This window comes from Devosia ureilytica (assembly GCF_024273195.1).
Lineage (GTDB): Bacteria > Pseudomonadota > Alphaproteobacteria > Rhizobiales > Devosiaceae > Devosia > Devosia ureilytica.
In genome coordinates, this window is sequence record NZ_JAMZCU010000004.1 from 171864 (window position 1) to 394340 (window position 222477).

At 62.5% G+C, this 222477-nt stretch carries 211 protein-coding genes (1 of these 211 cut by a window edge); 108 read left to right on the plus strand and 103 right to left on the minus strand.

Going from position 1 to position 222477, the window contains the following annotated elements:
- Positions 1-24 carry the 5' end (the start) of a hypothetical protein gene (locus NIM87_RS12235; protein ID WP_254674971.1) on the minus strand. 159 nt of this gene lie to the left of the window's left edge, so the window shows 24 of its 183 coding nt (coding positions 1-24); it begins with the start codon at positions 22-24; the stop codon falls past the left edge of the window.
- 165 nt (positions 25-189) lie between these two features.
- Here NIM87_RS12235 and NIM87_RS12240 point away from each other — a divergent pair, with 165 nt between their 5' ends.
- The gene (locus NIM87_RS12240) at positions 190-1347 is read left to right on the plus strand and encodes a DUF2336 domain-containing protein (protein WP_254674972.1); all 1158 of its coding nucleotides are present in this window, start codon (positions 190-192) and stop codon (positions 1345-1347) included.
- Positions 1348-1398: 51 nt separating this feature from the next.
- Here NIM87_RS12240 and NIM87_RS12245 read toward each other — a convergent pair whose 3' ends face one another.
- The 3 genes from NIM87_RS12245 to NIM87_RS12255 are packed head-to-tail and all read right to left on the minus strand — an operon-like array spanning position 1399 to position 4713.
- Complete coding sequence (locus tag NIM87_RS12245) at positions 1399-1746, minus strand: DUF1491 family protein (RefSeq protein WP_254674973.1); 348 nt, start codon at positions 1744-1746, stop codon at positions 1399-1401.
- Between the two features lies 1 nt (position 1747).
- Entirely contained in the window at positions 1748-2905 is a 1158-nt protein-coding gene (locus NIM87_RS12250) for a peptidoglycan-binding domain-containing protein (protein WP_254674974.1), read from the minus strand.
- Positions 2902-4713 (minus strand): PAS domain-containing sensor histidine kinase, encoded by a 1812-nt coding sequence (locus NIM87_RS12255; RefSeq protein WP_254674975.1) that lies wholly within the window; start codon positions 4711-4713, stop codon positions 2902-2904. Before NIM87_RS12255 ends, NIM87_RS12250 begins: the two co-directional genes overlap by 4 nt.
- A gap of 339 nt (positions 4714-5052) precedes the next feature.
- Here NIM87_RS12255 and NIM87_RS12260 point away from each other — a divergent pair, with 339 nt between their 5' ends.
- Positions 5053-5352: a hypothetical protein gene (locus NIM87_RS12260; protein WP_254674976.1), complete on the plus strand. Its 300-nt coding sequence runs from the start codon at positions 5053-5055 to the stop codon at positions 5350-5352.
- 245 nt (positions 5353-5597) lie between these two features.
- Positions 5598-6026, plus strand: coding sequence for a SufE family protein (locus tag NIM87_RS12265; RefSeq protein WP_254674977.1), 429 nt, complete (start codon positions 5598-5600; stop codon positions 6024-6026).
- Between the two features lie 97 nt (positions 6027-6123).
- On the opposite strand, the gene NIM87_RS12270 is transcribed toward NIM87_RS12265, so the two are convergent.
- The 10 genes from NIM87_RS12270 to NIM87_RS12315 form a co-directional block, all read right to left on the minus strand.
- Positions 6124-6603: a DUF6456 domain-containing protein gene (locus NIM87_RS12270; RefSeq protein ID WP_254674978.1), complete on the minus strand. Its 480-nt coding sequence runs from the start codon at positions 6601-6603 to the stop codon at positions 6124-6126.
- A complete protein-coding gene (locus tag NIM87_RS12275; RefSeq protein WP_254674979.1) occupies positions 6600-6956 on the minus strand; it encodes a helix-turn-helix domain-containing protein in 357 nt (118 codons plus the stop codon). Before NIM87_RS12275 ends, NIM87_RS12270 begins: the two co-directional genes overlap by 4 nt.
- A gap of 164 nt (positions 6957-7120) precedes the next feature.
- On the minus strand, positions 7121-7543 hold the full coding sequence (locus tag NIM87_RS12280) for a Ros/MucR family transcriptional regulator (RefSeq protein WP_254674980.1): 423 nt from the start codon (positions 7541-7543) through the stop codon (positions 7121-7123).
- A 124-nt stretch (positions 7544-7667) separates the two neighbouring features.
- Complete coding sequence (mnhG, locus tag NIM87_RS12285; RefSeq protein ID WP_254674981.1) at positions 7668-8021, minus strand: monovalent cation/H(+) antiporter subunit G; 354 nt, start codon at positions 8019-8021, stop codon at positions 7668-7670.
- Positions 8021-8329: a cation:proton antiporter gene (locus NIM87_RS12290; RefSeq protein ID WP_254674982.1), complete on the minus strand. Its 309-nt coding sequence runs from the start codon at positions 8327-8329 to the stop codon at positions 8021-8023. The genes mnhG and NIM87_RS12290 overlap by 1 nt, the downstream gene beginning before the upstream one ends.
- Positions 8326-8805 (minus strand): Na+/H+ antiporter subunit E, encoded by a 480-nt coding sequence (locus tag NIM87_RS12295; protein ID WP_254674983.1) that lies wholly within the window; start codon positions 8803-8805, stop codon positions 8326-8328. The genes NIM87_RS12290 and NIM87_RS12295 overlap by 4 nt, the downstream gene beginning before the upstream one ends.
- A complete protein-coding gene (locus NIM87_RS12300; protein WP_254674984.1) occupies positions 8802-10409 on the minus strand; it encodes a proton-conducting transporter transmembrane domain-containing protein in 1608 nt (535 codons plus the stop codon). Before NIM87_RS12300 ends, NIM87_RS12295 begins: the two co-directional genes overlap by 4 nt.
- 4 nt (positions 10410-10413) lie before the next feature.
- The gene (locus NIM87_RS12305; protein WP_254674985.1) at positions 10414-10791 is read right to left on the minus strand and encodes a Na+/H+ antiporter subunit C; all 378 of its coding nucleotides are present in this window, start codon (positions 10789-10791) and stop codon (positions 10414-10416) included.
- On the minus strand, positions 10792-11217 hold the full coding sequence (locus NIM87_RS12310; RefSeq protein ID WP_254674986.1) for a Na(+)/H(+) antiporter subunit B: 426 nt from the start codon (positions 11215-11217) through the stop codon (positions 10792-10794).
- A complete protein-coding gene (locus NIM87_RS12315; protein ID WP_254674987.1) occupies positions 11214-13634 on the minus strand; it encodes a putative monovalent cation/H+ antiporter subunit A in 2421 nt (806 codons plus the stop codon). Before NIM87_RS12315 ends, NIM87_RS12310 begins: the two co-directional genes overlap by 4 nt.
- Positions 13635-13849: 215 nt before the next feature.
- Here NIM87_RS12315 and NIM87_RS12320 point away from each other — a divergent pair, with 215 nt between their 5' ends.
- Together NIM87_RS12320 and NIM87_RS12325 are read left to right on the plus strand one after the other, a co-directional pair.
- Positions 13850-15931 (plus strand): S9 family peptidase, encoded by a 2082-nt coding sequence (locus NIM87_RS12320; protein WP_254674988.1) that lies wholly within the window; start codon positions 13850-13852, stop codon positions 15929-15931.
- A gap of 100 nt (positions 15932-16031) precedes the next feature.
- The gene (locus NIM87_RS12325) at positions 16032-16640 is read left to right on the plus strand and encodes a superoxide dismutase (RefSeq protein ID WP_254674989.1); all 609 of its coding nucleotides are present in this window, start codon (positions 16032-16034) and stop codon (positions 16638-16640) included.
- 50 nt (positions 16641-16690) lie between these two features.
- On the opposite strand, the gene NIM87_RS12330 is transcribed toward NIM87_RS12325, so the two are convergent.
- Positions 16691-17092, minus strand: a complete 402-nt coding sequence (locus NIM87_RS12330) for a YbaN family protein (RefSeq protein WP_408640069.1) — start codon at positions 17090-17092, stop codon at positions 16691-16693.
- A gap of 172 nt (positions 17093-17264) precedes the next feature.
- Between NIM87_RS12330 and NIM87_RS12335 the strand changes: the two genes are divergently transcribed.
- Entirely contained in the window at positions 17265-17816 is a 552-nt protein-coding gene (locus tag NIM87_RS12335) for a response regulator (RefSeq protein WP_254674991.1), read from the plus strand.
- A 3-nt stretch (positions 17817-17819) separates the two neighbouring features.
- Here the strand turns inward: NIM87_RS12335 and NIM87_RS12340 are convergent, their stop codons facing one another.
- Both NIM87_RS12340 and NIM87_RS12345 read right to left on the minus strand, forming a co-directional pair.
- Positions 17820-18371 carry an LOG family protein gene (locus NIM87_RS12340; RefSeq protein ID WP_254674992.1) on the minus strand — a complete coding sequence of 184 codons (552 nt, stop codon included), beginning with the start codon at positions 18369-18371 and terminating at the stop codon, positions 17820-17822.
- A 1-nt stretch (position 18372) separates the two neighbouring features.
- Positions 18373-19881, minus strand: coding sequence for a helicase HerA-like domain-containing protein (locus NIM87_RS12345; protein WP_254674993.1), 1509 nt, complete (start codon positions 19879-19881; stop codon positions 18373-18375).
- A gap of 244 nt (positions 19882-20125) precedes the next feature.
- On the opposite strand from NIM87_RS12345, the gene NIM87_RS12350 reads away from it, so the two are divergent.
- Positions 20126-20533, plus strand: coding sequence for an MbcA/ParS/Xre antitoxin family protein (locus tag NIM87_RS12350; protein ID WP_254674994.1), 408 nt, complete (start codon positions 20126-20128; stop codon positions 20531-20533).
- Positions 20533-21225, plus strand: coding sequence for an RES family NAD+ phosphorylase (locus tag NIM87_RS12355; protein WP_254674995.1), 693 nt, complete (start codon positions 20533-20535; stop codon positions 21223-21225). Before NIM87_RS12350 ends, NIM87_RS12355 begins: the two co-directional genes overlap by 1 nt.
- Here the strand turns inward: NIM87_RS12355 and NIM87_RS12360 are convergent.
- Positions 21222-22223, minus strand: a complete 1002-nt coding sequence (locus NIM87_RS12360; RefSeq protein ID WP_254674996.1) for an asparaginase — start codon at positions 22221-22223, stop codon at positions 21222-21224. The genes NIM87_RS12355 and NIM87_RS12360 overlap by 4 nt on opposite strands.
- Before the next feature lie 108 nt (positions 22224-22331).
- Positions 22332-22670, minus strand: coding sequence for an SH3 domain-containing protein (locus NIM87_RS12365; protein ID WP_254674997.1), 339 nt, complete (start codon positions 22668-22670; stop codon positions 22332-22334).
- Between the two features lie 440 nt (positions 22671-23110).
- Between NIM87_RS12365 and NIM87_RS12370 the strand changes: the two genes are divergently transcribed.
- From NIM87_RS12370 to cysG, 13 genes are all read left to right on the plus strand, one after another.
- Positions 23111-23971, plus strand: a complete 861-nt coding sequence (locus tag NIM87_RS12370) for an NAD-dependent epimerase/dehydratase family protein (RefSeq protein WP_254674998.1) — start codon at positions 23111-23113, stop codon at positions 23969-23971.
- 104 nt (positions 23972-24075) lie between these two features.
- A complete protein-coding gene (locus NIM87_RS12375; RefSeq protein ID WP_254674999.1) occupies positions 24076-24666 on the plus strand; it encodes an ANTAR domain-containing response regulator in 591 nt (196 codons plus the stop codon).
- Between the two features lie 9 nt (positions 24667-24675).
- Positions 24676-25887, plus strand: coding sequence for a CmpA/NrtA family ABC transporter substrate-binding protein (locus NIM87_RS12380; protein WP_254675000.1), 1212 nt, complete (start codon positions 24676-24678; stop codon positions 25885-25887).
- A 384-nt stretch (positions 25888-26271) separates the two neighbouring features.
- Positions 26272-27636: a CmpA/NrtA family ABC transporter substrate-binding protein gene (locus NIM87_RS12385; protein WP_254675174.1), complete on the plus strand. Its 1365-nt coding sequence runs from the start codon at positions 26272-26274 to the stop codon at positions 27634-27636.
- A 55-nt stretch (positions 27637-27691) separates the two neighbouring features.
- Entirely contained in the window at positions 27692-28765 is a 1074-nt protein-coding gene (locus tag NIM87_RS12390; protein WP_254675001.1) for an ABC transporter permease, read from the plus strand.
- 9 nt (positions 28766-28774) lie between these two features.
- Entirely contained in the window at positions 28775-30520 is a 1746-nt protein-coding gene (locus tag NIM87_RS12395) for an ABC transporter ATP-binding protein (RefSeq protein ID WP_254675002.1), read from the plus strand.
- 310 nt (positions 30521-30830) lie between these two features.
- Complete coding sequence (gene nirB / locus NIM87_RS12400; RefSeq protein WP_254675003.1) at positions 30831-33275, plus strand: nitrite reductase large subunit NirB; 2445 nt, start codon at positions 30831-30833, stop codon at positions 33273-33275.
- A 43-nt stretch (positions 33276-33318) separates the two neighbouring features.
- Positions 33319-33654: a nitrite reductase small subunit NirD gene (nirD, locus tag NIM87_RS12405; protein WP_254675004.1), complete on the plus strand. Its 336-nt coding sequence runs from the start codon at positions 33319-33321 to the stop codon at positions 33652-33654.
- Positions 33655-33694: 40 nt separating this feature from the next.
- Positions 33695-34546: a formate/nitrite transporter family protein gene (locus tag NIM87_RS12410; protein ID WP_254675005.1), complete on the plus strand. Its 852-nt coding sequence runs from the start codon at positions 33695-33697 to the stop codon at positions 34544-34546.
- Between the two features lie 69 nt (positions 34547-34615).
- Positions 34616-35056, plus strand: a complete 441-nt coding sequence (cynS, locus tag NIM87_RS12415) for a cyanase (protein WP_456298720.1) — start codon at positions 34616-34618, stop codon at positions 35054-35056.
- Positions 35057-35105: 49 nt separating this feature from the next.
- Positions 35106-36824 carry a bifunctional protein-serine/threonine kinase/phosphatase gene (locus tag NIM87_RS12420; protein ID WP_254675007.1) on the plus strand — a complete coding sequence of 573 codons (1719 nt, stop codon included), beginning with the start codon at positions 35106-35108 and terminating at the stop codon, positions 36822-36824.
- A gap of 192 nt (positions 36825-37016) precedes the next feature.
- Positions 37017-39650: a nitrate reductase gene (locus tag NIM87_RS12425; protein ID WP_254675008.1), complete on the plus strand. Its 2634-nt coding sequence runs from the start codon at positions 37017-37019 to the stop codon at positions 39648-39650.
- A complete protein-coding gene (gene cysG / locus NIM87_RS12430; RefSeq protein ID WP_254675009.1) occupies positions 39622-41187 on the plus strand; it encodes a siroheme synthase CysG in 1566 nt (521 codons plus the stop codon). Before NIM87_RS12425 ends, cysG begins: the two co-directional genes overlap by 29 nt.
- Positions 41188-41354: 167 nt before the next feature.
- Here cysG and rhaM read toward each other — a convergent pair whose 3' ends face one another.
- The 6 genes from rhaM to NIM87_RS12460 all read right to left on the minus strand — a co-directional run bounded on the left by rhaM (position 41355) and on the right by NIM87_RS12460 (position 47186).
- The gene (gene rhaM / locus NIM87_RS12435; RefSeq protein ID WP_254675010.1) at positions 41355-41687 is read right to left on the minus strand and encodes an L-rhamnose mutarotase; all 333 of its coding nucleotides are present in this window, start codon (positions 41685-41687) and stop codon (positions 41355-41357) included.
- The gene (locus NIM87_RS12440; RefSeq protein WP_254675011.1) at positions 41684-42685 is read right to left on the minus strand and encodes an ABC transporter permease; all 1002 of its coding nucleotides are present in this window, start codon (positions 42683-42685) and stop codon (positions 41684-41686) included. The genes rhaM and NIM87_RS12440 overlap by 4 nt, the downstream gene beginning before the upstream one ends.
- Positions 42682-43662 carry an ABC transporter permease gene (locus tag NIM87_RS12445; protein ID WP_254675012.1) on the minus strand — a complete coding sequence of 327 codons (981 nt, stop codon included), beginning with the start codon at positions 43660-43662 and terminating at the stop codon, positions 42682-42684. Before NIM87_RS12445 ends, NIM87_RS12440 begins: the two co-directional genes overlap by 4 nt.
- Positions 43659-45164: a sugar ABC transporter ATP-binding protein gene (locus NIM87_RS12450; protein ID WP_254675013.1), complete on the minus strand. Its 1506-nt coding sequence runs from the start codon at positions 45162-45164 to the stop codon at positions 43659-43661. Before NIM87_RS12450 ends, NIM87_RS12445 begins: the two co-directional genes overlap by 4 nt.
- Before the next feature lie 183 nt (positions 45165-45347).
- Entirely contained in the window at positions 45348-46334 is a 987-nt protein-coding gene (gene rhaS, locus NIM87_RS12455; protein ID WP_254675014.1) for a rhamnose ABC transporter substrate-binding protein, read from the minus strand.
- A 51-nt stretch (positions 46335-46385) separates the two neighbouring features.
- A complete protein-coding gene (locus tag NIM87_RS12460; protein WP_254675015.1) occupies positions 46386-47186 on the minus strand; it encodes a DeoR/GlpR family DNA-binding transcription regulator in 801 nt (266 codons plus the stop codon).
- 183 nt (positions 47187-47369) lie between these two features.
- On the opposite strand from NIM87_RS12460, the gene NIM87_RS12465 reads away from it, so the two are divergent.
- A complete protein-coding gene (locus tag NIM87_RS12465; RefSeq protein WP_254675016.1) occupies positions 47370-49466 on the plus strand; it encodes a bifunctional rhamnulose-1-phosphate aldolase/short-chain dehydrogenase in 2097 nt (698 codons plus the stop codon).
- A gap of 163 nt (positions 49467-49629) precedes the next feature.
- Positions 49630-50919, plus strand: a complete 1290-nt coding sequence (rhaI, locus tag NIM87_RS12470; RefSeq protein ID WP_254675017.1) for an L-rhamnose catabolism isomerase — start codon at positions 49630-49632, stop codon at positions 50917-50919.
- Between the two features lie 118 nt (positions 50920-51037).
- Here the strand turns inward: rhaI and NIM87_RS12475 are convergent, their stop codons facing one another.
- Both NIM87_RS12475 and NIM87_RS12480 read right to left on the minus strand, forming a co-directional pair.
- On the minus strand, positions 51038-51499 hold the full coding sequence (locus NIM87_RS12475) for a DUF5680 domain-containing protein (RefSeq protein ID WP_254675018.1): 462 nt from the start codon (positions 51497-51499) through the stop codon (positions 51038-51040).
- A 53-nt stretch (positions 51500-51552) separates the two neighbouring features.
- Positions 51553-52449, minus strand: a complete 897-nt coding sequence (locus NIM87_RS12480) for a LysR substrate-binding domain-containing protein (protein WP_254675019.1) — start codon at positions 52447-52449, stop codon at positions 51553-51555.
- Positions 52450-52571: 122 nt separating this feature from the next.
- Between NIM87_RS12480 and NIM87_RS12485 the strand changes: the two genes are divergently transcribed.
- Positions 52572-52781: a hypothetical protein gene (locus NIM87_RS12485; RefSeq protein WP_254675020.1), complete on the plus strand. Its 210-nt coding sequence runs from the start codon at positions 52572-52574 to the stop codon at positions 52779-52781.
- Between the two features lie 37 nt (positions 52782-52818).
- Positions 52819-53292: a Cys-tRNA(Pro) deacylase gene (gene ybaK / locus NIM87_RS12490; protein WP_254675021.1), complete on the plus strand. Its 474-nt coding sequence runs from the start codon at positions 52819-52821 to the stop codon at positions 53290-53292.
- Between the two features lie 262 nt (positions 53293-53554).
- Here the strand turns inward: ybaK and NIM87_RS12495 are convergent, their stop codons facing one another.
- The 4 genes from NIM87_RS12495 to NIM87_RS12510 all read right to left on the minus strand — a co-directional run bounded on the left by NIM87_RS12495 (position 53555) and on the right by NIM87_RS12510 (position 56839).
- Positions 53555-53701, minus strand: coding sequence for a DUF1127 domain-containing protein (locus tag NIM87_RS12495; RefSeq protein ID WP_254675022.1), 147 nt, complete (start codon positions 53699-53701; stop codon positions 53555-53557).
- A 262-nt stretch (positions 53702-53963) separates the two neighbouring features.
- Positions 53964-54095 carry a cytochrome bd-I oxidase subunit CydX gene (gene cydX, locus NIM87_RS12500; protein ID WP_254675023.1) on the minus strand — a complete coding sequence of 44 codons (132 nt, stop codon included), beginning with the start codon at positions 54093-54095 and terminating at the stop codon, positions 53964-53966.
- A 9-nt stretch (positions 54096-54104) separates the two neighbouring features.
- Positions 54105-55250, minus strand: coding sequence for a cytochrome d ubiquinol oxidase subunit II (gene cydB, locus NIM87_RS12505; protein ID WP_254675024.1), 1146 nt, complete (start codon positions 55248-55250; stop codon positions 54105-54107).
- Positions 55247-56839 carry a cytochrome ubiquinol oxidase subunit I gene (locus NIM87_RS12510; protein WP_254675175.1) on the minus strand — a complete coding sequence of 531 codons (1593 nt, stop codon included), beginning with the start codon at positions 56837-56839 and terminating at the stop codon, positions 55247-55249. Before NIM87_RS12510 ends, cydB begins: the two co-directional genes overlap by 4 nt.
- A 172-nt stretch (positions 56840-57011) precedes the next feature.
- Here NIM87_RS12510 and cydD point away from each other — a divergent pair, with 172 nt between their 5' ends.
- A complete protein-coding gene (gene cydD / locus NIM87_RS12515) occupies positions 57012-58736 on the plus strand; it encodes a thiol reductant ABC exporter subunit CydD (protein WP_254675025.1) in 1725 nt (574 codons plus the stop codon).
- Complete coding sequence (gene cydC / locus NIM87_RS12520) at positions 58733-60385, plus strand: thiol reductant ABC exporter subunit CydC (protein WP_254675026.1); 1653 nt, start codon at positions 58733-58735, stop codon at positions 60383-60385. Before cydD ends, cydC begins: the two co-directional genes overlap by 4 nt.
- A 142-nt stretch (positions 60386-60527) precedes the next feature.
- Here cydC and NIM87_RS12525 read toward each other — a convergent pair whose 3' ends face one another.
- Positions 60528-61250: a Crp/Fnr family transcriptional regulator gene (locus NIM87_RS12525; RefSeq protein WP_254675027.1), complete on the minus strand. Its 723-nt coding sequence runs from the start codon at positions 61248-61250 to the stop codon at positions 60528-60530.
- A 155-nt stretch (positions 61251-61405) separates the two neighbouring features.
- Here NIM87_RS12525 and NIM87_RS12530 point away from each other — a divergent pair, with 155 nt between their 5' ends.
- The 3 genes from NIM87_RS12530 to NIM87_RS12540 are packed head-to-tail and all read left to right on the plus strand — an operon-like array spanning position 61406 to position 64274.
- Entirely contained in the window at positions 61406-63667 is a 2262-nt protein-coding gene (locus tag NIM87_RS12530) for a heavy metal translocating P-type ATPase (protein ID WP_254675028.1), read from the plus strand.
- Positions 63664-64071, plus strand: a complete 408-nt coding sequence (gene cueR / locus NIM87_RS12535; protein ID WP_254675029.1) for a Cu(I)-responsive transcriptional regulator — start codon at positions 63664-63666, stop codon at positions 64069-64071. Before NIM87_RS12530 ends, cueR begins: the two co-directional genes overlap by 4 nt.
- Before the next feature lie 2 nt (positions 64072-64073).
- A complete protein-coding gene (locus NIM87_RS12540; protein ID WP_254675030.1) occupies positions 64074-64274 on the plus strand; it encodes a heavy-metal-associated domain-containing protein in 201 nt (66 codons plus the stop codon).
- A 699-nt stretch (positions 64275-64973) separates the two neighbouring features.
- Here NIM87_RS12540 and NIM87_RS12545 read toward each other — a convergent pair.
- From NIM87_RS12545 to NIM87_RS12555, 3 genes are read right to left on the minus strand one after another with little or no spacing between them, the layout of a single operon-like run.
- Complete coding sequence (locus NIM87_RS12545; protein ID WP_254675031.1) at positions 64974-65924, minus strand: substrate-binding domain-containing protein; 951 nt, start codon at positions 65922-65924, stop codon at positions 64974-64976.
- Between the two features lie 52 nt (positions 65925-65976).
- Positions 65977-66981: an ABC transporter permease gene (locus NIM87_RS12550; protein WP_254675032.1), complete on the minus strand. Its 1005-nt coding sequence runs from the start codon at positions 66979-66981 to the stop codon at positions 65977-65979.
- The gene (locus tag NIM87_RS12555) at positions 66962-68503 is read right to left on the minus strand and encodes a sugar ABC transporter ATP-binding protein (RefSeq protein ID WP_254675033.1); all 1542 of its coding nucleotides are present in this window, start codon (positions 68501-68503) and stop codon (positions 66962-66964) included. The genes NIM87_RS12550 and NIM87_RS12555 overlap by 20 nt, the downstream gene beginning before the upstream one ends.
- Positions 68504-68709: 206 nt before the next feature.
- Between NIM87_RS12555 and NIM87_RS12560 the strand changes: the two genes are divergently transcribed.
- Positions 68710-69735 carry a LacI family DNA-binding transcriptional regulator gene (locus tag NIM87_RS12560; protein WP_332017519.1) on the plus strand — a complete coding sequence of 342 codons (1026 nt, stop codon included), beginning with the start codon at positions 68710-68712 and terminating at the stop codon, positions 69733-69735.
- Here NIM87_RS12560 and copM read toward each other — a convergent pair.
- From copM to NIM87_RS12585, 5 genes are all read right to left on the minus strand, one after another.
- Complete coding sequence (copM, locus tag NIM87_RS12565) at positions 69729-70082, minus strand: CopM family metallochaperone (RefSeq protein ID WP_254675034.1); 354 nt, start codon at positions 70080-70082, stop codon at positions 69729-69731. The two genes, NIM87_RS12560 and copM, sit on opposite strands and share 7 nt — an antisense overlap.
- A gap of 96 nt (positions 70083-70178) precedes the next feature.
- Entirely contained in the window at positions 70179-71843 is a 1665-nt protein-coding gene (locus tag NIM87_RS12570) for an ABC transporter ATP-binding protein (RefSeq protein ID WP_254675035.1), read from the minus strand.
- A 10-nt stretch (positions 71844-71853) separates the two neighbouring features.
- The gene (locus tag NIM87_RS12575) at positions 71854-73041 is read right to left on the minus strand and encodes an ABC transporter permease (RefSeq protein ID WP_254675036.1); all 1188 of its coding nucleotides are present in this window, start codon (positions 73039-73041) and stop codon (positions 71854-71856) included.
- Positions 73038-74048, minus strand: coding sequence for an ABC transporter permease (locus NIM87_RS12580; protein ID WP_254675037.1), 1011 nt, complete (start codon positions 74046-74048; stop codon positions 73038-73040). The genes NIM87_RS12575 and NIM87_RS12580 overlap by 4 nt, the downstream gene beginning before the upstream one ends.
- 193 nt (positions 74049-74241) lie before the next feature.
- Entirely contained in the window at positions 74242-76266 is a 2025-nt protein-coding gene (locus NIM87_RS12585; RefSeq protein WP_254675177.1) for an ABC transporter substrate-binding protein, read from the minus strand.
- Between the two features lie 357 nt (positions 76267-76623).
- On the opposite strand from NIM87_RS12585, the gene NIM87_RS12590 reads away from it, so the two are divergent.
- Positions 76624-77403, plus strand: coding sequence for a helix-turn-helix domain-containing protein (locus tag NIM87_RS12590; RefSeq protein WP_254675038.1), 780 nt, complete (start codon positions 76624-76626; stop codon positions 77401-77403).
- Between the two features lie 8 nt (positions 77404-77411).
- On the opposite strand, the gene NIM87_RS12595 is transcribed toward NIM87_RS12590, so the two are convergent.
- From NIM87_RS12595 to melA, 4 genes are all read right to left on the minus strand, one after another.
- Positions 77412-78953 (minus strand): tryptophan halogenase family protein, encoded by a 1542-nt coding sequence (locus NIM87_RS12595; protein ID WP_254675039.1) that lies wholly within the window; start codon positions 78951-78953, stop codon positions 77412-77414.
- Between the two features lie 110 nt (positions 78954-79063).
- Positions 79064-79357 (minus strand): HigA family addiction module antitoxin, encoded by a 294-nt coding sequence (locus NIM87_RS12600; RefSeq protein WP_254675040.1) that lies wholly within the window; start codon positions 79355-79357, stop codon positions 79064-79066.
- Positions 79358-79365: 8 nt separating this feature from the next.
- Positions 79366-79647, minus strand: a complete 282-nt coding sequence (locus tag NIM87_RS12605; protein ID WP_254675041.1) for a type II toxin-antitoxin system RelE/ParE family toxin — start codon at positions 79645-79647, stop codon at positions 79366-79368.
- A gap of 124 nt (positions 79648-79771) precedes the next feature.
- Entirely contained in the window at positions 79772-81226 is a 1455-nt protein-coding gene (melA, locus tag NIM87_RS12610) for an alpha-glucosidase/alpha-galactosidase (protein ID WP_254675042.1), read from the minus strand.
- A 176-nt stretch (positions 81227-81402) separates the two neighbouring features.
- Between melA and NIM87_RS12615 the strand changes: the two genes are divergently transcribed.
- A complete protein-coding gene (locus NIM87_RS12615; RefSeq protein ID WP_254675043.1) occupies positions 81403-82191 on the plus strand; it encodes an AraC family transcriptional regulator in 789 nt (262 codons plus the stop codon).
- Here NIM87_RS12615 and NIM87_RS12620 read toward each other — a convergent pair whose 3' ends face one another.
- From NIM87_RS12620 to NIM87_RS12640, 5 genes are all read right to left on the minus strand, one after another.
- On the minus strand, positions 82192-82695 hold the full coding sequence (locus NIM87_RS12620; RefSeq protein WP_254675044.1) for an SRPBCC domain-containing protein: 504 nt from the start codon (positions 82693-82695) through the stop codon (positions 82192-82194). It lies immediately after the preceding gene.
- Between the two features lie 12 nt (positions 82696-82707).
- Positions 82708-83049, minus strand: coding sequence for an ArsR/SmtB family transcription factor (locus tag NIM87_RS12625; RefSeq protein ID WP_254675045.1), 342 nt, complete (start codon positions 83047-83049; stop codon positions 82708-82710).
- Between the two features lie 125 nt (positions 83050-83174).
- Entirely contained in the window at positions 83175-84275 is a 1101-nt protein-coding gene (locus NIM87_RS12630) for a M24 family metallopeptidase (RefSeq protein WP_254675046.1), read from the minus strand.
- A 108-nt stretch (positions 84276-84383) separates the two neighbouring features.
- On the minus strand, positions 84384-85970 hold the full coding sequence (locus tag NIM87_RS12635; RefSeq protein ID WP_254675047.1) for an ABC transporter substrate-binding protein: 1587 nt from the start codon (positions 85968-85970) through the stop codon (positions 84384-84386).
- Positions 85967-86623 carry a helix-turn-helix domain-containing protein gene (locus NIM87_RS12640; RefSeq protein ID WP_254675178.1) on the minus strand — a complete coding sequence of 219 codons (657 nt, stop codon included), beginning with the start codon at positions 86621-86623 and terminating at the stop codon, positions 85967-85969. Before NIM87_RS12640 ends, NIM87_RS12635 begins: the two co-directional genes overlap by 4 nt.
- Positions 86624-86837: 214 nt before the next feature.
- Here NIM87_RS12640 and NIM87_RS12645 point away from each other — a divergent pair, with 214 nt between their 5' ends.
- The 5 genes from NIM87_RS12645 (at position 86838) to NIM87_RS12665 (ending at position 91151) form a co-directional block, all read left to right on the plus strand.
- On the plus strand, positions 86838-87842 hold the full coding sequence (locus tag NIM87_RS12645) for an ABC transporter permease (RefSeq protein ID WP_254675179.1): 1005 nt from the start codon (positions 86838-86840) through the stop codon (positions 87840-87842).
- Between the two features lie 175 nt (positions 87843-88017).
- The gene (locus tag NIM87_RS12650) at positions 88018-88920 is read left to right on the plus strand and encodes an ABC transporter permease (RefSeq protein WP_254675048.1); all 903 of its coding nucleotides are present in this window, start codon (positions 88018-88020) and stop codon (positions 88918-88920) included.
- A 124-nt stretch (positions 88921-89044) separates the two neighbouring features.
- Entirely contained in the window at positions 89045-89881 is an 837-nt protein-coding gene (locus NIM87_RS12655) for an ABC transporter ATP-binding protein (RefSeq protein WP_254675049.1), read from the plus strand.
- Positions 89878-90612 carry an ABC transporter ATP-binding protein gene (locus NIM87_RS12660; protein WP_254675050.1) on the plus strand — a complete coding sequence of 245 codons (735 nt, stop codon included), beginning with the start codon at positions 89878-89880 and terminating at the stop codon, positions 90610-90612. The genes NIM87_RS12655 and NIM87_RS12660 overlap by 4 nt, the downstream gene beginning before the upstream one ends.
- 47 nt (positions 90613-90659) lie before the next feature.
- Positions 90660-91151, plus strand: a complete 492-nt coding sequence (locus tag NIM87_RS12665) for a GAF domain-containing protein (RefSeq protein WP_254675051.1) — start codon at positions 90660-90662, stop codon at positions 91149-91151.
- 72 nt (positions 91152-91223) lie between these two features.
- Here the strand turns inward: NIM87_RS12665 and putA are convergent, their stop codons facing one another.
- Positions 91224-94601, minus strand: coding sequence for a bifunctional proline dehydrogenase/L-glutamate gamma-semialdehyde dehydrogenase PutA (gene putA, locus NIM87_RS12670; protein ID WP_254675052.1), 3378 nt, complete (start codon positions 94599-94601; stop codon positions 91224-91226).
- A 116-nt stretch (positions 94602-94717) separates the two neighbouring features.
- Here putA and NIM87_RS12675 point away from each other — a divergent pair, with 116 nt between their 5' ends.
- The 9 genes from NIM87_RS12675 (at position 94718) to NIM87_RS12715 (ending at position 102084) form a co-directional block, all read left to right on the plus strand.
- Positions 94718-95185 carry an Lrp/AsnC family transcriptional regulator gene (locus tag NIM87_RS12675; RefSeq protein ID WP_254675053.1) on the plus strand — a complete coding sequence of 156 codons (468 nt, stop codon included), beginning with the start codon at positions 94718-94720 and terminating at the stop codon, positions 95183-95185.
- A gap of 63 nt (positions 95186-95248) precedes the next feature.
- Complete coding sequence (cobF, locus tag NIM87_RS12680; protein ID WP_254675054.1) at positions 95249-95977, plus strand: precorrin-6A synthase (deacetylating); 729 nt, start codon at positions 95249-95251, stop codon at positions 95975-95977.
- Between the two features lie 39 nt (positions 95978-96016).
- Entirely contained in the window at positions 96017-97228 is a 1212-nt protein-coding gene (gene cobG, locus NIM87_RS12685; RefSeq protein ID WP_269468039.1) for a precorrin-3B synthase, read from the plus strand.
- The gene (locus NIM87_RS12690) at positions 97225-97857 is read left to right on the plus strand and encodes a precorrin-8X methylmutase (RefSeq protein WP_254675056.1); all 633 of its coding nucleotides are present in this window, start codon (positions 97225-97227) and stop codon (positions 97855-97857) included. The genes cobG and NIM87_RS12690 overlap by 4 nt, the downstream gene beginning before the upstream one ends.
- Entirely contained in the window at positions 97854-98579 is a 726-nt protein-coding gene (locus NIM87_RS12695) for a precorrin-2 C(20)-methyltransferase (RefSeq protein ID WP_254675057.1), read from the plus strand. Before NIM87_RS12690 ends, NIM87_RS12695 begins: the two co-directional genes overlap by 4 nt.
- Complete coding sequence (locus NIM87_RS12700) at positions 98576-99328, plus strand: precorrin-3B C(17)-methyltransferase (RefSeq protein ID WP_254675058.1); 753 nt, start codon at positions 98576-98578, stop codon at positions 99326-99328. Before NIM87_RS12695 ends, NIM87_RS12700 begins: the two co-directional genes overlap by 4 nt.
- Positions 99328-100539 carry a precorrin-6y C5,15-methyltransferase (decarboxylating) subunit CbiE gene (gene cbiE / locus NIM87_RS12705; protein WP_254675059.1) on the plus strand — a complete coding sequence of 404 codons (1212 nt, stop codon included), beginning with the start codon at positions 99328-99330 and terminating at the stop codon, positions 100537-100539. The genes NIM87_RS12700 and cbiE overlap by 1 nt, the downstream gene beginning before the upstream one ends.
- Entirely contained in the window at positions 100536-101297 is a 762-nt protein-coding gene (gene cobM, locus NIM87_RS12710; protein ID WP_254675060.1) for a precorrin-4 C(11)-methyltransferase, read from the plus strand. The genes cbiE and cobM overlap by 4 nt, the downstream gene beginning before the upstream one ends.
- 10 nt (positions 101298-101307) lie before the next feature.
- Positions 101308-102084, plus strand: a complete 777-nt coding sequence (locus tag NIM87_RS12715; RefSeq protein WP_254675061.1) for an SDR family NAD(P)-dependent oxidoreductase — start codon at positions 101308-101310, stop codon at positions 102082-102084.
- A gap of 9 nt (positions 102085-102093) precedes the next feature.
- Here NIM87_RS12715 and NIM87_RS12720 read toward each other — a convergent pair whose 3' ends face one another.
- The 8 genes from NIM87_RS12720 to NIM87_RS12755 form a co-directional block, all read right to left on the minus strand.
- Complete coding sequence (locus tag NIM87_RS12720) at positions 102094-102909, minus strand: inositol monophosphatase family protein (protein ID WP_254675062.1); 816 nt, start codon at positions 102907-102909, stop codon at positions 102094-102096.
- Positions 102906-103742 carry a glycerophosphodiester phosphodiesterase gene (locus NIM87_RS12725; RefSeq protein ID WP_254675063.1) on the minus strand — a complete coding sequence of 279 codons (837 nt, stop codon included), beginning with the start codon at positions 103740-103742 and terminating at the stop codon, positions 102906-102908. The genes NIM87_RS12720 and NIM87_RS12725 overlap by 4 nt, the downstream gene beginning before the upstream one ends.
- 1 nt (position 103743) lies before the next feature.
- Positions 103744-104778 carry an ABC transporter ATP-binding protein gene (locus tag NIM87_RS12730; protein WP_254675064.1) on the minus strand — a complete coding sequence of 345 codons (1035 nt, stop codon included), beginning with the start codon at positions 104776-104778 and terminating at the stop codon, positions 103744-103746.
- A 9-nt stretch (positions 104779-104787) separates the two neighbouring features.
- Entirely contained in the window at positions 104788-105603 is an 816-nt protein-coding gene (locus NIM87_RS12735; protein WP_254675180.1) for an ABC transporter permease, read from the minus strand.
- Between the two features lie 37 nt (positions 105604-105640).
- Complete coding sequence (locus NIM87_RS12740; protein ID WP_408640070.1) at positions 105641-106525, minus strand: ABC transporter permease; 885 nt, start codon at positions 106523-106525, stop codon at positions 105641-105643.
- Complete coding sequence (locus tag NIM87_RS12745; RefSeq protein WP_254675065.1) at positions 106522-107673, minus strand: extracellular solute-binding protein; 1152 nt, start codon at positions 107671-107673, stop codon at positions 106522-106524. The genes NIM87_RS12740 and NIM87_RS12745 overlap by 4 nt, the downstream gene beginning before the upstream one ends.
- A gap of 489 nt (positions 107674-108162) precedes the next feature.
- Positions 108163-109176, minus strand: a complete 1014-nt coding sequence (locus NIM87_RS12750) for a LacI family DNA-binding transcriptional regulator (RefSeq protein ID WP_254675066.1) — start codon at positions 109174-109176, stop codon at positions 108163-108165.
- Positions 109177-109309: 133 nt separating this feature from the next.
- Entirely contained in the window at positions 109310-109798 is a 489-nt protein-coding gene (locus tag NIM87_RS12755; RefSeq protein ID WP_269468040.1) for an Lrp/AsnC family transcriptional regulator, read from the minus strand.
- Positions 109799-109900: 102 nt separating this feature from the next.
- Here NIM87_RS12755 and NIM87_RS12760 point away from each other — a divergent pair, with 102 nt between their 5' ends.
- The 7 genes from NIM87_RS12760 to NIM87_RS12790 all read left to right on the plus strand — a co-directional run bounded on the left by NIM87_RS12760 (position 109901) and on the right by NIM87_RS12790 (position 119793).
- Positions 109901-112270, plus strand: coding sequence for a transketolase-like TK C-terminal-containing protein (locus NIM87_RS12760; RefSeq protein WP_254675068.1), 2370 nt, complete (start codon positions 109901-109903; stop codon positions 112268-112270).
- A 272-nt stretch (positions 112271-112542) separates the two neighbouring features.
- Entirely contained in the window at positions 112543-114144 is a 1602-nt protein-coding gene (locus tag NIM87_RS12765; RefSeq protein WP_254675069.1) for a peptide ABC transporter substrate-binding protein, read from the plus strand.
- Between the two features lie 68 nt (positions 114145-114212).
- The gene (locus NIM87_RS12770; RefSeq protein ID WP_254675070.1) at positions 114213-115967 is read left to right on the plus strand and encodes an ABC transporter ATP-binding protein; all 1755 of its coding nucleotides are present in this window, start codon (positions 114213-114215) and stop codon (positions 115965-115967) included.
- Positions 115968-115980: 13 nt separating this feature from the next.
- On the plus strand, positions 115981-116910 hold the full coding sequence (locus NIM87_RS12775) for an ABC transporter permease (RefSeq protein WP_254675071.1): 930 nt from the start codon (positions 115981-115983) through the stop codon (positions 116908-116910).
- Positions 116907-117800 carry an ABC transporter permease gene (locus NIM87_RS12780; RefSeq protein WP_254675072.1) on the plus strand — a complete coding sequence of 298 codons (894 nt, stop codon included), beginning with the start codon at positions 116907-116909 and terminating at the stop codon, positions 117798-117800. Before NIM87_RS12775 ends, NIM87_RS12780 begins: the two co-directional genes overlap by 4 nt.
- A gap of 2 nt (positions 117801-117802) precedes the next feature.
- Positions 117803-119002: an aminotransferase class V-fold PLP-dependent enzyme gene (locus NIM87_RS12785; protein WP_254675073.1), complete on the plus strand. Its 1200-nt coding sequence runs from the start codon at positions 117803-117805 to the stop codon at positions 119000-119002.
- Positions 119003-119064: 62 nt separating this feature from the next.
- Entirely contained in the window at positions 119065-119793 is a 729-nt protein-coding gene (locus NIM87_RS12790) for a FadR/GntR family transcriptional regulator (protein WP_254675074.1), read from the plus strand.
- Positions 119794-119817: 24 nt separating this feature from the next.
- Here NIM87_RS12790 and NIM87_RS12795 read toward each other — a convergent pair whose 3' ends face one another.
- Together NIM87_RS12795 and NIM87_RS12800 are read right to left on the minus strand one after the other, a co-directional pair.
- A complete protein-coding gene (locus NIM87_RS12795) occupies positions 119818-120627 on the minus strand; it encodes a creatininase family protein (RefSeq protein WP_254675075.1) in 810 nt (269 codons plus the stop codon).
- A gap of 13 nt (positions 120628-120640) precedes the next feature.
- The gene (locus NIM87_RS12800; protein WP_254675076.1) at positions 120641-121030 is read right to left on the minus strand and encodes a RidA family protein; all 390 of its coding nucleotides are present in this window, start codon (positions 121028-121030) and stop codon (positions 120641-120643) included.
- A gap of 209 nt (positions 121031-121239) precedes the next feature.
- Between NIM87_RS12800 and NIM87_RS12805 the strand changes: the two genes are divergently transcribed.
- The 6 genes from NIM87_RS12805 to NIM87_RS12830 all read left to right on the plus strand — a co-directional run bounded on the left by NIM87_RS12805 (position 121240) and on the right by NIM87_RS12830 (position 127298).
- Positions 121240-122241 (plus strand): ABC transporter substrate-binding protein, encoded by a 1002-nt coding sequence (locus NIM87_RS12805; protein ID WP_254675077.1) that lies wholly within the window; start codon positions 121240-121242, stop codon positions 122239-122241.
- A gap of 128 nt (positions 122242-122369) precedes the next feature.
- Entirely contained in the window at positions 122370-123134 is a 765-nt protein-coding gene (locus NIM87_RS12810; protein ID WP_254675182.1) for an ABC transporter ATP-binding protein, read from the plus strand.
- Entirely contained in the window at positions 123131-123997 is an 867-nt protein-coding gene (locus NIM87_RS12815; RefSeq protein ID WP_254675078.1) for an ABC transporter permease, read from the plus strand. Before NIM87_RS12810 ends, NIM87_RS12815 begins: the two co-directional genes overlap by 4 nt.
- Positions 123998-125311, plus strand: coding sequence for a cytosine deaminase (locus NIM87_RS12820; protein WP_254675079.1), 1314 nt, complete (start codon positions 123998-124000; stop codon positions 125309-125311).
- The gene (locus tag NIM87_RS12825) at positions 125305-126711 is read left to right on the plus strand and encodes an FAD-binding oxidoreductase (RefSeq protein WP_408640074.1); all 1407 of its coding nucleotides are present in this window, start codon (positions 125305-125307) and stop codon (positions 126709-126711) included. Before NIM87_RS12820 ends, NIM87_RS12825 begins: the two co-directional genes overlap by 7 nt.
- Positions 126711-127298, plus strand: coding sequence for an NAD(P)H-dependent oxidoreductase (locus NIM87_RS12830; RefSeq protein WP_254675081.1), 588 nt, complete (start codon positions 126711-126713; stop codon positions 127296-127298). The genes NIM87_RS12825 and NIM87_RS12830 overlap by 1 nt, the downstream gene beginning before the upstream one ends.
- Positions 127299-127328: 30 nt before the next feature.
- Here the strand turns inward: NIM87_RS12830 and NIM87_RS12835 are convergent, their stop codons facing one another.
- Together NIM87_RS12835 and NIM87_RS12840 are read right to left on the minus strand one after the other, a co-directional pair.
- A complete protein-coding gene (locus tag NIM87_RS12835) occupies positions 127329-127841 on the minus strand; it encodes a hypothetical protein (protein ID WP_254675082.1) in 513 nt (170 codons plus the stop codon).
- 9 nt (positions 127842-127850) lie between these two features.
- Positions 127851-130133 carry an LPS-assembly protein LptD gene (locus tag NIM87_RS12840; RefSeq protein WP_254675083.1) on the minus strand — a complete coding sequence of 761 codons (2283 nt, stop codon included), beginning with the start codon at positions 130131-130133 and terminating at the stop codon, positions 127851-127853.
- A 509-nt stretch (positions 130134-130642) separates the two neighbouring features.
- Here NIM87_RS12840 and NIM87_RS12845 point away from each other — a divergent pair.
- From NIM87_RS12845 to NIM87_RS12860, 4 genes are all read left to right on the plus strand, one after another.
- A complete protein-coding gene (locus NIM87_RS12845; protein ID WP_254675084.1) occupies positions 130643-131368 on the plus strand; it encodes a hypothetical protein in 726 nt (241 codons plus the stop codon).
- A 109-nt stretch (positions 131369-131477) separates the two neighbouring features.
- Positions 131478-132737, plus strand: coding sequence for a polysaccharide biosynthesis/export family protein (locus NIM87_RS12850; RefSeq protein WP_254675085.1), 1260 nt, complete (start codon positions 131478-131480; stop codon positions 132735-132737).
- Positions 132738-132745: 8 nt separating this feature from the next.
- On the plus strand, positions 132746-133525 hold the full coding sequence (gene exoK, locus NIM87_RS12855) for an endo-1,3-1,4-beta-glycanase ExoK (protein WP_254675086.1): 780 nt from the start codon (positions 132746-132748) through the stop codon (positions 133523-133525).
- Positions 133522-134415 carry a polysaccharide pyruvyl transferase family protein gene (locus NIM87_RS12860; RefSeq protein WP_254675087.1) on the plus strand — a complete coding sequence of 298 codons (894 nt, stop codon included), beginning with the start codon at positions 133522-133524 and terminating at the stop codon, positions 134413-134415. Before exoK ends, NIM87_RS12860 begins: the two co-directional genes overlap by 4 nt.
- On the opposite strand, the gene NIM87_RS12865 is transcribed toward NIM87_RS12860, so the two are convergent.
- From NIM87_RS12865 to NIM87_RS12895, 7 genes are all read right to left on the minus strand, one after another.
- Positions 134412-135887, minus strand: coding sequence for a lipopolysaccharide biosynthesis protein (locus NIM87_RS12865; protein WP_254675088.1), 1476 nt, complete (start codon positions 135885-135887; stop codon positions 134412-134414). The two genes, NIM87_RS12860 and NIM87_RS12865, sit on opposite strands and share 4 nt — an antisense overlap.
- Positions 135884-136888 carry a glycosyltransferase gene (locus NIM87_RS12870; RefSeq protein WP_254675089.1) on the minus strand — a complete coding sequence of 335 codons (1005 nt, stop codon included), beginning with the start codon at positions 136886-136888 and terminating at the stop codon, positions 135884-135886. Before NIM87_RS12870 ends, NIM87_RS12865 begins: the two co-directional genes overlap by 4 nt.
- Positions 136839-138128, minus strand: a complete 1290-nt coding sequence (locus NIM87_RS12875) for an O-antigen ligase family protein (RefSeq protein WP_254675090.1) — start codon at positions 138126-138128, stop codon at positions 136839-136841. Before NIM87_RS12875 ends, NIM87_RS12870 begins: the two co-directional genes overlap by 50 nt.
- Positions 138125-139327 carry a glycosyltransferase family 2 protein gene (locus NIM87_RS12880; protein ID WP_254675091.1) on the minus strand — a complete coding sequence of 401 codons (1203 nt, stop codon included), beginning with the start codon at positions 139325-139327 and terminating at the stop codon, positions 138125-138127. Before NIM87_RS12880 ends, NIM87_RS12875 begins: the two co-directional genes overlap by 4 nt.
- Positions 139328-139356: 29 nt before the next feature.
- Positions 139357-139731, minus strand: a complete 375-nt coding sequence (locus NIM87_RS12885) for a hypothetical protein (RefSeq protein ID WP_254675092.1) — start codon at positions 139729-139731, stop codon at positions 139357-139359.
- 11 nt (positions 139732-139742) lie between these two features.
- A complete protein-coding gene (locus tag NIM87_RS12890; protein ID WP_254675093.1) occupies positions 139743-140414 on the minus strand; it encodes a sugar transferase in 672 nt (223 codons plus the stop codon).
- 423 nt (positions 140415-140837) lie between these two features.
- Positions 140838-141020 (minus strand): hypothetical protein, encoded by a 183-nt coding sequence (locus NIM87_RS12895; protein ID WP_254675094.1) that lies wholly within the window; start codon positions 141018-141020, stop codon positions 140838-140840.
- Between the two features lie 439 nt (positions 141021-141459).
- On the opposite strand from NIM87_RS12895, the gene galU reads away from it, so the two are divergent.
- On the plus strand, positions 141460-142371 hold the full coding sequence (gene galU / locus NIM87_RS12900; protein ID WP_254675095.1) for a UTP--glucose-1-phosphate uridylyltransferase GalU: 912 nt from the start codon (positions 141460-141462) through the stop codon (positions 142369-142371).
- A gap of 146 nt (positions 142372-142517) precedes the next feature.
- Here the strand turns inward: galU and NIM87_RS12905 are convergent, their stop codons facing one another.
- The 12 genes from NIM87_RS12905 to NIM87_RS12960 all read right to left on the minus strand — a co-directional run bounded on the left by NIM87_RS12905 (position 142518) and on the right by NIM87_RS12960 (position 157501).
- Complete coding sequence (locus tag NIM87_RS12905) at positions 142518-144758, minus strand: Wzz/FepE/Etk N-terminal domain-containing protein (RefSeq protein ID WP_254675096.1); 2241 nt, start codon at positions 144756-144758, stop codon at positions 142518-142520.
- A 35-nt stretch (positions 144759-144793) separates the two neighbouring features.
- Positions 144794-145684, minus strand: coding sequence for a glycosyltransferase family 2 protein (locus tag NIM87_RS12910; protein ID WP_254675097.1), 891 nt, complete (start codon positions 145682-145684; stop codon positions 144794-144796).
- A 3-nt stretch (positions 145685-145687) separates the two neighbouring features.
- Positions 145688-146686 carry a glycosyltransferase family 2 protein gene (locus NIM87_RS12915; RefSeq protein WP_254675098.1) on the minus strand — a complete coding sequence of 333 codons (999 nt, stop codon included), beginning with the start codon at positions 146684-146686 and terminating at the stop codon, positions 145688-145690.
- Positions 146683-147840: a glycosyl transferase family 1 gene (locus NIM87_RS12920; protein WP_254675099.1), complete on the minus strand. Its 1158-nt coding sequence runs from the start codon at positions 147838-147840 to the stop codon at positions 146683-146685. The genes NIM87_RS12915 and NIM87_RS12920 overlap by 4 nt, the downstream gene beginning before the upstream one ends.
- A 246-nt stretch (positions 147841-148086) precedes the next feature.
- Positions 148087-149097, minus strand: coding sequence for an ABC transporter ATP-binding protein (locus NIM87_RS12925; protein ID WP_254675100.1), 1011 nt, complete (start codon positions 149095-149097; stop codon positions 148087-148089).
- On the minus strand, positions 149079-150050 hold the full coding sequence (locus tag NIM87_RS12930) for an ABC transporter ATP-binding protein (RefSeq protein WP_254675101.1): 972 nt from the start codon (positions 150048-150050) through the stop codon (positions 149079-149081). The genes NIM87_RS12925 and NIM87_RS12930 overlap by 19 nt, the downstream gene beginning before the upstream one ends.
- The gene (locus NIM87_RS12935) at positions 150040-151077 is read right to left on the minus strand and encodes an ABC transporter permease (protein ID WP_269468042.1); all 1038 of its coding nucleotides are present in this window, start codon (positions 151075-151077) and stop codon (positions 150040-150042) included. The genes NIM87_RS12930 and NIM87_RS12935 overlap by 11 nt, the downstream gene beginning before the upstream one ends.
- Before the next feature lie 3 nt (positions 151078-151080).
- Positions 151081-152055 carry an ABC transporter permease gene (locus NIM87_RS12940; RefSeq protein WP_254675102.1) on the minus strand — a complete coding sequence of 325 codons (975 nt, stop codon included), beginning with the start codon at positions 152053-152055 and terminating at the stop codon, positions 151081-151083.
- A gap of 71 nt (positions 152056-152126) precedes the next feature.
- Positions 152127-153809 carry an ABC transporter substrate-binding protein gene (locus NIM87_RS12945; protein ID WP_254675103.1) on the minus strand — a complete coding sequence of 561 codons (1683 nt, stop codon included), beginning with the start codon at positions 153807-153809 and terminating at the stop codon, positions 152127-152129.
- A gap of 129 nt (positions 153810-153938) precedes the next feature.
- Positions 153939-154961, minus strand: coding sequence for a LacI family DNA-binding transcriptional regulator (locus tag NIM87_RS12950; protein ID WP_254675104.1), 1023 nt, complete (start codon positions 154959-154961; stop codon positions 153939-153941).
- Between the two features lie 140 nt (positions 154962-155101).
- Complete coding sequence (locus NIM87_RS12955; RefSeq protein ID WP_254675105.1) at positions 155102-155668, minus strand: GGDEF domain-containing protein; 567 nt, start codon at positions 155666-155668, stop codon at positions 155102-155104.
- Positions 155669-155839: 171 nt separating this feature from the next.
- Positions 155840-157501 carry a Na/Pi cotransporter family protein gene (locus tag NIM87_RS12960; RefSeq protein WP_254675106.1) on the minus strand — a complete coding sequence of 554 codons (1662 nt, stop codon included), beginning with the start codon at positions 157499-157501 and terminating at the stop codon, positions 155840-155842.
- A 272-nt stretch (positions 157502-157773) separates the two neighbouring features.
- On the opposite strand from NIM87_RS12960, the gene ugpB reads away from it, so the two are divergent.
- The 7 genes from ugpB (at position 157774) to NIM87_RS12995 (ending at position 164370) form a co-directional block, all read left to right on the plus strand.
- Entirely contained in the window at positions 157774-159099 is a 1326-nt protein-coding gene (gene ugpB / locus NIM87_RS12965; protein ID WP_254675107.1) for a sn-glycerol-3-phosphate ABC transporter substrate-binding protein UgpB, read from the plus strand.
- 103 nt (positions 159100-159202) lie between these two features.
- Positions 159203-160087: a sn-glycerol-3-phosphate ABC transporter permease UgpA gene (gene ugpA / locus NIM87_RS12970; RefSeq protein WP_254675108.1), complete on the plus strand. Its 885-nt coding sequence runs from the start codon at positions 159203-159205 to the stop codon at positions 160085-160087.
- A gap of 12 nt (positions 160088-160099) precedes the next feature.
- A complete protein-coding gene (ugpE, locus tag NIM87_RS12975; RefSeq protein ID WP_254675109.1) occupies positions 160100-160948 on the plus strand; it encodes a sn-glycerol-3-phosphate ABC transporter permease UgpE in 849 nt (282 codons plus the stop codon).
- A gap of 3 nt (positions 160949-160951) precedes the next feature.
- The gene (locus NIM87_RS12980; RefSeq protein WP_254675110.1) at positions 160952-162010 is read left to right on the plus strand and encodes a sn-glycerol-3-phosphate import ATP-binding protein UgpC; all 1059 of its coding nucleotides are present in this window, start codon (positions 160952-160954) and stop codon (positions 162008-162010) included.
- 44 nt (positions 162011-162054) lie between these two features.
- A complete protein-coding gene (locus NIM87_RS12985) occupies positions 162055-162801 on the plus strand; it encodes a glycerophosphoryl diester phosphodiesterase (RefSeq protein ID WP_254675111.1) in 747 nt (248 codons plus the stop codon).
- Between the two features lie 10 nt (positions 162802-162811).
- Positions 162812-163597: a DeoR/GlpR family DNA-binding transcription regulator gene (locus NIM87_RS12990; protein ID WP_254675112.1), complete on the plus strand. Its 786-nt coding sequence runs from the start codon at positions 162812-162814 to the stop codon at positions 163595-163597.
- On the plus strand, positions 163594-164370 hold the full coding sequence (locus tag NIM87_RS12995; RefSeq protein WP_254675113.1) for an HAD family hydrolase: 777 nt from the start codon (positions 163594-163596) through the stop codon (positions 164368-164370). Before NIM87_RS12990 ends, NIM87_RS12995 begins: the two co-directional genes overlap by 4 nt.
- 30 nt (positions 164371-164400) lie before the next feature.
- On the opposite strand, the gene NIM87_RS13000 is transcribed toward NIM87_RS12995, so the two are convergent.
- The 6 genes from NIM87_RS13000 to NIM87_RS13025 all read right to left on the minus strand — a co-directional run bounded on the left by NIM87_RS13000 (position 164401) and on the right by NIM87_RS13025 (position 170151).
- The gene (locus tag NIM87_RS13000) at positions 164401-165240 is read right to left on the minus strand and encodes an alpha/beta fold hydrolase (RefSeq protein ID WP_254675114.1); all 840 of its coding nucleotides are present in this window, start codon (positions 165238-165240) and stop codon (positions 164401-164403) included.
- Positions 165237-166364 carry a branched-chain amino acid ABC transporter permease gene (locus NIM87_RS13005; RefSeq protein WP_254675115.1) on the minus strand — a complete coding sequence of 376 codons (1128 nt, stop codon included), beginning with the start codon at positions 166362-166364 and terminating at the stop codon, positions 165237-165239. Before NIM87_RS13005 ends, NIM87_RS13000 begins: the two co-directional genes overlap by 4 nt.
- A 7-nt stretch (positions 166365-166371) precedes the next feature.
- Positions 166372-167391 (minus strand): branched-chain amino acid ABC transporter permease, encoded by a 1020-nt coding sequence (locus tag NIM87_RS13010; RefSeq protein WP_254675116.1) that lies wholly within the window; start codon positions 167389-167391, stop codon positions 166372-166374.
- Between the two features lie 7 nt (positions 167392-167398).
- The gene (locus NIM87_RS13015; RefSeq protein WP_254675117.1) at positions 167399-168115 is read right to left on the minus strand and encodes an ABC transporter ATP-binding protein; all 717 of its coding nucleotides are present in this window, start codon (positions 168113-168115) and stop codon (positions 167399-167401) included.
- Entirely contained in the window at positions 168115-168885 is a 771-nt protein-coding gene (locus tag NIM87_RS13020; protein ID WP_254675118.1) for an ABC transporter ATP-binding protein, read from the minus strand. The genes NIM87_RS13015 and NIM87_RS13020 overlap by 1 nt, the downstream gene beginning before the upstream one ends.
- A 75-nt stretch (positions 168886-168960) precedes the next feature.
- On the minus strand, positions 168961-170151 hold the full coding sequence (locus tag NIM87_RS13025) for a substrate-binding domain-containing protein (RefSeq protein WP_254675119.1): 1191 nt from the start codon (positions 170149-170151) through the stop codon (positions 168961-168963).
- A 216-nt stretch (positions 170152-170367) separates the two neighbouring features.
- On the opposite strand from NIM87_RS13025, the gene NIM87_RS13030 reads away from it, so the two are divergent.
- From NIM87_RS13030 to NIM87_RS13065, 8 genes are all read left to right on the plus strand, one after another.
- Positions 170368-170925: a PAS and helix-turn-helix domain-containing protein gene (locus NIM87_RS13030; RefSeq protein WP_254675120.1), complete on the plus strand. Its 558-nt coding sequence runs from the start codon at positions 170368-170370 to the stop codon at positions 170923-170925.
- Positions 170926-170950: 25 nt separating this feature from the next.
- Positions 170951-172360 carry a sigma-54 interaction domain-containing protein gene (locus tag NIM87_RS13035; protein ID WP_254675121.1) on the plus strand — a complete coding sequence of 470 codons (1410 nt, stop codon included), beginning with the start codon at positions 170951-170953 and terminating at the stop codon, positions 172358-172360.
- A gap of 889 nt (positions 172361-173249) precedes the next feature.
- A complete protein-coding gene (locus tag NIM87_RS13040) occupies positions 173250-174035 on the plus strand; it encodes a 3-hydroxybutyrate dehydrogenase (protein WP_254675122.1) in 786 nt (261 codons plus the stop codon).
- Positions 174032-174790, plus strand: a complete 759-nt coding sequence (locus NIM87_RS13045; RefSeq protein ID WP_254675123.1) for an ABC transporter ATP-binding protein — start codon at positions 174032-174034, stop codon at positions 174788-174790. The genes NIM87_RS13040 and NIM87_RS13045 overlap by 4 nt, the downstream gene beginning before the upstream one ends.
- The gene (locus tag NIM87_RS13050; protein WP_254675124.1) at positions 174783-175511 is read left to right on the plus strand and encodes an ABC transporter ATP-binding protein; all 729 of its coding nucleotides are present in this window, start codon (positions 174783-174785) and stop codon (positions 175509-175511) included. Before NIM87_RS13045 ends, NIM87_RS13050 begins: the two co-directional genes overlap by 8 nt.
- A 41-nt stretch (positions 175512-175552) precedes the next feature.
- A complete protein-coding gene (locus NIM87_RS13055) occupies positions 175553-176749 on the plus strand; it encodes an ABC transporter substrate-binding protein (protein ID WP_254675125.1) in 1197 nt (398 codons plus the stop codon).
- A gap of 75 nt (positions 176750-176824) precedes the next feature.
- On the plus strand, positions 176825-177712 hold the full coding sequence (locus tag NIM87_RS13060; protein WP_254675126.1) for a branched-chain amino acid ABC transporter permease: 888 nt from the start codon (positions 176825-176827) through the stop codon (positions 177710-177712).
- Position 177713: 1 nt separating this feature from the next.
- Positions 177714-178694 (plus strand): branched-chain amino acid ABC transporter permease, encoded by a 981-nt coding sequence (locus NIM87_RS13065; RefSeq protein WP_408640071.1) that lies wholly within the window; start codon positions 177714-177716, stop codon positions 178692-178694.
- A 76-nt stretch (positions 178695-178770) separates the two neighbouring features.
- On the opposite strand, the gene NIM87_RS13070 is transcribed toward NIM87_RS13065, so the two are convergent.
- From NIM87_RS13070 to araD, 3 genes are read right to left on the minus strand one after another with little or no spacing between them, the layout of a single operon-like run.
- The gene (locus tag NIM87_RS13070; RefSeq protein WP_254675127.1) at positions 178771-179481 is read right to left on the minus strand and encodes a ribonuclease activity regulator RraA; all 711 of its coding nucleotides are present in this window, start codon (positions 179479-179481) and stop codon (positions 178771-178773) included.
- Positions 179482-179492: 11 nt separating this feature from the next.
- Positions 179493-180392 carry a dihydrodipicolinate synthase family protein gene (locus NIM87_RS13075; protein ID WP_254675128.1) on the minus strand — a complete coding sequence of 300 codons (900 nt, stop codon included), beginning with the start codon at positions 180390-180392 and terminating at the stop codon, positions 179493-179495.
- Positions 180393-180406: 14 nt separating this feature from the next.
- On the minus strand, positions 180407-182149 hold the full coding sequence (araD, locus tag NIM87_RS13080) for an L-arabinonate dehydratase (RefSeq protein ID WP_254675129.1): 1743 nt from the start codon (positions 182147-182149) through the stop codon (positions 180407-180409).
- Between the two features lie 222 nt (positions 182150-182371).
- Between araD and NIM87_RS13085 the strand changes: the two genes are divergently transcribed.
- The 4 genes from NIM87_RS13085 (at position 182372) to NIM87_RS13100 (ending at position 186498) form a co-directional block, all read left to right on the plus strand.
- On the plus strand, positions 182372-183415 hold the full coding sequence (locus NIM87_RS13085) for a type 2 periplasmic-binding domain-containing protein (protein WP_254675130.1): 1044 nt from the start codon (positions 182372-182374) through the stop codon (positions 183413-183415).
- A gap of 73 nt (positions 183416-183488) precedes the next feature.
- Positions 183489-183908 (plus strand): tripartite tricarboxylate transporter TctB family protein, encoded by a 420-nt coding sequence (locus tag NIM87_RS13090; RefSeq protein ID WP_254675131.1) that lies wholly within the window; start codon positions 183489-183491, stop codon positions 183906-183908.
- A 17-nt stretch (positions 183909-183925) separates the two neighbouring features.
- Complete coding sequence (locus NIM87_RS13095) at positions 183926-185428, plus strand: tripartite tricarboxylate transporter permease (protein WP_254675132.1); 1503 nt, start codon at positions 183926-183928, stop codon at positions 185426-185428.
- 38 nt (positions 185429-185466) lie between these two features.
- Positions 185467-186498 carry a LacI family DNA-binding transcriptional regulator gene (locus NIM87_RS13100; RefSeq protein ID WP_254675133.1) on the plus strand — a complete coding sequence of 344 codons (1032 nt, stop codon included), beginning with the start codon at positions 185467-185469 and terminating at the stop codon, positions 186496-186498.
- A gap of 15 nt (positions 186499-186513) precedes the next feature.
- On the opposite strand, the gene ligD is transcribed toward NIM87_RS13100, so the two are convergent.
- Together ligD and ku are read right to left on the minus strand one after the other, a co-directional pair.
- Positions 186514-189063: a DNA ligase D gene (ligD, locus tag NIM87_RS13105; protein WP_408640075.1), complete on the minus strand. Its 2550-nt coding sequence runs from the start codon at positions 189061-189063 to the stop codon at positions 186514-186516.
- Between the two features lie 5 nt (positions 189064-189068).
- The gene (gene ku, locus NIM87_RS13110; protein ID WP_254675135.1) at positions 189069-189932 is read right to left on the minus strand and encodes a non-homologous end joining protein Ku; all 864 of its coding nucleotides are present in this window, start codon (positions 189930-189932) and stop codon (positions 189069-189071) included.
- 131 nt (positions 189933-190063) lie between these two features.
- Between ku and NIM87_RS13115 the strand changes: the two genes are divergently transcribed.
- The 4 genes from NIM87_RS13115 to NIM87_RS13130 all read left to right on the plus strand — a co-directional run bounded on the left by NIM87_RS13115 (position 190064) and on the right by NIM87_RS13130 (position 195035).
- Positions 190064-191104, plus strand: coding sequence for a DNA topoisomerase IB (locus NIM87_RS13115; protein ID WP_254675136.1), 1041 nt, complete (start codon positions 190064-190066; stop codon positions 191102-191104).
- An 80-nt stretch (positions 191105-191184) separates the two neighbouring features.
- Positions 191185-193752, plus strand: coding sequence for a membrane-bound PQQ-dependent dehydrogenase, glucose/quinate/shikimate family (locus NIM87_RS13120; protein WP_254675137.1), 2568 nt, complete (start codon positions 191185-191187; stop codon positions 193750-193752).
- A 33-nt stretch (positions 193753-193785) separates the two neighbouring features.
- Positions 193786-194538 carry a cytochrome c oxidase assembly protein gene (locus tag NIM87_RS13125; protein WP_254675138.1) on the plus strand — a complete coding sequence of 251 codons (753 nt, stop codon included), beginning with the start codon at positions 193786-193788 and terminating at the stop codon, positions 194536-194538.
- The gene (locus tag NIM87_RS13130) at positions 194535-195035 is read left to right on the plus strand and encodes a CopD family protein (protein WP_254675139.1); all 501 of its coding nucleotides are present in this window, start codon (positions 194535-194537) and stop codon (positions 195033-195035) included. Before NIM87_RS13125 ends, NIM87_RS13130 begins: the two co-directional genes overlap by 4 nt.
- Here the strand turns inward: NIM87_RS13130 and NIM87_RS13135 are convergent.
- Entirely contained in the window at positions 195016-195573 is a 558-nt protein-coding gene (locus NIM87_RS13135) for a DUF2231 domain-containing protein (RefSeq protein WP_254675140.1), read from the minus strand. The two genes, NIM87_RS13130 and NIM87_RS13135, sit on opposite strands and share 20 nt — an antisense overlap.
- A gap of 3 nt (positions 195574-195576) precedes the next feature.
- Between NIM87_RS13135 and coxB the strand changes: the two genes are divergently transcribed.
- From coxB to hemN, 4 genes are all read left to right on the plus strand, one after another.
- The gene (coxB, locus tag NIM87_RS13140; RefSeq protein WP_254675141.1) at positions 195577-196251 is read left to right on the plus strand and encodes a cytochrome c oxidase subunit II; all 675 of its coding nucleotides are present in this window, start codon (positions 195577-195579) and stop codon (positions 196249-196251) included.
- The gene (gene ctaD / locus NIM87_RS13145; RefSeq protein WP_254675142.1) at positions 196248-198749 is read left to right on the plus strand and encodes a cytochrome c oxidase subunit I; all 2502 of its coding nucleotides are present in this window, start codon (positions 196248-196250) and stop codon (positions 198747-198749) included. Before coxB ends, ctaD begins: the two co-directional genes overlap by 4 nt.
- Entirely contained in the window at positions 198746-199054 is a 309-nt protein-coding gene (locus tag NIM87_RS13150) for a hypothetical protein (RefSeq protein WP_254675143.1), read from the plus strand. The genes ctaD and NIM87_RS13150 overlap by 4 nt, the downstream gene beginning before the upstream one ends.
- A gap of 130 nt (positions 199055-199184) precedes the next feature.
- A complete protein-coding gene (gene hemN, locus NIM87_RS13155) occupies positions 199185-200540 on the plus strand; it encodes an oxygen-independent coproporphyrinogen III oxidase (RefSeq protein WP_254675144.1) in 1356 nt (451 codons plus the stop codon).
- A gap of 21 nt (positions 200541-200561) precedes the next feature.
- Here the strand turns inward: hemN and NIM87_RS13160 are convergent, their stop codons facing one another.
- Both NIM87_RS13160 and NIM87_RS13165 read right to left on the minus strand, forming a co-directional pair.
- The gene (locus NIM87_RS13160) at positions 200562-200798 is read right to left on the minus strand and encodes a hypothetical protein (protein WP_254675145.1); all 237 of its coding nucleotides are present in this window, start codon (positions 200796-200798) and stop codon (positions 200562-200564) included.
- 6 nt (positions 200799-200804) lie between these two features.
- Positions 200805-201473 (minus strand): helix-turn-helix domain-containing protein, encoded by a 669-nt coding sequence (locus NIM87_RS13165; RefSeq protein ID WP_254675146.1) that lies wholly within the window; start codon positions 201471-201473, stop codon positions 200805-200807.
- Between the two features lie 106 nt (positions 201474-201579).
- Here NIM87_RS13165 and NIM87_RS13170 point away from each other — a divergent pair, with 106 nt between their 5' ends.
- Positions 201580-202293 (plus strand): response regulator, encoded by a 714-nt coding sequence (locus NIM87_RS13170; RefSeq protein ID WP_254675147.1) that lies wholly within the window; start codon positions 201580-201582, stop codon positions 202291-202293.
- Between the two features lie 66 nt (positions 202294-202359).
- Here NIM87_RS13170 and NIM87_RS13175 read toward each other — a convergent pair whose 3' ends face one another.
- Positions 202360-203928: a PAS domain S-box protein gene (locus NIM87_RS13175; protein ID WP_254675148.1), complete on the minus strand. Its 1569-nt coding sequence runs from the start codon at positions 203926-203928 to the stop codon at positions 202360-202362.
- Positions 203929-204036: 108 nt separating this feature from the next.
- Positions 204037-204480, minus strand: coding sequence for a pseudoazurin (locus NIM87_RS13180; protein WP_254675149.1), 444 nt, complete (start codon positions 204478-204480; stop codon positions 204037-204039).
- A 214-nt stretch (positions 204481-204694) separates the two neighbouring features.
- Between NIM87_RS13180 and nirK the strand changes: the two genes are divergently transcribed.
- The 4 genes from nirK to NIM87_RS13200 all read left to right on the plus strand — a co-directional run bounded on the left by nirK (position 204695) and on the right by NIM87_RS13200 (position 208912).
- Positions 204695-205822, plus strand: coding sequence for a copper-containing nitrite reductase (gene nirK, locus NIM87_RS13185; RefSeq protein ID WP_254675150.1), 1128 nt, complete (start codon positions 204695-204697; stop codon positions 205820-205822).
- 89 nt (positions 205823-205911) lie between these two features.
- Positions 205912-206811, plus strand: coding sequence for an SUMF1/EgtB/PvdO family nonheme iron enzyme (locus NIM87_RS13190; protein WP_254675151.1), 900 nt, complete (start codon positions 205912-205914; stop codon positions 206809-206811).
- A 160-nt stretch (positions 206812-206971) separates the two neighbouring features.
- Complete coding sequence (locus NIM87_RS13195; RefSeq protein WP_254675185.1) at positions 206972-207631, plus strand: Crp/Fnr family transcriptional regulator; 660 nt, start codon at positions 206972-206974, stop codon at positions 207629-207631.
- Between the two features lie 69 nt (positions 207632-207700).
- Positions 207701-208912 carry an NnrS family protein gene (locus tag NIM87_RS13200; protein ID WP_254675152.1) on the plus strand — a complete coding sequence of 404 codons (1212 nt, stop codon included), beginning with the start codon at positions 207701-207703 and terminating at the stop codon, positions 208910-208912.
- A 4-nt stretch (positions 208913-208916) separates the two neighbouring features.
- On the opposite strand, the gene NIM87_RS13205 is transcribed toward NIM87_RS13200, so the two are convergent.
- From NIM87_RS13205 to NIM87_RS13220, 4 genes are read right to left on the minus strand one after another with little or no spacing between them, the layout of a single operon-like run.
- Positions 208917-209228: a metal-sulfur cluster assembly factor gene (locus NIM87_RS13205; RefSeq protein WP_408640072.1), complete on the minus strand. Its 312-nt coding sequence runs from the start codon at positions 209226-209228 to the stop codon at positions 208917-208919.
- The gene (locus NIM87_RS13210) at positions 209225-209734 is read right to left on the minus strand and encodes a DUF2249 domain-containing protein (RefSeq protein WP_254675153.1); all 510 of its coding nucleotides are present in this window, start codon (positions 209732-209734) and stop codon (positions 209225-209227) included. The genes NIM87_RS13205 and NIM87_RS13210 overlap by 4 nt, the downstream gene beginning before the upstream one ends.
- On the minus strand, positions 209731-211083 hold the full coding sequence (locus NIM87_RS13215; RefSeq protein WP_254675154.1) for a hypothetical protein: 1353 nt from the start codon (positions 211081-211083) through the stop codon (positions 209731-209733). The genes NIM87_RS13210 and NIM87_RS13215 overlap by 4 nt, the downstream gene beginning before the upstream one ends.
- 51 nt (positions 211084-211134) lie before the next feature.
- The gene (locus NIM87_RS13220; protein WP_254675155.1) at positions 211135-211386 is read right to left on the minus strand and encodes a DUF2249 domain-containing protein; all 252 of its coding nucleotides are present in this window, start codon (positions 211384-211386) and stop codon (positions 211135-211137) included.
- Between the two features lie 242 nt (positions 211387-211628).
- Between NIM87_RS13220 and ccoN the strand changes: the two genes are divergently transcribed.
- The 10 genes from ccoN to NIM87_RS13270 all read left to right on the plus strand — a co-directional run bounded on the left by ccoN (position 211629) and on the right by NIM87_RS13270 (position 219646).
- A complete protein-coding gene (ccoN, locus tag NIM87_RS13225; RefSeq protein ID WP_254675156.1) occupies positions 211629-213272 on the plus strand; it encodes a cytochrome-c oxidase, cbb3-type subunit I in 1644 nt (547 codons plus the stop codon).
- Between the two features lie 5 nt (positions 213273-213277).
- Positions 213278-214009: a cytochrome-c oxidase, cbb3-type subunit II gene (ccoO, locus tag NIM87_RS13230; protein ID WP_254675157.1), complete on the plus strand. Its 732-nt coding sequence runs from the start codon at positions 213278-213280 to the stop codon at positions 214007-214009.
- Positions 214006-214182, plus strand: coding sequence for a cbb3-type cytochrome oxidase subunit 3 (locus tag NIM87_RS13235; RefSeq protein WP_332017520.1), 177 nt, complete (start codon positions 214006-214008; stop codon positions 214180-214182). Before ccoO ends, NIM87_RS13235 begins: the two co-directional genes overlap by 4 nt.
- Positions 214173-215045 (plus strand): cytochrome-c oxidase, cbb3-type subunit III, encoded by an 873-nt coding sequence (gene ccoP, locus NIM87_RS13240; protein WP_254675158.1) that lies wholly within the window; start codon positions 214173-214175, stop codon positions 215043-215045. Before NIM87_RS13235 ends, ccoP begins: the two co-directional genes overlap by 10 nt.
- Positions 215042-215242 (plus strand): hypothetical protein, encoded by a 201-nt coding sequence (locus tag NIM87_RS13245; protein ID WP_254675159.1) that lies wholly within the window; start codon positions 215042-215044, stop codon positions 215240-215242. Before ccoP ends, NIM87_RS13245 begins: the two co-directional genes overlap by 4 nt.
- 18 nt (positions 215243-215260) lie before the next feature.
- Positions 215261-216055, plus strand: a complete 795-nt coding sequence (locus tag NIM87_RS13250; protein ID WP_254675160.1) for a DUF2189 domain-containing protein — start codon at positions 215261-215263, stop codon at positions 216053-216055.
- Positions 216056-216142: 87 nt separating this feature from the next.
- Positions 216143-218299, plus strand: a complete 2157-nt coding sequence (locus NIM87_RS13255; RefSeq protein WP_254675161.1) for a heavy metal translocating P-type ATPase — start codon at positions 216143-216145, stop codon at positions 218297-218299.
- The gene (gene ccoS / locus NIM87_RS13260) at positions 218296-218460 is read left to right on the plus strand and encodes a cbb3-type cytochrome oxidase assembly protein CcoS (protein ID WP_254675162.1); all 165 of its coding nucleotides are present in this window, start codon (positions 218296-218298) and stop codon (positions 218458-218460) included. Before NIM87_RS13255 ends, ccoS begins: the two co-directional genes overlap by 4 nt.
- Before the next feature lie 62 nt (positions 218461-218522).
- The gene (locus tag NIM87_RS13265) at positions 218523-218963 is read left to right on the plus strand and encodes a hemerythrin domain-containing protein (RefSeq protein ID WP_254675188.1); all 441 of its coding nucleotides are present in this window, start codon (positions 218523-218525) and stop codon (positions 218961-218963) included.
- A complete protein-coding gene (locus NIM87_RS13270; protein ID WP_254675163.1) occupies positions 218960-219646 on the plus strand; it encodes an NnrU family protein in 687 nt (228 codons plus the stop codon). The genes NIM87_RS13265 and NIM87_RS13270 overlap by 4 nt, the downstream gene beginning before the upstream one ends.
- A 46-nt stretch (positions 219647-219692) precedes the next feature.
- On the opposite strand, the gene NIM87_RS13275 is transcribed toward NIM87_RS13270, so the two are convergent.
- Both NIM87_RS13275 and NIM87_RS13280 read right to left on the minus strand, forming a co-directional pair.
- Entirely contained in the window at positions 219693-220289 is a 597-nt protein-coding gene (locus tag NIM87_RS13275; protein ID WP_254675164.1) for a UbiX family flavin prenyltransferase, read from the minus strand.
- Positions 220290-220294: 5 nt separating this feature from the next.
- On the minus strand, positions 220295-221806 hold the full coding sequence (locus NIM87_RS13280; protein ID WP_254675165.1) for a UbiD family decarboxylase: 1512 nt from the start codon (positions 221804-221806) through the stop codon (positions 220295-220297).
- 109 nt (positions 221807-221915) lie between these two features.
- Here NIM87_RS13280 and ubiT point away from each other — a divergent pair, with 109 nt between their 5' ends.
- Positions 221916-222410: a ubiquinone anaerobic biosynthesis accessory factor UbiT gene (gene ubiT, locus NIM87_RS13285; RefSeq protein WP_254675166.1), complete on the plus strand. Its 495-nt coding sequence runs from the start codon at positions 221916-221918 to the stop codon at positions 222408-222410.
- The last annotated feature ends 67 nt before the right edge of the window (positions 222411-222477 follow it).

A 222477-nucleotide genomic window follows, 5' to 3' on the forward strand; every position in this document is an offset into this window, starting at 1 on the left:
CTTTCCCAAGCCGACCTCCTGCATGTGCCGCTCCCCCGTCCCTAGTGGGGGCTGCGAGTTCAGTGAATCATAGTCCGGCGCGACGCCCCTCGCGCTGAACCCCATTAAGAGATCGTCAAGGTTAACAGTCTGCTAACGAATTGACGGCAAGAGTTGGTCTCGCATCAAATTCGATGCCAGAACGAGTCGATGGTTCCGCCGGAAATGCTTGGATTTCAGCCCTACGAGACCTTTCAGCTATTGATCGAGACGGGTGGCGTTGACCGCACCAACACCCTGCTCATCGCGGCCTGTGATGCCTATACGCGTCGCGGCAAGCCGACGGTTCCCGAAATGGAACAATTCGAAGTGCTGGCAGCGCGCCTGTTTCCGACGGCTGGCCCCCAGGCCCGCGCCAAGGGCGCTGCCATTCTGGGACGTGCCGAACTGCTTTCGCCGGCGCTGGAGCGGCTGGTGGTCGACAATATCGGCGAAGATCTCATCCCCTTCCTCGAAGGGGCAGCCGAACTTTCCGACCAGACCATGCTCGATATTATCGCGCGTTACGATGTCCCGGCCTGCGCCACCCTGGCGCTACGCGGCGACCTCTCCAATGTTGTACTGGCCAAGCTGTTCCAGATGAATTCGCGCAAGGTCTATCGCGCCCTGGCCGCCAACGGTCAGATCACGCCGCGCGGCGCTTATCTCAGCGCCCTCGCCCGCTCCGCCCAGATGGATCACCTTGTCGCTGAGGCCCTGGGGCGCCGTGATGATTTCGACGCGGCCCTTCTCGCGCCAGCCTTTTTCGATCTGTCCGACGCTCATCGCGTCAAGGTCATCCAGGCATTTGCCAACCGCACGACGCCGCCAGCCCCGATCTCCCGGACCATTGAGCAGCTTTCCGTGGCCAGTGGCGAATTGACCAAGGCGCTGATGAAACTGTTTTCAGAAAACCGTCGCCCCGAGGTGACGCGTCTGCTGGCCCAGATCACCGGTCTTGACGAAGTGCGGTGTGGGCAGATTGCCCATGACGTGACTGGCGCCGCCCTTTTTGTCATCCTGCGGGCCTTTGGCGCCACCGCCTATGACGGCCTGAAAGTGCTTATTCACGCCACCAGCCACGACAGCGAGCGATCGCGAGCACTGGCCGACTTTGCCACTCTTTTCGGCGCCGTCTCGTCCGAGTCTATGGCGTATCTGATGAGTGCCTGGCGTGGGGAGGTGAATCTGCTTGAACTCTCCAAGCCGCAGCACCAGCCCTTTACCCAGACCAGCAAGCGTACCGCTGCCATGAGCCCGGCACACAATCCTGTTGTCGAACAGGCCATCGAGGCCCTCGCCAAGATCGGCGTGCGCCGCGCCAGCTGACGGCCGCTTCACCGAAACAAGAAGCCCCTGGACCAGGTTCGGGGGCTTTTCTTATGGCTTGGGCTCGCGCACGAGATCGATATCCAGATCGTCGCTGCGCTGATCGATACTGAGGACCCACAGGTCCGGGTCGAAATCGATCTCCCGCTCGATGCGCTCACGGACCTTGCCTGGTTCGACCCGTTGGAAGCGGCGCTGGAACACTGGCCCTGCTTCATCTCCGCGGCTGATGGTGGGCGCGGGCGTGTAGAGCGAACGCGTGCCATCCAGATGATCGACTTCGATGAACACCTGGCCCGCTATCGGATCACCACGCCTGGCCACCACGCACATATTGCCCATATCGTTGTGGCGCCGCACGAAGGCCATGCACCACAGATCGCTACGCAGGCTGGCCACGTCAGATCGTCGCGCCGGCCTTGACCAGCAGTTCCACCAGATCGGGCTGAACCTGACCGGTCATCTTGTAGCGGTGAAAGTTCTCAAACTCGCGGATCGCCCTTGAGGTTTCGGCGCCGGGGCGACCGTCGATGGGTCCACGGAAAAACCCGAGGCTGGCAAGGCCGCTCTGGATTTGAGTGACCAGGGCCGCGTCAGTTGCAGGCGGCACGGCGGCCGTATTCACGCCGACAGCGCTGGCCACCTGAACCGCCTGCGGCTGGGCAACCGGCTGAACCTGCGCAGGCATGGGCTGGGTTTGCGTCTGCGCCGATAGGCTTGGCAACGTGGCGCGCGGGACCGGCGGCGCACTCGTGGACGGCGCCGAACCCCGCGAGCCATCAACAGCGGCGATGATGGAATCAATTGTTTCGGCGGCCGACTGGGCAACGTCGTCAAACACCTGCTCGGCCGGCGACAGCGCCGGTAGTCGCGCTACCAGCTGATCCTGATGCACGGCTGGAGCAGGTGCCGGGGTCACAACTGCAACCGGCTGCGGCTGCGCAACGGGAGCGGGCGCGACCGCCTGAGGTTGCGGGGCAATTGGCGTCGTTGTCCGCCCAGCTGCGTCCGAGCCGAGGATGGCCTCGACAACCGCCGCATCGTTGGCGCCCGTCGGCGTCATGCCGTTCCGCAGCTCAAAGGCGCGGATCGCCTCGGCCGTCTTGGGGCCGTAGTAGCCATCGACCTTGCCGGAAAACAGCTGCAGCTCAAAAAGCTTCTTCTGCACGGCAAACATTTCGGCATTGCCGACCGGGGCAGTGGGAATCACCGGCGCGGGCGCGGCAGAGACGCTGCCAGTGGTCTCTGTGCTTGCCGGGATAGCGGGCAATGTCTCAACCGCGCTGGTCCGTTCAGTCGGGCGTTCGACAACCGGCGTCGGCAAGGGCGCCACGACATCCCGCGATGGGGCAAAAAACGGCGAGGGATGCTCGGTCGTCTGGAAAAACAGTGCATTGCTGCCGGCGAGCGCCGTCATGGTGACCATGGCCAGAAGGCCGGTTGATGCCAATGGCGCGCGCATGTAGCGCGAAAAAGACCACATCCCCGCTCGGCCAAGTGTGCTGAGCAGGGCGCTGCCTGCCATAAGCGGCAGCTGGGTGAAGGTCGAAGCCGTCATTGCGCTTTTCTTTTTTCGTTTGGCCATGAAATGGGGGCGGCAGCCGCGGGTTCGGAAAAGAGAGGAAGAATGTCTGCAGTTTCACCCGGTTTGGTTGCCGGACCGTTTATAGGAAGCAAAACAGTGATGGTTGTGCCCGCACCAATCTCAGACATGGCGCGCAAGGTACCACCATGCAACTCCACCAGCCCCTTGACGATGGAGAGCCCGAGGCCGGTGCCCTCATATTTGCGCGCCAATCCGTCCTGCACCTGAAAGAAGGGCTCGCCGATTCGCGCCATTGCCGCCGGCGCCATGCCGATGCCGCGGTCGCGCACCGAGAAGCTGATCGACTGCCCCTGCCGCTTAACAGCCGCCGTCACAAGGCCTCCCTCATGGCTGAACTTGATCGCATTGGAGAGCAGGTTGATCATGATCTGCCGGCAAACGCGCTCATCCGCCGTCATCGTGGGCAGATTTGCCTCGATTTCCGAAACCAGCTGTACCTTCTGTTCGTGGGCGAGTTGATCGACCATCGCAATGCAGGCAGGGACAATTTCGGTCGGGTCCATGTGCTCGGCCTGAATCTCGAACTTGCCGGCCTCAATGCGCGACATGTCGAGCAACATGCCCACCACTTCGAGCAGGTGTTTGCCGCTCTGCTGAATGAGACCGGCATATTCCTTGTGCGTGGGCGACAGCTCACCGCCAATCCCGCTGGACATCATTTCGGAAAAGCCGACCACGGCGTTCAGCGGGGTCCGCAGTTCGTGACCGATAGTGGCCAGGAACCGGGACTTTGCCTGCGACGCATCCTCGGCCACCCGGCGTGCTTCAGCCATGGCGGTTTCAGCGTCCTTGCGTGCCGAGATATCGCGGATCAGTGTAATGACTTCATTACGCGTGCTGCGGGCGCCATCTTCGATGATGGGGGAAAGCTGCATTTCTGCCCAGACAAAGCACGGCACATTGCTGCGCGCACGCGGATCATCCTGACGCAGGCGCACTTCGATGGTCCGACTGCGGCCATCTTCGGCGGCATCGGCAAAGGCTGTCAGAAATGATGGACGATCCATCACATGCAGTCGGTCACTCAGCTTGTCGCCGACGATCTGATACCGCGGGCACCCGAACAGGAATTCTGAAGAGCGCGACGCCAGAAGGATCGACCCATCGGGCGAGAAGCGTAGCACGGCGTCCTGCACATGCTCGATCAGGTGTCGATAGGCGCTGATCTGCGCCTTGTCATGCACTTCATAGGCAGCGTTGATGCGGTGGGCGCTTTGGGCAACCACAGCAAAGGCAATGGCGAAACCGCCAGCCGCGCATGAAAGCAGGAAAGCATCCGCCACGGGAGCCGAAGGCAGCCCCAGCAGGGACGCAACGACGCCCAGAACCGCCACGGGCGCCAGGGCCAGCCAGCTCATCCGGCGCAGCATCGTGCGGGCGACGAGAGCAGCCAGCACAGGCCCCATGACGGCCATGGCGAGCCCGGCATCACCCAGGCGGGGGTCGGCCAGCGTCAGAACCATGCCAGTCGCCATCAGCGTTGCCACCTGGGTGGCCGCAGAAGATTCAACCTGGCCGCGCTGATGCATAGTGAGGCTCACCAGCCCGCCGGCCAGCACCATCGTCGCCAGCAGGAAGGGGAGAGAAACACCCAATACGAGCGCGTAGATGGCCGGGGGCATCAGCATAAGCGCTGCGACGACAAGGATATAAGCGTTGTGGGCAATGGACTTGCGCCGCAGCATTTCAGGCCGGTTGCCCAACCCCGTCGAAGCGGGATCGCTCTGCTTGTCGGCTCCCAGTATATTGAAGCTACGCATCCACAAAAAACTCACTCACCGACGCCTGTATTTTCCGACCACCGAGGTCTGGACTGCAGCTCTTTGATGAACCGCGCTGCCCGAATGAGTTCGGGTCTTTCATGCTGGAGCGTCGTCCAGCAACCGCTAAGACGAGCTTAAATGCGGCCGTCCCGGCGACCGTTTGGCGGGCTTTGGGGGCGGTTTTGGCAGTTAGCGTAAACAAGGGGTTGCGGGCGCGCCGCGCACTGATCGCATTTGTCTCAAATTTTATCGACTTGTCCCAGCGGCGCTTAATTCGCGCCCTTTAAGGTGAAGACATCGGACGGGAAATGGTCCCGCCGCGATGGACCTTGAACAATGTTTCTGCTGCGCTCTGCATTTTGGCTCACCCTCGCCTTCCTGGTCATCCGACCCGGGATGGACGTGGATGTGGGCGAAACCGCTGCCAGCCTCTCGCGAGAGGCAATGGCGCGCGGCAGCCAGTTCGTTGCCGCGCAGATCCAGTCCATCGAGTGTAGCGAGATTCAGTGTCTGGGCGGCAAGGTGCTTGTCACCGCTGCCCTTCAATCCACCCCACACGTCGGCGTCCCCAAGCTTGCTGAGCCAGCGCAACTTCTGGTTCCTCTCCCCAGGCCTCGACCGGACCACGCGGGATAGGGCATCGCGCGGAAACCGCGGCAGCGATGCAACAAGAAATTCGGGGCGACATATCTAACGACGATGCCGCTCCAGTGGTGACCGGCGCCACCGACAAAACTCCAGGGGTCGTGTCACTTCCCCAAGCGACGCTACTCCATAGGCCCCTGGCCCCTGCCGCAGATACGTTGCCCCGTGTCTGCGGCTTTTCTTTTTACACCAGCTCGGCTCTGGCAAAGACCAGCACCATCCCCTAGATAGGGCGCATGACCCATCCTCAGCCCTTTCAGGACATCGCGGAAAACCTCTCCTATCTTGATGATTGGGAGGACCGGTATCGCTATCTCATCGAGCTGGGCCAGGCCTTGCCAAAGCTTCACGAGGCGGAACGCAATGCCGCCAACAAGGTCAATGGCTGCATGTCGCAAGTGTGGCTGGTTGCCGAGCCACATTCGGTCGATGGCGCGCCGGGGCTGCGCTATCGCGGGGAAAGCGACGCGATGATCGTTCAGGGTCTGGTTGCCGTACTGCTGGCACTCTATTCGGATCGGACGGCCGGCGAGATCGCCCAGACCGACGCCATCGCCATATTCGATGAACTGGGCCTTCGCGAACATCTGACCACGCAGCGCTCCAATGGATTGGTAGCCATGGTCAATCGCATCCGCAATGAAGCAAAGGCAGCCCTCGGCTAGGGCTTCAGAATCACGTCCAAACCAATGGCAAATCTCGTTTCGGTATTGCCTCTCTCTTCTTCATGACGAGCGCGGACATCGTAGATGCCGCCATGTCCTAGAACATCGGCAATCGTTCCGGCAACCAGCTACGCGACGCTGCCCCGCCCTGCCCGACGGCCAGTTCCCCCAGCCCCATCTGGCTGGCGACCTGATCCAACCCGATCCGCAGCACCAGCTTGGCGCTACGCCGTGGCCAGCATCTTTCGACCTCGATGACCTGCAGGCCCTTGTCAAATAGGCAGACATCGCTCAGCACGCCCCAGCAATCGGGCGACATCGCCTTGGCAACGGCCGACAGCTTCTTGCGCGCGTCCACGGAGGTGTCGGAAAGATCGCCCTGAGCGCCGCCCCTACTCCGTCCGATCCGCGCCGGATCGTAGCTCATCGTTACACGCTGACGCAGATGCGCCCGCTCGAACAGGCGCGTCACTCGCGACGCGGCCTCCAGGTGGTGTGGCGCCAAAAACGCCTCTGAAGGATTGCCGCCAGCCAGCCGGGCAATCGCATCGGGCACCAAAGCTGCCTCTCCGCTCACTGTAAGGCCTCGTTCTGAAGTTCCAGTTCCAGATCCGTGACGGCGGCGTCAAAGGCCGGGTCATCGCGCAGATCCTCAATCAGCGCGCAGGCATAGGAGACTGTTGTCCTATCTCTTCCAAAGGCATGACCAATGGCGGTCAGGCTTTCTCCGAGGATTACATGGGCCAAATACATCGCCAGTTGCCGCGCCCGCGCAACATTCACCCGGCACCGGGAAGCACTGAGAATCATTGGCGCAGGAATGTTTTTGTGCCGTGAAATCAGACGTACCACCTGATCCGTCGGGCCCGTGGATGGCGTGACGGGAAGCTGAAAGGCCGCTCGAAAATCTGTCTGAGGCTCGCTGTACATGGTTCGCTCCGTCGTAAATAGGATAATGTTCCTATCTTTGACCGAAAGCTAGCCACCCGGGGATAAGTGCTGGCGTCTTTTCTGTGTTGGAGGGGCATTCAAAACGAAAATGGCCGCCCGAGGGCGGCCATTGTGACAGCATAGTGCTTACGCTAAGGGGCGTATCAATCGGCCTTGCGACCGAGACCATTGTCCTTGGCAAGCTTGGAGCGCGTTGCCGAATAGCTCGGGGCAACCATCGGATAGTCGGCCGGCAGGCCCCACTTCTCGCGGTATTCCTCGGGCGAAAGATTGTAATGCGTGCGCAGGTGACGCTTGAGCGACTTGAACTTCTTACCGTCTTCCAGACAGATGATGTAGTCGTTCGCCACTGACTTGCGGATCGGCACTGCCGGTTTGAGTTCCTCGACCGGGGCCGGGGTCTCATTGGTCTGAAGGGCGCGCAGCGCGCCATGTACTTCGGCAATCAGTTTGGGCAGGTCGCCGGGGCTGACAGCATTGTGGCTGACATAGGCGGAGACAATCTCTGTGCTGAGCTCGATGAGGTCAGCATCTGTAGTTGCGAACGCGCCGGTATCGTCGTTCATATTTCAACCTTCCGTTTTTTATTGGGTCGCAACAAGGGCAGTTGCGGCCTTTTTGATCTATTAGGTCCGTTCATTAGTCTACGCAACCCCGACACCGTGTCTTATCATGTAACTTAGGGACGGTTTATGTGGCGGGATTTTGTTCGTTGTTTGAAGCGAGTTCATCAATCAAAGTTTGACTGCACGGCTTATAGCCGGACAAATAACTCGCTCTGGCCAGAAGGTGAGCAGAAACAGGTGTCGTCAGCAACAGGAAAACCACGCCAATAACAGCTCGCATGGATACAGATGCGTCCTGACTGAGGACCGCAACAGCGATGAGAATCAACCCGCCGCCGACAGCACCGGCCTTGGATGCTGCATGCATCCTTGTATAGAGATCAGGCAGGCGGACCACGCCGATGGCTGCAAGCAGAGTAAAAGCTGCGCCCAGGAGCAGCAGCACACCGCCAATATAGAGCTCCAGTCCGACCAGCATTATGAGTTCTCCCCTGCCGCAGTCTGGGTTCCGGCGCCGCGCAGCAAAATGTACCGCGCCAAGGCAACCGTCGCGAGGAAGCCCAGCAGGGCCAGAGCGATAGCGATGTCGAGGAAGAGCCACAGGCCCGTCCGCACAGCAATTGCGCCCACGAACCCCATGGCCACGACCGTCAGCAGATCAAGCGCCAGAATTCGGTCGGACAAGGTTGGACCGATGACGATGCGGACCAGCGACACCAAAAGCGCCAGTCCGAGCAAGACCAGCGAGATGAGCGCGGCCCATTCGATGAATATCTCGGGGGTCATTCAAACGCCTCCCTGATTTTTTTCTCAAAGCCATTGGCAATGTCGGCAATCATGGCATCCCGATCGACCATGTGCAGCGCGTGCACATAAAGCACTGACTTGTCGGCCGACACGTCGACGCTAAGCGTGCCGGGCGTCAGCGTGATCATATTGGCCAGAAGGGTGATCTCAGCATCGGACGTCACCGTCAGCGGCACCGCGACAATGGCCGGGCGCACCGCATTGGACATATCTGGCCGCACCACCACAATGGCTACCCGCACAGCGCTGACCATCAGTTCGTAGAGAAACAGTACGGCCAGTGACAACATACGCCGGGCGCGACGGAACGCTCGCGGCCCAACGAGCGCCTCGCGCAGCACGAGCACCGCGACACCACCAATCAGCCCGCCAAACACCAGGTTGAGGCCGGAGAAATTTCCCGAGATGCCAGCCCAGATCAGAGCCAGAATGACGACAAGGAAAGCTGTGCTCACTGGGCGTCTCCCGCTAGGCCCGTTGCCGCCACATAGCGCGCCGGGTCGGCAATGTCGGCGGCTCCGGCACGGATCCCGTCCATCAGCGGACCGGGCCAGAGACCAATTGTGACAATCCCGACGACCAGAACAGCGGTTGCGCCAAAGGCCAGCCGTCCGCGTCCGTCGAGAGCCACAAGGCTTGTGGAAGCATGTTCGGCGCCCTCGCCTTCAGGGCCGGAGCGCCAGAAGACATGGGCCCAGAGCCTGCTCCCCGCGATCAGGGTCAGCACCGCGTTGATCATCAGCGCAAAGACCATGGCCGTGCCCAGCCAGGTTGGCGCAGCGCCCGTAACGCCCTCGGCAAGCCCGGCTTCGAGCAACAGCAGTTTTGGCCAGAAGCCAAGGAAAGGCGGCACGCCAGCGGCCGCCAATACCAGCACCAGAAAGAGGATAGAAATGGGAGCGCTTGCTGCATAAAGCCCGCCCATCTGCCGCGTGTCGGCGGCCCCCGTACGCTTTTCCACCAGACCGGCCACCATATAGAGCGCGGTCATGGTCAGGATGGCGTGAAAAATATAAAGACCTGAGCCGGCAATGCCGTTGAGCGAAGGGATGGCCAGGCCCGCCATCACAGCACCAATGCCACCAATGACCACAAAGCCGATGGCGCGGCGCAGGTTGGTTTCGGCGATGGCCCCCAGGGGCGCAATCACCAGCGTGGCGATAGCCAGAAGCCCGAGTGCCGGTTCGAGCAATTCCCGGCTGGCCGGCAGCACCGCCACGAGCGCCCGCAGCATGGCATAGGCCCCCACCTTGGTGAGCAGACCTGCGAACAGCGCCGACACAGCCGCGGTGGGCGTATGATAGGAGGCCGGCAGCCAGGCATTCACCGGGAAAGCGGCCGCCTTCATTCCGAACGCCAGCATCAGCAGTGCAGCAACACCAGCCATGGCCGCCGGGTTGGCCGCTGGAGCAACGCGCATGATGTCGGACATGTTGAGCGTGCCCAGCAGTCCATAGAGCAGACCCAGCGCCAGCAGGAAAAACGTCGTCGCGAGGAAATTGAGGAACCCGTATTTGATCGCACCATCGAGCTGCATCGGCCGGTTGCCTTGCACGATCAGCCCGAAGGAGGCGATCAGCATCACTTCGAACCACACATAGAGGTTGAACAGATCGCCAGTCAGGAAGGCGCCGGTCACGCCCGCCAGCAATAGCAGCACCATGGAATGGAACGCGTCGCGTCCGTCGGCTTCTGCCCGGTCGAGTTCGGCGTAAAGCAGCACGATCAGGGTCACGATGGCGGCGGCCAGCGCGAAGGTGGCGCCAAAGGCGTCGGCCGTCAGGCTGATGCCGAATGGCGGCAGCCATTTGCCCATGGTCATGCTCACCGGACCGTTGGCTAGCACCTGGAGCAATAGTGCGACCTCGCAGGCAATGATGCCGCAAACCACGATCAGCGCACCGATCAGCGGCGTGCCATTGCTGCGCCGGAACATCAGCAGGCCGGCAGATCCCATCAGGGCCAGCGCCACGGGCAGCACGATCACCCAGTCAGCAGCGGCCGTCACGGTGTCGAGCATGCCGATTGGCAGGTCGGTGGTGGGGGAAGAAGTGGCCATGGGGTCAATAGCTCAGCGGTGGGGTGGGCGAGCGCTCGGGCTCGGCCAACCGCATGGTGTCGGTATTGTCGGCGTCGAGGCTCTGATAGGCCCGGAAGGCCAGGACCAGCAGAAACGCGAACATCGAGAAGCCGATAACGATGGCGGTGAGGATCAGCGCCTGTGGCAAAGGATTGGCGATTGGCCCCTCGGGCACATCCAGTCCCGGTGGCACGATGGCGGCGATCTCCTGGGTGACGCGGCCGGCCGTAAAGATGAGAAGGTTCACGCCATTGCCGAAAATGGTCATGCCGATGAGCATGCGGATCACCGAGCGCGACAGCAACAGATAGGTGCCGATGGTGATGAACAGGCCCACAAGAGCCGCCAGTACATAGTCCATCTAGAGATCCTCCTCACGATCGCTCTCGAGCGAGAGGGCAATGGCCGACAGCGTGCCGAACACCACGAAATAGACCCCGAGATCGAAGAAAAGTGGGGTCGAAAGTGGGATCTCGCTGCCGCCGAACGGCACATAGAGCCAGATGCTGGTCATGAAGGGCGAGCCGGTGAACAGGCTCAGCAGGCCAGAAAAGGCCGCCAGCACCACTCCGAACCCGGCAATCGCCATGGGATCGAAATGGAGGGCCCGGCGCACGGCCCGCACGCCCACTGCCATACCGAAGACGGCGATGGACGCAGCAGCAATCAGCCCGCCGATAAAGCCGCCGCCCGGCTCATTGTGTCCGCGCAACATCACATAGACCGAGAACACCAGCATGGTGGCCACGATCAGCGGCGCCAGGGTGCGAAAGATGACCGTATTCATGATGCGGCCTTCCTGGGCTTGCGTACCCGTTTGGGCTTGGCCGGTTCAGGCAAGGGTCCGACCACCTTCTTCTGACGCCGCAGCAGCGCCAGAATCGCCATGCCCGCGCCCATCACCACGGCAATCTCGCCCAGCGTGTCAAAGCCGCGATAGTCGACGAGGATGACGTTGACGATATTGTGCCCATGGGCAATCGGCACGCTGGTGGCGGTGAAGAAATCCGACAGCCGCGTGTCGAGCGTGCCGTTCAGCACCAGCATGAGCAACAGGCTTACGCCGAGGCCGCAGACCGCCGCCAAGGCGCCATCGCGCGACCAGTCCTCAAAGGGCCGGTGGTCGCGCTGGTCGAGCCGCAGCCGCGTCATCACGAAGGTCAGGATCACGACGGACAGGATTTCAACCATGAGTTGGGTGAAGGCCAGGTCCGGCGCGCCGAACAGCAGGAAAATCAGCGCCACCGCAGTGCCTTGCACGCCAAGCGAGAGGATCGCAATCAGTCGCGATGGGGCGACAAGAACCGCAATCAGGCCCAGCACAGCCAGGCCCAGGATGCCCCATTCATAGATTTCCAGGTCCGGTGGCACGAGCCGTTGACTCCAGTCACCGAGTTCTGCCGTCGGCACGATCCAGTCGAGGCCACCCCAGGCCAGCATCGGCCCGAACATCGCCACCGCCATCGCTCCGAACACTACGACCAGATAGAATTCCAACTGTCCGTGATGCAGGAAACGTGTGACGGCACCGGCAAACCGGATCAGCCCGAACATCACCGCATCGAAAACAGTGTCGGCCGTCCAGCCGATGGCATTGTCGAAGCGGCGCAGCAGCGTTCGGATAGCGTCCGCCTGGCGGTAAACCAGCACGCCTAGCCCCCAGGTGAGTGCGGAGAGCCAGAGCAGCGGCGAGGTGACGTCGAGCGCCAGCGTCAAGTGGCTTTCCAACGCCTGTGCCAGAATGGCCGAGCTTCCGGGCACCAGCACGTCATGGCCGAGCCAGTCCGGCAGGATACCGGCCACAATGCCCGCAGCGCCCAGTATGACTGGACCGGCCAGCATGGCGATTGGCGCCTCATGCGGCTTCTTGGGCGTCGGCACGGCTTCCCCGAGAAAGGGGCGGATCATCACCAGCAGCGCGACCCCGGCCAGCATGGCATTGCCCACAACCAGCACGGCCAGCACCAGCAGCGCCGTCCATTGCCCGCTCATCAGGCCCAGATACATTTCTTCCTTGGCAAAATAGCCAACCGTCATCGGCAGGCCGACCATCGAAAGCGCCGCCAGTGCCGCACCGATGAAGGTGACCGGCATCTTGTCGGCGAGGCCACCCAGATCGGTAATTTCGCGCGTTCCGGCTTCGTGATCCACGGCGCCCGCGACCATGAACAGGCCCGCCTTGTAGAAAGCATGCGCCACGAAATAGACCACCATGCCGGCAATGGCATAGGTGCTCCCGAGTCCGATCAGCAGCACCAGCAGGCCCAGCGAGGCAATTGTGGTCTGTGCCAGGATTTGCTTGAGGTCCGTCTCCTTGAGCGCCCCCAGCGCCCCCCAGATCAGCGTCACAGCACCAAAGCTGACCAATACATTGGTCCAAACGCCAGTGCCGCCGAGCGACGGCGTCATGCGGGCAAGAAGGTAGACGCCAGCTTGAACCATGGTAGCCGAATGCAGGAATGCCGACACCGGCGTCGGCGCTTCCATGGCATTGGGCAGCCAGAAATGCAGCGGAAACTGCGCCGACTTGGTGAAGGCTGCACCCAGGAAACAGATCAGCACCACCAGGTAAAGGCCGCTGCCCCGCAGCACTTCGCCCATGTCGCGCACGGCGCTCATTTCCCAAACGCCAGCAATCTGATGCACCAATATGGCGCCCGCCAGCAGGAACATGCCGCCGATATTGGTGATCACCAGAGCCTGGATGGCCCCGCGCCGCGCGGCCTGGCGGGAATGGTCGAAGCCGATCAACAGGAAGGAGGTGACCGAGGTCAGCTCCCAGAACAGGAATAGCGAGAGGAGGCTGTCGGCCAGGACCAGGCCCAGCATGGCGCCCATGAACGCGAGCATGAAGCCCAGGAATCGCCCCTGATGGGGGTGTCCGGCCAGATAGGCGCCGGAATAGAGAATGATCAGCGTGCCGATGCCGGAAATGGTCAGCGCGAAAATCAGGCTTAGGCCATCGATGAAGAACGACAGGTTGATGCCATAGGCCGGTATCCATTCCATGGAGCTGGCAACGGAATGGCCATGCACCACCGTCTCGGCAAAGCTGAGCAGGAACACGAAGATGCTCGCGGGAACGATGGCCAATATCCACCCAGCATAGGCGCCGGCAAAACGATGGATGAACGGCGCCAGAATAGCAGCCACGAAGGGCGCAACGGCAACAAGCCCTATGCTTGCATCAAGGGACGGCCCCAATGCTGCCACTCCTCTCTCGCTCTCTGGCGATTCAGTTAGGATAAGGCTTGCGACCTTAGCGATTGGGGACCCCGGGACAAGCGGAATCGGACCGGGTGCGACCATAGTGCCATGCGTTTTCAACCATTTCCGGGGCTGGCAATGCCGCGTCGGGCGGCCTATGTCCTCTGCCAGCACATTCTCGCGGTCCAACTGGCCGCCATTGCGGAGAGATCATGTCCAAGGCTATCCCGCCCAACGCCAAGCGTATTCCTCACAGCCAGAGGCATCACAACGTCACCCGCGACGATCCCTACGCGTGGCTGCGCGCTGACAATTGGCAGGAGGTGATGCAGAAGCCAGAGACGCTCGACGCGGAAATCCGCGCCTATCTCGAGGCCGAGAACGACTATTACGAAGCCGAGTTCGGCCAGCCGACTGCCGACCTGCAGGACGCGATCTACAGGGAGATCCGAGGCCGCATCAAGGAAGACGATTCCGGGGTCCCTTCCCCGGACGGCGCCTGGGCCTACAACACCCGCATGCTCGAGGGCAAACAATACCCCCAGATCGTGCGCACGCCCCGCAATGGTGGCGCCGAGACGGTGCTGCTCGATTGTAATATCGAAGCCGGGGACGGCTATTTTGGCTTTGCTGGCGCCAGCCATGACCCATCGCACAAAACACTCGCCTGGGCCGCCGACCGCGCGGGCTCGGAATATTACGACATCGTGCTGCGCGATCTCGAAACCGGCAAGGATAGCGCCGAGGTCATCAAGGACACCGCTGGCTCCTATGTCTGGTCCAATGACAGCGCCGCTCTCTATTACACCGAATACGACGACAACCACCGGCCCTACCGCATTCGCCGTCACGATCTGGGCACCGACCAGTCCGCCGATCCGATCATCTACGAGGAAAAAGACCCCGGCTTCTTCGTTGGCGTCGGCAAGACGCTCTCGGACAAGTTCATCATCATCGACGCCCATGACCATCAGACCAGCGAAGTCTGGCTGATTGATGCAGAAATGGGCGGCGAACCGCGCCTCGTTGCCCCTCGCGTTACCGACCGCGAATACGAGATCGATGAGCGCGACGGTGTCCTCTATATCCGCACCAATGCCGATGGCGCCGAGGACTACAAGATCGTCACCGTTGCGGCTGACGCGCCCGACGCTGCTAATTGGGTCGATCTTGTCCCGCATCGCGACGGCGTGTTGATCCTCGATGTGTCGCTGCTCAAGAACCACATGTTGCGCCTGGAACGCGAAGACGGCCTGCCGCGCATCGTTGCCCGCGACCTGCGCACCGGCAAGGAAGAGACCGTCAATTTTGCTGAGGAGGCTTATTCGCTGGGCATGTCCACCGGCTACGAATTCGATACCTCCGTATTCCGGCTCAGCTATTCTTCTCCGACGACACCGCAGCAGTTGTTCGACATGGACCTCGAAACCGGCGCGCGCACCCTGCTCAAGACCCAGGAAGTCCCTTCGGGTCACGACCCCGCCGACTACGAAACCCGTCGCCTCTTTGCCACCGCCGCCGATGGTGAGCAGGTGCCGGTGACCCTGCTTTATCGCAAGGGCACACAGCTTGACGGGTCCAACCCCACCCTACTTTACGGCTATGGCGCCTATGGCATGTCGATGCCCGCCGCCTTTTCGGTCTCCGTGCTCTCGCTGGTTGACCGCGGCTTTGTCTATGCCATTGCCCATATTCGGGGTGGCATGGAAAAGGGCTATCGCTGGTACAAGCAGGGCCGCCGCGAGCATAAAGCCAACACCTTCACCGATTTTATCGCTGCGGCCGAGATGCTGATCGCCCAGGGCTACACAACCAAAGGCCGGATTGTCGCCCATGGTGGTTCGGCCGGTGGCATGCTGATGGGCGCCATCGCCAATCTGCAGCCCGATCTCTGGGGCGGTGTCATCGCGCAGGTGCCCTTTGTCGACGTGCTCAACACCATGCTCGACGACACGCTGCCGCTCACCCCGCCGGAATGGCCCGAATGGGGCAATCCCATCACCTCGCTGGATGACTACAACCGCATCGCCGCTTACGCGCCCTATGAGGCGGTGACGGCACAGGCCTACCCGCCGATCTTCGCGCTGGCCGGCCTGACCGATCCGCGCGTCACCTATTGGGAACCGGCCAAGTGGGTGGCAAAGCTTCGGGCAACCAAGAGCGGCGACGCGCCATTGTACCTCAAGACCAATATGGGTGCTGGTCACGGCGGGGCGTCCGGTCGCTTTGATCGCCTCAAGGAAACTGCCCAGTGCTATGCCTTTGCAATAAAGTCAGCAGGATTGGACGGTTAGTTTCTCCGGCGTCATTGTTGCGCCAAGCCAATCTGCCTATACCTTCTCACCAGTTCCGGTTTTGACGACGCGTCAAACTATTCCAGAAACGGAGGCTACCATGACCACGAAATTCACTCTGCCGCCCCTGCCCTACGCCTATGATGCGCTTGGTCCCTACATGTCCGCTGAAACGCTTGAGTTTCATCATGACAAGCATCACCAGGCCTATGTGACCAATGGCGAAAAGCTGCTGGAAGGTTCGGGCCTCGAGATTCTGCCGCTTGAAGACATCGTCAAGGAAAGCTTTGGCAAGAACGCTGGCCTCTTCAACAATGCCGGCCAGCACTACAACCACGTTCACTTCTGGAACTGGATGAAGCCCAATGGCGGCGGCAACAAGCTGCCGGGCAAGCTGCAGGCAGCCGTTGATTCCGATCTCGGCGGCTACGACAAGCTGCGCGCTGATTTCATCGCCGCCGGCACCACACAGTTCGGCTCCGGCTGGGCGTGGATTTCGGTCAAGGACGGCAAGCTCGAAGTCTCCAAGACCGCCAATGGCGAATCGCCGCTGGTCCATGGCGGCAAGCCGATCCTGGGCGTCGACGTCTGGGAGCACTCCTATTACATCGACTACCGCAATGCCCGTCCGAAATATCTCGAAGCCTGGTTCGATAACCTGGTGAACTGGGAACACGTGGAAAAGATGTTCGAAGAAGCCACCGCCTGATTTTCAGCGTCGCTTCGCATGATCAGCGGCGGGAGCAATCCCGCCGTTTTTTATTCCGCCTTGGCGCTGCTCGGGCGCGACAGGATATAGCCGGCGCTACCGCCAAGAAGCGCCGCACCTGCCAGCCATAGCCAGTATCCCGGCCGCGCACCGATCCAGAAGAAGACGACCCCGATGGCAATGCCGACGCAGGCCAGCACTTTGGCCCGTCGTGGTATCGCGCCATTCTCCCGCCACGCCCTGAGAACCGGCCCAAACCTTGGATGCTCGACCAGCCACGCCTCCAGTCGCGGAGACGAGCGGGCAAACAACCCTGCGGCAAGAATCAGCAGGGGCGTCGTCGGCAACAGCGGCAGAAAGGCGCCGATGACGCCCAGCGCCACCGCGGCAAAGCCAAGGATCAGATAAAGGGGTCGCAAGGTCCGGCTCACGTCAGGTCGTTTCGTCGGCAATCAATCAGGCGCGCACATTTCGCGCAACCGGCGGTGTGCCGCAGCCAGACTGGCCCGTCACACCCCTTGGCCAATTTACTGTCTTTTCGATCTCTCTTGAGAACCGGAACCACGCTCTTCATTCCCCCGTTGAGGCGTGTTAACGAAGCTTTAACGATAAGAAGGGGGACCCGTGTCCACACCTGGCAAGACCATCGCCATACTGGCCGCGAATCCGGCCCTCAGCGCCGTTTTGACCATGGTTCTGGCTGGCGACTCGCGCCTGCGTGTTCGCCCTTTTGATACCGAAGCCGAACTCTTCGCCTATATGCGCATCGCGCCGCTCGACATGCTGGTGGTGGATTTCGACCGCGAAGGCCGCCCGGCTTACGAAATGGTCGAGGCCATCCGCCTCGACCCCACATTTGTCTCGCGCGAACTGCCGGTCATTGCACTGACCCGCGCCATCACCCCGCCGATGCGACAGCAGGCGATCAGCGCCGGCATTGACGAGGTGGTCGTCAAGCCGATGTCCCCGCGTCATCTGTTGCAAAGGGTCCAGGCCCGCCTGCTCAATCGCAGCGTTATCGGCGCATTGGGCCTTGGTTATCGCGGCCCCGAACGCCGCGACCGGATCAAGTCCCGCAACCCTGAACCGCATCAGGGCCGCCGCTATTCCGACAATGTGGTGCCTTTGTTCCCTGACCGCCGCGCGGCAGGTCCCGACCTGGGACCGCTCGTCTAGCCGCTAGCGCCGCTGCTCGCTCACCCACGCAACCTTGCTCCACAGGTCTTCGACCGTGTCGGCAAACTGGATGTTGCGGTCGTGATTGGCCACTGACGCCGACAGTACATCAGCAGCGAAACCCCTTACGACTTCAAAAGCACGATGCCGGTTGAGCATGACCACAGGTCGTGTATTGCCCGACGCCCAGGCGCCGAACAGCGATGACACGGAGGCCAGCGAGCCGGGCAGCGCCACAAAGGCGACGCTGGCATTGGCCAAGTAGGCCAGCCGTTCGGCCTGGTCTGGCAATATGGTGATCGGCACGTCCTTGAGGGCTTGCGGCAGCACGATGCTGGCGTCGGCCACCACCTCCACCACGCCCCCGGCGGTGCGCGCCGCCGTAATCAATGGAACCGGGATGATCCCCTGCTCGGCCAGGCACAGCATGCGCGCGCCCTTGCGGGCAAAGACCCGCCCGACTTCGCCCATCAGGCTGGCGCGTTCGGGGTCGCCCGGCCCTTTGTCCGAGGCGAAAATGGCGACGGCTATTCCCGCTTGCATGGAACTGGCCATATCAGCGACGCCCCTTCAGGCCACCCAGGATACCGCGCACCAGCTCACGCCCCAGCCTATTGGCCACCGTCCGGGCAAATGAACTCATTGCGGCTTCCGTTGGCGATTGCCGCGTGCTGCGCCGTGGCGCTGCCGCCTTTTCGGCACGAGCTCGCTCCTTGGCCAATTGCTCGGCCTCTTCGCGCCGCTGTTCCTCATAGTTCGCCCGCTGGTCCGCAAGCTGCTTTTCGCGGGCGCGCTTGTGCAGCACCTCAAAGGCGGACTCACGGTCCAGCACCACATCGTAAAGCCCTGAGACCGGCGAATTGGCGAGGCTCGCATCGCGCTCCGCCGGCGAGATCGGCCCCACCTGCGCGGAAGGCGGACGAATGAACGTGCGCCCGACCATGGAGGGCACGCCCTTGTCCTCCAGCACCGACACCAGCGCCTCGCCGATGCCGAGCTGGGTGATCGCATCCTCGGTCGAGAATGCCGGATTGGGCCGGAAGGTCTCGGCGGCAACGCGCACGGCCTTTTGCTCGCGCGGCGTATAGGCACGCAGCGCATGCTGCACCCGGTTAGCGAGCTGGGCGAGCACGCTTTCAGGAATGTCTACCGGGTTCTGGGTCACGAAATAGACGCCCACGCCCTTGGAGCGGATCAGCTTGACCACCTGCTCCACCTTGTCGATCAGCGCCTTGGGCGCATCGTCGAACAGCAGGTGTGCCTCATCAAAGAAGAATACGAGTTTGGGCTTGTCTGGATCTCCCACCTCGGGCAATTCCTCGAACAGCTCAGAGAGCAGCCAGAGCAGGAAAGTCGCATAGAGCCGCGGCGCCTGCATCAGCTGATCGGCGGCAAGGATCGAGACAACGCCACGCCCATCGGCATCGGTGCGCATCAGGTCGGCGATGGAGAGCGCCCTCTCCCCGAAGAAATTATCGGCACCCTGCTGCTCCAACACCAGCAGCGTGCGCTGGATGGCGCCAATGGACGCCGTCGTAACATTGCCATAGCGGGCCGAAATCTCCTTGGCGCGCTCCTGGATTTCGACCAGCAATGCCCGCAGGTCCTTGAGGTCGAGCAGCAGCAGTCCTTCTTCGTCGGCCACCTTGAAGGCAATGTTGAGCACGCCTTCCTGGGTGTCATTGAGATCGAGAATACGACTCAACAGCACCGGCCCCATTTCAGAAATGGTGGCCCGGACCGGATGCCCCTGCGTGCCGAAGAGGTCCCAGAAAATCACCGGATAGACGTCGTCGATGAAATCGGTAAAGCCGATGTCCTCGGCCCGCTTGGTCTGCCACCCCTGCGCCTGTCCCAGCCGGGAAACGCCCGACAGGTCGCCTTTGATGTCAGCGGCGAATACCGGCACCCCGGCCGCCGAAAAGCCCTCGGCCAGCACCTGCAGGCTTACGGTCTTGCCGGTCCCGGTTGCCCCGGTAATCAAACCATGGCGATTGGCATATTTGAGGTTGAGATATTCTGGTCGGTCGCTCACGCCCAAAAAAATCTTGCCGTCCACGAGCATGCCGCATCACCTATCGCCAAAAAATCTGGCCCTTTATAGCCGTGCGTCGGCGCAAGGAACAAGCAGAGTGGGCGATGTACATATCGCCTCGATCAGGATTTGCCTTTAAAACCAGCATTTCCCGCAGGTCTTGTGGGAATACACTCAAACATTTGGACTGCCCCTTCCGCCGCGTATAGCGCCCGCTCCGCCTGCTTGCCATTTGGCATTTCTTGCATTATTTTATGCCAAAAGGAGAATTGCCATGCTGGTAGAAGTCCCGCGCACACAATCGGCGCCGGAACTGGCCCGCATCACCGATGCCGAGGCCCATGCCATGGTGCGGGCCGTGCTTCGCCTGTTCGAACACTGGCAGGTGTCGGACAATCAGGCCCGCGATATTCTCGGCGGCCTTGCCGCCCGTACTTATGCCCGCTGGAAAGCGGGCGAAGTGGGCCGCATTGATCGCGATCTGGCGACGCGGCTCTCGCTGCTCATGGGCATCCACAAGGGGCTGCGATACCTGTTTTCCGACGCTGAGCGTGGCTACGCCTGGGTGAAGAAGCCCAATGCGATCTTTGCCGGTCAAACGCCGGTCGATATCATGGCGGCAGGCGACATCTTTTCCCTCGCCCGCGTGCGCTCATGGCTCGACGCCGAGCGGGGCGGCTGATGCGCGAATTGCCGGGGCTGGCCCGTATCGTCTGGCCTAAGGCGTACCGGCTCATCCGCTCCATCTATCCGCCCATCGATCTTTTTGAGGACATTGCCGATCCCAGCGATTGGGAAGCTCTCGCCTCGGCGGAATCCAAGACCAATCCGCGAGTCTGGGAACATCTCGGGCGACTTGACCTCATTCCGCCGGATCGTCGTGTTAGCGGGCCCGGCGCCAGCCTTCTCATGGCCCCCTTCGTTCATGTCAGCCATGATCGCCCAGGCCGTTTCACTGATGGCAGCTACGGCGTCTTCAGCCTGGGCGACCGCGAGGAAGTGTCGATCCGCGAGGTTGCCCACCATCATGCACGGGTCATGCGTGCCTCCAGCGAGCCACCGGGCTGGACGTCACAATTTCGCATGCTGGTCACCAGTCTCGATATCAACCTGCATGATGCGCGACCCCTGCGGGATTGCCATCGCCCCGATGACTATGCGCCACCACAGGCGCTGGCCCGGCAGCTTCGTAGTGCGGGCAGCAATGGCGTCGTTTATTCCAGCGTGCGTTGCCCCGGCGGAGACTGCGCGGGGCTGTTCTGGCCCGACCTCATGCCGGCCCCGGTTCAGGCTGACCACTACGACTTCCATTGGGACGGGACGCGGGTCGACCGCATCCGCAATTGCAGCAGCCAGGCGATCTTCGCGCTCTAAAAAGCGACCGCCCGCATCTCGCCCACGATTGCTCCCCGCACATTCCTGGTTGGCTGGTGGGCGAATTGTTCCAGCACTTCCTGCTGGGCCGCGTCCGGTTCTGCATATTTGAGCAGTAGTCCCGCCACCATTGCGTGGCTGGCGGCCATGTTGCCGTCGTCGCATTTGAGGGCGTAGCCCCAGCCCTTGTCACGGATGGCGCCGCATTGCACCCCTTCGGCCCCGCCCTTCTGCATGAGACGCCCTTTGAAGGCTTGCATCACCAAAGTGTCGAGATGCCCCGTCCCCGCCACCAGATGCGGGTGACTGGTCGCGGCGTCGAACAGTTTCTGCGCTCCGGCAGCGTGTCCGGCATCCAGGCCCTTGCCTGTGGCCATGCGTGCAAAGCCCAGCGCCCAGGCGCGCAAAGGCGCCGCCCAGGTGGGGATCGAGCAGCCGTCCGTGCCGCAGCGATCTTCTGTCAGGTCCTCGCCGATCACATATTCCACCGCAGCCCGCACGGCCTTTTGCACGTCGTGCTCGCGCTCGACATAGCCCTGAGTCGGCACACCCATGGCCAGGGCCACGCTCAACATGCCCGAATGCTTGCCAGAGCAATTGTTGTGCAGGGCGCTCGGGGCCGTGCCAGCCGCCCGCAGCGCCGCACGTGCCTTGCCATTGGTCGGCATATGGGCGCCGCATTCCAGATCGGCGACCGACAGGCCCATGCGTTCGAGGAAATGGGCAACACTGCCAACATGTTCATCCTCACCGTGATGGGAGGCACAGGCCAGCGCCAGCTCCTCGGCACTGTGATGAAACCGATCGACCGCGTGCCGGTCAAAAATCGCCAGCGCCTGCATCGACTTGATCGCCGAGCGCGGAAAAATGGGACGCGCCACGTCGCCACCCGAGGCGATAACCCCGCCATCGGCATCGACAATAATGAAGGCCCCGCGGTGGCGGTTTTCCACCCAGTTGCCACGCACGGCTTCAGCGAGAATGGGGTTGGCGTCCATGCGAAAAAAACTCCGGGCTTTGCTGTCTACCACGAACAGCAAGAGCACCGGAGAAAGTCAACATGCATGGGAAGGAGGTACGCAGTACTCAGGCAAAAACGACAGGTCTCAGATGTCCCAGTCGTAAACGGCGGTCAGGAAGCGGGAGTTAACCCAGCCCTTGGTATTTCCACGATCAAACAGGCACCAGTCCGAGCTGTTTTCCACTTCGATGCAGCGCTCCACCCAAACGTGGACGCCGGGCTCGAAGGCGCCGACCTGCTGGGAGTAGCTGGCGGGCCATTTGCGGACATTGAGCTGATCCCAATGGGCAATGCCGGTAACCTGGGCCAGCGTATCCACTTGATATCCCGCGGCCATGGCTGGCTGCACGGCAAAGCCGGCGGCAGCGGTGACGATGAGGCCGCACAGCGTTGCGACGAGAACTTTTTCCTGGGCCTTGTTCATTTGAGTGTCCCCCTGGACGGATTGATCTGTTGCTTTGGTTTTAATCGCCCCGGCTTGAACCCACCCTGATGGGCGGGTTCAGATTGCGTTCAGCTTGGTGCCGGGCACTGGCGGCGGTCAGTTCATGTCCCGCTGATGGACGTAGAGCATGGCAGCACGGAGGCCGCCGTAGCAATGCCCAACAGGGCGAGAGTGGATAGCTTGATCATTTCGGGTCTCCTCAAGTTGGTTAGGCGGCCGGGGGGCCGTCGCTTGATGATGCCGGTGCATCAATCTCGAGGCGTGTTATGCGCCGGCCGGCTTGAACCGGCGCTGAGGCTCGCGTTCATCAATCGTTAACGCGCGAAAACCATGCCAAACCGCGGTTGGCAGGGCGGACATTTCGCACTAGGCTGAGGCGAACAGCGCAGCGATTTCGCGTTGAAAAACAGGAGGATCACATGGCCAAGGTTCTGGTGACGGGCGGCAGCGGCAAACTCGGGCGGGCGGTGCTGCGCGACCTGGTGGAGCATGGCTACGAGGTCCTCAACATCGACCAACAGGCGCTCAGCGAACCCATCTGCCCGAGCGTTCGGATTGACCTGAGCAATTTCGGCGAAGTCCTGGGGGCGGTCCTGGGTGGCGTTGATGAACGACCCGGCCCCTTCGATGCGGTGGTGCATCTGGCCGCTATTCCCGCGCCGGGGCTGGCTGCCAATGCGCGCACGCTCTCCAACAATGTCACCTCGAGCTACAATGTGTTCGAGGCCTGCCGTCTGGCTGGCATCAAGAATGTGGTCTTTGCCTCCAGCGAGACTGTGCTGGGCCTGCCGTTCGACACACCACCACCCTATGCGCCGGTCGATGAGGAATATTTCCCACGCCCGGAAAGCGCCTATTCGCTGGGCAAGCTGCTCGATGAAACCATGGCCGCCCAGTTCTGCCGCTGGGACCCGGACCTGCGTATCGTCGGCCTGCGCTTTTCCAATGTCATGTACCCCGAGGACTACAAGGCTTTCCCGAGCTTCGACGCCGACCCCAACAAGCGCAAATGGAACCTTTGGGCCTATATCGACGCGCGCGACGGTGCGCAGGCGGTGCGCCGGGCCATTCAGGCGGACTTCAAGGGCTTTGAGGCCTTCATCATCGCCAATGCGGATTCGGTGATGTCGCGCTCCAATATTTCCTTGCTCGCCGAGGTTTTTCCGGGCGTCGAACAGAAGGGCAATATCTCGACCAACGGCACATTGCTGTCCATCGACAAAGCCAAGCGCATGTTGGGCTATTCTCCGCAGTTCAGCTGGCGGAACGAGGTGAAGTAGCCCCGATCTCCGCTGCGGCCTAGAGATCTCGCCAACAATTTTGCATCGGAAATGTGCATTTTGGGCACTTGTGCTTTTTCTGGGCACAAGCATAAGTGCCCTCGATGCAAAGACCCGACCTGTCCATTTTGATCATCGACGAAAACCGCATCCGCGCCTCGATCATCGAGGAGGGGCTGCGTGAGGCAGGCTATGATCGTGTCGCTGTCATTCATGACGTCAACGAAGTTGGCCGAACCATCGCGTTGACCACCCCGGACGTCGTCTTCATCGACCTCGAAAATCCCAAGCGCGATACGCTTGAGCACTTCTTTTCATTGAGTCGCGCCATCCAGCGACCCATTGCCATGTTCGTTGATCGCTCGGACGGCGCCATGATCGAAAAGGCCGTCGAGGCGGGTGTTTCCGCCTATGTGGTCGACGGCCTCAAAAAGGAACGCGTCAAGCCGATCCTCGATATGGCGATTTCGCGCTTCAATGCCTTTTCCCGCCTCACCCGCGAACTCGAAGAAGCCCGCAGTGCGCTTGAAGAGCGCAAGATCATCGATCAGGCCAAGGGCATCATCATGAAGACCAAGGGCCTGGACGAACCTGAGGCCTATGCGCTGTTGCGCAAGACCGCAATGAACCAGAACCGTCGCCTGGTCGACATCGCACAAAGCCTCATTACCGCCGCCAATCTGCTTGGGCCGTAGGAAATCGCCATGTCCCGTCCCCACCTCACCGCCGGTTTTCTGCCCTTGCTCGACAGCGTTCTGCTGGTGCTCGCCCATGAAATGGGCTTTGCCGAGGAAGAGGGCTTTTCCCTCGGCCTGACCCGCGAGTCCTCATGGGCCAACATCCGGGACCGTACGGCGCTGGGACATTTCGACATTGCGCTGGTGCTGGCGCCCATGCCGATTGCCGCCAATCTGGGCCTCACCCCCATTGCCAACCCGATGATCACCCCGGTCATGACGGGCCTCGGAAACAATGCCATCACCGTCAGCGCCGATCTCTGGTCTGCCATGGCCGATGCCGGTGCACCCGGCGATTTGCTGGCCGGCCCGGCCGGCAAGGCTTTGGCGCAGGTTGTGCGAACCGGCCCCCGCAAGCTGCGCTTTGGCGTCGTGCACCAGACGTCCTCGCATAATTACGAGCTGCGTTACTGGCTGGCCGCCAGTGGCATTGTGCCGGATCGTGACGTCGAAATCGTGGTTCTCCCCCCGCCCCTTTTGCCCGAGGCGCTGGGCGCCGGCAGCCTTGATGGCTATTGCGTCGGCGAACCCTGGAACAGCGTCGGCGTCACCAAACACGGCGCTCGCATCGCCACCACCAAATCGTCGATCTGGCAATGGAGCCCGGACAAGGCCATCGGCATGCGCGCCGACTGGGCGGAGCGCAATCCCGAAGTCGTCGCATCGGTCATCCGCGCCACCTACAGGGCCGCGCTGTGGTGCCAGAAGCCCGAGAACCGGCTTGAGGCTGCCCGGATCATGGCTGCTCCGGCCTATCTCAATCAACCGGTCGAAATCGTCTCGCGCGCGCTTACCGGGCAAATCCACGGCGGCGTGCAGCAGGTTTCGATCCCGGATTTCTTCATCCCCCACGATGGGGCTGCCAACTTCCCCTGGAAGAGCCACGCCCTCTGGTACTACAGCCAGATGGTGCGCTGGGGCGAGATCGCCGCCGGCCCCGCCAACGCCGAATTAGCCGCCGCCACCTTCCGCCCGGACCTCTATCGCGCCGCCATGGCATCAATGGACGTTCCGGTGCCGGCCGAAGACTATCGTCGCGAAGGCGACCAGGCGAAGGCCCATGCTATTGCAGCTTACAATGGCGCCCTCGAGCTGGGCCCGAACCAGTTCTTTGACGGCGCGGTTTTTGACCCGGCAGACCTTGATTCCTACATCGCCGCACAAATGAGCGCAGATTAGGCACCAGTAATTGGTGCCTAAATTATTGCCATTACTGGCACCCATGTGCTGCCGTGTCAGGCAACACCCTGGACCCGCCCGGTAGACCGGAAAATTCAAACACCTGTCACGTAACGGGAAATACGCCCCGCATCGACTTGGCACGCTTCGTGCAATGTGAATGCCGAATGAGCTCCTCCCAAGACGGCTCATGGATATCGGCGTCCGATGCAGGGCGCTTCATGGCAAAGCCGCCAACTGACAAGCGCCCGATCTCTGATCGGCGTGCGGATCGGTTGGCGGTTTTTGCATTTTGAAGCACCCTGCCCGACGCCGGTTTGTGGACACAAAACGGAGACGATGATGACTGCGCCTAACAGCCCCACGCCGCCACGCCACCACCTCATGCCGCTGCTCGCCGGTCTCACGCTCGGCCTTCTGGCGAGCACCGCCAGCTCGGCCGCCATGCTCGACGTGGAGAAGGATGAGCTGAAATTCGGCTTCATCAAGCTCACCGATATGGCGCCGCTCGCCGTGGCCTATGAGCTTGGCTATTTCGAAGACGAAGGCCTGTTCGTCACCCTGGAGCCGCAGGCCAACTGGAAGGTGCTGCTCGATGGCGTCATCACCGGTTCGCTCGACGGGGCCCACATGCTGGCCGGGCAACCGCTGGCCGCCACCATCGGCTATGGCACCAAGGCGCATATCGTCACCCCGTTCTCCATGGACCTCAATGGCAATGGCATCACCGTTTCCAACGCCGTCTGGGAGCTGATGAAGCCACACCTGGAAATGGATGCCGATGGCAAGCCGGTGCATCCGATTTCGGCTGCCGCGCTCAAGCCGGTGATCGAAGAATTTGATGCCGAGGGCCGCCCCTTCAACCTGGGCATGGTTTTCCCTGTCTCCACTCACAATTACGAGCTGCGCTACTGGCTGGCCGCAGGCGGCATCAATCCTGGCTACTATTCTCCCGAGGACGTTTCGGGGCAGATCGCCGCCGACGCCTATCTTTCGGTGACCCCGCCGCCGCAAATGCCCTCGACGCTCGAAGCGGGCACCATTGACGGCTATGCGGTTGGCGAACCCTGGAACCAGGCCGCTGTGTTCAAGAAGATCGGCGTGCCGGTTATCACCGACTACGACATCTGGAAGAACAATCCTGAGAAGGTGTTCGGCATCACCGCCGAGTTTGCCGAAGCCAATCCCAACACCACCATTGCCATCACCAAGGCGCTGATCCGCGCCGCCAAGTGGCTGGACGAAGACAACAATGCCAACCGCCCCGAGGCGGTCGAAATCCTGTCGCGGTCCGAATATGTGGGGGCCGACGCCGAAGTCATCGCCGCTTCGATGACCGGCACCTTCGAGTATGAGGCGGGCGATGTGCGAGACGTTCCCGACTTCAACGTCTTCTACCGCTACTTCGCCACCTATCCCTATTATTCCGATGCCGTCTGGTACCTGACCCAGATGCGCCGCTGGGGCCAGATCGCCGAAGACCAGCCCGACAGCTGGTATGACGAGATCGCCCGTTCGGTCTACAAACCCGATCTCTACCTTGAAGCGGCCCGCCTCCTGGTCGAAGACGGCCTGATCGACGAGGCCGATATTCCCTGGGACACCCAGGGCTATCGCGACCCGACCGCCGAGTTCATCGACGGCGTCACCTATGATGGCACTGCCCCCAACGCATATATCGACAGCCTGCCCATCGGCCTCAAGACCGGCGACAGCGTCGTCGGAGCCGAAGTGGTGGCCAGCAACTGACAGCATCGGGTGGCCGGTGCGCCGGCCACCCCCTCCAGCCTTGAGGAAAATGACTATGACCCTTGCAAGCGAAGTCGCAGCCCCACGGGCTGACCGCCGGCAGAAACTGTTCACCGCCATCAATCGCTCCGCGGCCTGGCTTGGCGCCCTTGGGCTTGGATGGCTTGTGCCTCTGCTCAAGATCGCGGCCGGCGATGACCCGCGCGAACAAATGGGCGAATTGCGCGACAGCCTGATTTTTCCACTCATGGGCATTGCCGTTTTCGTCATCGCCTGGGCCAGCCTGGCACCGCAGGTGCAGACTTCGCTGGGCGCCATTCCCGGCCCGGTGCAGGTGTGGGAACAGGCCGGCAGCCTCTGGCAGGACCATGTGGCCGAGCGCGAAAAGGAGGCCGACTTTTACACCCGGCAGGATGAGCGCAATGCCGAGCTGGTCGCGGAAAATCGCGCCGATGACGTCAAGTGGCGCGCCTATACAGGCAAGCCGACCTATCTCGACCAGATCGTGACCTCGCTCAAGACCGTGGGCCTGGGCTTCCTCATTGCCACCATCATTGCCGTTCCGTTCGGCATTGCCTCTGGTCTCAGCCGGCCCTTCAACGGCGCGCTCAACCCACTGGTGCAATTGTTCAAGCCGGTATCGCCGCTGGCCTGGCTGCCCATCGTTACCATGGTGGTGTCAGCCACCTATGTCGATGCGAGCGATGCCTTTCCCAAGGCGCTGGTCATCTCGGCTGTCACCGTCACGCTCTGTTCGCTCTGGCCGACGCTGATCAACACAGCGCTCGGCGTTGCCTCCATCGACAAGGACCTCGTCAATGTCGGCAAGGTGCTGCAGCTGTCCACCGCCACCACCATCACCAAAGTGGTGCTGCCATCGGCCCTGCCGCTGATCTTCACCGGCCTGCGCCTCTCGCTCGGTGTTGGTTGGATGGTCCTGATCGCTGCTGAAATGCTGGCGCAGAATCCGGGCCTGGGCAAATTCGTCTGGGACGAATTCCAGAATGGCTCCTCCAACTCGCTCGCCCGCATCATCGTGGCGGTGCTCACGATCGGCATCATCGGCTTCCTGCTCGACCGGGTCATGTTCACCCTGCAGACCGCCTTTACCTTCTCCGGCAAGCGATAGGACCAGATCATGGCCCCCATTATCCAGCTCTCCGGCATTTCCAAGCATTTTGGCGAGGGCGCCAAGCGCGTCGATATTCTCGACAACATCAATCTCGACGTCGAGGATGGCGAGTTCGTCGCTATTCTCGGCTTCTCGGGCGCCGGCAAGACCACGCTGATTTCGCTGATGGCCGGTCTTTCCGAGCCTGACCGCGGCGGCGTGATCTATCGCGGCCGCGAAATCGATGGACCCGGCCCCGAGCGAGGCGTGGTGTTTCAATCCTATTCGCTGATGCCCTGGCTGAGCGTGGCGGGCAATGTCGACCTCGCCGTCAATGCGGTCCACAAGACCAAGCCTCGCGCCGAGCGCATCGCCTTGCGCCAGCGCTACATCGACATGGTGGGCCTCGGCCACGCCACTGACCGCCGGCCCGCTGAACTGTCGGGCGGCATGCGCCAGCGCGTCGCGGTGGCGCGGGCGCTGGCAATGCAGCCCGACGTATTGCTGCTCGACGAGCCGCTTTCGGCGCTCGATGCGCTCACCCGCTCCAAGTTGCAGGACGAGTTGGCCCTGATCTCGGAAGCCGAGAAGAAGACCATCATTCTCATCACCAATGATGTGGACGAGGCGATCCTCCTGGCCGACCGGGTCATTCCGCTGACGCCTGGCCCCGCCGCGACGCTTGGCCCCAATTTCCGCGTTGGCATTGAGCGCCCGCGCGATCGCGCTGCGCTCAACGGCGATGACCGCTTCATCACCCTCAGGCGCGAAATCACCGAATATCTCATGGATGTGGGCGCAGCGCGCAGTCCATCGGGCGAGGCCGATCTGACCCTGCCCAATGTCGTCCCCATTGCGCGCGGCAAGTCGGCGCGCCTCCCCAAGGCCTATGCGGACGCGGCGGGAGCCAAAGGCGGATCGAGCTATCTCGACTTTGCCGAAGTGTCCAAGGTCTATCCGACCCCCAAGGGTCCGTTGACCGTGGTCGACCGCTTCGACTTCCAGATGAAGAAGGGTGAGTTCGTGACCCTGATCGGCCATTCGGGTTGCGGGAAGTCGACCGTGCTTTCCATGGTCGCCGGGCTCAATGACATTTCAGGCGGCACCATAGCGCTCGACGGGAAGCCCGTGGTTGGCGCCGGGCCGGAGCGCGCCGTCGTGTTCCAGGCGCCTTCGCTGATGCCCTGGCTCACGGCTCGCGAGAATGTCGCGCTGGGCGTCGACCGGGTCTATCCCAAGGCCAGTCCCGCCGAGCGGCGCGACGTGGTCGAATATTATCTCAATCGCGTCGGACTGGGCGATGCCATGCACCGGCCCGCCTCCGAATTGTCCAATGGCATGAAGCAGCGCGTCGGTATTGCCCGCGCCTTTGCCCTGTCGCCAAAACTGCTGTTGCTCGACGAGCCCTTCGGCATGCTCGACAGCATCACCCGCTGGGAATTGCAGGATGTGCTGATGGATGTCTGGGCGCGCACCCAGGTCACCGCCATCTGCGTCACCCATGATGTGGACGAAGCCATTCTCCTGGCCGACCGCGTGGTGATGATGTCCAACGGGCCCAACGCCCGCATCGGCAATGTCATGGAGGTGGACCTGCCGCGACCCCGCTCGCGCAAGGCCCTGTTGGCGCACAAGGATTACTACGCCTATCGCGAAGAGCTGCTCGATTTCCTCGAAGCCTATGAAGGCGGCGCCAATCCCGATCAGGCAACGCTCGACCACATCCGGGCCAAGCGGGCGCATCAAGGTCAGCCGGTTGCCGCAGCGGAGTGAATGTGCGTGCACACAAATTCATCACGCACACCTCTGATGCTCACGATGTAACCATTTTTAACAGCGCCCAAACTCCACTGTGCTATCTAACCTTCTGTAATCACTAGCTTTTCGGGACCAAATCAGTTTGGCACGGTTCCTGCAAAGTTGACGACGAACGAGCCCTCCCAAGACGCTCTTCGTCATAATCGGCGCCCAACGATGGGCGTCACGAGGCAAGGCTGCCAACGGATGCGATCTGGTTCCAAAGGGATCACCGGCGCATCGGTTGGCGGCCTTTTTGTTTTTTCGAGACTGGAGCCCCAACCTTATGGAAAAACTGGTCGTCATTGGTGCTGGCATGGCTTCTGGCCGCGCCCTTGAGCACATCTTCGAAGAAGCCCCGGGCCGGTTCGATGTCACCCTGTTCGGCGCCGAACCGCGCGGCAATTACAACCGCCTGATGCTCTCCCCGGTTCTGGCCGGCGAGAAGGAATATGAGCAGATCATCACCCATGATGCCGCCTGGTATCAGGAGCATGGCGTTCATACCCGCTTTGGCGAAACCGTCACCGGCATCGACCGGCAGCGCAAGGTGGTCATCTCCAAGACCGGCGAGACCCCCTATGACAAGCTGATCATCGCCACCGGCTCGGCGCCCTTCATCATTCCCCTGCCCGGCAAGGACCTGCCCGGCGTGATGGCCTTCCGCGATCTCGATGACGTCAACCGCATGGTCGATGTCTCGAAGCGCCCCGGCGCCAAGGCGGTGGTGATCGGCGGGGGCCTGCTCGGCCTTGAAGCCGCCGCCGCCCTCAATGCCCGTGGCATGGAAGTGGTGGTGCTGCACCTGATGGGCCATGTGATGGAGCGCCAACTCGATCCGGCCGCCGGCTTCCTTTTGCAGCGCGATCTCGAAGCGCGCGGCATCAAGGTCCACTGCAAGGCCCAGACCAAGGCCATTCTCGGTGAAGACCGGGTCGAAGCCGTGGCCCTCGAAGACGGCACAGTCTATGGCGCCGATATCGTCGTCATGGCCGTTGGCATCCGTCCAGAGACGCGCATTGCCGTGGACGCAGGCGTCCATGTGGAACGCGGCATCGTCGTCAACGACCAGATGGTCACCTCCGACCCGGACGTACTGGCCCTGGGCGAATGCGTCGAGCACGAAAAGACCGTCTACGGCCTCGTCGCCCCGCTCTATGACCAGGCCAAGATCCTGGCCAAGACACTGGCCAAGGTCGATGCGGCCTTCCGCCCGGTGCAGACCGCGACCCAGCTCAAGGTCACCGGGGTTTCGGTCTATTCGGCCGGCGATTTCGCCGATGCTGAAGACCGCGAAGAAATCGTGCTGCGCGATGCCACTTCGGGCATCTACAAGCGCCTCGTGCTCAAGCAGGACCGGGTCATCGGCGCCGTGCTCTACGGCGAGACCGCTGACGGCCCGTGGTTCTTCGACATGATCCGCAAGGGCACCGATACACGCGACATGCGTGATACCCTGATCTTTGGTCAGGCCTACCAGGGGGGCGCCGCACTGGACCCTATGGCGGCCGTTGCAGCCTTGCCGGATGATGCAGAAATCTGCGGCTGCAACGGTGTCTGTAAATCCACGATCACCGGCACGATCGTGGCCAAGGGCCTCACCGATCTTGATGGCGTGCGCGCCCACACCAAGGCTTCGGCCTCGTGTGGTTCGTGCACCCATTTGGTCGAAAAACTCATGGCCATCACCCTTGGCGACAGCTACAACCCGGCCGCCGTCAAGCCGATGTGCCCCTGTACCGAGCATGATCACGGCACCGTTCGCCGGCTGATTGTCGCCAAGGGCCTCAAGTCCATTCCCGAAGTCATGCAGGAGCTGGAGTGGAAGACCTCCTGCGGCTGCGCCAAGTGCCGCCCGGCCCTGAACTACTACCTCGTTTCCGAATGGCCCGGTGAATACGAGGACGACAACCAGTCCCGCTTCATCAATGAGCGCGTCCACGCCAATATCCAGAAGGATGGCACCTATTCCGTCGTGCCGCGCATGTGGGGCGGGATGACCAATCCCAAGGAACTGCGTGCCATTGCCGATGTGGCGGACAAGTTCGCCATTCCCGCCGTCAAGGTCACCGGCGGCCAGCGCATCGACCTTCTCGGCGTCAAGAAGGAAGACCTGCCCGCCGTCTGGGCCGATCTCAATGCTGCCGGCATGGTGTCGGGCGCCGCCTATGCCAAGGGTCTGCGCACGGTCAAGACCTGCGTCGGCTCGGACTGGTGCCGCTTCGGTACCCAGGACTCCACCGGCCTTGGCATCAGGCTCGAAAAGTTCATGTGGGGTGCCTGGACCCCGGCCAAGGTCAAGCTCGCCGTTTCCGGCTGCCCGCGCAATTGCGCTGAAGCCACCTGCAAGGACATCGGCGTGATCTGCGTGGATTCCGGCTACGACATCCACTTTGCCGGGGCCGCCGGCCTCGACATCAAGGGCACCGAACTGCTGGGCCACGCCAACAGTGAGGATGAGGCCGAAGAGATCATCATCGCCCTCACCCAGCTCTATCGCGAGCAGGGTCATTACCTCGAGCGCATCTACAAATGGGCCAAGCGCGTCGGCATCGACAGCATCAAGGCAGCGATCATCGACGATCTTGAGAAGCGCAAATACTACGCCGCGCGCTTCACCTATTCCCAGCAGTTCGCGCAGGTCGATCCCTGGGAAGAACGCGTCAACGGCAAGGATGCCCATGAGTTTGCCGCCATGGCCGAGTTCGGGCTTCCGGTGGCAGCGGAGTGAGGATGATGCACTCGCAATCCCCCTCGCATGTGGAGATCAAGAAATGAACGAATGGATCGAACTCGGCAATCTCACAGCCATCCCGGTTCGCGGCGCCCGCTGCGTCAACACGCCCACGGGCAAGATCGCGGTTTTCCGCACGGCGGAAAACCAGGTCTTCGCCATCGAAAACCGCTGCCCACACAAAGGCGGCCCGCTTTCGGAAGGCATCGTCCACGGCAGCTCGGTGACCTGTCCGCTGCACAACTGGGTCTTTGACCTTCAGACCGGCGAGGCCCAGGGCGCCGACGAAGGCTCGGTACGCACCTACCCCATCAGGGTCGAGAACGGGCTCATCTACATCGCTCCCGACATCCTCCTGCAGGTGGCGGCCGAGTAGGCCGCCACTACCCCCTCCCCCAAAACCGGAGACTGATCCCATGTCTTACGTAGCCCCCAAGGAACTTGCCGCCAAAATGATCGAGGCGGGTGAATCCAAGGTCTTCATGTCCACCAAGGACACCTTGATCCGCGCCTATATGGCCGGCGCCATCCTGGCGCTTGCCGCAGCCTTTGCGGTGACAATTACCGTCAATACCGGCCAGCCGCTGATCGGCGCCCTGCTCTTCCCGGTCGGCTTCTGCCTGCTCTACCTCATGGGCTTCGACCTGCTGACGGGCGTCTTCACCCTCGCCCCGCTGGCCCTGATCGCCAAGCGCCCCGGCGTGACCTTGGGTGGCGTGTTGCGCAATTGGGGCCTGGTCTTTGTCGGCAATTTTGCTGGCGCCCTGACCACGGCAGTCTTCATGGCCATCATCTTCACCATGGGCTTCTCACATGCCCCCGATGCGGTTGGCGAAAAGATCGGCCATATCGGCGAGGCGCGCACGCTCGGCTACGCCGCCGCTGGTTTCTCAGGCATGCTGACCCTCTTCATCCGCGCCGTGATGTGCAACTGGATGGTCTCGACTGGCGTGGTTGCCGCCATGATGTCCACCACCGTGTCGGGCAAAGTCATCGGCATGTGGATGCCGATCCTGGTCTTCTTCTACCTCGGCTTCGAGCACTCCATCGTCAACATGTACCTCTTCCCCTCGGGCATCATGCTGGGCGGCCAGTTCACCTGGGGCGACTACCTGCTGTGGAACGAAATCCCCACCGTGCTCGGCAATCTCGTCGGCGGTCTGACCTTTGTGGGCGGCATGATCTACGCCACCCACTACCGCACTTCGCCCAGCCGTGCGCCGGCAACCAAGGGCGCCGGGTCGGTTACGCTCAAGCCCGCAGAATAAGACAGAAAGGCCCCGCCCTTTGGCGGGGCCACGCTTTTCCCTGCCGGACGGAGAGATTGAATGACGGATATGACCCGTGAAGACGTGACTGCCATGATCCTGACCGCCAAGCGCCAGGCTGGTCTCACCTGGGAAGGCATTGCCGAGGCAATCGGCATGTCGCCCGTTTGGACCCATTCGGCCGCCATGGGCATGAACGCCATGCCCAGCGACAAGGCCGAGGCACTGACCGCGCACCTGGCTTTGCCGCAGGAAGCCGCCCTGGTGCTGCAGGAAAGTCCGACCAAGGTCTGGACGCAGGCGGTGCCGACCGATCCCTGCATCTACCGGCTTTATGAGATCGTGGGCGTCTACGGACCGACCATCAAGGCGCTGATCCACGAGAAATTCGGGGATGGCATCATGTCGGCAATCGACTTCGACATGCAGATCAGCCGCGTCGAAAATCCCAAGGGGGATCGGGTCAAAATAGAAATGTCGGGCAAGTATCTGTCCTATAACGCCTGGTAGTCCCCTCTCCTCGCCGATCCCTGCGCGGCGCCGTATTGAGATCAACGTCATGCTCGACAGGCCCGCCCAAACCCAGCTCAGCGTCACCATCGGCCAATATTCATCGGCTGGCCGCAAACCGCAGAACCAGGATTTTCACGGCGCCCTCGCCCCCGAGGGCGCTGCCTTGCTGCACAAGGGCATAGCGCTTGCCATTGCCGACGGGATTTCACCCAGCCCTGTCAGCCACATCGCTGCCGAAACGGCGGTGAAAAGCTTCCTCACCGACTATTACTGCACCTCGGAAGCCTGGGCGGTGAAGACGGCGGCCAGCCGCGTTATCGGCGCCACCAATGCCTGGCTGGCGGCCCAGGGCGCGGCCATCGAAAACCGTGACCATGCCTATGTCACGACCTTTTCCGCTCTCGTGCTCAAGGCCCAGACGGCCCATCTCTTCCACATTGGCGACAGCCGGATCAGCCGACTTGCCGGCGACAGTCTGGAACCCCTGACGCAGGACCATCGCGCCATCATTGCAGGCGGCCAGGGCTATCTCATCCGCGCGCTTGGGCTCGAACCCTCGATCGAAATCGACTATCGCAGCCTTGCCCTGGCACAGGGCGACACCTTTGTGCTGACCACCGATGGCGTGCATGGCGCGCTTTCCGCGCGTGACATCGTCTCGCATATTGCCCGCGAAACAGATCTCGACCTGGCCGCTCGCAACATCGTCGCGTCGGCCCTTGCCGCTGGCAGCGACGACAATCTGACCATCCAGATCCTGCGGGTGGATGCGCTGCCTGAGCTGACCGAGCAGAGCGATCTCGGCGACGGTCCGCTCCTGCCGCCTGCGCCGCTGCCCATGCTGCCGGCCATGCTCGACGGCTACCGCATCCAGCGCGAGTTGCACGCATCAAGCCGCAGTCACGTCTATCTGGCAACGGAGGTGGAATCGGGGCGGCGCGTCGCCATCAAATTCCCGTCCGTGGACCTCAAGGAAAGCGAAGCCTATCTGCGCCGCTTTGCTGCCGAGGAATGGATCGCGCGGCGCATCCACTCGCCGCATGTCCTGGCCGCCGTTCCGCCCCCCGTCGGGCGCAAGACCCTCTATACAGTCACCGAATATCTCGACGGCCAGACGCTGCGGCAGTGGATGGAAGACCATCCCACCCCGTCACTTGAAACGGTGCGCGATCTTGTCGAGCAGATTGGCGCAGGGCTGCTGGCCTTCCATCGCAAGGACATGATCCATCAGGATCTGCGGCCCGAAAACGTGATGATCGACCCCGACGGCACGGCCCGGATCATCGACTTCGGCGCAGTCCGGGTTGCAGGCGTGGTGGAGGCCATGCCGCAGACCGATAGCGACGACATTCTGGGCACGCATCAATATGCTGCGCCCGAATATTTTGCCGGCCAGCGCGGCACCGAACAATCCGATCTCTATTCGCTCGGCGCCATAGCCTACGAGCTGTTGACGGGCGAACTGCCTTATGGCGCCGCCGTCGCCCAAGGCAGGCGTCTCACCTATCGGCCAAGCTTTGCCAAGCGACGCGACATCCCCGCCTGGGCTGACAGCGCCGTGCACAAGGCCGTGAATCCAGACCCGGCCCGGCGCTATACGGCGATCAGCGAATTTCTATACGACCTGCGCCATCCCAACCCGACCCTGCCCAGCCTCGACCACCTGCCGCTGGCGCAGCGCAATCCCGTTCGCTTCTGGCAATCGGTGAGCGCAATTCTGCTCGTGATCTGTGTGGGCCTCGCCTGGTTGCTGCTGCGCGCTTAAGCCATTTGCACATAAAATGTGCACATTGGTTTATCGCTTCGTTTTTGCGCATTTTCCTTTGCGTAAGGCACACGAACACGCTAGTCTCAAGCGTCGTCCAGTGGTGGGCGATTTCATCGGCAAAGCCGCCAATCCGGACTGACCGCAACAGCGCGTCACTCCCGATTGGCGGCTTTTTCATTTGGACCACTTATGACGCAACCTCTGGTAACGAGCACTGTAAAGACCACCTGCCCCTATTGCGGGGTCGGGTGCGGCGTGCTCGCGACGCCTCAGGCAGACGGCAGCGTCACCATTGCCGGCGACCCGGACCATCCGGCAAACTTCGGTCGCCTCTGCTCGAAGGGCTCGGCCCTGGGCGAAACCCTCTCACTCGAAGGTCGGTTGCTGCATCCCGAAATCAACGACGAGCGCGCCAGCTGGGACGATGCACTCGATCTGGTGGCATCGCGTTTTCAGGCTGCCATTGCCGAACACGGCCCGCAATCGGTGGCCATCTATGGCTCGGGCCAGCTGCTCACAGAGGACTATTACGTCGCCAACAAACTGATGAAAGGCTTTATCGGCGCGGCCAATATCGACACCAATTCACGGCTTTGCATGGCCTCTTCCGTGGCCGGCCACAAGCGCGCCTTCGGCTCCGACACCGTTCCAGGCAATTATGAGGACCTTGAACAGGCCGATCTTATCGTGCTGGTCGGGTCGAACCTGGGCTGGTGTCATCCTGTGCTCTATCAGCGCATTGTTGCGGCCCGCACGGCGCGCCCCGACCTCAAGGTCGTGTTGATCGACCCGCGCCGCACCGTTTCGGCCGATATCGCCGAATTGCATCTTCCCGTCGCGCCCGATGGCGACAGCGCGCTGTTCGTGGGCCTCCTCGCCCATCTCGACCACCTGGGCGTCACCAATAGCGACTATATCTCAGCCTATACCAAGGGCTTTGAGGCGACGCTGCTGGCTGCCGAGGACTGGGATATTGCCCGGGTTGCCGAGGCAACTGGCCTGTCACCGCTCTCGATCACCCGCTTCTACGACCTCTTCGCGCGCACTGCCAAGGTGGTGACGGTCTATTCGCAAGGGGTCAACCAGTCCGCTGCCGGCACGGACAAGGTCAATGCCATCATCAATTGCCACCTCGCCACCGGGCGCATCGGCAAGCCGGGCATGGGGCCGTTTTCGGTCACCGGCCAGCCCAATGCCATGGGCGGGCGCGAGGTCGGCGGGCTGGCCAATATGCTGGCCGCCCATATGGATTTTGCGCCTGAGACCGTTGACCGCGTCTCGCGGTTCTGGGGTTCGGACAGGGTTGCCGAGGCGCCGGGACTCAAGGCCGTGGACCTGTTCGCGGCCATGGGTCGCGGCGAGATCAAGGCGGTCTGGATCATGGCCACCAATCCGGTGGATTCCATGCCCGAGGCCGACGCGGTGCGCGACGCCCTCAAGGCCTGTCCCTTTGTTGTGGTCTCGGACATGAACCGGGCCACCGACACCATGGACCTTGCCCATGTGCGCCTGCCCGCCGCCGGCTGGGGCGAAAAGGACGGCACGGTCACCAATTCCGAGCGCCGCATTTCGCGTCAGCGCCCCTTCCTGGCCTTGCCCGGCGAGGCGCGCCCCGACTGGTGGATCATAAAGGAAGTGGCCCGGCGCCTGGGCCACGCCAAGGCCTTCGGCTATTTCAGCCCTGGCCAGATCTTTGCCGAGCATGTCGCGCTGTCCGCCTTCGAGAATGACGGCAACCGCGATTTCGACCTCTCGGGGCTGGGTGGCGCCGACTACGAAACCATGCCGCCGGTGCAATGGCCGGTCCGCTCCAAGCCCATTGCCCGCATGTTTGGCGACGGCCGCTATTTCACGCCCGATGGCAAGGCCCGGTTCCTGCCCATCCAGCCGCCGCCGCCCTTCGCCCCGGCGCCGGGCAGTTTCGTGCTCAATACCGGCCGCGTGCGCGATCATTGGCACACCATGACCCGCACCGGCAAAGCGGCGCGCCTTTCGGCCCACATGGCCGAGCCCTTTGTCGAAATCCACCCGGCCGACGCCAATGCTCTGGGCATTCGGCGCGCCAATCTGGTGCGGCTTTCCAATCGCCACGGCTCGGCCCTGGTGCGGGCGCTGGTCACTGACCGACAGCAGCGCGGCCAGTTGTTCGTGCCCATGCACTGGACCGACCAGTTCGCTTCCAATGGTCGAATTGATGCGCTGGTGACCAGCAAGGTCGACCCGGTCTCCAACCAGCCGGCCCTCAAGATGGCGCTGGTTCATGCCGAACCGGTCGGTGTGCGGCTCTTCGGTTTTTTGGTGAGCGCAAACAAACCAAACCTGGCCGTGGATTATTGGGCACTCGCCCCGGCGGCCAAGGGCTGGCGCGCCGAATTGGCCATGGTTGAGGAACCCGCCAATTGGGAAGACTTCCTCGCCGCCACCTTCGGCACCAGGGCCGCGTTCCAGTCCATCCGCGACGAGCGCTCCGGCCGCCGAGCCTTTGTGTTGATCGAGGACGGCCAACTCATCGCCGCGCTTTATACCGCGCCCGATCCGGTCCTTGTCTCGCGCCAATGGGCAGTCGACCTGCTGGGCGAAACCGATCTGAGCGCCTCCGAAGTTCTGGCCGGCCGCCCCGGCGCCGACCGACCCGATGGCGGGGCCATTGTCTGCTCCTGCATGGGCGTGGGCATCAATACCATTACCGAAGCCGTGACCCGCCATGGCTGCACCACCGTCGAAGCCGTCGGCGCGCTGACCCGTGCCGGCACCAATTGCGGCTCCTGCCGCGCCGAAATCAGGGGGATTGTCGATGCAAACCGTCTCATCGCCGCGGAATAACAAGCGCATCGCGCCGCTGGCTGTCCTGCCGGTCTTTTTCGACCTCAACGGCAAGCGCGTGGTCGTCATCGGTGGCAGCGAGCCTGCCGCCTGGAAAATTGAACTGCTGGCCGCCGCCGGGGCGCAGGTGGATGTCTATGCGGAGGCGGCCTGCGAGGAGCTCAGCGGTCTGCTGCAGCATCGCACCCCTCACCCGGCCCAGCGGGCCGATCTCTCCCCAGCGGGGCGAGGCGAGGCATCGCATTCTGCCGCCGGTTTTGGCGATCACCATTTCGGCGGCTCCATCGTCCCCTCACCCCTTCGGGGAGAGGGCCACGGTGAGGGGTCTGTCGATCTCCACATCCGCCCTTGGACACCCGCCGACCTCACCGGCGCTGCCCTCGCCATTGCCGACATCGAGGACGACGCCGGGGCCCATGCCTTCATCGCCGCCGCGAAAGCCGCTTCAGTCCCCTACAATGTCATCGACCGGCCCGAATTCTGCCAGTTCCAGTTTGGCGCCATCGTCAATCGCTCGCCGGTCGTGGTCGGCATTTCCACCGCCGGGGCCGCGCCGATCCTGGGCCAGGCCGTGCGTCGCCGCATCGAAACCCTGCTGCCGCAAACGCTGACCCAATGGGCGCAACTGGCCGCAAAAGTTCGCGATACGGTTATGGACAGGCTCGCCGCCGGTCCGCAGCGACGTGCCTTCTGGGAGCGGCTGGCCGACAATGCCTTCGGCAATCGCGCCCCTGCGGCAGCGGACGCGGAGGTCACCTTCGCCGCCCAGCCTGCCGTTGGCCGGGTCACCCTCGTCGGCGCAGGTCCCGGCGATGCGGACCTTCTGACCATCAAGGCCGTGCGCGCGCTGCAATCAGCCGATGTCATTCTCTTTGACGATCTCGTCTCGTCCGAAGTCCTCGAACTGGCCCGCCGCGAGGCCAAGCGCATGCTTGTGGGCAAACGCGCCCAGCGCGAGAGCTGCGCCCAGGACGAGATCAATGCGATGATGCTGTCGCTGGCCCGGCAGGGCAAGCATGTGGTCCGCCTCAAGTCCGGCGATCCGATGATCTTCGGTCGCGCCGGCGAGGAGATCGAGATGCTCGAAAGTCATGGCATTGCCGTTTCGGTGGTGCCCGGCATCTCTGCCGGCATCGCGCTCGCCAGCCGCCTCGGCGTCTCGCTGACCCACCGCGACCACGCCCAGTCGGTGCGTTTCGTCACCGGTCATTCGCGCAAGGGTGTGCTGCCCGATACGCTTAACTGGACCGCATTGGCCGATCCGGCGACCACCTCGGTCTATTACATGAGCCGCCGGACCCTTCCCGGCATTGTCACCGAACTGACCGCCAAGGGACTTAGCCCCGAAACCCCCGCCATCATCGCGGGCAGCCTTGGCCGTTCCGAAGAGCAGATCTGGCGCGGCACGATTGCCGAGGCGGTCCAAGCCGTCCAAGCATTCCCAACCTCGGCCCCGACGATCTTTGCAGTGGGAGATGCTTTGGGAATGCGGAATTCGGCCGAGCTTGGCTTGCCACGACTGACCGAGGCTCTTTAGGTCTGGCTCCTGCGCCCCCTCGCCCCTCCAGGGGAGAGGGCTGGGGTGAGGGGTGAAAGCTCATCAGCAGAAACGTGATGCCAAACCCCTCATCCGGCCCTGCGGGCCACCTTCTCCCCTCAGGGGAGAAGGGACCACGCCATCGATCTATCCATGAGAGGACCCACTCACTTCATCCAGAACACCGGCGCCAAATCCACCGAGATCGGCTCGTTCTTCTCGTTGGTCGCCATGATGTCGGCCATGTGCGCCCACCAGCGCTGCATGACTTCGGTGGAGGGCAGGTCGGCCATGGTGTGATCAACCCGCCGCCACAATACGCCGAAGAGCGTATTGGTCTCTTCGTCGAGATGGATGGAATAGTCCTTCACGCCTGCGGTGTGCAGCAGGTCGACCAGTTCGGGAAAAATCTCGTCGTGGCGGCGCTTGTATTCCTCTGCCATGCCGGGGTTGAGCCGCATCTTGAAGGCGTGCTTTTCGTAGCCATCATCCACGATCATGCGCGGCGCTCCTTCCACATCTTCCACAGGATCGGCAGGGCAATCACCACGATCAGCAGCGACCCCGTGAAGATCGTCATGACGATGCCCGGCACATTGAGCAGCCCCAGGCCGAAAGTCACGAGGCCAATGATCAACGCGGCCAGAACCACGCCGATGATCGAGCCGGCACCGCCAAGGATAGACACCCCGCCCAGCACCACCATGGTCACCACGTCAAGCTCAAACCCTTCGGCAATCGAGGGCCGGGTCGAGCCAAGGCGCGCAGTCAGCAGCACCGCAGCGATGCCGCTCATCAGGCCGGTCAGGCAGAATAGTACAAATTTGATGCGATCAACGCGCACGCCCGAAAACCGCGCGGCGGTGGCATTGTTGCCGATGGCGAACACCTGCCGCCCGAACACGGTGCGGTGCAGCAGCACATAGAAAATCACTGCTGCGACGAGGAACAGCACCAGCTCGAACGAGATCACCCATCCCACATAGCCCTGCCCGAACCAGGAGAACTCCTTGGGATAGCCCTTGAAGCTCTGGTCGCCCAGAATGATGAAGGCCACGCCCCTGAACAGACTCATCGTGCCAATTGTGACGACGATGGATGGCAGCTTGAGTCCGGTTACGAGGAAGCCGTTGAACGCGCCGCAGAGCACGCCAACCCCCACGCCCACCGCCACCAGCGTGGGCGTATCGGCGCCATATTGCAGCGCCAGGCCCATCAGGGTGGAGGCCAGCGCGATGATCGAAGCCACCGAAAGGTCGATCTCACCGGTGATGATCACCAGCGCCATGGCCAGCGCGATCAGCCCCTTCTCGGTAAAGTTGAAGGTGAGGTCGCTCAGGCTCCAGGCATTGAGGAAATAGGGCGAGGCAAAGCTGTTGGCGAGGAAAATGCCCAGCGCCACCAGCACCAGCAGGCTCTCCCAGCTCAGCACAGCCGATTTGAGCGGATTGTCGAGGCGGTCGGGGAGTTGACGGGCGGTTACGGTCGTGTCGCTCATGCAGCCACCTCTGCCTTCTTGAGAATGATGCGGCCCTTGGAGCGTTCGCTCGAAGCATTGAGCACCACGGCAAGGAGGATCGCGGCGCCGGAAATGGCCATCTGCCAGAATGGCGAGACGCCGATGACCGGCAGGGCGTTGTTGACGACGCCGAGGAACAGCGCGCCCAGAATGGCGCCGCCCACCGTGCCGATGCCACCGGCAATCGAGACGCCGCCGATGACGCAGGCTGCCACCACGGTCAGCTCATAGCCGCCGGCGCTTTCAGTCGAAGCGATCACATATTTGGACACATAGAGATAACCGGCCAGGCCCGAGAGCGCGCCCGAAAGCACAAAGGCCAGGAACTTGGTGCGCCCCACATCGATCCCGGTATAGACCGCGGCAACCGGATTGACGCCGATGGCATAGAAGGCCCTGCCCCAGGGCGTGCGGGTCATCAGAACATAGACCAGCAGCGCCACCACAATGGCGAACCAGCTCAAGATTGGCAGGCCGAGGAACATGCCGCGCTGGAGCTGGATGAAATCCGCGCTCATCTGCGAGGCATTCACCCAGGTGCCGCCCGAGGCCACAAAGGCGAGGCCACGGAAAATGGTCAGCGTGCCCAGTGTTACCACAATGGGCGGGATATTGAGCTTCCAGACCAGAACGCCGTTGAAGGCCCCGAGCGCAGCGCCGACCACCACGCAGCCGGCGATCAACAGCGGCACGGGCACGAACGGAAACGCCGCATTGGTCAGGGCCACGATCATGCCGGTCAGCGCCAGGTTGGACGCCATCGACAGATCGATGGAGCGGGTGAGAATGACCGCCATCTGCCCCAGCGCCAGCATCATCAGGATCGATGTGTCGTTGAAGATGGTCAGCAGGTTGGCGGGTTGCGAAAAGCGCGGGAAGCGCAGCGTCACCAGAACGATCACGGCCAGAATGGCCAAAGCCAACCAGAGTTCGCGGGATTTCAGGAGCCGGTTCATGCGGCCTTCTCCTCAGCGATGCCCGCAGCCAGACGCACCAGCGTTTCGGGTTGCAGGCCCTTGTTTTCGAGAGTGTCGATCACCAGCCCTTCGCGCATGACGACGATGCGGTCGCTCATGCCGAGCACTTCGGGCAGTTCGGACGACACCATGATGACCGAGAGGCCTTGCGCCACCAGTTCACCCATGAACTCGTGCACAGCAGCCTTGGAGCCGATGTCGATGCCCTTGGTCGGTTCATCAAGGATGATCACCTTGGGCAGGGTGGCGAGCCATTTGGCGATCACCACCTTCTGCTGGTTGCCGCCCGAGAGGGTCGACACATTCTGGCTGAGCGAGGAGGCGCGCAGATCAAGGCGTTCGGTGTAGGTACGCGCCAAGGCAAATTCCTCGGCCATGCGCAGGAAGCCGGATTTGCTGGTTTTCCTGAGGCTGGGCAGTGAGACGTTCTTGAAAATCGGCTCGCCGGTGATCACGCCCTGCTTGCCGCGTTCCTCGGGCACATAGACAATGCCAGCCTCGACCGCATCGGCGGGGGACTTTGGCGACACCGTCGCCCCCTCGAGCGTGATGGTGCCCGATGATGGCCGGGTCATGCCGAACACGGCTTGCATCACTTCGGAACGCCCGGCACCCACGAGGCCATAAAACCCCAGGATTTCGCCCTTCCGCACCGAGAACGATACATCGTCGAATTCGGTCGGGTGGCTGAGGCCCTGCACCTCCAGCACCGTCTCGCCAATCGCGGCGGTCCGGGGCGGGAAGATCTGGTCGACCGAGCGACCCACCATCAGCGTCACGATCTCGCTTTGCGGCGTGTCCTTGATCATGCCCTTGCCCACCATTTCGCCATCGCGGAACACGGTGTAGCGGTCGGCAATGCGATAGATTTCGTCGAATTTGTGCGAGATGAAGAGGATAGCCTTGCCGTCCGCCTTGAGCAGATCGACCAGCACGTAAAGCTCCTCGATCTCCTTCTGGCTCAGCGCCGCGGTCGGCTCGTCCATGATCACCACCTGCGCGTCCACGCTGAGCGCGCGCGCCACGGCGACGAGATGCTTTTTGGCAATGCCCAATTCCTTGAGCGGGATCGAGGCATCGATGCCGGCCGCCATCGAGTCCAGCGTTGCCTGCGCCTCGCGGCGCATGGCCTGCCAGTCGATCAGGCCAAAACGATTGGTCGGGGTGTGACCGAGATAGATGTTTTCGGCGACGCTCAATTCGTCGAACAGCACCGTTTCCTGGTGAATGGCGGTGATGCCAAGTTCGGATGCCGAATGCGCCGTGGGCAGGGTAATCGCCCCGCCGCCGAGAAAGATTTCGCCCGCATCCGGCTGATAAATACCCGTCAGCGTCTTCACCAGCGTCGACTTGCCGGCGCCGTTCTCACCGATCAGCGCAGTCACCTGCCCGGCATAAAGCTCGAGCGACACATTATGCAGCGCCCGCACGCCGGGAAAGCTCTTGGTTATGCCCGAAAGGGTCAGGATGGGGTCGGTCATTTTCATTCCCGCCGAGATGGCGCCTTTATTCCTCTCCCCGTCGGGGAGAGGGTGGATCGGCCGGAGGCCGAGACGGGTGAGGGGGAAGCTCTCCGCACATACTGGCGGCGAGAATCCCCCTCATCCGGCGCTGCGCGCCACCTTCTCCCCGATGGGGAGAAGAATGGAGCGTCGCCTCAAAGATCAATAGATCTTGGAGAACTCTTCGATGTTGCTGGCGTCGAACTGGAACGGCGCGGCCATAGCGGCCGAATTGGTGTCGTCCAGGGTCACTTCGCCGACCTTGCCAATGGAGAGGGTCGCGCCGGGGGCAGCTTCTGCGCCTTCAACCAGGGCATTGGCCAGGTAGACGGCCGAGTAGCCCAGGTCGATCGGGTTCCACAGGGCCACGGCCTGCGACGCACCATTGTCGATGAACTGCTTGAACTCGGACGGCAGGGCGAGACCAGTCACGTTGATCTTGCCGATCAGGTTCTGGTCGGTCACGACCTGGGCAGCGGCAACGACGCCGACGGTGGTCGGTGCGATGATGGCCTTGAGGTCGGGATAGGCAGCGATCAGGCCGCGAGCCTCTTCGGTCGACTTCACCGAGTCGTCGTCGCCGTAAACAACCGAGACAAGGTTGATGTTGGGGAACTTCTCGGGGATGGCGGCCTTGGCAGCTTCGATCCAGGCATTCTGGTTGGTTGCCGTCGAGGCAGCCGAGAGGATCGCCACGTCGCCGCCTTCAGGCAGGTAGTCGGCAGCCAGCTTGATGATGGTTTCGCCGATCAGAGCAGTCTCGGATGGGTTGAGGTGCAGCTGACGGCCTTCGGCAGCAACGCCGGAATCCCAGCTGATGACCTTGATGCCACGTTCCATGGCGCGCTGCAGCACGGGCACCAGGGCGTCCGGGTCATTGGCGGAGATGGCGATGGCGTCGACCTGCTGGGCGATCAGCGAGTTGACGACTTCGATCTGGGCTTCGGCCGTGGCGGCGGTCGGGCCGGTGTAGATCACTTCAACGTCGCCCAGTTCGGCGGCGGCTTCTTCAGCGCCCTTGGCAGCGGCATCGAAAAAGCCATTGCCGAGCGACTTCACCACCAGCGCGATGCGCGTCTGGGCGAAGGCCGGGGTGGCGAGCAGCACGGCGGCAGCGGCCGTGGCAGTGAGCAGTTTCCAGAGTTTCATTTGGTCCCTCCCTGGGATGGTCTGGTCTTGGTCTTTGAATAGTCCGGTTACTCAGGCCGCGGTCGTTTCGGCCTGTGCAGTCGCGTCCGCCACGATGAGCCGCACCCCTGCTGTTTCCAGCATTTGGCGGTCTTCGTCGCGGATACCGCTGTCGGTGATGACGGCGGCAATTCGGTCAAGCCCACACAGGATCAGGCTTGAGCGTCCCGAAAATTTGGAGGAATCGGCAAGGACGATGAGTTCGTCCGCCTGCCCGATCAGCGCCAGCTCCGATTGCACGACCATGGGGTCGGCCTCCATCAGCCCGTGGGCGCCAATGCCCTGGCAGCCGATGAACATGCGCTTGGCGTAGAAATGGCTCGCCACCACGCCACCAAAGGGCGAGAGGATGACGTTCTGTTCGCGATAGACCGTGCCGCCAGGAATGACGACCGAATTGCGCGAATTGTGGATGAGGAATTCGGCAATGGCGAAGCTGTTGGTGAACACCGAGAGGCGCTTGCCCGTCAGGTGGTGCACCATCTGATAGGTCGTGGTGCCGCCATTGATGATCACCGGCTCGCCATCGCGGCACATTTCGGCCGCCGCGCGCGCAATTGCGCGCTTTTGCGCAATGTTGATCGTTTCGTTGACCGAAAAGGGGCGCCCCATCAGCCCGCCCTGGGCCGGCGGGTTGATGGCCTCGGCACCGCCACGCACACGGCGCAGCCTGCCCTGCTCATCCAGCGCCGCAATGTCGCGCCGAATGGTGGCTTCCGAGGAACCAGTGACCTCGCACAGCTCCGCCACAGTCACCACGGGGTGGGACTGTGCGGCGGCCAATATGACGCGGTGGCGTTCCATTTCGTGCAATGCTGATACTCCCTGGGTGCATTTGCTTCCATCAAACTCGGGCAGAGTCAATCACCAATCCGCATATTTCCGTCATTACCACGCAAAGATGATTGGATATGATTGTTTGCGATTGACAGCGTGGACCGTTCCATGCCCATTTCCGCCCAACCAAGTCTTTGCCCTAATCTCGGGAGGAATCCGATGTCCACTGCGCCCAAGCGCCTCCAGAACCTGTGGGATGACGCCAAAGCCGCGTCCATGTCCGAACCGGAGCGCCTTGTGTATCGCTCGAACCTCCTCGGCTCGGACAAGCGCGTCACCAATTACGGCGGCGGCAACACCTCCTCCAAGATCATGCAGAAGGACCCGCTGACCGGTGAGATGGTCGAAGTCCTCTGGGTCAAGGGATCGGGCGGCGACAATGCCTCGATCAAGCTCGATGGCTTTTCGACGCTCTATATGGACAAGCTGCGGGCCCTCAAGGGTCTCTATCGCGGCGTCGAATTCGAAGATGAGATGGTGGGCTACCTGCCGCACGCGACATTCAATCTGAACCCGCGCGCTGCCTCCATCGACACCCCGCTGCACGCCTATGTGAACCACCCCTACGTGGACCACATGCACCCCGACGCGATCATTGCTATCGCAGCGTCGAAGAATTCCAAAGAGCTGACCCAACAGATTTTTGGCGACAGCATTGGCTGGCTGCCCTGGAAGAAGCCGGGTTTTGAGCTGGGTCTGTGGCTGGGCAAATATTGCGAAGAGAACCCCAATTCCAAGGGGTTGATCCTGGAGAGCCACGGCCTGTTTACCTGGGGCGACACGCCCAAGGAATGCTACGAAACCACCATTTCCATCATCAATCAGGCCATCGAATGGTTTGAGCAGCAGACCGAAGGCAAGACCATTTTCGGTGGCGCAGCGACAGAGTCGCTTGATGCCGACGCCCGCCGCGCCGTCGCTGCCAAGCTGATGCCAAAGATCCGCGGCTTCATCTCGGAAGACAGCCACAAGCTGGGCCATTTCGACGACTCGGCTGCCGTGCTCGAATTCGTCAATTCCAAGAACCTCAGGCCGCTGGCGGCCCTGGGCACGTCCTGCCCCGACCACTTCCTGCGCACCAAGATCCGCCCGCTGGTCATCGATTTCGACCCGGCCAACCCGGATGTAGACGCTGTCATCGCGGGCCTTGCTGACCAGATCGCCGCCTACCGCGTCGACTACCAGGCCTATTACGACCGCTGCAAACACGACAATTCGCCCGCCGTGCGCGATCCGAATGCCGTGGTGTACCTGATCCCCGGCGTCGGCATGCTGACCTTCGCCAAGGACAAGGCCACCGCCCGCATTTCCGGCGAGTTCTATGTCAACGCCATCAATGTGATGCGCGGCGCCTCGACGGTTTCGGAATACCGGGGCCTGCCCGAGCAGGAAGCCTTCGACATCGAATATTGGCTGCTTGAAGAAGCCAAGCTTGCTCGCATGCCCAAGCCCAAGTCCCTGGCGGGCAAGATCGCCCTGGTCACCGGCGGCGCCGGCGGCATTGGCAAGGCCACCGCGGCCCGTCTCCTGCGCGAAGGCGCCTGCGTCGTCCTGGCCGATATCGACCAGACCGCGCTCGACAATGCCACCGAGGAGCTTTCCGGCGTGTTCGGCAAGGACTTCGTCCGTCCGGTGAACATCAACGTCACCAAGGAAGAACAGGTCCTGTCCGGCTTCGCCCATGCCGTGGTCGAATTCGGCGGCCTCGACATCCTGGTGTCGAACGCTGGCCTCGCCTCTTCGGCTCCGATCGAAGACACCTCGCTTGAACTCTGGAACAAGAACATGGACATCCTGTCCACGGGCTATTTCCTGGTCTCGCGCGAAGCCTTCCGTCTCTTCCGCGCCCAGAAAATCGGCGGTAATGTCGTCTTCGTGGCGTCCAAGAACGGTCTTGCCGCATCGCCCAACGCCGCCGCCTATTGCACCGCCAAGGCCGCCGAGATCCATCTCGCCCGCTGCCTCGCCCTCGAAGGCGCCGAAGCGCAGATCCGCGTCAACGTCGTCAACCCGGACGCCGTGCTGCGGGGCTCGAAAATCTGGGCCGGCGAATGGCTGGAACAACGCGCCTCGACCTACAAGACCGACAAGGACGGCCTTGAGGAAATGTATCGCCAACGCTCGATGCTCAAGCGGTCCGTGTTCCCGGAAGACATTGCCGAAGCCATCTACTTCTTCGCTTCGGACGCCTCGGCCAAATCCACCGGCAATATCATCAACGTCGACGCCGGCAACGCCCAGTCGTTCCCGCGGTAATTAAAGGGAGAAGTTACCCCTCACCCGTCTCGGCCTGCGGCCGATCCACCCTCTCCCCAAGTGGGAGAGGAATAAGAGGAGCGCACCGGCCCATTCTTCTCCCTCTCGGGGAGAAGGTGGCGCGTAGCGCCGGATGAGGGGGGCTTCTTCTCTGGAGGAAATCATGACCGAACACATCATCGACCCATCCACCATAGAGGCCGAAAACGCCAAGCGCGCTGCGGACCTTCATGTGGACTACGATACCCTGGGCGAGCGCCTCGACCGGCGCGGCATCAATATCGACGCCATCAAGGACAAGGTTGCGGCCTTTTCCGTCGCCGTTCCTTCCTGGGGCGTTGGCACCGGCGGCACCCGTTTTGCTCGTTTTCCCGGCAAGGGCGAGCCGCGTGACATCTTCGACAAGATCGAAGACTGCGCCGTCATCGCGCAGTTGACCCAGGCGACCGATACCGTCTCGCTGCATATTCCGTGGGACAAGGCCGATCCGAACCGGTTGAAGCAAGCTGCCAGCCGCTTCAATCTTGGCTTTGATGCCATGAACTCGAACACCTTTGCCGATGCCAAAGGGCAGTTGCAGAGCTACAAGTTCGGCTCGCTCTCAGCCGCCGACAAGGCAACCCGCGACCAGGCCATCGAGCACAATCTTGAGTGTATCGAGATCGGCAAGACCATCGGCTCAAAGGCCCTCACCGTCTGGATCGGTGACGGTTCCAACTTCCCCGGACAGGTCAATTTCACCACGCAGTTCGAGCACTATCTGGACTCGGTGAAATCGATCTATGCCGCCCTGCCCGATGACTGGCGCCTCTATACCGAACACAAGATGTATGAGCCGGCCTTCTATTCGACGGTCGTGCAGGATTGGGGCACCAATTACCTGATCGCCAAGGAACTGGGCGACAAGGCCTTCTGTCTGGTCGATCTCGGCCACCACGCGCCCAACGTCAATATCGAGATGATCGTCGCTCGCCTCGCCCAGTTCGGCAAGCTCGGCGGCTTCCATTTCAACGACAGCAAATATGGCGACGACGATCTCGACGCCGGCTCCATCGACCCCTACCGCCTGTTCCTCGTCTTCAACGAGCTGGTCGATATCGAAACCCGTGACGCCGGTTTCCATCCCGCCCATATGCTGGACCAGAGCCACAACGTTACCGACCCCATCGAGTCCCTGATGCTCTCGGCCGCCGATGTGCAGCGCGCCTATGCCCAGGCGCTGCTGGTGGATCGCAAGGGGCTCACAGCCGCTCAGACAGGCAATGATGCGCTCGCAGCCACCCAGGCCCTGCGCCTCGCCTATCGCACCGATGTCGAGCCGATCCTGGCCATGGCCCGCTTGGAACAGGGCGGCGCCATCGACCTGCTCGCCACCTACCGAGCCTCTGGCTATCGCGCCAAGGTCGCCGAGATCCGCCCCGAGATTGCGGCCGGTTCGAGCGGCATCGTCTGATCTCAACCAGCAGGTTTTCCGCGGCACCTCCCCGCCAAGGAAAATGGAAGGCCCGGTGAGCAATCACCGGGTCTTTTTGTATTTATGAACGACAGACAGTCGGCGCGCCGCGGCGCCCTCAGGGCTTCACCAGCCCGCCGATATAATCCAGCGCATAGGCCTCTGCCCCGTCAACGATGATGACTTCGCGGCCACGAAAGCTGGCGACATTGCCTTCGCTCCGGTCGCGGTAGAGGCCGTGCGGCCCCGACCAGTCGAAGCCACCGAGAAATCGGCCTTCGGCATACATTGCCGCCAGCGCCGACTTGATGGTTTCGCCGGCCCGCATGCCATCGATGAGGTCCGGTCGCCGCACCTGACCATAATAGTTCATGGCCCAGACCGGTTCGGCGTCGCGCCACAGCACCTCCTGCCCCAGAAAATCCGTGCCCCCGAAATAGCTATCGCGATAGCGCCAGTCGCCCTCGGACCAGACGAGGTCGTGCGAGCCGGTCCGAGACGGTTGCGCCTTGCTGCCGCCGCCGACATAGGTCGCCGCCTTGGCCCTGACGATAATGGAATTGAGTTCTGCTGCCCGCACGTCGACCTCCTTGCCGATGCGAGGGGCTTAGCGATCTGCCTCGACAGCGCGTGTCAGGACGGCGCGCGCATATAGGCCGTAGCCTCCAGCATCCAGTCGCGGAACATGCGGACCTTGGGCGCGTTGCGGCGGCTCTCGGGATAAGCGAGGTAATAGCCGCGAGCCGCCTCCGCCAGCAGCGGAAAGGGCTGCACGAGGCGGCCGGCATTGATTTCGTCACGAAACAGGGCCGGCGTCAGCATGGCGACGCCGCGACCGGCCATGGCCGCGGTGCCCAGAAGGCTCTGCTGGCCCATCATGCTCACCGGCCGCCCCTCGGCCGAATAGCCCTCGACACCCGCCGCGTCGAACCATTGCTCCAGCCATTCATCGCGCGGGTCGAGAATGGGCAGCCGCAGCAGGTCAGCCGGATGTTTAACGCCGCCGATGCTCTCGGCCAGCGCCGGGCTGAGCAGGGGCGTGAAGTCGCCCTTGACCAGCAGGTGCGACACCAGCCCATCCACCGGGCCCTCGGGCATGGTGCGGATGCCGAGGTCAAAATCGTCATGCAACAGATCGACCAGATCGTTGCTGCTGTCGAGGCGCACGGCAATCTGGGGGTGGGCGAGCTGGAACAGGCCCAGGTTCTGCGCCAGCCACTGACTGGCAAAGGTCGAGACGGCGGTGATCGACAATTGATTGTCCACCGCACCCCGCGTGCTCGCAAAGGCATTGCGCAGAATGTCGAAGGCCTGCCCCACTTCCGGCGCCAGCCTGGCCCCGACTTCGCTCAGTTCCACCCGGCGCGGCTTGCGCAGGAACAATTGGGCGCCAACCCGGTCCTCCAATTGCTTGATCTGATAGCTGACGGCTGCCTGGGTCATGCCCAGTTCTTCGGCGGCGCGCGTGAAGCTGAGGTGCCGAGCGACCGCCTCAAAGGCACGCAACGCCGTCATCGGGGGCAGCGACATGGATCAAACCTCCTTATGGGTGATTATCGAGGTTTAGTTGGATGTGGCGCACATCAGGGCGCATCTTCTGGGTCATGTCAACGTCACCGGAGGCACTGGTCATAAGGCCAGTGAATATAGAGATGCTCACAATTCCCGGATTTCTTGCCTTTCTGATGCCCGTCCCCACCCTGCGCGAGACCTTCTCGCTCGACCTTCGCCAGCGCCGCCAGCGCCGGGCCGTGCGCGCGCTTCGCCTTGCGCCGCATCTGCTCAAGGATGTGGGCCTTGATGATTATGAATCGCCAGCCGATGACCCGCGCTGGGTCCGCCAGTTCGATCTTGATCGCTAAGGCTTGCCAGCCTTGGTGGATCGCCTAAAACAGGGCCATGTCCAAGACCACGCCCGCCACCCAGGCGCTCACCAAGGCCGGCATTGCCTTCAGCCTTGCCAATTATGACTACGATCCCAATGCCGAACGGGTGGGCCTTCAGGCCGCCGAGGCCATGGGCGTGCCACCATCCGAAGTGTTCAAGACGCTGATGGCCGAGCTTGATGGCAAGCCGATCTGCGCCATCGTTCCCTCAGATGAGGAAGTGAACATGAAAAAGCTGGCGGCGGCCCTGGGCGGCAAGTCAGCCCATATGATGAAGCCGGCCGATGCCGAGCGTCTCACCGGCTACAAGGTCGGCGGCATCAGCCCCCTGGGCCAGCGCAAGCTCGTGCCCACGGCCCTTGATGAACTGGCCACGCTGTACGACGAGATTTTCCTCAACGGCGGCCAACGCGGCCTGCAAATCCGCATTCGGCCGAACGATCTGGTCAAGGCGCTGGAGTGTGTCGTGGCCGATCTGGTGCGGTAGGCAAGGCCCCCTCACCCGGCCTTCGGCCGACCTCTCCCCCCAAGGGAGAGGTGTCGCTGCGCGACGCATAAGCCCCTCTTCACCTCTCCCTTGGGGGAGAGGTCGACGGCGAGCCGGCGGGAGAGGGGGCCTGTTGCATCCATCAGATCCTTAGCCATGCCTCTCGACCGCCCCCCAGAAACGACAAAAGGCGCCCAGGAGGACGCCTTCATCGGAAGACCTTGCGGTCAGTCTGGTGCCGCCTGTCGGCGGCCGTCGCTGATTAGGCGACGTAGGTGCCGCGAGCGATGGCGCGGATATCACCCTTGGTGATGCCCAGGTCGTGCAGCTGGCGGTTGTCGAGAGCGTTCAGCTCACGCAGGGTGCGCTGGTAACGGGCAAAGTCGGCAAGCTTCTTGGTGATGTTCATTTCGGTTCCCCTTCGTTTGATGGGCTATATCTAGATCGCTCTGGTCGTGATTAGTAGATGGACTTGTTGCACATCCGTTATGCACACAGTGCAAACGAAAGAGGCAATTCCGCCATAATCCTTGCACGGCAGTCGCGGGCTTGCGTGACGCGCAGGCGATCCCGAAAGCGTCTTATCTATCTGATGCCAAAAGAAAAACCGGACTCTACTTACGTAGAATCCGGCTCAATTGATTTTTGACCAAACGGTCAACAGCTATGCGTCAGCCGGAAAGGTTTTCCTTACCTTGTTCGCGCGCCAGCCGCCGATCCTCGCGCATTTCGAACCACATTGCGTTCAGAATGCCGAAGCTGCAGGCCAGGCTCAGCCCCAATATCCAGGAAAAATACCACATGGCGGGCTCCTAATAGGCGTTGGGGTTCTTGCCGAGGCTTTCGGTGGTCACCGTGCCGCGCATCACCCGGAAGACAAAGGCTGTGTAGACAAGGATGATCGGCAGGAAGAATGCCGTCACCAGCAGCATGATGAAGAGCGTCAGATGGCTCGACGACGCATCCCACAGGGTCAGCCCGGCCTCGGGCATGGTCGAGGAGGGCAGGAAGAACGGGAAGATCGACAGGCCCGCGGTCGAGATGATGCCGAAGATGCCGGCGCTCGACGCCAGCAACGCCAATAGCTTCAGCCCAGAGCGCAGCGACAGTACTGCCAACGCCAAGCCGGCAAAACCAATGACCGGCGCGGCCAGCATCCATGGATAGGTGCCGTAATTGCGCAGCCAGCCGCCCGGCACCAGTTCCACCGTCTTGGCCAGCGGATTGATGGCTCCATTGGGGTCGATCACGCTGGTCACCACATGGCCGTTGAGCATTGCCACCCACAGGCCGCCCAGTGCGAAGAGCACAATGGTCACCAGACCCGCCAGGCTGCCATAGGTCCGCGCCCGCTCGGCGATGACGCCTTCGGTCCGGCCGGCGATCACCGCCGCGCCCTGGGTCACGATCATGCCAAGGCTCACCAGACCCGCCAGCAGCGCAAAGGGCATCAGCAGCTGGAAGAAGTTGCCTGTGTAGAAAATGCGCATGGTGTCATCGAGGTGGAAGGGTGCGCCGAGCAGCACATTGCCCACCGCCACGCCCATGATCAGCGCCGGCACGAAGCCGCCGATGAACAGAGCCCAGTCCCAGGTCGCCCGCCAGCGTGGATCGGATATCTTGCCGCGGAACTTGAAGCCGACGGGCCGCAGGATCAGCGCCAGGAGAATGACGATCATCGCAAGGTAGAAACCAGAGAAGCTCGCGGCATAGAGTGGCGGGAAGGCGGCAAAGATCGCTCCGCCCCCCAGCACCAGCCACACCTGATTGCCCTCCCAGGTCGGCCCGATCAGGTTGAGCAGCACGCGCCGCTCCTCGTCGGTCCGGGCAACGAAGGGCAACAGCGCCCCGACGCCAAGATCGCGCCCGCCCATGATGGCAAAGCCGATCAGCAACACGCCCAGCAGCAGCCACCAGATCAGCCGCAGCGCTTCATAGTCGAGTGGAATGGTGCTCACGATACGAGCTCCTTGGTTGCGGGTGTCGCCGGCAGGGTGGTGATCACGAAGTCGTCCTCGTCATCGGGCGTGAACAGCTTCTCCTTGGGTCCGGCCTTGATGATGCGGACCATCAGGATGACCATGATGACCAGCAGCACGGTGTAGAGCAGCACGAAGAAGCTCAGCGACAGCACCAGATCGAGAACGTTGAGACTCGATGCAGCGTAGAAAGTGGGCAGGACGCCTTCCACCACCCAGGGTTGCCGCCCAAACTCGGCGATGAACCAGCCGCTTTCGATGGCGATCCAGGGCGTGGGCAAGAGCAACACCGTCAACCACAGCAGCGGCTTGTTGGTGTCGATCCAGCCCCGCGAGGCGCGATAGAACCAGAGTCCGAAGAAGGCGATGAAGAAGAAGCCCAACCCCATCATGATGCGGAAGGTCCAGAACAGGGGCCAGACGTCAGGCACCGTATCCGCCGCCGCCATGGCGATTTCTGCGTCCGTCGCATTCTCGATATCGGCCCGATAGCGCTTGAGCAGCAAGCCATAGCCGAGGTCGGCCCAGTGCTCGTCGAACACCGCCCGCGCCGCGGTATCGGTGCCATCGGCACGAATTTGCTGTAGCGCCTCATAGGCGATTACGCCGGTGCGGATACGATCTTCGGCCCGGTCCACCAGTTCGTGGATGCCTTCGAGTTCTTCGTTGAGCGAGCGCGTGGTGATGATGCCGCCCATCCAGGGAATGGAGAACGACCAGATCGGTTCTCCATCGGCGCCGGGAATGGCCAGCACGGTCCAGGGCGCTGGCGCCGCCTCGGTGTGGAACGAGGCCTCGATGGCCGCGATCTTCATTTTCTGGTGCTCGGTGGCGACATAGCCGCTCTCGTCGCCCAGCACCACGACCGAGAGGGCCGATGCAAGGCCGAAGCTGGCCGCAACCACGGCCGAGCGCTTGGCCAGTTCGACATGCTTGCCCTTGACCAGGAACAGCGCGGAAATCGCCAGAACGAACATGGCGCCAGAGACATAGCCGGCGCTGACCGTGTGGACGAACTTGGCCTGCGCCACGGTGTTGAACAGCACCGCCGCAAAGTCGGTGATTTCCATGCGCATGGTGTCGGGGTTGAACTTGGCGCCGACCGGGTTCTGCATCCAGCCATTGGCGATCAGGATCCAGAGCGCCGAGAAATTGGCGCCAAAGGCCACCAGCCAGGTGACGACCAGATGGCCCAGCTTGCTCATCCGGTCCCAGCCGAAGAAGAACAAGCCCACGAATGTGGCTTCAAGGAAGAAGGCCATGAGCCCTTCGATGGCCAGCGGCGCGCCGAAGACGTCGCCCACATAATGGCTGTAATAGCTCCAGTTCATCCCGAACTGGAATTCCATGACGATGCCAGTGGCGACCCCCATGGCAAAATTGACGCCGAACAGCGTGCCCCAGAAGAGCGTTGCCTTGCGCCAGATTTCGCGCCCGGTCATCACATAGACGCTCTCCATGATCGCCATCATGAAGGAGAGGCCCAGGGTCAGCGGCACGAAGATGAAGTGATACATCGCGGTAGCGGCGAATTGCCATCGCGAGAGGTCGACGACGAGCATGTCGATCATGGCACGTTCTAGCTCTCTGGTTGCGACGGCCAGAGCAGGGGCCGCCAGTGACCGTTCTATGCCGCACGAGACTGGCCTTCGCCTTGATTCAGATCAAGGTGTCACATTCACCAGGCCAATAGAGTAGGAGTAAGCCATCCATGAGTGTGCCCAACCCTATTGAGTTCGCGTGACCCCCAAGCCTGAAACGACCGCTGCAAAAGCCCTCAACAGCCTGCACGGCAAAGGCGGCATGCCGCTGATTATCGCCATTATTGCCCCGCTGCTGGGCGGTGTGCTGCTCGTGTGGCAGGCTTGGACGCTGGCCGATGTCCTTGGTCGCGCCATCGAAATGGGCGAGCCCGCCAGCGCCCTCTTGCCGGCCATCGGCCTTATTCTTGGTCTGCTGCTCCTCCGCGCTGGCCTGGGCGCATTGGGTGAACAGGCCGGCATTGCCGCGGCCGAAGCCATCAAGCTACACCTGCGCACGACACTATTTTCTCATATGCTGGCACGTTCGCCCCGCGCGGCCGGCCGTGCCGGTTCCGGCGCAGCGGCGTCGGCCATCGTCGATCAGGTCGAGGCGCTGGACGGCTACTTCGCCCGCTATCTGCCCGCGGCGCTGCAAGCCGCGCTGCTGCCGCTGATTTTTGGAGCCATCATCTTGCCGCTCGATTGGGTCGCGGGCGTGCTGTTCCTCGTCACGGCGCCGCTGATCCCGCTGTTCATGGCCCTGGTCGGCTGGGGCGCCCAGGTCGCCACCGACCGTCAGGCCCGCGCCCTCAGCCATTTGTCTGCACGCTTTTCCGATAGGCTGCGGGGTCTGCTCACTCTCAAGCTTTTTGGTCGCGAAGACGCCGAGACCGCAGGAGTGGTCGAGGCCAGCGAGGCCTTGCGCCGGCGCACTCTGGGCGTGCTGCGCATCGCCTTTCTGTCTTCGGCCGTGCTCGAATTCTTCGCCGCGCTCGGCGTGGCCGGCATCGCCCTTTACGTTGGCCTCACCTTCATCGACTTTCTCCATCTGCGCACCAGCCCGCTGACCCTGCAACTGGGCATGTTCCTGCTGCTGATGGCGCCCGAGGTCTATAATCCCCTGCGCCTGCTCGCGGCGCATTATCATGACCGGGCCACCGCAAAGGCAGGCCTCCTCGAAATTGAACGTCAGCTGGGTGCCCTGCCCGCCGCCCCGGCGCCGCTCGCCGACATCGCCTCAAGGCCCGGCGCCGCCATTGATCTGGCGCTGTCCAATGTCACCCTGCGCACACCCGACCGACTGCGCGCCGTGCTGCATGATGCAAAGCTCGCCGTCAGCGCCGGGCAGCATGTCGCCCTTCTCGGCCCAAGCGGCTCGGGAAAATCCACAGTGCTCGAAGCATTGGTGGGCCTGCGCGACCATGAGGGCGTGCTGACCCTTGACGGCCGGCCGCTGGCCGACTGGCCCGAGACCGAGTTGCGGGCCCGCACCTTTCTGCTCGCCCAGAAGCCGCGCCTCGTCCACGCCAGCATCGCCCACAATATCGGCCTCGCCCGCCCCGGCGCTTCGCGGGTGGAAATCGAGCGCGCCGCCGATCAGGCCGCCGTTTCCGGCTTTGCCGCCGCCCTGCCCGATGGTCTCGATACGCTGATCGGCGAGGACGGCGTCGGTCTCTCCGGCGGGCAGGCCCAGCGCGTGGCGCTGGCCCGGCTGTTCCTGCGCGACGCCGGCCTGATCCTGCTCGATGAACCCACCGCCCATCTCGAGGCCAGCCTGGAAGACGAGATCATGGCCGCAATCCGCCGCTATGCGGAAGGCCGCACGCTGGTGGTTGCCACCCATTCCCTCGCCGTTGCCAGCCGCATGGACAAGGCCTGGCGCATCGCCGGGGGGACGCTGCTCGAAACGCCGCTGCCAGCGCGCAAGCGAGGTGTCGCATGAAGGCCCTCCTCACCTTTCTCCCGTTGTTTCGCCAGCGCAGCGGCGCGCTGTTGCTCGCCTTGACGCTGTCGCTGATCACCCTCGTGGCCGGGGTATTTCTCCTTGGCACTTCCGGCTGGTTTATTACCGCCACTGCCCTGACCACCGCCGGGCTGGGGTTCAACCTCTTTGTGCCCTCGGCCATGGTGCGGGGGCTCTCCTTCGTGCGCATTCTTGCGCGCTATGGCGAGCGCCTCGTCGGCCACAACGCCACGCTCAAGCTCCTGTCGGACCTGCGCGGCTGGCTCTTTGCTCGTCTCTTCCCGCGCTTCCCCCTGCCTGATCGGTCGCTCCGCCACGGCGATCTGGTGTCGCGCCTCACGGCCGATGTCGATGCGCTGGACACCGCCTTTCTCGTCGCCATCGGTCCGTTGGTTTCGGCCATTGTGGTGGGGGGCGCGATGACCGCCATTCTCACCTGGCTGCTACCCGCCGCCGCCCTGCCCTATGGGCTGGCGCTTGCCGCAGCGGCCCTTGGTGTTCCCGCCACCATGGTGCTGGTCACCCGCCAGGCGGGTCGCGACAGCGTCGCCGCCCAGGCCGAACTGCGCATGGGCGTCCTCGACGGCGTCCATGGCCATGGCGACCTTGTGCTGCTCGGCGCGCTCGGGACGGCGGCCCAGGCGTTTTCCGAGACCAGTTCCGAGGCCAGGCGGTTGCGGCTCCGGCTTGGCGCCGTGACGTCGCTGGGCAACCTTGCCGTGCAGGCGCTCGCCGCCCTGGCGCTGGTTGGCACCCTCTGGGCGGGTCTTTCCGGCCTCGACGCCGGCATGGTGGATGGCCCGGTTATGGCCGGGCTGCTGCTCGCCGTATTGGGCAGTTTCGAGATCACTGGCCTCATCGTGCGCAGCACCAGCAAGGCGACCCAGGCTATGGCCGCGGCTGAGCGGCTGGTGGCGCTGGCCGAGCAACCCATGCCGGTCGACGAACCGGGCCACCCATTACCGATCCCCGTCCAGGGGACCATCGCACTTGATCGCATCAGCTTTGCCTATCCGGGACTGCCAGCCGTGCTCCACGACCTGTCGCTGACCGTTGCCCCTGGCGAGCGCATCGCCATCACCGGTCCGAGCGGCAGCGGTAAGTCGACCCTGTTGCGCCTGCTGCTGCGCCTGGCCGACCCCCAAGCGGGCAGCATCACGATTGGCGGGACCGCTCTGCCCCAACTGGGCAGCACCACCATCCACGCCCATATGGCCCTGCTCAGCCAGGACAGCCCGGTGTTCATCGACACGATCCGCAACAATCTGCTGATCGGTCGCGCCGAAGCCAGCGATGCCGACCTGTGGGCGGCTCTCGCCCAGGCGCAGCTCGACGAGCATGTCCGCGCCCTGCCCAAGGGATTGGACACAATCCTTGGGGAAAGCGGGCGCACGCTGTCAGCCGGTCAGGCGCGGCGTCTCTGCCTTGCCCGCGCGCTGCTGTCCAATGCCCCCGTGCTGCTGCTCGACGAACCAACCAATGCGCTCGACCGCGACACCGAGGAAGCCTTTTTCAAGGTCCTTGCCACGGCCACCCAGGGGCGCACGGTAATCATGGTCACCCATGCCGCTATCCCCGAGGGAACAGTGGATCGGGTACTGACAATGGAAAATGGGGTGCTGGGGTAGCGGCTGCAAACAGCGTTTCGACCTCGCAGGCTCAATCGTCAGGTCAGCGCCAGTGACCACCCCACCCTTGATCCCTCCCCATCAAGGAGAGGGAGGGACCAAGGGTGGGGGTCTTTACCTTACCTTCGCCTGTATGGTCGGTTCACCCACACCGCAGACGCAGGCGCGCCAGGTCCGGGACGCTCACATGGCGGTAATTGACGATCTCGACTACGCCGTCGGCCTTGAGCTTGCTCATCTGCCGGCTCACGGTTTCGATGGTCAGGCCAAGGAAATCGCCAATATCGGCGCGGCTCAGCGGCAGGTCGAAGCTGGTTTCGGGTTCGCGGTCGGTTGGGTCGATATGGGTGGCGATCAGATAGAGGAAGCTGGCGACCTTCTCCGCCGCGCTTTTGCGCCCGAGGGTCACCATCCAGTCACGCGCCTCGTCCAGTTCACGCAGCGCCTGCATCATCACCCGGTGTTCGAGCGCCGCGCTTTGCGTCAGCAGCGATTCCAGCGCCGGCTTGGGAATGATGCACAGATCAACTTCGGAGGCCGCCTCGGCCGTCACTCGGCTTTCCGCGGCAAACGGGCGTCCCAGGAGGTCCGGGGCGAATTGCAGTCCGACGACCTGCTGGCGCCCGTCCTCAAGCACCTTTGAAAGCTTGATCACGCCGCGCAGCACATTGGCATAGCTGGAGATCGGCATGGCGTCGGCCATCAGTTCTTCGCCCGCCTGCTTGCGGACGCGGCGGGTGGATTTTGTCAGCTCCAGCAATTGTTCGGGGTTGAGAGCGCCACAAATACCTTGATGCCGTGCCGCACAACTTTGGCACAGGACCGGCGTTTCAAAATTGTAGGTGTCGTTGCGTACCGTTTGCATGGCCGTGCTCCTGACACCCAATATCTAGGAGCCTGCGCGCCGCAGTTTTAGACGCCAGACTGTCGCTGTGCCAACTGGTCGCATATTTCTGCATCAAGGCCCTTGACCTTACCATGATAGGAAGGTCCATATGCTGATGGACGAGGTGAAGAACCATGAATGAACACGTCCACCACACTGCCAAATCCACTGCCGTTTCGCTCGACATCACCGGCATGACCTGCGCCTCCTGCGTCAATCGCGTGGAGAAGGCCCTGCTCAAGGTGCCGGGCGTCGAAGCGGCCGCCGTCAACCTGGCCACCGAACGCGCCACCGTTTCGGGGGGCGATGCGGCGGCGCTGATCAGCGCTGTCGAAAAGACCGGCTACAAGGCCAGCCTGCGCCTGCCCGACGCGCCAGCCCATGACCACGCCCATCATCACGACGAGGATGCGGCTGTTCTCAAGCGCGATGTCATCATCGCCGCCATCCCGACACTGCCGCTGTTCCTTATCGAAATGGTCAGCCACCTCCATATGCCCTTCCACATGTGGGTCATGTCCGTGGTGTCCATGGATGTGCTCTGGGTTGGCTATTTCGTGCTCGCCACATTTGTGCTTTTCGTGCCGGGCCTGCGCTTCTTCAAGATCGGCATTCCGGCCCTCTTCCAAGGCGCCCCCGAAATGAACTCGCTGGTGGCCCTGGGCGCCGGCGCGGCCTGGCTCTATTCCAGCGTCGTCACCTTCGCACCCCAGCTGGTGCCGGCGGAAACCCGCTACGTCTATTTCGAGGCCGCCGCCGTTATCGTCACGCTGATCCTTGTCGGCCGCTGGCTGGAGGCCATGGCCAAGGGCCGCACCGGCGAGGCCATTCGCCAGCTCATGCAGCAACAGGCGAGGACGGCCCGCCTGGAGCGCAATGGCGAGGCCATCGAGGTGCCCATCGAGGATGTTCGCGTGGGCGATGTCGTGCTCGTTCGTCCGGGCGAGAAGATCGCTGTCGATGGCGAAATCGTCGAGGGCCAGAGCCATATCGATGAATCCATGATCTCGGGTGAGCCCCTGCCCGTGTCCAAGGGTGTCGGTGCCGCCGTGGTTGGCGGCACGCTCAATACCTCGGGCAGCTTCAGTTTCCGCGCCACCAAGGTTGGGGCCGATACCATGCTGGCCCAGATCATCCGCATGGTCGAAGACGCCCAGGCCGGCAAACTGCCCATCCAGGCGGTGGTCGACCGCATCACCGGCATTTTCGTGCCCCTGGTCATCGGCCTCGCCGTGCTGACCGCCATCGCCTGGTTCGTCTGGGGTCCCGAACCCAGTCTCACCTATGCACTGGTCAATGCCGTTGCCGTGCTCATCATCGCCTGCCCATGTGCCATGGGCCTTGCCACCCCCATGTCCATCATGGTGGGTACGGGCCGTGCCGCCCAGCTCGGCGTTCTCTTCCGCAAGGGCGAGGCCCTGCAGCAGCTGCGCGACGCCGGCATTGTCGCTTTCGACAAGACTGGCACGCTCACCGAGGGCAAGCCCGTACTCACCGATCTCATCCTCGACGACGATTTCGAGCATGACGAGGTGCTGGCGCTGATCGCGGCGGTCGAAAGCCGCTCCGAGCACCCCATTGCCATGGCCATTGTCGCCGCCGCCGAAAAGGCCGGGCTGCCCCTTGGCACGATCACAGAGTTCACCTCCAACCCCGGCACGGGCGTCACTGCCCGGGTTGATGGCCGGTTGGTGGCGGTGGGCGCACAACGTCATATGCCCCATCTCGACTTTTCCGACTTTGCGGAAACCATCGAAAAGCTCGCCAGCGAGGGCAAGACCCCGGTCTTTGCCGCCGTTGACGACAGGCTCGCCGCCGCCGTGGTGGTGGCCGACATGATCAAGCCGGGCAGCAAGGCGGTGATCGACGCCCTCCACGGCATGGGCCTCAAGACTGCGATGATCTCGGGCGATGATACGCGCACGGCCAAGGCCATTGCCGCCCAGCTTGGCATCGACACGGTGCGCGCCGAGGTGCTGCCGGCCGATAAGGTCCAAGCCATCCAATCCCTGCGCAAGCAGCTTGGCACCGTCGCCTATGTCGGGGACGGCATCAACGACGCCCCGGCACTGGCCGAAGCCGATATTGGCATTGCCGTGGGTTCGGGGACAGACGCGGCCATCGAAAGCGCCGATGTCGTCCTGCTGGGCGGCGATTTGAAGGGCGTCCTAAACGCCATCACCGTCAGCCATGCCACGCTGCGCAATATCGGTGAAAACCTCTTCTGGGCGTTTGGTTACAATGCCCTGCTGATCCCGGTCGCTGCGGGCGTGCTCTACCCCGCCTTTGGCATTCTCCTCTCCCCCATGATCGGGGCGGGCGCCATGGCCCTGAGCTCGGTCTTTGTCGTGGGCAATGCGCAGCGCCTGCGCACCATCAAGGGGGTGAAGCTATGAACATCGGACAGGCCGCAGAACAGTCCGGCGTTTCGGCCAAGATGATCCGCTACTATGAGCAGATCGGGCTCATAAACCCGCCCCTGCGCACCGACAGCAATTATCGGGTCTATGGCCCCGATGAGGTGCATGTGCTGCGCTTCATCAAGCGGTCCCGGACGCTGGGATTTTCGGTGGAGGAAACCTCTGCCCTTCTCGGGCTCTGGCAGGATCGCTCCCGTGCCAGCGCCGAGGTCCGTGATATCGCCAGCGGCCATATCACGGCGCTCGAAACCAAGATTGCCGAGCTGCAAGGCATGGTCAAAACCCTCAGCCATCTCGTGCATTGCTGCGCCGGCGACAACCGCCCCGATTGCCCCATTCTCGACGACCTGGCCGGCAGGCCCGCCATAAAAGGACACTGAACATGACTGACAAGATTACGCTGACCGTAAACGACATGACCTGCAACCACTGCGTCGGCACCGTCCGCGGCGCCATCGAAGAAGCGCTGCCCGGCACCGAGGTCAACATCGACCTTGCCACCAAGAAGGTCACCTTCACCGGCGACAAGGCCAAGGCCGAAGCAGCCATCCGCGAAGCCGGCTACACGCCCGAAGCGGCATAGTCCGAAAGGCCTTTACGAGGGCCGGGCGCTTGCACCAGGCCCGCAACCCACTCAGCCCGTCTTCGGGGTCACGCCCGGGGGCGGCTGGGTCCTCCCAGGCCCTCGCTGCATTCAGCGCGGCCACACAGCAATTCTGGTGAGCTCCAGCGGCACCAAAGACAAGGCGGGCGCCGCCCGGAGCTCGCTCAGAAAATGCGACAGCAGCCCTGACGTTCCCGCGACATGGTGTCAGCGTTCAAAAAAATCACACGCCGACACGGTTCCATCGCCTCCCTCCCCGAAGGGCAAACCTCTCCGGTGGAGAGGTATTAGGAGAGAAGGACCGAGGGGGTGTCGGCGCGTCCCAAAATACCGCGTTCTGGGAGGGCACGACGCCCCCTCCCCAGCTTTGCTTGGGCCTCTCGGCCCAGCGTCGCTACCCTCCCCTCAACGGGGAGGGTGGGAGACGCCACGCGTTCAGCGGGAAATGGAAGGCTCCAGATGACCAGCACACGGTCAACTGAGCAAATCTGGTGAGCTCCGGCGACACCAAGGGAGGCGGGTATCGCCGCGGAACTCGGGCGGAGTGATACAGGGATTCTGATGTCACCCTGACGACACGGCAAACCCTTCCAGCACAAAGCAAAAGGGCGCCCGGAATGTCCGGGCGCCCCTATTTGTCCATTCAAGCTCGGCTCAAATCACGCCGGAGGCGCGAAATCAGAACGGGCTTTCGGCGTCGAGGAATTCTTCGACATTCTCGGCAGTGATAACGGTCGAGTCGAGGATGTAGCGACCGGCAACCTGGATGCCGCCGGTGAAGTGCGACGTCGTCAGTTCGATCGCCGTTGCGATCATTGCGGGGCTGTAGCTCACGTCGATCGGAACGAGCTTGTCGCCAGCCTGCACGCGCTGCAGCATCTGCTGCATGCCTGCGCCGCCCACGATGAACATCTCGTCTTCACGACCAGCCTGCTTGATGGCTTCGATAGCGCCCAGGGCGATATCGTCGTCCTGTGCCCACACACCCTTGATGTCCGGGAAGCGAGTCAGGAAGTCTTGCATGACCTTGAAGCCGTCATCACGGTTCCAGTTGGCGAATTCATCGTCCAGCACGGTGATGTTGGTGCCTTCAATGCCGCCCATGAAGCCGTCGAAGCGCTGCTGGTCGATCGGGATCGGCAGGCCGCGCAGGATCACGATATTGCCGCCCTCGGGCATGACTTGCTTGAAGTATTCCGCCGAGTTTGCACCCAGGCCCGGATTGTCACCGGCAACATAGAGGTCTTCGACGCCGTCGATCGAGAGCTGACGATCAACCACGGTGACAAACTTGCCAGCGTCCTTGACCTGCTTGATGGCAGAAGTCATTGCGTCCGGGTCGCCGGGCAGAATGACCAGAGCATCAATGCCGCGGGTTGCGACCATGTCTTCGATGTCGCCGATCTGCTTGGGTGCGTCAGGTGCAGAGGCAAACACGAATTCGACGTCTGGATAGGTGGCGCCCAGACGATCAATGGCCTGCTGGGCGAAATAGTTCACGCCGCCGGTCCAGCCGTGATCAGCTGCGGGCACCGAAACACCGATGGTCACCTTGTCCTGTGCCATGGCGACGCCGCCGAGGCTGCCCGCAACAACTGCGGTCGCCAATAGAGATTTTACCAGTTTCATTTCAGTCCTCCCATAAGTGCCCTTTTTGGGCGAAGTAACCTGTTATTTTCGCTTAGTCGCGGCGGCCGCCACGCTGCAGCAACACAGCGAGAATGATGATGACACCCTGGAAAGCCCCGTTGAGATACGGGCTGATAAAGCTTTGCAGGTTCAGGATATTGCCGATCAGGCCCAGGATGACGACGCCGACCACCGTGCCCCAGACACGGCCATAGCCGCCCTTGAGGGTGGTGCCGCCAATGATCACGGCGGCGATGGCTTCGAGTTCCCAGAGCACGCCGGTGGTGCTCGAAGCCGAGCCGAGGCGCGGCACATAAAGAAGCACGGCCACGCCCACCAGAATGCCCTGCAGGATGTAGGTGATCAGCCGGACGTTATCGACATTGATCGAGGAATAGCGCGCCACCTGTTCATTGCTGCCGATGGCGGCGCAATGCCGGCCAAACGAGGTGCGGCGCATGACGATCTCGCCGCCGATAGCCACCAGTGCAAAGACCAGGATCGGATAGGGAATGCCCAGAAGGCCGTCGTAATACACAGGACGATAGACGTCAGCGACCTGGAAATTGAGCGAGAGCGTGCCGCCATCGGCGAGGAACGTCACCAGCGAGCGGAAGATACCCATGGTGCCCAGCGTCACGATAAAGGCTTCGATGCGCCCGCGGGTGATCATCAACCCATTGCCGATGCCGGCCGCGCCCCCGATCAATATGCCTGCGGCCATGCCGGCCAGGATGACACTCCAGCCGATGCCAAACGAGGGGATCAGCCAGTTCATCACCATGATCATCACGCCGGCAATCACCGCTGCCATCGAGCCGACTGACAGGTCGAGCCCGCCCGAGGTAATCACGAAGGTGGCGCCAATGGCGATGATGCCGATGAAGCTCGAACGCGCCAGCACATTGGTGATGTTGTTGTAGCTCAGGAAATTCTCGTTGAGCGTAATGCCCAGCAGGATCAGCAGCGCCAATGCCACCAATGGGCCAATGGTCTTGAGGTCTGGGCGGAAGCCGCGCGCCGGCTTTGCCGCAATGTCAGGCGCTGATACGCTCATCGTGTCCACTCTGCTTGATGCCCGCGGCGTACCGCATGATTTCTTCTTCGGTGATCTCGGCGCCTTCCAGCACCCCCGCGATGCGTCCAGTGCGCATCACCACCACCCGGTGGCTGAGGCCGATCACCTCCTGCAATTCAGAAGAGATGACGATCACCGCCTTCCCCTCAGCCGCCAGCGCGGCGATGATGTGATAGATCTGTTGCTTGGTGCCGACATCGATGCCGCGCGTCGGCTCATCCATGATGATGATGTCGGGGTCGCTCTCCATGGTCTTGCCCAGCATCAGCTTTTGCTGGTTGCCGCCAGACAAACGACCAACCGCCACCGAGGCGTCCCGTGCGCGAATATCGAAACGCCGCACCGCCCGCTCCAGTGCACGGTCCTCACTGGACGTATCGAGAAAACCGGCCCGCAAATGGTTCTTGAGCGTCAATAGGGTCAGGTTGGGCCGCAGACCCATATTGAGCAGCAGGCCCTTGCCCTTGCGGTCCTTGGTCATATAGGCCACGCCTGCGTCGACCGATTGGGCCACGCGGGTAAAGTTCACTGGCTCGCCATTGAGCGTAACTTCGCCCGCGCTCTTTTGCGCCAGGCCCACAACAGCTTCGGCCACCGCCGTGCGGCCCGAGCCGATGAGGCCGGCAAAACCCAGGATTTCGCCCTTGCGCAGGTCGAATGAAATATTCTTGACCGTCGCCGCATCGAGATTGCGCACGCGGAGCACCACCGGCGCATCGACATTGGGTTCGTGCTTGGGCGGATAGAGGTTGGACAATTCGCGCCCGACCATCATCTGCGCAATCGAATCGGGCGTCAGCGCTTGGGTACCGACAGTGGCGATCAACTGGCCGTCGCGCAGGACGGTAACGCGGTTGGCCAATTCCATGATCTCGTCGAGCTTGTGCGAAATGAACACTACGGCCACGCCGCGGGCCGTGAGGCGCTTGATCTGCTCGAACAGCGTTTGGGTTTCGCTCACCGACAGCACCGCGGTCGGCTCGTCCATGATCAGCACGCGCGCATCACGGCTGATTGCCTTGGCGATTTCGACCATCTGCTTGTCTGCGACAGAGAGGGTATTGATGCGGGCATCCGGGTCGACGCTGACATGCAGCGTTTCCATGACCGCACGGGCCCGACGACGCATCTCGCCGGTGTCGAGAAAACCGAAGCGCTTGAGTTCGCGCCCAAGGAAAATGGAGTCTGCGACGGTCAGGTGCTCGGCCAGGTTCAGTTCCTGGTGGATGAGTACGATGCCCATGGCTTCGGCCTTGCCGTCGGGCGGCAGTTCCACCGTCTGGCCGTCAAAAGCAATGCTGCCCGAGGTGGGCTGCTCGATGCCTGAAAGGATCTTGATGAGGGTGGACTTGCCCGCGCCGTTCTCGCCGATGATGGCGTGAACCTCACCGGGGCGCACGTCGAAATCGATGCTGAACAGCACCGGGATTTCGCCAAAGGATTTTGAAACGCGATGCGCCGACAGAATCGGTGCCACACTCGTTTCCTGCGCATCGACCATGCGTCCGACCCCTCCCCTGAGCCGGTCCGCTTGCTGCGGAGCTCTTTGCTCAATCAGTGATGTAAAGGTTTTCATGATTGGTGTAAAGGTTTACAAGACGGGAAAACAAGACAAGCCTGTGGATGCCTCTGGCGGCGCCAGAAGCATCTGCTAAGGGCAGGAGGGCGCTGGATTTTTGGATCCGGCGCGGAGGGGCGGAGCGCCAAGTGCAGCAGGAAAAGCTGGCCACCATTGAAGACGTCGCCGCCATGGCCGGCGTCTCCATTGCCACGGTGAGCCGCGCCATCAATGAGCCGACCAAAGTGGCCGACGCCACCCGCCGTCGCGTCACCGATGCCATTGCCCGCACCGGCTACACCACCAATGCCATGGCCCGCTCGCTGCGCATGCGGCGCTCCAACATGATCCTGATCCTGGCGCCGGATGTGGGCGACCCGAATTTCTCGAACATCCTGGTCGGCCTTGAAACCGAGGCCAGCAAGCGCGGCTATGGCCTGCTGATCGGCAATACGCAGAACGATCCAAGCCGCGAAACCGATTACCTGCGCTTCATCAGTTCCAACCAGGCCGACGGGCTGATCCTGTTCACCGGCCACCTGCCCTATGGCTTGAGCCAAAGCCCGCCTGCGGCGCGGCTACCGCCCATGGTTGCGGTCAACGAGCCGGTCATCGGCAAGGGCGTGCCGTTCGTGGGCGTCGATAATTTTGAGGGGGCGCGCGTTGCCACCGAGCACCTGATTTCGCAGGGTCACCGCCGCATTGCCTATATCGGGCACGCCCCCCACCGCGAGGTCAGCCGCTTGCGCGAGGAGGGCTACCGGGCGGCACTGGCCGGCGCCGGGCTCACGGCCGATCCGCGTCTCGTCATTGATGGTGACGGCACCACGGAAAGCGGACGCGCCGCGGCCGAGCTCATGTTCGTGCGCGACGCCCTGCCCACGGCCTTTTTCTGCGTCAACGACGCGACGGCCATGGGCGTGATGATCGCACTCAACGCCCGCCGCTATGAACTGCCCAGGCAGTTCTCGATCATGGGCTTTGACGACATTTCCTTTGCCAGCTTCCTCACGCCCTCGCTCACCACAATGAAACAGCCCCGCCACCGTATGGGCGAGGCTGCCATGGATCTGCTGCTGGCCCTACTGGCCGGCGAAGAGCCCACATCGCGCGAAGTGCTGCTGCGCGCTGAACTCATCGTGCGCAATTCGGTGTCGCGGCCGAGCAATCAGTAGCCGTTCTTTTCCAGCCATTCCTTCATCCAGGCGATTTCTTCTTCCTGGGCGGCGATCACGGCTTGGGCCAGTTTGCGCACCTCGGGGTCAGTGCCGTGTTCGAGCACGATGCGCGCCATGTCCACCGCGCCCTGATGATGCGGGATCATGCCCAGAATGAAGTCGACGTCGGCATTGCCGGTATAGTCCACGTCCATGTCAGTGTGCATTTTGGCATTGGCATCGCGAAAGGCCATTGTGGCGGGCGTGTCGTCGGCGGCCATCATGGCGTCATGGCCTGAGTGGTCCTGGGCCATTGCTGGCAAGGTCAGGGTCGCAAGGACAAGGGCGATAAGAACGGGTCGCATGGGTACCTCCAAAAGCAGACTCCGCCTTTCTGCAACCTTCCAGAATGGGAAGGTCAATACACCTTTTGGTGCTTTTGGCCCGACCGTGTGCAGCGCTCACGCAGCGATCTCGAAGGCCGCGCGAACAAGCCGGCGGGTGTAGTCGGTTGAGGGGTTGGTGAGCACATCGCCCACCGGCCCCTGCTCCACGATCTTGCCATGCTGCATCACCATGACCCGGTGGCAGAGCGCCCGCACCACCTTCAGGTCGTGCGAGATGAACAGGTAGGACAGCCCCCGTTCGTCCTGCAGTTTGCGCAAGAGGTCGATGATCTGGGCCTGCACGCTGAGGTCCAGCGCCGAGGTGGGTTCGTCGAGCAGGATGAATTCGGGTTCGAGCGCAATGGCCCGGGCGATGGCGATGCGCTGGCGCTGGCCGCCGGAAAATTCATGCGGGAAGCGCTGGAGGATGGTGTCGGGCAATCCTGCATCGCGCAGCGCCTGCCGGACGCGGTCGATGCGGTCGTTCCGGTTGGCGCCGATGCCGTTGACCACCAGGCCTTCCTCGATGATCTGCCGGATCGACATGCGCGGGTTAAGGCTGGAAAACGGGTCCTGGAAGACGATCTGCATGCGGCTGCGCAGGGGGCGCATGGCGGCGCGATCCTTGGTGTCAATGCGCTCGCCGTCAAACCAGATCTGCCCGCCCTGATTGCCGATCAGCCGGATCAGCGCTTGCCCAAAGGTGGTCTTTCCCGAACCGCTCTCGCCCACGATACCCAGTGTCTCGTTGCGCATGAGCTTGATGTCGAGATTGTCGACGGCCTTGAGATCGAAGAAATCGGGCTTGAAAAAGCCGCCGCGCTTGAGCGTGAAGGTGACCTTCACCGCCTTGCCCTCCAGCATTGTCTGATGTTCCCCGTCCGAAAGCGGCAGGGCCGTGCCCTTGGGCTCGGAGGCCAGGAGATGCCTGGTATAGGCATGTTGCGGATTGGCGAAGAGCGCCTCGGTCTGGTTGTGCTCCTGCACCCGGCCGTTCTGCATCACATAGACGTATTCCGAGAACTGGCGAACGATGGTCAGGTCATGGGTGATCAGGATCACCGCCATGCCATACTTGTCCTTGAGGTCCTTGATCAGGTTGAGGATTTGCGCCTGCACCGTCACGTCGAGTGCCGTGGTCGGCTCATCGGCGATCAGCACGTCGGGGCGATTGGCGAGCGCCATGGCGATCATCACGCGCTGGCGTTGGCCACCGGAGAGCTGATGCGGAAACTGGTGCAGCCGCGCCCTGGGATCAGGGATCTGCACCTCTTCGAGCAGTTTTTCCGCCCGTAGCATCGCTTCCTGGCGGGAGACGCGGTTGTGCAGGTGGATGATCTCGCAGATCTGCTGGCCGATGGTATAGACCGGATTGAGCGAGCTCATCGGCTCCTGAAAGATCATGGCGATGTCATTGCCGCGCAGCTTGCGCATCTCGCGGTCGCTCATCTTGACCACGTCCTTGCCCGAGAGCGTGATCTGGGTCTGCGGCAGGATGGTCGCGCGCTTGGTAAGGAGCTTCATGATGGTGCGGGCGGTCACCGATTTGCCCGAGCCGCTTTCGCCCACGAGAGCGATGGTTTCGCCCTTGTGCAGTTGGAACGATACGTCGCGCACCGCCTTGACGATGCCGCCTTCCACCTTGAAATCGACGCCGATGTTGCGCGCGTCCAGGATCAGTTCGCGGCCATGCCCGCCCAGGTCGTGACGCTCGGAGGGCGCCAGGTTCTTTTCGGTCATTTCTGGCTCCTCAATACGGGTCGACGGCATCGCGCAGGCCATCGCCGAGCGCGTTGAAGGCAAAGACGGTAATCAGCACGAAGATCACCGGCGAGAGAATCCAGGGATAGGAGCCGATCACCGAGAAGGTGCCGGTGTCCTGCAGCATCAGTCCCCAGGAGACCAGCGGCGGCTTTACCGCAAAGCCCAGGAAGCCAAGAAAGCTCTCGAGCAGCACCACGCTGGGAATGGCCAGCGTGATGGCGACAATGATGTGGCTCAGGACATTGGGCAGGATATGCCGGGTGATGATGCGCCAGTCCGATGCGCCCACCGCAATGGCGGCCCGCACATATTCGATGCGCGCCAGCGACAGCGTCTTGGAGCGCACTTCCCGGCTCAATTGCGCCCATCCCAGCACCGCCATGACGAAAATCACGAAGCTGAGGAACACGTTGGAGGGTGCCGTCACCGGGATCAGCGAGGTCAGCGCGAGATAGAGCGGCAATTGCGGGAAGGCGAGCACGAATTCGACGAAGCGCTGCACCCAGGCGTCGAGCGCGCCCCCGATATAGCCGGAGGTGATGCCGACGAGGGTGCCGACAATGGTGGTTATGGTCACCACGGCCAGGGCAATCATCAGGCTGATACGCGAGCCCACAATGCCGCGCGAGAGGATATCGCGACCGAATTTGTCAGTGCCCAGCAATTGAATCGGCCGGCCGTCGGTCGAGCCGAAGAAGTGGATATTGGCCGGGATGAACCAGAGCAGATGATAGCTGTAGCCCTCAACGAAGAAGCCGGTTGGCGTCGGATTGTCCTTGATGGCGCCGGTCAGCGGCTGAAACGTCACCGGATCGAATTCGCCGGTATCGCCAATCGGATAGACATAGGGAATGAGGCTGAAATTTCCGGCCGGGTCTTCAAAGGCGATCAGGTCGGGCGGCGCAAAGGGCAGGTTGGGCTCCTTGGGGTCCATGGGCGCGAAGAAATCGGCAAATACCGAGACGACCAGCAGCATGACCACGAGCACCAGCCCAATCATGCCCATGGTGGAGCGGCGGAAGCGGCGCCACACGAGGGTGGCATAGGTTTCGCTGCCCGAGCCATGGCGGCTGGCGGCGGGTGGCACATCGGCCTCCACGGCGGCGGTCGGCGCGGGGCCGGCCGCAACATCGGTGGGCAACGGGACCGAGGAGTGGGTGTCCTTGCTGGTCATTCTGCGCTCCCTCCGAGGCGAACACGGGGATCGAGCGCGACCAGCAGGAGGTCGGCGATGATGTTGCCAATGATCAGCGTCGTGGCCAGCACCAGCATGAAGGTGGCAGTGACATAGACGTCACCGACGCCCATGGAGCCAACGATGGCCGGGCCGACGGTGGCGAGGCCGAAGACGATGGCGACCTCGATTTCACCGGTCAGCATATAGGGCAGCACCACGCCCTGGTAGGCGACCAGCGGATGCAGCGCGTTGGGCACCGCATGCTTCAGGATCACCGCACTTTCGGGCAGACCCTTGGCGCGCGCGGTCTCGACATATTGGGAATTGAGCACGTCGAGCAGGTTCGCCCGCATGACGCGCATATTGTAGGCGAGCCCGCCAAAGGTGGCGATGAAGATCACTGGCCAGACATGCTGGACAAGGTTGACGAACTTGTCCCAGCTCCAGGGCGCACCCCCATAGCGGGCGGAAAAGAACATGCCCACTTCCGACACATTGAGCCGGAAGACCAGGACATAGAGGAGGATGATCGCCAGCAGGAAGCGGGGGATCGTCATGCCCAGGAATGAGATGATGCCCAGGCCAGTGTCAATCCAGGAATATTGACGGGTGGCGGCAACAATTCCCAGCCCGATGCCCAGCAACGAAGCCAGAATGTGACACACCAACGCCAGGACAATGGTCGCTGGCAGGCGCTCGGCCACCACCGTGCCAACTTCCTTGTTGTAGAAAAATGAGTGCCCGAAATCGAAGCGGGTCACGATGCCGGAGATCCACCGAAAATATTGCACGATTATCGGATCGTTGAGACCATTTGCCTCGCGATAGATTTCGGCCTGCCGCTCGGCAACGTCGGGCGCGGCACCGCCCTGGTTGATCAGCATGGATCGGATCGTGTCACCATAGTCGCCGGGCGGCGCCTGGATGATCGCGAAGGTTACGATGCTGAGCAGAAACAGCAGCGGGATTGCGCCCAGAACGCGCATGGTCAGAAATCGCAGCATCTTGGCCTCTTCGAAGTGTTCAGATGACCCCTCACCTCGCCCCTCTCCCCAAAGGGGCGAGGGGATCAGGCCGGTGACATTGACTCGATCCAGTCACGAACTCGATCCAGCCCCCTCGCCCCTTTGGGGAGAGGATTGGGGTGAGGGGCTGCGCACCGGTCGAATGGCCAGCGCACAGCCCCTCGTCGTTGCGTCAGACTGGTCCAGCGCCGCCCGGTGCACCGGGCAGTGTTTCTGGATGCAATTCGAAATCGCCCTGCTTGTCTTCCGGCACGAAGACCCGTTCGCGGATGATGTTGTCTTCAGCCCAGTTGAACATGAAGATCGGTGCACCGGCCGGGATATTGGCGAAGCGCTTGTTGATGATCAGCGCACCCGGATATTGGGTGAGGCCGATTGAGTAGACGTTCTCGGTGAAGAGACGCTGGTACTGCTTCATCAGTTCGGCACGTTCGGCATTGTCGCTGGTGGCGATGAACTTGTTCACGACATCTACCATTTCCGACTCGAACGGCAGCAGATCGACCGTGCCATCGGTGCCGGCGCGGTGGAAATAGCTGGTGCGCGGGCCAGTCGGAGCGAGCGAGGTCGTCCCTTGCACCACCGACACCATTTCGGCGCCTTGGCGTTCCACGCTCCAGTCATATTGGCCGGCCTGGGCGATGTCATCGCGCGCTGTACCCGACTGGAAGTTGGCGATCACTCTGATCCCAAGCGGTTCGAGTTGAGCGATGACGCCTTCGGCCAGATTGGTATCCGTGCCGTAGTCGGTATTGGCAAGGAGGGTGATTTCAACGTCCGCACCACCCGCAGTTCCGGCCGGGAAATTGCGGATGCCGTTGCCGTCCGTATCCACCAGGTCGAGGCCGTCGAGAAGGGCATTCGCCGCTTCCAGGTTAAACGGATAATAGACCGTCGAATCCTTGTCGTAATAGGTCGTGCCGGCATAGAGCCCGCCCGGATAGATGGCTGTGAACGGGCCACGAACCAGCGATTCACCCAGGCGCTGCCGATCAACCGTCATGGTGATCGCCTTGCGGAAATCGAGGTTGCGGTTGAGGTCACGAATGGCCTGAGCACGCTCGTCCGGTTCGCCCCAACCATTGCCCGACAGGTTCATGCGCAGCGCGTAACCAATCGTGCGGGCACCAAATTGCAGACGGGCCGGAGCCGTTTCTTCTGCCGAGCGACGCAGCGCTTCGACATAGCTTTCGGCCTGTTCAAGGTTCGAAAAGTCGCCTGAACCGGCAACGGCCTGGACGTCACGATCAGCCCAGGTCGAGAGGCGGTAGTGCATCTCATTGAGATAGGGGAGCTGATTGCCCTGCTCGTCGACCTTCCAGTAATAGGGATTGCGACGCATCACGATGATGTCGTCCGGGCGATACTCCACCGGCACCCAGGCGCCCATCACCGGAATGTTCATGTATTCGGGCGGGAAGGCGTTCTTGTACTGCTCATAGGTATTGTCCGAATAGTTCGGATGTTCTGGCTTGAGAATATGGCTCGGGCCGGGGCAGAACCGGCCATAGGCCATGTCATATAGATACTGCGCTGGCCGGACTTCCTTGAAGGTCCACTTGATTGTGTAAGGATCGAGCGCTTCGAGCGTCGTGCCAACACCAAACGTCTCGGGTGTCGCACCATTGAGCGGCGACACGTTCTGGTCGAGGACATTGTCCTCCCAATAGAACATGACGTCTTCGGCATCGAACGGGTCGCCATCAGACCATTTCGCGCCCTCGATCAGGTGCATGGTCAGTTCGTGACCGTCCTCGGACCATTCCCAGCTTTTGGCCAGGTTCGGCATTGGCGCCAGCTCGTCCGCCTTGACTTGAAACAGCGGTCCGGTGCGGGTCAGGCATTCGGAAAGCCCGATGTCGATGCCGCCCCAGCCCTGGCTCTGGCCACCGATATAATTCCAGCCCTCGGGCCGGCCGCCGATGACGTGGCGCATGGTGTCGCCGTAAACGCCGATGCCGTCCGGCATGTTGGCGGTCTTGTAGACCATGGGTTCTGCCGGCAGGCGCTCGGCGACAGGCGGCAGGGTGCCGGCGTCGACATATTTCGAGGTGACCCAGTCTGGCTCATGATATTCGGGCAATGCGCGATATTCGAGAATGTCGGACAGGCTGACAAAAATTGGCTCGCTCTGTGCAGCGAATTCCGGCGGATCCGGCAGCTCGCCCGTCAGTTCCTGCGCTGGCATGGCCAACATCGATACGGACAGCAAAAGTCCTGCCCCGCCAAGGGCATAGATATGCTTTCTCAATAGAACCTCCCATTGCAATCGGGGCAAAGGCGGTCTTGCCTGGCCGGTGTCTCCTCTCCGGCCCATGCCTCCGTGCATGGCTAAAGCCTAACCCTTGCATGATGCGAAGCAATCCGGAATGATAGTGAGTAATTCCGGCTTTCTAAGAAGAAAGTGAAAAGCATGAGCCTTGGAGAAACAACTGACCGCCCGGTGAGCGCGAAGGGGAAGGCTCCGCGCCCGACGCCTCGCCCGGACCGGAGTTTCTACGCCTCGGGAAAAGCATTTGGTCGCTTCGGCATTCGCGCTTTTCCGCCCCAGATCATGCCCCAACCGCACACGCACGGCCATATCGAATTCAACTGGTTGACCGCCGGAACCATGGATTATGTGTTCGACGGCGGCCCCCTGACCATGGGCTCAAACCGGCTGGTCGCCTTTTGGGCCGGCATTCCTCATCAGACCGTCGGGCTGCGCAATGCCGAAAACGCCCGCCAGCTCAATATCTACCTGCCCATGGATGCGTTTCTCGAAATGCCGCAACTGGGCCGTCTCACCGAGACGCTGATGGGCGGCGGCGTGGTGCAGCTGGCGCCCGAATGTATCGGGCTTGAAACCCTCGAGCGCTGGCATGCCGATTATCGCAGCGGCAATTCGCTCCGCTCGGATCTGGTCAGGACCGAGATCGGCACGATGTTTCGGCGCGCCGCCATCACCGGCTGGGATGAATTGCTGCCGGCCTGGCTGGAACAGACCACCACCCGCAGCCGCACGGCGAGCCCGGTGCGCTATGTGGTCCGCATGGTGCGTCATATCGTGGAGAACATCACCGACCCGCTATCGGTGGAAGACATTGCCGATGTGGTTGGCCTCCACCCCAATTACGCGACAAACCTCTTCACCAAGGTCATGCATATCTCGATCCAGAAATTCGTGACCCGCATGCGCCTGATCAGGGCCCGCAGCCTGCTGTTCGACAGCAATCTGGCCATCGCCAACATCGCCTTTCAGTCCGGCTTTTCGAGCCAGTCCCAGTTCTACGACCATTTCCGCAAGGCCTATGGCATGACCCCCAGCCAGATGCGCGAAAACAAGATCGCCTGACCGGGGCCCTACCCCATTTCCTGCACCAGCCGCAAAAATTCGGCATGCCCGAGCGCCTGCTGCGCGGCCGCGCGATATTCGCGGACCAGGCCCTCGAACGTCTCACGCGCGAACTGCCGCAGCTTGGGGTCTGCCGCCATTTCCCGGCGCGCGAGCGACTGGTCCAGCAGACCCAGCCCATTGAGCACCGGATAGTGCAACTGCGTCTCGATATGGGGCAGACCGCCGAGATAGTTGGGGAAGTCCTCGGCCCGCGGCATCTGCTTTTGCCAACGCGCGAGCCGCTCCCTGGTCTCGGGATGAATGCGATTGGCCCGCACCTCGCGCCAGAACGGGGTGTCGTCGCGCTCGGTGACATAGTGGGTGTTGACGAAGGTGCGGAAGTCATCGACCTGGCGGCCGACGCGGGCATTGTAATCGTCGCGGGCGGCCGGAGCGATCCTGTCCGGCCGGTCCATGTAGCGCTGCGCGAACAGCATCATCTGGACGATGGTGCCATGGATGGACGTGGATTCGAGCGGCTCGAGAAAGCTCGAACTCAGTCCCACCGCCACGCAATTGCCGATCCAGGCCTTTTCCAGCCGTCCGATCTGGAAGCGGATATCGCCGCGCACCTCGATCTCATGCCCCAGCACGGCTTCGACTTCGGCCTTGGCCTCGTCGGGCGTTGAGAATTCATCCGAATAAACATAGCCGCAGCCGAAACGCGTGCGCGTCGGGATCTGCCACATCCAGCCCGAACTTTGCGCCCAGGCGCGCGTGTAATTGGGCAGTTCGGCGCCTTCCTTGACGTCAATCCAGAACGGCAGGGCCCGGTTGACGGGCAGTTCATGGGCGTAGGAAATCCAGGGCGCCTGCAGTTCCTTGACGATCAATTGCTTGCGAAAGCCTGTCGCGTCGATGAAGAAATCGCCTTCCAGCCGCTGATTACCCTCAAGCACCAGCGCGGCAATTTCTCCGTTCTGCGGGTTCCGCTCGATCCCTTCCACCAGGGCGTCGACTTTCGCCACCCCCTGCGACTTGCTGGCAAAGAACTTGCCCACCAGCGCCTGGTCGAAGTGATAGGCGTGGTGGAATGGCCCGAGCGGGATCAGGCTGCCATCGGGTTTGCGGGCGTAGGGCGCCTTCCACTGTTCGAGCAGCGGCTGGAACATGTGCATGTCCTGAACGGGTCGGCCCGCCGCCACCGCATAGACATTGAGATAGTCGCTCGGCGCGCCGCTGGGTGCCTTGACCACCTGATGCGGATCATCGATCGGCCCGTAATAGGTAAATCCCTTGCGCCGCCAGTCCTCATGACGAATGCCCAGTTTGAAACTGGCGTCGGTTTTCCTGAAAAACTCGAACTCGTCGATGCCGAAATGCTTGAGCAGCACGCGGAAGGCGGCCGTTGTCGCCTCCCCCACCCCGACCGTGGGGATCTTCGAACTCTCGACGACCGAAATCCGAAAGTTCAGTCCCCGTCGCCGCGCCTCATCCTGAATGATGAACGCGGCAATCCAACCCGCCGTACCGCCACCGACAATGACGTAATGGGATGGTTCATCCATGCCCTGCCCTCCGTTGGGATCAGGCTATGAATGGCGAACAAGCACGGCAAGGGCCAAGGTGGCCGGACGAGGAGTGTTCTTAGAAAACCGGAGCTTTTGGGTAAAAACAATCAGGCGGCATGGGGAGCAATCTGTTCCGCAATGGCGGCCCCGACCTTGTCCTTGGCCACTTCCAGATCATAAGTCGCCTGCATCCCCATCCAGAACTCGGCACTGGTCCCGAAGAACCGCGACAGACGCAGGGCAGTGTCTGGGGAGACGGCACGCTTGCCATGCACGATCTGGCCGATACGCACCTGCGTCACGCCGAGAGCCTTGGCCAGACCATACTGGGTCAGCCCCATTGGCTTCATGAACTCTTCGAGCAACACTTCGCCCGGATGGGTCGGATCAAAATCAGCCATCATACACCTCAGTGGTCGTCCACCAGTTCCACATCGAAGGCATTGCCGTCGCGCCAGACAAAGCACAGCCGCCACTGGTCATTAATGCGAATGGAGTGCTGCCCGTTGCGCCCACCTGCAAGTGGCTCCAGCCGATTGCCGGGAGGAATGCGCGGGTCTTCGAGAGATTTGGCGCTGTTGATTTGGGTCAGCTTGCGATTGGCAACCTTCATGATGTCGTTCGGGACACCCTTGCGGAAGCGGCGGTCCCAGGCGGACTGCGCCGCCGCATTGCCAAACGACACTATCATAACGCGATACTATCGCGTCGCGAATAACTTTTCAATGTGCCTGCCCCGTCCAGTCGTAGCGCAAAAAGGCCCCCAGCGAACCGGGGGCCTTTCTCCTGACGCTGGGAGGAGCGCCGGTGGACCTTCAGTGATGCGCGCCGCTCATCTCGCGCAGTTCTTCCACTGAGCGGACGCGCTTGCGGGCAGCGCCGTCCCAGTCGCGGGTTTTGACCGTCGACTTGGCCATCCGCTCGCGGGCTGCCGGGACGGCATCGGCATATTGGGGCAGCCATTGCGCCTGGGCGACCACCATTTCGTCGACCATGGCCCAGACTTCGTCGGGGGTGCAGATGGCCCCCACCAGCGGGTCATGCAGCACGGCGAGCTTGAGCGTATCGATATTGCCGGTCATCGCGGCCTCGACCGACAGCCTTTGCACCGAGACAGAAACCGAACAGGTTGCGGCACAAGCCGTCGGCAGGGTGATGCCCTCGATCATGTTGATGCCGAAACGGTCGACATAGCCGGGCCCTTCGATGATCGCGTCATCGGGAAGATTGGTGATGATGCCATTGTTGCGCCGGTTGAAATGCCCGCGATAGGCCCGGCCGGTCTCCATGGCTTCAATGATGTAGCTGGCATGCTCGCTGGTGCGCTTGTGCTGCGACAGGGGCTTGTTGGCCTGCTCCTTGAACACGGGGAAGTCAGTTTCGAACCAGTTCCGGCGCTCGGTGGAGTAGCGCAGATAGCCACCGGTCTCACCGTGGATCCAGTCACTCATGTCGATCCAGCGGTCGATTTCCTCGGGCCGCTTGCGATACCAGGGCAGGTATTCGGAAAGGTGCCCATTGCTCTCGGTGGAATAGACCCCGAAGCGCTTGAGCACGTCGATGCGCACCTTCTCCTGCTTGGAATACACCGGATGCGCTTCGAAAGCCGCGATCAACTCGTCGCTCTCGATCTTCCGGCCCTTGGCGCGAATGTCGATGTACCAGGTCTGGTGATTGATGCCCGAGCAGACATAGTCCAGTTCGCTGTCATCGACGCCCAGCACCTGCGCGATTTGATGCGCGCCGTGCTGCACGCCGTGGCAGAGACCCACGACATTGACGCCGCCATACATTTCGGCAGCCCAGGTGTTCATGGCCATGGGGTTGGCATAGTTGAGGAACAGCGCCCCCGGCTCGGCGACTTCCCGGATGTCCTTGCAGAAGTCGAGGATCACCGGAATGTTGCGCTGCCCATAGAGAATACCGCCGGCGCAGATGGTGTCGCCCACGCATTGATCGACGCCATATTTGAGCGGAATGGAAATGTCCGTGGCAAAGGCCTCCAGGCCGCCCACGCGCACGCAACTCATGATGTAGCGTGCGCCGGTAATTGCCTCACGCCGATTGGTCGTCGCCGTCACCTTGGCAGGCAGCTTGTTCACCGACACGATGGTCTCGATGATCTGGCGCACCATGTCGAGATTGTGCGGATTGATGTCGGTGAGCGCAAATTCGCAATCGATGAATTCAGGGACCTTGAGCAGGTCCGAAATCAAGGTCTTGGTGAACCCGACCGAGCCGGCGCCGATAACGGTAACTTTGAACGACATTGTCCCTCCACGGGCGCTCTGGCCCCTTCTATTGCCCTAGAGCTAGCGCCCCTGGCTTTGGCGGTGTAGAGAAAGCTTGTGCGAAAGAGGGTAATTTTGTGCTTTCTTCTTTATTGGATCATGGGTTCGACATCCGACGCCTGGCGCTGCCGCGTCACGTGGCGCCGCTCCATTGCATGGCCATTAGTGCCGGCTATGAACAGCGTCGAAACGAGGTCTATTCGTGGGACGGACTGAAGCGGGGTTCCTCGCCTTTTCTGGTGATCCAGCATACGACACATGGGGAAGGCAGGCTCGACTACGCCGGTGTCGTTCACAAACTCACGCCGGGCAAAACCATGCTCGTCACCATGCCGCATGCGCACCGCTACTTCTTGGAGCGAGGCGGGCATTGGGAGTATTTCTGGCTATTGCTCAATGGCCGGGAGGCCCTGCGGCTGGCGCGCGAAATTCTCGACGCTGCCGGCCCGGTGCTGACCCTGAGCCCCGACGATATTGATCGCCTGGCCGGCGCGGCGATACGGGCTATGACCCTGAACGACGCCACCCCCGGCCGGGTTTCCGCGCTCGCCTACGACGCCATGGCGACCCTGCACGATGGGGTCTTTGGCCTGATCCCGCCCACGGAAACACCCCTGCCCCCATCCATCCTCAGGGTTATCGCCTATGTTGAGGACAATCTGGCCGCGCCCTTGCAGGTTGAGCAGCTTGCGGCAGTGGCGGAGATGAGCCGCGCGCATTTTGTGCGCGGCTTCACGCGGGCCACGGGCGAGGCGCCCTCGGATTTCGTGCAGACCCAACGCCTCGCCCGCGCCGAGCGACTGCTGCTGGCAACCGAGATGAGCGTGGGTGACATTGCGGCCATGACGGGCTTTGCCAATGGCAATTACTTCGCCAAGGTGTTTCGCAAGAGACGTGGCGCGACCCCTTTGGAATACCGCGCCACGCGCTTTGAAGCGGGCTGATCAGCCTTCTTTTTTCAGGCGCTCGAGAATGGCGTCGAACTTGATCATCGAGACATTGGCGCCCCACTCCATGCCTGTATCGACCGTGGCATTGCGCATCTCGAAGTCCGGGAAATTCGAAACCGAGCGGTAGTGGGTCTTGCCATCCCGCTCTTCAAAGTGATGCTCTTCATAGAAGCGCGGGTCTTCTTCAAACATGCCCTCCACCACAAACGTGTTGCGGATCATCGTATTGGGCTCGACCGCCAGGTAGGTGCCAAAGAAGGTGACATCAGAACCGTCGGGCAAGGTGGAAACGACCCGCCATTTGCCACCGGTGCGCAGGTCGAGTTCCACGACGCGATTGGTGTCGTGCGGACCCCACCACTGGGCCATGTGCTCGGGCCGGGACCACACTGTCCACACCAGCGCCAGCGGTGCATCAAAGGTGCGCGACATGATGATCAGCGGCGCGTCGGTTGGCAGCTCGGTCTTGAATGGGTTGGGAAAGCTCTGGTCATTCATCGTCAAGTCTCCTCAGTTCTTGGTGTCGGATTGTGGGGTCTGGAGCGTGGTCAAATAGCTGTCGAGCTGATCGAGGTTCTGTTCCCAGAAGCCGCGGTAGCTGTTGAGGTAACCCGCTACGTCGCGCATGGGCGCTGCCTGAAGCCTGCAAGGCCGGTATTGGGCCTGCTTGCCCCGCGTGATGAGACCGGCATTTTCCAGCACCTTGATGTGCTTGGAGACGGCCGCAAGCGTCATCTCGAAGGGTTCTGCCAATTCATTGACGCTGGCCTCGCCGGTCGCCAGCCGCGCAAGGATGGCGCGGCGCGTCGGGTCGGCCAGGGCCGCCAATGTTGTGCTGAGGGGATCGCTCATTGCTCAACCTATTGCTATTCAACTACATGCTTGAATACCATTTGGTTGAATGCGAGTCAATCCAGGCAGATGCGACAACGCCCGCTGGCGCGGGAGTTGAGGGATCAGCCAATTGGTGAAGCCTGTCAGCCAGCTGCGACCGCAGTTCGCGGCAGCTCCGAGAAGATCTCCGCCTTGCCGCCGCGGATGATGACGATCTCCTCGAGCCTCAGGCCAAACTGGCCCTGCAGGTAGATGCCCGGCTCGATGGAGAACACCATGCCTTCGTCCAACACGGTCTCGCTCGTGCCGGTGATATAGGGCGCCTCGTGCACATCAATGCCCAGGCCATGCCCGGTACGATGCAGAAAATTGGCGCCATAGCCGGCGGCGGTGATCACATCGCGCGCCGCCTTGTCCACATCGCTCGCCTTTGCGCCCGGCACGGCGGCGGCAAGCGCGGCCTCGACGGCCCGGTCAACGATGGAGTGGATTTGGCCGTAGCCTTCGGGCGCCGAGCTGAAATAGCCCATGCGCGTCATATCGGAGGGATAACCGTCGAGCCGGCAGCCGGTATCGATCAACACGGCGTCGCCAGCCTTGAGTTGCGTTGCCCCGGTGTGATGATGGGGAAACGCGCCGTTGGGGCCGAAGCAGACCGAACAGAAAACGGTTTCGGCGCCATTGGCCTTGTAGAAATTGCCGATGACTTCGGCCACCTCCAGCTCGGCCATGCCGGGCTTGAGGGCGGCGAAGGCTGCCATCACCGCGCGATCATTGAGCAGGTGTGCCGCCTTGATGCGCCGATATTCGTCCTCATCCTTGCGCGAGCGCAGATAGCCTACGGTGTCGGCAGTAAAGCGACGCTTGGCGCCGGGGAGCGCATCGAGCACCAGCAGCGCGAAATCGGCGCGCATGGTTTCGTCGAGCACAATATTCGGCGCTGCGCGGTCAATGCCGGTGGCCGCAAGCAGCTCTTGGAGCGCCGCACCCGGACCATCCGCATCGGTCCAGGGAAAAAACGGCAGGTCCGTGTGCTGGCGCGAGCTGTCGACATTGAGCGACGGCATCAGGAAACCGGCATAAGTGGCGCTCACCATCAGCAGCACCGGACGTTCATCGCCATGGGGCGACAGGTCGGCCAGATAACGCATATGGCTCGACGGGCCGATCACGACGAGGTCTGTATCGGTCTCAACCATGCGGCGGCGCAGGTTTTCGAGGCGGGTGGCGAGCGTGGAATTCATGGAATTGTTCTCGAAAAAAGGGAGGCGGAGCCGAGCGGGAGGAGGAGTACCCGGCTCCGCAGGCGGCGGCCAGAGGGACCTGGCCGCCGCAACGAGCGAACTGAACTCTTAGTTCTTGGTCACGAGGCGATAGTAAACGAAGTCCGAGTTGGACCCGTTCACATAGCCCTCGACATTGCTGGCCATGGCGATCTGCAAAGCCGCCTGGAACATGATGACGATCGGGCTTTCGGCCTGCACCTTCTTCTGCAATTCGACATACATCTCATTGCGCTTGGCCTGGTCGGCTTCGGCGAGGGCCGCACGAACTTCCTCGTTCATCTCCTCGGGCACTGCCCAGGCATTCCGCCAGGTGGTGGTTGCCGTGTAATTGCCGTCCGAGTTGTCGGAATTGTAGGCGAAGGCCTTGGCGTTGGAGTGCGGGTCCATGAAGTCCGGACCCCAATAGAGCAGCATGGCTTGGTGGGTACGGTCACGGTACTTGGTGATCACCTGCGCCCCGGTGCCCGGCAGGATCTCGAAATTGATCCCGGCTTCGGCAAAACCGGCCTGTAGCGATTGGGCCATATCGGTGAACGGCGCCGCATTGATCACGTCGAGCGTGACGGTGATCGGGGTCTCGACGCCGGCATCGGCCAGGATCTGCTTGGCCTTTTCAACGTCGTAGGTGAACGGCGTTTCGTCATAGGAACCCGGGAAACCTTCAGGCCAGAATGCCTGGTGCTTTTCCATCTGGCCCTTGAGGAAGGTCTCGGTCATCCGGTCATAGTCGACGAGGTAACGCGCGGCTTCCCAGAGGGCCGGATTGGTGAGGCTCTCGGTCTTCTGGTTGAATGAGAGGAAGTGCACGGCCGCCTGCGGGAAGGCCTCGACCTTGACGCTTTCACCCAGGCTGGCGATCTGGTCCGGCGTCAGGTTCTTGGCCATGTCGACATCGCCCGAGGTCAGCAAGAGCTGCTGGGTTGCCGCCTCGGCCACATGACGGATCAAAACCTGCTTCATGGCCGGCGCGCCGCCGAAATAGCTTTCATTGGCCGTCATGCGGACCATTTCGGCCGGACGATAATCGGTCAGCACATAGGGACCCGAGCCGGCCGAATTGGTGTTGAGCCAGGCATTGCCCCAGTCATCGCCTTCGATGTGCTCGGACACCAGCACTTCATCGACAATCGAGGCCGGACGCGAAGCCAGAACGTTGAGCACGAAGGCCGAGGCGAAATCGCCATCCCACTTCACGGTGACGGTATTGCCCTCGACGGTGACCATCTCGTCGATGTTTTCCGGGGTCCAGCCAAGCTGGGTGAGGATGAAGGCCGGGGTGAGGTTCAGCGTCACGACGCGCTTGAACGAGAACAGCACGTCTTCGGCGCGTACCGGATTGCCCGAGGCGAAGGTTGCGCCCTCGCGCATGGTGAAGGTGATGGTCTTGGCCGCGTCATCGGCCGTCCATTCGCTGGCGAGACCGGCAGCCAGGACCGTGGTGTCCTCGGCAGCATATTGCACCAGGTGGTCATAGAGGTTGGCGTTGATTTCGCCGGCCGAGAATTCATAGGCCTGGGCCGGATCGAGCGCGACGATATCGTCGATATTCTGGGCGATCACCAGCGCATCGGCGGGGGTGGCGGCGTAGACGGCGCCCGATGCCAGCGGCAGCGCAAGGGCAGATGCCATCAGGGCCATGCGGAACAGTTTCATGTGCGTTTCTCCTTGGGGATGGGGTTCTTACGAACCGGCTTGTTGGCGCCGGCTTTGGGCTTCGCCACGACCGGGCGAGGCCGGGCCGTGGAGCGAAAGAGCGCCAGCGTGCCGGTCCAGAGAAGGCGGGCAGGCTGGTTGGTATGGTTGGACCAGGAATGGGGGCGATTGCCGCGGAAGTGCAGGCTGTCGCCGGCCTTCATCAGCATTTCCTCGCCGTCGAGGCGTTGGGTGATCTCGCCCTCGAGCACATAGAGGATTTCCTCGCCCTCATGCGCCACGGTTTCGGACTGATAGCCGGGCGGCACCGTCATGAGAAAGCTGGAGAGCTGGTTGCCGGGAAAGTCGGCACCAAGGCGCTCATAGATGATCGAGGAGCCATCGAGCGAAAAGCGGTTGCGGTCCCCTTCCCGGGTCAGGGCATTGTGCGATGCGGGGGCCGAGACGAAGTAATCGATGCCGACGCCCAGCGCCTTGGCGATCTGCGCCAGCGTGCCCAGCGAGGGCGTCGCATGGTCGCGTTCGACCTGGCTCAGATAGCCCACCGAAACCTGCGCCACTTCGCCAAGAGCCATCAGTGTCATGTGCTGCTGACGACGGCGCGCACGGATCAGCGCCCCCACCTTGGGGTGCCCTTCCTCCTTTGTCGCCATCGCTTTCGCCACGCCTCACTCCACCAAAATTTTTTTGATATAAGCAAAGTTTCTTGTATGGTGAAAGCGAAATGTGAAGCTTTTGTCGCCCGCAGACCCATCGAGTCCGCGGACATAAGAGTTTGTTTTTCCGAAGGGATTTCGAGTGGCGATCGACCAGCAGAGTGCCCCGCCCAGTCCCGGCCCGACCCTGGCGCACAGACGCGTTCAGCGCATGCTGGCAACGGTGGGCGGGTTTGCGATCACACTGCTGCTGACGTTCCTGGGCCTATTGGCCATCACCTTTTTCATCGGCCGGGTGATCCCCATCGACCCCGTGCTGGCCGTGGTGGGCGACCGTGCCACCCAGGCGCAATATGATGCCGCAAGGATCGCCATGGGTCTTGATCTGCCGCTCTGGCAGCAGTTCATTTCTTATGTGGGCAAGGTCTTTTCCGGCGATCTGGGCATGTCGGTCTCAACCGGCCGCCCGGTGATCGAGGATCTATCGCGCTTCTTCCCCGCGACCTTTGAAATGGCCACGCTGGGCATTCTCATTGGATGCGTCATCGGCATTCCCCTCGGGGTCACGGCGGCCGCCCGCCAGGGGAGCTGGATCGATCAGATCATCCGGGTTGTGGGCCTGCTAGGCTATTCGGTGCCCGCGTTCTGGCTTGGACTCGTGGGGCTCGCGCTGTTCTATGCGCGGCTGCGCTGGGTCGGCGGTCCGGGGCGCCTCGACATTTTCTACGATGGTCTCGTTTCGCCGGTCACCGGCATGATTCTCATCGATTCCCTCTTGCAGGGCGAGATCGACATCTTCTGGAACGCGGTCAGCCACATCATCCTGCCTGCTGCGGTGCTGGGCTTTTTCAGCCTCGCCTACATTGCTCGCATGACGCGCAGTTTCATGCTCGATCAGTTGAGCCAGGAATTCGTCACCACCGCCCGCGTCAAGGGCGTTCCCGAACGCGTCGTCATCTGGCGCCATGCCTTCAATCCCATTCGCGTCCCGCTGATCACCGTTGTCGGCCTCTCCTACGCAGGGCTTCTGGAGGGCTCGGTCATGATCGAAACCGTGTTTTCCTGGCCAGGCATCGGCAATTACCTGACCACGGCCCTGCTCAATGCCGACATGAACGCCGTGCTCGGATCGACCCTGGTCATCGGCGCCGTCTTCATCGTCATCAACAAAGTGTCGGACGTGCTCTATCGCGTCCTCGACCCGAGGGCCCGCTGATGAATTTTGTGCGCCCCCGGCCCGCTGCGCCCCCACCCTCAATCCCTCCCCACAAGGGGGAGGGAGGCGATGATCACCAGCGCCTCGACCTGCGCATCCCTCCCCTCCGATGGGGAGGGACAGAGGGTGGGGTGGAGCCACGCGCGCTGAACAACAGATCGGAAGGAAACCGGCCATGAACACCCGTGACTGGCTCCTTGCCGACTCCCCAGCCTCGCGCTGGCAGGCCAATGCCGGACGCGCCTATCGCGTCTTCACCGCCCTGATGCGCAATCCGCTATCGGTGCTGGGTGGCGTGATCATCCTGGTGCTGTTGCTCACGGCTGCTTTCGCGCCCTGGATCGCGCCCTATTCGCCCACTGGGCAGGATCTCACCAGTCGTCTCCTGCCGCCCTCGGCAACCAACTGGATGGGTACGGATGAGCTGGGCCGCGACATCTTCTCCCGTGTGGTCTGGGGCTCGCAGATCACCCTCACCATCGTCCTGCTGGTGGCGTTGATCTCCGCGCCACTTGGCCTGTTGGTCGGCGCTGTAGCCGGTTATTTCGGCGGTTGGATTGATCGCATTCTCATGGGCTTCACCGACGTCTTTCTGTCGCTGCCCAAGCTGATCCTGGCGCTGGCCTTCGTGGCCGCACTCGGCCCCGGCATCAACAATGCCATCATCGCCATCGCCATCACCTCCTGGCCGGCCTATGCACGCATCGCCCGCGCGGAGACGCTGACGATCCGCAATGCCGAATACATTTCGGCCGTGCAACTGGCTGGCGGCGGGCCCATCCGCATCATCGTCCAGCACATCCTGCCGCTTTGCACCTCGTCCATGATCATCCGCGTCACGCTCGACATGGCCGGGGTCATCCTGACGGCCGCAGGCCTGGGCTTTATCGGCCTTGGCGCTCAGCCGCCGCTACCCGAATGGGGCGCGATGATCTCGCGCGGCCGCACCTTCATCCTCGACCAGTGGTGGGTGGCCACCATGCCGGGCTTTGCCATCATCATCGTCTCACTCGGCTTCTGTTTCCTCGGGGATGGGTTGCGCGACGTGCTCGACCCCAAGAGCGAGGGCAAAAGTTGATCTTGCCAGTGATTCCGCAAAATCAGGGCGCGCTGCCCACCCCACCCTCATTCCCTCCCCATCGAGGGGAGGGAGCAAGGATGGGAGTCACTTTCCACTCACGTGATGCCGTGGGAGCCATCTCATGACCGCTCCCCTCCTCACCGTTGAAAATCTCCGCGTCTCCTTCCCCACCCATTCGGGCCGCGTCGAAGTGGTGAAGGGCCTGTCCTTCACGCTCGGGCGTGAACGTCTGGGCATTGTCGGGGAAAGCGGGTCGGGCAAATCCATGACCGGGCGCTCCATCCTCAAGCTGATCCGCAAGCCGGGTCTGGTCACCGCCGACAAGCTCAATTTCGAGGGTATCGACATCCTCGATCAGAACGAAAAGCAGATGCGCGCCATTCGCGGCGCGCGCATCTCCATGGTGATGCAGGACCCCAAATTCTCGCTCAACCCGGTGATGACCGTGGGCGAGCAGATTGCCGAAGCGCTGGTCACCCACCAGAAGCTGCCGCGTCGCGATGTGCAGGCACGCATCATCGAAATGCTGCATGCCGTCCGCATCAACGACCCCGAGCGCGTCGCCAGGCTTTATCCGCATGAAGTTTCCGGCGGCATGGGCCAGCGCATCATGATCGCCATGATGCTGATCCCCGAGCCGGAACTGCTGATTGCCGACGAACCCACTTCGGCCCTCGACGTTTCGGTACAGGCTCAGGTGCTCGACATCATCGACGAGCTGGTGCGCAACAAGGGCATGGGCCTGATCCTGATCAGCCATGACCTCAATCTGGTCAGTCGCTATTGCGACCGCATTCTGGTGATGAACGCCGGGCATGTGGTGGAGGAATGCGCCGCCGGACAACTGGCGAACGCGCAGCACCCCTATACACGGGGCCTGCTCGCGGCCATGCCGGTCATCAACGAAACGCGCGACGAACTTCCCGTGCTCGACCGCACACAATGGGCCGGCACATGAACGCCATCGAACTCAATAATCTCGACATTTCCTACGGCGACACCAAGGTCGTCCACGGCATCAATCTGGCTATTGCCGAAGGGGAGAGCTTTGCCCTGGTCGGCGAGTCCGGCTCGGGCAAGTCCACCATCCTGCGCGCCATTGCCGGCCTGGCCCCCGATTGGACCGGCGCCATCTCGATCATGGGCAAGCCACGCAGCCATGGCGTGGATCACCGCGTTTCGCGACAGGTTCAGATGGTGTTCCAGGACCCCTATGGCTCCCTGCATCCTCGCAAGACCATCGACGCAGCCCTCACCGAGCCCCTGGCCATCCACGGCATCGGCAATCGCGGCGAGCGAGTGGAAGCCATGCTCACGGCCGTTGGTCTCGACCAGCGTTTCCGGTTCCGTTTCCCGCACCAGCTATCGGGTGGTCAGCGACAGCGCGTCGCCATTGCCCGCGCCCTGATGCTCGAACCCAAGGTCATGCTGCTCGATGAACCGACCTCTGCGCTCGACGTTTCGGTCCAGGCCGAGATTCTCAATCTTCTCAAGCGGCTGCGGCGCGAACAGGGCCTGACCTTTCTCCTGGTCACCCACAACCTGCCTGTCGTCAGCTTCCTCTGCGACCGGCTTGCGGTGATGAAGCAGGGGCGGGTCGTCGAGATTGCCGATGTTGCCCAGCTCAAGGCAGGCGACCTCAAACAACCCTATTCGCGCGAATTGCTCGCCGCGACAGAGGGCGGGTAGCAGCTTCAGCTCCAACCGCCCCATCAGACCACCAAGGACAATCCATAATGACGACCCATATTCAGGCCCTTTCCACGTTCGACACGGCCATTGCCACTGCCAGGACGGCGGACGCAGCGTTCAAGGCCTTGCAGGATTTGGCCCAGGCCACGGTTGGGGCAAAGCTCTTCACCGTGATGACCGTCGACATGGGGGCTGACGTCGCCCGTCGTGCCTATACCAGCGACCCGGTGAACTATCCCGCATCGGGCACCAAGCCGATCAACTACGGGCCGTGGTTCGATGTCGTGCACAAGGAGCGCCAGTATTTTGTCGCCAACACCATCGAGGACATTGCCAAGGTGTTCTTTGACCACGAGCTGATCAATTCGCTGGGCTGCCAGTCGGTGATCAACATGCCCATCATCCTCGGGGACGAGTTGATCGCCACCATGAACATTCTCGATGTCGAGGGCTATTACACGCCCGAGCGCGTGCAGATGGTGCGCGACCTGCTCTCGATCCCGGCCAAGCTGGCGGCGCTGGTCGCCAGGAGCTGATCGCGGGGAAGAGCCCCTAAACCCAAAGCAAGGCCCCCGCACTGTGCGGGGGCCTGTTCAGACTTGCCTCCGTCAGAACGCCGAGGCCATCAGCGAAGCATTGCCACCGGCCGCCGTGGTGTCGATGCAGACATGGCGTTCCACCTGCAGGCGTCCAATATCACCGGGGCTGAAGAGGATCGGCAGGAGCGCGCCCTCACGACGGCTCATCGCAAGTCGGACGGATTTGAGGCCCGCCTCATCCCCAAACCAGGCGACCGCGTCAAATGTGGTGCCAGTGACAAGCTCGTCGATATCCATCTCGCCCACCGCGAAGCGGCATCCGGCCCTTTCGGCCATGGCCCGCTGCGCGGCAAAGTCTTCCGGCGTCGGGCCGAGGCACAAAAGCGTCCCGCGCGGCGCCACATAGAGACGGTTGCTCTCCCCTGTCGGCCCAGGCAGTTCAATGGCACCGGACTGGAGGTCGCTGCCCTCAAGGGTAAAGCGCGGCAGATAATGCGGACCGCCGGCCTTGGGCCCTGTGCCCGACAAGCCTTCGCCACCGAAGGGCTGGCTGCCGACGACCGCGCCGATCTGGTTGCGGTTGATATAGATATTGCCCACGTGCACATCCCGGGCCAGCCGCTTCACCCGCGACGATATTCGCGTGTGCATGCCAAATGTCAGGCCGTAGCCCGAACCGTTGATGGCCGCCACGACCTTGCCCAGGTCATCGCCCTTGAAGCTCGCGACATGCAGGACCGGTCCAAAAATCTCTTCGGGCAGGTCCTCGATGCCAGAAACCTGGATGACGGTCGGCGCGATGAACGTGCAGCTTTCAGGCGCCGTCAGCTGATGCAAAACCCGTGACCTGCGCGCTTCGATATAGGCCGCAATCTTGTCGCGCGCCGGAATATCGATGATCGGCCCGATGTCGGTCTTGAGCGCGGCGGGGTCACCGAGCACCAATTCGTTCATCGCGCCCTTGAGCATGTCCAGAGTTCGTTCATAAACATCCTCCTGGATATAGGCCAGGCGCAGGGCCGAGCAGCGCTGGCCCGCCGACTGAAATGCCGATGCAATGATATCGCGCACCGCCTGTTCGGTCAGCGCAGTCGAATCCACCACCATCGCATTGAGCCCGCCGGTCTCGGCGATCAATGGTGCCTGAGGCGCCAGATGCTCAGCCATGGCCCGCTCAATCCGGCGTGCTGTCGGGAGCGAGCCGGTGAAGCAAACCCCCGCAATGCCTGGGATTTCGGTCAGCGCGGCGCCAATTTCAGCGCCGCCTGGCAGCAGTTGCACAGCATCCTCTGGCACGCCCGCCGCATGCATCAGCTGCACCGCCCGGAACGCCACCAGCGGGGTCTGCGGCGCCGGCTTTGCCAACACCGGATTGCCCGCCGCCAGCGCGGCGGCGATCTGGCCTGTAAAGATCGCCAGCGGAAAATTCCACGGCGAAATGCAGACAAAGGGCCCGCGCGGCATACCGGTCAAGTCCCTGGATTCATTGGCATAATAGCGCAGGAAGTCCACCGCTTCGCGCACTTCCGACACCCCATCCGCCCAGGTTTTACCCGCCTCGCGGGCCAAAAGTGCCAGCAATTCTGGCGCGTTGGCCTCGTAGAAATCAGCAACGCGGCGCAGCATTTCGGCCCGTTCGGCAACAAGCACGGCACCCCAGCGCGACGCGGTCGCAGTCATCACGGCGTCACGCACCTGCTCGGCACTCGCCGCGACTACCGACCCGACCTGATCATCGGGATTGGCCGGGTTCACAACAAACTGCGCCGCCCCATCGCCTGACGCCATCGCACCCAACGGCCCCGCCTGCCAGCTCCGGGTCATGAACTGATCTCGCGCGCTGTTCATGGCATCGAATGCCACGGGGTCCGTCAAATCAAGGCCTGCCGAATTCTGTCGCGCTACAAATATCCCTCCCGGCGCAGGGATCGTAGGATTGGCGAAGTTTCCCTGCTGCGCCAGTAACTTACCGATCGGGTCCTCGGCCACGATTGCGGCCGGAATGTCGGCGTCAGCGATCTGATAGACGAACGAACCATTGGCACCGTTCTCAAGCAGCCGTCGCACAAGATAGGCCAATAGGTCCTTGTGGGCGCCAACCGGCGCATAGACGCGGGTCGTGGTCGCATGGGCTTTGCGCAGGGCCGCATGCAATTGCTCACCCATGCCGTGCAGGCGCTGGAATTCGTAGCTGTCCGTGCCGCGCCCCGCCGCCGCAGCCAGGTGCAGAACTGCCGCCGCCGTATGGGCATTGTGGGTCGCAAATTGCGGATAGATCCAGTTGGAAGCGAACAGCCTTTTCGCCGCAGCGATATAGCTCACATCAGTGGCGGCCTTGCGCGTGAACACCGGATAGCCGGGCAGGCCCAGCACCTGCGCCCGCTTGATTTCGGCGTCCCAATAGGCACCCTTGACCAGCCGCACCATGATACGCCGATCCAGCCGCTGGGCTGTCGCATCGAGCCAATCGACCAGCGGCAGCACGCGCTTGCCATAGGCCTGGACGACGACGCCAAAACCGTCCCAACCGGCCAACTCTGGCGTCTCCAGCACCGCCTCTATCACATCAAGCGACAGGTCCAGCCGGTCGGCCTCTTCAGCATCGATGTTGAAACCCATATTGGCCCTGGCCGCGACCAGAGCCAGTTTTCGCGTGGCTTCCACCAGGTCAACCATGACCCGGTCGCGCTGGGCAACTTCGTAGCGCGGGTGGAGCGCGCTGAGCTTGACGGAAATGCCCGGATTGTCGCGCACGACGCCCCGCGTGCAGTGCGGCGCCAGTTTCTCGATGGCCTGTAGATAGGCCCGAAAATAGCGGCTGGCGTCGTCGGCAGTGCGCGCCGCCTCGCCTAGCATATCGTAGGAATAGCGATAGCCGTCTGCCTCGGGAGCCTTTGCATGCGCAATCGCCTCGTCGATGCTGCGCCCAAAGACGAACTGGCTGCCCATCAGCCGCATGGCTTGGCCCACAGCCGTGCGTATGACTGGCTCACCCAGGCGCGCTACAGCCCGGTGCAGCGCCGATCTGGGCCCGATTTCGGGGTCGCCCAGCACCTCTGCAGTCAGGTTCAGCGCCCAGGACGAGAAATTGACCAGCGGGCTTGTCGAGCCATGAAAGTGGCTGGCCCAGTCGCCGTTCCCGACCTTGTCATGGATCAACGCATCAATCGTTTCGCTGTCGGGCACTCGCAGCAGGGCTTCGGCTAGCGACATCAGCGCCAGCCCTTCCTCGCTATCGAGCCCGAACTCGGCCAGAAAGCTCTCCATCAGCCCTGGTCGGGCACCGTTGCGGACAGCTTCGACCAAGTCTACCGCGCGCAACGAAATCGCCGCTCGTGCGCCGGCGTCCAGTCCGGTGCGGGCGATGAGGTCGGGCACCAGCACCGCCTCTTCGGCATGGAGCAGGCTGCGGAGGGCATGGCGGGCGGTCTGTGGGGCAGTAGGCATGGCTTCACCTCGAAAGTGCCCTATCCTGCCAGAACGTCAAACGGCGTTTCGCCTGATGTTGTGGGATTTGGCAGGTGAATGCTATGAAATGGGAGTACCTACTAGGATATAGCGCTATGAGCACCGACAGTCTTGGGTCATTGGACCAGATCGACCGCCGTATCCTCGAAGAGCTGGCCCGCGACGGCCGCGTTAGTGTGGCGGAGTTGAGCCGACGGGTGAACCTCTCCAAGACGCCCTGTCAGGCACGGATCAAGCGTCTCGAACAGGATGGCTACATCCTGGGCTATCGCGCGGTGATCGACCCAACCCGCCTCGGCCTGCCCCATGTCGCCTTTGTCGAGGTGCGATTGAGCGATACGCGCAAGGCGGCGCTGGAAGCCTTCAACAAGGCTGTGCGCGCCCTGCCCGAGGTCGAACAGGCACATATGATCGCCTCCAGCTTTGACTATCTGCTCAAGGTGCGCACCAAGGATATCGCTGCTTATCGCGAGGTTCTGGGCGAAAAACTCTCTGCCCTGCCCCATGTCGCCCATACGTCCACGCATGTGTCGATGGAGGCGGTCAAGGACGATGCAGACTAGGCGCGCTTGCATGCGCCGCCGCGCTCTGCCATTCCGACAGCACCACAGCGCCAGGGCACGCCCATGAAGACCATTCTCGTTGTCGGTATCGGCACTGGTAGTGCCGAGCACCTGACCATTGCAGCCATCGAGGCCTTGAACCGCGCTGATGTGCTGTTCGTGCCCGACAAAGGCATTGGCAAGGGCGAGTTGGCCGACGTGCGGCGCGAGATTATCGCCCGTTTCGTGCGCCAAAGCGATCCGCGCCAGATTGGCTATGCCGTCCCGCGCCGCGATGCCGCCAATCCCGACTACGGACGGGGCGTTGCCGAGTGGCACATGGCGCTGGCTGAAATTTTTGGCCTGCTGATTTCAGACGTCCCCCAAGGCGGGACTGGCGCATTCCTCGTCTGGGGCGATCCGGGGCTCTATGATTCCACGCTGCGCATCCTGGAGCATGTCTCCGAGCCGATCGCCGTCGAAGTCATTCCTGGCATCACCGCTATCCAGGCGCTGACGGCCGCGCACGGCATTGCCCTCAATCGCATTGGCGAACCCGTGCTGATCACCCCTGGCCGCCAGCTGGCTGCGGTGGAAACCGACACCGTGGTCATGCTCGACGGGCGCATGGCCTTTCTCGATGCCGACCCCGATCTCGACATTTTCTGGGGCGCCTACCTCGGTACGGCTCAACAAATCCTGGTGGCCGGGCGATTGGGCGATGTTCGTGACCAGATTGTCGTTATGCGCGCCGAGGCGCGGGAACGCCATGGCTGGATCATGGATACCTATCTGCTGCGCAAGCCGGAGTAGTGCTCCATTGCATCGGCTGCTAGAACCGTTCGATCCGCAATGATCGAGCGCCCAGTGAATCACGCCCACGCTATTTTCGGCCCGCAGAGCAGCGCCCGGCGCGGCGCGTGCCCAACGCTAGACGCCCCCATGCGGACCGGCGACGGCCTCTTGGCGCGTATCCGCGTGGTGGGGTCGGTTATATCTCCCGACCAGCTGTCGGGCTTGGCCGAACTGGCAACAGAACACGGCAACGGCCTGGTCGAGGTCACCGCACGCGGCAATCTGCAAGTGCGCGGGCTGCGCCCAGAAACCGCTCCGCCGTTTGCAACGGCGGTGGCGCGCTTGTTGACTGTCGAAACCGGGCTGGTTGTCGACACCTCGCCTCTGGCCGGGCTTGACCCACACGAGATCATCGACCCTGCCCCGCTGGCCCGGCAATTGCGGGCGGATGCCGCCCCTTTTGCCGCCCGGCTTGGCCCCAAAGTCAGCGTTGTGGTGGATGGGGGCGGGCAGATTTCCCTGGCAACGTTCAAGGCCGACATTCGCCTCACCGCTCTTGGCAAGGACCACTGGGCCGTCGCCCTTGGCGGCGGCAAGCCCCAGCAGATGGACACCGATAGTGCCTTGGCCGCCGCGATTGCCTTGCTTGGCGCCTTGGCTGCCATTGGCCCCGAGGCCCGGGCGACCGACCTGTTTCCTGTGAGAGACGCGCGCGCAGAACCTTCGCCTGCCGTCTTGGCGAGGAGCTTGGCCGACGGCGCTGATCGGCTCCGCCTCCGCGACGGACACACCATTCCCATCGCCCTGCCGTTCGGCCAGGTGCACGGCGCTATCTTGATCGCCTTGATGGAAGCGGCCCAGATCGACGGGATCACAAATATCCGCCTCGCGCCGGATCATTGTCTTTTGCTCGACAACGCCAGCCCTGCGCTGATCCGTCGGGCCGCGGCTCTGGGGTTCATTACCGATCCCGGCGATCCGCGACGTCGCGTCAGCGCCTGCATCGGCAATCAGGGCTGCGCCTCGGGCCATATCGCTGCCCGTGATATCGCCGCCCGGCTGGCCCCGCAGCTGCATGCGCACCAGCAACTGCATGTGTCAGGCTGCGCCAAGGGTTGCGCTCATCCGCGCCCGGCTCATGTGACCCTGGTTGGTACTGCCGACGGGATTGGCCTTGTCATCAATGGCCGGGCGGGCGATACGCCAGAGCAGTTTCTGGACGAGGCCGCGCTTGCTGCCGCCCTCGTCTCCTCCCAGGATAGGCGATGACGCAATACGACTACATCAAGGAAGGCGACAGCATCTATCGCCAGTCCTTTGCCATCATCCGCGCCGAGGCCGATCTTTCGGGCTTTGCCGAGGATGAAGCCGAACTGGCGGTACGCATGATCCATGCCGCCGGCATGGTCGAGGCCGCACGGTATTTCGTTTTCAGTCCCGGCTTTGTTACTGCGGCGCGCATCGCGCTCAATGCCGGTGCGCCGATCCTGTGCGATGCCGAAATGGTCGCACGCGGCGTCACTGCCGCGCGGCTGCCGGCAGACAATGACGTGATCTGCACCCTGCGCGATCCAAGAACGCCAGACCTGGCTGCGGCCATCGGCAACACCCGCTCTGCTGCCGCTTTGCACTTGTGGGACAAGGACCTCGAAGGCGCAGTGGTTGCCATCGGCAATGCCCCCACCGCCCTCTTTCACCTGCTCGAAATGCTGCGCGACGGCGCGCCAAAGCCGGCCGCTATCATCGGCATGCCGGTGGGCTTTGTCGGCGCCGCCGAATCCAAGGACGCGCTGGCCGAGAACTCTTATGGCGTGCCCTATGCCATTGTCCGCGGGCGGCTGGGCGGCAGCGCCATCACCTCGGCCTGTCTCAATGCTTTGGCGAGGCCGGGCCTGTGAGCGGAAAACTGATCGGCGTCGGCACTGGCCCCGGCGACCCTGAACTGCTGACACTCAAGGCCGTCCGCGCCATTGAGCGCGCCGATGTTGTGGCCTTTTTCGCCAAGCGCGGCAATCCGAGTAATGCTCGCGCCATCGTTGTGGAACATTTCCGCACCGGCCAGGTCGAGGAGGCGCTGGACTACCCGGTGACGACCGAGATCCATCGCCATGACAACGGCTATCGCGATCAGATCCAGAGGTTCTACACGGAAGCCGCCGAACGTCTGGCCGCGCACCTCGACGCCGGGCGCACCGTGGCTGTGCTCAGCGAGGGCGATCCGCTGTTCTATGGCAGCTATATGCACCTCCACGTCCGGCTGGCGCCGCGCTACGATACCCAGGTCATCCCGGGCATCACCGCCATGTCGGGGTGCTGGTCGTCGGCGGGCCTGCCGCTGGTGCAGGGCGACGATATCCTGACCATCCTGCCCGGAACGCTGGATCAGGCCGAACTGGCCCGCCGTCTCAGCGACACACAGGGCGCCGTCATCATGAAGCTGGGGCGCAACCTTCCCAAGGTTCGGGCTGCACTTGCCGATGCCGGTCGTCTCGACGGAGCGGTCTATGTCGAACGTGGCACCATGGACAATGGTGCCTCCATCGCCCTGACTGAAAAGCCCAACGACGACGCGCCCTATTTCTCGCTGGTGCTGGTGCCTGGCTGGAGTGCGCGGCTATGACCGGCAAGCTGACGATCATCGGCACCGGCCCCGGCAATCCGGGCCAGACGACGCCGCAAGCCACCGACGCCATTGCCGCCGGCGAGCAGTTCTTTGGCTATGGCCCCTATCTCGACCGGTTGAACCTGCGACCCGACCAGATCCGTGTCGCTTCCGACAATCGCGAAGAAATCGACCGGGCCCGCGCGGCGCTCGATGCGGCCTCGAAAGGCGCCACTGTCTGCGTCGTTTCGGGCGGCGATCCCGGCGTTTTCGCCATGGCCGCAGCGATCTGTGAGGCGGTGGAAACCGGGCCAGAGACCTGGCGCCGCCTCGATATCACCGTGCTGCCCGGCGTCACTGCCATGCTGGCGGTCGCCGCTCGCGCCGGTGCGCCGCTGGGCCACGACTTTTGCGCCATTTCGCTATCGGACAATCTGAAGCCCTGGGACCTGATCGAGCGACGCCTGCGCGCCGTGGCTGAGGCGGGCCTGGTCATCGCGCTCTATAATCCCATTTCGAAAGCCCGCCCCTGGCAACTGGCCACGGCGTTCAAGCTGCTGCGCGAGGTTCTGCCGGTGACCACGCCCGTGATCTTTGGCCGCGCCATTGGCCGCCCTGACGAGCACTTTGCCGTCGGCCCGCTTGGCGAGGCCCATCAGCAGCCCGCCGACATGGCCACCTGCGTCATTATCGGATCGGCCGAAACCCGGATCATCGAGCGTCCCGGCATGGACCCGCTGGTCTATTCGCCAAGGAGTATCGGCTGATGCCAGAGGCCTGGTTGACCATTATCGGCATTGGCGAGGATGGCCTATATGGCCTGTCCCCCGCCGCCCGGGCCGCATTGGCCGGTGCCGAAATCGTCTTTGGCGGCACCCGGCACCTCGAGTTGGCCGCCCCAGCCATCAAGGGTGAGCAGCATCCTTGGCAAACGCCGTTCTCCCGGTCCGTTGACGCCGTTCTTGCCGCGCGCGGCCGTAAAGTTTGCGTGCTGGCCTCCGGCGATCCCTTCCACTATGGGGTCGGCGCGACCCTGTCGCGCCATGTCGATCCGACGCAGATGCATGTCATCCCGCATGCTTCGGCGTTCAGCCTTGCTGCATCGCGCCTGGGCTGGCCTTTGCAGGATGTGGTGAGCATTTCGCTCCACGGCCGCCCAATCGATCTTATTCGCCCGCATCTGCACGCAACGGCCCGCATTCTGGCGCTGACGTCGGATGAAAAGGGGCCCGGCGCGCTGGCGGCGCTGCTGGTCGAGGCGGGATTTGGTCGTTCGATCATTACGGTGCTCGAGGCCCTGGGGGGGCCGCACGAACAGATCCGCTCGCAAATGGCCGATGGCTTCACCCTGACTGAGCTAAACCCGCTTAATATCTGCGCCATCACGGTCGCGCCGCTGCCGGGTGCCCGTGTGCTGCCGCTGACGCCGGGCCTCGAGGATACGTTGTTCGAGCACGACGGACAGATCACCAAGCGCGACATCCGCGCCTTGACCCTTTCGGCGCTGGCCCCACGCACGCATGAGTTGCTGTGGGACATTGGTGCAGGGTCCGGGTCCATTGGTATCGAGTGGATGCTGGCCGATGCCAGCCTGCGTGCCGTCGCCATCGAGAGCGAACCCGAGCGCGCCCAGCGCATCGCGCGCAATGCCCGCGCCTTCGGTGTGCCCGATCTGCACGTAGTCGAAGGCCCTGCGCCCCATGTTCTGGCCGGGCTGGAGCCTCCGCACGCCATCTTCATTGGCGGCGGGGGAACCGATCCGGGTGTCATGGACGCCGCCATTTCTGCCTTGCGCCCCGGCGGGCGGTTGGTGGCCAATGCTGTCAGCCTTGAAATGGAACAGTCCCTTTTGGCTTTGCATGCCAAACATGGCGGAGAGCTGGTTCGCCTTTCGGTGGCGCAGGCTGCGCCGCTTGGCACCATGACCGGCTGGCGCCCCGCCATGCCGATCACCCAGTGGCGCTGGAGCAAGCCATGAGCGTGCATTTCATTGGGGCCGGCCCCGGCGCCGCCGACCTGATCACCGTGCGCGGCCGCGATCTGCTCGCCCGCTGCCCGGTCTGTCTTTATGCCGGCTCCATCGTGCCCCGGGAGATGCTCGACTGGTGCGGCCCCGGCACGAGGCTCGTCGACACCGCTCCGATGTCGCTCGATGAAATCGAAGCTGAATATGTGCGCGCACATGAGGCAGGCGAAGACGTCGCGCGCCTGCACTCGGGCGACCTGTCAATTTGGAGCGCCGTGGCCGAGCAGATGCGGCGCCTCGACCGTCTCGGGATTCCTTATACCCTCACCCCTGGCGTGCCCGCCTTCGCTGCTGCAGCTGCCGCACTGGGGCGCGAGCTGACCATTCCGGCGGTCAATCAGTCCCTGGTGCTCACCCGTGTCGGCGGTCGCGCCTCGCCCATGCCGGACGGCGAGACACTCTCGGCCTTCGGCGCCACGGGGGCGACATTGGCCATCCACCTCGCCATTCACTCGCTGGGTCGGATCGTTGCCGAGTTGCGCCCGTTCTATGGCGATGACTGTCCCGTCGCCATTGTCGCCCATGCGAGCTGGCCAGGTGAGGTTATCATTCGCGGCATATTGGCAGATATCGAGGCCAGGTTCGACCCGACCATCGAGCGCACTGCCATCATCTTCGTCGGCAAGGGGCTGGCGGTGGAAGATTTTCGCGAGAGTTCGCTTTACGATCCCGACTACCAACGCCGCTTCCGCGGGCGCGAAGGACTTTAGGAGATTGACCATGGCTGTACTGACGCTCCCCGAACTCAGGGACAAGGCCGTCCTCATCACTGGCGCCTCGACCGGCATAGGCGCGGCTCTAGCCAAAGCCTTTGGGGCGCAGGGCGCCATGGTGGGCGTGCATTACAATTCCAGCGAGGACGCGGCAAAAGCTGTAGCCGATGCAGTGGTCGCTGCGGGTGGCAAGGCGCACCTAGTGCGGGCCGATGCTTCGAAGTCGGGGGAGATCGCGCGCGCAGTTGAAGAAACCGCCCAGGCCTTCGGGCGGTTGGATGGTCTGATCAACAATGCCGGCGGCATGGTGGCCCGCCTGCTCTATGCCGACATGACCGACGAGCATTATGAAGCGGTCATGGACCTTAACGGCCGCTCTGTGCTGGCGGCCACCCGCGCGGCCCTCCCGCATATGAAATCGGCCGGTGGTGGTTTTGTCATCAACACCACCTCCATTGCCGCGCGCAATGGCGCGAGCAATGGCGCTGGCCTTTACGGTTCGTCCAAGGCCTTTATTGCCAACGTGACGCGCGGCATGGCCAAGGAATTCATCCCCTTCGGCATTCGCGTCAACGCCGTGGCGCCGGGCGTCATCGAGACGCCCTTCCATGAACGCTACTCCACCGAAGCACAGTTGAAGGCGCAATTGGCAACAGTCCCGCAGGGGCGCCTTGGCACCACCGATGACTGTATCGGCGCCTATCTGTTTCTCGCCTGCGCAAGCCTGTCGGGCTACATCATCGGTCAGACCATCGAGGTCAACGGCGGCATGCTGATGCCCTGAGGCAGAACATCAGCTCGCGGGGTTCTTCATGGGCACCGCTTGCAGATGGCCAAGCAGATAGGCATGGGTCGCAGCGTTGGCGACGACGAGACACCCCGTGCGCTCGAACACCTCCGGCCCGCGGCCCCACCAGTCGGTGACGACGCCGCCGGCTTCTTCGACCAAGAGGATGCCGGCCGCTGTGTCGACGAAGCCGGTTTCCTCGAAATAGCCCGTCAATCTCCCGCACGCGACCCAGGCGCAGCTATTGGCGGCACTGCCCACGATCCGCACCGCCCCGATAGGGGCGCGAATAGCATCGAGGCGGGCGTAAGCGCCGGGATGGAGGCTGAGATTGGGCGTTGGCAGCCCCGTCCCCACGCACATCATGGCAATGTCGGTGGAGCCGCTGACGCTCAAGGGTGCCCCATTGAGATAGGCACCGCCGCCCTTTTTGGCGGTGAACATTTCATCGGCGACCGGGTCATAGACCAGGCCGCACAGAGTTTGGTTGCCACGCCGCAGGGCAATAGTGATCGTATAATGCTGGCCATTGAGAAAATTGGTGGTTCCGTCGATGGGGTCCACCAGCCAGCGATGCTCAGGATCGGCACCATCCACCGGCGCAAATTCCTCGCCGGTCAGGCTCCAGTCGGGATTAATCTCGAACAGCCGCTTGCGGATCAGCAGTTCGGATTCGCGGTCGGCGTCCGAGACGAAGTCACCCGGTCCCTTAACCCCGATTTCGAGGTCGCGAAAGCGCCTGAAATGGGCCTGGGTCAAAACGCCGGCTTCGCGCGCGGCGGCCACCATCTTGTCGAGAATGCTGTCGTAATCTGTGCTCATGATGTGAGGGCCGCGTAGAGCCCCTCCGGGTCGTCGGTGGTGATCTGGTCAACTTTGAGCGCCAGCAGCCGCTCAACCTGTGCAACGCTGGCGGGGGTAACTTCGCGAATGGTCCAGGCATCCACCTGACGGTTATCTGCGTGGATGGCTGCAATCATGTCATAACCGGCCCGATCCGCGGCCAGCACGATCTCATGGTGGAGGTATATGAAAGCTGCCTGGGGCGCGGCCCTGAGCGCCTCGCTGGTAAAGGCATCATAATCAAGACTGGCCTGCAGGCGCGCCAGCGACTCACCGTAGCAGGGATCATAGCCGACACGCAGTCCCGGGGTCGCCTCGGCAAGGCAGAGGACAGCCGGGAGGTCTCCGCCCGACACAATCATGTTGCCTGCATGCGGCCCGACATTGCGGGCGAAGTTCGTCACCGTTTTCGGGTCAAGTGCAGCGAGGTCTTCCTTGTAGTCGAGCTGCAGCAGTGCATCAGGATGCACCTGCCCCCCTTCCATCAGCGCGCAGAGATCATCGAGCAGCATCACCCGGTCCGCCAGCGGCACCCCGTTATTTCCGCGCAGGTGCAATTGGCGGATGACGGCATCGCCAGTCGCCGCCACCAAGCCGGTGCCGGTGGTTTCGTGGTCGAGCGCCAGATCGTGCAGCACGGCAAAACCCTTATCGGCGGTGACCACCAGATCCACCTCGACACTCGCCCCCAGCCGCATGGCCTCTAGAATCCGCGCTCCGGTGAAGACCGGATCGGATGGCTTGCGGCGCGCGCGGTGCCACTTGAGCCAGGTGCGGTGGCCATTGCGGTCGATATGGAGCGGCTCTGCCATGTCAGCTCCGATAGGCGCGTTGATTGTCGCGATAGGCCGATACCGCCTGGGGCCGCAGATCGACCCCCTGCCCCGGCTTGAACAGGTCCGGGTGGGCAACCATGGATTTGAGGCGCGTTCCATCGCGGAGATCGAGATCGACAAGGCCGTGGGTGCCATAGTCGGTGACGCGATGCACCCTGGCGGTGCCGGGCTCGGCCGCCGTGAGATCGAGTGCCTCGGGACGCACCGCCAGAACCGCCGGTCCATCGGCAATCGGCATATCGACGGCGAAACCGGCCCGCTTGAAATGGCCATTGCTGACCTCACCTTCGACCAGGTTCATGGTGCCGATGAATCCAGCGACGAAGGGCGTTTGCGGCTCGCGGTAGATGATGTCGGGACGGTCGACCTGCTCGGTGCGCCCATCGCGCATCACCACGATCCGGTCGGCCATGGCCAGTGCCTCGTCCTGTCCGTGGGTGACGAACAGCGTCGTGATCTTGAGGCGCTGCTGAATGTCCCGCACTTCCTCGCGCAGCCGCTCGCGCAGGTGCTGATCCAGGCTCGCGAAGGGTTCGTCGAGCAAGAGTATCTTGGGTTCAAGCACCAGCGAACGCGCCAACGCCACGCGCTGCTGCTGGCCGCCGGACAGCTGGTTGACGCCGCGACCGCCATAACCGGCCAGACCCACAAGTTCGAGAACGGCCTCGACCCTCTGCTTGATTTCGCTGGCCGGCAGGCGCCGCAGCTTCAAGCCAAAGGCGAGGTTCTTGAACACGTTCATATGCGTCCAGAGCGCATGGCTCTGGAACACCATGCCCGTCGGCCGCTTTTCCGGCGGCTGGTGGGTGATGTCCTCGCCATCGATGGTGATCAGGCCCGAGGTCGGGCGCTCGAACCCACCGATCATGCGCAGCAGTGTCGACTTGCCCGAGCCTGAAGGCCCGAGCAGGCAAACCAGTTCGCCGTCGGCCACATCAAGTGAGAACTTGTCGACCGCGACTGTCGGGCCAGCAAAAATCTTGGAGACTTCGGAAATCTTGAGAACGGACATGAGTTTTTCCTAGCCGCCAAAACCACGGGCGAAGGCACCGCCACCGATGACCCGGCGGGCAAACATGAGAGCAATGAAGGACGGCACCCAGAGCATCACCGACAGCACGGCGCCATATTGGATGACCATCTGATTGTTGATGAAGGAGATCATCAGCACCGGCATGGTGCGGATACCGGGCGCGCCGATCAGCCAGGCGCCCTCGGTTTCATAGAAAGTGCCGACAAAGCTGAGCAGCACCGCCGCGGCAATGGTGGGGCCAGCCTGCGGCAGCGTGATCGACCAGAACACCCGCAAGGGGCTGGCCCCCACATCACGCGCCGCCTCTTCCATGCGCCGGTCCACGGACTGGAAAGCGGCCACCGGGATCCAGATCATGAAGAGGAGCGTGCCGACCAGCTGGATCAGCACCACACCCCAGAATGTCCCGATCAGATTGAGCTGCAGGAAAATCGCGGCAATGGCGATCAACAGGCCGAATTTAGGAAAGGCATGGCCGGCGAGGAACGAGAAGAACAGAACCGTGCGGCCCGGAAAATCCATGCGGGCGAAGGCATAGGCCGCAGGCAGGCAGATGGCGGCCGACAACAGCGTGACCACGGTGGACAGCTGAAGGCTGATGGTCAGCGCGCTCCACACGTCGGCCCGAGTGAGGGTCTGATTCCAGAACCGCAGGCCGAACTGCTGTGGAACCACATTGGGATAGCGCCAGACTTCGGTGAAAGCCCAGGTACCCACCACAATCAGCGGCAGCACAATGGCCGCCGACAGCAGCGCGGTGAAGATGATGCCAGCCCAGTCGATTGGCGGGCGATTGGGCGCCATTGCCGGGGCCGAGATCACAGGCGAAACGCGTTCCATCTCACTGCCCCTGATTGCGTGCGACCGAGCGCACATAGAACAACCCGAAGGCAATGCAGAAGCCGAAGGTGATGACCGCCTGGGTGATGGCGTTGAGCGGGTCGTTCACCTCGCGGAAGGTGCGGTTCATAAATGGACCCATCATTTCGGGAGCCGCCGGGCCAAGCAGATAGGGCAGCGTGAAGGACGAGAATATCCCCAGCACTGCGAATGAAATGGCGACCAACAGGGAATTGGAAATGCGCGGCAGGATGATGTGCCAGAACACCTGCAACCGATTGGCGCCAACATCGCGCGCCGCTTCGATAGCGTGGTTGGCTACATTGCCCAGCCCCGAGAGCAGGATCAAAACCGTGAGTGGGATATTGTCCCACACCAGCCCGATCACCGGCCCCCAAGGGGTGAGATAGGGCGTGCGGATCTTGGGCAGGCCCACCGAATTGAGCAGGATATCGACCATGCCATTGGGGCCGAGCACGCGGATGAAGGCGTAAGCGAGGATGATCGAGGGCACGAACATCGGAAAAATCGCCAGCGCCTGCACATAGGCCGGCAAGCGCCCATGCGAAAAGCGCAGATAGAGCGCGATGGGCAGGCAGATCACCAGCAGCAGGATGGCGCACATCAGCGTCGTCCAGAGCGTGATGGTGAGATTGTTGATCGAATACTGATCGGAAAAGAAGAAAACGTAGCTCGAGAGGTCAAAGCCCATCGTCCCGCTGGCGTCCGGCCGCCAGAGCGTCCGCCCGATAGCGTTGATGATCGGCCAGATCACCAGCCAGCCCACCAGAAACACCGGGATGGCGACGAGCAGAAGGCCAGTTGGCCTCCTGCTCGCAGCGCCCTCGATCAGGGGGCGTTTTGCCCCTTCAGCAGCGTCGGTCACGCGTTGCGATCAACGTTTGGAGCGACATTGCGATACCAGCCATCGTTGATGGCGCCGTCCCATGCCCCGCCCGGGAAGGTCGGAATGGTCAGGGGAACAATGTCGGCGAAGCGCTCGCGCAGTTCGGCAGAGACATAATCCCAGCTGACGCCGGGGAAGCCGCCGAGTTCAGTCAGGATCGCGCTCTGGATTTCCTCGGAAAGGATGAAATCGGCGAGCTTGAGGGCAGCATCGCGGTTGACGCCGTTCTCGATGACGATGGAGCGGGTAAAGCCGCCGGCCAGCGCCAGATCCTGAAGCTGTACCAGGCCGGTTTCTGCCGGCAGCACGCCCTGGTCGATGGCCTGCAGCACCTGGTCGGACCAGACAGGAGCCATGGTTACCACACCCTGAGCGAGCAGCTGGATCGACTGGGTATTGCCCGAAGAATAGGCGCCGCCGTCATAGAGCGAAGGCGCGATGTCGGAGAGGATTGCCCAGGCCTTGCCGAGTGCTTCGTTGCCGAACTCCTCGGTATAGTTGTCGACGGTGAAGGCCGCCGGATCGAGGCCATTGGCCTGGTGGATGGCGCGGCGAACGAAATTGCCGCCCGAACCACCCTTGTCGGGGCGATTGTAAACGAACTGGCCGGGATTGGCCTTGATCCAAGCCACCAGCTCGTCCCAGTTCTTGGGCGCATCCGCAGCGCTGAGCTTGGTGCTGTCATAGGCCAGCAGAACCTGGCTGCCGCGATAGGGGAGCGAATAGTCGGACTGGATGGCCAGCGGATTGACCTTGGAATAATTGGTCAGCCCGGCTTCGGCGATATTGGCATAGACACCTGCCTCGATAGCGCCAGAAGGCAGCAGGGCGTCGCCCGATTCAAAGAAGTCGGCCTGCGGATCGGCACCCTGCTGCTTGGCAGCAATGGCGCGCTCGCCAATGGCAATGATCCCGGCGCCATCACCGGCATCGACCAGATTGATCGACACGCCCGGATTGGCGGCCTCGAAGGCCGGCTTCACCGTATTGGTCCAGAAATCGAGAATATTGCTGTCCGAGCTGGTGTACCAGTCGATCACGCCCTCGGCAGCAAAGGACATGCGGGGCAGCAGGGCAAGACCAGCCACACCACCCGCAGCGGAAATCATGAAGTCACGACGTTTCATGTTGTTTCTCCCATCATGGCGACCGGGGTGGTCACCGCGCTAACTTGCTTGGCGCGCTTCCGAACCGAAAAGTGGTGTCCACTTTTCCAGGAAACGCTCCATCATCGCCGAGTGCGGAGGCAGCGTATCGACATGCAGCCGACATGATGAGCCCGGATCGGCACCGGTTCATCCGCCTCATGGGCCTCCTCCCTCAGTGCGTCAGTCCTGCGGAAAGCGTCCCAATCTGTGTCGGGTAGAGCCTGCCGCGACGAGCTGTCGCATCTGCAAGACAACACCCAATAGCGATTGCACACAAGTGCATTTTTCGCCCTGTTGGGTCGCCTAGATATGCGGCTTCCATAACGCTTTGATGACAATTACAAATTTGCGCACGTGTGCAATATGCTGCACCATTTGTTGCAACCGTCTGTCGATGCCAATGAAAAGGCACCGCCCCAAGGCTGCAAAAAGCCGGGCAGGCAAGCACTTGCGCTGGCAAGGAGAGGTCTAGTTTCTGCCCGGACGGACCGAGCGTCGCCAGACCGGAATCGGCTCGATCATGCGCCTCTCGGAGCTGGCACGTTCGGGTTGCAACAGCAGGTCAACGACCTCGTCGGCCATGGGGTCAAGCGGCTGCCTGAACGTGGTCAATTGATAGGAGGCCCAGCCCGCCTGCTCAATGTCATCGAAGCCGACAACGCAAAGATCATCGGGAATGGCGAGGCCAAATTCGAGGCGCGCCACGTCCATGACACCCAGGGCAAGTAGATCTGTGACGCAGAAGACGCCATCGGGCGGCAATGATCGCCCGAACACCCGCCGGGCCGCCTCTTGCCCCGATTGGTAGCTCGTTGGCCCTGCCTCGGTGACCACCACCGACAGGCCAACAGCCGCCGCCGCCTCGACAAAGACCTTCTCGCGCTCCACGAGACTCGCCGTTCGTGCATTGGACGTGATCAGCCCCAGCCGCTCACACCCGGCCCGGCGCAACAGGAACAGCGCCTCGCGCCCGGCCATGGCATTGTCGACGCCCAGCGTGCTTGACCCCTGCAAGCGCTCGTCGCGATTGATCAGCACCACCTGCTGTCCATTGGCGAGGCAGGTTTCGATCAGCGACGCGGGCGGCGTGCCCGAGAGCACCACCGTGGCGTCGGCGCGATAATTGAGCGTCTGCCGCAAGGCCGCAGACACGCTCTCCGTGTCGGTCTCGGTATTGATCACCATGGTGATCTTGCCCGCTGCCTGCAATTTACGGGTCAGCACATCGACCATGCGTGCCCGGATTGGCGTGGTCATGTCGGCCACCACCAGACAAACGATATTGCTGCGTTCGCGCAATCCGCGCGCCAGGTGATTGACGTGGTAGCCCAAGGCATTGGCCGCCTCGATAACCTTGCGTCGCGTCGCCTCGGAGACGCTCGCGCCGTCGGTAAAGGTGCGGGACACGGCCGAACGCGACACCCCGGCCCGTTCGGCCACCATTTGCGCACTGACAAAGGAAGGGGGTTTCAATTCGCTCATGAAGAAGCCGTGGCACAGGACAGGCGCGATAGTGAAGTGAAAAACGCGGACGTCAAGCTAAGGACACAAGGCGGTACGGCGCAGAATACAGGGAACCAGGCAGATGATCTGCCCCCGGAAAGCGCCGCCAGCTCTACAGCGGCAGAACGCGCGAGAACTTCACGGCGCCAAGAGAAAAGCTGCTCTCGATCGAGGCCACACCCTCGAGCTGGGTCAGTTTCTCACGCAAGAAGTGCTCGTAGGATTCAAGATCGGCGCAGACGACCCGCAGCAGAAAATCGAACTGCCCCGTCATCAAATAGCACTCCATAACCTCCGGCCAACGGCTGATCGCAGCGCCGAAGGCGTCCAGGTTGCCCGCCCTTTGCCGTTCGAGTTTGATGGAAATGAAGACCGAAACGGGTAAGCCCACCGCCTTTTGCTCGATATTGGCGCTGTAGCCCGCAATGATGCCATTGCGTTCCATCTGCCGCAGCCGCCGCAGGCAGGGTGATGCCGAAAGCCCAATCTTGTCGGCGAGCGCCTGCACCGTCATGCGCCCATCCTCCTGCAAGGCCCGCAGGATTCTACGATCAACCGGGTCCAGTGCGTCAGTGGCGGAATCCGCCCCAATAGTGTCCATTTTAGCCAATATCCTGCGCCAACACCCAAAAGACCACACAAGATAGACAGGATTTGCTCAACCGCAAACCGTAATGTCAGACATATCGGAGGGAGAGACGATATGGCAATCGAGGGGATCGGGCGCATCGAGGCCATCGAGGCTCTGACCCGAAAATCACTCTGGCTGGCCAGCTGGATGGTCCACCATGCGAACCATATCCGGCCCAATATCGACGGCGTGAAGGTTGGTGGCCATCAGGCCAGTTCAGCTTCCATGGCCGCCATGCTCTCAACCCTCTATTTCGGCGTTCTCAAGCCAGAGGACCGCGTGGCGGTCAAGCCGCATGCGGCCCCGGTGTTTCATGCCATCCAATATCTCATGGGTCGGCAGATCCGGGAAAAACTGATCGACTTTCGAGCCTTCGGTGGCGCGCAGTCCTACCCCTCACGCACGAAGGATACCGACGATGTCGATTTCTCGACAGGCTCGGTGGGTTTGGGCGTTGCTTTTTCGGCCTTTGCTTCCTTGGTACAGGACTACGTTCGCGCCAAGGACTGGGCCGGCAAGGAACGGCCTGAAGGGCGCATGATTGCGCTGGCGGGCGATGCTGAGCTGGACGAAGGCAATATCTACGAATGCCTGCTCGAAGGCTGGAAGCATGGCCTGAGGAACTGCTGGTGGATTATCGACTACAATCGCCAGAGCCTGGACGGCGTGGTGCGCGAAGGGCTGTATGACCGCATCGAAGCGGTGTTCAAGGCCTTTGGCTGGAAGGTTGTCACGCTCAAATATGGCGCCCTGCAGCGCGCGGCCTTTGCCGAGGCGGGCGGCGAGCACCTCAAGGCCTGGATCGATGCGTGCCCCAACGCGCTCTACTCGGCCCTGATGTTCCGGGGTGGCGCCGCGTGGCGCGAACGCCTGAGCGACGAAATCGGTGACCAGGGCGCGGTTTCGGCGCTTCTCGCCCGTCGCAGCGACGACGAACTGGCGGCGCTCATGGCCAATCTGGGCGGACATTGCGTCGAGAGCCTGCTTGACCAGTTCGAGGCTGCCGGCAACGACGAGCCAACGGTCTTCATAGCCTACACGGTGAAAGGCTGGGGGACGCCGCTCGCCGGCCACAAGGACAATCATGCCGGCCAGATGACCGGCGCGCAGATCGAGCAATTGCGCAGCGCCCATCGCATCCGCGAAGGTCACGAATGGGACCGGTTCGAAGGGCAGGATAAACCAGACGCCCTTGCAGCCTTTCTGGCGGCCGTGCCGTTCAACACCGCTCAGTCGCGCCGCCTGACCTCGCCGGCCGTCCCCACGATTGGCCCGCAGTTCATCGGCACCGGCCCGACATCCACCCAGGCCGCCTTCGGACGCATTCTCGACGCCATTGCCAAGACCGACAGCGAAATGGCGCGGCGCATCGTCACGACCTCGCCTGATGTTACGGTCTCCACAAATCTGGGCGCGTGGGTCAACCGCAGGAACCTCTTCGCGTCCCAGGAGATGGCGGACCTCTTCCAAAAGGAGGCGATCCCCTCGACCCAGAAGTGGCGGTTCACGCCGGAGGGTCAGCATCTCGAACTGGGCATCGCCGAGATGAACCTGTTTTTGATGCTGGGCGCTGCCGGCCTCAGCCATTCGCTGTTCGGCGAGCGCCTGCTGCCCATCGGCACCCTTTATGATCCGTTCATCTCGCGGGGCCTGGATGCGCTGAACTACGCTTGTTACCAGGACGCGCGTTTCCTGCTCGTTGCAACACCCTCCGGCGTATCGCTTGCCGGGGAAGGCGGCGCTCACCAATCCATTGCCTCACCCCTGATCGGCATGTCGCAGGATGGTCTTGCCAGTTTCGAGCCCGCCTTTGCCGACGAGCTGTCAGTCATTATCGACTGGGCCTTCGACTACATGCAGCGCAGCGGCGACGCCCGACCGGACCTCGCCGACTGGCCCCGCGACGTTACGGGCGGATCGGTCTATCTCCGACTTTCCACCAGGATGCTTGAGCAGGTCCCCCGCGAGATGGACGAAACCCTGAGCGCCGACATCATCCGCGGCGCCTATTGGCTCAATCCACCGACACCGCAGTGCGAAGTTGTCATTGCCTATCAGGGGGTGCTGGCCAGCGAGGCCATTGCGGCAGCCGCCCGCATTGGTGGTGACCGGCGCAATGTCGCCGTGCTCGCAGTCACATCGGCAGACCGTCTCAATGCCGGCTGGCAGGCGGCGCAGCGCGGACGCCTGCATGGCGACAGGACTGCCGGAAGTCATGTCGAAAACCTCCTGTCCCAGATACCACATAGCGCCAGCATCATCACCGCCATCGACGCTCACCCCGCCACACTGGGCTGGCTGGGCAGCGTCCAGGGGCACCGCACGGTGGCTCTGGGGGTCGAGCATTTCGGCCAGACCGGAACCGTCCGTGATCTCTACAGCCATTTCGGCATCGACGCCGAAACCATCGTCGCCGCAGCCGGACACCTCATGGCGCGGTGACTGACGACCCGCGTGGCGACTACGGCCGCCTCGCAAACAGACTGCACCCAAGGATGCGTCGCAACGTTGCAAAACTGCGGACTTGGCAGTCAATCAGCCTTGCACCCGCACTTCAAATTTGTCAGACATATGTCATCTGGCAAATTGTTTGAGGGAACAATGGGCCTCCGGCGCCCATCAAGAGGGCGCCCGCAAAGCAAGTGAACAGGCCCGGGGGAATTGGGCCTGGCACATCAGGGAACGTCCACCGCTCTACTTAAAGGAGGGAGCATATGCATATCTTGCCCAAACTGGTCGGCGCATTGGCAGTCGCGACAGCACTGACACTGCCCGCCCTGGCCCAGACCACTATCGTGGCACCGGGTCAGTCCACCACCGGCACCTACATGGACTATATGAAGACCGTCTATGACAGGGCGACCTTCGCCGAATTGCTGCAGGTCCCCATTGCGACGTTCGACAAGGAATTCGAGCTGACCCCGATGGCAGCGGAAAGCTGGAGCCAGTCCGAGGACGGCCTCACCTGGACTTTCAAGTTGCGCGAGGGACTGGTCTGGTCCGATGGGGAACCGCTGACGGCAGAAGACTATGTCTTTGCGCTGCAGCGCGCGGCGACGTCGGGCTATGACTTTGCCTGGTACTGGGACTTTGCCGGCGGCATCAAGGGCTGGAAGGAAGTCACTGAGGGCACTGCCGACGTCTCCACTCTGGGCCTGACCGCGGTCGATGACCTCACCATCGAGGTCACCACGACTGCCCCAAAACCCTACCTCCCCTCCGTCACCAGCCTCTGGTACCCGGTGCCTAAGCACAAAGTGGATGAGCTTGGCGACGACTGGGCACTCAACGTCGACACTATTGTTTCTTCCGGGCCTTTTGAAATCGAGAGCTGGGAGAAGTCGAACAACGCGGTGGTCTTTACCAAGTCCGATACCTATACCGGCCCCTGGCAAGCGCAGATCGACCGCCTCGAAGTTGACCCGAGCCTTGGCGCGCCCGAAGTTGGGCTGCCGGCCTATCTTGCCGGTGATACCGACTATTCGTTCCTCAACACCGGACAGGTCCCGGTGGCGATGGCGGCAGAGCCCGATGGCATCCGCAAGAATGCGGTTTTTGCCACCTCCTACATCTCCTATGACCTTGAGTCAGAGCCGTTCAACAATGTCGATGTGCGCAGGGCCTTCTACCATGCCATCGACCGCGAAGAACTGACCTCCACGGTGCTCAAGGACATTGCCATTCCGGCCGGCTCCATCCTGCCGCCCGGCTATCCCGGCTACAATCCGGATGTCGTGGCCCAGGCCACCTTCGATCCTGAGCAGGCCAAGCAGTTCTTGGCCGATGCCGGCTACCCCAATGGCGAGGGTTTCCCGGAGATCGAAATCTGGATCCGCGAGGAGGGCGGCTATAATGGGGCCATCATCCCGGCCATGGCGCAATACATCCAGGCCGAACTCAAGGAAATCCTGGGGATCACCGTCAACATCCGCCAGCTTCCCGGTGCAGACTGGATGGACGGCCTGCGTGGCGCGAAGAACAACATCTTCATCGCTCCCTACGAGTACGACTATCTCGACCCGTCCAACTTCTACGGCATCTTCTTCAATGGCGGGCGTCATAATTACTTCGTTCCCGAGTATGACGCACTGGTCGCCAAGGCCGATGCCGAAAGCGACTGGGATACCCGCTATGCGCTCTATGCCGAGGCGGAACAGGTCATGATCGACCAGGGGCTCATTGTCCCGCTGGTGCACCCGATCACTACGGCCATCATCTCGGGTGAATTGGGTGGCGAAGCCTCCACGCCCAACGCCTTGGGCTTCACCCCATTGGACCGGCTTGGCCACTACTTCTTCACGCACCTGACCAAGTAGTATCGCGATCCAACAGGCGCCTCCCGAGCATTCCCAGTCGGGAGGCGCCACCTTTAAGCGGGCCAGCCATGTCACTCGTTGAAATAGAAGACCTGCGGGTCAGCTTTCGCCAGTATGGCGGCGCCGTCGACGCGGTGCGCGGCGTCAGCTTCACGGTCAATGAAGGCGAAAGCCTTGGCATTGTCGGGGAGAGCGGCTCCGGCAAATCGGTCAGTTGTGCCGCATTGCTGCGCCTCCTGCCCCCGACTGCCGAAGTCAGCGCCACCACGCTTCGCCTTGACGGCATTGATGTTGCAAAGGCCGGCAAGGATGATCTTGTCCGCCTGCGAGGTCGCGCCGCGGCGATGATCTTCCAGGATCCGATGACCGCTTTTGATCCGGTGTTCACCATCGGCCACCAGATCGCCGAGACCATTCAGGCGCACCGCAACTCGAGCGCGCGCGATGCACGAAAAGAGGCGGAGGACCTGCTCCAGCGGGTGGAGATCAAGAACGCCAGCGACGTCCTCGACTACTATCCCCATCAGCTTTCCGGCGGCATGTTGCAGCGCGCAATGATCGCCATGGCACTCTCTTGCCGCCCCAAGGTGCTGATTGCCGACGAACCGACGACGGCGCTCGATGTCACCATCCAGGCCCAGATTCTGCAGCTCATCAAGAAGGTGCAGGCCGAGTTCGGCATGGCGCTGATCATGATCACCCATGACCTTGGCGTCATTGCCGAGACGGTCGACCGGGTGCTTGTCATGTATCGCGGCGAGGTCATGGAACAGGGGCCCGTGCAACAGATCTTCGATACCCCCCAGCATGACTATACCAAGCAGCTTCTGGCGAGCCTCCACGCCCGCTTCGAGCCATCACGCGGCAGCGACAGCGACACCCCCGCCCTCGAGCTCAAAGGGTTGGCGAAGGCCTATCGCATTCGTCGCCGTCGCGGCCTTTTCAATGAATACGTCGATTTCCATGCCGTGCAGGAGATCAACCTGGCCCTGCCCAAGAACCGTATCGTCGCCATCGTCGGCGAAAGCGGATCGGGGAAGACCACGACCGGCATGATGGCGATGCGCCTCACCGATGCATCGAGCGGGCAGATCCTCGTCGACGGGCATGACATTTCCAACCTCTCGCCCGAAGCGCTCAAGCCCTGGCGTCGCAGAATGCAGGTGGTTTTCCAGGACAGCTATTCGGCGCTGGACCCAATGATGACATTGGCCCAGATCATCGCTGAGCCGCTCCATATTCACGGCGTTGGCTCTCCACGCGAGCAGACCGAGACAGCCCTGTCGTGGCTGGATCGGGTCGGCCTCGACCGCTCATTTGCCAATCGCTACCCGCATGAACTCTCGGGCGGCCAGCGCCAGCGCGTGGCCATTGCCCGGGCACTGGTGCTTGAGCCGACCGTCCTTGTCGCGGACGAGCCCACATCAGCGCTCGATGTCACCGTCAAGGCGCAGATCATTGGCCTCCTGAAAAAACTGCAGGCGGAAATGGGCCTTTCCATGCTGTTCATCAGCCATGACCTGTCGACGGTCAAATCACTCACCGACAGCGTGGTGGTCATGTATCGCGGGCGGGTTGTGGAGGAAGCGCCAACCGAACGCATCTTCTCGGATCCGCAACACCCCTACACGCGAGCCCTGCTCGAGGCGGTGCCGGTGACCAATCCAAGGGACAAGCGGTCTCGCAATTTTCTGTCCGCTGAGGAAATCGAGGCGCGGACACCTCGCCTGACAGTCCTCCAGACCGGTGTCGCGCCGCACAGCAAACCGCAACTTGTCGCCATCGCCCCGGGCCACCGGGTCGAGGCTTATGTGACCAATTGAGGGGGCGATACTGATGCTCGGATTTATCCTTCGCCGGCTCGTCTCGGTTGCCTTCACCTTCATTGCCGTGTCGATCATCATCTTCCTGATGATGCACGCCGTGCCCGGCGGCCCGTTCGATGCCAATGACATGCCGGTTTCCGAGGCGGTGCGCGCCAAGATGATGGCGCAGCTGGGCCTCGACCAGCCGCTTTACGTGCAATACCTGCGCTATATGTGGGGCGTGATGCAGTTCGATTTCGGCGTGCCCTATCAAAGCCCCGGCGAAAGCGTCTTGCAGCTGCTCTCTCGCGCCTGGGTCCCGAGCCTTGTCCTGGGTGGCCTTGGCGTTCTCATCGGCGCGCCGTTGGGGATACTCCTCGGCATGGCCGCCGCCCTCAATCGCAACAGCTGGATCGACTATCTCGCATCCGCCGTTGCCACGATTGGCCTCACCATTCCGGTGTTCGTCACGTCAATGCTGCTGATCCTGGTGTTTGCGGTGTGGCTCAAATGGCTGCCTGCCAGCGGCTGGCCGCATCCCGAGCGCTGGATATTGCCCATCATCGCCTATGCCGCCATTCCGGTCGCGACCTATGCTCGCTACACCCGCTCGGCCATGCTCGACACCATGAGCCGGCCGTTCGTGACGGTGCTGCGCGCCAAGGGACTCTCGGAGCAGCGCATCGTGTTCCAGCATGTGCTGCGCAATTCGGCCATCCCACTGGTCACCGTCTTCCTGCCCATGTTCATCGGCACCGCCACCGGCTCGATCTTTGTCGAGGCCATGTTCCGCATTCCAGGCCTTGGCGCCTATTTCGTCTCGTCCATCGAGACGCGCGACTATCCCCTGGAGATGGCACTGATGCTCATGATCACCTTCATGTACTGCATCGCCTATCTCCTCTCCGACATTGTCTATGCGCTGATCAATCCGCGTATCCGCGTAGGAGGCGCAGAATGACCGACATCCTGACACCTCCTGCCCTGAAGGCACCGGCGCGCCAGCGCAGCCCACTGTGGTTCGCCTGGCAGCGTTTCCTGTCCAATAAGGCGGCGCTGGGCGGCGGCATCGTGCTCGCCATCCTGATCCTGATGGCGCTGCTGGCGCCATTGATCACCCCGGTGCCCCCCGAAGCGCAATTGTTCCTCACCCAGTCGCTGGCCTTCCCCTCGGCCGAGCACTGGTTTGGTGTCGACAATCTTGGGCGCGATTTTTACACCCGTATTGTCTATGGCGCGCGCATCTCGCTCTCCATCGGCTTCATCGCCGCCGGATTTTCCGTGCTGATCGGCATCCCGTTGGGAGCCCTTGCCGGCTATTTCGGTGGGCGAACCGACTGGATCATCATGCGGATCATCGAGCTGTTCTCGGTGGTGCCACCCTTGTTGGCAGCCATGCTGCTGGGAACTCTGATCCGCGGTGGCTACCCTTCGATCGTGGCCATCGCGGCGCTGTTCGGCTGGGTGCAGGTGTGCCTTCTGGTACGGGCCCAGGTGAAGGCCTTTCGCGACAAGGAATTCGTACGGGCCGCGCAGGCGCTGGGGGCCTCGCCCTGGTACATCATTCGCCGCCACCTCATCCCCAATTCCATTAGCCCGATCATCGTCGGCTTCGTGCTCGCCATCCCCATGGCCATGATGCTCGAAGCCTCGCTGAGCTTCCTCGGCATCGGCGTGCCCCCGCCGACCCCGACCTGGGGCCAGATGATCAATGAGGGCATCAATTTCATGTTCTACTACTGGCACCTGGCCGTCTTTCCGACGGCGGCTCTCGCCATCACTGTGCTCGCCACTTCGCTCTTTGGCGATGGCTTGCGCGATGCACTCGATCCCACCCTGAAAGGCCGCTAATCGTGTCCGACAATCTCGCCCGGCATTTCCTCCTGCGTGAGGATGTCGTCTTCCTCAACCATGGTTCCTTCGGAGCCTGTCCACGCCCGGTATTTGCGGCCTATCAGGGCTGGCAGCTGGAGCTGGAGCAGGAGCCGGTGGAATTTCTGGGGCGACGGCTGCACGACCTGCTGCGCGCCCCGCGCCAAGCCCTTGCCGATGAGCTCGGATGCGGTTCGGAGGACATTGTTGGCGTTCTCAATGCCACCAGCGGCCTCAATATCGTGGCCCGCTCGCTCGACCTCAAACCCGGCGATCAGATCCTCACCACCGATCACGAATATTCGGCCCTCGAAAAGACCTGGTCCTATGTCTGCCGCAAGACCGGCGCAGAGATCGTGGTGGTCAAAATACCCCTGCCTCTGGTCAGTGAGGCTCAATTCACCGATGCCATCATTGCGGGCATGACCGAGCGGACCAAGGTGCTGTTCCTCAGCCACATCACCTCGCCCACAGCCCTGCTCTTCCCCATCGAACCGGCCATTGCCGAGGCTCGCCGCCGCGGCATCTGGTCGGTCATCGACGGCGCCCATACGCCGGGCCACATCCGGCTCGATCTCGATGCTATCGGCGCCGATTTCTATGCCGGTAATTGCCACAAATGGATGATGTCGCCCAAAGGCTCCGCCTTCCTTCATGCGCGCCCCGAGGTGCAGAGCCTGCTCGATCCGCTGGTCATCAGCCATGGCTGGACAAAGGACTCCAAGCAGCCCGGTGCCAAGGGCGCCTTCGGCAGCTCGCCTTTTATCGACGAGATCGAAATTCAGGGTACGCGCGACCCTGCCCCCTGGCTGACAGTCCCGGCTGCCCTCCAGTTCCGCAAGGAGAATGACTGGTGGGCGGTCGCAGATCATTGCCACGCGCTGGCGCAGGAAACAGCCCGACGCCTGGGCGAATTGACCGGCCTGCCTGCGCTTTCAAGCCCGGAATTCTGCGCACCGCAAATGGTCGCCATGCCCATTCCCGAATGTGATACCGCCGAAATTCACAAGACCCTGTTTGAGCGCTACAGCATCGAAATCCCGGTTTTCAAATGGCAGGACCGCTGCATCGTCCGCCTCTCGGTGCAGGGATACAATTCGGTGGCCCAGATGGATCAACTGCTTGCAGCATTGACGGAGTTGCTCGGCCTCACGGCACCGCCCCTGGCCGCACAAGGCTGACAAACAGACAAAGATGTGATGTGAGTGGCGCCAACAAGACCACCATGGAGGATCGGGCGCCGATGAGTCGGGATGCCGCGCTGAGCTATCTCGAACCGCTCGAAAACCGCACGCGCAACGTGGCGGTGCTCGATGCGCTTGCCGAAATGGTCGAGCGCGCCGGTCTGACGATTGGTGATCGCCTGCCGCCTGAAGTGTCGCTGGCTGCATCTCTGGGCGTTGGCCGCTCGACCATTCGTGAGGCCCTGAACCGTTGGGAAGGTCTGGGGATTATCAAGCGGCGACGGGGGGACGGCACCTATCTGTCGGCGCGTGTGCAGACCTCGCGTGGCCTTGTGCCCACCATGGTCCGGCTCGAAGGCGAAGCGCTCCTGCGGCTGATTGAAATTCGACGCACCCTCGAGAACGATGTCGTGCGCAAGGCGACGCTCAAGGCAACACCAAAGCAACGCAGCGAGATCGCGCGGCTGTGTACCGCCCTGCTGTCTGAGGTCAATTCAGGCCGCCCGTGGCGCAAGACCGACCACGCCTTCCACAACGCCATCTACGACGCTTCGGGCAATCCGATGTACGGGCAGATCCTCACCAATCTGGACCATGCGCTGGATCGGGGTGAAATCTCGCCGTTCAACCGTGACGCGTTTGGCCTTGAATCCTTCCCGATTCACCGCGACCTGGCCGACGCCATTGTCGCCGAGGATGCCGAACGGGCCGTTGATGCGATCAACCGCATCCTCGATACCGTCGAGGCAGAGGTGCGCGCCATCATCGCAGACGGCAAGCTGCTCTAGGACCGATCGCCATTCAACTCCGGCTTAGCCGGTCGTCTGCCATCTGTCAGAACCAGGCAGCGGCATGCGCTCGACCTCGCGCAGAACCTCGATCATGCCGGCCACATTGCGCTCGGCAATTAAACGACCCTTTTCGGCGGTTGCCAGCGCCGCCTCGCCAACCGCCCCGCCCGGATTGATATCCGAAGCGATCCAGGCATAGACATGCCCGAACGCCCCGGTGGGCCGGAGATACTTGAACGCCTGCTCGTCGCGCGCGGCGATGGAGGGAAAATTCTCGGCCCGCGCCATGTCCACGAGATCGGGCCGGAAGTGGAGGATAAGCGAAGTCTCCGCGTCGCCACCATGAATGCCGTGGCGGCGTTCGAGGTCGCTTAGAACGCCATCAGGCGCCCCAAACCGCCAGCCGCTCTTGACCGCCAACATACCCGCCTCGACACGCAACTCTCGGGCGACGATGCCCATGATCTCTTCATTGCCGCCATGGGAATTGACGAAGACGATCTTGCGCACCCCGGACCGGGCGACCTCAAGGCCGATCTGGGTCCAGGCGTCGATCAGGTTGGTCGCCTTGTGGGTAATCGTCCCTTTGGACCAGACATGTTCATTCGACTTGCCGACCGCCTGCACCGGCAGGATGCGGATATCGAGATCGGCCGGTGCGCGCTCAGCCAGAAGGTTCATCATCGAGGTGTTGATGATGGTGTCGGTGCCCACCGGCAGGTGCGGGCCATGTTGCTCCACTGCCGCGATGGGCAAGATGGCGATGGTTTTGTGGGGGTCGAGATTGTCGAATTCGCGGGCCGCGAAATCACTCCACCAGATCTTGCGCATGTTTAGTCTGTCCTCAGGCGGGGCCGGCGGCGATGGCTTCGATCTCGACCACGAACTCGGGCCGGGCGAAGCCGGAAACAATCATTAGCGTGGACGCTGGAAATGGTTCGGCGAAGAGTGCGTTGCGCACGCCCATATAGGCCGCAAGGTGTTCGCGCCCGGTGACATAGGCATTGATGCGGACAATGTGCTCAAGGCCCAGCCCGGCTTCGGCCAGGATGGCGACGATGTTGTCAAAACAGAGCCCTGCCTGGCTTGCGCAATCTGCCGGCACCTTGCCGCTGGCATCTATGCCCAATTGCCCCGAGCAGAAGACCATTTGCTGCCCTGCCGGCACAACCACCCCATGACTATAGGGTGCAAAGGGCGGGTGGATCGAACTGGGCGCGAGTGACTTGAACATGAATACCTTGGTCGTTGCCGCGCATGCTAGGTCGGCAAATCTGCCATGGCCAGCATTTTACCTATAATCTGCACGCATGGCAGGCATTCGCAATATCTGCCTAATTTTTAGCTTCACATGACTGCTCTCATGTCGAAAGGTAGGCCCACGGCGGCCCCGCCGACCGACACAACGCCGCGTCGTCCAAGCCGCGGCTCAGGGAGCGCTTGATGCAGATTTCAAAGAAAACCATTCTCCTCGCCGCGCTGGCCCTGGCCGCCGGCCCGGCCACCGCTCAGGAACTTGACGCGGTGACCTTTGCGACGAACTGGCTGGCCCAGGCCGAGCATGGCGGATACTACCAGGCCATTGCCGACGGCACTTACGAGGAATACGGGCTGGACGTGACCATCATGCCGGGCGGCCCGCAGTCACCTGGCCGGCCCATGCTGGTATCGGGTCAGGTGCAATTCTACATGGGCGGCGCTTCGGGGGCCATTAACGCCGTCAAGGAGCAGATCCCGACCATCACCCTGGCAGCAATCTTCCAGAAGGATCCGCAGATCCTGATGTCGCATCCGGGCAAGTACTCCAGCTTCCCCGAATTGGCCGGCGCCGGAAAGTACATTCTGGGCGCTGATGGCTTCACGTCATACTTCTCCTGGATGAAGACCGAATGGCCCGAGTTCGTCGAGGAAAAGTACGAGCCGTACCAGTTCAACCCGGCCTCCTTCCTGGCCGATGAGACCGCCATTCAGCAGGGCTATCTGACCTCCGAACCGCTCGCCATTGAGCGCGAGGCCGGCTTTGCTCCCGATGTGTGGCTGTTGGCCGACCAGGGGTATACGCCCTATTCGACAACCATTGAGGCCATGAAGCCTTGGGTGGACGAGAATCCCGACGTGGCCAAGCGCTTCGTCGAGGCCTCCATCATCGGCTGGTACAACTACCTTTATGGCGACAATGCCGCGGCCAATGAGTTGATCAAGGCCGACAATCCGGAAATGACCGACGACCAGATCGCATATGGCATCGAGAAAATGAAGGAGTACGGCATCGTCGTCTCCGGCGACGCCGAAACCAAGGGCATCGGTTGCATGACCGATGCACACTGGACTGAGTTCTACGACAAGATGGTGGAGGTCGGCGTCTATGAAGCGGGCCTCGACATCTCCACTGCCTACACGACCGAATATGTGTGTCAGGGCCTTGGCATGGACCTCGTGAAGTAAACCTCTTTTCGGCGCGGACTGTCCGGTCCGCGCCGTTCCAGCCCCCAGCCGGTATTAGTATTTTGACTGATGTGATTGAACCGGCCGCACGCTCGGCCGATGCCGCCCAGGAGCGCCTCGTTGTATCGATGCGCCATGTGAGCAAGTTATTCTCCAATGGCACGCTGGCACTCAAGGACATGAACCTCGATGTCCGGCGCGGCGAATTCCTCAGCTTGCTCGGCCCTTCAGGCTGCGGCAAATCCACGGCCCTGCGCATCATTGCCGGCCTCGGCTCGGCGTCCTCGGGTAACATTGACTGGCCCAGCTCGCGCATCAATGCGCGCGGCCTGCCCGAAGGCGATGTCGGCTTCGTGTTTCAGGAGCCAACGCTGATGCCGTGGGCCACCGTTTTGGACAATGTTTATTTGCCGCTGCGCCTCAATGGCGTCAGCCGCTCGGCGGCGCGGCCTCGGATCATGGAATCTCTGGCCTCTGTGGGCTTGGCCGACTTCGAGAAATCCTATCCGCGAGAGCTCTCGGGCGGCATGAAGATGCGTGTGTCCATCGCCCGGGCGCTGGTGACCAAGCCGCGCCTGCTGCTGATGGATGAGCCCTTTGCCGCGCTCGACGAAATCACCCGCCAGAAGCTCAATGACGACGTGTTGCGCCTGTGGCGTGAGACCAGCATCACCGTGATCTTCGTCACCCATTCAGTGTTTGAAAGCGCGTTCCTCTCCAACCGCATCGTCGTCATGCGCGCCCGGCCCGGCCAGGTCTGCGCCGACCTCTCCATCCAGACCGCGGCCATGCGCGACGCCAATTACCGCACTTCAGAAGAATATCGCGCCACCACCGACAGGGTTTCCCGCGCCTTGCAGGAAGCCATCATGTTGGGAGCACAGGGGAAATGACCGACGCCATCCATGCCTCCAATGTCGCCGAAGCCGGCACCGACAGTGCGGTTGCCATCGCCGTGGCGCGCACCAGTACCGTTGAGAGGATTTTGCGCATCATCGTCCCGATGACCATGGTGTTGCTGGCCATCGGCCTCTGGCAACTGCACATCGTGATCAACCAGGTGCCCCGCTACATCATGCCGGCGCCGGGAGATGTTATCACCGCTCTCTATACCGACTGGGGCACGCTTTACCCGTCGCTGCTGGTAACCCTGCGCATCACCTTTCTGGCGCTCGGCATTGCGCTGGTCGGCGGCGTTGGCCTGGCCATTGTCTTGGTCCAAAGCAAATGGATCGAGCTGGCCATCTTCCCGTTTGCCGTCATCCTTCAGGTAACACCGATGATCGCCATCGCGCCGTTGCTGATCATATACATGCCCGATACCCAGTCGGCGCTGCTCACCTGCGCCTTCGTCGTCGCCTTTTTCCCGATCCTCTCCAACATGGTGGCTGGGCTCAAAAGCGTCGACCATAACCTGCTCAATCTCTTCGAGCTTTATGGCGCCAACCGCTGGCAGACCCTGCTCTATCTCAAACTCCCGGCCTCCCTGCCCTTCTTCGCAGCTGGATTGCGCATTGGCGGCGGGCTGTCGCTGATTGCTGCGGTGGTCGCCGAGTTTGCGGCCGGCTCGGCCGGCAAGGGGGCGGGCCTGGCCTTCCGGCTGCTCGAATCGGGCTACCGGCTCAACTATCCGCGGCTTTACGCGGCGCTGATCCTCCTCATGATCACGGGGGTTGCCATCTTTGCCGCCACCTCGCTCATCGCCTGGCTGCTGCTGCATCGATGGCACGAAAGCGCCATGAAACGGGAGAATTGAATGACCATCGTCATTCCTGCCGACGGCCATTACGTCCTGACCAATGCTGCTGTCCCAGCCGCGCTGCTGGGTACCCCAGCCTCGGGCGCTCTCGATCTGATCGACATCACCATTGCCGACAGTTTGATTGCCGCCATTGGTCCGGCCGGTTCGGCCGTGTCACCGCAAAAACTGGACCTGCGGGGCGACATCGTGCTGCCCGCCTTCGTTGATCTGCATACCCATCTCGACAAGGGCCATATCTGGCCCCGCAAACAGAACCCCGATGGCACCTGGCTGGGCGCGCTCATGGCGGTCCTGGCCGACCGGGAAGCCAATTGGGCTGCGTCGGACGTCGAGCGGCGCATGGATTTCTCGCTGCGCTGCGCCTACGCCCACGGCACCGCCGCCGTCCGCACCCATCTCGACATGGCGCCGCCGCAGCACAATATCACTTGGGATGTATTCGAGGCCATGCGCGAACGCTGGGCCGGGCGCATCGAGCTGCAGGCAGCCGGTCTCATGGGGCCCGACACCATTCTCGATAACACCGCCCTCAGGGCCATAGCCAACCGCGCCAAGGCGGCCGGGGGCATTCTCGGTGGCTCGACGGCGGTGCATGCCGAGAACCCAACCATCATGCGCAGGCTGGTGGCGATGGCCGGTGAACTGGGGCTCAACATCGATCTCCATACCGATGAATCCCCCGATCCGGCCGCCAATGCGCTCGAATGCCTGGCCGATGCCGTCATCGAAAGCGGCTTTACCGGATCAGTCGTGGCCGGACATTGCTGTTCGCTGGCGGTGCAGGACGACGAGACTGCCAAGCGCGTGATCGACAAGGTGGCCCGCGCCGGCATTGCGGTGGTCTCGCTGCCCATGTGCAACATGTATCTGCAGGACCGCGACAACACACATGGCGTGCGCACGCCGCGCTGGCGCGGGGTGACGCTGCTGAACGAGCTCAAGGCCGCCGGCGTTACGGTCGCCATTGCCTCGGATAACACCCGCGACCCCTTCTATGCCTATGGCGACCTCGATGGCTTCGAGGTGTTGCGCGAAGGCGCCCGCATCCTCCACTTCGATCATCCGCAGGATGACGCCTTTGCATGGACCCGCTCGGTTTCGGCCGACCCGGCCGCCATTGCCGGCTTCGGTTACTCCGCCGAAATCAAGGCCGGCGCGCCGGCGGACCTGGTGCTGCTCAAGGGCCGCAACTGGACCGAGTTGATGAGCCGCCCGCAAGCGGACCGCACCGTGATCCGCGCCGGCAAGGCCATCGACACCACTCTGCCCGACTACCGTGAACTCGACGACCTGATGGGACCATCATGAGCATTGCAGAATTCCGCGCCGAACTGGGCGACATCCCGCAGGAAGACAATCCGCGCATCGTGCAGCAGCGCAGCCGCGACCACTATTGGTATTCGCCTGTGCTCAAGCAGAAGCTCGACCATGTGACTGCTGAAGTCGTCGTCTCGCCGCGGTCGACCGAGGAGGTCAAATCCGTGCTCCGCGCCGCCTATAGGCATGGCGTGGCCATCACCCCGCGCGGCGCCGGCACCGGCAATTACGGCCAGGCCATGCCGCTCTCGGGTGGCGCGATGCTCAACCTGATGAATATGGACAAGGTGCTCGACATCAAGCCCGACCGCGTCCGCGCTCAGGCCGGCGCGGTGCTCGAAGCCATGGACCACGAGACCAGGGCAGCCGTCGCTGGCGAGCTACGCTTCCACCCCTCGACTTACCGCATGGCCTCGCTGGGCGGTTTCATCGCCGGCGGCTCGGGCGGCGTTGGTTCGGTCCGCTGGGGTGGCTTGCGCAATCTGGGCAGCATCCTTGGCCTCAAGATCGTCACCTGCGAGGCCGAGCCGCGCGAACTCGATCTCACCGGCGAGGACATCCTCAAGGTCGCCCACGCCTATGGCACCAATGGTATCATTGTCGAAGCCGAGATGCCGCTGGCCCCGGCGCATGACTGGATCGACGTCATTGTCGGCTTCGACCAATTCATGGATGCCGCCCGGTTTGCCGAGGCGGTCGCGCTTCAGGATGGTCTATTGCTCAAGGAGGTCGCGCCCTGCGCTGCCCCGATCCCGGAAGCCTATTTCAACCGCCACAAGCCCTATATCAAGGCGGGACAATCGGTGGTGTTGATCATGGTCGCGCCGGTGTCTGTCGAAGCGCTGGCGCTGTTCACCAGGCATAACAAGGGCGAGATGCTCTATCGCTCCGACAAGGCGAGCGAAGAAGAACTCAAGCGCCTGCCGCCGGTCTATGAGCTGGCCTGGAACCACACCACGCTGCGCGCCCTCAAGGTCGACCCCTCGATCACCTATCTCCAGACCCGTTACCCCAGCATCGACCATGTGCACAAGATCGTCGACCTCCTGGGCGACGAACTGCCCATGCATATCGAGATGACGCGGCAGGATGGTCAGGTCACGTTCGCGGGCCTGCCACTGGTGCGCTACACCAGTGAAGAACGCCTCGAAGAGATCATCCGCATCCACGAGGACAATGGCTGCAATGTCTTCAACCCGCATCGCTATACGCTTGAGGAAGGCGGCATGAAGCGGACCGATCTTAAACAATTGGCTTTCAAGCGCGAGGCTGATCCCAAGGGTATTCTCAACCCGGGCAAAATGGTTGCGTGGGAAAACCCGGACTTCGACTTCAACGCCGGCAAAGTCTGGCTGTTCGACGGCCTCAACACGGTTCAGCAGAGCGCCTGATGCGGGTTCATGTCATCCACGCCCACCCCGTTGAAACCAGTTTCAATCGCGCCCTGTTTCACACCGCCGTGGCGGGCCTCGAACAGGCGGGGCACAGTGTCGATGCCCTCAACCTTTACGACGAGGACTTCCCTGCCGTACTCAGCCGCGCTGAGCGTCTGGGCTATCACGATGTGCCGGGCAATCTGACCCCGCTCACCGCCCCCTATGTTGAACGCCTCAAGGCGGCCGAAGCGCTGGTCATCGTTCACCCCGTGTGGAATTACGGCTATCCCGCCATCCTCAAAGGCTATTTCGACCGTATCTTCCTGCCCGGCGTATCTTTCACCATGCAAGACGGGGATCGCGGCAAACTTGTACCCGGCCTCTCCAACATCAGGAAGGCGGCTTTCGTCACCACCTATGGCGGCGATCGCTTTCGCACCTTTGTCATGGGCGACCCACCCCGTCGCCTCGCCATGCGCTGGGGCTGGGTAACGTTTCGCACGCGGCCGAAATACCTTGCGCTTTACGACATGAACAACGTGACACCCGAGAGACGCGAAGGTTTCCTGGATAAGGTGCGTGCAGAGATGGGGCGGTTCTGATCGTCAGCGGCGGTGAGGCGTCGCGCTTGTTTAGCGCACGCTGGCAGGCATCCCCGGCCTGTACCCGGCCAGGATCGCAGCCCGGAGTGCCTCTGCAGCATTGCGGGCTGCTGTCTCCTGCGCACCCGTGCGTGACGAGATTTCGACCGGGGTCAGCTTTCCGCTCTGATAGGCGGTGTCGGAAAAGCGCGTCGCAGCGAACAGGACAGCATCGTCCTGCTCAATTGTGACTGACGCGGTGACCCGGACATTTGCGGGCCTTGCGACATCAAAGGCGTCCGACATTGAGCCGGGATAGCTGCCGGCCGATGCGGCGATGTCGAGCGTCGGGTCCTGCGGCGAAGCCTCCCCGGGAAACGCGACTTTCAAGCGGTCGATGATCAATTGCTCGATGCGGCTATCGGGCGGCAGGAAATTGAACCGCGCCGAAGCAATGCTGCCCGCCGCGTTCGTTCCATAGACCGGCGCGAAGCTGGTGCAGCCAGCCAGCACCACAGCCATCAAAGCAGCCGCCAGTCCTGAATAAATCGTCGGTCTGCCCATCCGCGCCTCCTATTGCAACCAACCCGCGAGCGGGACTGCACCAGAATAGCCAAGGCCCAGACCAGCCGGAGCAAGCAGTTTGAAGGACGCGGTCGCCCGCAAGTCATTGGGCGAATTGTGCGTGGGGCCAGTGCGCGTAATAGCACCGGAAACTGCCAGGTAGCCGTCGTTATAGGCCGCACCCCCACCAATCTGCAGATAGCTGCCCGATGCGATATCCCAATAGGCGTTGCTCGATACGGTCCAGTATTCGGCAACCGGGACGGACAATTCCACGCCGATTTCGTGCATGTCGCGGTCATTGCCTGTGGCGGGGGTAGCCGCCGCGAAACCATAGTTGAGCGCACCGGACCAGCCATCCTGGCCGTAACTGACGCCCAGCCCGGCGCGCGAGACCGCGAGGGAACTGGTGTCGATCTGCAGCTTTCCGCCCGCATTGAGCGTATCGGCAAGAGAACCATAGGCGCCCAACACAGCGTAGGACGCGGCGTTTTCCAGCCCCGACCCGACCCCGACCTGCTGCCGGTTGGCCAGGGCGAAAGCGTTGTCCCCGGCCAGTTGGAACGACTGTCCGCCAAGCAGCTCGAGATAGCTGCCATCGTCGAGCGTCGCGAGGTAGCGCCCGCCGACATTGAGGCGCAGTCCGGTTTCCTGACGATCAATGCCGGTAAACCGATTGTAGCTGAACACATTGGTGTCGTCGAAAACCAGGCTCTGAGAATCCTCATTGGTGATCCCCGGAGCGGTGCTCGAGGCGCCGCGATAAACGATCTGGCCAATCGGTTCGATCAGGTGGGTCACGCCGCCGCCATACGCGGCCATCGGATAGCGGACATCCAGGGCGGCAATGGGCGTGGCGCTCAGAAGCGTCTGTGCAGCCGGCGCCGAAGCCAGCCCGCTATTGCCATCATAGCTGGCAGCATCAAGCCGCACGCCCAGGAATGGCGTCACCACCGCCCCGCCGGCGATCCACTGGTTCTGCCAGCTGGCCTGCGCCATGCCATGCGCGCGGTTTCCCGCATAGCCATAGTCGTAGGGAATGCCATTGACTGTCGTGCTGGAGTCCGCCGCGCGCGACATGACCAGCAGCCGGCCTTCCACTTCCACCCGCCCACCACCATTGGGCAGGGTAAACGTGCGAGCCACCTGCACATTGGGCAAGGCGATGCCCTGCTGGTCGCGCTTCTGATCGGTGGTGTTGCCAAGTAGATTGAATTGCTGGATGCGCGCATCGACATAAGTGTCGTCGGTCAGGTGCGTGGCATAGACTTCGTTGACGGCGGAGCGCTTGGGGTCGAGCAGATAATCGGCAAAATAGGCGCTGTCGGTAAAGACCGAATAGGCGGCGCCGACGGTCCAATCTTCCACCGGCCTGAATTCGCCAGCGGCCTGCACGGCTCCGCGCCAGTCACGCTGCGCATCGGGGAAGCTGAAGGCCATCTTGTTGAACTGGTAAAGGCCCGAAGCCTTGATGTTGAACAACCCCCGGTCAAACCGCTGAATCCATTCGGCTCCCATCAGGAAGCCCTGCCCACTTAACAAGGTGGGCGACAGGATAACGCTGGTGTCCCTGGAGGAATAGACCGTGAAAGGCACTTCTGCCTTGACGCCGATCTCTTCGGAGTAAGCCAGGCTGGGCCTGGGGATGCCATCGAGCGACTGATTGCTCAGGTCAGGCAGCCACAGATAGGGCAGCCAGGCCACGGGAACGCCCAGCAGAGCTATTGAAGGCTGCTCAAGGGTGATTGAATTGTCTTCGCTGTTCTGAACGATCCTGGCGGCGCTGATGGACCAACCAATCCGCTTGCCGGACGGGCTGATACATTCTCCGCAAGGGGCGTAGCTGGCATTGATCAGAATGGAGCTGAGAACCTTGTCGAATTCAGCGCTATCGGCGGTAATGCGCGCGCCGTCGGTGGCCGTCAGGGTCATGCTGTCGAGCACGGTCCGCTTCAGCCCGTCCGTCAGGCTGAGCCTGTCGCTATGCGATCTGTTCCCGGCCGGGTCGATGACAATCACATTGCCGACCAGTTCCATTTCGCCGTCTGCGCGGCGATAGACGAGGCGCTCACCGCTTAGCGTATAGCCGCTGACCCGCAAAACAACATCGCCTCGCGCCATGATTTCATTGCGAACGGAATCGAAAACCAGCTCTTCGGCTTCGACCGCCGTGGGTGCGGAAGGGTCGATGGGCGCGGCAAAGAAATCCTCGGGAAGCAGACCCTGGGCGTGTGCTGGCCCAGCCAGGACCGTCACCGCCATGGCCAGCGCAAGGGCCCGCGGCAAACGCATGCGTTTGCTGGGTCCCATCAGCGAGTGCCCCTCGCGTTCCCTGCCTTGGAATTTCGGGTTCTCATGACCACACTACGTCAGCTTCAAAAAACGCAACGCCGCCCAAAGCCGATACGCCCGTGGCCGACAAAGTACCGACCAACGTACAGCCGGGCAATGAAGAATGTACAAATCAGCGGGGAAAGTCATCGGCCTGCCCTGCACGCATGACGCATAGACATTTGTTCCGGTTGCGGGTCGAGGCATCGCGCCACAGCCTGCACCGGCAAATTCACTTAACAGCTTTTTTGCATGGCTTGGTTGCAGGAAACCTCCCCGGCAGCCCGGCGTTGCATGTGGCGGCGTTGGGCCATGAGCAGTCTGAGGTATCCGGCGCCGACCGGGATCAGTGACCACCAGATTTTCGCAGTTTGAACGCATTTCGTCGCTCATGCGGCCAAGAGGCTGCCTTGGTTCTGGTGTCCTAGATAACGCTCCCGTGATGGAGACCCGTAACGAGCAGCGAGCCCTTGACCATGCCAATGACCCGGATGCGCTACACGCTGAACCAGAAGGTCGGTGACCCCAAGGAGTGGGTCTATAGCTGGACCCTGCAGGACGACCAAACCATCAGCACCCAATGCGATTTCTGTGGGCAGCCCGAGCAGCGTGTGACCTATGAGGTCACCCGGGGCGAAGAGAGAATGTGGATCTGCCAGCGCTGCGTCGGACGCTATCCCGTCGGCGGCATCGTGAACGGCAACCGGCTCCCACCCCACGCCGCGCGGGCCCAGGTGCATGGATTGACGGCCCGGCTCAAGCAGCAGACGTGCCACGAAATCATCCGGGAAATACAAAGGATCACCACCGACCCGGGGATTGAAGAAGCCCTGGTCTATTTCGAGCGCAACCTGCAATTGTCTCCCCAGCGCGCCGCCCTCCTCTTTGCGGCCCTGCCGTTGCTTTGCCGGCCCGTCGATACACGCATCTTCGAGGTGCAGACCCGCAGCACGCACCACCAGGAGGAATTTGGCACGCTGGACGACAATGCGCGCACCCTGGTGTGGTCTGCGCTGTCGCCTCTGCAGTGCCGCCGCCTCGCGTCGTTGGGCCATGCGCCGTCGGGTGTGCGCCGGGTATTGGGACGCAAGCATGGTCAGGACACGCACCAGTTGACCGGCTCGCGCATGACAGACTTGAGCGAGCCGGCAGGGCTTCACCCCGCGCCGATTAGTAAAGAACGATCAGCGCCTTAGCCGTTTTGAAGGCTTGTCGGAGCCGCCGCCGGCAGCGTCGGTGCGCCCCATTGCGGGCATGATCGACGGCAACGATCAGGTCAATGCGACCAGCAGCAAGGATAGCACAATGCATGTTGCCTCCAGCCGCCCCCTGCGGAAATCGCGCCTGGGCGCGACCCTCTGCCTGACCATGCTCGCGGGCCTCGTGCCGATTGCGCCGGGACAGGCGGCAGAGCCTTATGTCCTGGGGGTTTCGGACCAGCTCACCATCAAGGTGGTGCAATGGAAGGCCGCCGACTCCACCTTCGAGGAATGGACGGCCCTGGGCGGTGACTACGTCATTGGCGCCGATGGGCGCGTGAATTTCCCCATGATCGGCCCCCAGGAAGGGGCCGGCATGACAAGCGCCGATCTGGCAGCAGAGCTCGGCGCGGCGCTGCAACAGACGCTCGGCCTGGCCACGACCCCGACGGTGAGCGTCGAGATTGCCGAATATGGACCGATCTATGTGTCTGGCGATGTCGCGACGCCAGGCGAATACCCATTCGCGCCCAATCTTAGCGTCGTCAAGGCGCTGGCGCTGGCCGGAGGAGAGCGCCGCTCGGCCGAGGCCGCAGCCCGCCCCGACCGCGAAATGCTGACCACGACCGGAACGCTTGACGTCCTCGAGGACGAATACCACCGTCTGCAGGTCCGGCTTGCGCGCCTGGACGCCGAATTGGCGGGACAGACACAGATCGCGGTGCCGCCCGCGCTTGAGGGGCATCCTGACCTTGAAAACCTGCTAGCTGCCGAACGGGCCATTCTTGAGACGCAGGACCGGCAGGTTGCGGCTCAGTCGAGTTCCCTATCGGACCAGGTCGACCTGCTCACGGCACAAATCGAGGCCTTCGAACAGAAGGCTGCCAGCACGCAAACTCAGCTGGCGACCGCCCGTGAGCAATTGGAAAAGGTCACTGCGCTCTCGGACGACGGCCTTGCCGTCGCATCGCGGGTGGCCTCAACCCAGACCAATGTGGCCGATCTCGAGGCCAGGCTCCTTGATACCCAGACGGCCATCCTGCAGGCGCAGCAGGACATTGCCAAAGCCAATCGCGAACAGGCGCATTTGACCGACCAGCGCCTCGCAGACCTGTCCCTCGAGCGGCAGACCGTGAACGGCCAGATCAGTGCATTGGCACTCAAGATCGCGACGCAGCGCGGGCTGGTCCAGGAAGCTGCGCTCTATAGCGGGGCCGCCACCCCGGGCAATACGGCCCCCCAATACAGCTACACCATCATGCGCGACGGACAGGAAATCGAGGCTGACCTTACGACGCCGGTAATGGCCGGGGACGTCGTGGTCGCGCGACTGCAGTTTGTCACAGAGGAAGGGACCATCCAGTGAAGAAGCTCATGACAGCAATTATCCTTGGCGCGATGCTTGTGCCCTCGGTACCGGCCCATGCACAGCAGGGGGCATTTTTCGACGATTTCGACCGGTTGGACATGTCCCGCTGGTACGTGTCGGACGGCTGGAGCAACGGCGCGCACCAGAACTGCACCTGGTCAGCCGATCAGGTCGCGGCCACCGGCGGCATGCTGAAGGTGGGATTTGCGCCAATTCCCAAGGGCGACCGGCAATATCGGTGCGGCGAGATTCAGACGCGCCAGGCCTATGGTTTCGGGACTTACGAAGCCCGGCTCAAAACGCCATCAGGCTCGGGCCTCAACGCCGCCTTTTTCACTTATATCGGCCCCCAGCAGGGCAAGCCGCATGACGAGATCGACTTCGAAATCCTGCTGCGTGACACCACCCATGTGGACACCACCACCTTCGTCAAGGGCGTCAGTGGGGACGGCGAGATCGGCAGCGGGCAGTCCCACGCCTTGCCCCATGGTTCGGACACGGATTTCATCACCTTCGCCTTCACCTGGGAGCCGGACCGGCTGCGCTTTTACATCGACGGCGAATTGGTGCGCACCATGGAAGACCCCGCCACGATACCGAGCAACGCGCAGCGGATCTTCTTCAGCCTGTGGGGCAGCGACACGCTGACAGACTGGATGGGGCCCTTCGCCCCAGTGACCGCGCCCATCGCCATGCAGGTCGACTGGGTGGCCTTCACGCCCCTCGAACAGGATTGCGCCTTCGATGCCTCAATCCTGTGCCAGAACGACAAGGACAAGAAATGAAGCTGGTGTTTTTCCGGGGCAAGGTGCCCAATTTCGGCGACGAGTTGAACCTGACCGTTTGGCCAGCGCTGCTGCCCAAGGGGTTCCTGGACGATGACGAGAGCGAATTGTTCGTGGGGATCGGCTCGATTATCGGCGATCACCTGCCTGCCAAAGCACGCAAATTCGTCATGGGCTCAGGCTATGCGGGCTATATGGGATTGCCCGATGTGCATGACGGCACCTGGGACATACGCTTTGTGCGTGGACCCAATACAGCCAAAACACTCAAGATCGACCCCAAATTGTCGATCTGCGATAGTGCGATCCTCCTGAGAGAAATGGACCTGCCAGCGCCCGACGAGAGCGTGGGCGTGGCCTTCATGCCCCATTATGAGAGCCTGGAGCGTGGAGACTGGGCTTCGGCGTGCCGGCAGGCCGGTATCACGCTGATCGATGCGACGGCCCCCGTCGACAAGATTTTGAGCCAGATCCGCGGCGCCAGGCTTCTTATAACCGAAGCCATGCACGGCGCCATTGTTGCCGATGCACTGCGTACGCCCTGGATCGGCGCCAAACCGATATATGGCGGCCATCATCGCAAATGGCTCGATTGGGCCAGCGCGCTGGATCTGGACGTGCGACTGCATCCGCTCAAGCCCACCAGCATGCTGGAGGCCTACATCGGAAAAACCGGACGGGGCGGCGCGCTGGGCAAGGTGGGGCGGCTCAACGCCTCTGCACTCGGCATATTGCCAAACCGGATCCTGACCAGCATTGCGGCCGGGCATCTGGCGGCCATGTCGCGGCTGGAACCGCAATTGAGCCGCGACAGTGCGATCACCTCCGTGACCGAGCGAGCGCGCGAGGCGGTGGACACTTTCGTGCGGAGCCGGCAGGCCGCGATCTAGCGGCGCCGGGCAAGGCCAGACAGCGCTGCAAGGCGCGCTCGCCCCATCAGCAGGACCACGGCGCCGTAGCACAAGGCCGCGGCGCCAATTGCCGTACCCATACGCCAAAGCGGCTCGGCATCGGCCAATTGAACCTGCACGGCGCTACCAAGCGCCCACATGATCAATGTCGCCAGCACCGGAAGGCCGAAGGTGCGCATATAGGCCAGCACCGAAATACCGATCAGCCGCACGACCATATGGATGGTCGGCAGCCACATCAGGATATTCAGAGCCACCAGCGAGACCGTGAGCGGCACCAGGCCCCAGCTGGAGAAAAGCACAATGTAGAGCACGGTGACGATCTGCTTGCCGAGCACATACCAGAACCAGAGGTCAGCCTGACCCTGGCTGCGGATCAGCGAGGATTGCAGGATGCCGATCGCCGTCAGGAGACCCAGCACACAGAAGGCCTGCACCACGGGCACGGCTTCCACCCATTGGTCGCCAAAGGCGAGCGGAATGAGATCGCGCGCCACGAGCGCCAGACCGGCAAAGACCGGGAAGGCAATGATCGAGGTCGCGAATGTCCCCAGGAGATAAGCATCCCGCAACTTGCTCGGTTCGCGCTGCATGGAGGACAGCAGCGAATAAGAGACAAGGTTGAGGGCACCCGAAAGCAGGTCGGTCAAGATCTGGAAGATGCGCCGCGAAAAGCTATAGAGACCGAGCCAGGCCGGACCAAGGAGGGCTCCGATCAGGATCTGGTCGATACTGATCGTGGCCAGCAGGTGATTGCCGGTGGAGAAAAGGCCAAAGGATCGCAATTCGCCAAGCGCGCGCCAATCGAATTTCAGGCGGGGCCGCCAGCGGGCGGCAACCATGGCGCCGATACAGGTCGTAACCGAGACGGCCAGTTGCGAGGCGGCCAGCGCCCAAAGGCCAAAGCCCAGCCAAAGCAAGCCAATGCAGACCGCTGCGGCCACCAGCGAGGCGACCGTCGTGCGCAGCGCCAGCATTCGAAACGACATGGTCCGCACCAGCAGTGCATTGGGCACCGCGGCGGCCATGTCGAATATTACCCGCGCTGAAATGAAAGGGATGAGGGCGACCAACGCCTCCTGCCCTGCGCTCGCCGCGATGAACGGCGCGACAAGGCAAAGGGCGGCATAGATGAGACCTGATGCGCCAAGGCAAAGCCAGAACACCGTATCGAGGTGGACTGGCGTGATGTTCTGGCGCTGGATCAGCGCTTCGCGAAAGCCGGCGGGAGCCACGGCAAGGCCGATGGTCGCGATGCTGGCGGCAAAGGCGACGATTCCGAATTCGGCCGGCGCCAGCACCCTCGATGTCGCAAGGAAGACCACAAGGCCCAGCGCGGCTGGGGCAAGGCTGCTGACCAGCGACCACAATGTTCCAGTGATGGCCGCCGAGGCCCGCCCGGACCTGAGTTGGGCCAGTCTTTTATCCGCGCTCTCAAGAGCCAGCGTCATCGGCCACCCGTGCCCGCAAGGCCGTCCCGCGACAGCACGAAGCTGCGAAACTCGGGCGTGACGCGGCCGAGGGAGCGGATCATCAGGCCGCGGAGGCGCAAACGCGCAGCCTCAATAGTGGAGACATGCCCGGAAAGCCTTTGGCCGATCAGAGCCTTGCCCAGGTGGATGGCTCGGGTGCTCACAGGAGCGGCAAAGCGCGGATCGGTCATGAAACGGGCTCGCTGTTCGGGGCTGGCTCGCATCCAGACCTTGCGGCGCAAATCCTGGACCGCACGCTTGAGATCGAGTTCGCGCCGCAGATAGCCGGAGGCGAGTTCGGCATTGCGCGTGGTCTGCTCGGCGTTCTCGGCCCAGACCGCGAGAGGCGTGAGGGCGACATAGATCGGCTCGACGATGGAATAGGTGCGAAGGTATTCCTGCAGCGTGGCCGTGCACGGATACTGGATTTCAAGCGGCGAAGCGGCGCGCACTGACCAGAACAGGCCGCCGTTAGAAACACCGATCCCGGCCAGCAGCGACAGGCGGAAATCGGAGGCCGAATAGCGCCCCTCGGTGAACAGATCGTCGAGCACGCCGGTTGCACCGACATGCGCTTCAGGCGTGCCGCTGGACTGTTCGATCAGCTGGTTGCGCAAGACGATTTCCACGCCCTGCTCCTGCGCCAGCGCGATGTTGGCGGCACAAAAATCGGGGAGGATGAAATTGTCGTCCTCGACCACGCAGAAATATTCGGCGCGATGCGGGTTGCTGGCTGAAAAGCACTGATCGATATTGCGCGAGGCAAACAGCTGCGGGCGGTTGCCGGTGTAGCGGATGCGGGTGTCGCCCAAGCTTTCGACCACGGCGCGGCCGCTTTCTTCAGCATCATCATCATAGACATCGCACACCCAATGCGGCCAACTCTGGTCAATCATGGACTGCAACGCCCGGCGCAGGGCCGCCGGTCGCCTAAAGGTGGGGGTGCGGATATGGACGAGGCCGGGATGAAAGTCCGACATGGCTCAATAGTCCTCCGGGATGGTGGCGCACCGGAACCGGGCGCTGGTGGCGCAGGGCCAAAAGGCCCTGGATGGCATAGAGGAGCGTGGCGACGCCCATGATCGAGCGGATCGAAAACTCGAAGAACACTTCCACTTCGATGAAGCTGCGCAGGATCATCAGAGCCTGCAATGACAGCAGCAATGCGTTTGGCGCGTTCGGGCGGGCGAAGGCATAGGCAGCCATCAGCGCCGCGCCGCCGTAGATGAGCGCGACCTGCAGGCCCAGGCCGACAAGGCCGATTTCGACGGCGTTGGAGATGTAGGTGTTGTGAAAGTTGAATCCGGCGCCCGAGGGCACGTCGAACATGGCCCACAATTCCTCGGCCGGCGCAAAGCCGATGACCCAGAACGAACGATAGCCAAGGCCCTGCAGCGGGCGCTCGGCAATATAGCTCAAGCCCGTCGCCCAAAGATCGGTGCGCCCGGTGAGGGTCGCGTCCTTGCCCGATCCTTCCAGGATTTCGGCCATCAACGCATCACCTGCCACGAACACTCCCAAGGCAATCGCGGCCAAGGCGATGCTGACAAGCGCCACGAGCAACAGCTTCTGCATTCCGGTTAGTCGGGTGATCAGCAAGGTCAGCAGGATGATCGCAAGGCAAGGCGCCACCATCAAAATGGCACCGGTCGATTGCGCCAGCACCAGAAGCGGCCCCGAAACAATGGTGCCGGCGACGCCCGAGAGGCGCAACAGGGCCGGCGAGTGGCGGTCCGCGGCTATGGCGACGGCAATCAGCATGAAGACCGCGATATGGGCGGCAAATGCGTTCTTGCTGCCGAAAACCCCCAGCCATGCGCCGCCCGTGCCCGTGCGTCCCAGACCGATGCTGGCGAGGACCCCAATGCCATAGACCGCGAACATAAGGCGCATGAGGGTCGTGGTGGACAGGCGTCCCGTCATGACAATGGCAAAGACCAGCGTAAAGCCCAGCTGCACGCCGTAGCGGATGGAGTTGGATGGATAGAGCGACCAGAGTGCCGTGAAAATGCAGTAGACCGGGAGCAGCAGCACGAACCAGTAGCGGCGGACGCTGTCGACGCTCAACGGCACGTTGCTGATCATCAGCAGCCCGGCGCAGGCGAGAAATGTCAGGGCCGCCAACGGGCCGAGCATGGCATTGAGCACCAGGGCGGCGAAGGCACCGAAGGTGAGCAGGGTGGCCAGGTTGATCGAAAGGCGGGGGCCGGCCAGCATCATGCGTCCTCAGCTGCATGATGGGGCAGAATTTCTGCCTCGGGGATGAACCCGGCCGCATAGCGCCCTGCCTGATCGAGAGGGATACAGCGTATCGCGCCCAGGCCGCGCCGCGCGACCAGGTCCCGCCATATCCGCCGGGGGCGGGGGGCATTCCAATCGGCCAGTGCAACGGGAACATAGGGGGGAACGACTTCCGAAGCGCCCGTGGTCCCAGCCGCGCCCAGCACGAACAGTGGCGAAACCTCCCGCGGGGGTAAAGCCTGGCGATGCTGGCGGCCCTCGCGAAACGAGCGCCAAAGACGCCCCACATGCGCCGGATTGGCAGCAAGCGCGGTGATGACGTCGAGCACCCTGCGCGACTTGATGCTCTCGACCAGCCGCTCATAGGCCAGCCCTTGCCGCAGGCCGCGCAGGCGGCGGGAAAAGGCGCCCAGGACGCGCGGGTCGAGCGGCCCCTGCACCAGGGCGACCTGCCGGTCGATCATGGCCTGCATGTCTGCGGCGGACAGGCGATGGGAGGTGGAGCCGGAATGCCGCCGGTAGAGATAATAGGGTTCGGGGATGACATGCATCCGTGCTCCAGAGAGCAGCAGCCGCAAGACCAGATCGTGATCCTCGCCAATCCGCAGGTCCTCGTCATATCGCAATGGCCCTATCGAGTCCGCCCGGATCAGCGGCTTGAGGTAGCCAAGCGCCGCCGTGGCGTCCGTCCCGGACCGGATCCATTGCTCGGCCGTCACCTTGAAGGGTGCATCGGCGTCCTCACCCAGCAGCAGCCGGGGAGCAGATCCGTCCTCGAAGAACAGCAGCAGATCGTCGGCGATAATATCGGCGTCCCAAACTTCTGCCGCAGCCAGGAGCCGCTCGAACCGTTCGGGGTGGATCAGGTCGTCGGAGTCCACGATGGCGATCCAGCGCCCACGCGCTATATCGAGGGCACGATTGCGGGCACGGGCTGGCCCTCCATTGTCATCGGCGGTCACCAGGCGGACGCGGCCGTCCTCGCGCATGAGCCGCCGGACATGGGCAAGGCTGTCGTCAGCCGAAGCATCATCGCTGACGATGAGTTCAAGGTTAGGCATGGATTGCCGCAAGACCGCGTGCATGGCCGCGACGATCCTGTCGCCGGCCTGGTAGTTGGCCATGACGACACTCACCAGCGGCGCTGATGATGATCGGCCTGGATCTGCGGGAGCCATTGCGCCCTCCATGACGTGCGCGCGTGCCCTCAAGCGACACCACTGCCGACCGCGGGGGTTGGCTGGTTCTGGAGTTCAGCCAGCAGTGTCCCGAACCGTTCGATCTGCGCATCGAGCTGGACAATCCGGGCGCGGGCCGATGCTGCATTCTGTTCGGCCGAGGAGATTTCCGCCTCGTCCTTTTCGGAGCGACGGCCATAGCTGGCGGCATTATCGAGCATGGTGGCAGCCCGCGCGTCGTACAGTTCGAGCCTCTGCTGCAAGCCATCGCGCTCGCGGCGCGCATCGGCGAGTGCCATCGTGATGGCATTGCTCACCGTTTCTATGCGCACCTGATCAGTCTCTGCATCCCGCCCGGGATTGCGGGTGCGGAAGGCCTTGGGGCGGAGGGAAAGTATGGCCATTGCATTTGCTCCTATCGGCTGCCCGTGCGGAGTGCGACGACCTTGATCGTCTTGATCAGGATGATCATGTCGCCAAAAAACGACCATTCGCGGACATAGCGGCAATCAAGCTGCACCCGTTGGTCGTAGTTCACATCGCTGCGTCCGCTGACCTGCCAGAGGCCGGTGATGCCCGGGCGGACGGCGGCATAGTGATCGATATGCTCGGCATAGCGGACGACTTCGTCCTCAACGATAGGCCGGGGGCCGACCAGGCTCATGTCCCCGCGAATGACGTTAAAGAGCTGGGGGAGTTCATCGAGGCTGGTCACGCGCAGGAACCGGCCCAGCGGCGTGATACGGGGATCATTGTGGAGCTTCTGGGACGCCTCCCATTCGGCCCTGGCCTGCGGAAAGTCCTCAAGATATTTTCTGAGGGCCTCCTGCGAGTTGACCACCATCGACCTGAATTTCAGGCAGCGGAAGCGCCGGCCATTCAGTCCGACCCGCTCATGCGAAAACAGGATCGGGCCGCGGTCGGTCGAAAACATGATGACGGCAATAAAGAACATCGCCGGCAGGGCAAAGACCAGCATCAGCGAGGCGGCACAGACGTCGAATGTGCGTTTGGCGTTGCCTCCCCTGGGTCTGGAGGTATTGGAGGACGTACTCGATGCGCCGAGTTCGGCGTTGATGATCGACATGATGTTCTCTCACGCGGATGGGGCCAAAAGGGCCGGTTCGAACCTGTCTTTCACGACGTGCGGAAGGGTTCACAGAAGCGATGGTGCTTGTGCGAAGCCCAATGCGTCAGTCTTTAGAGTTGGTCCCTGGGCTTCTGTCCGGGGACGGGCAGTGGCCGGATGTCAGTCCGCGATGGCGGTCCAAATCTCAGCTCATGCACCGAGGCAAACATGCAGGGAAATGCATGGCAACGCTTGTCCTGCATGGCTGTCATGCAGGCCATTGCCTCAATATCACCCAAAACGAAGGGATCAGCCATCGTTGCAAATCAATGGCTTAAGTAGATTTCGCGCCTCGGCCGAACTCTATTGTCCATTTGCACGGACTGGTGGCCGATAAAGGCCAGATGGCAATATTCTGGCGGCGGTTCCTATCGGTCCCGGCTAAAGGCCAAGCACCAATACAATACCGTTCCAGAGCAGGTAGATGCCAACCCAGGCCAATGCCATGAAGCCGATGGCGACAAGGCCCCAGGGCCAGGGAAAGGGCGCACGTGTGCCGGCTGCCGGGGGCGCCGTCAGCGGAGCCTTGCGTGCCTGCCCGTCATCGGGCCCTTTAGCGTTCACGAAGTCCTCCATGGCCACGTCGCAGGTGGCCCGCAGTCACTGGCTTATTGGGCAGCGCTGAGCCGACAGCGAGGCCACGCCTATGTCACTACCATTGCCGGGTAAATACAACCCTCGCGTCCCGCATAAAATCCCGGTCGGCTTCACGACTGCGTTTTGGGGCGGTGACTTGCGGCTGACGTTGGCGCCCCCGTTCTATTTGGCAAGCGGATCGGTCAGCCCATGAATACTGAAAAATAGGACGATAGACACATTTGAAACAGACATATTACGCGTCATGCTTGTGGCACGTATGTGGCAAATTAATGCAACTCAATTAGATGGAGTCGACTGCATAAGTGCAATCGAGCCATGCGCTCTCTCGTCTAATTTGTTCTGGATCGACTATGGATGCCATGGTCCTCTCTCCTGGTGTATTACCAATCACAAGGAGAGAGCTGTGGTAAAGCGCGTCAAGACTGCCGTGTTTCCGGTCGCTGGTCTCGGAACCCGATTTTTGCCCGCCACAAAGGCCATGCCCAAGGAGATGCTGACCGTCGTCGATCGGCCATTGATTCAATATGCGGTGGATGAAGCGCGTGAAGCCGGGATCGAGCATTTCGTTTTCGTCACCGGCCGCAACAAGGGGATCATCGAGGATCACTTTGATCGCCAGTTCGAGTTGGAAACTACGCTCGAGGTTCGCGGCAAGGTCGCAGCGCTCGATGAGCTCCGCCAGGATCTGCCCTCCGCAGGACGCACCAGCTTCACGCGCCAGCAAGAGCCGCTCGGTCTCGGCCACGCAGTGTGGTGTGCCCGCGAAATTGTGGGGAACGAGCCGTTCGCCCTGCTCCTGCCGGATATGCTGTTCAAGGGCCGTCGCGGCGTGCTCAAGCAGATGATGGAGACCTATGAGGAGAGCGGTGGCAACATCATTGCCGTCGAGGAAGTCGCACCCCAGGACGTATCGGCATACGGGGTGGTCGGCCGGGGCCCTGGCGACGATACCGGCTTCCGCGTCACCGGAATGGTGGAAAAGCCCAGGCCGGACGAGGCCCCATCGAACCTCATAATCTCGGGGCGCTACATCCTGCAGCCCGAAATCTTCACACTGCTTGCCGATCAGCCGCGCGGCGCGGGGGGCGAAGTTCAGCTCACCGACGCCATGCAGACCCTCATGCAACGCCAGCCCTTTGTCGGCGTCAAATATGAGGGGCAGAGCTTTGACTGTGGCTCCAAGATCGGATTTCTCGCCGCAAATGTCGCCTATGCCTTGGACAGGGACGACATTGGCGACGACTTCCTGGCCGCGCTCGCCAAGCTGGGCCTGCACACTGCGCTTATCGACGGCCTCAAGATCGCCGCAGAATGACAATCTCGACGCTGCCCGGAACGCCTTGAGCGCAGGATCGACATCGCTGGTCCGAAAGCCGCCTGACGGGCTTTCGGACCAGGCTCATCGCATACCAAGGGCCATGGATCGGTGTCCGTCGCACCCAGGCTCGGGCCTTCCCACTTTCAGCGCTGCGCCGGTTCCATTTCCGGGCTGGACCGCATGTCGCCGCGATAGGCGAAACGTTCCAGTCCGCCTGCATCGGTGAACCTGGGCAGCTTGCCCAGATCAACCTTATTGAGCACCACCCCGACGATGTGATCGGCCAACTCTGGCTCGCGTTCAAGCATGCCGCGCAGCAGGCGGCGAGGCGTTCTACCCCAGTCAACCACCAGGACACTGGCATCGGTGTGCGGCAAGACCGTCAGGGCATCAATGACCGGCCCCAGGGCCGGAAGATCGATGAGGACATAGTCAAATTGGCCACGCGCCTCGGCCAGGACTTTCTGCATGGCGATGCTCGAAAGGTCCCCGCCCCCGGCTTCGGGGGCCGCGGCCGATAGCGTGACCAGGCCACTTTCCAGATCGGTTTCCGCCACGCGACGCCAGTCACCTTGCTGCGACGGCATGATGCGGGCCGGCAGGCCGGATCGGTCAGCACCGATATCGGCATCGATCAAAAGCACACGCGAACCGATAGCCGCCAGCATCTCGGCCAGCGATCTGGCGAACGTGGACTTCCCCTCGTCCGGCAGGACTGAAAGGATACTCAGTATGGCCGTGCCCCGGTCAGCCATGGGCTGGAGCACCAAGCGCGTGGACTTGAGCGTCTCCATCAGGGGCGCTCCCCATCGGCGGCCGATCCGCGCCCCAAGGGCACCGCGCACAAGGGTACGGATATCCTTGCGAAGGCGGTCGGACGGGGCATCGCCATCCAGGTTCAGGGCGGGGACATAGCCGAGAAACCGCAACCCGAGTTGCTGGCGTATCTGCGCGCCGGTACGGAAGCCGCGCTCCCGCAATTCGTTCAGCATGCCCAGCACAACACCGGCAAAGCTACCGGCGATAAGAGCAGCGGCCAGGATGACCATGGTGCGCGGGCTTGAAGGGGCTTCGGGCAGGAGCGCGTCGGTAACGATGCGGACGGATGGAATAGGGAAGCTCTGGCGCTGCACCGCTTCCTCGTAACGGGCGAGATAGCTGGTATAGAGCGCCTGCAGCGCGGCAGAGCGCTGTTGGAGCTCATTGAGGCGCACCTGTTCCTGGCTGATGGCGCCGGCATTCTGGCCCTCGGCGGCAATATCGGCCCGCAGGCCCGCTTCCTGCTGGCGGGCAATGGACAACTGGGTGCGGTACTGCTCGTCCAGGTTCTGCAGCAGCGCAAAGATGCGACTGTCGAGAGCGGATTTTTCGGCCCGCAGCGTCACCAATTGCGGGTGATCGGCACCGAAGCCTGCTTCGATTTCGGCGATGCGGCTGGTGAGCGTGGCAACCTGATTGCGAAGCGTTGCGATTTCGGCCGGATCGGTGGTCGCGTCGCCCAGCAGAGCGACAAAATTCGATGCGGCCTGGGGACCGGCCGCGACCACGGCCTGCAATTGTTCCGACAATGCCCTGAGCCGGGCCATTTCGGCCTGGGCCTCGGCGAGCTGATCAGACAGCGCTTCGATGCGCCGCGTCGTCAGATTGCGATCCTCGCCGACCGAAAGACCCGTCTCGTCGCGGTATTGCTGGATCGCCAGACTGGCCTGACGCTGGCTTTCCCCGATTTCGGCAAGGCGCTGCTCCAGCCAATCGGCCGCGGCGCTCGTGGCTTCGAGTTCGGCATTGAGCTGGTCTTGCAGCAGCGCGTTGGCGTAAGCGCTGGCAATGCGCTGTGCCAATTCGGGGGTGGGGGCCTCATAACCCACGCGGATGATGGAACTGCGTCCCATCCGGTCCACCTGCACGTTCGAGCGCAGCATGCCCACGACCTCGTCCTGGGTCGCTTCGAGCATGCCGGACTGTGGTCCCTGCCCCAGCCCGACAAACCCCTTGATCCGCTGGGTGAAGGACGGTGGCGGATTGAGGAACTCCTGATCCGTGGTCAGGTTTTCTGCCTCCGCAACCGAACGGGCGACCCGGCTGGAGCGCAGGACCTCGACCTGATTGAGCACCTGGGCCTCAAGATCCGTGGCACTTGTGGAGGCTGGCCCCTCTCCGGTGACCTGTTCAAGGTTTCTGTCGATCAGAATTTGCCCGGCCGACAGATAACTGCGCGGGGCCAGGGTCAAATAGATGACCGCAAGCATGATCATGAAGGCGACGCACAGCACGAGCACCAGCGCTTGGCGCCTCAGCAGCGATACAATGCGCTCAAGGTCGATGGTCTTGATGTCCGATGGCTGGGGCGCCAGCGCTTCCGGGTAGCTGGATTTTTCAAGCATGGATGTGGTTTGCCTTCCTGAGTGGTGGGCTTCGATCAGCTCGAAGCCGGCTGCCCGTAATGCTGGGCCTGGCGCATGCCCAGAATGCCTCCCGCCACTCCGACGTGGAGGACGGCGCGCAGCCAATTGCGCCGGCGCTGTATGGGAGAAAACGCGGTCAGGCCCGTCATCAGGCCGCAGTACATGATCTTGGCGGCGACCACGGGGAGCGCCCGAAGGGGCGCCCCACGCATCAGCGTGCCATGGGTCTGGCCGAAGCGCAGGCGCCGGCGGATCAGCCAGGCCATGGTGGCCCTATCGGCCGGCACAGGCTCCTCGACCAGGGCATCGGGGGCATAGTCAATGCTGCCGCCAAGCGCGGTCAGGCGATAAAAGTAGTCCGTGTCTTCGCCACCGGTGCGGCCCAGCGCCGGATCAAAGCGCAGGTGGCGCACGGACGCAGTGCGCCGAATGAGGACATTGCAGGTGTAGCCGGTGCGAATGGTGCCTTTGACAAAGACCGGCAGGGTCGAATGAAAATCGCCACCCACCATCCATGCGGGGGCCGTGGCCGGATAGAGCGCCCGAACCGGACCAAGGACGGAAGTGGCGTCGCTGGCTTCCGCCTTTTGGACCAGTGCGGCGAGCCATTGGCGGCTGACCACTTCGTCATCATCGACAAAGGCAAGAAAATCCGCCTGCGCCGCGTCGAGGCAGGCATTGCGGGCGATGCAGATATTGGCCGCGGGGGCATGCACATAATGCAGCGGAAACGGCAGTTGGCCTTTCATTTCGTCCACCAAAGGACGTGCCGAGGGCTCGACGTCATTATCGGCGATGATGACGCGGATGGCGTGTCCTGCCGTATCGAGCCGCCCGATTGAGCGCAGTGTTTCGGCCAGGAAGGGGCGCCGGAAGGTGCAAATGGCAATATCTACGCTGGCCATGAACTAGACTGCCTCTCGCCGGAAAGGCCGTTGCAGCACATGGACCCAGAAGCCGGATGACCACGCCAGGTGCATGATCATTGCCGCCCAGCCAACCAGGGGCGACAGTGCGATGGGCAATTGCTGTTGCGGGTCGTATTTGCGGGCGGCGTGCATGCCAAGAGCGATGCAGCCCAGCCCCCAAAGCGCCAGCGGCACCAGGAATGCCCAATGCACAATCGACAGCCCGGCCAGGAGCACCACGGGCAGAATGGCCAGCGGCGCTATCTGCCTGAGGCGCGGGCGCATGCGGTGCTTGAAAATATTGCGCGCTCTCCCCCCGCCATAGCCGAAATACTGGCGGAAGAGCCCGGCCATGGTCGCGCGGGGATAATAGGTCATGCCGGTACGGTCAGTGAGCCAGATGACGTGACCAGCCTGGCGCAGGCGATGATCGAGTTCGGCGTCCTCGTTGAAGCGGAAGCTTTCGTCATAGCCCCCGACCTCATCGAAGGCCGCCACCCGCATCAAGGCATGATGGCCGTGGTCCACCGGCCCCGGCCCCTTGCCCGTACGATGGGCGGACCCGCCCGTTCCGATGGGGGAATTCTGCGCGGCGGCCACCGCCCGCTGGAATGGCGCGTGCCCCACCGTATCCATGGGGACGACCACGCTGCCTACCCCCCGTTCTTCGGCCTCTGCGACGAGGCGTCGACAGTAGTCAGGCGGATAGCTGCCGTGGGCATCGATCCGAATGAGATAGTCGTGGTCGCGGCCAAAGCGTTCCACGGCCAGGTTGATGGCGGCGGACTGGATGCGGCGCGGATTGACCAGAAGCGTGATGCAGGGCGTCAGGGCAGCCCTCGCCGCAACCACGGCCCGCGTATCGTCACTGCTGCCGCCGTCGGCGACCACAATACGCGCGCCCAGGGCCTCGGCCTCCACCAGCAGGCCATCGAGCAACGGGCCGATATGGCGGCCTTCGTTGAGGGTAGGCACGACGATGAGGGTGCGAGCGCTCATGCCGCTAGCTCGAATTCAGTCTCGATGGCGGCAAGGCGGGCGAGGCGCTGGACCAGTTGCTTGCACTCGGCGGGCTCGCAGCGGAAACGGCTCGGATCAAGGGCTGCGACGGACTGGGCGAGAGCCTGCAAGCGCTGCGGGGTCATGGAGTCGAAAACGCCGGCCAGTGTTGCCGGCTCGATATCGGGCAGGACGATGCCAATCCCCAGGCGCTTGATAAAGGCCGCGGTCTCGGTGCCGGCCAGCGCAATGGGGATCGCGCCGTTGAGGCAACCTTCGTAAATGCGATTGGGCAGCAGCCAGGCCGAATTCTGGCCCTCCTCGAAGCAATCGATGGCCCAGGCGAAGTGCACCGCCGAATAGATCGCGGAGAGATCATCGGGATAGCGATACGGGCCAGCAAATTCGAGGAAGGGGGATCGGGCCGTCGTGCCGTGAAAGTCGTCGAATTCGGTGAGCGCCGGGCGGCCCCTGAGGGTCACCTGGACCCGACCGCTTTGTAACCGCGACACTGCGTCCAGGGCAGCCAGCGACTTTCGGCAACGCAGGGCGCCGAACCAGCCGATCTGCAGCGGCCCGCCTGTGCTGTCGCGTGCCGGATTTCGGCCAATGGGGGCCGTGGCTGGGGCCAGAACCTTGTTCTCGACCAGCATGGCCGGCGGGGCGGCCTGTTGGTCGAAGTGATTGGCAAGGAAGGCTGGCGAACTGGTCAGCAGCAGGCCTGCTGGCTGCATGAGGTGTTGCTCAAGGCGACGCATGGCGCGGCCAAAATGGTCATCGCGCAGCATCAGCCGATGCAGGTCCAGACATTCATAGACCAGCGCCGGCGGCCTCTGCCAGAGCGGCATCAGAGAGTTGGCAATTGCCAGCATTTCAAGGTTGCGCGCGATGATCACATCGGGGCGGCCAAAGGCCCTGCCCCAGCCACGCGCGGTAGAACTGGCCCTCAATGTCGCGAGCAAACGGTGCAGCATGCGCGCGTCGTGGGTAACGCCGAGTTCGACCATCCGGTCCGCGCTCAACTGCGCCGGCTGAGCATCGGCGCGACGGAAGCCTGCGACAGAAACCCGAGCGCCGCCCAGGCGCAACATCTCCACCCGGCGGGACACCGCGGGATCGGAGAGATTGGGAACCAGATACAAGACATTTGGCAACGAGGCATCTCCAGTCCCAGGCAAATAGCCTGCTGCGACATGAGCGACGGAGGGCGAGCCGAGTTGGTCGCCTTTGGATAGGCGACACGACGCACCTGCACGAATGCCTGAGTGGAGAATGAGCGAAAGATGCGGTCAACCGAACGGGGGGTGACTCAGTAATGCGCTTCACGCATGCCAAAAAGCAGCCGCAATCGCCCCTGCGTGAGTGGGGTGCGGCCACGCCAGATCCGCAGACCTGACCGGCTAGAGATTATGACATCGCACCATGTGCCCCGCGCCGACCACTGTTGGCCCCGGCATGGTTTCCTTGCAGATCGCCGTCGCACTGGGGCAGCGTGACACAAAGGGGCAGCCACGGCTTTGGCGGGTCCATAGGGGAATATCGACGGCACGGCGGGCGCGGCCGGTCTCGATCTTGCGCTTGGGGTTGGGAACCGACTCGATCAGCAGTTGCGTATAGGGATGGCGCGGATTGTCGGTAATGTCCTGGCTGGGCGCCTGCTCCACCAGGTGACCGGCATACATCACCGCGGTTTCCTCGGCGAAATAGCGCGCCGTGGCGATGTCATGGGTGATGTAGAGCGCTGCAAGCTGCCGGTCGCGCTTGAGGTCTTCGAGCAGATTGAGAATGCCCAGCCGCACTGAGACGTCGAGCATCGAGGTTGGCTCGTCTGCCAGCAACACTTCAGGCTGCACCGAAAGGGCGCGGGCGATGGCGACACGCTGGCGCTGGCCGCCAGAGAGTTCATGCGGGCGGCGCTTCAGATAGTCCGCCGCTGGCCTCAGGCCGACACTTTCGAGCAGGGTCAGCATTTCCGCCTCCACTGCCTTGCCCTTGAGGTCGGGGCGATGCAGCCGCAGCGGCCGTTCGAGATGGTAGCCGATGGATTGGGTCGGATTGAGCGAGCCGAACGGGTCCTGGAACACCATCTGCACCTGCGCGCGATAGTGCTGCATGCGCTTGCCGTGAAAGCCGGTGATGTCGTCGCCGCGATAGCGGATCACGCCACCGGTCGGCTGATAGGCGCCCGCCAGCATACGGGCGCAGGTGGATTTGCCCGACCCTGACTCGCCCACCAGCGCCAGCGCCTTGCCCCGCGTCAGCTTCAAGGTTACGCCCGAAAGCGCCTTTAGGAACGTCTGGTTGAGGAAGGCACCACCGAGCACGAATTCCTTGTCGATATTGTCCATTTCGAGGACCGGCGCCTCGCCGATCCGGGCCATCTCGGCTCTGTCTAGTTCAGCAAGTGACATGCGGCCTGGCTCCGGTGTTCGGGGTAAAAACGCAGTTCGGGAGCATCCGTGCGACAGACCTCCATGGCGTGCGGGCAGCGCGGCGAAAACCGGCAGCCCTGCGGCAGGTCGCGGATATCGGGAGGCGTGCCCGCAATGCCTTCCAGCCGCACGCGCGGACCGGTCAGGGGCGGAAAGCTGTTGCCGAGCGCCCGCGTATAGGGATGCTGCGGATCTGTCAGGATCGCTTCGGCCGGCGCAACCTCGACGAGTTCGCCGGAATACATCACACCGATGCGATCGCAGAATTCGATCATCAGCCCGAGGTCATGGGTGATGAACAGCACCGAAAAGCCCAGCCGGTTCTTCAGCTCGACAATCTGCTCGATGATGTCGCGTTGCACCACCACGTCGAGGGCCGTGGTCGGTTCGTCCATGATGATCAGCTTGGGTTGCAGCGCCAGCGCAATGGCGATGCAGATGCGCTGTCGCATACCGCCCGAGAACTGGTGCGGAAAGTCGTCGAGCCGTTTTGGCGGGATGCCCACCAGCTCGAACAGCTCCACCGCGCGTTTCCGGGCCCCGTCCTTGCCCAATTGCGGTTCATGGGTCTCGATGACGTCCATGATCTGCTCGGACACCGGGATCACCGGGTTCAGCGCGTTCATGGCCGACTGGAAAACGAAGCTCACCTCGTTCCAGCGATAGGCCTTCAACCGTGCCTTGTCGAACTTGAGCACGTCCTCACCGTGGAGGCGCACCTGCCCGCCCGAGACCAGCCCCGGCAGACGCGTCAGCCGCGCCAGCGCGAAGGCGACGGTGGATTTGCCGCAGCCACTTTCGCCGGCGAGGCCAAAAGCCTCGCCCTCGCGAATGTCGAAGTCGATGCCATTGACGGCGCGGGCGACGGAATGCTCGCCCACATAATCGACGGTGAGGTTGCGCACCTCGATCAATGCCCGATCAGAAGACATCGGCGCTTCTCCCGCGGCTGGAAAGGAACTTGCGGATCAACCCGATCTTGCGCGATGCCCGCAATTGCGGATTGGTGATTTCGTCCACCGAGAAATTGACCATCACCAGCGCGGCGCCGGTGAGCATGATGGCGATGCAGGGTGGCCAGATTTCCCACCAGGCGTTGCTTTGCAGGGCCAGGTTGTTCTGGGCCCAGAACAGCATGGTGCCCCAGGTGATGGCGTTGGGGTCGCCAAGGCCGATGAATTCAAGTGCAGCTTCGGCAAGGATGGCAGCAATAGTGCCCAGCACCAGCCCGCTCATGAAGAAGCTCAGCATATTGGGGAAGATTTCCACGAGGATGATCCGCCACTTCTTTTCGCCCATCAACTCGGCGGACAGCACGAATTCGCGGGTGCGCAGCGACAGGGTCTGGGTTCGGATCGTGCGGGCCGACCAGCCCCAGCCGGTTGCGGCCAGCACGGCGCCGATGACCCAGGGCGAGGCCGTCTCCACCATGGTGGCAATCACGATGATCAGTGGCAGCCCCGGCAGCACCAGCACCACATTGACGAAAAAGGTCAGGATGTCGTCGACACGTCCGCCGAAGTAGCCGGCGGAAATGCCGATGGCGAGACCGATCAGCGCCGCCGTCAGCCCGGCGCCAAATCCAACAGTGAGGCTGATCCGGCCGCCATAGGCAAGCTGGGTAAAGACATCCTTGCCCATGCGGGTGGTGCCGAGCACGTGTTCCTGGCTGGGCATGACGTGGGGGCCACCGGCCCGGCGATTGGGATTGTAATCGCTCAGCATCGGGCCAAAAATCGAGAACAGGATCAGCGCCAGAAGAATGACGACGCCGGTCATGCCCTTGGGATTGGTGGCAAAGGCGGCAAGGCCGGGCGGCAGGCGGCTGGTCCAGCCGGGACGGCGCTTGACGTGCAATTCCTTCATCAGTTGCGCCTGGCTTGGCGCCGCCGACGCAATGGCCGCGGCATCGAGGCGATCGGTGAGGGAATAGGACGACGACTGGGTGATTTCGGTCATGGCTCAGCCCTTCCTCAACCGTGGATCGAGAATGACATTGGCGATGTCGGACAGGAGATTGGCGACCAGGACTGCCGTGGTCAGCAAGAGAAGCTGGCCCTGGATGAAGGAATAGTCCCTCGAACCGATGGCGGTGAAGGTGAACTTGCCAAGGCCCGGATAGTTGAACACTTGCTCGGTCACCAGCGCTCCGCCCAGCATGTAGCCGACCGAGAGCGCCAGCGAGGTGATCTGCGGCAGGATGGCGTTGCGCGCCACGTAGCGGTATTTGACCCGGTTGTCGGACAGGCCCTTGGCCCGCGCCAGGATGACAAAATCGTCGTTGAGCAGGTTGATCATGACGTTGCGCATGCCCAGGTGCCAGCCGCCAAAACTCACGAGGAATATCGACAGGACCGGCAGGGTGGCGTGATAGAGCACGCTGCCGATGAACTGGAAATTAAAGGCCGCCATCAGGTTCGGATCGTGGGCGCGCCCCAGTGGAAACCATCGCAGCTGCAGCGAAAACGCATAGAACAGCACCAGTGCCACGATGGCGGGCGTGAAGGCGTTCATCATGACGTTGATGGGCGTAAAGAAGCTGTCGAAGAAGCCGCCGCGGTTCCAGGCAGCATGGATTCCCATGATCGAACCGATGGTGAAGGCCAGCGCAATGGCAAGGCCCACCAACACCAGCGTCCAGGTCGCGCCGTAGAACAGCAGCGATGCGGTGGGTTCGGGAAACTGCACCGTCGAGATGCCGAAATCGAGCCGGAATACGCTGCCGACATAGGTGAGATATTGTTCCCACAGGCTCCCCTCCAGCCCGTAGGACTGGCGGATGGCCGCAACCTGGGACTCGTTCAGGCGCCCTTGGAACGAGGCAATGATGCGATCCGAGGGGTCCCCCGGCATCAGGCGCGGGATCAGGAAATTGAAGGTAATCGCTAGAAAAAACGCCGCGAAATAGAACGCGAGGCGTCTGGCCAGGAAGATCATGGCGGTCCGGTCCTTTCCACGGAAAAACCGGCGGGGCCCTTGGGAGGCAAGGGTCCCGCCGCGAGCTGAGCCTAGAACTCGGCGCCGTCGATGGGCTTGAGCGCCAGAGCATGCCAGACACGCTCACGGGTGCCGTCATGGACCTGCGGACGGAACTTCTGGTCGTCCTCGGTGACCCAGCCGGAGAAGCGGCGGGTTGAGTATTCGTACCAGATGGGGTTCGCGAACAGCGAGATGACGGGCAGGTTCTCGGCGACGGCCTTGTGGATGTCCGTCAGCGCGGCCTTCTGGGTGGCTTCGTCGGCCGAACCCTTGAAGACGTCCAGGGCTGCCTCGACTTCGGGGATCTGCATCTGGTGCATGGCCTGGAAGTCGATCTGGCCTTCAACCATCAGACGCGGATTGAACATCGGCGAATACTGGTTGTAGGGCGTTGGTCCGCCGTTGGTCCACATGACGTAGACGTCGAAATCGCCGCGCGGCACAGCATCGAACCAGGCGCCCTGGTCCACTGTCTTGAGCGAAGCGTTGACGCCAATATCCTGCAGGTTTTCGGCGACGGTCTGTCCCGTGTTGACCCAGTCGGTCCAGCCCGATGGCATCGAAATGCCGAAGGCGATGGGCGAGCCATCAGGATTGTCGCGCCAGCCGTCACCGTCGGCATCGACGAAGCCGGCGGCATCGAGGATAGCGATGGCTTCTTCCGGGTTGTACTCCATCAGGGCCTTGTAGGGCTCAAGAGCGGCCTCGTCGTACCAGGTGTTGTACATTTCACCGGTGCCGATGGGGAACTTGGTTGCCGTGGTCAGGCCGAAGGTCGAGATGTCGAGCAGGGTCTGGCGGTCGATGGCAACCGTCATGGCCTTGCGGAACTCGAGGTTGTCGAACGGGGCCTTGGTGGTGTTGAGCTGCAGGTTCACGTCCGAACCGGCCGGCAGCCAGTAATTGTTGAACTCGGACTGCGGCAGGAAGGTCACGTCGGGATCGGTGAGGCCGTCACCGAGCCAGTCGAGATCGCCGGCCGAAAGCGCGGCTACGGTCTGCTCATTGCCATTCATCTGCGGGAAGCGCAGGCAGTCGATGGCGTTTTCGTCGTTGTAGCGGCTCAGTTCATTGCGGCACAGATCATGCCCGTTGCGCGAGAAATTGGCCGGCTTGGTCCAGGGACCGGTGGCCACTACTTCGAGGTTTGCGTAGTTCTTGGGATCGTCCACGCCGCTCCAGACATGCTCTGGCAGCGGGTAGAGACCGTTAAGGCCATAACGGGCCAGGGCGTCGGGCTCGTTGAGGTTGAACTTGACGGTCAGCTCGTCGATCTTTTCGGCACTGACCACATTGCCGGTTTCGCCATTGTAGACGTCGATCCCCATCGGATAGTCGGGGTGCGCCTTGGCATATTCAAAGCTGAAGACGACGTCGTCGGCATTGAAATCCTCGCCGTCGCTCCACTTCACGCCTTCGCGCAGCTTATACGTGATGGACTTGAGGTCCTCGCCGATTTCCCAGCCAACGGCCAGCGCTTCCTCGTTCTCGCCGGGGTGCCAGATATTGTCGATCCAGAGCGGCTCATAGGCAAAGTCGCGCATGCGCTGCTGCGGGCCGGTCGGGTTGTTGGGGTTGTAGTTCTCCACCATCGCATCGGTGTGATAGGGCAAAAGCCGCAGGATGACCTGGTCCTGGGCCATGGTTGGCGCCGTGACGGCCAACGCGGTCACACCAACGCTCAACAGAGCAATCGCTCTGATCGTTTTCATTGAAAGTCCCTCCACTTGTTTCTCCTCCTCGTGGATCAGTCATTATGGGATCGATCCCACACTCCTCATGGAATCGATGCACCTTCTTGTTGTTATCCGGCCCGGTATCAGCGCTGGCCGGCGCAGCGGTTAGGCAACCTCCCTTTCCTGTCGTGGTGCGCTGACGCTCGAGCGGACCACGAGGCTGGTTTCGACTATGGACTGCAAGGGACCCGTTCCGGGTTCTCCGAGCAGCTTGAGCAGCAGCGAGGCAGCGACCTCGCCCAGCGTATCGACGGGCTGCCGCACAGTGGTCAGGGGCGGCCACATGTGCTTGGCGTGAAAGGCATCGTCGAAACCCATGACCGACACATCCTCGGGCACGCGCAGCCCCGCATCACGCAGGGCCAGCAGCACACCGGCGGCCATGTCGTCGTCGCCGGCAAAGATGGCGGTAAATTCGCGCCCCGACCGGATCAGGTCGGTCGTCGCGGCATAGCCGAAGTCCTGATGGAAAATGCCGTTGACGATGTGAATGTCTTCGAGGGTCAGGCCATGGTCGGCCAGCGCCGCGGCAATACCCTGCATGCGCGCCACTGTATCCCCGAAGTCGGCCTGACCGGACAGGTGCACTATTTTGCGGTGCCCCTCGTCGAGAAGATGGTTCATGGCGGCCCGGGCGCCATCGAAATTGTTGAGGATCACCCTGCCCCGTGAGTTCGGGAAGGGATTGTGGCCGATCGAGACCACCGGGATACGTGCCTGGCGTACGATGTCCACCACGTCCTCGCGCATCGGCCGTTCGAGATAGACCACGATACCGTCGCAGGAGCGGTCGACCAGTTCGATGACGGCGCGGGCTTCCTCGTCCTGATCGGCATAGCCCGACGACACGATCAGCGACTTGCCGGCCGGACGTGTGGCGCGCTGCACGCCATAGATCATATTGGCAAAATAGGGCGTGCCGACGTCGACCATGACGGCGCCGATGAGGTTGGAGCGATTGGAGCGCAGCGCCTGCGCCAGGGTATTGGGGCGATAGCCGAGATCGGCGATGGCGCCCTCGATGGCCTTGCGCTTGCTTTCGGACACATAGCCATTGCCCGCCACCACCCGCGAAACGGTGGAGCGCGAAACGCCGGCTCGTTTTGAAACGTCGGTGATGGTGACCATACCGCCCGTGTCCTCCCCGTCGGCCTCTTGTGGGACCGATCCCACAAATGATGAAATCGATTGCATCAAAGAGTCAAGACGGGAGCGAACAAATTGCGCATTTGCACAATTCCGCGCCTGAACGACCGGCAGATGGAGGGTTACCGGATCTTGACCTGGCTGGCGGTGGACTGTGCGGCATCGAGATTGGCGGCCGCGGATTGGACCAGATCGCCTTCGCGCGACCCTGAAGAGTCAAAAATCACGCCACCGATGGCGACGCCCAGCCGTGCAGCGCCGGCGACGGTCGTGAACATCGTGTCCTCAACCGATTCGCGGACGCGATCCGCGACCGAAGTGGCCACCTCCGGGGCTGCTCCGCGCAACAGCACGGCAAACCGGTATCCATGCAGATGCGACACCAGGTCATCGGCCCTGACCGCCTGACGGATCGCCTGCGCCAGCCACGGGAGCACATCGGCGCCGTGTTCTGTCGCGATCATGTCGATGGCGCTTGAGCGGTCATCGAGATCCACAACCAGCAAGGCACCGGCCGATTGAGACCGCGTCGCCTCGAGGACTTCGGTGAATTTGACCCAGTTCAAAGTGCCCGTCAGGGGATCGAAATCGGTGGGCTGCAAAGGCGGAATATCGGGTGCGGGATGCATCCTGCGATCCCAACTGACATCGCCCATGCCCGCAACCCATTCCAACCATGACTTGGCCATTTGCGCCCTCGCTCTGCCGACGAGAGATCAACCTGCCCTACGATCCTCAATGGGTCCTGACCCCAGCGCATGCAATTTTAGCGGTATGGTCATTGCCGCCTGCTTCTGCACAGCAGAAGCGGTCATCAGCTGCGATTATGCCAAAGACCTCCGCTCCAGAACCCATTGGTCCTAGAGCTTGTCCGCCACCAGCTTGGTTGGCAACAATTCGCCCTGTTCGCTCAGGATCGAATAGGCAATGCCGGTCAATAGCGAATTGATGCGACGCAGCGCATGCATGGTTTCAAGGTGCAATTCGCTGGTCTCGAAGCTGTTGGGGTCGCCCGAGCGCAGGCGGGCGAAGTGTTTTTCCATGCTGGCCCGTTCCATCAGGCCCACCTCGTCCTTTTCGGCCACCAGCTGGCGGGCCGATTCAGCGTCTTCCGAGACCAGCACGTTGAGGGCCAATTGCATATTGGCGAGCACCCGCGCGTGCAGGTCGGTCAGTTCCTGCCAGCCTTGCGCAGAAAAGGCGATACGCCGCTCCGACTTCTGGTCTGCGACGCGCAGCAATTGCCGCGCCACGATATCGCCTGCCTGTTCCAGGCTGATGGCAAAGGTGCTGAGGTCCGATGCCCTGCGGGCTTGGTCCGCATCCATATTGTCCCAGTTGAGCCGGGTCAGGAACAGCTTGATCGCCCGGTTAGCGCCGTCCACTTCCGGCTCCAGGTCCTTGACCCGGCGGATGGCGGCCTTGTCGCCGGAGCGGACAATTTCCATCACCGGCTGAAGCATCACCTCGACCATTTCGCTCATGCGCAACAGTTCGCGCGTGGCGCTGGCCAGTGAGGCATCGATATTGCCCTGTGGGTCCGCCACCAGCGCCGTCCGGCGCAGGCGGGCGATGTCGGATTGGCCAGGGAGCGGCAGATCCTTGATGATCATGGCCATCAGCCGCTCGATCACCCGCACCAGCGGCAGGCCGGCCAGCAATACGCCGAGATTGAACAGGATGTGCAACAGGCTTGCCTGCTGCCCCACCGTTCCTGGCAGGCCCGACTGGTGGATCTGGGACACTTGCAGCAGGATCAGGCAAAGCAGCGCCGCGCCGCCGCGCATCACCAGCGCACCGGCGGCAATGCGTCGGGCCCGCACATCGCCCCCCCGAGTCATGCCGAAGGCGATCAGCGTTCCGCCCAGATTGGCGCCGAGCAGGAAGGCCGCGGCGATCTCGATGGGGATCAGCCCGGCCGTGCCGAAGGTAATGATCACCAGCACGCTGGCGACAGATGAATAGGACAGCCAGGTGATCAGCGCCGCCACGGCGAAACTGGTCCAGAGGTCTCCGCGCAGATACCCCACCACCACGCCCAGCACATCGCTGTCGCGCCAGGGGGCGGTCGCTTCAGACACCATTTCGAGCGAAAGCAGCACAAAGGCGATACCCAGGACCATGCGCCCCACCTGCTTGGTGCGCCGCTCATTGCCGCGCAGGAACAGCAGCCCGCCAATAATGATCAGCGGCGCGGTGAACAGCGACAGGTCGAACGAGAGGATGCTGGCGACGAAGGCAGAGCCAAGATAGGCGCCCAGCATCAGCGCCAACCCCGTCGCGACCGATATCAACCCGCCCCCCGCAAAATTTGCAGCCAGCGCCGCCACGGCGGTCGAGCTTTGCAGCGCAATCGCCAGCGCCATGCCGATGGCGGCCGCTCCAAATCGGCTGCGCTCGGCACGACCCAGGGTGCGCTTGAGCTCGGCGGCATAGGCCCGCTCCACGGCGGTTCGCACCATGCGCACGGCCCAGAGCAGCAGGACAATGGCGGCCACCAGCTGGACGATAATGAAATACATGAGCCTCCCCGGCTGCACTCGTGTGCACGACGCAAGCACCAATGATGTTCACATGAGCATGGTTTGCACAACTGATTCAAACGAATGTTGAAAACAACACCTCAAGTCGCCAAATTCCATTGCATTTCAGGCAGATATCGTGAGCGCGCCCGACGGCACAAAGCCCTCAAATGTTCAAATGAACATTTTTCGGTTGCAATGCCCCTACCCGGTGCTACCGTCTGCGCCAGTTCGGGGCGGGGAGGCTCCGGCATAAAAACAAGGGAGTGAGCATGTCCAAGAACACTTTGTGTTTGTCCGTTGGGCTGGCCGCCATGTTGTCGGCGACGCCGGCCATGGCCCAGACCGAGATCGCATGGTGGCACGCCATGGATGCCGAATTGGGTCAGCGCCTGGAGGCGATTGCCCAGGGCTTCAATGACAGCCAGGACGAATTCGTCGTGGTGCCCAGCTACAAGGGAACCTATCCCGAGACCCTGACCGCCGCCATCGCCGCCTTCCGCGCCAATGAACAGCCCGCCATCGTGCAGGTGTTCGAGGTGGGCACGGGCACGATGATGGCTGCCGAGGGTGCGGTAAACCCTGTCTACAAGCTCATGGCCGACAATGGCGAGCCGTGGGATCCGAGCGCATTCCTCGCCCCGGTTACCGGCTATTATTCCGATACGGACGGCAACATCCTGTCCATGCCGTTCAACTCGTCCACCCCGATCATGTATTACAACAAGGACGTGTTCGAAAAAGCCGGCCTCGACCCCGAAACCCCACCCAAGACCTGGGCAGAACTCGAGACCATGAGCCGACAGATCATGGAATCGGGCGCTGCGCCCTGTGGCTTCACCTCGGGCTGGATTTCCTGGGTGCAGCTGGAAAACCTCTCGGCCATCCACGATCAGCCCTATGGCACGCTGGAAAACGGCTTTGGGGGCCTCGGCACCGAGTTCACGTTTAATGGCCCGGTGCAGGTCAAGCATTGGGAAAACCTCAAGAACTGGGCCGACGAAGGCCTGTTCGAATATGGCGGCCCGGTGGGCGGCGGCGATGCTCCGCCCAAATTCTACGCACAGGAATGCGCCATCTACATGAACTCCTCGGCGTCGCGCGCAGGCGTGATCAACAATTCCAAGGAGTTTGAAGTCGGCTTCGCGCCCCTGCCCTATTATGACGATGTGACCACCGATCCGAAGAATTCGATCATCGGCGGCGCAACGCTCTGGGCGCTCAACGGCAAGGACCCCGCAGTTTACAAGGGCGTTGCTCAGTTCTTCACCTATCTGTCCAGCCCCGAAGTGCAGGCACAGTGGCACCAGGCGACCGGCTACCTGCCGATCACCAATGCCGCCTATGACCTGGGCAAGGAGCAGGGCTATTACGAAGCCAATCCGGGTTCTGACATTGCCATCAACCAGATTACCCGCGGCACGCCCTCGGCCAATTCCAAGGGTATCCGCTTCGGCAATCTGACCCAGGCCCGCACCGTGGTGGATGAAGAATTCGAAGCCCTGCTCTCGGGCAGCAAGACCGCTCAGGAAGCCCTGGACGCCGCCGTCGAACGCGGCAACCAGATCCTGCGCGACTTCGAAGCCGCCAATAGCTGAACCTCCCAGGTTCATCCCGGCCTCTCCTGGCCGGGGTGAACCAACCGGGCGGCCGGCGGCCGTCCGGTCCTTCTGGACCTGACTTTGGGGGAGTTATCGGCCCATGCAAACCAAGCGCACTATTTTTCCGAACAAGTTCCTGCCTTATGCGCTGCTGGCGCCGCAATTGGCCGTAACGCTGGTCTTTTTCATCTGGCCGGCCGCCCAGGCGGTCAAATCATCCTTCGAGCGCGAAGACCCGTTCGGCTTCCGCACCACCTTCATCTGGTTCGAAAACTACACGCGGCTGTTTTCCGAGCCGGGTTATCTCAATTCGCTGACCAAGACCGGCATCTTCGCGGTGTCGGTGACATTGCTCTCGATGAGCCTGTCGCTGCTGCTGGCTGTCGCGGTCAACCGGGTCATCAAATCCAATCGCGCCTATACAACGCTCCTGGTCTGGCCCTACGCGGTGGCCCCGGTCGTCGTGGGCATCCTGTGGTGGTTCATGTTCAATCCCACCATCGGCATTGCGCCCTACCTGTTGCGGGGCCTCGGCATCAGCTGGAACCACCGGGTCGATGGCAATCAGGCCATGATCCTGGTGGTCATCGCCGCCAGCTGGAAGCAGATTTCCTACAATTTCCTGTTTTTCGTGGCCGGGCTGCAATCGGTGCCGCAATCGCTCAACGAGGCCGCGGCCATTGACGGCGCGGGGCCCTTCAAGCGGTTCTGGACCATCGTCTTCCCGCTCCTGTCGCCGACGACCTTCTTCCTCCTGATCGTCAACATCAACTACGCCATGTTCGACACCTTTGGCCTGATCGACGCCACCACCAATGGCGGACCGAACCAGGCCACCAATATCCTGGTCTACAAGGTGTATGCCGACGGGTTCCTCGGCCTCAACATCGGCTCCTCTGCCGCCCAATCGGTCGTCCTGATGCTGATCGTCATCGCCCTAACCGCCATCCAGTTCCGCTTTATCGAGCGGCGAGTTCAGTACTGAGGAGCCCAGAGAATGGTCGAAAATCGCCCCTGGCTCAGCTTTCTGACCCATCTTGTCCTGATCGCTGGCGTCGTTGTCGTCGTCTTCCCGGTCTATCTTGCCTTCATCGCTTCCACCCATGGCAGCGGCGACTTCATGCGCGGGCTCGTGCCCCTTTTGCCCGGTCCGCACATGCTGGAAAACTACGGTCGCATGCTCACTCAGGGCATTTCGACCGCCGGTGCCCCGCCCGTGTCGATCATGCTGATGAATTCGACGATCATCGCCATCATCATCGCCGTGGGCAAGATCGCCATCTCGCTGCTCTCGGCCTATGCCATCGTCTTTTTCAAGTTTCCGTTCCGGCTTCTCGCCTTCTGGATCATCTTCATCACGCTGATGCTGCCGGTCGAGGTTCGCATCATCCCGACCTTCGCGGTGGTGGCCAATCTGGGGCTGCTCAATTCCTATGTGGGCCTCACCCTGCCGCTGATCGCTTCGGCAACGGCGACCTTCCTGTTCCGCCAGTTCTTCCTCACCGTCCCCGACGAATTGATGGAGGCGGCGCGTGTGGATGGTGCCGGGCCGATGAAATTCTTCCGCGATATCCTCCTGCCGCTCTCGCGCACCAATATCGCGGCGCTCTTCGTTATCCTCTTTATCTACGGTTGGGTGCAGTACCTCTGGCCGCTGCTCGTCACCACCGACAGCAAATATTACACCGTCGTCATGGGCATCAAGCGCCTCGCCGCGACGGCCGATTCCGAACCCTTGTGGAACCTCGTCATGGCCTCGGTGATCCTGGCCATGCTGCCCCCCGTCCTTGTCGTCATCTTCATGCAGCGCCTGTTCGTCAAAGGCCTCGTGGATACGGAGAAATAAGTCATGGCCACCATCGATCTCATCGATCTCAAGAAGAACTATGGCAATGTCCCGGCCGTCAAAGGCGTCAACCTCAAGGTGGCCGATGGCGAGCTGATCGTCCTCGTCGGCCCCTCGGGCTGCGGCAAATCCACCCTGCTGCGCATGGTGGCCGGGCTTGAAACCGTCACCTCGGGGCGCCTCGAAATCGGCGGCCGCGACGTCGTCAAAGCCGAACCGGCCGAGCGCGATATCGCCATGGTGTTCCAGAATTACGCGCTCTATCCGCATATGAGCGTGCGAGGAAATCTCGAATACGGCCTCAAGAACCGGGGCACGCCGCGGGCCGAAATCGACCGCCGGGTGCAGGAGGCCGCCGATATTCTCGAAATCGGGCCGCTGCTCGATCGCAAGCCGCGCCAGCTTTCCGGCGGCCAGCGCCAGCGCGTCGCCATGGGCCGTGCCATCGTGCGCGAACCCGCGGCATTCCTCTTTGACGAACCACTCTCCAATCTCGACGCCAAGCTGCGCGTGCAGATGCGCGTGGAAATCCGCAAGCTGCAGCGTCGCCTCAAGACCACCAGCCTTTACGTGACCCACGACCAGCTCGAAGCCATGACCCTGGCCGACCGGCTCGTGGTGATGAATGCCGGTCTCGTCGAGCAGATCGGCACCCCCACCGAGGTCTATGACCACCCGGCCACGCTGTTTGTTGCCGGCTTTATCGGCTCGCCGCCAATGAACCTGATCGATGTCGCCTCGCTGAGCAACCGGCGGGGACTTGATGGCCTGCCCGCCGGGACCGACATCATCGGCATTCGTCCCGATGTTCTGTTCCTCACCCCGCAGGAGGGCATTTCGCTGAGCATGCAGGGCACGGTCGAACTGCTCGAACCGATTGGCGGCGAAAGCCATCTGCACGTCCGGCTGGACAGTTCCGGGCAGTCTGTCGTGCTCAGCGTTCCGGGCCGGCCGAACATCGCCGAAGGCTCGGCGGTGACCCTTCATGCCCGCGTTGCCGACATACACCCATTCAATGCCCAGACCGGGCGCAGAACCGACACTGCTGTCGCAAATCTGTAGCAAAATCAGCCTAAGGGCCTGCAACCTTCACACAAAGACGCGTCATGACACTTGTACCATCCATTGGCCCCACAGGGGAAGAGATCCAGGCTCACCGGGGCGCCTCGGCGCTTGCGCCCGAGAACACCATCGCGGCCTTTCGCACGGCGGCAGAACAGGGCGCCAAATGGGTGGAGCTCGATGTCGCGCTCAGCATGGATGGCAAGCTGATCGTCATTCATGACGACAGCGTGGATCGCACCAGCTCAGGCTCCGGCTCGCTTGGCGAACTGACCGGCGAACAGATCGCCAGCTTTGACGCGGGCAGCTGGTTTGACCCGCGCTTTGCCGGTGAACGCATCCCGACGCTGGCCGAGACCCTTGTCGCGCTTGGTGAACTGGGCCTCAGCGCCAATGTCGAGATCAAGCAGCATAAGCACCACAAGTCGCTCGACCAGCTGGTGGAGGCCGTTCAGGCCGATATTTCCCATCGCGCGCCTGGCACCAAGATCATGATCTCGAGTTTTGACCCGGCCGCCCTGACGGCCATGCACAAGCTCGAACCGGACCTGGAAATGGCCATGCTGTGGGGGCGTCCGCCCGAGGATTGGGCCGAGCAACTGGCGGCCATTCCGGCCACCACCATCCACATGCATTTCAAGGCTCTCAGCATCGGCATGCTGGAAGAAACCACCAAGCGCGGCATCAAGGTGCGTGCCTGGACCTGCAACGATCCGGTGCAGCTGGTGTCCTTCTGGGGCGCGGGGCTTGGCGGGGTCATTACCGACAATCCGAAGCTCTTCCTCGGATAGTGGGGGCATCATGGGGCAAGACATGCTGTCGGGCCGGCAACACGACATTCTGGCGCTGATTGAGGCTGAAGGTGCTCAATATATCGAGCAGTTGGCCGCCCGCTACAGCGTGACCACTCAGACCATTCGTCGCGACATCAATGCGCTTTGCGATCTTGGCTATGCGCGCCGCTTTCACGGTGGCGTCGATGCGCCGGTGGAAAGCCGCAATATCTCGATCAATGCCCGTGCCGCCCTCAACAGCGCTGCCAAGCGGCGCATTGCCGGGCGGATCGCTGCCGCCATCGAGCCTGGCTCCACCGTCTTCATGGGTATCGGCAGCACGGTGCAATTCGTCGCCGAGGCCCTGCGCGGCCACAAGGGGCTGCGCGTCGTTACCAACAATATCGATGTGGCGCTGATGCTGTGCGATGCGCCGCAAGTCGAGGTCCATATGACCGGAGGCCTCCTGCGCCACAATGACCGGGACGTTGTCGGCTCGGACAGCCTGCAGTTCTTCGAGAAATTCTATGCCTCCTACGCCGTCATCGGCGCCGGCGCGCTTGATCCGCAAAAAGGCATTCTGGACTTCAGCTATTCGGAAGCCCAGACGACCTCGACCTTGATCGCCAATTCGCGCGTGCAGTTTCTGGCGGCCGATGTCAGCAAGTGGACGCGCGACGCTTCGGTGCGGGTCGTCCCCTTCAGCGGCATCACCGCGCTCTTCACCGACCGCCTCCCCGCCGATGGCATTGCCGCGGCGGCATTGGCCGAGGCGGACACCGATGTCGTCCTCTGCGATCAGGATCAGGCATGATGTTTCAGGGCCCTGCCCCATCGCCGGATGACCTGAGTGGGGTGCGATATCTCTTCACCGATATCGACGACACCCTGACCACCAAAGGCCGTCTGCTGCCCCAGACCTATCAGGCCCTCTGGGATCTGCATGACGCCGGCATCGACATCGTGCCGGTCACAGGCGGCTCAGCAGGCTGGTGCGAGCATATCGTGCGGGCCTGGCCGGTGGTGGCCGCCATTGGCGAAAGCGGCGCCTTCGTGATGACCGCCAAGGGCAACCGGGCGGAATGCGAGTTCTGGGAAGACGAAGCGGTGCAGCGGCAGCGCCAGGCACAGCACATGGCTGCCGTCCTGCCGCTTCTGGGTGATCGCTTTCGCCTCGCCCATGACCAGCACCTGCGCCTGGCGGATGTGGCCGTGGACATTGTCGGGCATGATCGCGCCGACGTTGATGCCCTGGCCGCGCGCATCCGGGCCATTGGCGGCACCGTCGCCATCAGCTCGGTGCATATCAACACCTGGATCGGCAATTATGACAAGCAGGCGATGAGCGCCCGCGTGTTGCATCGCCTTGGCGTCGAAGACAGCGACGTGGCGCGCTACGTGTCCTTTGTCGGGGATTCCCGCAATGACGCGCCAATGTTCGGTTTTGTCGCCAAATCCTTCGGCGTCGCCAATATCGTCCCGATCCTTGGCGACCTGCCCCAGCGGCCGCGCTGGATCACCAGCAGCCCGGCCGGTCTCGGCTTTGTCGAGATTGCCAACGCCCTGTTGCAGGCCGGCGGTCGCTGACTGTCACACCCTTTCGCAGGCGAGGGAAAGTCAGGTCGCCAGGAAGGTGCGCAGCAGGTCGATCTGCGCATCATCGGCCAGCGTCGGGGCATGCCCGCAATCGGGCACGGTCACCAGTCGGGGACATGGCCCGCGCATCCGCATGGCGCTCGCCACGGTCGGCGGCAGCACATCGGAATGCTCTCCCCGGATCAGCAGGGTTTGCGCCGTGACCGCGTCATAGGCGTCCCATACGTCCAGATCGGCTTTGTTCTCGCCCATCAGCGACACGATGGCGGGGTCGTAGTGCACCGTGACGAGGCCCGTATCGGTGCGGCGCAGCGAAGTGTCCGTCATGCGCCGCCAGAAGGCCTCGCTATTGCTGCCGAAAGGCGCATAGGTCTTGCGTAGCCAGGCTTCATAATCGGCCACCGTCTCGAAGGTGGGCGGGTTGCCCACATAGTCGGCGATGCGCCTTGCGCTATTGACCGGAATATCGGGCCCGACATCATTGATGACCAGGTGAGAGATGCGCTCACGCAGTGCTCCGGCAGCCAGCGTGATGCCGAGCAGCCCACCCATGGACGTGCCGACCCAGGCGAACTGGTCGATGCCGAAATGATCGAGCATGGAATGGGCCATGTCGCCATAGGTGGCAAAAGTATAGTCTGCGGCACCGCGACGGGCCCAGGCCGATAGCCCCCGTCCCAGCGTATCGGGGCAGAGCACGAAGTAGTCGCTTGATAGCGCGCTGGCAGCCTCGTCGAAGTCGCGCCCGGTGCGCGCCAGTCCATGCCACATCACCAGCGCCGGATTGCCCGGATCACCCCATGCGGTGACATGCATCTCAAAGCCAGCGGCGTCGAGAAAGGTAGAGCGTGGCGCAGTCATTTCGAGCCCCCCTTGCCCATCAGGGTTCCGGCAATGCCCGAGGGGAAGAAATAGACCAGCAGGATGAAGCCAAGCCCCAGCCACAGCAGCCAGCGCTCGGGGTTGAGCAGGTCGGGCACCACCGGCAGGTTCGCCGTCGCTTCGGCACCCAGGGCCATCAGGTCCTTGAGGTAATATTGCGCCAGCGTCATCAAGGCGACGCCTATGACCGCGCCAAGCATGGTGCCCATGCCGCCGATCACCACCATGAGCAGGATGTCGATCATGATATCGAACGAGAGCACCACTTCGGGCCCGGTATATTTGAGCCACACGGCTCGCAGGATCCCCGCAGAGGCGGCCATGATGGCGGCGATACAGAAAATGGTCGTTCGATAGAACACCACGCGATAGCCGATGGCCTCGGCGCGCATTTCGTTTTCGCGGATGGCCTTGAGCACCGACCCCAGCGGCGAGGCAACGATACGGGTCATGGTCAAGAATAGCGCCAGCGCGCTCAAAAAGACGAAATAGTAGAGCGCCAGCTTGCCATTGAGCGCCACGCCGAACACCCGCAGCGCTTTGCCGTCTGCGTCGGTCAGCAGTTCGGTCGCCGGGGAAAAGAGCTTGGGGATGGAATAGGTGATGCCATCCTCGCCGCCGGTGAAATCCGAGAGTTGGCTGGCAAGCACCATCATCACCGAGGCTGCGGACAGGGTGACCATGGCAAAGAAAATTGCCTTCACCCGCAGCGACAGCAGGCCGATCAGCAGCGCCAGCAGCAGCGCCGCCACGACCCCGGCGCCACCGCCAAGCAGGATGGCCTCGAAGCCCGGCCCCATGGTTTTGAGCGCCATCGCCGTGCCATAGGCGCCCAGGCCAAAGAACATGGTGTGGGCAAAGGAGACGATGCCCGTATAGCCGATCAGCAGGTCATAGCTGGCCACCAGGACGATGAAGACGCAGATGCGGGCTGCCACTTCCTGGCTGCGCACGTCAGGAAAAAGGAAGGGGGCGAAGGCCAGCGCCAGTCCGATCAGGGCGACGGCGCCATAGACCACCAATCGACCGGGCCAGTTCTGGGTTTTTGTCAGGCTGGGGCGTTGCGTCTTTGCCGCTGCGGCATGCTGATGAGCCATGGTCATGTTCGCCTCACCGCTTCACAGCCGGGAGCAGCCCATAGGGCCGCCACAACAGAATGGCCATCATCAGTAGCATGTTGGATGCCAGTGCCATTTTGGGCACCAGAAAGGCCACGTAATTGGCCATCAGACCCACCAAAATTGCCCCCAGCAGCGACCCCTGGATCGACCCGAGCCCGCCAATGATGACGACGATGAACACGAGGATCATCATTTCCGAGCCGAGCGCAGCCGTGATCAGGCCCTGATAGCCCGCCCACATGGCGCCACCCATGGCGGCCAGCGCCGAACCGGCCATGAAGACAAGGATGAACAGCCGGTCGACCCGGAAGCCGAGCGCCTCGACCATTTCGCGGTTTTCCACCCCCGCGCGAATGAGCAGGCCAAGCCGCGTGCGGTTGAGCACCAGATGCATGGCCACATAGACGAGGATGCCGAGCAAGAACGCGAAGATGCGGTAGATTTCGACCGAGACGCCGGCAAAGACAATCGAGCCGGTCAGCACGGCCGGGCGCGGCACCGGGATGGGCGCGCCGCCCCAGATCAGCAGCACCAGTTCTTCGGCCACGATCAACGCGCCGACGGTGATGAGGATTTGCCGAAGGTGATCCTGATAGACCGGGCGGATCACCACCCGCTCGAAAAACCAGCCGGCCAGCGCGCCGAATATGGTCGCGGCGGCAATGGCCAGGAGCAGCCCCGCCAGGTTGAGCGCGGGATTGCCGCCCGTGACCCAGAAACCAAGCCAGGCCAGCACCGTTGCGCCGATAAACGCCCCTGCCGTCACAAAGGCGGAATGTCCGAAATTGAGCACGTCCATCAGCCCGAAGATCAGCGACAGCCCCGAGGCCATGAGGAAGATCATCATCCCCATGGCAAGGCCGGCGATGGTCAGCGTCGCCCAGGTTGAGGGCTGACCAATCAGCAGCAGCGCAATGACCGCGAGTAACACGGGCAGCCAGAGTACGCCGCCGAAGCGGTCAATATCGGCCCTGATCCGGGCCGGGAGAGAAGCTGTGTTTAGGGTCATGGCGTCCTCAATGGGCCTCCAGCGACAGGCTCAGGAACCGGCTCTGCAAGTCTGCGTCACCGGCCAGTTCGGCCATGGTGCCGCGATGCACGATACGGCCATCATCAATGACGGCGACTGTCTGGCCGAGGGCCTTGGCGAAGTGGAAATTCTGCTCGACCAAAAGGATTGTTGTTTCCGCGGCAATCTCGCGGAAGGCGGCAATCATGTTGCGGATGATGGCGGGCGCCAGCCCCTTTGTCGGCTCGTCAATCAGGATCAGGTCACGCTTTTCGATAATGGCGCGGGAGACAGCGAGCATCTGCTTCTGCCCGCCCGACAGCGCATGCGCCGGCTTTTGCCAGAACTGGGCAATGGCCGGAAAAATGGCATGGATGCGCGCCAGTCGCGCGGCGTCGAAACTGCCGTCATGGGTCGCAAGGCGCATATTCTCCTCGACCGTCAGCCCACCGAAAATGCCCATGTTTTCGGGCACGAAGGCGATGCCGAGGCGGGCAATATCGGGGGTGCTGAGCCGGGTAATATCCTGCCCGCGAAACTGGATCGAACCCTCGCGCGCCTTCCACAGGCCCATGATGGTGCGCAGGGTCGTCGTCTTTCCCGCGCCATTGCGCCCGAGGATCACGTGGACCCCGCCCTCGGGCACATCGAGGCTGACGCCATGCAGGATCTGATATTGCGCGATGTTGGTATGGACATCGTCCAGCCGCAGGATGGGGGCCATCACGCCACCTCGTCGGCGCCAACGCCGAGATAGATTTCGCGCACAAGGTCGAGCGCCATCACCTCGGCCGGCTCGCCATCGGTCACCAGCTCGCCATTGTGCAGCACCACGATCCGGTCGGCCAGCGCCCGCACCACGTCCATCTTGTGCTCCACCAGCAACACGGTCCGCGCCTTGTCCTCTTTGATCCGCGCAATCAGGTCGAGGATCACCGGCGCCTCATCGACCGACATGCCGGCGGTCGGTTCGTCAAACATGAAAATGTCAGGCTCCATCGCCAGCAGCATGGCCACTTCGAGCTTGCGCTGGTCGCCATGCGGCAGCGCCGCTGCGGGCAGGTCGGCGACCGAAGCGAGATTGGTTTGCTCCAGAAAATGCATGGCCTTGTCGGCGAGACCGGGGAGCTTCGCCGCCTTGATGAACAGTCGATGCCCCTGCCCCGCCCGCGCCTGCACGGCCAGCCGGACATTCTCGAAAACACTGAGCTTGGGAAACAGCGTCGTCAGCTGGAAGGCGCGGCCAATTCCGGCCCTGGCTCGGCCTGAGGGCGAAAGCGCCGTGATGTCGCGCTCGCCCAGCACGACCCGGCCTTCGCTGGGCCGCAATTGCCCGGAGACCAGGTTGAACCATGTCGTCTTGCCGGCGCCATTGGGGCCGACGATCACCGTCAATTCGCCCGGATGAAAGGCGCAGGTGACATTGTTCACCGCGGCATGGCCACCAAAGCGGATGGTCAGATTTTCGGTGCGAATGGAGGGCTTTGTGGTCACGGCATATCCGGGGAATGATGCGTCCGGCAGGCAGGAGGGACCCGCCGAACGCGTTCTGAAAGTCGCTGCTTGCAACTATTCCTGATTATTGCGGCCGACGGGAATATCCATCTCATCGGCCTTGATGACGCGGACCAGCTCGGGAATAGCCCAATCGACGCCGTCCTCGACCTTGATCTTGAAGTGATACATGTCCTGAAGCGCCTGATGGTCCTCGGGCCGGAAGGTCATCTCACCCTTGGGGGTATCGAACGTCATCCCCTCCATGGTCTCGATCAGCGTTTCGGTTTCCCAATCCGGGGCGGTTTCCAGCGCCTTGACCACAGCCATGGCCGAGGCCATGCCGCCGGCGGTGAAGAAGTCCGGTGGCGTGCCGAAGCGCGCCATGTGCTCTTCCACCAGCCAGTCGTTCACTTCGTTGTCCGGGGCTTCGTAGTAATAATAGATCGCCCCTTCCATGCCCGGCACCTGCTTGTAGGCGGCCAGCGCGGGCAGGATATTGCCGCCGGTCGAAAGCTCGATATCGAAGCGCGACGGATCGGCGGAGGCGAGCGGGGTCATGGCATCGATGCCCGCCACATAGATCATGATGACCTTGCGGCCCGGCTGATCCTTGAGCGCATTGAACAAGCGCTCGATGGTGGCGGTGAAGTCGGTTGTCTGCTGGGGCACATACTCTTCCGCCACAAGATTTGCGCCGGTGCCTTCGAGTGCGCTCTTGAATGCCGCCACGCCATCGCGGCCAAAGGCATAGTCCTGCGCCAGGGTCGCCACATAAAGGTTTTCGTCGGGAGCGAGCGCCAGCGCCTGGGCCTGCATGTCCATGGAGGAATTGCGCGAGGTCTTGAACACATAGCGGTTGGAATCCGGACCCGTCAGCCCGTCGGCCACCGCCGGTTCGACCAGGAGGATGCGCTCATACTCCTCGGCCACCGGCAACATCGACAGCGCCACGCCCGAGGAGGTATCGCCCACCGCGATCAGTGCATCATCGTCGCCATAGGCTTCGGCCAGCAGGGCGCGGGCAATGTCGGGCTTGAACTGGGTGTCCTTGATGATCAGCTCGATGGGCTTGCCCTTGACCATCATGGTGCCGCCCGTGGCATATTCGAGACCCAGCTCGAAGCCGGTGTGGGTCTGCTTGGAATAGGCCTCCAGCGGCGAGCCGGAAAGGCCGTGCAACAGGGCAATGCGCGCTGCATCCTGCGCGAAGGCGACGCCCGTCAGCGCCGTCGACAATGCCAGTGCGGCCAATATGGATTTCATCTCAAGTCCTCCCTCAAGCGGCGGCAATGGCTATCAGGCGCCCTGCCGATCCGTAATCGCTCTTGCAGGGAATCGTGGGGCGGCGTCATGCGCGCAACACGTCCCTCCTCCTGATCACTCCGGCGTGCCGATTCCGGCTTTGACTGGCGCGGAGCGAATTGGTGGCTATTATCCCCAGGCCTTTAGCGGACGGACAATACCGTAGAAACACACCATATGACCGATCCAACAGACCTCAGCGTCCTCGCCTTCCACAATGCGCCGATCGGGCTGGTGGTGACCGAAAGCCGCGTCATCAAGAGTTGCAACCCGGCTTTTGCCGACATGTTCGGCTATGGCGTGGCGGAACTTCTGGAGCAATCCTTCGCCATTCTCTACCCCTCGATCGAGGAGTTCGAGCGCATTCGCGATGTCGGCGTCGAACCGCTCAAGCGCACCAATCGCTATTCGGACGAGCGCATCATGGCACGCAAGAATGGTAGCCTCTTCTGGTGCCGGGTGCGCGGCCATTCGCTCACCCGGGACGATGATCCCCTGCGCCGGGCCGTCTGGAGCTTTGCCGACCTGTCGGAGACGCGCAATGTGCTTAACCTTTCGGGCCGCGAGCGCCAGATTGTCATGCACCTGGGCGAAGGGCGAACTTCCAAGGAGATTGCCCGCACGCTCGACATCTCGCCGCGAACAGTCGAGAGCTATCGCGCCCGGTTGCTCAAGAAGTACAATGCCCACAATGTGGCGGAGCTGCTATCGCATCTGAGTTCGATGCCGGGCTAAGCGAGCGTCCGCCTGAAATGACCCGATGACCAGGACCGCAATGTCCCACAAGCCCAGTGTTCCCAAATCCGTCGCCACGGTCCTCGGCGCCTTCAATTCTCTGGGCGAGAGTTTCAAGGGCGCCATCACCGTTGATGCCAATGCGCGGATCACCTGGATCGATGACCGCTATTGCGAGCTCCTGGGCATTGCGCCCGATGCCGCCTTTGTCGGCCAGCCGGTGGAACAGGTCATTCCCCATTCCCTGCTGCGCCGGGTAGTCGAGACGGGCCGGCCAATCCTGATCGACATCATGGCGTTCGATGACAAGCAATTCGTTGTCTGTCGATTGCCGCTGCGCAATGAGCATGGCGAAATCCAGGGCGCGGTCGGCTTCGTCTTTTACGAGGAGATCGACTATCTGGCGCCCATTCTCGAAAAATTCGAGACCATGCAGCGCCAGCTCAGTCGCGCCCAGGCCGCCCTCACCCGCGAGCGCCAGGCCAAATATTCGCTCTCGAGCTTTGTCGGCGCCTCCGAAGTCGTGCGCGACCTCAAGACCATGGTGCGCCGCTACGCCTTGCGCGACGGCGCCGCGCTCATCCTGGGCGAAACCGGCACCGGCAAGGAACTGCTCGCGCACGCCATCCACCAGCAGTCCGATCGCGCCGACGGTCCCTTCGTCGCCGTCAATGTCGCGGCCATCCCGGAGGCGTTGCTCGAAGCTGAATTCTTCGGCGTGGCGCCCGGGGCATTCACCGGCGCCGACCGTAAGCCGCGAAAAGGCAAGTTCGAGCTGGCCCATGGCGGCACGCTGTTTCTCGATGAAATCGGCGACATGCCCGCAGCCTTGCAGGCCAAGCTGCTGCGTGCCCTGCAGGAAGGCGAGTTTGAACCGCTCGGCTCCAACACGGTCAAGAAGGTGGATGTCCGCATCATCGCCGCCACCTCGCAGCCGCTCGAACAAAAGATCGAGGACAAGAGTTTCCGCGCCGATCTTTACTATCGCATCGCCGTGCTGGCCATTCACGTGCCGCCCCTGCGCGACCGCCTGGACGATATCGGGCTGATCGCCGAGGCTCTGCTCGAAACCATTCCGCGGCCCCGCGACCAGCATGGCTGGGTCATCACCCCCGAGGCCATCGCGCAGCTGACCCGCTATCGCTGGCCGGGCAATGTGCGCGAATTGCGCAATGTGCTCGAACGCGCCGCCGCCATGGCCCCTTCAGAGCTGATTGATGTCGGCCTCGTCGCCCGCTCCCTGCCACGCAGCGCCAATACCGACCCCACCCCGCCAATCAGCGGCGACCTCTCCGAACGCATCGCCGCCGCCGAACGCTCCGCCCTCGTCGAAGCGCTCGCCACCGAAGACGGCTCCAAAACCGCCGCCGCCCGCCGCCTCGGCGTCTCCCGCTCGCAATTCTACGAGAAATTAAAGCGCCACGGGCTGGATTAGCGCGGCGCCCTACCTCCCTCCCCCTTGAGGGGAGGGTAGCGGCGCTAGGCCGTCAGGCCTTAGCAGAGCTGGGGTGGGGGTGTCGTGGCCTCCCAAAGCTCCGAGCTAGTCGAGACCCCGACACCCCCTCCCTCAATCCCCCCCCTCAAGGGGTTGGTAGGCGTTGGACACAAACGCTGGACCCTACCTCCCTCCCCCTTGTGGGGAGGGTCGCGGCGCTAGGCCGTCAGGCCTTAGCAGAGCTGGGGTGGGGGTGTCGTGGCCTCCCAAAGCTCCGAGCTAGTCGATACCCCGACACCCCCTCCCTCAATCCCTCCCCTCAAGGGGGAGGGAGGCGATGGACACAAACGCAGGACCCTACCTCCCTCCCCCTTGAGGGCTTCGCTGCGTCCCGAAGGGCAAATCGCTCCAGTGGAGCGATTTGAGAGGCGAAGGCCAGGAAGGCTAAGCCTGACTGGCTACGTAGCGGCGCTTGGCCGTCAGGCCCTAGCAGAGCTGGGGTGGGGGTGTCGTGGCCTCCCAACACACTGAGGACGGATGTACCGACACCCAGCCGTCCGCAAACCCGGACACTATCACCACACACCGTCCGACTATCCAGACATCTCAGCCCCAACCACCAGCCCCTCTCGCCCCAAAACCCCAGTAAATCCAGCACTGGCACGCTTCGTGCAAGTTCTCCCCCAACAATCAGGNGACGGATGTACCGACACCCAGCCGTCCGCAAACCCGGACACTATCACCACACACCGTCCGACTATCCAGACATCTCAGCCCCAACCACCAGCCCCTCTCGCCCCAAAACCCCAGTAAATCCAGCACTGGCACGCTTCGTGCAAGTTCTCCCCCAACAATCAGGCCAAAAGGCCGATGACAGGGTGGAGAGTAAGTGGTCGAGTCAAAGCGCGTTGCGCTGGTGACGGGATCGACGAGCGGCATTGGCCTCGCGATCGCGCAAAAATATGCCCAAATGAACTATGACGTGGCGCTCAACAGCTTTGAGCCCGCCGAAACCGTCACTGGTCTTGTCGCTGACCTGCAGGCCATTGGCGCCGGCCGCGTGGCTTATTTCCAGGCCGATCTGTCGGACGCTGCGGCCAGTCGCGACCTGGCTGGACAGGTGATCGGGCATTTCGGGCGCGTGGATGTACTGGTCAACAATGCCGGTATCCAGAAGGTCGCGCCCATCGAAGATTTTGCCGAGGATGACTGGCACCGCATTGTGGCCGTCAGCCTCGACAGCGCCTTCCACACCATTCGCGCCACCCTGCCGGGCATGGCCCAGCGCGGCTGGGGCCGCATCATCAATATTGCTTCGGCTCATGGCTTGCGGGCCTCGCCGTTCAAGTCCGCTTATGTCGCCACCAAGCATGCCGTGGTCGGCCTGACCAAGACCGTGGCACTGGAAGCCGCGGAAAAGGGCGTTACCGTCAACGCCATCTGCCCGGGCTATGTGTGGACCCCGCTTGTGGCCAAACAGGTTGCCGATCAGGCGCGGGTGCATGGCCTCAGCGAAGAAGAGGTCGTGCGCCAGGTCATCCTCGCGCCCCAGCCCACCAAGCAATTTGTACAGCCCGAGGAGATCGCCGAAATGGCGGCCTATCTCTGCTCCGATTGGGCCCGCTCCATCACCGGCTCGACCATTTCCATTGACGGAGGCTGGACCGCCAAATGAGTTCGCCCGATATCATTCTCTCGGCCCGCAAACTGACCAAGCGCTTTTCCGGTTTTACTGCCGTCAATGGCGTCGATCTGGACGTCGAGCGCGGTACTATTCACGCACTGATCGGCCCCAATGGCGCGGGCAAGACCACCTGCTTCAACCTTCTCACCAAGTTCTTGCAGCCCAGCGCCGGCAATATCAGCTTCAATGGCCGCGACATCACCGGCCTTGCCCCAGCGGCCATCGCCCGGCTGGGCGTCGTGCGCTCCTTTCAGATTTCGGCTGTTTTCCCCCGTATGAGCGTTCTCGAAAACGTCCGCATTGCCCTGCAGCGTCGTCGCGGCGACAGCTTTGATTTCTGGCGCAACCAGAAGGTGCTCAATGCCTATGACGAGGAAGCGCGCGAGCGCGTCGAAGAGGTCGGGTTGACCGAATTCATCGGCGAGACGGCCGGAGAATTGAGCTATGGGCGCAAGCGAGCGCTCGAGATTGCCACCACCCTCGCCCTCGAACCGGAAATGCTGCTGCTCGACGAGCCCATGGCCGGCATGGCGCAGGAAGATGTCAGCCGCATTTCGGCGCTGATCCGCCGCATCGCGGCCAAACGCACCATTCTGATGGTCGAGCACAATCTTTCAGTCGTTGCAGATCTCTCGGACAAGATCACCGTGCTTGCCCGTGGCGAAGTGCTGGCCGAAGGGCCCTACGAAGCCGTCTCCAAGGACCCCCGCGTCATCGAAGCCTATATCGGAGCCGGTCATGGCTGAAGCTGCCCGCAAGATCGACACCGCCGCCGCTCTCGCCGTCCGCGACCTTCAGGCCTGGTATGACGAAAGCCACATTTTGCATGGCGTCAATTTCGATGTCGCGCCGGGCGAGGTCGTTACCCTGCTCGGTCGCAATGGCGCAGGCAAGACCACGACCCTGCGCGCCATCATGGGCCTCATCGCCAAGCGCACCGGCTCGGTCCAGTTCGAGGGCCGCGAGCTCATCAACCTGCCAGCCCGGGCCATTGCCAAGGCCGGTATTGCATTCTGCCCGGAAGAGCGGGGCATTTTCGCTTCACTATCGGTGGACGAGAACCTGATGCTGCCCCCGGTCATCAAGCCGGGCGGGCTCAGCCGCGACGATGTGCTGACCATGTTTCCCAATCTGCGTGAACGCCTCGCCAGCCAGGGCACCAAGCTTTCCGGCGGCGAGCAGCAGATGCTGGCGATCGCCCGCATCCTGCGTACGGGTTCCAAATTCCTGCTGCTGGACGAACCCACCGAGGGCCTGGCTCCGGTCATCGTGCAGCAGATCGGCCGGACCCTGGCGAGCCTCAAACAGCAGGGCTTCACCATCGTCCTCGTCGAACAGAACTTTCATTTCGCCGCCTCGGTCGCGGACCGCCACTACGTGGTCGAACAGGGCCGGGTCATCGACATGATCCCCAACACAGAAATCCAGAACAATCTGGGAAAGCTGCACGCCTATCTGGGTGTGTAACGAAACCGGTCCGGGAGAGGGCCGATAAGGAGGAGAAACCAATGAACTTCAAGACAGCAACTCTGGCGGGTCTTGCCGCCATGCTGATGGCCGGGTCGGCCATGGCCGTCGACGTCAAGCTGGGCGTCCTCAACGACCGCTCCGGCATCTATGCCGACCTGTCGGGCGAAGGCTCGGTGGTCGCGGCCCGCATGGCCATCGAGGATTTCGACGCTGCCGCCAAGGGCATCAATGTCGAAGTCATTTCCGCCGATCACCAGAACAAGCCCGACGTCGCCTCGACCATTGCCCGCCAGTGGTATGACGAGGAAGGCGTCGATGTCATCGTGGACGTTCCGACCTCTTCGGCGGCGCTCGCCGTCAACGAAATCACCCGCGAGAAGGGCAAGATCTTCCTCAACTCGGGTGCCGCCTCGACGGATCTGACCGGCGCGCAGTGTGCCCCGGGCACGGCCCACTGGACTTATGACACCTATGCGCTGGCCAATGGCACCGGCAAGGCCATGGTCGATAACGGCTACAAGAACTGGTATTTCCTGACCGCCGACTACGCTTTTGGTCATTCGCTCGAAGAAAACACCACCAAGGTGGTCGAGGCTTCGGGCGGCACCGTCGTTGGTTCGGTTCGCCACCCCTTCCCCGGCACCGATTTCTCGTCCTTCCTGCTGCAGGCTCAGGCTTCCGGCGCTGACGTGATCGGCCTTGCCAATGCTGGTGGCGACACCGTCAATTCGATCAAGCAGGCGGCCGAATTCGGCATCACCCAGGCTGGTCAGGCCCTTGCCGGGCTGCTGATCTTCATCACCGACGTGCATGCGCTAGGTCTGGAAACCGCTCAGGGCCTGGTGCTGACCGAGGCCTTCTACTGGGATCTCAATGACGACACCCGCGCCTGGTCGGAGCGTTTCTCGGCTGAGATGGGCGGCTCCAAGCCCACCATGGTGCATGCCGGCGTCTATTCGGCGGTCACCCACTACCTCAAGGGCGTGGAAGCGTCTGGCGACAAGGCAACCGAGGGCGTCATGGACTGGATGAAGTCCAACCCGTCGTCGGACCCGGTCTTCGGTGAAGGCGAATTGCGCGCCGATGGCCGGCACATCCACGACATGTACCTGTTCCAGGTCAAGTCGCCGGCTGAATCCACCGGTGACTGGGACTATTACAAGCTCCTCGCCACCATTCCTGCCGAGATCGCCTTCCGTCCGCTTGAAGACGGCGGCTGTGCTCTCGTCGAGTAGTTCATAGTCCATTCATGATCGGTGTCCCGGCCGCTGGCCGGGGCACCTCCCGCACTGGTTGGCGAAAGACAAAACATGTTCGAGCTCCTGGGAATTCCCCCACAGGCCCTGTTCGGCCAGCTGCTGCTGGGCCTGATCAACGGCTCCTTCTACGCCCTGCTCAGCCTGGGCCTGGCGGTCATTTTCGGCCTGCTCAACATCATTAATTTCAGCCACGGCGCCCAATATATGATGGGCGCATTCGTGGCCTGGATGGCGCTGACATGGCTCGGCATCCCCTATTGGGGCGCCCTCATTATTGTCCCACTGGTCGTCGGCGCCAGCGGCGTCGTCATAGAACGATTAATGATTTCAAGGCTTTATCACCTCGACCATCTCTACGGCCTGCTGCTGACCTTTGGTCTGGCGCTTGTCATCCAGGGCTTGTTCCGCAACGGCTTTGGCGTGTCGGGCCTGCCCTATGCCATCCCCGCACAACTGAGCGGCGGGCAGAACCTGGGCTTCATGTTCCTGCCCAATTATCGCGGCTGGGTGGTGCTCGCCTCGCTCGTCGTCTGCTTCGGCACCTGGTTCGCCATCGAGCGCACAAGGCTTGGCGCCTATCTCCGCGCCGCCACCGAAAACCCCACGCTGGTCGGCGCTTTCGGCATCAACGTCCCCCGCATGATCACGCTAACCTACGGATTTGGCGTCGCTTTAGCCGCCTTTGCCGGCGTCCTCGCCGCGCCGATTTATTCGGTCAATCCGAACATGGGCGCTGATCTGATCATTGTCGTTTTCGCCGTCGTCGTCATCGGCGGCATGGGCTCGATCCTGGGCGCCATCCTCACCGGTTTCGGCCTCGGTATCGTCGAGGGGCTGACCAAGGTGTTTTATCCCGAGGCCTCGTCCGTCGCGATCTTTGTCATCATGGCCATAGTGCTGCTGGTCAAGCCGGCCGGCCTGTTTGGAAGGACCGCGTGAGATGAGCGTGACCGCGAACACACCCTCCGTCAGTGCCGCTGCGACCATGCCCATCGGCACGCCGCGCCATCATATCGCGATCTTTGCAGGCCTTCTGGTGCTGCTCCTGATCGCGCCATTCGTGCTCTATCCGGTCTTCATCATGAAGATCCTGTGCTTTGCGCTCTTTGCCTCGGCGCTGAACCTGCTGCTGGGTTTCGGCGGGCTGCTTTCGTTCGGTCACGCCGCCTTTTTCGGCTCGGCCAGCTATGTCACCGCCCATGCCGCCAAGGTCTGGGGGCTGACACCTGAAGTTGCGATCCTCCTGGGCACCATTGCCGCGGCCTTCCTTGGCCTCATCATTGGTGCCCTCGCCATCCGCCGCCAGGGCATATATTTCGCCATGGTCACGCTGGCCTTTGCGCAGATGGTGTTCTTCTTTGCCCTCCAGGCGCCCTTTACCGGCGGCGAAGATGGCATCCAGGCCGTGCCGCGCGGCAGCCTCTTCGGCATGATCTCGTTGGCCAATGACACGACGCTCTATTTCGTCGTGCTGGCCATTGTCTTTGGCGGCCTTCTGGCGATCTACCGCATTATCCACTCGCCGTTTGGACAGGTACTCAAGGCCATTCGCGACAACGAGCCCCGCTCGATTTCACTGGGTTACAAGGTCAACCGCTACAAGCTGGCCGTTTTCGTCATGTCGGCAACGCTCGCCGGCCTGGCCGGTTCGACCAAGGCACTGGTGTTCCAGCTCGCCTCGCTCACCGACGTTTACTGGACCATGTCAGGCGAGGTGGTGCTGATGACCCTCCTGGGGGGCATGGGCACAATTTTCGGGCCATTGGTCGGTGCGGCGGTGATCGTCACCATGCAGAATTACTTCGCCAGCTTTGGCGCCTGGGTGACGGTGCTTCAGGGCACGATATTCGTGGTCAGCGTCATGCTGTTCCGCGAAGGCATTATCGGTGTGCTGTCGCGCTGGATCAGGAAGCCCCTATAGGATCAAGCGCATCACGGCCAGGCTGGTGCAGCCTGGCCGTGATGCGTTGAACCAGTTCCCGGGCTCCAGGCAATGGTCAGCGGTTATTGGACTTGCGCCAGGCTGCAAACTCGTCAGTGAAATGCTCCTGGGTCCTCGGGTAGAGACCAATGACCGGCGTGCCGGACTTGACCTTTTCGACCACAAAATCCTCATAGGCGGTCATTTCGACCGCCTCGTCGGCGACCTCCGGGGCGATGGCCTGAGGGATGACGATAACGCAGTCATCATCGCCCACCAGAATATCGCCGGGGAACACGGCGACGTCGCCACAACCAATCGGTACGTTGAGGTCGAGCGCCTCGTGCAGGGTGAGATTGGTCGGGCTGGAGGGGCGTGAGTGATAGGCGGGAATATCGAGATTGCCGATGGTTGCCGCATCGCGGAAACCGCCATCGGTGACCACGCCGGCCACACCGCGCACCATCAGCCTCGTGACCAGAATATCGCCTGCCGAAGCGGCACGCGGGTCCTTGCGGCTATCCATCACCAGGACGTGGCCCGCCGGGCAGCTTTCCACCGCAACGCGCTGAGGGTGCTCGGGGTTACGGAACTCGCTCAACTGGTTCCGGTCCTCGCGGGCGGGAATGTAGCGCAGCGTATAGGCCGGGCCCACCATGTTGGCGCCCTTGGCCCGGACCGGGTGCACGCCCTGGATCACTTGATTGCGCAGCCCGCGCTTGAACAGCGCCGTGGCCAAGGTTGCGACCGAAACATTTGCGAGCTTGTCGCGCAGATTGTTGTCCATTTGACCGGTCCTCAAATCAGATTGTTTTGGGCGATGAAAGCATCGAGCTTAGCCTGCTGCGCCGTGGTCAGCGGCCAGGCCGAGGGCGGGCGCGTCGGTCCGCAGTCGCGGCCGAGGGCCAAAAGGGCGGCCTTGACCCCGGTGACATTGGCGCCGTTCATTTCTTCGGCGCGGATGTCCTCAAATGCCTTCATGCCGGCGATGAGTTCATTGGCGTCCGCGTATTTCCCGGCCTCAAGCGCTGCGTGAATGGCCAGAGAGCGTTCAGGCCAGACATTGATAAGCCCCGAGGTGAACCCTCGCGCGCCAACGGCGTAAAAGGCCGGCGCCCAGACTTCGGCCAGCCCGCCGACCCAGACCAGCGACGGATCGCAGGCGGCCTTGGCCTCCGCCAACTTGAGCGGATTGGGCGTCGCCCATTTGATACCCTTGACCTGTGGCAAGGCGCAGAGATCGGCAATCGCCTTGGTGCCGATGGCGTCATTGCGCAGATAGAGCATCATCGGCAATCCGCCCGAGGCATCGGCAATCGCCTTCAGGTAGTCCACGACGCCACGCGGGGCGACGAAGGGGTCGGGCGGCTGGTGCACCATCAGCGCCGTCGCCCCGGCTTCCGCCGAGACGCGGGCCAGTGCGGTCGCATCGCGAACGCCGCGACCGATGCCAGCCAGTACCGGCGCCCGGCCATCCACCAGGCGCACCACGTCGCGCACCATGATCGAGGCTTCATCGGTGGTGAGGGCGTAAAATTCGCCGGTATTGCCATTGACCACCGGCATGTGGAGGCCAGCACCAAGCGCGCGGTCGAGAATGGGCGCAAGCCGATCCGGCGCTACATCGCCTTTTTCGTCATAGGGGGTGACCAGGATGCCGGAAATACCGGTCAGGGCCTTATCGAGCGAAAGTGTCATTGCGTTGCCCTTGCCTAGAAAATGTCGGGTTCGCCAGCGGCCCGGCCGAAATTGCGTTCAAGGAAGTCGAAGTCGCAGCCCTTGTCCGCCTGGGTGACATGTTTTGAGTACATCCAGCCCCAGCCGCGCTCGAAATGCGGGGCTGGCGGTGTCCATGCCGCGCGCCGAAGCGCCAGCTCGTCTTCGCTGACCACCATGTCGAGACGCCGATTGGGCAGGTCGAGGCGAACCATATCGCCCGTCTTGAGCAGCGCCAGCGGCCCGCCGATGAAGCTTTCGGGCGCCACATGCAGCACGCAGGCGCCATAGGAGGTGCCGGACATGCGCGCGTCGGAAATGCGCAACATGTCGCGATGACCCTGCTTGATCAGCGCCTTGGGGATAGGAAGCATGCCCCATTCGGGCATGCCCGGCCCGCCCTGAGGCCCAGCATTGCGCAGCACCAGCACATGATCGGGCGTAACGTCCAGGGTCTCGTCGTCGATGGCCTTCTTCATCTCGGGGTAGCTGTCAAAAACCAGCGCCGGCCCCTCGTGCACATAATATTTCGGATCGCAGGCCGCAGGCTTGATGATGGCGCCATCGGGGCAGAGATTACCCCGCAGCACGGCGAGCGAGCCTTCGTGATACACTGGGTTGGAGAGCGGGCGGATAACATCGTCATTATAGACCACCGCCTCGGCGATATTCTCGCCCAGCGTGCGTCCATTGGCGGTGATGGCCGAAGTATCGAGCCGGCCGGCAATCTGCTTGATCAGCGCCAAAAGGCCCCCGGCAAAATAGAAGTCCTCCATCAGGTAGTCCTTGCCCGAGGGCCGGACATTGGCAAGCAGCGGCGTCGTGCGACCCAGTGCATCGAGGTCATCCAGCGAAAGTTCCACCCCAGCACGGCGCGCCATGGCGATCAAATGCACCACTGCATTGGTCGAGCAGCCGGTGGCCATGGCAACGATGGCCGCATTACGCACCGCGGCTTCGGTAACGATCTGGTCCGGCGTCAAATCTTCCCAGACCATATCGACAATGCGCCGGCCGCAATCGGCCGACATGCGGGTATGGGCTGAGTCAACGGCCGGAATGGACGACGCCCCCGGCAAGGTCAGGCCTAGCGCATCGGCAATCGCGGTCATGGTCGAAGCGGTGCCCATGGTCATGCAGACACCGGCAGAGCGGGCGATGCCGCCCTGCACGCCGCGCCATTGCTCGTCGCTGACATTTCCGGCGCGACGTTCGTCCCAATATTTCCAGGCGTCGGAACCCGACCCCAAGGCCTTGCCCGCATAGTTGCCGCGCAGCATGGGCCCAGCCGGCAAGTAAATCATGGGCACGCCGGCGGTGATGCCGCCCATCACAAGGCCCGGCGTGGTCTTGTCACAGCCGCCCATCAGCACCACGCCATCGAGCGGGTGCGAGCGGATCATTTCCTCGACTTCCATGGCCAGCATGTTGCGATAGAGCATCGAGGTCGGCTTGGTGAAGCTTTCGTCCACCGACAAGGTCGGCAGTTCTACGGCAAAGCCACCGGCCTGGGCCACGCCGCGTTTGACCGCTTCCACCCGTTCGGGGAAATGGCTGTGGCACGAATTGAGTTCGGACCAGGTATTGAGAATGCCGATGACCGGCTTTCCCATGAAATCCTCTTCCGAGAAACCCAGCTGCATCAGCCGGGAACGGTGGCCAAAGCTGCGCAGGTCGTCCGGCGCAAACCAGCGGGCAGACCGCAATTGGGCGGCGCCTTTGCGCGATTTTCCGTTCATTTGCTCCTCCGCATTTGGCTTGATTGTGTATGCGTATACACAGATCGATGTCAACGCCGCGCCGCTCATAACAGCATCATTTATGGACTACCATTGACAATCCAGCCCTGGGTGCGGCATGACAATGAAAGCGCATACATAGCGCATCCGACGCGGTCGGGCAGGAGGACGCCCGCCGCCCCGTGAAACGCGCCGCCCGTAGGCGGCCTGGGAGGTCCAATCATGATCAATCGACGCATAGTTCTTGCTGCCTTGAGCGCAGCCCTGCTGGTAACCACGCCTCTGGTGGCCCATGCTCAAAATCTGCCCGGCAATATCCGCATGGTGATCGGCTCGACTTCGACCGGCGGCGACACCTACCAGAACTCGGCCATCGTCGCCGAGGCACTGTCTTCGCACCTGGGCATCAACATCAAGGTCGATCCGGTGGGCACCAGCGAGGGTCTCAAGGCGCTGGAGCGCGACGCGCGCGGCACCACGATCATGCTGCACCACGACCAGATCTATCTATCCTATCTCTATGGCGTGCCGGGCAATGACGACCCGTTCGCCAATTACGTGATCGGGCCGACCGTCGCCATCAATCCCGGCGACAGCTTCCTTGTGCCGGCGGATTCGCCCTACCAGAGCATGGATGACATTCTGACCGCCGCCGCCGATGGCACCAAGGTGCGCGTCGCCATCCAGCCCGGTGGCGTCTCCGAAATCGGCTTCACGGCCATGCGCAATGCAGCCAAGGTCCGCTCGCCCGGCTCTGAAGAAAACATCGTCGCGGTCAATACCGGCTCGCAGGCCGACAAGAACCAGGCCATGTGGGACGATCTGGCCGATGTCATCAATGGCTCGATCCAGGCCAATGAGCAGTTCACCCAACTGCCCGCCGACGATCCGAAGGCCATGCGCTTTGTCTGGATCACCGCCCGCCCGGCTACACTTGACCAGGCGCCGGAAGCCGGCATGGGCGCCACCACCCGTGCGGACTTCCTGCAATATGCCAGCCCGGCCACCAGCGTGACCCTGGATGGCACCGAGGACTTCGCCTTCGACAAGGAATTTTTCCTGCTCTACAACAAGGACATGGACCCGGCCCTGATGGATGCCATCGACACCGCGCTGGCCGAAATCTATGCCGAAGGCGAAATCCAGAAGCGCCAGGCCGAAGCCTTCTTCATCCCCAACTACCTGCCCCGCGCCGAGGCGCTGGAGCATCTGAGCGCCAAGAGTGAACGCATCGGCGGGATCATCAACGATCTCAAGGCCGAATAGGCTTTCCCCGACCTCTCGGTCCCGGCCGGTTGTTCCGGCCGGGACTTGCTCACATTTGGATCGGAAATTGGTCATGGGCGAATGGACCCGCGTGGAGGTCGACTTTGCGACCTCCCATCTCATCTTCCCGACACTGATCGGCATCGTCTTGCTGATCCTTGGCGCCGCCATCCTCATCACGCAGCAACGCGAAGTGCTGGGATCGGGGGCCATGTGGCGCGAAACCTTGTCCAAAATGGATAAGCCACGCTTCTTTGGCGGCCTCGGCCTGACCATTCTCTATTTTTCGCTGATGGTGCCGGTGGGAGACTTCTGGCCCAACACCGGCATGGGGTTCCTGCTGTGCTCGATCCCCTTCGTGGCGTTGACGGGCATCCTGTTCATGCATGAGCGCACGCTGCGCTCCATGGTGCCGGTGCTCATCATCGCGCTGGCCGGACCCTTGCTGGTCTGGTGGCTGTTCAGCGACATTTTTTACCTCACCCTGCCCTGAGCCGGAGCAATACGATCATGGATTTCCTCGGGCTCATCTCGCCACTCTTCGTGCTGCTGGCCATCGGCGGCACGCTGGTCGGTATCATTTTCGGCGCCATCCCCGGCATGACCGCCACCATGGCCGTCGCCATCTGCCTGCCGCTTACCTATTCGCTCGGGCTCGAGAACGGCTTGGCGCTATTGCTGGGGCTTTATGTCGGCGGCATTTCGGGCGGTCTGGTCCCTGCCATCCTGCTTGGAATTCCGGGGACACCATCCTCGATCACGACCTGTTTCGACGGCTACCCCATGGCCCAGCGCGGTGAAGGCGAGAAGGCCCTGCGCATCGGCATTTTCGCGTCGCTGGTCGGCGGATTGATTTCGCTGGCTGCGCTCTACTTCTTCGCGCCCGCGCTGGCCGATTTCGCCATTCGCTTCTCCTATGTGGAGAAGTTCCTCATCATCCTTTTTGCGCTGACCGTCATGGCGGCGCTGTCGAGCAATATGCTGCTCGGCATTTTCTCGGGCTTTCTGGGCATCTTCGTCAGCCTGATCGGCGTCTATGATGTGACCGATGGCGGCAATGGCCATTTCCGACTGATCCCGCCGGGCACCGATTATTGGCTCGAAGGCGGCTTTTCGCTCCTGCCGGTGCTGATCGCACTCTTCGGTCTCACCGCCATATTGGAGGAAGCCGAAAAGGGCATGCCCAAGGGCATGTCACTCAAGCAGATCGAAGTGGGCGCCCATTCGCGCTTCTCCTTCTCGGTGTTCAAGGGACAGGTGCTGAACCTCATTCGTTCGTCGGGCATCGGCACTTTCGTCGGCATCCTGCCCGGCGTTGGCGGTTCTGCGGCTTCGATTCTGTCCTACACAGCCGCCAAGACCACTTCAAAACACCCTGAACGCTTCGGCAAGGGCGAGCCTGCGGGGGTCATTGCCTCCGAAGCCGGCAACAATGGCCTTACGGGTGGCGCGCTGGTGCCGCTGCTCTCTCTCGGCATTCCCGGCGACAGCACCACGGCGCTGCTGATCGGCGCCTTTGCATTGCAGGGCATCCAGGTCGGGCCGCTGTTCATCGGCAATAATGGCGACACCTGGAATGCCATGATCGTTGCCATGATCATCGCCAACCTGGCCATGTTCGTGATGATGTATTTCGCCATTCGCTGGTTTGCGATGGTGGTGGCGGTGCCCAAGCACATTCTCTACCCGGTCATCCTGATGATGTGCGTCATTGGCGCCTACACCATCAATTACGGCATCATGTTCGACGTCTGGACGCTGCTCATCTTTGGCGTGTTTGGCTGGCTGGCGACCAAGCTCAGGCTCGAAGTCGCGCCGTTCATCATCGGCTTCATCCTGGGGCCGTCGGCGGAAATCTACTTCGTCAAAAGCCTCGAGTCATTCGGCGACCTGACCATCTTTTTCACCAAGAGCTGGATTGCCGTCATCCTTTGGGTCCTCATCATCGGCTCTGTCGCCCTCTCGATTGTCATGGCTCGCAACAACCGCGCGACTGCGGCGGCCGCAGGTTGACCCTTGGCGGCAAAGCGGGGTTTCAGTAAGAGCGTTCCATGGCACACCGATCCAGGGACCCAGCGCAGATTCGCCGAGGCAGCGGCGTCACCATGGCCGAGGTCGGACGGCTGGCGGGCGTCTCCCAGGTTACTGTCTCGCGGGCCCTGTCCTCGCCGGGCAAGGTGTCGCCGGAAACCTTGCAACGCATTCAGGATGCCATTGCCCGCACCGGCTATGTACCCAATGCGGTCGCCGGTGCGTTGGCGTCGAACAAATCCAACCTGATTGCGGCGCTGGTCCCCTCGGTCACCAACATCGTCTATTCGAGCATGCTGCATGCCTTTTCCGACATCATGTGGGGCCATGGCTACCAGATCATGCTGTCGGAAACCGGCTTTGACCTCGACCGCGAGGAAAAGGCCATTGCCACGCATCTCTCGCGGCGGCCCGATGCGATCCTCCTGACCGGCACACGGCATAGTGCGGGAGCCCGGCGCATGCTGCTCAATGCCGGCATTCCCGTCGTGGAAGTCTGGGACGTTTCCGATACGCCCATTGATTGCTGTGTCGGGTTCTCCCACGTCGACGCCGGGCAGGCCGCAGCAGACTTTGCCATCGAGGCCGGCTACAGCCACGCCGCAACCATCACCGCCAGTGACGAGCGCGCCGTACGCCGCCGCGACGCATTCGCCGTTCGGTTCGGCAAGCGCAGCAATCACCCGGTGGCAAGCGTCGATTTTTCCGCATCCGCAACGCTGGGCCTGGGGCGGCAGGCACTGTCGCAATTGATCGAACAGGGGATGGAGCCGGGAACGGTGCTGTTCTGCAGCTCCGACCAGTTCGCCCAGGGTGTGCTGATCGAAGCCAATGCACGCGGACTGTCCGTGCCGCGAGACGTTGCCGTCATCGGCTTCGGCGACCAGGAGTTCGCCGCCATGACCGAACCGGCACTGACCAGTATTCGCATCGACCGGCAAATCCTTGGCCAGGTGGCCGCTAATGCGCTGGTTGACCGCTTCTCTGCCAGCGCCAGCCTGCAGGCGGTGCACGATGTCGGCTTTGAACTGGTCCGCCGCGCCTCGGCGTGAAACCTGCCGCCGAAATCATGCGTTCCGGCCGCCCAAGACCTCCGGGTCCAGCTTCTGCTTTTGCCGGAAATAATTGGGCCAGGCATTGTCCTGCGCGCGCTCCGCAGCCGCTGCCAGTGAGAAGGCATTGGCGGCCTTGAGCTTGTGCACCTCGTCCCAACCCACCGGCACCGCAACGGGGGCACCTTCGCGCGAGCGTACCGAGAACGGGGCAATCGCGGTGGAGCCCCGCTCATTGCGCAGGTAATCGATGAACAGCCGCCCCTTGCGCCGCGCCTTTGAGATGCTGGCGGTGTAGCGGTTCGGTTCGTCCTCGGCCATCTGCTGGGCGAAATCCTTGCAGAAGGCCTTTACCGCGGGCCATTCAGCTGCCGGCTTGAGCGGCACGATGACATGGATACCCTTGCCGCCCGAGACCATGGGGAAGCTGGTCAGGCCCAGGTCTTTCAACCGGTCACGAATGTCGATTGCGGCAGCAGTAATGGCGGAAAAGCCCAATTCTTCGTCTGGGTCTATGTCGAAAACCAGCCGATCCGGCTTCTCGATATCGGCAAAACCAGACCCCCAGATGTGCCACTCAAGCACATTCATCTGCGTCCCGGCAACGAGGCCGGCCAGGTCGTCGACAAAGAAATAGTCCTTCTTGTCACCGTCCTTTTCGACAACGGCCTTCGAATGGATTTGCTCGGGAAATCCGCCGGTGTCGTGCTTCTGGAAGAAGCAATGCTTGGCGCGACCTTGTGGGCAACGCACCAGGCTCAGCGGGCGATCCTTGATGTGGGGTAACATGGCCTTGGCCACGTCTTCGTAATAGGCGACCAATTGCGACTTGGTGATGCCCTGCCCCGGATAGACCACGCGCTCGGGCGAGGTCAGCCGCACGCCAAGTTTTTCGGCTACGGCCTCGCCATCATCCTCGATGGGCTGCGCTTCTTCCATTCGGACCTCCTTGGCAGGCTTGTCGCCGCGCAGACCGACAAAACTGGGGTGACGCAGGATGTCGTCGCCGGTCAGTTCGGTGAAAGCGATCTCGGCAACAAGGTCGGCCTTCACCCATTTGGCGGTGCGGGCGATGTCGGCAGGCACCGCAACAAAGGGGCTGGTCTTGCTGTGTAGCTTGTCCAGCCTTTCTCTCAATTCGGCGAGCATATCCTGGTTGAAGCCCGTGCCGACGCGCCCGCGATAATGCAGCTTGCCGCCTTCCATCGTCCCCAGCAGCAGTGAGGCAAAGCCGCGGCGCTTGGCCGATGGCGACCAGCCGCCGATGACAAACTCCTGTCGCTTGAGGCATTTGATCTTGAGCCAGTCCTTGGTCCGCTCGCCGCGATAGAGCGCGTTGGCGCGCTTGGCGATGACCCCTTCATGGCCGTCGCGGCAGAGGGCATCGAGCACTTTCTGGCCATGACCGGCGACGTGCGATGAATATTGCACGGGGTCTTTTCTGCCCGATTTGGTGAGCAGCTTTTCGAGCCGTGTCTTGCGCTCCACAAGCGGCAGTGTCTTTAAATCTTTGCCATCGGCCTCAAGCAGGTCAAAAGCAAAGAACTCCAGTCGCCCGCCATTGGAGAGCACATTCTTGAGCGTCGAGAAATCGGTGCGCCCCTTCTCGTCGAAGGCACAAATTTCGCCATCGATGAGCGCCGAACCAATCTTGAGCTTCTGCAAGGGTTCGACCAGCGCGCCGAACTGCTCGGTCCAGTCGAGGCCATTGCGGGTGTAGAGGCGCACGCTGTCCCCCGCCACGGCAGCAAGGCAGCGGTAGCCGTCATACTTCATCTCGAACAACCAGCCATCGCCAGATGGAATACTGTCGACGAGGGTAGCCAACTGCACCGGATGGAAGGCGGGAGCAGCCCCCGATTTTGCCTCAGCCATGACGCGTGTTTTCTGGTCGGCCTTTTCGGCTTCCTCCGGGTCCGAATGCCACACGGCCTCGGCCGGTACGCTCGACGTCTTGGCCGGTGTGGCACCACTGGCAATGCCCTTGAAGTCGCGTCCCGTCGCGACCGACCGGGTGAAGCGGCTGGTCAGCGTATCCTTGTCGCGGGCATAACTATCCCGGTGCTTGATCAGCAGCCAGTTTTCACGATCCGGCCCGGAGCGGCGCTTGGTGTCGCGCCCCTTCATGTGCACCAGCACATATTCGCCCTTCATGCGTTCGCCGAAGAGCCTCAGTTTCAGATCGCCCTTTTCCAGGCCTTCATGTGGATCGCCGATGGGCTCCCAACTGCCGCGATCCCACAGCATCACGGTGCCGCCGCCATATTCGCCCTCGGGAATCGTGCCCTCAAAGCCCCCATATTCCAGCGGGTGGTCCTCGACGCGAACGGCGAGGCGCTTGTCGCCGGGATTATTCGATGGCCCTTTGGTTACCGCCCAGCTTTTCAAGACACCATCGAGCTCGATGCGGAAATCATAGTGCAGCCGCGTCGCATCATGCTTTTGCACCACGAAGCTTGCTCGCCCCGCCTTGCCGCCCTTGGGCGCGGCACCGGCCGGTTCCTGGGTTTTGGCAAAATTGCGCTTGGCCTTGTAGTCCTTGAGCAGGTCCTGCGCCTTGGTCACCATGATCAGCTGGCCTTCTTGCGCGTCGTGGGCTTGCTTGCGGCAGGCTTTTTGGCTGTCGACTTGTTCTTTGTGCCACCCTCGAGGCTTTGCTTGAGCGCCGCCATCAGATCGACGACATTCTCGCCGCTGGGGCGCTCGGGCGCCTCGTCCTTTGCTGCGGTAATCTTGCGCCCCTTGGCCTTCATCTTGCGCTGGATCAGTTCCTTGAGCGCGCTCTGATAGTGATCCTTGAAGGCGCCTGCATCAAAGGGAGCGGTTTTCTTGTCGATCAGCGCCGTTGCGACATCGAGCAGGTCGTCCTCGGCCTTCTTGGCAGAAATCTGCGAGAAGAAGGGATCGGCCTTGCGGATTTCTTCTTCGTAGTGAAGCGTTTCCAGCATCAACCCGGTACCGCTGGGTTTGATGGCCGCCAGATATTCCTTGCCACGCATGGAGAGCTGTCCCAGCCCCACTTTTTCGGTTTTGCGCAGCGCGTCGCGAATGACCCGGAACGCGTCTTCGGCCAGTTCATCGGTGGGCACAACGAAATAGGACTTGTCGTAAAAGATCGGGTCGATCTCGCAGGCGCCGACAAATTGGGTCAACTCCAGCGTCTTGCGGGTTTCGAGCTTGACCGCGTCAATCTCGTCGTCGGTCAGCAGCACATAGTCACCCTTCTCGTATTCGAAGCCCTTGATGATCTCGTCCTTGTCGACCGGGCCGACCCCGGCCACCACTTTTTCATAGTGGATGGGCTTTCCGGTAGGCTCATGGATTTGCCGAAAGCTGGGCTTGGCGCTGGGGCGGGCGGCGCTGAACAGTTCGACGGGAATAGCAACCAGAGACAAACGCAACTGGCCTTTCCAGATTGGACGCGAAGCAGGCATGGCGGGTTCCCGAGGTTAGCGTTTGCCAATTCAACGCCCTATTGCGCCGCCCGTTCCGGTTGACCTTTGCGCGCTTTGGGAACGCTTGCCTATCCTTGAGCATTTTCAGCGCGATCACGAGGCGATGGGCCATGCAGATTGCAAAGATAGTGCTGGATCGGATGCGGGCCGATGAAATGGGGCCTGCGCCCAAACTTGTCTTTTCATCCGATGAGACGCCGGGGTGGCGGCGACAGCGGCGGGGGGCGGGGTTTTCTTATGTTGATGCCGCAGGCGCCCGTCCGTCCAAGGCCGATCTTGCGCGCATCAACAGCCTCGCCATTCCCCCGGCCTGGCAAGATGTATGGATTTGCAAGGATGCTTGCGGGCACTTGCAGGCGACGGGCCGCGATGAGAAGGGCCGCAAGCAGTATCGCTATCATGCCGACTGGACGGCGCACCGCAGCGCCACGAAGTTCGACACGCTGTGGGCGTTCTCCAAGGCCTTGCCGGCGCTTCGGGAACAGGTTCAGGCCGACCTTCGCCGGCGCAGCTTCAACGCCGACCGCGTGGTGGCGTCCGTCGTCTGGCTGCTGGACAACAGCCTCATCCGTGTGGGCAATCCGGTCTATGCCCGGGACAACAAGAGCTTTGGATTGACGACGCTCCGAAACCGGCATGTGGACATCAGCGGTTCCAAGCTGCATTTCCACTTCAAGGGGAAATCCGGCAAGCAGTGGCGGCTGCAACTCACAGATCGCCGGATAGCCAATATCCTCAAATCGCTGCAGGACATGCCCGGACAGCACCTGTTCCAGTACCAAGGCGAGAACGGGCTTTGCGCCATCTCGTCGCGTGATGTGAACGACTACATCGCGACCTTCGCCGGCGCTGATTTCACCTCCAAGCACTTTCGCACCTGGGCGGCCACGGTTCGCGCTTTTGGACTGTTTTCGCAAACCGAACTGCCGGACACACGGTCAGGTCAGGCCCGCACCATCAACGCCGTGATCGATCAGGTCGCCGCGCGTCTGGGCAATACACGCGCCGTCTGCCGGCAATGTTATGTGCATCCCGCCGTGCCGGAAGCCTGGGCGGCCGGAGAACTGCGCCGCTCCGGCCGGCTGAAGCCGGTGGACGGGTTGGACGAGGATGAAGTGGAAACGGCGGCCTTTCTGAAGCGACAAAACTAGCGAGGGTTTTGAAGTTCAATCGGTGCGGAACTGTGTCGGCATTGCGGCGTTGCTGACCAGAGCACGTCGCGGAGGGACACATGACCGATCAAACAATATTGCGTTCGAACCACAAGGGGCTTGGGTTCTGGTGGGCAATGTTTGTCGGACTTGTGTTGTTGGTTTTTGGTCTGCCCATTGCCGCGGGCGGTCTCTGGCTAATGACCTTGGGCGGGTCCTGGTACTACCTGCCGGCGGGCATCGGACTGGTGCTTACCGCTTGGTTTCTGTTCCGGCGTGAATTGGTTGCCGTCTGGATCTACCTGCTGACCTATGTCTTCACCCTGATCTGGGCATTGTGGGAAGCCGGCTTCAACGGCTGGGCGCAGGTGCCAAGGCTCCTGGCTCCCACGATTGTCCTTCTTTTGGTGCTGAGCACCCTGCCAGTACTGCGCGGATCGGTGCGCCGATATGGCAGCGGTGCCTTTGCAGCGATGGTCACCCTGGCCGGCGCCGCCGGCGTCATCAGTGTTGCCAATCAAGGGGTTGAAACCGCATTGGCGCAGGAGACTGACCAACCCGTGGCGCAGCCTGAGGCGCCAGTGACGGCCCCCACGCCGGATGAGGCCGCGCAAACCGATGCACCTCCTCAGTCCACAACGGCTCCGACGGCGACCACTTCTGAACCCGTTGGCACGGAGCCTGCTGATGCCGGACCGACTTATGTCTCGCAAGAGGTTGGCGCGGACTGGCCCGCCTATGGCGGCACTCAGCGGGCGCTGCGCTATTCGCCGCTCGACCAGATCACCAGGGACAATGTCGGACAGCTCGAGAAGATTTGGGAGTTCCGCACCGGCGACCTGCCCGAGGACGATGAGCCCTATGGCAACCAGAACACGCCGGTAAAAGTCGGAGACCGGCTTTATCTCTGCTCGGCCATGAACATGATTTTCGCTCTGGACGCTGCCACCGGTAGTCAGTTCTGGACATTTGACCCGCAGGTTTCCACCGATGCCGTTGGCTACAACGCTTCATGTCGCGGCCTCGTCTATTTTGAGGACCCAAGTGCCGAGGCGGGCGAGCTGTGCGCAAGCCGCGTGGTCAACCTCACTCATGATGCCCGGATGATCGCGCTTGATACCGAAACCGGCCAGCTATGCCCGGATTTCGGTAATGGCGGCATGGTCAATCTGATGGAAGGTATTGGCGATGCGGCGCCGGGGTTTTACGCGCCCACCTCGCCTCCGACACTGGTGCGGGACGTGCTCGTCGTCGGTAGCCAGGTTAGTGACAACCAGGAGTTGAGCGCGCCGTCCGGCGTGATCCGTGGCTTCAACGCTGTCACCGGCGAGTTGGACTGGGCCTGGGATATGGGCAGGCCCAATGAAAAGGGCCTGCCGCCGGAAGGCGAAATCTATACGGAGGGCACGCCAAACAGCTGGACCATCGCCTCGGGCGACGACGAGCTGGGCCTGGTCTATGTGCCGATGGGCAATTCGGCCGTCGACTATTGGGGCGGCGACCGCTCGGAAGCCGAAAACACCTATTCGACAGCCATCGTCGCTCTTGATGTGGAGACCGGCGAGGTCACCTGGCACTACCAGACCGTGCACTACGACGTGTGGGACTATGACCTTGGCGGACAGGGCTCGCTGGTAGACTTCCCGACGGCTGACGGCCCCGTGCCGGCGATCATCATGCCGTCCAAGCAGGCGCAATTCTATATCCTCAATCGTGAGACGGGCGAACCGCTGGTCAATATAGAGGAGCGTCCAGCGCCTCAGGGCGGCGTCGAGCCGGAGCGGCTTTCGCCAACCCAACCCTATGTGACCGACTTCCCCAATCTCCTGAAGCCGGACATCACCGAGGCGCAGATGTGGGGCGCGACCCCGCTCGACCAGCTCTGGTGCCGCATCCAGTTTCGCCAGGCCGTCTATGATGGCGTCTATACCCCACCGACGCTCGACAAGCCGTGGATCCAGTTCCCCGGCTACAATGGCGGCACCGATTGGGGCGGCATCGCCGTGGACCCGGTCAATGGCCTGCTCATTGCCAATTACAATAACATGCCCAACTACAACCAGCTGGTGCCGCGCGAGGAAGTGGATGCCATGGGCGTCGTGTCGCTCAACGCCCCCGGCTACGACCCATCGGCCGGGTCCGGCTCGCATGGCTCGATCAGCCCGCAGGCGGAGTCCCCCTATGGCATTCGCGTTAATGCCGGCTGGCGCGTGCCCTTCACCGGCATGCTGTGCAAGGAGCCGCCCTATGGTGGGATCGCGGCCATCGATCTCAACACCCGCGAGATGATCTGGGATCGCCCCTTCGGCACGGCCCGCAAGAATGGGCCGTTCGGCATTCCATCCATGCTGCCCTTTGACATCGGCACGCCCAACAATGGCGGCGGCGTCATTACTGCCTCGGGCCTGTTCTTCATCGGCGCAGCGACTGACGACCTGTTTCGAGCCATCGACGTGGCGACCGGCGAACGCATCTGGGAGGTGGAACTGCCGGCCGGCGGCCAGGCCACGCCCATGACCTATGAGGCCGGCGGTCGCCAGATCGTGGTGATCAATGCCGGTGGGCACGACTTCATGGAAACGCCGATTGGCGACTATTTCATCGCCTATGCGCTGCCCGAAGGTGTCGGACCAGAAGGAACCAACTAGCCGCCTCTCCCCCCAGCCTCCATTGGAATGGAAATGGACCAAGCGTCAGCCTTTTCCTTCGACCAAAGTTACTGCGGATTGCCACCGACCCTTGAAACTCTCTGGGCCGGGTGGAACTTCGACCCGGTGTTGCTGGTCGCGCTTGTCGTGATCGGTCTGATCGGCGGCTTCACGCTTCGCCATTCGTCTCCCCGTCGGCAGCTTGCCCTTGCCGGGGCATGGCTGCTGGCAGCGGTCCTCTTCGTATCGCCGATCTGCGCGCTGACCGTGGCGCTGCTTTCGGCGCGCGTTGGTCACCACGTGCTGCTGACCATGGTGGTCGCGCCACTGGTTGCCCTGTCGTTGCCCCCCGCGTGGGGCCGAAAGGCGTCACCGCTGCTGCCGCTCGTCGTTTCAACGGTGGCCCTGTGGCTGTGGCATGCGCCGGACGTCTATACATCGGCCTTCGCACACCCAGCCATCTACCTGCTCATGCAGGCGACCCTGGCGGGGAGTTTTATCTGGCTGTGGCTGACGCTGCTGCGCAATGATGCGCCATTGGCCGCGGGGCTGAGCGCTCTTTCCAGTTCCATCCAGATGGGGCTGCTCGGCGCATTGCTGGTGTTTGCGCCGGCCCCGCTCTACCTGCCGCATCTAGGCACGACGATGGCCTTTGGCCTGGCCCCGCTCGGCGACCAGCAATTGGCCGGTCTGATCATGTGGGTTCCGGCAAATCTTCCGCTGATGGCGCTGGTGCTGTGGCGGCTGGTGGGCGTTTTGAGGCCCAATCGAGCCGCCGAACAATGATCGTCCTGTGGCTCAAATTCGTTCATGTCGCGGCCATTGCGGGCTGGTCTGCCGGCCTTGTCGCCCTGCCCATGCTCTACCTGCAGCGGGCGGGATTGGAGGGCGAACCCCTGCACCGGCTGCACGCTTTCACCCGGTTTCTCTATGTGGTGATGGTATCGCCAGTCGCCTTTATTGCCATTGGCTCGGGTACGGCGCTGATCTTCATGCAGGGGACATATGAGAACTGGTTTTCGGCCAAATTGGTCGGCGTGTCGGTGATGACCGGCGTCCACATTTTCTCTGGCCTGATGATCCTGCGGCTGTTCGAGCCCGGAAAGGCCTATCCGCTGGGGCGGTTCGTCGTGGTCATGGCGCTGACCCTTGGCGCCATCGCCGCCATTCTGGCGCTGGTGCTGGGCAAGCCGGACATGGAATGGCCGGCTGTGCTTGCAGCGCTGTTCGCGCCGGGAGCGCTCTCGGACTTGGTGGATCAGTTCATTGGCGGGACGAAATGATGAGGCCGACGCCATGATCAAACACCAGCTTGCCGCCATGCCAACCGGCAAAGCCCGCAGCCATGGTCGCCAGGACCGAGAGCATCAAGCCACTGGGGAGCACGGCCTCGGGCCAGTATATGCGCATGCCGGCATTCGCCCCGACGATAGCCAGCATCACCATGGCGGCAATAGCGTGGTTCCAGCTCGCGACCCGGACGCGGATGCCCGGAACGGCCAGCAGTTCAAGCGTGCCGACAACGGCGGCCAATACGCCGAAGCCAAAGGCGGCGCCTGCGGCCCACTTGCCGACCTCGAGCCAGAACAGCTCGCCATTCCACCAATAGAAAATGTCGACGCCCAGCGTGGCCACCACGAAGGCGATGGGAAAGTGCACCAGCATGGCATGGATGGGGTGACCGGCCACGGCGATAGCCGAACCGATGTCCTTTTCGGCCACTGCGCGAATGGCGGGATTGGGATGATTGGCACGCGCCTCGGGCGGCGTTTCCTCGTCCCGGATCTCGGTTTCTTCGTCGTCGCGCAATATTTCCGTCATGGAGTGGCCCCCAGGTTCAAGACGCTTGCTCTGGGTGCAACGCCGCTGCTGCTGGCGGGTTGCAGCGGTGAACTTTCCACCCTGGACCCCGCCGGTCCGCGCGCCGCCAATCTGGCCGTCCTGTGGTGGGTGATGCTGGCCGGATCTGTGCTGCTGTTCGCCATTGTGATGGTGCTGTTTGCGCTGGCCTATCTGCGCACCGCCTGGGTCACGCGCATCACCCCCGCCCAATGGATCATTGGTGGCGGGCTGGTGCTGCCCATTCCGGTCCTGGTGCTGCTCACCGGCACGGCGCTGGTGCTGGGCGAGCAATTGCTACCCAGGGGAAATGCGCCGATACGGATCGAAGCCCACGCTGAGCGCTGGCTCTGGACGTTCACCTATCCAGATGGCCACGCGGTGCCAGATCAGACGCTGCATATGCCGGCAGGACAGCCGGTCGATATCGTTGTCACCGCCGAGGACGTCATCCACGCCTTCTGGGTGCCGCGGCTGGGCGGCAAGATAGACGCCATTCCCGGGCACACCAATGTCGTCCGGCTCGAAGCGGATAAACCCGGGGTCTATTGGGGCCAATGCGCCGAATATTGTGGTGAGGGACACGACGGCATGCAGTTTCGCGTCGAAGCGCACACCACCGAGGAGTTCGCCGCACTGATGCAAGGAGCGTCGCATTGAGCGAATACCCCTCCCCTATTCGCCTCCACAAGCAGCTCGACGCCATCTGGCGCACGCCGCCGGGTCTGGCGCGGCTTTCCAGCGTCAATCATACCATTCTGGGCAAGCGCTTCATGGTGCTGGCACTGGTGTTCTTTGCCATCGGCGGATTGCTTTCCATGCTGATCCGCGCGCAGCTGGCAACGCCGAACAGTGCCTTTCTCGGACCGGAAATCTACAATCAGGTCTTCACCATGCATGGCACGGTGATGATGTTCCTGTTCGCCATTCCCATGTTCGAGGGGTTCGCCATCTATATGCTGCCCAAGCTGCTGGGCGCGCGCGACCTGGCCTTTCCCCGCCTCACCGCCTACGGCTTCTGGTGCTATCTGTTCGGCGGTTCGATCCTGATCGTGGCCATGCTGGTCGGCCTTGCCCCCAATGGCGGCTGGTTCATGTATACCCCACTCAGCTCAAGGCCCTATACGCCGGGCATCAATGCCGATGTCTGGTTGCTCGGCATCACCTTTGTCGAAATATCGGCCGTGACGGCGGCGGTGGAATTGTTCGTCACCATCCTCAAGATGCGCGCGCCGGGCATGGCGCTGCATCGGATGCCGCTCTTTGCCTGGTACATGCTGGTGACCGCCGGCATGATGATCATCGGCTTTCCGCCGCTGATCCTGGGGTCGATCCTGCTCGAGCTGGAACGCGCCTTTGACCTGCCGTTCTTTGACCCGACCCGGGGCGGCGATCCGCTGCTCTGGCAGCACCTGTTCTGGCTGTTCGGACACCCTGAGGTCTATATCATCTTCCTGCCCGCCGCCGGGGCGCTCTCGACCATCATTCCGGTCTTTGCGCAGCGCCCGATCCTGGGTTATCGCGCCATCATTGCCGCTATCGTTGCCATGGCCTTCCTGAGCTTCGGGCTCTGGGTGCATCACATGTTCACCGTAGGCATTCCGCATCTCGCGCTGGCGTTCTTCTCGGCGGCCAGCGCCCTGGTCGCCATCCCCACGGCGGTGCAGATCTTTGCCTGGATTGGCACCCTGGCTTCCGGCAGGCCGCGCTGGGACATTCCCATGCTCTATATCGCCGGCTTTTTCATCGTCTTTGTCATCGGCGGGCTGACGGGGGTGATGCTGGCCATGGTGCCTTTCAACACCCAGGCGCACGACAGCTATTTCGTGGTGGCGCATCTGCATTATGTGCTGGTTGGCGGCTTCGTCTTCCCCATGCTGGCGGCCATTTACCACTGGCTGCCGCATGTCTCGGGCCGCCAGAGCCTTTACCGGCTCTCGGTGCCGGCCTTCTGGCTGATCCTCATCGGGTTCAACCTCACATTTTTCCTCATGCACCTGACCGGCCTCATGGGCATGCCGCGTCGCATCTCCACCTATCCGAGCAATTGGGGGTGGGACTGGCTCAATCTGCTGTCCTCGGTCGGCAGCTTTGTCCTGACCATCGGTTTTGCGCTGGTGCTGGCGGACTTGGTGCTGCAATTCCGCTTCGGCGCCCGCTTTCGGCGCGACCCATGGCAGGCCGGCACCCTCGAATGGGCCACCGCGACGCCTCCGCCGACCTATAATTTTGCGTCCCTGCCCCGCATTGAGACGCGAGCCGACCAGCTCCATCCGGGGGAGATCGGGCCCATGCTGGCAGGCGGCGGCGGCTATCTCGGCTTTGCCCGCAATGGCGCGCAGGAAACCCTGGCTGTCGATATTGCTACCGGTGCAGTCGAGCACCTGATCGCGCTGCCGCGTCGGAGCTATCTGCCCCTCTGGACCGCCATGGCAACGGCCAGTTTCTTCCTGGCGCTGCTGTTCAAGCTCTATTGGCTGGCGCCCCTTGGCGCACTGGCCACCATCGCTCTGTTTCTGGTTTGGCCAGTTGGCCTCGGCGCCAAGGTCGACCGCGGGCCGGTTGATATCGGTCGCGGCGAAGCAGTGCCCCACGATGTGGAAGTGCCGGGCAATGTTACCATCCTTGCCAATCGTACCGCCCTGGTGATGGATGGGACCTTGTTCGCCTCACTGCTGTTTGGCGGGCTGTTCCTCTTGGTGGTGGCGCCCAATTGGCAGCGCGTGGGGCCGCTCGACCTGCCGATCTGGCTCGGAATTCTGGCCGCTCTGGCCAGTGGTGCCGGCGCGGGTTGCACTTATGTGGCCGGTCGGGTCAACCGCTTCGGTGGCAGCGCATATCTGTTGCTGCTGGCCGCTGCGATCGCTCAGGCGATGGCAACGATCCTGTTTGTCGCGCTCATGATCGCCATCCCCGAACCCACCGCCCATGCCCAACGGGCAGTCGTTTTCACGGGGTTGGGCTATGCAGCTCTCCATTGCGCGTTGGCTGCGCTGCTGGCGAGCCATGGCCTGTGGCGCATGATCATGGGCTATGTCTCGGCGCGCCGGCAGACAGGGCTTGTTCTGGCCTGGCTCTGGAACGGCTATGCCCTCGGCGTGGCGATTTTGGTGCTCGGCCTCGCCTGGTTGCTTGGCAATTCAGGGGCCGGGGCATGAGCCAAGGAACCAGACACGGCCTTGTGCGTCTCGTGGCCGGCTTTGCCATCTGGTCGATTGCCTTCATTGTCCTTTACGCCGCCCAAGCCCTGGGCTGCGCCTATGGCTGGGGCGCATGGCATAGGCCAGTGCTGATCGTCATATATCTCTTTGCCCTGGCGCCGCTGATCTGGCTCAGCACACGCCCCCGACCCGATGGCACTGATGCTATCCTGCCCACGGCCGCCCGATGGGCCAATCGCGCTGCGTTGCTGGCAAGTGTGCTGGTGTTTCTGCCCGTGACCTTCGCCAGCCTTTGCGCGTGAAGCGCGATGGGGGTGGCGGCGCTCTGCGCCCCGACCGCCGGCAATGCGCATGCGCTTTGATCCGAAACAAACTGCGGGTCCTGACGGCTTGCTAGAAGGCGGGGGATTGCCGCAACGACGAGCCGCCCGCATGCAACCGGAACTCCGCGATCTGATTGATCGCTATTCGCTTCCCGTACCCCGGTACACGAGTTACCCAACCGCACCGCATTTTCACGGTGGCATCGGCGCCGACACCTATGCCCGCTGGCTTGGTTCGGTAGCCGCCGGGGCCACGATGTCGCTCTATCTGCACATTCCCTATTGCGACCGGCTGTGCTGGTTTTGCGGCTGTCACACCAAGCACACGCTGCGCTACGAGCCCGTCGCTGAATACCTCAAGGCACTGCATGCGGAGATCGATTGGGTCAGTGCCAAGCTGGGCGGACGCGGGCGGGTCACTGCCATACACCTCGGCGGCGGTTCGCCTACCCTGCTGACGCCTGAGGACCTGCTGGCGCTCAAAGCAAAGCTGTCCACCGCTTTCTCACTGGATGCCAATGTGCAGATCAGCGTTGAGATCGATCCCAATGATCTCGACGACGGCCGTTATGATGCCATGGCCACGTTCGGCCTGACCCGCGCCAGCATCGGCGTGCAGGATTTCGATCCGAAGGTGCAAAAGGCGATCAACCGCATCCAGAGCCTTGAGCAGACTCGTGCGGTGGTCGATGCCATGCGTCAGCGAGGCATCGCTTCGGTCAACCTCGACCTGCTCTACGGCCTGCCCTTCCAGACCGAAGACGGATTGGCCCGCACAATTGGCGCGGCGCTCGAACTCGCGCCAGACCGGGTGGCCTTGTTTGGCTATGCCCATGTGCCCTGGATGAAACCGCACCAGAAGATGATCCCTGAGGAGGCCCTGCCGGACCGCTTCGCGCGCTTCGGCCAAGCCATGCTGGCCGGCGAGATGCTAGCGCAAGCGGGCCTGGAGCCCATCGGCTTTGACCACTTTGCGCGTCCCGACGACCCGCTGGCAATCGCGGCGCATGAGGGCCGATTGCGGCGCAATTTCCAGGGCTATACCGACGATGCCGCCGATGTGCTGATCGGCCTGGGTGCCTCAGCCATTGGCCAGCTCCCGCAAGGCTATGTGCAGAACATCACACCCACCGGCGACTACAGCAAGACCGTGCTGGCCGGATCGGGCGCCACCGCCAAGGGTTTTGCATTGACCCCCGCAGACAAGATGCGCGCCCGCGCCATTGCCGCGCTGCTCTGCAATTTCCGGCTTGGGGAACAAGACCTGGCGGGATTTGGCGCAGCCGCGACTGCCCTCCTGGGCGAGGCGGAGGCCATTGCCCTCACCGACGCCGATGGAATGACCGAAATGCGCGACGGCGCCTTTGTCGTGACCGAGCGGGGCCGCCCTTTTGTTCGGACCATCGCTGCGCGGTTCGACAGCTATTTCGGCACCGGCACGGCACGTCATTCGGCCGCCGTCTGATTCAGAGCGCGGCCACCGGGCCTAATTGATGTCGTGAATATCCACCCTGGAGGCAGTGCTGGAAAGCAGGACGCCGAGCAATTGCCGGTCGATCGTGTTCGTCAGTGTCACCTCCAGCCGGCACGCCCCACGCTGGTCCGCTTCATGGCCAGTAATCAGTTGAATGGCGCTGGCGCCATGCGCAATCAGCGCCTGTCGCACCGCCATTGCAGCGTCTACATCGGCAAAATGGGCTATCGCAAGACGGGTACGCGGCATGTTGGATCAGTGCACCGTGGTCTCGCATTCGGCCTGGCCGCGCAGGCGCTCCAGATCGCGAATGACAAAGTTGCCGCGGCCGGGCAGGTCGATGATGCCGCGGATCTTGAGCTTGGTCAGATTGCGGCTGACGGTTTCGATGGTGAGCCCGAGATGATCGGCAATGTCGGCGCGGCACATGGGCAGGCTCACACGCTTCTCATTGCCCAGCTTGCCGGTGCGAGAAGCCAGCGATAGCAAAAATCCGGCAATGCGCTCCATGGCCGACTTGCGGCACAAAAGCACCGACAGATCGTGCATGCTGGCGATTTCGCCGGCCGCCATGGTCAGGAGTTTCTCGCCCAGTTCAGGCCGATTGCGCATGGCCTGGCCGATGTCGCTGTGCGCCGTGACCTGCACCCGGCCAGGCGTCAAAGCATCGCAATCGAAGCGATAGGCATCGCCGTGTCCAAAGCCGATGACGTCACCGGGATAGGCAAAAGCCACCACCTGGCGTCGGCCGTCAGCGAAAACCTTGGTCGCCCGGAACACCCCCGTCACGACTTCAAAGAGCGCGTCGGCGCTGTCGCCCTCGCGGAACAGCATCGTGGTGGCACCAACGACGCGGCCGGGGCCCTCGGCACCAGCGTCGGCGGATCCGCGCATGTCCGGGGAGGCATGAGGAAAGAGGTACATCGCTGGGCTCCGTTCTGCTGTGGCGGAACGGAATTGACCATGGCCGGGTAATCGGCCTATCCGATGTATGTAACCGATTGTAACGGCGCATACTGGCCCAGGATTGATGCAAAGCCACCATATCCTCATCGTTGACGACGACAGCCAGATCCGGCGCATGCTGCGCCGTTGTCTCGAGGACGAGGGCTATCGCATCAGCGAATCGAGCGATGGGGCCAATATCGAGGCGGCCCTGCGTGGCGGCATCGATCTGGTAACGCTCGATCTCAACCTTGGTCCCGCCGATGGCCTGGCAGTGGCGCGGCGCATCCGCCAGGCGTCCCAGGTGCCCATCATCATCATCACCGGCAAGGGCGACACCATCGACCGCATTGTCGGTCTTGAGGTGGGGGCCGACGATTACATCGCCAAGCCATTCCACCTGCGAGAAGTGCTGGCGCGCATCCGCAGCGTCCTGCGCCGCAGTTCTGGCAGTGCCCCGGCCTCGTCACCAGCGGCCGCAAAGCCAATCGCATTCGATGGCTTTGTGCTGGATCCGGCCCGGCGCAGTCTCGCCGGTCCCGATGGCCGGGCCATTCCGCTCACCACTGGCGAATTCGACCTGCTGATGCTGTTTGCCCGCAATGCCCATGTTGTTCTGGACCGCGACCGCATCATGGACCTGCTCAAGGGCAATGACTGGTCGCCCAATGATCGCAGCATCGACAATCAGGTGGCGCGCCTCCGAAAGCTGATCGAAACCGACACCCGCCAGCCGCGGCTGATCAAGACCGTTCGTGGCGCCGGTTACTGTTTCACGCCCGACAGGCTGGAACGCTAAGGCGCGTCCGCCACGGGTTGCCGTATTTCCGAGGCTCTTCAGCGTTTCAACGCAGCGCTGAAACCTCTAGGCACCGGCCTCGAGGATCTCGGAGATGGCGCTTGCAAGGTCGGCCAGCCGGTACGGCTTGCTCAGCACTTTCAGATGCGCAATGGCATCTGCGTCCCGCCGAACCAACTCGTCGGCATAGCCCGATGTGAGAAGCACCGGCAGACGAGGCCAGTTGGCGGCGACCCGGTGCGCCAGTTCATAGCCGGAAATGCCCCCCGGCATCACCAGGTCCGTGAACACCAGATCCACCTCGGCACCACTGCCCAGGATGGCCAGCGCCTCATGAGCGTCAGCGGCCATCAGTGTGCGGTAGCCCAGGCTATCGAGGCGATTGACCGTCAGGCGCCGCACGCGTGCATCGTCTTCGACAACCAGAATGATCTGGCCCGTCTGCGCCGGTTCTGCTTCCGCTGCCTCGGCCGTCTGGGCCGGCATCTCGCCATGGCGGGGTAGATAGATGTTGACCGTCGTGCCGCGGCCCGGCTCGCTATAGATGCTCGCATGCCCCTCGGACTGCTTGGCAAAGCCATAAATCATCGAGAGGCCCAGACCCGTTCCGCGTCCGGTTTCCTTGGTGGTAAAGAACGGCTCGAAAGCCCTCTCGCGCACCTCGCGCGGCATGCCCTCCCCCGTATCGGCCACCGACAGGCGCACATAGTCGCCGGGCGCCAGTCCATCGAGGTCCTCGGACATCACCGCATCGACACTGACATTGCCGGTCTCGATGATCAGGCGGCCCCCCTCCGGCATGGCATCGCGGGCGTTCAGTGCCAGGTTGACGATGGCGCTTTCCACCTGTGAAGCGTCGATGCGCGTTGGCCAGAGGCGCGGCGTCAGGGCATTGGATAGCGAAATCGTCGACCCAAGCGTGCGGTGCAGCATGTCGGTGAGGCCAAGCACGAAATCATTGAGGTTGACCACCTCGGGTTCCAGATGCGAGCGCCGCGCAAAGGCCAGCAATCGCGCCGTCAATCGCGCACCCAGGTCAGCCGCCTCGAGAGCTTCGGTCGCCAGTTCCTTCTGGGCTGTCGTTGTCAGCCGCCCTTCCAGCATTTCCAGATTGCCGATGATCACCGTCAGCAGATTGTTGAAATCATGCGCTATGCCGCCGGTGAGCTGGCCCATGGCCTCCATCTTCTGGGCCTGACGCAGGGCCTGTTCGGTGGCCTTCTGCGCCGACAGGTCATGGATGATGCCGGTGAAATGCAACCGCCCATCCATCTCGAATTCGCTGACGGCCAGATGCATCGGAAATGTTGAGCCATCGGATCGTCGCCCGGTCACCTCGCGGCCGATACCGATGATCTTGCGCGCGCCCGTATTGCGATAGTTCGCGATATATCCATCATGGGCGGAATGGTATGGCTCAGGCATCAGGAAATGCACATTCCGGCCGATAAAGCTCTCGGCCGCATAGCCAAATAGCCGGGCCGCCGCGGGATTGACGGTGGTGATCAATCCCTGATCATCGATGGTAATGATTGCATCAAGCGCCGACTCGAGGATGGCCTGCAACTTGTGCGCCTGGCCGATGAGGGCGTTGTGGTCCTGGTCCGAAGCGGTCACGTCAATCTGGGGCTGCAATTGCGATGCGCCAGACTAGCCGGTTTCAGCCGCCAGCCAAATAGCACCGGCACAACAAAAAACCCCTGCACACAGGTGCAGGGGTAAATCAGCGCAACGGGTCAGAGATTAGAGGCCAAGGCCCGCATAGGCCGCGTCCAGCCGTTCCTGGGCCTTGTTCGGCACCTTGACGGCCCGTGCCGCATCCAGGTTTGGCAAGTCATCGCCCACGGCAATGGCACCGACCATGCCCATGGCAAAGTGCGGCGTGCACTTGATGCCGTAAAGGCCGGGTACGTCGAAGGTCATGGTGAAGGCCTCATTGACCTTGCTTTTGAAGGGTTCGACACCCTCGGGGATCATGTCCTTGATGTTCTCGACATTGTGGCTCTTGTCGGTTGGCACGAATGTCACCGTGTCGCCCGGCTGGATGGCAAGAAAGTTCGGCTCGAAGACCATGGTTCCGGCCTCGCCCTTGTTGAGCAGCTGGATCTCATAATCGGCCGCAAATGCCGGTGCCATCAGCCCGCCCAGGGCGATCAGGGTTGCGAAGGTGGTTGCGATAGTGCGCATCGGGGGTCTCCTTGACGTTTGGGTCGGCTGACCCGTTGGCGCCGTTCTACGCAACCACCCCGCATGGGTCTTTGATCCAGAACAAATATTGAGCGCCAATGCAGCAGCCGACAAACCACGTGATATTTGCGCCTGATCAAGGATGTTATTTTTCGACAGAACTATTGTGACCATCGACGGCACAAATCACGAAGTGCCAGCCATGGAGAATAAAATGGTCAACAATAACATTCTTTCGCGTCGCGCTTTACTTACGGGTGCTGCCGCTATTGGTGCAACAGCCCAGTTGACGGCAATGCTGTCGGCGACCGCGCAGGAAATCGCTGAGGCCGCTCCGATGGTGGACTTCAACACTCTGGAGCGCGTCAAGGTAGATCTGGTCGCGCCCCCCTTTGTGCATGCCCATGAGCAGGTCGCTACTGGCGCACCCAAGATTGTCGAGTTCACGATGACAATCGAGGAAAAGCGCCACGAAGTCGAAGAGGGCGTCGAGCTCTGGGCCATGACCTTCAACGGCTCGGTGCCCGGCCCCATGATGGTGGTGCACGAGGGCGATTATGTCGAACTGACACTGATCAATCCCGACACCAATATGATGCCGCACAATATCGACTTCCACGCGGCCACTGGCGCGCTGGGCGGTGCCAAGCTGACCGAGGTCAGCCCTGGTGAAAAGGCCATCCTGCGGTTCAAGGCAATCAAGGCTGGCGTGTTCGTCTATCACTGCGCGCCCGCAGGCATGGTTCCCTGGCACGTCACCTCGGGCATGAACGGCGCCATCACGGTGCTGCCGCGCGACGGGCTCAAGGACGCCAAGGGCAACCTCATCACCTATGACCGGGTCTATTACGTGGGCGAACAGGACTTCTATGTGCCCAAGGATGCGGACGGCAACTACAAGAGCTATGAGAGCATTGGCGATGGCTATGCCGATGCCGTGGAAGCCATGCGCACGCTGATCCCCAGCCACATTGTCTTCAATGGCAAGGTGGGTGCCCTTACCGGCGACAATGCCCTTAAGGCCAATGTCGGGGAAACGGTCTTGATCCTGCACTCGCAGGCCAATCGCGACACGCGGCCACACCTCATCGGCGGCCATGGCGATTTCGTCTGGCCCACGGGCAAGTTCCACACACCGCCCGACGTTGATCAGGAGACCTGGTTCATCCCTGGCGGTACAGCCGGCGCCGCCGTCTATACCTTCAAGCAGCCCGGCGTCTACGCCTATGTGAACCACAACCTCATCGAGGCCTTCGAGTTCGGCGCTGCCGGCCACTTCGTGGTCGAGGGCGAATGGGACGACGACCTGATGACCGGCGTGCTGGCCCCCAGCCCCATCTGACCCAAACCCAAGCGGAGCGGCATGAGCCGCTCCGTTCACCCCGTTGCCGGCTCCTGGACCCTCAGTGCCGGCATCTCCCGGAGGCGGAAATGACAGCTCATGCCGTTGGCACAAAGGAAGCGATACCGCTCCTGCTTCCAGCTGGCCTGCTGGCCCTGATGATCGGCGCCCTGGCAGTGCAAGTCGCACCGTCGCTGCCTGTGCCCTTCTCGGCCGCCACCCTCGCGCCGCCTGCGAGCGTCGTCCTGCCTCCGGGAACCCTGACCTACCGGCCCGAGGGCCACTATCTGCGCGACAATGTTCCGGTCGATGGTCCGGTGGAAGAAGTCGTGTTCACCGAACCGCTCGACATCATGACCTACCAGGTCAGCGCGGCCGACTATGGCCGCTGTGTTGCCGAGGGCGCCTGCGCGATGCCCCTGACACCGATTGCCGATGGGAGCGAGCTCCCTGTCACTGGCGTCAATTATCAGGATGCCGTTGACTACGCGGGTTGGCTGAGCGCCGCGACCGGACAACTCTGGACGCTGCCCAGCGACGCCGAATGGGCCTATGCCGCCGCCGAACGCTATACCGATGATGCGCTGGGCCTGTCCGAGGACGTCAACGATCCGGCGCAACGCTGGATCGCCAATTATCGCCAGGAGGCGGCTCGCAGTCGTGCTGCCGACCCCACACCGCACGCGCTCGGGAGCTTTGGCGCCAACAGCAATGGCATCATGGATATGGCCGGCAATGTCTGGGAATGGACAGACACCTGCCATCGGCGCGTCCATACCGACATCACCGGCGCCATTGTCAGTGAGCAACCGGCCTGCACGATCCGGGTGCTCGAAGGCAAGCATCGCGCAGCGACCAGCTACTTTGTCCGGGATGCCAAGAGTGGTGGTTGCTCGGTCGGAGTTCCGCCCGACAATCTCGGCTTTCGCCTCGTCCGGCGGCCCGCCTGGCATGAACAATTGCTGGCACGGTTCATCCCGGCGGCCTGAGCCACACCACGCCGGATCACAACGCCAACCTGGGGTGCGACAGCTGCACCGTTTATCGAATGCCGATATTGTTGTATCTGGAACGCTCCCTTGTTCGGAAGGCAGTGTTTTGGCTGATATCGACCGGAGCCTGGTGCGGAGCCTGCCCCTCTTCGCCAATATGGCGGAAGCCGAACTTGATCGGCTGCTGACCCGCGCCACCATGCGCCGCATCGAGATTGGCGAGGCCGTGTTCGAACAGGGACAGAAGGCCACCCGGTTCTTTTTGTTGCTCCATGGCCGCCTCAAGGTCGCCCAAGTCACCCCGGCTGGCCAGCAGATCATCGTCCGTGTGGTCCATCCCGGCGATCTTTTCGGCTTTGCCCAGGCCCTGCAGCGCGAAGACTATCCCGGCACCCCCATAGCTGCGGCCGAGAGCGTGGTGATGTCCTGGCCCAATGAGGTTTGGGGCAGCATTGTCGAGCAGAACCCGCATCTTGCCGTCAACGCCATGCGCACCATCGGCCAGCGCCTCCAGGAAGCCCATACGCGCATCCGCGAAATGTCCACCGAGGAGGTCGAGCGGCGCGTCGCCCATGCGGTGCTGCGGCTGGTGGAACAGGCCGGTCGCCACGACCGTGACGGCGTTCACGTCGACTTCCCGCTTAGCCGGCAGGATGTTGCGGAGTTGACCGGCACCACCCTTCACACCGTCTCCCGGCTATTCAGCGCCTGGGAAAGCCAAGGCATCGTCAAGGGCGGACGACAAAAGCTCCTGGTGCGCGACAAGTCTCGCCTGCAGGCATTGGCGGACGGCAGTACGCGCTCCAATTCGGACTGATTGCGCCAGCGCAAGGATCGCAGCGAGATCCCGGGATAGGCGGAGAGACCCTTCCAAACCCGGTGCGCCATGACCGACACACATCCCATCAAGCGCAAACCTGTTCCCCGTGGTATTGCGCATACCGGCCCGGTAATCCTGGCCTATGGTTTCAGGCCCTTCTTCCTCGGTGCAGGTGTCTGGGCGGTCCTTGCCATGGGACTGTGGATTGCGAGCCTTGCGGCCGGCTTTCCCATCGGAGCGGGCTATGGCGGCCCAGCCTGGCACGCCCACGAAATGCTGTTCGGCTATACCAGCGCGGCCCTTGCGGGCTTTCTCCTCACGGCCATCCCCAATTGGACCGGAAGGCTGCCTGTTTCGGGCGCACCACTGGCCGTTCTCTTTGTCGTCTGGCTGGCTGGCCGGATGGTCCTTATTCGACCTGACGTCATCGGGCTGGAATGGGCGCTGGGGATCGACAGTCTCTTTCTGCCCCTCCTTTTCGCCATCTGCCTTCGCGAAGTGGTCGCGGGACGCAAGTGGCGCGATCTCAAGGTTCTGGCTGCCGTCCTTGCGCTGGCCATCGCCAATGCCGGCTACCACGCATTGATCGTGGGGGGCGGAGACACCGGACTGGCCAGCCGCCTGGCGATCTCGGCCTATATTATGCTGATCGGCATTGTCGGGGGCCGCGTCGTGCCCAGCTTTACGCGCAACTGGCTGGCCCGGCGGCACGTCATCAACCTGCCGGCGCCCTATGATCGTCTTGACACCATTGCCCTGTTCGCAGGGCTGGCAGGCCTGGGTCTTTGGGTGCTCTGGCCCGATCACCCAGCCACCGTCCTGGGATGTGTGGTGGCTGGCGTATTGCACAGCATGCGCCTGGCCCGCTGGCAGAGCTGGCAAACGGCCGACGAGCGTCTGGTCCTGGTGCTGCATCTGGCCTATGCCGCGATCCCGCTTGGGTTTTTCGCCATAGCCCTGGTGCCCTCGGGTCTGCTCGACGCCACTTCGGCCCTTCATGTTTTCACCCTGGGGGCTATCGGGCTGATGACGCTGGCCATCATGAGCCGGGCCACGCGCGGCCACACCGGCATGGCTCTGACCGCTCCGCCCCTCACAGCGGCAAGCTATGGGTTTCTGATCGCCGCAGTCTTGCTTCGACCTGGTGCCGCGCTCCTTCCAGATCACTACATGACCCTGATATCGCTCAGCGGCCTTTGCTGGATGATGGCGTTCACGCTCTATCTGGTCGAATACGCGCCGGCACTGCTGACGCGACGCAAGCCGCGCCCCGAATAGGACATCAGAACCGGACAGCGATTTCGGGCGCCATGCGATCAGGCGTCCAGGGCGGGTCATAGGTCAGTTCCACATCGACGCGGGTCACGCCGGTCACGGCGCCGGCTGCCGCGGCCACGGCCTCCTGAAGAAACGCGCTAGCCGGGCAGAATCGGGCCGTGGTTGTCATGACCACGCCGACAACGCCTGCATCCTGCACATCCACGTCATAGACCATCCCCAGATCGATGATGTTGTGCCCCAGTTCGGGATCGATGACAGATCGCAGCGCGGCGCGAATGTCGGCCTCGATCTCCATCTTTGGGGTCGGCATCATGGCTGCCGACCTGCCCTGATCATCAACCGATAGCTGGTTCCATCGGCGTCAAAGTCGCCCACCCAGGCGTGCCCTCGGGCTTGCATTTCGGGAAACAGAAAGACTGGCTCGCGTCCAAGCAGCGCGAACATGACCTCGCCTTCGCTCATGGCTTCGAGCTGCGTCAGGATCTGCACCATCGGCTCGGGCGGATCCATGTCGGTGCAGTCCAGATAGTGGATCGGGTCGGGCCAGCTTTCCGGGTCCTCCGGCCGCGACGCCGCGCTTCCTGCCGGCACGGCGGTGGGCATAAAAAGCACCTGCCAGTCGCCGCCTTCCAATGGCGTCGCCTCATAGCCGAAGCCCTTGGCTGCCATGACGGTAAAAAGGGGCTCGGGCCGGAAGGTCGCGTAGAGCTTGAGACCCTGACCAGGAGCCAGCGCGTTGATCGCGCCCATGATGGCGCCAAACGGCTCACCGCCATTGCGCAGGATGGGACGGACATCAAGTTCAAGTGCATCTGTCATGCGACACTCCTTTGTCTGGTGGCCGGCAGAATGAGGCGGGGCTTGGGGTGATCCATCCAGGCTTCAGGCAGGTCGGCCAGACGCCTGGCCCGAACATACTGGTGTATCAGCATCATCACGCCAAGCAGTTGCAGCGCCGTAGCAATGCGAAAGACGACGTCTGATCCGAACACTATGGCCGTCGCGCCGGCGAGCTCTGCGGCAAAATAGAGAATGAAGAATGGTGCGGCTCGACGTTCGCAGACGAGGTCCTGCACGCGCGGCGTTATCATGCGGCCCATATGCGGCGCGAAACATTCGAGCCAGGTGAGAAACGCGACGATCTTGTAAAGCATGACGAGGCCCAGTCCTCCCAGCCAGCCCAGCGCCAGCACATGAATGGCGGCGGCCAATACGGGCTGGCTGCCGGTCCAAAGCGCCCAGGCCAGGAGGCCGGCGCCCAGACCCAGCATGGCCATGCCCGCCACTGCCCCGGCCATGTGCAGCTCAAGCCTGGCGCGCCGGCGGGTCCGGTAGAGTCCCGCGATGTCGGCAAGATATGCGCCGATCGCCAGCGCAGCGGCCAGGCCGGTCAAAGCGAGCCCAAGGGACCAGGACGCATTTGTCGCGATGAGAATCATCAAAACGCCTGCCAACCCGCCCAATGCGATGGTCGCACTCCAGAACGCCATCCGCGTCAGTACGCCTTTGCGCTCGGGCGCTACCAGGAACATCGAGACCAGGCGATAGCTCACGCCCATGGCCGCAAGCGTGAGCCAGCCGCCCAATCCAAAGGCGGCGTGCAGCCCCACTCCATGCATCACCAGCGCGACGGAAAAGTTGCCACCGACAAGCCCTGCCAGCACGGAGGCCAATGTTTCGCCCAGCGTGGCAGCCACCAGAAGGCTGAGCAGCCCCAGCGCCACGAACCCCGCCGGCAAGGGAAGCGAACGGGCGCTGAGCAGCGTCGCGAACAGCATAACCGCTGCCACGCAAAATCCGGCGAGGAGCAAAAGCCCTCCAAGGGTCAGAAATTCAACGGGCGCATTGTGCCATCCATCCAGCGCCAGAAATCCGCACAACAACAGGGCCAGACCGGACAAGATCAGCGCGAGGATCACCGGCGGCAGCTTGGGCCAGACCAGTTCACGCCCCACCAGCACCGGCAGGAACTGCATGAGGGCCCCGAGCATCAGCAGGCTCAGCCAGCCGATTGTTATCAGATGCACCACAACCAGCGTGCGGGGCTCCATCAGGCCCTCGGATGGATAGCCCAGGCCTAGGGCCATCAGCGCCAGCGCACTCACCAGCGCGACCAAAGCGCCGCTGAAATAGGCCAGCGTCCACCGCGATATCGTTGCCATCTGCATGATCTTGCTCCCGGTGAAGGGGGCAGCCCGGTGCGGCCGCCCCTGTCACGCTCAGGCCTCGGCCTGCCGCCCCAGCTCAACCCGCCAGACCTCGGGACCACCTTCGAGATAGGTCCAGGAAAACTGGCCGGGATATTCTGCCTGCAACTGATAGTGCAGCGGCCGCGGATCGTGGTCATTGATGATCATGAAACTGTCCCCCACGGCCAGGGCATTGGCCATGGCGAATATCCTTGGGTGCCGCTCGCGGGGCGCGACGGTGCGAACATCGATAAAGGCAAGATCAGTCGTGTGCTCTGTCATTTCACTGTCCGGGCCGCAACAAACATTCGGTCCAGGCGGCGGCCGAACGCCCGGATGCTCGCAGGCTAGACGGGGTCGGACATGTGCACTTTGTCGCAGCGCAAATTTTCCAGCGTCAAGCAGCCGCCGCCCGAAAACGACCGCTTATTTGATCCAGCGCAAAGAAGTTGGAGCGCGCCGCTCTAGGGGTGAGGGAGTGCGCACTTTGTGCACGCGCATCCGATATATCGAGGAGCCCGGCGGTGTTTTCAGACTTTTCTCGTGATGAGAGAACTTTCGCGTTCATCATCCTCGGCGGCCTGGTCGTTGCGGGTCTTGCCATGGCCATCGCCGGTCGCGGCGACATTCTGGGCACGCATGGGTGGATGGTCTTTGGGCTTTCGCTCATTGCCCTGTTCGGCGCCATACGGCAGGCCGACCGCCCCGAGCCCTCTCCTGAGCGCCTTTTGGAATATTATGATGCGCCCACCCGTGTCGGCCTTGTCCTGACCTTGATCTGGGGCGTGATCGGCATGGCTGCTGGCTTCTGGGTCGCGGCCTTGCTGGCCTGGCCCGATATGACTTTTGATGTCGCCTGGCTGAGCTGGGGCCGCCTGCGTCCCATTCATACCAGCGGCGTCATCTTCGGCTTTGGTGGAAACGCACTGATCGCCACCTCATTCCATGTGCTGCAGCGCACGACTCGCGCTCGCCTCCCCGACGCCCTCAGCCCCTGGTTCGTGCTGCTGGGCTACAACCTGTTCTGCATCATCGCTGCCAGCGGCTACCTGATGGGGCTGACCCAATCCAAGGAATATGCCGAACCCGAATGGTATGCCGATATCTGGCTGGTGGTGGTCTGGGTGGTCTATTTCGCCATCTACATGCGCACCCTGGCCCGCCGCAAGGAACCCCATATCTATGTGGCGAACTGGTACTACATGGCCTTCATTCTGGTCGTGGCGATCCTCCATATCGTCAACAACCTCGCGGTGCCTGTCTCGTTCGGATCGGCCAAGTCCTACTCGCTGTTCGCCGGCGTCCAGGATGCGATGACCCAATGGTGGTACGGCCATAACGCCGTGGCCTTCTTCCTCACCGCCGGCTTCCTGGGCATGATGTATTACTACCTGCCCAAGCGCGCCAATCGCCCGATCTTTTCTTATCGGATGTCGATCATCAGTTTCTGGGGCATCACCTTCATGTATATGTGGGCCGGCTCGCACCACCTGCATTACACAGCCCTGCCCCACTGGGTGCAAACGCTGGGCATGGCCTTTTCGGTCGTGCTGCTGGTGCCGAGCTGGGCTTCGGCCGGCAACGCCCTGCTGACGCTCAATGGCGCCTGGCACAAGGTGCGCGACGACGCCGTGCTCCGCTTCATGGCCCTGGCTGCGATCTTTTACGGCATCACCACTTTCGAAGGCTCCTTCATGGCCATTCGCGCCGTGAATTCGCTCAGCCACTATACCGACTGGACCATCGGCCACGTTCACGCCGGGGCTTTGGGTTGGGTCGCCATGATCACCTTTGGCTCGCTCTATTCACTGGTGCCGAGCATGTTCAAGCGCGAGCGCATCTATTCCAACACCCTGGTCGAGGTTCACTTCTGGCTCGCCCTGGCGGGGACCGTGATCTACGTGTTTGCCATGTGGAACTCGGGCGTCATTCAGGGCCTGATGTGGCGCACCTATGACGAGTCTGGAACGCTGACCTACTCGTTCCTCGACAGCCTCGAGGCCATGCACCCCTATTACATCGTCCGGGCCTTTGGCGGGCTGCTGTTCCTGCTCGGTGCCCTCACCGCCCTCTTCAACGTCATCATGACCATTCGCATGCCGGCCAAAGTCCAGCCTGACACAGGCATGGACCTGCCCGCCGAACCTGCCCTGCAGGCCGGAGAATAAGTCCCATGTTCAAGTTTCACTATCGCCTCGAACGCAGCGCCCTCGGTTTGGTCGGGTTTATCATCCTGGTCGCCTCCATCGGCGGGTTTATCGAAATCGCCCCGCTTTTCACCATCGACGAGACGGTGGAAGAGGCCCAGGACATGCGGGTCTATACCCCTCTGGAAGTCGCCGGCCGCAACATCTTCATCCGCGAAGGTTGCTATGCGTGCCACAGCCAGATGATCCGCACCCTGCGCGACGAAGTTGATCGCTACGGGCCCTATTCGCTGGCCGTCGAGAGCCAGTACGACCATCCCCAGCTTTGGGGTTCCAAGCGCACGGGCCCCGACCTGGCACGCCTGGGCAACAAATATTCGGACGCCTGGCACACCACCCACCTGAACAATCCGCGTGACCTGGTGCCGCAATCGAAAATGCCGGCCTATCGCTGGCTACTGCGTGACCAGCTGCGTACCGATGATCTCGGCCAGCATCTGGCAACCTTGCGCACGGTCGGCGTGCCTTACACCGACGACCAGATCGCCAATGCCACCCAGGATGCCTACGGCCAGGCCAATCCCGACAGTCCCGAAGCCGGGGGCGTAGCCGAACGCTATGGCGATGCCACCAATATCCGGCCTTTCGACGGCCAGACGGACAAGCTGACCGATATGGATGCGCTGGTCGCCTATCTCCAGGTGCTGGGCAACTTGACCAATGCCGCCCATGAAACCCAGACCGCGGAGGTGGAATGATGGTGTTCGATCATGACAGCGTCGTGGCCTTCTCCAAGTCTTTCGGCCTGATCTATCTGGTTGTTCTCAGCCTGATCTGCCTGGCCTGGACCTACTGGCCGTCCAACAAAAAGGGCTTTGACGAGGCGGCCCGAATGCCCGTTCTCGAGGAGGAGGACCGGCCATGGCGCTGAAGGAACGCGATGAATTTTCTGGCCAGGTGACCACCGGCCATGAATGGAACGGCATCAAGGAACTCAACACGCCCGTCCCCAGGCTGCTGTGGGTCTTCCTCTCCACCATGGGCCTGTTTGCCATCGGCTGGACGATCATGATGCCAAGCTGGCCGGGTGTATCGGGCTATTTCAGGGGTCTGCTTGGTGCCGATCAGCATGAGGCGGTCCAGCAGAGCCTTGTCGAGGCCGAGGCCGAACGCTCGATCTGGAGCGAGAGACTGGCTAGCGAGGACCTGGCCACGCTTGCCGCGGATCAATCGATCATGACTGCAGTGCGTCAGACCGGCCCCGCGCTCTTTGGCGACAATTGCGCCGGCTGCCATGGCTATTCTGCCACCGGCAATGCCGGCTACCCCAATATCGCCGAGGCTCCGATGATGTGGGGTGGCGATGCTGACACTATTGCCGAGACCATTCGCATTGGCATCAACGCGAACCATCCTGAAACCCGCTACGGGCAGATGCTGGCGTTTGGCCGAGACCAGATGCTGGGCAGTGCCGAAATCAGCGCCCTGGCCGATTATCTCGTTTCCATGCAGGGCGAAAAGTTCCTGACGCCCGAGGAGAACGCGGCCGCACAAACCTTGTTTGCCGACAATTGCGCCGGCTGCCACGGTGAGGATGCGCGCGGCATGGTTGAAACCGGCGCCCCCAATCTGACCGATGCGCACTGGACCTATGGCGACGACCGCGCCACCATCCGCCAGTCCATCTACAATGGCCGTCAGGGCACCATGCCCGCCTGGGAAGGCCGGCTGAGCACCGCGCAGATCCGTCTCCTGGCGCTCTATGTGATGGACCTGAGGGGGGACATACCGTGACCGCGCTCGGCAGCGCCTCCCCAAAGCGCCGCTCCGCTCTCGCCTGGCTGGTGGGGGTCGGCATCATTGCCGTCCTCCTGGCAGCCAATGCTCACCTGATCTATGTCGCCTTCGCTTCGCAACCCGACTGCGTCAGCCACCTCAAGGTGCCTGACGGCAGCACCGACCACTTCCGCGCCGCCAAGTCCGGCTGCTAATTCCAGGGGCTCCCCGCCATGACCCAGACAGCCGATATTCTCCCCCCGCATGAACCCGCGCTTCCCCGCGCCGTCAATCACAACCGGCATCTGCCCGCCAGCGCGCCGCTGGCCTGGCTTGCCGCCGGTTGGCGTGACCTGTGGACCCAGCCGGGAACCAGCCTTGCCTATGGCTTGGGCGTGACCCTGGTTTCCTACGCGCTGATCTATGCCATGTTCACCTTCGGCTGGGCGCAGATCCTGTTCCCGGCACTGGCCGGCTTCCTCGTCGTCGGACCGCTTCTGGCCACCGGACTCTACGTCAAGAGCCGGAAGCTCGCCGCGCGCGAGAAGGTGACCCTTACCGGCATGCTCTTTCCCCATGGCGGCATGCACCTGTTCTTTGTGGGTGCGGTATTGATGACATTGATGCTGGTCTGGGTGCGCGCTGCCGTCCTGCTCTACGCGCTGTTTTTCGGCTGGCGGCCCTTCCCCGGTTTCGACCAGATCACCACCATGCTCTTCACCACGCCCCCGGGCCTAGGCATGCTGATTGTCGGCACCGCTATTGGCGGTCTGTTTGCGGCCTTTTCTTATGCCATTGGCGCCTTTTCCATCCCATTGGTGCTTGACCGCCACCACGACGCCTTCTCGGCCATGGGACTGTCCCTGTCCTATGTGACCAACAACATGCCAGCCACAATGGTCTGGGCCATTCTGGTGGTTGGCCTGGTTCTGGTCAGCCTGGCCACTGGCCTGCTCGGTCTCATCCTTATCTTCCCGCTGCTCGGCCATGCCACCTGGCATGCCTATGTGGCGGTGCGCAGCAATTAACGTGCACACATGACCTGCTGCGCCCCACCGCCCATTTTCGCCGAGGCCCTCGCTGGAGGGCCTGGCCGGGGACCGTCGGACAATGAGGTGCGGCTGGCAAGCCGAGACCTGGGCGATGGTTTGCGGCAATCCGAATTCTCGGTGCCGTCCATCCACTGCGGCGCCTGCATCCGCACCATCGAAACCGCGCTCGATGCCCTGCCGGGCATTGTTTCCAGCCGGGTCAATCTTTCTGGCAAGCGCGTTGCCGTGCGCTGGCGTGACGGAGCCGCAATGCCACCCATGGTGCGGACCATGGTGGCGCTTGGTTATGAGCCCAACCTGTTCTCGCTCGAACAGGCCGGCAGCGACACGGGGTTTTCGCCCCTGGTGCGGGCCCTGGCCGTTGCCGCCTTCTGTTCGATGAATATCATGATGTTCTCCGGCTCGGTCTGGGCGGGTGCCGATGGCCCCACGCGTGACATACTGCACTGGATCAGCGCCGGGCTGACCTTGCCGGCTCTGCTCTATTCGGGCCGCGTTTTTTACCAGTCCGCCTGGACCGCCCTCCGGTCGGGCCGCACCAATATGGATGTGCCGATCACCATCGGCATTGCCATGGCCTTCGCGCTCAGCCTCTACGACACGATGTTTTCCGGCGACCGGGTCTATTTCGACGCTGTCGCCTCCCTGATCTTCTTTCTCCTGATTGGCCGCACTCTGGACCACGCCATGCGCGAGCGGGCGCGCAATGCGGTCAAGGGCCTGGCCCGCCTGGCCCCGGCCGGGGCTCTTGTCGTCGATGAACCAAACGGCCCGGCCTTCCTGCCGCTGTCCGACGTTCCTGTCGGCGCCACCATCGCCATTGCAGAGGGTGAGCGTATACCGCTTGACGGCGACATCCTGTCGGGTACCAGCACGCTGGACCGCAGCCTGCTGACCGGCGAAAGCCTGGCCGAGCCCGTCGGCCCCGGACAGAATGTCCCCGCTGGCGCACTCAACCTCTCCGGCCCGCTTACTGTCCGCACCACTGCTGACGAACGTGGCTCCACACTCAACCGTCTCGTCACCCTGCTCGAAGACGCCGAAGCCAGTCGCAACCGCTACCGCCGGATCGCCGACCGCGCCGCCGCCTGGTATTCCCCCGTTGTGCATCTGGCCGCGGCCCTGGCCTTTGCCGGCTGGATGGTGCTCAGCGGCGACCTGCACAATGCCACCACCATTGCCATCGCGGTCCTCATCATCACCTGCCCCTGTGCACTCGGCCTCGCCGTTCCCATGGTACAGGTCATGGCCGCGCGGCGCCTGTTTGAAGCCGGAATCATGGTCAAGGATGGCGCGGCCCTCGAACGTCTCGCTGAAGTCGACACGGTGGTTTTCGACAAGACCGGCACCCTGACCACGGGCCTGGCAACGGCCATTGCCGTCAGCGGAACCCCCGATACGCTGGCACTGGCCGCAAGTCTGGCTGCCCGGTCGAGGCATCCCTATGCGCTCGCCATTGCCCGCACCTATCCTCAGACCGACGATAGCGACTGGACCGACATCCGCGAGCACCCCGGCTTCGGCGTCGAGGCCAATCTGGCGGGCCACGCCTACCGCCTGGGGCGTAGCGGCTGGTCGGGCCCGGAAAGCGAAGCGTTCGGTACCGTCCTGTCGCGCGACGGCGAAACCATTGCCGCCTTCAGCTTTGCCGACCGCCTCCGTCCCCATGCGGCGGCCAGCATTGCGCGCCTCAAGGCTGCGGGCCTCGACATCGAAATCCTCAGCGGTGATCGTCCGGCAATCGTTGGGCAGCTGGCGGGACAATTGGACATTGCCGGACAGGGCGGCCTGCTGCCCAATGACAAGCTGACCCGTGTCGAAACCCTCGAAAAGGCCGGACGCCACGTCCTGATGGTTGGCGATGGGCTCAACGACACGCCCGCCATGGCCCGCGCCCACGCTTCCATGGCGCCGGGCAATGCCCTCGACATCGGTCGCAATGCCGCCGATTTCGTCTTTTTGCGCGACGATCTCAATGCGGTTCCCCAGGCGCTGTCCGTTGCCCGCGAAGCCGGGCAATTGGTGCGGCAGAACCTGGCCTTGGCGCTGCTCTACAACGCGGTCGCCCTGCCCATTGCCGTTGCCGGGCTGGTCAATCCATTCCTCGCCGCCATTGCCATGTCGGCCTCTTCGGTCGTGGTCGTGCTCAACGCCTTGCGGCTGGGCTGGCATCCCTTTCGCACCGAACCCGCCATCCAGCTCAGGGACCAGACAGCATGAGCGATTTCTTTTACCTGATCCCGATTTCCATCGTGCTCGGCCTGCTGGGTCTGCTGGTATTCCTGTGGTCCCTGCACGCCGGCCAGTACGACGACCTCGATGGGGCCTCGGAGCGCCTGCTGCACGAGGACGACGTGCCCCGCACCACGCCCCGGCCTTGATCGAAAACAAAGTCGTCACCAACCCAACGGTCTAGGAATGCGGGACGAAGGTGGTGAAGACGATGACTTTGGCTGCGCTAGAGGCTTGCTATCAGGACCTGCTCGCAATCTGCGATGATCTGGAGGCAATTGCCGATGGATTGCCGAACAGCATATCGAGGGCTCGCTGCGCGCAAGCGGCTGGCGAAGCCGTCCTGGCCCTCACCCGGACCCACCGGCTCGAAAATGAAGTCCTGCTCCCCCAGCTCGAAACCTCGCCGCGTCCAGAACTGCGCCATCTGGCGACACGCCTGCGCCAGGAACATGATTTTGACGGCCAGGCCGTCATGGAAATCGAGGAAGCCCTTCTGGCGCTGTCCGAGGGAAGGGCATTTCTATCGCCCGATGCCCTGGGGTACCTGCTGCGTTCATTCTTTGAAAGCGTACGTCGACACGTCCATACCGAGCAGGATCTGATATCCCTGCTCAACGACATATCGCCGCCTCCAGGATCGATGCATTGACCCAGTTTCTCGCCGCCATGGGCCTATTCCTGGCCCTCCATTCAGTTCCGGCCATTCCCGCCATCCGCCAACGCCTCATCGACCGGCTGGGACGCCGCGTCTATCTGGCGCTCTATTCGCTGGCCTCCATCATCAGCCTAGGCTGGGTCTTTCAGGCGGCATTGGCGCTCGACTATGTCGAGCTCTGGCCGCCCGCGCCCTGGCAGGCCTGGATCGCGCTGATCCTGGCTCCTTTGGCGCTCGTTCTTCTTGTTGCCGGCCTCATCAGCCCCAACCCCATGTCCATCAGCTTTCGCAGAGGTGACGCCAAGCCCGGCGCCATCGTCGCGGTTACCCGCCATCCGGTGCTCTGGGGCTTCATTCTCTGGTCGGGCAGCCACGTCATCGCCAATGGTGACCTGCGCAGCCTCATGTTGTTCGGCAGTCTGGGTCTGTTTGCCGCTCTGGGCATGGCCATGACCGAGCGCCGCAGCCGCCGGCGGCTGGGGGTCGCCTGGTCCAACCTGGCCGCGACAACATCGGTGCTGCCGCTTGCCGCAATCCTCTCTGGCCGGGCCAGACCGGGCTTTGACGCACTGATGTTAACGGCGCTGCTCGCCACGGCCTTGATTACGGCCTGGCTGCTCTGGGGCGGACACGCGGCCCTGTTCAGCGCCGACCCGCTTGCTCTTGCGGCGCTCTAGGACCAGCGGGCCAGCGTCAGTTGAATGTTGATTGGCCCTCGGCAATTCAGCGCAAGGCAATAGCGCCCCCGTCCTCCTCGCCACGCCAGGGGCGAGCTTCGGCGGCACCGGGAAGATCAAGCAGATCGATGGCCCTGGCCGCCAGGTGATCGACAATTTCGGCCACCGACTGCGGCCGGTGGTAGAAGGCCGGCACTGGTGGCATGACGATGGCGCCCATCTCCGTCACCGCCGTCATATTGCGCAAATGCCCCAGGTGCAGTGGCGTTTCCCGCGCCAAGAGCACCAGCCGCCGCCGCTCCTTGAGCTGCACATCGGCAGCCCGTGTCACCAGATTGTCGGTAATGCCGGTCGCGATGGCCGCCAGGGTCCGCATCGAGCAGGGCGCCACGATCATGCCTTTGGTGCGATGCGACCCACTGGCGATGGTGGCGCCAATGTCGCCGACCGCGTGGACGTGCGACGCCATGCCCACAAGGCGCGTCAGGGCGTCCGGGCCAACTTCATGCGACAAAGTCCGTTCAGCCGCCGCCGAAACGACCAGCTCGATCTCCACGTCACCCCGACCTTGCAGGCGCTCGGCAATGCGCAGGGCGAGCGCCGCGCCCGAGGCGCCTGTTACGGCCAGCACAATCCGGTTCATGCCATTCATCCGCGTAATCCCAATTCGCTCCAAAGGCCATCGACCCGGTCCGTGATCTCGTTGGACATGGCCAGCGGCCGTCCCCATTCGCGGTCGGTTTCCGAGGCGATCTTGTTGGTGGCATCAAGCCCCAGCTTGCCGCCAAGTCCTGGGCGGGGCGACGCAAAATCGAGATAATCAATGGGGGTGTCGGGGATCACCACCAGATCACGCATCGCGTCGAACCGGGTGGACAGGGCCCACATCACATCGCCCCAATCGCGCACATTGATATCGGGATCGACCACAATGATCAGCTTGGTCATGCTGAACTGTGGCAGCATCGACCAGAGCCCCATCATCAACCGCCGCGCCTGGCCCGGATAGCGCTTGTCGATGGAAACCACCATGGCGCGATAGGAACAGGCCTCGGGCGGCAACCATAGATCCTTGATCTCGGGAAACTGTTCCTTTGCCAGCGGCACGAACAATGGGGTCATCGCCTCTCCCAGCCGCGAGGGTTCGTCCGGTGGTCGGCCCGTATAGGTGGACAAATAAACCGGCTGGCGTCGCATGGTAATGGCGCTCAACCTCACCACGGGGAATGACTCAACGGAATTGTAGTATCCCGTGTGGTCCCCATAGGGTCCCTCGGCAGCCGTCTCCGTGGCACTGACCGAGCCTTCAAGCACGATTTCTGCCTCGGCAGGGACCGGCAGTCCGACACTGACACCATGGGCCAGGCGCGCCTGCCGGCGCCGCAAAACCCCGGAAAACGCCATTTCATTGAGGCCATCGGGCAGCGGCATCACTGCGGCCAGAATCGTGACCGGATCGGCGCCGATGGCGATGGCAATGGGCATGTCCAATCCCTTTTGCTGCCACAAGCGGTGGTGCCGCGCCCCGCCACGGCTGGGCAGCCAGCGCACAATGGCCCGGTCCCGCCCCAGGACCTGCATCCGGTATATGCCCACATTGATATCGCTTGGATCATCCGGTGCGCGGGTGATGACGAGCGGCCAGGTAATGAGCGGCGCCGGTTCTCCCGGCCAGCAGGTTTGGATAGGAAGCCGTCCAAGATCGATCTCGCCCCCGCGCCAGACCACCGCCTGACACGCCGGCCGCTGCACAAGTCGCGTCCGCAAGGTCAGTGCCGCGCGCAGCATGTCGCGGCTGGCCCAGGCGCTGCGCAGATCGCGCGGCGGTTTTGGCGACCGCAATTGCGCCAGCCCAAGCCCCAGATTGTCGAGATCGGGCACATCCAGTCCCAGACCCAATGCCACCCGCTCCGTCGTGCCGAACAGATTGACCAGCACCGGCATGGCTGCAGCGCTACCATCCGGCATGACCGGGCTTTCCAGCAGCAGCGCGGGACCATTGTCTGCCAGCACCCGGCGGTGAATTTCGGTCACCTCATGCACCATGCTGACTGGCCGGTTGATCCGATGCAGCAAGCCACGCCTCTCCAGCACATGCATGAAGCCAGCAAGATTGTCGGCGATGGGGTGGCGGAGGGGCGGCAGGAGCGGATTGGGCATGCGGACATGTCTGCCTGAGACATCCTCGGACTTCCTTGCGCTGCATCAAGGTTCTGTCTGGCCGTGCCCCTTAGTGTCCGGCCTGCGTCCACTCCACGGGAACCGCCAGATGCTGCTGCCGCGCCCTCTTGCACTCGCCATCGATCACCTGCCCCTGGCCTTGGTGCAGGCCGTCGTTGAAAAAGTCTTTCAAAGGGCGTTGCAGCAGCACCCTGACCTGTTCGATCGCCTGGGCCCCCAGGCGGAGAAGCACTTTCGCTTCACCCCTGCCGACCTGGACCTGAGCTTCCTCATCCATCCCGCCAGCCGAACCATACGCACGTTTCGCAAGGCCAATACGCCCAAGGCCGAAGCCGCTGTTTCCGGCCCGCTGCTCACCCTGCTGGCTTTGCTTGAAGGCCGTATCGACGGGGATGCGGTGTTCTTTTCCAGAAGCCTGACCGCAACCGGCGACATGGAGGCCATGCTGGCCCTGCGCAATGCGCTGGACGACTGTGGATTTGACCTTCCGGCCGATCTGGCAGGCATGGCCGGTCCATTGGCACGGCCCTTCCAGCAAGTAGCCGAGCTGGTGCGCCGCCGTGCCCTGGCCGGGCTGGTCTAAGCCGATGGAACTGATCTGCCCGGCCGGAACCCCAGCTGCCTATCGCGAAGCCGTCGAGGCCGGTGCC

Coding starts and splice junctions, on each gene's coding strand:
- NIM87_RS12240 (WP_254674972.1), top strand. CDS start 190: ATGGTTCCGCCGGAAATGCTTGGATTTCAGCCCTACGAGACCTTTCAG.
- NIM87_RS12250 (WP_254674974.1), bottom strand. CDS start 2,905: ATGACGGCTTCGACCTTCACCCAGCTGCCGCTTATGGCAGGCAGCGCC.
- NIM87_RS12255 (WP_254674975.1), bottom strand. CDS start 4,713: ATGCGTAGCTTCAATATACTGGGAGCCGACAAGCAGAGCGATCCCGCT.
- NIM87_RS12260 (WP_254674976.1), top strand. CDS start 5,053: ATGTTTCTGCTGCGCTCTGCATTTTGGCTCACCCTCGCCTTCCTGGTC.
- NIM87_RS12265 (WP_254674977.1), top strand. CDS start 5,598: ATGACCCATCCTCAGCCCTTTCAGGACATCGCGGAAAACCTCTCCTAT.
- NIM87_RS12275 (WP_254674979.1), bottom strand. CDS start 6,956: ATGTACAGCGAGCCTCAGACAGATTTTCGAGCGGCCTTTCAGCTTCCC.
- NIM87_RS12280 (WP_254674980.1), bottom strand. CDS start 7,543: ATGAACGACGATACCGGCGCGTTCGCAACTACAGATGCTGACCTCATC.
- mnhG (WP_254674981.1), bottom strand. CDS start 8,021: ATGCTGGTCGGACTGGAGCTCTATATTGGCGGTGTGCTGCTGCTCCTG.
- NIM87_RS12290 (WP_254674982.1), bottom strand. CDS start 8,329: ATGACCCCCGAGATATTCATCGAATGGGCCGCGCTCATCTCGCTGGTC.
- NIM87_RS12300 (WP_254674984.1), bottom strand. CDS start 10,409: ATGGCCACTTCTTCCCCCACCACCGACCTGCCAATCGGCATGCTCGAC.
- NIM87_RS12305 (WP_254674985.1), bottom strand. CDS start 10,791: ATGGACTATGTACTGGCGGCTCTTGTGGGCCTGTTCATCACCATCGGC.
- NIM87_RS12310 (WP_254674986.1), bottom strand. CDS start 11,217: ATGAATACGGTCATCTTTCGCACCCTGGCGCCGCTGATCGTGGCCACC.
- NIM87_RS12320 (WP_254674988.1), top strand. CDS start 13,850: ATGTCCAAGGCTATCCCGCCCAACGCCAAGCGTATTCCTCACAGCCAG.
- NIM87_RS12325 (WP_254674989.1), top strand. CDS start 16,032: ATGACCACGAAATTCACTCTGCCGCCCCTGCCCTACGCCTATGATGCG.
- NIM87_RS12340 (WP_254674992.1), bottom strand. CDS start 18,371: ATGGCCAGTTCCATGCAAGCGGGAATAGCCGTCGCCATTTTCGCCTCG.
- NIM87_RS12345 (WP_254674993.1), bottom strand. CDS start 19,881: ATGCTCGTGGACGGCAAGATTTTTTTGGGCGTGAGCGACCGACCAGAA.
- NIM87_RS12350 (WP_254674994.1), top strand. CDS start 20,126: ATGCTGGTAGAAGTCCCGCGCACACAATCGGCGCCGGAACTGGCCCGC.
- NIM87_RS12355 (WP_254674995.1), top strand. CDS start 20,533: ATGCGCGAATTGCCGGGGCTGGCCCGTATCGTCTGGCCTAAGGCGTAC.
- NIM87_RS12360 (WP_254674996.1), bottom strand. CDS start 22,223: ATGGACGCCAACCCCATTCTCGCTGAAGCCGTGCGTGGCAACTGGGTG.
- NIM87_RS12365 (WP_254674997.1), bottom strand. CDS start 22,670: ATGAACAAGGCCCAGGAAAAAGTTCTCGTCGCAACGCTGTGCGGCCTC.
- NIM87_RS12370 (WP_254674998.1), top strand. CDS start 23,111: ATGGCCAAGGTTCTGGTGACGGGCGGCAGCGGCAAACTCGGGCGGGCG.
- NIM87_RS12375 (WP_254674999.1), top strand. CDS start 24,076: ATGCAAAGACCCGACCTGTCCATTTTGATCATCGACGAAAACCGCATC.
- NIM87_RS12380 (WP_254675000.1), top strand. CDS start 24,676: ATGTCCCGTCCCCACCTCACCGCCGGTTTTCTGCCCTTGCTCGACAGC.
- NIM87_RS12385 (WP_254675174.1), top strand. CDS start 26,272: ATGCCGCTGCTCGCCGGTCTCACGCTCGGCCTTCTGGCGAGCACCGCC.
- NIM87_RS12390 (WP_254675001.1), top strand. CDS start 27,692: ATGACCCTTGCAAGCGAAGTCGCAGCCCCACGGGCTGACCGCCGGCAG.
- NIM87_RS12395 (WP_254675002.1), top strand. CDS start 28,775: ATGGCCCCCATTATCCAGCTCTCCGGCATTTCCAAGCATTTTGGCGAG.
- nirB (WP_254675003.1), top strand. CDS start 30,831: ATGGAAAAACTGGTCGTCATTGGTGCTGGCATGGCTTCTGGCCGCGCC.
- nirD (WP_254675004.1), top strand. CDS start 33,319: ATGAACGAATGGATCGAACTCGGCAATCTCACAGCCATCCCGGTTCGC.
- NIM87_RS12410 (WP_254675005.1), top strand. CDS start 33,695: ATGTCTTACGTAGCCCCCAAGGAACTTGCCGCCAAAATGATCGAGGCG.
- cynS (WP_456298720.1), top strand. CDS start 34,616: ATGACCCGTGAAGACGTGACTGCCATGATCCTGACCGCCAAGCGCCAG.
- NIM87_RS12420 (WP_254675007.1), top strand. CDS start 35,106: ATGCTCGACAGGCCCGCCCAAACCCAGCTCAGCGTCACCATCGGCCAA.
- NIM87_RS12425 (WP_254675008.1), top strand. CDS start 37,017: ATGACGCAACCTCTGGTAACGAGCACTGTAAAGACCACCTGCCCCTAT.
- cysG (WP_254675009.1), top strand. CDS start 39,622: ATGCAAACCGTCTCATCGCCGCGGAATAACAAGCGCATCGCGCCGCTG.
- rhaM (WP_254675010.1), bottom strand. CDS start 41,687: ATGATCGTGGATGATGGCTACGAAAAGCACGCCTTCAAGATGCGGCTC.
- NIM87_RS12440 (WP_254675011.1), bottom strand. CDS start 42,685: ATGAGCGACACGACCGTAACCGCCCGTCAACTCCCCGACCGCCTCGAC.
- NIM87_RS12445 (WP_254675012.1), bottom strand. CDS start 43,662: ATGAACCGGCTCCTGAAATCCCGCGAACTCTGGTTGGCTTTGGCCATT.
- NIM87_RS12450 (WP_254675013.1), bottom strand. CDS start 45,164: ATGACCGACCCCATCCTGACCCTTTCGGGCATAACCAAGAGCTTTCCC.
- rhaS (WP_254675014.1), bottom strand. CDS start 46,334: ATGAAACTCTGGAAACTGCTCACTGCCACGGCCGCTGCCGCCGTGCTG.
- NIM87_RS12465 (WP_254675016.1), top strand. CDS start 47,370: ATGTCCACTGCGCCCAAGCGCCTCCAGAACCTGTGGGATGACGCCAAA.
- rhaI (WP_254675017.1), top strand. CDS start 49,630: ATGACCGAACACATCATCGACCCATCCACCATAGAGGCCGAAAACGCC.
- NIM87_RS12480 (WP_254675019.1), bottom strand. CDS start 52,449: ATGTCGCTGCCCCCGATGACGGCGTTGCGTGCCTTTGAGGCGGTCGCT.
- NIM87_RS12485 (WP_254675020.1), top strand. CDS start 52,572: ATGCTCACAATTCCCGGATTTCTTGCCTTTCTGATGCCCGTCCCCACC.
- ybaK (WP_254675021.1), top strand. CDS start 52,819: ATGTCCAAGACCACGCCCGCCACCCAGGCGCTCACCAAGGCCGGCATT.
- NIM87_RS12495 (WP_254675022.1), bottom strand. CDS start 53,701: ATGAACATCACCAAGAAGCTTGCCGACTTTGCCCGTTACCAGCGCACC.
- cydX (WP_254675023.1), bottom strand. CDS start 54,095: ATGTGGTATTTTTCCTGGATATTGGGGCTGAGCCTGGCCTGCAGCTTC.
- cydC (WP_254675026.1), top strand. CDS start 58,733: ATGAAGGCCCTCCTCACCTTTCTCCCGTTGTTTCGCCAGCGCAGCGGC.
- NIM87_RS12525 (WP_254675027.1), bottom strand. CDS start 61,250: ATGCAAACGGTACGCAACGACACCTACAATTTTGAAACGCCGGTCCTG.
- NIM87_RS12530 (WP_254675028.1), top strand. CDS start 61,406: ATGAATGAACACGTCCACCACACTGCCAAATCCACTGCCGTTTCGCTC.
- cueR (WP_254675029.1), top strand. CDS start 63,664: ATGAACATCGGACAGGCCGCAGAACAGTCCGGCGTTTCGGCCAAGATG.
- NIM87_RS12540 (WP_254675030.1), top strand. CDS start 64,074: ATGACTGACAAGATTACGCTGACCGTAAACGACATGACCTGCAACCAC.
- NIM87_RS12545 (WP_254675031.1), bottom strand. CDS start 65,924: ATGAAACTGGTAAAATCTCTATTGGCGACCGCAGTTGTTGCGGGCAGC.
- NIM87_RS12550 (WP_254675032.1), bottom strand. CDS start 66,981: ATGAGCGTATCAGCGCCTGACATTGCGGCAAAGCCGGCGCGCGGCTTC.
- NIM87_RS12555 (WP_254675033.1), bottom strand. CDS start 68,503: ATGGTCGATGCGCAGGAAACGAGTGTGGCACCGATTCTGTCGGCGCAT.
- copM (WP_254675034.1), bottom strand. CDS start 70,082: ATGCGACCCGTTCTTATCGCCCTTGTCCTTGCGACCCTGACCTTGCCA.
- NIM87_RS12570 (WP_254675035.1), bottom strand. CDS start 71,843: ATGACCGAAAAGAACCTGGCGCCCTCCGAGCGTCACGACCTGGGCGGG.
- NIM87_RS12575 (WP_254675036.1), bottom strand. CDS start 73,041: ATGACCAGCAAGGACACCCACTCCTCGGTCCCGTTGCCCACCGATGTT.
- NIM87_RS12580 (WP_254675037.1), bottom strand. CDS start 74,048: ATGCTGCGATTTCTGACCATGCGCGTTCTGGGCGCAATCCCGCTGCTG.
- NIM87_RS12585 (WP_254675177.1), bottom strand. CDS start 76,266: ATGTTGGCCATGCCAGCGCAGGAACTGACGGGCGAGCTGCCGGATCCG.
- NIM87_RS12590 (WP_254675038.1), top strand. CDS start 76,624: ATGCCCCAACCGCACACGCACGGCCATATCGAATTCAACTGGTTGACC.
- NIM87_RS12595 (WP_254675039.1), bottom strand. CDS start 78,953: ATGGATGAACCATCCCATTACGTCATTGTCGGTGGCGGTACGGCGGGT.
- NIM87_RS12600 (WP_254675040.1), bottom strand. CDS start 79,357: ATGGCTGATTTTGATCCGACCCATCCGGGCGAAGTGTTGCTCGAAGAG.
- NIM87_RS12605 (WP_254675041.1), bottom strand. CDS start 79,647: ATGATAGTGTCGTTTGGCAATGCGGCGGCGCAGTCCGCCTGGGACCGC.
- melA (WP_254675042.1), bottom strand. CDS start 81,226: ATGTCGTTCAAAGTTACCGTTATCGGCGCCGGCTCGGTCGGGTTCACC.
- NIM87_RS12615 (WP_254675043.1), top strand. CDS start 81,403: ATGGCCATTAGTGCCGGCTATGAACAGCGTCGAAACGAGGTCTATTCG.
- NIM87_RS12620 (WP_254675044.1), bottom strand. CDS start 82,695: ATGAATGACCAGAGCTTTCCCAACCCATTCAAGACCGAGCTGCCAACC.
- NIM87_RS12625 (WP_254675045.1), bottom strand. CDS start 83,049: ATGAGCGATCCCCTCAGCACAACATTGGCGGCCCTGGCCGACCCGACG.
- NIM87_RS12630 (WP_254675046.1), bottom strand. CDS start 84,275: ATGAATTCCACGCTCGCCACCCGCCTCGAAAACCTGCGCCGCCGCATG.
- NIM87_RS12635 (WP_254675047.1), bottom strand. CDS start 85,970: ATGAAACTGTTCCGCATGGCCCTGATGGCATCTGCCCTTGCGCTGCCG.
- NIM87_RS12640 (WP_254675178.1), bottom strand. CDS start 86,623: ATGGCGACAAAGGAGGAAGGGCACCCCAAGGTGGGGGCGCTGATCCGT.
- NIM87_RS12645 (WP_254675179.1), top strand. CDS start 86,838: ATGCTGGCAACGGTGGGCGGGTTTGCGATCACACTGCTGCTGACGTTC.
- NIM87_RS12650 (WP_254675048.1), top strand. CDS start 88,018: ATGAACACCCGTGACTGGCTCCTTGCCGACTCCCCAGCCTCGCGCTGG.
- NIM87_RS12655 (WP_254675049.1), top strand. CDS start 89,045: ATGACCGCTCCCCTCCTCACCGTTGAAAATCTCCGCGTCTCCTTCCCC.
- NIM87_RS12660 (WP_254675050.1), top strand. CDS start 89,878: ATGAACGCCATCGAACTCAATAATCTCGACATTTCCTACGGCGACACC.
- NIM87_RS12665 (WP_254675051.1), top strand. CDS start 90,660: ATGACGACCCATATTCAGGCCCTTTCCACGTTCGACACGGCCATTGCC.
- putA (WP_254675052.1), bottom strand. CDS start 94,601: ATGCCTACTGCCCCACAGACCGCCCGCCATGCCCTCCGCAGCCTGCTC.
- NIM87_RS12675 (WP_254675053.1), top strand. CDS start 94,718: ATGAGCACCGACAGTCTTGGGTCATTGGACCAGATCGACCGCCGTATC.
- cobF (WP_254675054.1), top strand. CDS start 95,249: ATGAAGACCATTCTCGTTGTCGGTATCGGCACTGGTAGTGCCGAGCAC.
- cobG (WP_269468039.1), top strand. CDS start 96,017: ATGATCGAGCGCCCAGTGAATCACGCCCACGCTATTTTCGGCCCGCAG.
- NIM87_RS12690 (WP_254675056.1), top strand. CDS start 97,225: ATGACGCAATACGACTACATCAAGGAAGGCGACAGCATCTATCGCCAG.
- NIM87_RS12700 (WP_254675058.1), top strand. CDS start 98,576: ATGACCGGCAAGCTGACGATCATCGGCACCGGCCCCGGCAATCCGGGC.
- cbiE (WP_254675059.1), top strand. CDS start 99,328: ATGCCAGAGGCCTGGTTGACCATTATCGGCATTGGCGAGGATGGCCTA.
- cobM (WP_254675060.1), top strand. CDS start 100,536: ATGAGCGTGCATTTCATTGGGGCCGGCCCCGGCGCCGCCGACCTGATC.
- NIM87_RS12715 (WP_254675061.1), top strand. CDS start 101,308: ATGGCTGTACTGACGCTCCCCGAACTCAGGGACAAGGCCGTCCTCATC.
- NIM87_RS12720 (WP_254675062.1), bottom strand. CDS start 102,909: ATGAGCACAGATTACGACAGCATTCTCGACAAGATGGTGGCCGCCGCG.
- NIM87_RS12725 (WP_254675063.1), bottom strand. CDS start 103,742: ATGGCAGAGCCGCTCCATATCGACCGCAATGGCCACCGCACCTGGCTC.
- NIM87_RS12730 (WP_254675064.1), bottom strand. CDS start 104,778: ATGTCCGTTCTCAAGATTTCCGAAGTCTCCAAGATTTTTGCTGGCCCG.
- NIM87_RS12735 (WP_254675180.1), bottom strand. CDS start 105,603: ATGGCGCCCAATCGCCCGCCAATCGACTGGGCTGGCATCATCTTCACC.
- NIM87_RS12745 (WP_254675065.1), bottom strand. CDS start 107,673: ATGAAACGTCGTGACTTCATGATTTCCGCTGCGGGTGGTGTGGCTGGT.
- NIM87_RS12750 (WP_254675066.1), bottom strand. CDS start 109,176: ATGAGCGAATTGAAACCCCCTTCCTTTGTCAGTGCGCAAATGGTGGCC.
- NIM87_RS12755 (WP_269468040.1), bottom strand. CDS start 109,798: ATGGACACTATTGGGGCGGATTCCGCCACTGACGCACTGGACCCGGTT.
- NIM87_RS12760 (WP_254675068.1), top strand. CDS start 109,901: ATGGCAATCGAGGGGATCGGGCGCATCGAGGCCATCGAGGCTCTGACC.
- NIM87_RS12765 (WP_254675069.1), top strand. CDS start 112,543: ATGCATATCTTGCCCAAACTGGTCGGCGCATTGGCAGTCGCGACAGCA.
- NIM87_RS12770 (WP_254675070.1), top strand. CDS start 114,213: ATGTCACTCGTTGAAATAGAAGACCTGCGGGTCAGCTTTCGCCAGTAT.
- NIM87_RS12775 (WP_254675071.1), top strand. CDS start 115,981: ATGCTCGGATTTATCCTTCGCCGGCTCGTCTCGGTTGCCTTCACCTTC.
- NIM87_RS12780 (WP_254675072.1), top strand. CDS start 116,907: ATGACCGACATCCTGACACCTCCTGCCCTGAAGGCACCGGCGCGCCAG.
- NIM87_RS12790 (WP_254675074.1), top strand. CDS start 119,065: ATGAGTCGGGATGCCGCGCTGAGCTATCTCGAACCGCTCGAAAACCGC.
- NIM87_RS12795 (WP_254675075.1), bottom strand. CDS start 120,627: ATGCGCAAGATCTGGTGGAGTGATTTCGCGGCCCGCGAATTCGACAAT.
- NIM87_RS12800 (WP_254675076.1), bottom strand. CDS start 121,030: ATGTTCAAGTCACTCGCGCCCAGTTCGATCCACCCGCCCTTTGCACCC.
- NIM87_RS12805 (WP_254675077.1), top strand. CDS start 121,240: ATGCAGATTTCAAAGAAAACCATTCTCCTCGCCGCGCTGGCCCTGGCC.
- NIM87_RS12810 (WP_254675182.1), top strand. CDS start 122,370: ATGCGCCATGTGAGCAAGTTATTCTCCAATGGCACGCTGGCACTCAAG.
- NIM87_RS12815 (WP_254675078.1), top strand. CDS start 123,131: ATGACCGACGCCATCCATGCCTCCAATGTCGCCGAAGCCGGCACCGAC.
- NIM87_RS12820 (WP_254675079.1), top strand. CDS start 123,998: ATGACCATCGTCATTCCTGCCGACGGCCATTACGTCCTGACCAATGCT.
- NIM87_RS12830 (WP_254675081.1), top strand. CDS start 126,711: ATGCGGGTTCATGTCATCCACGCCCACCCCGTTGAAACCAGTTTCAAT.
- NIM87_RS12835 (WP_254675082.1), bottom strand. CDS start 127,841: ATGGGCAGACCGACGATTTATTCAGGACTGGCGGCTGCTTTGATGGCT.
- NIM87_RS12840 (WP_254675083.1), bottom strand. CDS start 130,133: ATGCGTTTGCCGCGGGCCCTTGCGCTGGCCATGGCGGTGACGGTCCTG.
- NIM87_RS12850 (WP_254675085.1), top strand. CDS start 131,478: ATGCATGTTGCCTCCAGCCGCCCCCTGCGGAAATCGCGCCTGGGCGCG.
- exoK (WP_254675086.1), top strand. CDS start 132,746: ATGACAGCAATTATCCTTGGCGCGATGCTTGTGCCCTCGGTACCGGCC.
- NIM87_RS12860 (WP_254675087.1), top strand. CDS start 133,522: ATGAAGCTGGTGTTTTTCCGGGGCAAGGTGCCCAATTTCGGCGACGAG.
- NIM87_RS12865 (WP_254675088.1), bottom strand. CDS start 135,887: ATGACGCTGGCTCTTGAGAGCGCGGATAAAAGACTGGCCCAACTCAGG.
- NIM87_RS12870 (WP_254675089.1), bottom strand. CDS start 136,888: ATGTCGGACTTTCATCCCGGCCTCGTCCATATCCGCACCCCCACCTTT.
- NIM87_RS12875 (WP_254675090.1), bottom strand. CDS start 138,128: ATGATGCTGGCCGGCCCCCGCCTTTCGATCAACCTGGCCACCCTGCTC.
- NIM87_RS12880 (WP_254675091.1), bottom strand. CDS start 139,327: ATGGCTCCCGCAGATCCAGGCCGATCATCATCAGCGCCGCTGGTGAGT.
- NIM87_RS12885 (WP_254675092.1), bottom strand. CDS start 139,731: ATGGCCATACTTTCCCTCCGCCCCAAGGCCTTCCGCACCCGCAATCCC.
- NIM87_RS12890 (WP_254675093.1), bottom strand. CDS start 140,414: ATGTCGATCATCAACGCCGAACTCGGCGCATCGAGTACGTCCTCCAAT.
- NIM87_RS12905 (WP_254675096.1), bottom strand. CDS start 144,758: ATGCTTGAAAAATCCAGCTACCCGGAAGCGCTGGCGCCCCAGCCATCG.
- NIM87_RS12910 (WP_254675097.1), bottom strand. CDS start 145,684: ATGGCCAGCGTAGATATTGCCATTTGCACCTTCCGGCGCCCCTTCCTG.
- NIM87_RS12915 (WP_254675098.1), bottom strand. CDS start 146,686: ATGAGCGCTCGCACCCTCATCGTCGTGCCTACCCTCAACGAAGGCCGC.
- NIM87_RS12925 (WP_254675100.1), bottom strand. CDS start 149,097: ATGTCACTTGCTGAACTAGACAGAGCCGAGATGGCCCGGATCGGCGAG.
- NIM87_RS12930 (WP_254675101.1), bottom strand. CDS start 150,050: ATGTCTTCTGATCGGGCATTGATCGAGGTGCGCAACCTCACCGTCGAT.
- NIM87_RS12935 (WP_269468042.1), bottom strand. CDS start 151,077: ATGACCGAAATCACCCAGTCGTCGTCCTATTCCCTCACCGATCGCCTC.
- NIM87_RS12940 (WP_254675102.1), bottom strand. CDS start 152,055: ATGATCTTCCTGGCCAGACGCCTCGCGTTCTATTTCGCGGCGTTTTTT.
- NIM87_RS12945 (WP_254675103.1), bottom strand. CDS start 153,809: ATGAAAACGATCAGAGCGATTGCTCTGTTGAGCGTTGGTGTGACCGCG.
- NIM87_RS12950 (WP_254675104.1), bottom strand. CDS start 154,961: ATGGTCACCATCACCGACGTTTCAAAACGAGCCGGCGTTTCGCGCTCC.
- NIM87_RS12955 (WP_254675105.1), bottom strand. CDS start 155,668: ATGGCCAAGTCATGGTTGGAATGGGTTGCGGGCATGGGCGATGTCAGT.
- NIM87_RS12960 (WP_254675106.1), bottom strand. CDS start 157,501: ATGTATTTCATTATCGTCCAGCTGGTGGCCGCCATTGTCCTGCTGCTC.
- ugpB (WP_254675107.1), top strand. CDS start 157,774: ATGTCCAAGAACACTTTGTGTTTGTCCGTTGGGCTGGCCGCCATGTTG.
- ugpA (WP_254675108.1), top strand. CDS start 159,203: ATGCAAACCAAGCGCACTATTTTTCCGAACAAGTTCCTGCCTTATGCG.
- ugpE (WP_254675109.1), top strand. CDS start 160,100: ATGGTCGAAAATCGCCCCTGGCTCAGCTTTCTGACCCATCTTGTCCTG.
- NIM87_RS12980 (WP_254675110.1), top strand. CDS start 160,952: ATGGCCACCATCGATCTCATCGATCTCAAGAAGAACTATGGCAATGTC.
- NIM87_RS12985 (WP_254675111.1), top strand. CDS start 162,055: ATGACACTTGTACCATCCATTGGCCCCACAGGGGAAGAGATCCAGGCT.
- NIM87_RS12990 (WP_254675112.1), top strand. CDS start 162,812: ATGGGGCAAGACATGCTGTCGGGCCGGCAACACGACATTCTGGCGCTG.
- NIM87_RS12995 (WP_254675113.1), top strand. CDS start 163,594: ATGATGTTTCAGGGCCCTGCCCCATCGCCGGATGACCTGAGTGGGGTG.
- NIM87_RS13000 (WP_254675114.1), bottom strand. CDS start 165,240: ATGACTGCGCCACGCTCTACCTTTCTCGACGCCGCTGGCTTTGAGATG.
- NIM87_RS13005 (WP_254675115.1), bottom strand. CDS start 166,364: ATGACCATGGCTCATCAGCATGCCGCAGCGGCAAAGACGCAACGCCCC.
- NIM87_RS13010 (WP_254675116.1), bottom strand. CDS start 167,391: ATGACCCTAAACACAGCTTCTCTCCCGGCCCGGATCAGGGCCGATATT.
- NIM87_RS13015 (WP_254675117.1), bottom strand. CDS start 168,115: ATGGCCCCCATCCTGCGGCTGGACGATGTCCATACCAACATCGCGCAA.
- NIM87_RS13025 (WP_254675119.1), bottom strand. CDS start 170,151: ATGAAATCCATATTGGCCGCACTGGCATTGTCGACGGCGCTGACGGGC.
- NIM87_RS13030 (WP_254675120.1), top strand. CDS start 170,368: ATGACCGATCCAACAGACCTCAGCGTCCTCGCCTTCCACAATGCGCCG.
- NIM87_RS13035 (WP_254675121.1), top strand. CDS start 170,951: ATGACCAGGACCGCAATGTCCCACAAGCCCAGTGTTCCCAAATCCGTC.
- NIM87_RS13045 (WP_254675123.1), top strand. CDS start 174,032: ATGAGTTCGCCCGATATCATTCTCTCGGCCCGCAAACTGACCAAGCGC.
- NIM87_RS13050 (WP_254675124.1), top strand. CDS start 174,783: ATGGCTGAAGCTGCCCGCAAGATCGACACCGCCGCCGCTCTCGCCGTC.
- NIM87_RS13055 (WP_254675125.1), top strand. CDS start 175,553: ATGAACTTCAAGACAGCAACTCTGGCGGGTCTTGCCGCCATGCTGATG.
- NIM87_RS13060 (WP_254675126.1), top strand. CDS start 176,825: ATGTTCGAGCTCCTGGGAATTCCCCCACAGGCCCTGTTCGGCCAGCTG.
- NIM87_RS13065 (WP_408640071.1), top strand. CDS start 177,714: ATGAGCGTGACCGCGAACACACCCTCCGTCAGTGCCGCTGCGACCATG.
- NIM87_RS13070 (WP_254675127.1), bottom strand. CDS start 179,481: ATGGACAACAATCTGCGCGACAAGCTCGCAAATGTTTCGGTCGCAACC.
- NIM87_RS13075 (WP_254675128.1), bottom strand. CDS start 180,392: ATGACACTTTCGCTCGATAAGGCCCTGACCGGTATTTCCGGCATCCTG.
- araD (WP_254675129.1), bottom strand. CDS start 182,149: ATGAACGGAAAATCGCGCAAAGGCGCCGCCCAATTGCGGTCTGCCCGC.
- NIM87_RS13085 (WP_254675130.1), top strand. CDS start 182,372: ATGATCAATCGACGCATAGTTCTTGCTGCCTTGAGCGCAGCCCTGCTG.
- NIM87_RS13090 (WP_254675131.1), top strand. CDS start 183,489: ATGGGCGAATGGACCCGCGTGGAGGTCGACTTTGCGACCTCCCATCTC.
- NIM87_RS13095 (WP_254675132.1), top strand. CDS start 183,926: ATGGATTTCCTCGGGCTCATCTCGCCACTCTTCGTGCTGCTGGCCATC.
- NIM87_RS13100 (WP_254675133.1), top strand. CDS start 185,467: ATGGCACACCGATCCAGGGACCCAGCGCAGATTCGCCGAGGCAGCGGC.
- ku (WP_254675135.1), bottom strand. CDS start 189,932: ATGCCTGCTTCGCGTCCAATCTGGAAAGGCCAGTTGCGTTTGTCTCTG.
- NIM87_RS13115 (WP_254675136.1), top strand. CDS start 190,064: ATGCAGATTGCAAAGATAGTGCTGGATCGGATGCGGGCCGATGAAATG.
- NIM87_RS13120 (WP_254675137.1), top strand. CDS start 191,185: ATGACCGATCAAACAATATTGCGTTCGAACCACAAGGGGCTTGGGTTC.
- NIM87_RS13125 (WP_254675138.1), top strand. CDS start 193,786: ATGGACCAAGCGTCAGCCTTTTCCTTCGACCAAAGTTACTGCGGATTG.
- NIM87_RS13130 (WP_254675139.1), top strand. CDS start 194,535: ATGATCGTCCTGTGGCTCAAATTCGTTCATGTCGCGGCCATTGCGGGC.
- NIM87_RS13135 (WP_254675140.1), bottom strand. CDS start 195,573: ATGACGGAAATATTGCGCGACGACGAAGAAACCGAGATCCGGGACGAG.
- NIM87_RS13150 (WP_254675143.1), top strand. CDS start 198,746: ATGAGCCAAGGAACCAGACACGGCCTTGTGCGTCTCGTGGCCGGCTTT.
- hemN (WP_254675144.1), top strand. CDS start 199,185: ATGCAACCGGAACTCCGCGATCTGATTGATCGCTATTCGCTTCCCGTA.
- NIM87_RS13160 (WP_254675145.1), bottom strand. CDS start 200,798: ATGCCGCGTACCCGTCTTGCGATAGCCCATTTTGCCGATGTAGACGCT.
- NIM87_RS13165 (WP_254675146.1), bottom strand. CDS start 201,473: ATGTACCTCTTTCCTCATGCCTCCCCGGACATGCGCGGATCCGCCGAC.
- NIM87_RS13170 (WP_254675147.1), top strand. CDS start 201,580: ATGCAAAGCCACCATATCCTCATCGTTGACGACGACAGCCAGATCCGG.
- NIM87_RS13180 (WP_254675149.1), bottom strand. CDS start 204,480: ATGCGCACTATCGCAACCACCTTCGCAACCCTGATCGCCCTGGGCGGG.
- nirK (WP_254675150.1), top strand. CDS start 204,695: ATGGTCAACAATAACATTCTTTCGCGTCGCGCTTTACTTACGGGTGCT.
- NIM87_RS13190 (WP_254675151.1), top strand. CDS start 205,912: ATGACAGCTCATGCCGTTGGCACAAAGGAAGCGATACCGCTCCTGCTT.
- NIM87_RS13195 (WP_254675185.1), top strand. CDS start 206,972: ATGGCGGAAGCCGAACTTGATCGGCTGCTGACCCGCGCCACCATGCGC.
- NIM87_RS13200 (WP_254675152.1), top strand. CDS start 207,701: ATGACCGACACACATCCCATCAAGCGCAAACCTGTTCCCCGTGGTATT.
- NIM87_RS13205 (WP_408640072.1), bottom strand. CDS start 209,228: ATGATGCCGACCCCAAAGATGGAGATCGAGGCCGACATTCGCGCCGCG.
- NIM87_RS13210 (WP_254675153.1), bottom strand. CDS start 209,734: ATGACAGATGCACTTGAACTTGATGTCCGTCCCATCCTGCGCAATGGC.
- NIM87_RS13215 (WP_254675154.1), bottom strand. CDS start 211,083: ATGCAGATGGCAACGATATCGCGGTGGACGCTGGCCTATTTCAGCGGC.
- NIM87_RS13220 (WP_254675155.1), bottom strand. CDS start 211,386: ATGACAGAGCACACGACTGATCTTGCCTTTATCGATGTTCGCACCGTC.
- ccoO (WP_254675157.1), top strand. CDS start 213,278: ATGTTCAAGTTTCACTATCGCCTCGAACGCAGCGCCCTCGGTTTGGTC.
- NIM87_RS13235 (WP_332017520.1), top strand. CDS start 214,006: ATGATGGTGTTCGATCATGACAGCGTCGTGGCCTTCTCCAAGTCTTTC.
- ccoP (WP_254675158.1), top strand. CDS start 214,173: ATGGCGCTGAAGGAACGCGATGAATTTTCTGGCCAGGTGACCACCGGC.
- NIM87_RS13250 (WP_254675160.1), top strand. CDS start 215,261: ATGACCCAGACAGCCGATATTCTCCCCCCGCATGAACCCGCGCTTCCC.
- ccoS (WP_254675162.1), top strand. CDS start 218,296: ATGAGCGATTTCTTTTACCTGATCCCGATTTCCATCGTGCTCGGCCTG.
- NIM87_RS13265 (WP_254675188.1), top strand. CDS start 218,523: ATGACTTTGGCTGCGCTAGAGGCTTGCTATCAGGACCTGCTCGCAATC.
- NIM87_RS13275 (WP_254675164.1), bottom strand. CDS start 220,289: ATGAACCGGATTGTGCTGGCCGTAACAGGCGCCTCGGGCGCGGCGCTC.
- NIM87_RS13280 (WP_254675165.1), bottom strand. CDS start 221,806: ATGCCCAATCCGCTCCTGCCGCCCCTCCGCCACCCCATCGCCGACAAT.
- ubiT (WP_254675166.1), top strand. CDS start 221,916: ATGCTGCTGCCGCGCCCTCTTGCACTCGCCATCGATCACCTGCCCCTG.